This is a genomic window from Micromonospora sp. NPDC049004, from assembly GCF_040649315.1.
Classification (GTDB): Bacteria; Actinomycetota; Actinomycetes; order Mycobacteriales; family Micromonosporaceae; genus Micromonospora.
On the sequence record NZ_JBEZFG010000001.1, the window covers coordinates 231332 to 462017 of the forward strand.

Genomic DNA, 230686 nt, shown 5'->3' on the forward strand with positions numbered 1-230686 from the left:
CTCGGCCACGCCGTCGAGCGGCTCGCCCCAGAAGAGTTGGACGTCGGCCTCGGTGGCGGCGACCTCCTCGGCGGCGGGGGAGGCGCCGCCGAAGTAGAGCCGGGGGTGCCGGCGATCGCCGCGCACGACCGGCCGCAGCGCCAGGGTGGAGTTGGTGACGCGGAAGTGCTCACCCTGATAGGTGACGTTCTCCTCGGTCCAGAGCCGGCGGACGAGCTGGATGAACTCCCGCGTGCGGGCGTAGCGGTGGGTCTGGTCGCCCTCGCCGTCGCCGTACGCCGCCAGGTTGTCCTTGCCGGAGACGATGTTGATCAGAACGCGGCCCCCGGTGAGGTGGTCGAGCGTCGCGGCGGCGGAGGCGAAGTTGGCGGGCCGCCAGTAGCCGGGCCGGATGGCGATCAACGGCTGGAACGTCGTCGTCCGGGCGGCCAGCGCGGTGGCGACGGTGAACGTGTCGGGTCGTCCCCAGCCGGTCCCGACGAGCGCGCCGTCCCACCCGTGGTCCTCGAGGGTGCGGGCGTGGCTGGTGAGGGTCTGCAGACTGTTGTGGTGCTCGACGACGTCGTCGCCCCGATGACCGGGCTCGACCTGATTCGGGATGTACCAGAGGAATCGAGGGCTCATCTGCGACGGCCTTTCCGAAGTCGTGGAGTCGGGCGTGGCCGGCGGGGCGGCGACGTGCCGCCCCGCCGGTGGGCAGGGTCAGGCGAACAGTCGGGCCGCGTTGCGGACGGTGTACGCGGCGACGTCCCGACCGAGCCGGACGCCGGCCTGGTCGGCCGTACGGGTGTGGATGCCCGACCACACGCGGGCGTCGACGTTCTCCTGGGTGGGCCGCCGCCAGTCGGTGTAGGTGCGGGTGACGCCCGGTTGGGTGGGGCTGGAGATGGTGTACGCCTCCCGCGCTCGTGCCCCGGTCAGGGCGGTGAGCACCCCTTCGGCGGCGCCGGCGTAGGTGTTGTGCCCGCTCGGGTAGTCCGGGTGCGCGGGGGTGTCGTGCAGCGGCGTCCAGGCGGGGTCACCGTCGGCCCGGATCGCGGTGACCGGCCGCCAGCGCAGGTAGGCGTACTTGGTGTCGGAGGTCGCGATCTGGGTGTCGACGAGGGCGACGTGGAAGACGGCCACCAGGCTCGCCCGCGCGGCTGTCGATGCGTTGGACTGGGCGAGCGCGGCGCGCAGGATGCCGGTGTAGAGGGTCAGCGAGGAGCCGAGCCAGAACGTCGCCGTGTCGGTCTGCTGCGCTGTGCGTACCGTGCTGCCGGCCGCGCCGTACGCCCGGACCTCGCCGAGGTCGGCGCGGTAGCGCGCCGATCCCACCTCCGGCGGCGGCGCGAGCCGGTACCGGTCCGCGCGGTCGAGCAGGAACGGCGTGGCGAACCGGGTACCGGCCTGCTGGGCGGCGGTGAAGCTCGGTGGGGTGGGCTGCCAGACTCCCGGCCCGGCCGCGGGAGCGGCGTACGGCGGGTTGACGGAGGCGAGATCGAGCCCGTCGCCGGTACGGTCGGCGACCAACGAGCGGGCTTCCCGCTGGCCGGCGGCGCGGCCGCGGTCCTTGGCGCGGCCGTCGGGGATCCGGTCGAGCGTGGCGCGCAACGCCGCGTCGAGCGCGGGCACGCCGTCCGGGATCAGGGCGCTCAGGGCGGTGTGCACGGCGGACGCGAGCGCGGCGTCCTGGTAGGCAGGCGAGGTGGGCCCGGTCCGGACCGCGCGGGCCGCGGCGAGCCAACTGATCGCCCAGGCGCGGTTGTTGGTCACCTGCGGTCGGGTGCCGGTCGCGACGGCTGTCGCGGTGACGTCGTACCACTGCAGGGCGGTGTCGATTCTGGCGGTGGCGGCGGTCGCCGGCGCGGCGAGGGAGATGCCGGCGGTCAGCGCGGCGGCGGCGATCCCGGCCGCGCCGGGGCGCCAGCCACGACGGGTGAGCAAGGCCATGGTGAGGGTTCTCCGTTCGGGGGTGCGGGGCGGGGTCGGAAGGGGCGGTCGCCTGGTCGGCATCTGTCCGCCGATCACCGGGTCACGGCGGCCGGTGGCGTCGACGGCCCGCCGCGACGGCGGTGGGCCGGGTCGGTCAGCGCGGGCGGCTGGTAGCCGGCGTCGGCCGGGTTGAGCGTGGTGCCGGGTGCGACGATGTCGTCGATGCGGTCCAGCACGTCCGCGGACAGCGTCACCTTGGTGGCGCTGAGCTGGGATTCCAGGTGCGCCAGGGTGCGCGGCCCGATGATCGCCGAGGTGACCGCCGGGTGCTCCAGGACGAACGCGATCGCCAGGTGGATCAGCGACAGTCCGGCCTCGTCGGCGAGGGCGGACAGCTTGTCGACGGCGGCCAGCTTGGCGGCGTTGGCCGGCAGTCGCGGATCGAAGCGGGCCGGGAGCCGGTCGGCCCGGCGGGAGATCGGGGCGTCGAGCCCGGCGTGGTAGCGACCGGAGAGCCAGCCACCGGCCAGCGGGCTCCACGGGATCACCGCCAGGCCGTAACGCTGGGCCACGGGCAGGACCTCGCGTTCCACGCCGCGAGCCAGGATGGAGTACGGGGGCTGTTCGCTGACCACCCGCTCCCGGCCGCGCCGCTGCGCGATCCACTGGCCCTCCACGATGGCCGAGGGCTCGAACGTCGAGGTGCCGAGGTAGCGGACCTTGCCCTGGCGCACGAGATCGGTGAGGGCGCCCAGGGTCTCGTCGAAGTCCGTGCCCGGCTCCGGCCGGTGCGCCTGGTACAGGTCGATCCAGTCGGTGCGGAGCCGGCGCAGGCTGTTGTCCACGGCGCGGATGATCCAGCGGCGGGAGTTGCCCCGGTGCCGCGGGTTGTCGCCGACCTGGCCGTGGAACTTGGTGGCGAGGAAGACGTCGTCGCGCCGTCCACCGGCGAGCGCCTTGCCCACGATCTCCTCCGACTCGCCGTCGGAGTAGACGTCCGCGGTGTCGATCGAGGTGATGCCCTCGTCGAGCGCCCGGTGGATGATCCGGATGCTGTCCTCGTGGTCCGGGTTGCCCCGTCGACCGAAGTTCATCGCGCCCAGCGTGAGCGCGCTGACCCGTACGCCGGTGTGCCCGAAGGGCCGGTGGTCCACCATCGATTGTCCTTCCCAGGAATTCAGCGGGCGGTGGCGGCGAGTTGCCGCGCGGACTGGTTGGCCGGGCGGGGCAGGCCGTAGTGGTCCCGCAGGGTCGTGCCGGTGTACTCGGTCCGGAACAGCCCTCGGCGTTGCAGAAGAGGCACGACGTGATCGACGAAGGCCTCCAGCCCGGCCGGCAGCACCGGCGGCATGATGTTGAAGCCGTCCGCCGCGCCGGCGCGGTACCACTGCTCGATGGCGTCGGCGACCTGCTCGGGAGTGCCGGCGAAGGTGCGGTGACCGCGCCCGCCGCCGAGCCGGCCGATCAACTGGCGTACGGTCAGCCGTTCCCGCCGGGCCAGCGTGACGATGAGCGTGTACCGGCTCTTGGCGCCCTCGATCTCGTCCTCGCTGGGCAAGTCGGCGGGGAGCTCCTTGTCCAGGTCGAGGTCCTCCGGCGCGACCCGCAGGGTGGTGGCCAGCTGCTGCCGGGCGTACTCGGGTTTGATCAGCCGGTCCAGCTCGTCCTCCAGCGCGCGGGCCTGCGCCTCGGTGGCCCCGATCGCCGGCACGATGCCGGGCAGGATCTTGACGGTCTGCGGGTCACGGCCCGCCTGGGCGGCGCGCTGCTTGAGGTCGCGGTAGAAGGTCTGCGCCTCGGCGAGGGTCTGCTGGGCGGTGAAGACGGCCTCGGCGTACCGGGCAGCCAACTCCTTGCCGTCCTCGGACGACCCGGCCTGCACCAGCAGCGGGTAGCCCTGCGGGGAGCGGGGGACGTTGAGCGCGCCGGCCACCCGGAAGTGCCGCCCCACATGGTCCGGCGGATAGAGCAGGTCGTCGTCGCCCCACCGCCCGGCCTCCTTGTCACCGACCGGGGCGCGGTCGTCCCAGCTGTCCCAGAGCTTGCGCGACACCTCGATGAACTCGGCGGCCCGCTCGTACCGTTCGCGGTGGGCGGGCAGCCGGTCCAGGTTGAAGTTGCGGGCCGCCTGCTCCCCGGCCGTCGTGACGATGTTCCAGCCGGCCCGGCCGCCGCTGATGTGGTCCAGTGACGCGAACCGGCGGGCCAGGTTGAACGGCTCGTTGTACGTCGTCGAGGCGGTCGCGATCAGCCCGATGTGGCTTGTCGCGCCGGCCAGGGCGGTGAGCAGCACTGTCGGTTCGAGGGTGCCGCCCGGCCGCCGGCCGATGCTGTTCCACAGCACCGGGCTGTCGGCGAGGAAGAGCGAGTCGAGTTTGCCGCGCTCGGCGATCCGGGCCAGACGCGTGAAGTGCGCGACGTCGGTCTGCGCGAACGGGTCGCTCTGCGGCAGCCGCCAGGCGGCCTCGTGGTGGCCGACACCCATCAGGAACGCGTTGAGGTGCAGCATGGTCATCCTTCCGTCGGATCGACGCCGAGCGCCCGCAACAGGGACTCCCGGTAGGCGAGGAACTGCGGCTGCCGGTGCGAGCGCGGCGTCGGCAGGTCGATGGCGAGGTCGATCGCGATGCGGCCCGCGTCGAGCAGCAGCACCCGGTCGGCGAGCGTGACGGCCTCGTCGACGTCGTGCGTGACGAGCAGCACCGCCGGCCGGTGCCGGGTGCACAGCTCCCGCAGCAGGCCGTGCATGCGCAGCCGGGTCAGCGCGTCCAGCGCGCCGAACGGTTCGTCGGCCAGCAGCAGCTCCGGCTCGGACACCAGGGCCCGGGCCAGCGCCACCCGCTGCTGCTCGCCGCCGGAGAGCTCGTTGGGCCAGGCCCGCTCGCGGCCGGCGAGGCCGACCTCGGCGAGGGCCGCGCGGCCGCGTCCGGGTGCGTCCGGCCCGCGCAGGCCGAGGACGACGTTGTCCAGGACGCGCTGCCACGGCAGCAGCCGGGCGTCCTGGAAGACGACCGAGGAGTTCTCCGGTACGTCGACGACGCCGGCTCCCCTCTGGTCGCCGTCGAGGCCGGCGAGCGCCCGCAGCAGGGTGCTCTTGCCCGAGCCGCTGCGCCCCAGCAGCGCCACGAACTCCCCGGCGCCGATCTGGACGTCGAGGTCGTCCAGCACGGTCCGGTCGCCGAAGCCACGCGAGAGCCCCCGGACCCGTACGGGTCGGGTCCCGGTCAGCCCGCCAGCGTGCGTCGCCATGACAGCGTCCTCCTCTGCACGAGTCGGACGAGGCCGTCGGACAGGAGCCCGAGCAGCCCGTACAGGACGAGCCCGACGATGATCACGTCGGTCTGGCCGTACTGGCGAGCCAGGTCCATCATGTAGCCGATGCCGCTCGTCGAGTTGATCTGCTCGACGACCACGAGGGCCAGCCAGGCGCCCACGACCGCGAATCGCATGCCGAGCAGGAAGCCGGGGAGAGCGCCGGGCAGCACGATGCGGCGCAGGAAGACGGCCCGCGACAGCCGCAGCGAGTCGCCCAGTTCGACGTACCGGCTGTCGATGCTGCGCAGCCCGTTGTGCGTGTGGATGTAGACGGGCACCAGCACGCCCAGCGTGATGGTCGTGACCTTCATCTGCTCACCGATGCCGAGCCAGAGGATGAGCAGCGGGATCAGCGCGAGGGCCGGAATGGCCCGCTTGATCTGGATCGGCCCGTCGAGGATCGCCTCACCCCACCGGCTCAGGCCCGCGACGAGGGCCAGCAGCGTGCCGATCACGGTGCCGAAGGCCAGGCCCAGGCCGGCCCGCTGGGCCGAGACGGCGAGGTTGTCCTGAAGGCGGCCGTCCGCGATGAGGTCGCCGGCCGTCGTCAGCACGGTCCAGGGGGCCGAGACGGTACGAGGGTCGAGCCAACCGGTCGCCGAGCCGGCTGCCCACGCCGCCAGCAGCAGCAGCGGGCCGAGGGCCGGCCCGAACGGGATGGGCCGACCCGGCGCGAGCCGGCGCCTCGGCCTGCCCGCGGGCGCGGGCGCGGTGGCGCGGGGGCGGGTGAGGAGCGAGGCGGTCATCGGGCGCCCTCCGCGGCGAGCGCGTCCGCGGCGACGGACTCGTAGCGCCTGTCGTACAGGTCCTCGGCCCGCAGCGGCTTGTTGCCGGTCTCCTTCGCCAGCAGGTCGATGGTCTCCTGGTGCCGGGCGATCGCCTCGGTCCAGTTCGTCGGAATGTCGGCCACGCCGCCGTTCTCCACCAACCACCTGCCGTCCTCGGCGGTGAGGCCCTGGTCCTTGACGTAGTACCGCTCGATCCACTCGTCCGGGTTGGCCTCCCGCCACCGCCAGGCCCGCGCCCACGCCTTTACGTACTCCCGGATCGCGGCCGCCTTGGCCGGGTCGCCGAGCACGCTGACCGGCGCGTACAGGTGGCCGGGGTCGTCGCGCAGGCCGTGCGGGATCGTGGTGGCGCCGTCGCGGGCGTACTTCGACGCGTAGCGCCGGATCTGCACACCTCCGAGCGGTGCGATCTCGACCTGGCGGCTGGCGAGCGCCGTCGCGTACACGTCACCGGTGCTCGGCAGCTCGACGAGCTTGACGTCCCGCTTGCTCAGCCCGGCCTGGTGCAGGACCCGCAGCACCAGCGCGCCCTGCGCCTGCCCCGGGCTGTACGCGATCTTCCTGCCGCGGATGCCGGCGAGCGTGGTGACGGGGACCCCGGGGGCGACGCCGAGCTGGTAGATGGCGTGGTTCAGCGGATCCTTGCGGAACTTGGACGCGACGATCTTCGTGGGGATGCCGGTCCAGTGGGAGTGGATCGGAGGGATGTCGGCGACGGCCCCGACGTCCAGGGCCTTCGCCCGGAACGCCTCCAGGGTTTGCGGGCCGCCGCTGATGTTGGCGAACTCCACCCGGAACGTGAACTTCTCCACCTCGCCGGAGAATTCGAGTGCCTTCTGGTGCTCCTTGTCGCCCACGACGAGCTTCGTGCCCTTGGGCACGGACTCCGGCAGCGGCACGCCGGCGGCCAGCGCGGCAGTCGGCGTCTCGTCGCCGGCGCAGGCGGTCAGGCCCAGCGCGACCGCGCCGAGGGTGGCCGACAGGAACACACGGCGATCGACATGACGTGACGACTTCACTTAGGACTCCTTCGTGGACGGTTGCAGGGCGGCGTATCGCCCCATGTGGTAGATCAGCGGAGCGCCGTCGCCGTGGCGACTGGTCACCGGCTCGGCCAGCACGATCGCGTGGTCGCCGGCGAGCACCCGTTCGGTCACCCGACACAGCAGCCAGGCGACCGGCTCGTCCAGCAGTGGTACGCCGTACGGGCCGGGCCGCCAGCCGGGGTGCGCGGCGAAGCGGTCGATGCCGCTGGTGGCGAACGTCCGTGCGACCTCCCGCTGGTCGGTGCCGAGCAGGTGCACCGCGACGTGTTCGGCGCCCGCGACGGTCGGCCAACTCGACGACGACCGGGCCAGGCAGAACGACACAAGTGGCGGGCGCAGGGACACCGACGTGAAGGAGGTGGCGGTGAACCCGACCGGCGGATCCCCGGCGGCGGTGATCACCGTGACGGATGCGGCCTGCCGGCGCAGCAGGGCACGGAAGGTGTCCGGATCGATGGGGGCGACCGGTTCGGCGATGACGGTCATGACAGTCCTCCTGGGCGAGAACGACCAGGGCGCGCGCCGTCCCGGGGCAGGCGGGGACACGGCGCGGCGTCGAGCGGCCGTTGATGGGGTCGCGGACACGCTGCGGCTCGTCGTCGAGTCGACGGCGTGGCGACAGGGAGAAGTCAGGAACGCGTGGTCAGCGGCAGCAGCCGCGCGCGGTGGTCCAGCCACGGCAACATCCCCGGGACACCGCGACCGCGGTGCCGTCGAGGGGATTCAGCTGGCTGATCACGGCTTCCACGCTAACCAACTATTCCTACTGGGTAAATAGGGTTTCAGACCCTGGGACGATCGCGGGGGATCCGAGGCTGCCGATGACATGCGGCCCGGGCCGCGCCTGCGGTCAGCCGGCCGTCCAGGTGACGGTGCGCAGCCGGGCGCCGAGCAGCCGCCGCGCCCGGGCGGCCTGCCGCGCTGTCGCGTTGACCAGCACGGCCTGCTCGGCGCCGCCGAGAAGGGGCAGATCCGACAGGGAGTCGCTGTAGGCGACCCGCCAGGGCGGCGTGACCCCTGCGGCGGCGAGCTGGGCCACCTTGGTCGCCCCGTGGTTGTGCACGATCAGCTTCGGGCCGCGGATGTGTGAGGCCACGAGCCCGACCTCGGCGAGGCCGATCGCGTCGAGCAGGGCACGCGCCAGGGTGTGCTCGCAGGCGGTGACCACGATGACCCGGTCACCGGCGGCGAGGTGGGCACGGATCATCCGGACACCGGGCGCGATGACGCGCCCCGGCTCCGTACCGAGATCCGCGCCGAAACGCCCGAGCTGCGCCTGCAGGCGGTCGGCGTCTCGGCCCGCCAGGCCGATCCGGCTCATCCAGCGCGCCGCGCGTGGGCGCAAGGAGGGGACGGCGACGACGGGCGCGAGGAGGAGGAGCAGGACGACGGCGAGCGGCAGTCGAGCGCCCGCGAAGCCCACGCGCCGCATGAAGAGCCCGAAGGCGTCCCCGCGCAGCAGCACGCCGTCGAGATCGAAGATGACGGTGTCGTCGGAGGGCGCCATCATCGGTCCGCCGTCGCCCACTACTCGGGGGCTTGGTCGTGGTGCGGGCCGAGCTGGCTGATCTCGTACCCGTCGGGGTAGCTCCTGGCGCTGATCCCCTCGGCGAACAGCGGGGTCGTCCGTGGCGATCCGCACCACAGCTGCAGCCGTGAGCGCGTCTTCAGCGCCGCGTGCAGGCCGGCCCGGACCGGCCACGGCGGCGTGTCGACCCGCGTCGCGCGTCGTAGCGGCGCGTCGTACATGGCGGTGACCAGCGCGTTTCCCAGCGGCGCGAGCAGCCGGGGCAGCCGGGTGAGCATCAGCATGCGGGTGGCCCGCTCGATGGCCGCAGCCTCGTCGTTGGGTTGCAGGTGCGCCGCGTCGTGCGCGTCGAACCAGGTCTCGAACTCGGCGTACGACCCGGGGATGTCCGTGATGCCCATCCGCCGGCCCAGCTCCCGGTAGAACAGGTACGTCGCCTGCCGCTCGTGGCAGCAGGGCTGGCGCCAGCCGTACTCCTGCAACCACCGGGTGGGGATCACGACCAGGCAGCCGAGGACGTAGCGGAAGTCGTCGTTGCCGATGTCGTACGGGCGGTGGATCTGGTTGACGCGCCGCAGCGCGTCGCGGCCGCGGGGCTCGTCGAAGCCGTTGAGGACCATCTCGTACATGAGCAGGCCGGTGTCGTCGATGCGCTTCTGGGTGCGGTTGGTCAGTTCGCCGGTGGCGGTGTGCACGGCGGCGATGGCGGGGATGGAGAAGGACCTGTTGAAGGCGAGGTTGAGCCCGAGCTTCATGTCCCAGGGGAACTCGCGGCGCAGCATGCTCTGGTAGATGTCCAGGTAGTCGCGCTGCGGGTCCAGCATGCGGATCCGTGTGAGGTTGTCGTGGCGGCCCCTCATCGGCGGGCGCCTTGAGACATCGGCACGGAACGTGAGTGTACGCTCGCTCCAGTTCGGAGCAGTCGTTGAGCGCGGATCCGATCCGCTCACCGAGGACGGGGCAGGCATGGCGCACGGTGCCCGCGACGAGGTGCTCGGCCGCCTGGCCGAGGCAGTCGGGTCGGTCGCCGTCGCACACCCGGCGCGCGTGGCCATCGACGGGCCGCCCGCGGCCGGCAAGACCACCCTCGCCGACGAGCTGGCCGTCGTCCTGCGCGCACAGGGCCGTGCCGTCATCCGCGCGACGATCGACGATTTCCTCTTCCCCCGGGCACAGCGCTATCCGCGCGGCGAGTACTCGGCCGAGGGCTGCTACCACGACACCCACGACCACAGGTCGCTGATCCGGGTTCTGCTGGATCCGCTCGGCCCGGACGGAGACCGACGCTTCCGACACGCGGTCTACGACCCCACCACGGACACCGTGCTGTCCCCGCCGGTCACTACCGCTCCGACCGACGCGGTGCTGCTCTTCGACGGCGTCTTTCTCATGCGCCCGGAGTTGATCGATCGGTGGGACCTGCGCGTCTTCGTGTCGATCGCGCTCGAGGCGACAGTGGAGCGTGCCGTGACCCGCGAGCGTCGACGGTCGTCCCGGGCCGACATCGAACGGCGCTGGCGTGAGCGCTACATCCCCTCCCAGCAGTTCTACAACGCCACGGTCCGCCCGACGGAACACGTCGACATCATCGTGCGCAACGACGACCCCCGGCGGCCGGTCTGGGAGACGGGTCCGGACCGGCGCGCGGGGAACTCGGCTGCTCGGGGTGCGCCGGGCGCGGCTGGCCCGGCGACCTGAGCCGTTTCAGAAGCACGCCCGTCCGGCGTCGCCGGACGGGCGCGGTCGTCCCTCAGTACGGGTAGCCCGGGACGTTGAGCCGCACGCTGTAGAGGCCGGAGTCGCCCCACGGACCCGAGGTGATGTAGAGGGTCTGCCGGTCGGGCCCACCGAAGGCCACGTTTGTCGTACCGGAGAAGCCGGGGCGGATCGTGCCGAGCTGGGCACCCGTGGGGGAGTAGACGTGGACCAGGGAGTCCCCGCCCGAGGCCCAGTACACGTTGCCGGCGCAGTCGATCGTGACGCCGTCCGGACCGCCGATGTAGTTCACGAACACGCTGCGCGCGCCGGTGGTGCCGTCGGGCTGGACGGCGTACTTGTAGATCTTGTTCTCGGAGTAGGCGCCCACGTACAGCGTGGATCCGTCCGGCGCGAGCGCGATGCCGTTGGGCTGGCGCAACTGGTCGTCCACCAGCGACACCTGGCCGCCCGAGACGCGGAAGACGCTGGTGCGGCCGTACATCTGGTCCGGGCGGTTGCCACGCTGGAAGTTGGGGTCGGTGAAGTAGGTGACGCCGTCGGACCGGACCGCGACGTCGTTGGGCGAGTTGAACGCCCGGCCCTGGTAGTTCGCCGCGACGATGCTGCGGCTCCGGTCGCTCAACCGGTACGCGGACACGCTGCGCTGGTCGTGGGTGGCCGCGATGATCTGCTGGCCGTCGGCGCTGAGCGCCAGTCCGTTGCTGCCGGAGTTGGCGATGAACGTGTCGAAGGTCGACGGCGGCGTGAACCGGCGGATCGTGGACGGCTGGACGTTGTACGGCCCGGTGCCGGGGGCCATGTCGGAGAAGAGGAGGTAGCCGCCGTCGGCGACCCAGACGGGCCCTTCGAGGAAGTTGAAGCCACTCCTGATCTTCGTCGCCGTCAGGGAGTTGGACGGCAGCGGCGAGCCGTAGCTGGCCCCCGTCGGGCACGCGCCGGGCGGTGTGCCGGGCGGGCCGGCGAGCGCGGCGGCGGCCGTGGTGTGAGCGCTCACAGGAACGGCGGCGGCGGGCAGCGGCGCGGCGCTTGCCGCGAGGCAGAGACCGGCCAGTACGGCGATGGTGGGACGCCGGATCATCGGATGCTCCAATCGGCGTCGGCGGGGTCGCGGTGACCGGCCGCCGACGGTGTCGAGGTCGCGGGCGGACCGGCAGCCCGCCGGCCCGCCGATGGGCAGCTATTCCAGGTGGAAGGTGGCCGAGGCGCGCTCGGCGCTCGTACCGACCGCTTCCAGGTAGAGCAGGCCGTCGCGGTGGCGGACGTAGCGGCCCGGGTAGTTCTGTGACTCCAACGAGAGCCCGGCACTGTCGGCGAGGCCCGCTCGGCGTTGGAAGCTCGCGTCGTTGGCGAAGACCGACGAGCCGTCGTTGCGCGCGATGGACAGGGCGAAGCCGTAGTGACGCAGGTAGTAGCCCGGGAAGTTGGTCGACTCCAGCGACACCGATCCGCCGCCGGCGAGGCCGTTGACGATGCGGAACTGGCTGTCGGCGAGGTTCGTGACGTTCGGCTCGACCCGGGCCCGGTAGTCGTAGTGCCGGATGTAGCTGGTGGTCAGATCGTGCGACCGCAGCCGGACCGGGGTGGCCCCGTCGGGCACCGGGATGCCGAAGTTCGGGGTGCCGTCGGCGTTCCAATACACCTTCTGCACCCTGGTCCGTCGGTTCGGGTCGTTGAGCGGATCGCCGCTGATGTCCCGGTAGTTGCGGTCGTGATAGACCAGGATGTCGCTTTGCCCGTCCTCGGAGACGGTGAACGAGTTGTGGCCGGGGCCGTACTGGCCGGTGGCCGCGCTGCTGGTGAACACCGGGTTCGGGCTCTTGCTCCAGGCGGCGGCGTCGAGCAGGTTCGCGCTGGCGGAGGCGCTCAGCATCCCGAGGCAGTAGTTGGCGTCCGTGGCGCTGGCGGAGTAGGTCAGGAAGAGGCGGCCGTTGCGCTGGATCACGGCGGGCCCCTCGGCGACCCGGTAGCCGCGGGTCTCCCAGTCGTACGTCGGCACGACGAGTCGGGTCACGGTGCCGGTGATCTGCCACGGGTTGGCGCCCATCCGGGCGAGGTAGACGTTCGAGTTGGTGGAGATGCCCGGCTCCTGCTGCGCCCAGGTCAGGTACCGCACGCCGTTGGCAACGAAGGTCGAGGCGTCCAGGCTGAAGGTGTCCCAGGGTGTCGTGATCCGGCCGCGCTCGGTCCACGAACCGGTCAGCGGGTTGGCGTTGGCGTTCTCCAGCACGTACATCCGGATGCGCCACACGTCGTCGGTCCGGCCGGCGGCGAAGTAGACGTACCACCTGTTGTTGATGAAGTGGATCTCCGGCGCCCAGATGTGGGCACCCATCTCTCCGCTGGTGTGCCGGGTCCAGATCGTCGTCTCCGCGGCCGTCGCCAAACCCTGCAGGGTGGTCGCGCGCCGCAGCACGATCCGGTCGTACTGGGGCATGGTGGCGGTCAGGTAGTAGTAGCCGTCGGTGTGCCGGAAGATGTGCGGGTCGGCCCGCTGGTTGACCAGTGGGTTGGTGTAGTTCACGGCGGGTGCGGCGTGCGCCGGCCCGGCCATCGGCAGGCCGGCCGACAGGGCGAGCACCACCAGCAGGGCGGCCAGGACCGCTCGGGGGCGTCGGGCGCCACCGCGACCGGTACGCCCCGGGCCGGTGACTCGGCGGGCGGCGGCCTCGGCTCGGTGCAGTGGCAGCGGCATCTGACCTCCGTGACGTCTGTGCGCGAGAGCCGGACGGCCGCGACAGCGGCGATCGACCCACGCCCCCGCTGGGAAGCAGCGCCCGCGGGCCGGGATTGTGACGAGGGCGTTGCGCCCGCGTAACGGCCCTAAGTGTTGGCGCTAACATCGACGAGTGTCAAGTTGTTCCGGACGCCGAGGGTGGCCGGTCCCGCGGGGGCGTCGACAACAGGACGACCTCCAGGAGGCGGACCACGCTGACGAGTTGGTCCTGCCACTATGGACTCTCACGCCGCCGCACCAGAGAGTGGTGTGACCCCGGGGGAGGGAGCGCGCCGCGATGCGGTCCGAGGCTGGCGAGCAAACCTGGTTGGCTGCGTCCGATGGCTGATGAGCGTCGGTTCCGGTCGCTGCAGGACGCGGCCCGATTCATGGAAACCGAGATCGACCGACCAGTGGCGGTGCGGGAAACCGACCTCGGCAGCGGCCTCATGTTGCGCACCAGCCCGTTGAGCTTCGCTGACGGTGGCTTTGCCAACGTCTACGACCTGAGTTGGACACCGAGTGCTACGACGGCAGCGGTGCGTTTCACGCCTCGCCCCACCACCGCCGTCGACGCGGCGCGGCACGCCCCGGCAACCTCCACCGCCGCCTTCTTCACCCTGCTCGACGAGGCGTCCGGCCTGCCCGTACAAACAAGCCTGAACCTCGCCGTCGAGCAGGGTCGAATCCTCAGCATGCCGGTGGTCGATCGCGAGGCCCTCATTTCTCGGGCTGGGGTGCTGTCAACGTGCAATCTCGCCGCCGCCGGCACGGTCATGATCAATGGGGCCGAGCTGACGTGGACCGGCAGCCTCACCGGGCGACAGGCCGAGTGCTATGCCTTCGGCAACGGCAACATGGTGATCACGCGCCGAAACGACCCGACGAAGGGCAGCGTGCGAGTCTTGGATGAGGCGTCACGCCTAACGCCCGCCCTGGGCCGTGCCGCCGACTGGGTCGATGTCGGATTCATCTCGACCGGTGGACGCGGATTTCGGTCCACGGGCGTGGCCGCGTCCGGCGCCTTGGACATCTTCGCCTACGACCTCGTGATGAGGTGTCCGACTCGGCACATCGACCTTCGCGGTGACAACCTGCTGGAAGTTCGCAGCATCGGCGAGCTGCACGCCGAGACGTTTCCTGACTCTGCCGCAACCGTGGGGCCATCATTGGACGTCGCCGACTTCGCAGCGCATCCCATCAACACGGACCGATCGCTCGATGTCGTACCGCCGTTCGCGCCCAGCCGGAGGGCCCGGATGGCGGTCTTCGAGGACCGCGTGGGCCGAACCCACCTACGGCTGTTCGACGGCCGTCCGGGCTCCCCTGTCTTCCAGGGCGCTACCCCGCAGGAAGCACGAGACTCCATCGCGGCTGACTCGGGCTTCCGCTGGGGCTGCTTCATCGACGGGGGCCAAACGGCCAAGATGTGGGCAGCCGTGGACGGGGAGCTCACCAGTTTTGGCAACCGGCACTACCTTCGCTGGCCGAAGGCTGCCGAGAGCGACTTTGTCTGGGTGCCCGACAGCGGCCGGCCCATCTCCAGCATCATCACCTTTCAGCCCCGCAGCGAGACGCAGCGGACCAACACGCCGGCAAGATTGGCTGCCCTCGCATTTCCGCCCCAGCGATCCACGCCACAGGCCACATCAGGGCGGGGCGGTGATAGCCGATCGTCCAGGCCGGGGCACACCCAAGGTCCGGACCCTAACCTCGGCAGGCGCCGGTAGAGACCCGACATCAGCAGCCATTGGCCGATGACTCAGATCAGCGGCTGCTGATAGCTACGGGACAGTGACAGCAGGTCCGGCTCACCGAACTTCTTCACCAACGCCGCGAACCGGGCCACCTTGTCCTCACCGAACCGCCGCAGACCAGCAACGTAGGAGGAGCTGGTCACGAACGTGGGCGGCGTCGTCTTGCTGTGGAACTTGTCGGCGTACGTCACCAACTGCTCTTCCGCCGTATCGGCCAGGTAGTCACCCACCGGTAGCGGCAGGCGCTGCTGCAGCACGTCCTCACGGGTGAGCCCGACGCCGGTGTGGTGAGAGCAGAACCTGCCGATCAGTTCGGGAAGTCCGGCATCGCGCAGGAGCGCATGCCCCAGCACCCCATGACGGATGTAGTTCTCGTGATCGAGCTGCCCCGTCGCATCGTAGAGGCGGTAGACACCGATGTCGTGCAGCAGACTTCCCGCCCGCACCAGATCGACGTTCAGGGGCCAAGGGTGCCTTTCGAGGAGTTGCTCAGCCACGGCGCAAATGATCTGGCAGTGCGTGTAGACCAGATCGAAGGCTTCCTCGTTCGGCGCGTACCGCTCGTGCAGTGCCCGGATCTGCTGGTCTGTCGGCACCACCAGTGCGTGATCGACCGTCACGCGCCCACACCTGCATCACAGGGGCGCCACCAGTAGCCAGCAGCGCCGTTCGAGCCAAGATTGCGGTAGGCGCCGTCCTGATCATCCGAGCTCGCCTCCATCCGCGTGAGGTCAAGCCATCGCGCCTGGTGAAGCGTCCGCAGAAGAGACCCGGAAGTGTGCGGATCGATCCACCAGACCTGACCAGGCCCGGCCACGCGTGGCTGGTCTCGGTCCCCGAGCGGCCGGTAGAACGAGGTCACCAACACCAGGGGTACGACGCCGCCCCACACCTCGACGCGCGGCGCCGGCGCGTCCTGCCGCGCCAGCAGAACTTGCCGCTGCTCGTCCGTGCTCTGGTCGAAGAGTTCACCGGCATTGAGCAGCGTCTGCACCATAGTCCGGGCCCGGAGCGCCAGCGCGAGTCGCGCCTGCATCCGCGCGGGTCCAGGCGTGATGTCCCGGTATCCCTCAACGATCAGGCCAAGGGCTTCCTCCGCGTTGGAGGCGCATATCCTCCACCCGTCGTACAACACCTCGACCGGATACGAGGGATCGCCCGGCATCGAACTAACAACCCGTACGGCCACACGCTCTCCTGACAGCCATTGTTGACAGCACTGGCCGGCGTCCCACTCTAGCGATAGTCCGCAGCGCTGGCGGCCCCCGCGGGCCCGAGCCAGGACGGACCACCGTTCGCCCAGGTTGCGCGCCACAGTCGCGGCGTTCGCAGTTCGGTCACGGGCAACGGGGAAGGAGCCCTCCCCACCGGGCACAAGCCGGTTACGGCGCCGGAGCAGCCGGTCGGCACAGCATGGGAGCCTGCGCTCAGATGGCACGTTTCGCGGTCGCCGAACGGGTAATCAGGCGTGCCGGCGCGGCCGGCGGATGACCACTGTCACGGAGCAAGGGAGCGCGTGTCATGCCCGATCCGGAGCCCACCATCGTCCTCGTGCACGGCGCGTTCGCCGAGTCGGCGAGCTGGAACGGTGTGATCGAGCGGCTGGGCGCCGCGTACAACGTGGTGGCCGCCGCGAACCCGCTGCGCAGCGTCGCGGGCGACGCCGCGTACGTGCGGGACGTGGCACACGGGATCGGCGGCCCGGTAGTCCTCGTCGGCCACTCGTACGGCGGCATGGTGATCACGCAGGCCGCGGCGGGCGACACCTCGGTGCGGGCCCTCGTGTACGTCAACGCCTTCGCCCCGGACACCGGCGAATCGGCGCTGGCGCTGTCCGGGAAGTTCCCCGGCAGCACGCTCGCCGACACCCTGGTGCAGTACCCGCTGTCGACCGGCGGCAACGAGGTGGCGATCGGCCAGGACGCCTATCACGCGCAGTTCGCCGCGGACTCGTCGGACGACGTCGCCGCGCTGATGGCCCGTACCCAGCGCCCGATCACCGAGCAGGCCCTGAGCGACGGACTCACCGGCGAGCCCGCCTGGCGGTCCCTGCCCAGCTGGTTCGTGTTCGGCGACGCCGACATGAACATCCCGGCCGCCGTGCACCGGTTCATGGCCGAGCGGGCCGCCCCGCGCGGCCAGCGCGAGATCGTCGGTGGCTCGCACGCGATGGCGGTGGCCCGGCCGAGTGAGGTCGCCGAGTCGATCATCGAGGCGGTCCGGGCCACCTGAGGGGCCGGTACGACGCGACGGGTCACGTCGTAGCCTGGCGATCATGGGGGACTGGGCGATGCGGCAGGCGTCGGCAGCGGACGTCGAGGCCGTGGCCGAGCTGCGGTCCGTGGTGCTGCGGGCGGATCTGGAACGGCTCGGGCGCTACGACGAGCAGCGGGTGCGGCAACGCCTGCGGGACGGCTTCGCGCCCGCGCACACCTGGGTGATCGAGGTGGGCGGCGCCTTCGCCGGTTGCGTGTCGCTGCGCCCGGCCGACGACGTGCGCTGGCTGGAGCACTTCTACCTTGCTCCCCACGTACAGGGCGGCGGCATCGGCGCGGCAGTGCTGCGCGGACTGCTCGAACGGTGTGACCGTGACGGCGTCCGGGTCCGGTTGAACGTGCTGCGGGGCAGCCCGGCCCGGCGGCTGTACGAGCGGCACGGATTCACCGTCGAGACCGAGGACCCGGTGGACGTGTTCATGGTGCGCGAGCCGACCCGCGCCCGCCGTGCCGACTGATCAACCGGTCGTCTCCCGGTAGGCCGCGGACGCCTGGCGGCGTCGCGGTGGCCAGGCGGCTATGGTGCCCGGGTGGTGATCGAGGGGTGGCACGGCTGGGTCGGCTCGTTCACCGGCGTGGTGCTCCTCACGGTGGCCGCACTGCCGTTGGCCGCGCTGGCGGTGTGGGCGCTGGCCCGCCGTCGACGTGCGAACGGCGCCCCGCGGGCGTGGCGGACGTCGTTGGCAGAGGTCGGCATCGTGTACGGGACGCTGCCGTGGGTCTGGATGATCATGTTGCCGGGCTCCCGGGCGGGTGCTGTTCCCGGGCGGCTGAGCCTGGTGCCGCTCCGTGACCTGTTCACCATCTTCTCCGACGGAGGGCTGCTGACGCTGACGGGTCAGGTCGTCGGCAACCTGCTGGTGTTCGCGGCGTTGGGATTCTTCGCGCCGCTGCGGTTCGCGGCACTGGCGTCCGTACCACGGATCCTGGTGCTCGCCGCGGGCTGCTCGGTCCTGGTCGAGGCCGCGCAGTACGTCCTGCGGTTGGACCGGGTGACGTCCGTGGACGACGTCCTGCTCAACGCCGCCGGCGCTGGGCTGGCCGCGCTGGCGTCGCGCCGCTGGTGGCGCGGCAGGGCCGACACGGTGTCGGATCGGCCGCGATCGGTCACGGCATCACCACGCTGACCCCGCGGTACCGGGCACCGGCCTCAGGAATCGGCGGCGGTTGAACCAGGCGCCGGCGCCGCATGATGTCCGGGGCGGTCGGTCTTCTCGCCGTGCACGGCCGCGTACTCGGTCGCGAGCCACGGCCCGAGGTCGTCGATGAGCTCGTGCAGGACGGCCGGGTCCGGCGACGGTGCGCGACCCACGACGGCAGCCCTGCGCATCTGCCCGGCACGTTGGGGATAGTAGGACCCGAACGCGCCGGCGGACTCCGTGAGGTCACTGGTCCAGCCGCCCCAGCGAGGCATGACCAGCGTGAATCCGGTCCGGACGACGCGACGGGCGACGAGCCGGCTCAGGACCTTGCGTTGGTCGTCGGTCTCCGCCTCGGCGGCCTGGCGGCGCCAGGGCGCCAGCGCGAGTGACAGGTCGCCGTTGGTCTCGCGGGCGAGCAACGGGGTGGGCCGGTAACGGGGGAGTTGGTCGGCGAGGTCGTCGCCCAGCAGGGAAGTGCACAGGCAGGCGACGAAGAAGCCGAGGTCGTGGCGCTCCAGCTCGCTGAGCAGGGTGCGTGTGCTGAACAGCAGGATGCCCGCGCCGTCGATCTGGGCGAAGGACTCGTCGAGGGCCTGCTCGATCCGCTCCGCATGCCGTCGGTCCGCGTCGGTCGGCTCCGCGTGCAGCGCGAGCAGCAGGTCGAGATCGGAGATCCCGGGTCTGGCGGTGCCGCGCGGGATGCTGCCGTAGAGGTAGGCGCTGTGCAGTCGACCGTCGCCGAAGGAGTCGACGATCCGCGCGCGTGCCGCAGCGACGACGTCGACGAACGCCGCCGGGACCTGCCCCAGCGAGCCCTCGCGCGCGATGGTTCCGTCGATGTCCAGGCCCCGTGCGGTCACCGGAGCACTCTGCCGGAGCCGGCCGCCTGAACCAAGCGCATTACCGCTTCACGAACCGCTGCCGCCGATCGTCTCCCGGTACGCCGCGGCGATCCCGGCCAGGCCGCGGCCCAGCTCGGGGCCGCGTACCCCGGCGTAGCCGACGACCAGCGCCGGCGGCCGGACGTCCGTGCGGAGGGCGTAGAAGCGGCCGCCGCGCACCAGCACCGACCGGCGGCGGGCCGCCTGCACCAACGCCTCCTCGGCGCACCGCGCCGGCAGCACCAGGTACGCCTGGAGCCCGCCGTTCGGACCGAGGACTGTGACGTCGGGCAGGTGGCGGGAGACGAACTGCTGGACCGTCTGACGGCGTTTCCGCACGTCGGCGCCGAGTCGGCGCAGATGCCTGTCGAACGCGCCGGTGTCGATCAGCCGGGCGAGGGCGAGTTGCTCCAGCCCGGAGCAGCCGATGTCCCAGCCGGCGCGGATCCGCTCGACGCGTGTGGTCAGGTCGGGCGGGGTGGCCAGCCAGCCGAGGCGCAGTGCCGGGGCGAGGACCTTGCTGGCGCTGCCGGCGTAGATCACCCGGTCCGGTGCCAGGCTCTGCAGCGCCGGCATCCGCTGCGCCGGGGCGACCAGGGCGGCGTCGAAGTCGTCCTCGATGAGGTAGCCGTCCACCTCCTGCGCCCAGGCGACCAGGTGCGCCCGGCGTTGCGCGCTGAGCGTGGCCCCGGTCGGGAACTGGCTGGCCGGGGTGACGAGCGCGGCGCGGACCCCGCTCGCGGCCAGCGCGTCGACCCGGATGCCGTCGCCGTCCACCGGGATGCCCACCGGACACAGTCCGGCCTCGGCGATGAACTCCCACTCGCCCGGGTGCCCGGGATCCTCCACCCCGATCGTGTCGTGGCCCCGGTCGCGCAGCTCGCGGCAGAGCAGCGCGAGGCCCTGCGCGAAGCCTGAGGTGATCATGAGGTGTTCGGGTCGGGTGCGGACGCCGCGTACCCGGCCCAGGTAGCCGGCGAGGGTGTGCCGGACGACGGGCAGGCCGGACGGTGGGGCGTACCCCAGCTCGCGGCGGCCGGCCGAGGTGATAACCGCGCTGACCGCCCGGATCCAGTCCTGGCGGGGGAAGGTGGAGTCGTGCAGCCCGCCGGTGCGCAGGTCGTGGACCGCAGCCGCGGGCGCGCGGTCGTCCGGGGTGAGCGCCGAGCCGACGTCGGCACGTGCCGCCGCCACGGACGTGCCCGAGCCGTGCTGGGAGACGAGGTACCCCTCGGCGCAGAGCTGTTCGTACGCCTCGACGACCACACTGCGGGACACCCCGAGATCGGCGGCGAGTTGCCGGCTCGACGGCACGCGCGTGCCGGGACGCAGTGTGCCCTCCTCGATCTGCGTACGAAATGCGTTACGGAGCTGCACCGCCAGCGTTTCACGTGATTGGGCGTCTATTGACAGGCTTAGATTCAGTGACAAGTGGTCCGCTCCGAGATCGCCGAAGTGGTATGGACAGCGTGATCCGTGCCTGTGGAAAGTGTTGGCCGGGCGCGCAACCGCTCACTGACCGGCGAATCAGGGCGTACGTTCCGAGAATGTCCAATGCGGACGCCTTCGTCGCCGGTGTCGGAGTGGTCGTGCGAGTCCTTTCGTCTGGGGGGAAGGGTCCGACCTGCCGTGTCATCGGCGGGGTCAGCGCCAACGGTGGCGCGGAAATCGGGCTGTTCAGAGGGGGTTCCGCAAGTGTCCCTATTGTCAACCGAACTCGCCACGTGGCCCATCCGGTCGCATTCGATGGCGGTGGCGCATACACCATTGACCAACTCAATTCCCGTAGAGGTGACATCTGTCACACTGCCGTCGATCGATCCATTGTCGCTCTATACGGCACTCGCGGAAAGTTGCGCTGACAACGATCTGTATCTCTTCGAAAGCCTGGACGGTCCGGCGCAGGACCGGTGTGCGGCGGCCGTCGGCTGGGGCCTTCTCGCCGAGGTGCGGTTCATCGCCGACCGGCTGGAGGTGACCGCCGAGGGTGCGCTCGGCGACGCCCTGGCCGCCGTGCTGACCGCCGTGCTGGGCGAGCCGGTCCGGCGCCTCGCCGCCCAGCGGATCTGGCCGGTCGCCGGGCCGAGCGAGGTGTGGGCCGCCGTCCGGGCCGTGCAGCGGGCGTTCGCGGTCCGCACCACAGTCCCCGTCGACAGCTTCGCCTTCGGTTTCCTCACCACCCTGGCGTACGAGGCCGCGCGGGACATGGACGAACTCTCCGTCGACCGGGTCGTCGACGACATCCCACGCTGCACACTCGCGCTGTTCCGGCACACCGTCTGGTGGGACCTGCGCGCCGGCACGGTGCGCCAGCTCTCCGCCTCCGGCCCGCACCTGCCGCGGGACGACGCCGCCGCCCGGCTGCCGGACCTTCCCGGGCCGGCCGACGGCCACCTGGACGTGCCGGCCGCCCCGCCGCCGAGCCTGGTGCGGGACACCGTCGACGAGGAGACGTTCGCCGCCCGGGTGAAGCAGTGCCTGCGCCACATCGAGGTGGGGGACAGCTACCAGATCCAGATCGGCCACCGCATCGACGTGGAGACCACGCTCACGCCGCTGGAGGTCTACCGACGGCTGCGCCACCGCAACCCGTCGCCGTACATGTACCTGACCCCGTGGGCCGGCCAGACCGTCATCGGCGCGAGCCCGGAGCTGTTCCTGCGCATCGAACAGGGCCGGCTGTCGATGCGCCCGATCGCCGGCACCGCGCCCCGGGCCACCGACCCCCAGGCCGACCGCCGACGGGTGGCCGAACTGGCGGCCAGCGAGAAGGAACGGGCCGAGCACGTCATGCTTGTCGACCTGTGCCGCAACGACATCGGCCGGGTCTGTGTGCCCGGCACGCTCAGCGTCGACTCCATGTTCGACGTCGAGCCGTTCGCGTACGTGCACCACCTGGTCTCCACCGTCTCCGGCCAGCTCGCCGACGACGCCGACGTGTGGGCGGCGATCTGCGCCACCTTTCCGGCGGGCACCATGACCGGTGCGCCGAAGCTGCGGGCGATGGAGATCATCGACGGCCTGGAGGACGAGCCCCGGGGCGTCTACGCGGGCGCCGTCGGCCTGGTGGACGTCCGCGGGTACGCCGTGCTCGCGCTCTGCATCCGCACCGCCGTGCACGACGGCCGGCGCTACCGCACCCAGGCGTCCGCCGGAGTGGTGGCCGACTCCACACCCGGCGACGAGTGGCGCGAGACGCTGGCCAAGATGAACGCCACCTTCTGGGCCCTGACCGGTGCGGAGCTGCTGTCGTGAAGGTCCTGCTCGTCGACGCGTACGACAGTTTCACCCACATCATCGACCAGTACCTGCGGACGCTCGGCGCGCGGACCGTCGTGGTCCGCTCCCGGACGCGGACCAGCGACCAGCTCGCGGCCCTGCGACCGGACGCGGTGGTGCTCGGCCCCGGGCCGGGTCATCCCGCCGAGTCCGGGCACGTGGAGCTGGTGCACGCCTTCGCCGGCCAGGTCCCGTTGCTCGGCGTCTGCCTCGGACATCAGGCGATCGGCCTCGCGTACGGGGGGACCGTCGCGGTCGCCCGGCACCTGATGCACGGCAAGACCAGCGTCGTCACGCACGACGGTCGAGGGGTCTTCGACGGCGCACCCGCCCCGCTCACCGTGACCCGCTACCACTCGCTCATCGTCGCGGACCCGGCGCCACTGGCCCTGCACGTGACCGCGCGGTCGTCCGACGACGGCTACGTGATGGGGGTACGACACCGGGCCCTGGCGGTCGAGGGGGTGCAGTTCCACCCGGAGAGCGTGCTCACCGAGGACGGGCTGCGCCTGTTCGACAACTTCCTGCGCAGCGCGTCGCCGGCGCTGACGGCGGGATCGTCATGACCGACCGGTCGGCACCCCTCGCCGTGGTCACCGGGGCGGCCGGCGGCATCGGCCGGGCCGTGACGGCGGCCCTGACCGCATCCGGGCACCGCGTGCTCGGCGTCGACGTCGACCCGGGCGGCGACCCGGCGGCGTACGCCTCGCTGGTCGCCGACGTGGCAGTGCCCGAACAGGTCGAGCGGCTCTTCGCGGACATCCGCGAGCGGTACGGCCTGCCCGAGGTGCTGGTGAACAACGCCGGGGTCTACCACGCCCGCGACTTTCTCGACTACGACCCGAAGACGTACGCGCAGGTGTTCGACGTCAACGTGGGCGCCGCGTTCTTCTGCACGCAGGCGTTCGCCCGCGCCCTGATCAGCGCCGGCCGGCCGGGCACGGTGGTCAACGTCGCCTCGATCAGCGGGCAGTCCGGCAGCCCGGACGCCGCGTACGGGGCGTCGAAGGGCGCCTGCATCGCGCTCACCCACAGCCTCGGCCGGTCGCTCGCCGAGCACCGCATCCGGGTCAACGCGGTGGCTCCCGGCCTGGTCGAGACCCCGATGGCCGCCCGGATTCCGGCGCAGCGTCAGGACGACTACCGGGCCCGGATCCCCGTCGGCCGGTTCGGCACACCGGCCGAGATCGCCGCGGCCGTCGCCTGGCTCGCCGACCCGGCCAGCAGCTACGTCACCGCCACTGTGGTGGACGTCAACGGCGGCCTGCACTGAGTCGCGTCACCGCCCGAGCGCCGATCGCACCGCAGCCGGCGCACCCCTGGAGAGGATCCCGACCATGTGGCTTCCGACCACTGGACCGGCGGCCGACTTCGCCGTCGACTACCTGGCCCTGCACAAGGCCTTCTACGACCGCACCCTCGACCCGGCCGACCTGGACGCGTGGCGGGAACGCCAACTGCGCACGGTCCTGGACCAGGTGACGACCGGGTCGCCGTTCTACGCCCGGCACCTGGCCGACGTGGACCTCGCCACGATCACCCCGGCGACCCTCGACCGGCTGCCCTTCACGACGAAGACGCACCTGCGCGAGGAGATGCTCGACGTGCTCAGCCGACCGCTGGCCGACGGGGTCTTCTTCTACGAGACGACAGGCACGACGGGCCGCGCGACACCGTGCCCCCGCGACGGTCGGGAGGTGGTGGCCAGCAACGCCCACGTCACCGAGTCCTGGGCGTCGATCTTCCGCCACCACTTCGGCGACCACCCGCCGCGGATCGGGCTGATGGGCCCGACCGAGGTGCACTCCTTCGGCGACACCCTCGGTGACATCGCCCGCAACGTCGGCTCGCTCAACGCGAAGATCTGGCCGTACTCGCCGGTGATCGGGTTCGCCAAGGCGTTGCAGCTCATGAAGGACCTGGAGCTGGAGGTCGTCTGCTGCACGCCGGGTGTGGCCATGATGCTCGCCAAGGCGGCCGAGCACTACGGCTACCGGCTGCGCGAGGACTTCGCCGTCAAGCTGCTCTTCGTCACCGGCGAGATGTGCACCCCGGCGCTGGCCCGAAACCTGGAATCCGTCTGGGGCGCGAACGTCTACAACATCCTGTACGGCTCGCAGGAGGCGTTCGTCATCGCCACCGCCTGCCGCAACAAGCGGATGCACCTCTCCCAGACCAACTACCTCATCGAGGTGGTGGACCCGGAGACGGGCGCGTCGCACGGCCCGCGCGGCAGCGGGGAACTCACCGTCACCATGCTGATCGACGGGGTGAAGCCGCTGGTCCGCTACCGCACCGGCGACGCGGTGATCGTCGAGGCGTCCGACTGTGACTGCGAGATGGCCGGCGACCTCGTGCAGATCGTCGGGCGGACGCTGGACCGCATCGAGCTGGGCGGTCGACGCTTCACCGCCGGCCAGGTCGAGACGGCCGTGTTGACCGGGGTCACCGGCTCCGGCGGCTACCAGGTGGTGATCGACCACGACCCGGCGGCCGGGGGCGACCGGCTGACCGTCCGCCTGGAACTGCTCAAGGAACTCGTCGACGACCCCGCCGGGGTGGCCGACGGCGTCCGGGAGCGGGCCGCCGCCGCGCTCGGCGTACCCGTCGAGGTGGAGCTGACCGACGGGCTCGACCCGATCGTCAGCACCGGCGCCTTCGTGAGCTGGAAGGCCGCCCGGATCGTCGACCGGCGGGTCGAGGCCGACCACGAGACCCAGGTGGCGCAGCGGATGGCGGGCAACCGTGGCTACACCACCTGAGACAGTCGCCGACGAGCGGGTGCCGGCGCTGCCCGGGCCGCTCGCCGAGGCGTACGGGCGGCGCTGGCACAGCGTGGTGGACGGCTGGGCGAGCCGGCCCGGCACCACGCTGGCCACGCTCGGCCCGCCCGGGACGTCCAGCCACCTGACCGCGGTGTTCCTCGCCGAGCGGCACGGGCTGCGCGTCGAGCTGTCCGACACCTTCGACGCGGTGCTCGCGGCGCTGGTGGACCGGCGGGTCGACCAGGCCCTCGTGCCGAGCGCCTATCAGGGCCTCACCCGCTTTCACTGGCACCGGGACCTGCGGCTGGAGGCCTATTTCGCCCAGGCCACCCCGGAGTACGGCATCGCGGCCCAGCCGGACCGCGACCCGGACGCCTCCGGGGGTCAGCTCGCCGTGGCCGCCCTCTGGGAGGTCCGGCGGATCTTCACCGACCTAGCGCCACCGGCCCTGCGGGACCGGTCGGTGCGGTGGGTCGACGCCGACTCCACCCAGCACGCCGCCGAGATCCTCGCCGCCGGCGGCGCCGACCTCGCGGTGACCAACGCGCCCGGGGTCGAGCGCCACGGCCTGCGGTGGGTGGCCCGCCGCCCGGGCGCCGAGATCGTGTGGACCCTGTTCGGCCGCCGCTGAGACCAGACACCGAGAGAACCGGAGAGACGCCTCGTGTCCCGACGAATGCTGCTGCACTGCGCCACAGTCCAGGAGGGACTGGGGGTGCCCTCCCGGCCGCGCCACAGCGTGCTGCTCGACGGCGAGCGCATCGTGGCCGTGCTACCCGAGGCGCAGGCGCCCCTGCACGACCCGGGCGTCGACGTCCTGGACCTCGACGGTCGGACGGTCATGCCGGGCATGACGCTCGGCCACACCCACATCGCGTACCTGAACGTGCTCGACGGTCGGGAGATGCTGTTCAAGTACAGCATCCCGGAGGTGACCCTCGGGGCCGCCGCCAACGCGGCGGCGATGCTGCGCCTCGGCTACACCGCCTTCGTCGGCGCCGGCTCGGTGGCCGGCATCGACATGGCGCTGCGCCGGGCGATCGACGCCGGCCGGCTGCCCGGTCCGCGCATCACCCCGTGCAGCCGGGACCTGATGGTGTCCGGTCCGCCGGAGCGCCGCAACCCGGCGGTCAAGCAACGCATCCCGAGCGACCTCATGCGGCTGGCCGACACCCCGCAAGAGCTGATCGAGTACGTCGACACCGAGGTCAAGCAGGGCGCGGAGATCATCAAGGTCTTCTCCACCGGCGACGACACGTTCCCCAACGGCCGCTCCCACGAGCTGCTGTTCACCGCCGAGGAGCTGGTGATCGCGGCGCGGGCGGCGCACGAGCGGGGGGTCCGCATCCGGGCCCACTCGCGCGGGCTGGGCGGCATCCGCAACGCCATCGCCGCCGGGGTCGACGTGATCGACCACGCCACCTACGCCGACGACGCGGCCCTGGAGGCGATCGCCGAGCGGGGCATCTTCGTGGTGCCGAGCCTGCACCAGCCGTACCGGCTGCTCACCGACGGCACCCGGCACGGCAAGACCCCGGAGTACCTGGAGACCCTGGAATTCCAGGCCGAGGTGGAGAACACCCTGCGCATCCTGCCGCTGATGGTGCAGATGGGGATCCCGATCGTGGCCGGCGACGACTTCGGCTTCGCCTGGACCCCGCACGGCCGGTACGCCGAGGAGCTGGAGACCTACGTGAGCATGGCCGGCATTCCCGCGCCGGTGGTGCTGACCTGGGCCACGGCCAACGGCGCGCGGCTGGCCGGTCGGGGCGACGAGGCGGGCACGGTGCAGCCGGGCCGGCTGGCCGACCTGGTGGTCACCGACGGCGACCCGGCCGAGGACATCACGGTGCTGGGCCGGCCGGAGGCGATCGAGCTGGTGCTGCTGGGCGGCCGGGTGGTCGCCGGGGACGCCACCCGCTACCGCGCCGGGCAGCCGGCGGGAGTCGCGTGATGCGGCGGTCCGTTCCTGTCGTCCCGCTGCTCGCCGTCGGGGCGTTCGCCATCGGCACCGACACCTTCGTCGTCGCCGGGGTGCTCCCCGAGGTGGCCCGCACGCTGCGGGTGAGCGTCGCCTCGGCCGGGTGGGTGAGCACGGTCTTCGCCCTCGCGTACGCCGTCGCCGCCCCGGTGCTCGGCGCGCTGGCCGGCCGGCTGGAACGGCGTACCGTGCTGGTGATCTCGCTGGTCGGGTTCACAGTGGGCAACGTCGCCTCGGCGCTCGCCCCCGACCTGCCGTTGCTGCTGCTGGCCCGGGTCCTCACGGCGGTCAGCGCCGCGCTCTACGTCCCCGCCGCCACCGCCTCGGCGGCCGCGCTGGCCCCGCCCGAGCGGCGCGGCCGGGCCATGGCCGTGGTCCTCGGCGGCCTCTCCGCGGCCACCGTGGTCGGGGTGCCGTTCGGCACCTGGCTCGCCGCCGACCTGCAGTGGCGGGCCACCTTCTGGCTGCTCGCCGCCCTCGGCGCCGCCTGCGCGGTGGCGGTGCTGGTCGGCCTGCCTCAGCTGGCGCTGCCGCCCGGCCCGTCGCTGGCGGCCCGGCTCGCCCCGGCCCGCGAGAGCCGCGTCGGGTTGGCGGTGCTCACCACCGCGCTCTTCATGACCGGCGGCTACCTCGCCCTGACGTACGTCGGGGCGCTGCTCGCGCCGGCCACCGACAGCGACGGGACGCTGCTCGCGGTGCTGCTGCTCGTCTTCGGTGTGCCGGCGGTCGCCGGGACGGTGCTCGGCGGGCGGGCCACCGACCGCTTCGGTGGCCTGCCGGTGCTGGTGGTCTCGATCACCGGGCTCGCCCTGGTGCTGGTCACGCTGCCGCTGACCCGGCAGGCGCTGCTTCCGGCCGCGCTGGCCATGGCGGCCTGGGGCGTCACCGCGATGGCCACGCAGCCGGCCCAGCAGCACCGGCTCTTCACGATCGCGCCGACCTCCGGGCCGCTGCTGCTGTCCCTCAACTCCTCGGCGACGTTCGTGGGCATCGCCCTCGGCGGCTTCCTCGGCAACCGGCTGTTGCGCCACGGCGGCGAGGACGCCCTCGACCTGCTCGGGCCGGTCGGCGCCGCGCTCTGCGTCCTGGCGGTGGGCACCACGCTGCTCGGCGCGCGGGCCCGTGCCGGCCGTCGCGACGACCAGCCACCGACCGCCGGATTGGCCACACCGGATCACCCCGGATTGGCCACACCGAGTGGTCACAGCGCTGCGTACGGTCGGACCGACAATCGGACCCGAACCTCACGAGGATCACGATGACCCAGCTCAGCGACGGTGCGGACACCCTCACCGTCCGCATCGACGACCGGGTGCTGACCGCAGTGCCGGACTACGTCCTCGGCGTGCTCGCCCTGCCGGCGGTCGAGGTCGCCCCGGCGCCTCCCCGCGTGTCGGCGCTGCTGACCGCCGCCGAGGACGCGCTGCACGCGGCCGACCTGGACAAGGCGGGGGTGGCCGAGTTGCCGGGCATCGCCGCGTGGCGGGAGGCGTACCGGACGGTGGGGGTGAACCCGAACCGGTTCCCCTGCGCCGCCGAGTCGATCGCCCGACGGGTCGCCAAGGGCGACCGACTGCCGCGGATCAACGCCCTGGTCGACCTCTGCAACGCCGTCTCGCTCGGCGCGGCGCTGCCGGTGGCCTCGTGCGCGGTCGACGGCATCACCGACCTCGTCGTCCGACCGGCCGACGGCACCGAGACCTTCCTGCCGCTCGGGGTGCCCGACGCTCCGGAGCGACCCGAGCCGGGCGAGGTCGTCTACGCCGACGGCGACGGGCGGGCCCACTCCCGGCGGTGGAACTGGCGGCAGGGACACCTGGTCCGCACCGACCTCGGCCGGCACCGGCTGCTGCTCACCGTCGAGTCGGCCCACCCCGGCGGCCGGGCGGAGGTGGTGGACGCGCTGGCCCGGCTGGCCGCCGCCCTCGACGAGGAGTCCGACGCCCCGCGACAGGAGGCGGTGCTCGACGTGGGGACGACAAGCGCCGTCCTGCGTACCGCCGGGCCGCTCAGCCCCGCCGGCAACCACCAGGGGAGCCGTCCGTGAACCGCGCGATCCTGGTGATCTACCGGCCGGCGGCCGGCCGGTACGCGGCCCAGTTCCGCAGCGTTGTCGCCGCCGCCGCCGAGCTGGGCGTGACCACAGTGGTGCTGCTGCCGACCGGGCAGCCCGCCCCGGAAGCCGCCGGCCTGCCCTGCTACCACGCCGACCTCGACGACACCGCTGCCGTCCGCTCGGTAGTCGCGACGATCGTCGCCACGCATCAGGTGCGACGCATCTTCCCGCTCTTCGAGGGTGACGTGCTGACCGCCGCGTACTGCAGGCGCGACAACGGCATCGACGGCCTCGACCCGGAGGAGGCCCTGACCTTCCGGGACAAGAACGTGATGCACCGCCGGGCCACCGAGCTGGGCGTGCCGGTGGCCCGCTCGTGTCGCCCCGAGACGGTGGGGGCGGTCGCCGAGTTCGCCGCCGAGGTGGGCTGGCCGGTGGTGATCAAGCCGTACGCCGGCTGGGCCTGCGGCGACACCCACCGGGTGGACTCCACCGAGGACCTGGCCCGGGTGTGGCCGCTGGTCGCCGACGACCGGCACGACTACCGGGTGGAGGAGTACGTCCGGGGCGCCGAGTACCACGTCGACTCGCTGCTGCGCGACGGCGAGGTGGTCTTCGAGCAGCTCTCCCGCTACACGTACTCGGTCCTGGAGTTCCGCGACGAGCCCGGCGGCACGGTCTCCCGCAAGCACGGTCTGACCCCGGCGGAGCGGCGCATCCTGGCCGCCAGCGCCACAGTGCTGCGCGGCTTCGGGATGCGTACCGGCGTGGCGCACGTGGAGTTCTTCCTCCGCGACGACGGCGAGGTCGTCTTCGGCGAGGCGGCCGCCCGGGCCGGCGGCGGCTCGATCGTCCCCGCCATCCAGGCCGGTCGGGGGATCAACCTGGCGGGGGAGTGGTGCCGCCTGGAACTGGACCCGGAGCACGTGCCGGCGGCGACCCTCGGCCCGGAGATCGGCACCGAATACCTGTGCTCCGACAGGTACGGCCGGATCACGGCGATCACCACTGCCGACGAGCTGCGGGCGCTGGACGCCGTGCGCGACGCGGACGTGTGGAAGGCGGTCGGGGACGTGCTCGCCGAGCCGACCGCCTCCAACGACGTGCTCGGCTGGTACGTCTGCGAGGGGCGTGACTTCGACGACGTCCGCGCTCGGTTCAAGGTCATCCGGGACTCCTTCGAGGTGCGCACCGAGCCGGTGGGGGAGCCGTCATGTGGCTGACCCGGTTCCGGGCCCTGCCGCGCCCGCTGCGGATGCTTGTCTACGCCTCCTTCATCAACCGGGCCGGCATGTTCGTGTTCCCGCTGCTCGCGGTCTACCTCGTGCAGAGCCGGCACCTGAGCACCGGCGAGGCGGGCGTGCTGATCTCCGTCGGCAGCACCGGCCTGCTCGCCGGCAGCCTGCTCAGCGGCCCGGTCTGCGCCCGGGCCGGCCGACGCGCCGCGCTGGTGTCGAGTCTGCTGCTCAACGCGGCCGGTTACCTGGGTCTCGCCCTGGTCGACGGTCCCACCTGGACGTACGCGGTGCTGCTCTTCGTCGCGCTGGTCGGGATGGGCATGTTCTCCCCGGCGGCGAACACGCTGATCGCCGACCTGACCGAGCCCGGTGAGCGGCCCTTCGCGTACACGGTGAGCTACCTCGCCAACAACCTCGGCATGGGCGTCGGCCCGCTGCTCGGCGGGTTCGCGGCGGCCTTCTCCTACCAGCTGATGTTCGCCGGGAACATCCTGCTCGGGCTGCTCGCGGCGACCACCATCTGGCTCTTCGTGCCGGCGGACACCCGACGTGCCGCTACGTCGTCGTCGGCCGCGAGCACCGGCCGGGCCGGGCTGCTGCGCGACATCGACGTGGCGGTGCTGGTGCTCGTCTCGTTCTGCTACGTCGCGCCGCTGATCGGCCTGGAATACACGCTGCCCCTCGCGGTCACCACGGTGCTGCACTCGTCGGTGGCGCTGGTCGGGGCGGTCTACACCATCAACAGCGTCGTCGTGGTCAGCGCCAGCCTGCTGATCGAGAAGCGGATCAAGGCGTACTCGACCCGGGTCCTGCTGATCGTGGCGGGCCTGCTCTGGTCGACCGGGATGGCCGTCCTGGTGTTCGCGTTCTCACTGCCCGCCGTGCTGCTCTCCACAGTGGTCTGGACCCTCGGCGAGATCATCGCGTCGGTGGTGGTGCCCACCTACATCGCCGACCACGTGGCGGAGCACCGGGTCAGCGGCTTCATGGCCCTGAACGCCTTCGTGCTCAGCTCCGCCCGGCTGGTCGTGCCGATGGGTCTTGGCTTCATCTGGCAGACCCAGGGCCACCATCCCGTTCTCCTGCTGCTCCTGCTGACCCCGGTGGTCGGCATGGTCGCGTTCGCAGTGCTGCGGATCCGACCGGCCGTCCGGCCCGTGCCGGTACTCGCCGAACCGGCCACCGCCAGTCCCTGACACCCCACCCCGCATCGGAAGAGGCCATGACCGCGACGAAGTTCGTGCTGCCCGAGAGTGACATTCCGACGACCTGGTACAACGTGGTTCCCGACCTGCCCAAGGGACTGCCCCCGATGCTGCACCCCGGCACCCGGGAGCCCATCACCGCGGCGGATCTCGAACCCCTCTTCGCCACCGGCATGATCGAGCAGGAGTTCACCACCGAGCGGGACGTGGACATCCCGGGGCCGGTGCTCGACATCTACCGGCAGTGGCGGCCGAGCCCGCTCGTGCGCGCCCGCCGCCTGGAGCAGGCCCTCGACACGCCGGCCCGCATCTACTTCAAGTACGAGGGGGTCAGCCCGGCCGGCAGCCACAAGCCGAACACCGCCGTGCCGCAGGCGTACTACAGCAAGCTCGACGGCGTGCAGCGGCTGACCACCGAGACCGGCGCCGGCCAGTGGGGCAGCTCGCTCTCGATGGCCTGCGCGTACTTCGGCCTCGACTGCGAGGTCTTCATGGTGCGGATCAGCTACGACCAGAAGCCGTACCGGCGAGGATTGATGGAGACGTTCGGCGCGTCGGTCACCCCGAGCCCGAGCGACCGTACCGAGGCGGGCCGGGCGGCCCTCGCCGCCGACCCGGACTCCACCGGCAGCCTCGGCCTGGCCATCTCCGAGGCGGTGGAGGCGGCGATGTCCAGCGGCGGCGCCGCCAAGTACGCCCTCGGCTCGGTGCTCAACCTGGTGCTGATGCACCAGACGATCATCGGGCAGGAGGCGCTGCTCCAGCTCGCGATGGCCGACGACTACCCGGACATCGTGGTCGGCGCGGCCGGCGGCGGCTCCAACTTCGCCGGGCTGGCCCTGCCGTTCCTGCGCCGGCAGTTGGGCGGCGGCCCGACGGTGCGGTTCGTCGCCGCGGAGCCGGCCTCCTGCCCGTCGCTGACGCAGGGCAGCTACGACTACGACTTCGGCGACACCGCCGGGCTCACCCCGCTGGCCAAGATGCACACCCTCGGCCACGACTTCCACCCGCCGGCGATCCACGCCGGTGGGCTGCGCTACCACGGCATGGCGCCGATCGTCAGCGCGCTGCGGGACATCGACCTGATCGAGGCGCGGGCGGTCCCGCAGACCGCCTGCTTCGAGGCGGGCGTGCTGTTCGCCCGCAGCGAGGGCATCGTGCCGGCGCCGGAGTCCACCCACGCCGTGCGGGTGGCGGTGGACGAGGCGCTGCGCTGCCGGGAGACGGGCGAGTCGAAGGCCATCGTCTTCTCGCTCTCCGGGCACGGCCACTTCGACATGCAGGCCTACATCGACTACTTCGCCGGAAAACTGACGGACTGACCTCGCGAGGGGGTGGGCGCCACCGTGGCGTCCACCCTTCGCGACGAGCACCGGGGGTGCCATTGCACAGCGAAGCAGCGACCATCCTCGCCATCAACGGATCGGAACGGCCCGGTGGCAACACCGACCACGCCATCGCGTACGCGGGCAAGCTGATCGCCGAACGGGGCGCGATCCTGCGCACCATCGCGCTACGCGACCACCGCATCTCGCCGTGCAGCCCGTGCGGCGACTGCAACAGCCGTACCCTGCCCTGCCAGGTGGACGACGACGTCCCCGCCCTGGTGGAGCAGATGGCCAGCGCCGACGGGCTGATCTACGCGGCCCCGGTGCACGGCTTCGGCCTCGCCCACCTCATGCAGGTCTTCATCGAGCGGGCGGGCGTCGGCTACCTGCGTTTCACCCGGCCGCTGGCCGACAAGGTCGGCGGCATCATCGTCACCGGGCGTCGGTACAGCGACTCCTCGGTGCACAACCAGATCGTCAACAACCTGCTGCTCAACCGGATGATCCTGGTGGGCAGCGGCTTCCCCGTCCTGCTGCGCAACACCACCGGCGCTCCCGGCCTGACCGACGTCGAGGGCGTCGACGCGCTGGAGCGGATGGTGCACCGGATGCTCGACATGGTGCAGCTGCTCAAGCGGCACCAGGGGGTCGAGGGCGGTCCGGTCCTCCCGCGTCGCGACCGCAACGAGCGTGTTCCGCGGCCCCGCCGCACCGAAACCGTCCACACCAGAGGAGATATCGAGAATGTCCACTGAGCAGGTCGCCGCGCCGGTCGGCATCGATTTCCCGGCCACCGAGTGGGAGAGGTGGGACAAGCCGGGAGCCGAGGGGCGCGTCAAGATCTCGTACGTCGGAGGTCAGCGTCTCCGCCTGCTGGAGCTGCCGCCGGGTTTCGACGAGCACCACTGGTGCCTGCGTGGGCACACCGGCTACGTCCTGCAGGGCGAGTTCACCATCCACTTCCGGGACCGGTCGGTGCCGTGCCGCCCCGGCATGGGCTTCGTCATCCCCGACGACGAGGAGCACCGGTCCCAGGGCAGCGACGCGGAGCCCACGGTCGTCTTCGTGATCGACCAGGTCCCGCAGCCGTGAGCGATAAGCACCCGATCGCGCCGCCGGCCGGCTCCCCCCCGGCCGGCGGCGCCGACGGCCCGGCCCGGATCGCCGAGCTGCGGGTCGCCATCGACGCGCTCGACCAGCGGATCATCGCCCTGCTGGCGGAGCGCACCCGGGTGGTGCAGGAGCTCACCGCGCACAAGACGGACGAGGCGACAGTCCGATCACCCGACCGGGTACGACAGGTGCTCGACCGGGTGCACGACCTGGCCGCCCAGCACGGCATGCCGCCCGAGGTGGCGGTCGGCGCCTACCGGGCGCTCATCGACGAGCTGACCCGGATGCAGCTCGACATGCTGGCGGAGCGTCGGGCCGCCGTGCCACGGGCGGAAGAGCGATGAGTCACCGCCCGCCCGTCGACCTGCGGCACGCCCTGGCCAGCCTCGATCCGCTCCCGGGCGAGCTGGTCCGCGTCCCCACGGAGCTGCCCGCCCGCTACGGTGTCTCCGCCCACTACGCCCGCTGGGCGGGCGCTCCCGCCGCCCCGCCCACCGGCGCCGGCCCGGCGGTGCTCTTCGACCGGGTACGCCCCGACCACGGCCCGACCCGGGCGGTGCTGATGGGCCTCTACGGCACCCGCCGGCGTGCCTCCGGTCTGCTCGGCTGCACGCCGGCCGAGCTGCCGCACCGGCTGCTCGCCGCGGTGGCCGCACCCCGTCCGCCGGTGGCCGCCCCCGACGCGTCCCGCTGGCCGCGCGAGACGCTGCCGGTGGATCTGACCGCGCTGCCGGTGCCGGTCCTCACCGACGAGGACGCCGGCCCGTACCTGACCCTCGGCGCGGTGCTCGCCACCGACCCGGACACCGGGGTCCGCAACCTGTCCGTGCACCGGATGTGCGTGCAGGGGCCCGACACGTTGACCATCTGGATGGTGCCGGGCCGGGACCTGGAGCTCGCGCACCAGGCCGCTCTGCGCCGGGGGCGTCCGTTGCCGGTCGCGATCCACCTCGGCCTGAGCCCGGCGGTGCTGCTGTCGTCCTGCTGCCCGACCTCGCTGGTCCCGCCCGACCTCGACGAGCTGGCGGTGGCCGGCGCGCTCGCCGGTCAACCGGTGGAGCTGCTGCCCTGCGCCACCGTGGACGCCGAGTTCATCGCGCACGCCGAGTACGTCATCGAGGGCGAGTTGCTGGCCGACCGGGTGCCGGAGAGCGCGCACGGCACGGTGGCGACGCCGGAGTTCCTCGGCTACCAGGGTCGGGCGCATCCCTCGTTGCCGCTGATCCGCATCACCGCGATCACCGCCCGGGAGAGCCCGATCCTGCAGGCGGTCTCCGGGCCCGGCCACGAGCAGTCGGTGCTGCTCGGCTTCGGGATGGAGGCCGCGGTGCTGGACCTGCTGCGCCGCCGGGGGACACCGGCCCGGGCGGCGCACTGCCACACCGCGGGCGGCGGTCAGCTCATGGTGGTGCTGCAGTGGCCGGCCAAGCGCGGCCCGGCCGACGACCTCGCGGTACGCGCCGCCGCCGAGGCGGTGCTGGAGCAGTTCCGGATGGCCAAGCTGGTGCTGTGCGTGGACGAGGACGTCGACATCGAGTCCGATCAGGACCTGTGGTGGGCGATGGTCACCCGCTTCCAGGCCGACCAGGACCTGCTCGTGCTGCCGGACCGGGAGGGTTTTCCGCTCGACCCGAGTCAGCACACCGGCTACTCCCCGTCGCTGTCGGCGGACGGGCGCACGGCGAAGGCGGTCTTCGACTGCACCGTCCCGTACGCCCAGAGCGCGCGCTTTCACCGGCCCCGCTTCACCGAGCCGTCACGTCCCGTACCGCGGCGGCCAGCAGCGCCACTCCCTCGGTGATCTTCGCGGTGGGCAGCGCCGCGTACCCGATCAGGAAGGTCGGCTCGCTCGGCGGTCGGGTGACGAAGTAGCCCGAGGCCGGGTAGACCCGGACGCCGCGCGCGGCGGCGGCGCGCACGATCTCGGCCTCGCCGACGTCGCGCGCGCCGCCCAGGGTCACCAGCACGTGCAGCCCGGCGGCCGTGCCGGAGATCCGTACTCCCGCGCCGAAGTGTTCGTACAGCGCCTCCAGCAGCCGGGCACGCCGCTGCCGGTAGAGGCGGTCCATCCGGCCGATGTGCCGGGCGTACGCGCCGGAGGCGATGAACTCCGCCAGCGCCTCCTGGGTCAGCGTCGGGGTCAGCCGGTCGGTGATCCACTTGACGCCCAGGAACGACCGGACGAGATGGGGCGGCAGCACCGCGTACCCGATGCGCAGCGAGGGGAAGAGGGTCTTGCTGAAGCTGCCGACGTAGACCACGTCGGCGTCCTGCGGGTCGGCGGCCAGCGACGGCAACCGCTCCTGCGCGAAGGTGAACTCGTTGTGGTAGTCGTCCTCCAGCACCGTGGCCCCGTGTTCGCGAGCCCAGCGCAGCAGCGCCCGTCGCCGCCGCTCGGACATGATGAACCCGGTGGGGAACTGGTGCGACGGGGTGACGTAGACCAGGCGTACGCGGGCCGGGTCGAGGCCGTGCGCGCGGACCTGGCAGTCGATCTCGTCGACCCGCAGGCCCTCCTCGTCGACGGCGACCGGCACCACAGCGGCCCGTGAGTAGCCGAAGATCTGTCGGAGCACGGTGTGGCTGGGGTCCTCGATGATCACCACGTCGTCGGGGCCGACGAGCAGTCGGACCAGGATGTCCATGGCCTGGGTGGCGCCGCTGGTCACCACCGTGTTCTCGCGGGTGGCGTCCAGCGCGCGGCTGCGCCGCAGCAGGGCGGTGATCTGGGCGCGCAACGACAACGCGCCCTCGGCCGGGCCGTAGCCCAGGGCCACCGCGTCGGCCCGGCTCACCGCGTCGGCGAGCGACTGCCGCCACCGGGTCACCGGGAAGCTGGCCAGCGCCGGGGTGCCGTGCCGGAAGTCGTACGTCCCGTCCGGCCGGTGCATCGGCGCCGGTTCCCACGGCTTCCACAGCGCGCTGCCGGCGTCGGTGGGCAGTGGGGGCTCGGGTCGCAGGTGCGCGCGGGCGGCGCGGGGGGCGGGTGGCAGCGCGTCGGTCAGGGCCGTGCTGACCCGGGTGCCGGAGCCCCGGCGTGCGGTGAGCACCCCGTTGGCCCGCAGCAGCTCGTACGCCCGGGTCACCACCGTCCGGGAGACGCCGAGCTGGTGTGCCAGCTCGCGGCTGGGCGGCACCGTGTCGCCCGGGCGCAGCCGGCCGGCCCGTACGGATCCGCTGATCTGGTCGCAGAGTTGCTGCTGCAACGGAACGGAGCTGTCGCGGTCCAGCGTGACGAGGAGCTGGTCCGAACTCACCTGGACATGCTCCCCCGCTCGACGCCGGTTGCGAGTCTAGTCGCGCCGGCGTGCCGAACCGGCTGGTCTGCGACCGGCCACAGTTGATCGCCGGGCGGTCGGCGCAGCGGTGGTCAGGCTGCCCGGGAGGACCGTCGGCGGACCGGACGGTCGGTCTGCACGAACGTCGACAGCCGGCCGTCGACGAGTCGACCGAGCACGTCCAGGAAGATCCCCCGGTCGTGCGACGGGAGCGTGTCAAGGATGTCGCCCTGTAGCCGCGCGACGATCTGCCGCGCCTCGGCGACCAGTCGCTCGCCGTCGGGCGTGACGGTGACGATGCGGGCACGTCGGTCGGTCGTCGATGTGCGGCGTTCGACCAGGCCGGCGCGTTCGAGCTCGTCGAGGGTGACGACCATTGTCGTCTTGTCGATGCCGCACATGTCGCCGAGCTGGCTCTGGGTGAACTCGCCGGTGCGGCCGCGATCGAGCACGCAGTAGGCCCGCGTCGAGATGCCCAGGCCGGAGAGGGCGGCGGCGTGCTCCTGAGCCAGCGCGTGGGTGGCCCAGGACATCAGGAACATCAGGTCGGGCGCCGCGGCATCGGGCCCGGAGGTGCCGGTCGTCATGACGGCAGCCTAACAACTAGTTCGTGATTCGAACTATCTCAGAGCGGAGCATCTCTTCGTTCGCGTGGAAGTTAAGAACAAGATAGTAAAGAACAGAACATTCTGATACGGTTCGATCCCGACTGTCGATCCCCTCCACAAAGGAGTCATGTCATGTCTGCGGAAGCCTCCATGCCCCGCGCCGCCGACGGCGCGTCGCGCGTGCGCAACCGGTCCATCGCCCTCCTTGCCGCAGTGCTCGCCGCCGTGGTCGTGTGGCTGATCGCCACCGTCGGCGGCGCTGAGCTCACCGTCGACCAGGGCGCCGGCCCGCAGGACGTCACAGTGCTCGCCGTGCTCCTGACGTCCGCACTCGCCGCCCTGCTCGGCTGGGGCCTGCTGGCGGTGCTCGAGCGCCTCTCGGGTCGCGCCACCACGATCTGGACCGCGATCGCCGTCGCCGTGCTCGTGCTGTCGCTCGTGCCGGCATCGCTTGTCGACGCCTCGGCCGGCACCAGGGTCGCCCTCGTGCTGATGCACCTGGCGGTGGGTGTTGTCGTCATCCTGGGTTTCCGCAGAGGTGCGCGACGCGTCTGACGACGAGCGGTCTGCCGCGGGTCTAGTTGATGCCTCTGACCTGCGGCTTTGTCGGATCTCAGCAGGTGATTTCTCGGCCCGCCGGTGGTACGACTGATGCACGGAGGCGATGTTTCGAGGCCCGAGGGGCCTCAGCGGGGTGGGACGTCGCACCACCGCCGACCGGTGGGGCAGGCGATCCGGTCGGCGCTGCGGTGGCCAGCAGGAGGTACCGATCGTGCAGCTCGCAGGCACCACAACCCCGTATCGGTCAACTCGGATGACGGCCGTCCCGCCACCACCAGCGGCGGGACGACCGTGACCGAGAGCAGCGAGAACGCGGCCGCCTACGAACGCGGGGTGGGGGCAGGGCGCATCGAGCAGCGCCTGCAGGGGCACGACGAGCATCTGCGCCGGATCAACGGTTCGATCGACTCGATGACCCGGGCGTTGCAGGCTCTCACCGAGGAGCTTCGCGCCAACGCCGCCCTCCTGAGCGCCAACGTGGCCTCGGGGCGTCGGGACGCCGTGGAGCGGGACAAGATCGCGGCCGTCCGGATAGAGGAGGCGGGTCTCGTCGATTCCCGCAGGACGGGCCGGTGGACCAGGTGGCAGCGCTGGGGCGCCGTCGTCGGGGCCGTCATCCTGGTCGTCAACTTCGGCTTGGGGCTCTACCTCGCGTTCGGCCGCTGACCCGTCCTCAGCTGCGGGTGCGGCTCAGCGCCAGTCCACCGAGGCCGAGCGCGGCCAACCCCACCACGAGTGCCACGTATGCCCCGCCGCGCCCGTTGCCCGTGCCGATGCCGCCGTCGGAGGTCGCCACCACCAGCGCGCCGAGGGCGACGCCGATCAGCCCGGTCGCCAGGGCCACCGTCGCGCCGAGCAGCCCGCTGCCGGTGCCGACGCGGCTGGCGGGCCGGGCCAGGGCCAAGGCGCCGACGATCACCCCCGCCAGGCCCAGCAGAGCGCCCACGCTCGCCCCGAGTCGCCCGGCGCTCATGGTGGTGACGCTGGCCGCCAGGGGAGCGGACGAGGCGTACGCGGCGGCCGGCGCGGCCAGCCCTCCGGCCAGGGCGGACGCGGCAGCGGTGAACACCAGTCGGGCCCGCTTCGGGTGTGCTGAGGGGAGCATGTGCTTCTCCTTCGTCGTACGTTTCGTTGGTTGTCGTTCGATCCTGTCGCCGGTTGGGCCGCGGGTCGTCCGGCAGCCGGAGGCATTCCGCGCTGCCGCCACCGGCGCAGGCGGCTGCCGCGCACGACGCACCTGCGGCCCGACTACCGCAGGCGCGGTAGACGCCTCTCGGTCGTGCGCAGGAGTCGCTGACGCCGCAGGTCGGGCTAGGGTGCGCGCATGAGCACAGGGCGTGCAGCTCTCCGGGACTCGGCGATCGCCGTCGGTGTGGCGGCGGTGCTGCTGGTCGCCGGGCGGTCCGCAGACCGCTCCACAGTCGACAGCGACTTGCTGGGTTACTCGCTGCTGGTGGCCAGCGGTCTGGCGCTTGCGGCGCGTGGTCGGGCGCCCGTCGCCGTCCTCGCCGTCACCGGGCTGTGTGCCGTGGGTTACCAGGCGGTCGGTCTCGACGTGCCGGCGGTCGCCTTCCTCTTCGCGGTCTACACCGGCGTGCGGGCGGGCCACCGGGTCGTCACGGTCGTCGCCGCCGTGTTGATGCTCGTCGCTCTTCCCCTCACCGCCCTCGCCCCGCCGCTGCACCTGCCCCCGGGGGAGGCCTTCGCCCGGGCCCGGGGCGCGCTCGAACTGGCGTGGCTGATCGCCGCCGGCGCCGCGGGTGAGGCGTTGCGGCAGGCTGAGCGGCGGGCGGACGAGGCCGAGCGCACCCGGGAGGAGACGGCGCGACGCCGCGCCGACGAGGAGCGCCTGCACATCGCGCGGGAGCTGCACGATTCCCTCACCCACCAGATCTCGATCATCAAGGTGCAGGCCGAGGTGGCCGTGCACCTGGCCCGCCGGCGCGGCGAGGCGGTGCCGGAGGCGCTGCTGGCGATCCGGGAGGCCGGCCGTGAGGCGAGCCGGGAGTTGCGCGCGACCCTGGAGGCCCTGCGGGACGACGGCAGGAACCCGCCGCGCGGCCTGGACCACCTGCCGGAGTTGGTGCAGCGGGCCCGGATGGCCGGGCTGGACGCGACGTTGACTGTCGAGGGCGAACGACACGCCGTGCCGGCGGCGGTGGACCGGACGGCCTACCGGATCGTGCAGGAGTCCCTCACCAACGTCGCCCGGCACGCCGCCGCGGCCACGGCGTCGGTCCGGGTCGACTACCGTCCGGACGCCCTCGCGATCCGCGTCGACGACGACGGCGATGCCACGCTGGCCGCCGTGCCGACGCCCGGAGTCGGGCTGCTCGGGATGCGCGAACGGGTCACCGCCCTGGGCGGTCGCCTCCACGCGGCGCCCCGGGACGAGGGTGGCTTCACCGTCCACGCCGAACTCCCCGTCGGCCCGCCCGGATGATCCGCGTCCTGCTGGTCGACGACCAGGCGCTGCTGCGCAGTGGCTTCCGCGCCCTCCTGGACATCGAGGACGACATCGAGGTGGTGGCCGAGGCCGCCGACGGCCGCGAGGGGGTCGCTCTCGCCCGGCGTCACCTGCCCGACATCGCGCTCATCGACATCCAGATGCCGGTGCTGGACGGCATCGAGGCGACCCGGCTCATCGCCGCGGACCCGGCCCTGGCCGGGGTGCACGTCGTGATCCTGACCAACTACGGCCTCGACGAACACGTCTTCCACGCGCTGCGCGCCGGCGCCGCCGGCTTCCTCGTCAAGGACATCGAGCCGGAGGACTTCCTGCACGCCGTACGCGTCGCCGCGCGGGGTGACGCGCTGCTCGCGCCCTCGATCACCCGCCGACTCATCGACAGGTACGTCGCCGAGCCGCGTCACCTGCGAGCCCCGACCGGTCTGCGGGAGCTGACCAGCCGCGAACGTGAAGCAGTCGTCCTGGTCGCCCAGGGCCTGTCGAACGACGAGATCGCCGCGCGCATGGTGATCAGCCCCCTGACCGCCAAGACCCACATCAACCGGGCCATGGCCAAGCTGCACGCCCGCGACCGCGCCCAACTCGTGGTCATCGCGTACGAGTCAGGTCTGGTGGCCCCGCGCCACGACTGACCCTCGGCGGCTCGCCGCGTACCAGGGGCTGCGCGCAGCCTTGCCGCGCGGGGTCCGGTCCTGCGCGTGCCATGATTGCGCCCATGGGCAAGCAGCAGCACGTCGGCGGGGCCGACCGGGACAGCGGGTCGGGTGCCACGGCCGACCGTCCGACCGGTGATGGGGCGGACGCGCGGCTCGCCGTCGCAAACGACCCCGCAACGCCACAGATGACCCTCATCGACCTGGCATCCGATGCGTCGACAGCGGTCCGCAAGGCGGTCGCGGCCCGGCCGGACGCGCCCGCGCAGGCCCTACGGTCGCTGACCCGCGACCATGATCGTCATGTCCGGGAGGCCGTGGCGCGCAATCCCGCGACGTCGGCCGGCAATCTCCTGCGCCTGGTCAAGGACGCGGACCGGTGGGTCCGCTGGGCCGTCGCCGGCAACCCGGCCTGCGACGAGTCGGTCCGCCGGGTGATGGCCGCCGCGCCCGACAAGGAGCTTCGGGGCCTGCTCGCCGAGTCCCGCGAGTTGGAGCCCGAGCTGGCCGCCCGGCTGGTCGACGATGTCTCACCCGAGGTGCGGGAGCGGCTCGCGACGCACACCCAGGACCCGGATGTCATCGTCGCCCTGCTGGCCGACCGCACCGTCCGCGTCCGCAAGGGGCTCGCCCGCAACCCGCGGACCACCGCCGCCCAACGCGGCGCTCTGGCCAGGGACCCGGCGGTCGACGTGCGGGTTGCGCTGGTCCGCGCGCTGGAGCTGGACGAGGCGGATCTGGAGGCCCTGGTCGACGACCGTTCGGTGCAGGTCCGGCTGGCGATGGCCACGTCCGAGATCATCCCGGCTGACGTCCGCCAGCGGCTCGAAGGCGACACCGACGACATGGTGGCCGCCGCCGCGCGGGACTTCCGGCCCGGAGCCGCCAGCACCCCGGTGGTACGGGCTCCCCGCATCGGTTCCCGGCGCTCCGGCACCGGCCCGGGTCGACCGGGTCGCGCCGCCCGCTGAGGCCCGCCCGGGGTTGCCCGGCCGGTCGGGTCACCGCCGCGACGCGCTCGTCCGCGAGGGGGAGGGCGGGACGGCCCCGGAGCCGGTCGTGGACGGCGGCGCTCCCTCGACCGGGAGATCGCGGCCGGCGAGGCGGCGCAGAAGTTCCCGGATCCGGCGCTTGTCGGCGGCGGAGACCGTGTCGTCGAGCAGCCGCCGCCGGATGGTGCCCATGTCCGCCTCGACCTCCGCCAGCACGTGCGGCGTCACGACGGCGTTCGGCATCGCGAGCGGCCGGATCGCGGCGGCGATGGAAAGGCCGAGGGTGGCGCAGAGGCTGCGGACCTTCGCCAGCTCCGGGTAGCGCTGCCAGTCACCGGCGAGCCAGCGGAACAGCGTCGAGCGGCTGACACCGGTGTGGTGCGCGATGTCGCCGACTGTCCAACCGTGCTCCTCGCGGGCGTCGTCGACGGCCTGGCGCACGAACTGCGCGAAGGCCATCTGGGGTGTCGTGGGATAGGTGTCCATCCTCAGCCGTGCCCTCCCATCCGGGATCGCCTCGGGTGTGCCGGGCTCGACGGTCAGTTTTTTTCATCGGTCAACGCGGCGGTGGCACTGATCGTCTATCAGCTTCTGCGGTGGCGCAGCGGTGGCCGGCTCAGCTGCTTACTCGTTCGAGGTGGGTCGGATACTCAAATGCCGCTGGTCGCTGCGACCGGTCGTCCCGTTCTGGACCGCCCGTCCCGTTCACGGGTTGTGACGGTCACCGCAGCACGACCGCTGCATCGTGTGATCTGGGTACCGTTCGTCGAATCAGGTACCGTCCCCTGTCACACCGTCTTCGCACCAACCTGGCTTCCTGTCACAGGGGAGCCGAACCGGAGGGACACTCGTGAGAGTCCGTAGCGCAGTCCGTCAGGCTGGCCTCGTCGCGGCGGTCGCCGCTCTGGCGTTGAGCGCGGGATGCGCCAAGAAGGATGACAGCGAGGTCCAGGCCAGCGGGGTCAAGCTGGTCGAGGCCGGCAAGCTGACCGTCTGCACCCACCTGCCGTACCCGCCGTTCCAGTCGAAGGACGCCAGCGGCAAGGTCACCGGGTTCGACGTCGACGTGATGGACCTCGTGGCCAAGGAGCTGGGCGTCGAGCAGACGATCATCGACACGCCGTTCGAGGGGATCAAGTCCGGTCAGGACCTGAACACCGGCAAGTGCGACGCGGCGGCCGCCGGCATGACCATCACCGCCGAACGGCAGAAGGTGATGAACTTCTCCGACCCGTACTTCGACGCGACGCAGGCGATGCTGGTCAAGACCGGCAAGCCGTACAAGTCGCTCGACGACCTGCGGGGCAAGAAGCTCGGCGTCCAGGCGGCCACCACCGGCCGTGACTACGCCCGCAAGTTCGAGAAGGAGAAGGGCCTGCAGCTGGTCGAGTTCGAGGATCTCGCCGCCCTGCAGCAGGCCGTCGCCAACGGCCAGGTCGAGGCCGCGGTCAACGACCTGCCGGTCTGGACCGAGTACCTCCGCAAGAACCCGGGTGGGTTCGAGGTGACCGCCGAGTTCGACACCGGCGAGCAGTACGGGTTCTCGGTGAAGAAGGACGGCAACCCGGAACTGCTCAAGAAGATCAACGAGACGCTGGCCAAGGCCAAGCAGGACGGCTCGTACGACTCGATCTACGAAAAGTGGATCGGCAAGCGGCCCAGCGCCTGATCGACGCTCAGTGGGGAAGGGCGCGCGTCTCGCGCGCCCTTCCCGTCGACACACTCCGGGAAGGCAACGAGCCGACGTGAAGCTGCGACGCCGCCAGCGGGAACGACTGTCCCTCGGCATCCAGTACCTGGTCTTCGTCGCGATCATCGCCGTGGTGCTCTTCGCCGCGGACTGGGGCAGGCTCAAGGACGCGTTCTTCCGCGTCGACATCATCGAGTCGATGTTCCCGACGATCATCACCGTGGCGCTGCGCAACACGATCCTCTACACGCTTGGCGCGTTCGCCTTCGGCCTCGTGTTCGGCACCGTCCTCGCGCTGATGCGGCTGTCCCGGGTGGCGCCGTACCGCTGGCTGGCGACCGCGTACATCGAGTTGTTCCGGGGGCTGCCGGCGCTGCTGGTGCTCTTCCTCGTCGGGTACGGCATCCCGATCGCCTTCCCGGAGCGGGAGATTCCCGGCGGGGTGTTCGGCTCGATCGCGATCGGTCTCGGCCTGACCGCCGCCGCGTACATGGCCGAGACCATCCGGGCCGGCATCCAGGCCGTGCCGAAGGGGCAGATGGAGGCGGCCCGCACCCTCGGCATGTCGCACTTCACCGCCATGCGCACCATCGTCATCCCGCAGGCGTTCCGGATCGTCATCCCGCCGCTGACGAACGAGCTCATCCTGCTCACCAAGGACTCGTCGCTGGCCTACGTGCTGGGCGTGACGGCGCAGACCATCGAGGTCACCAAGTTCGGCCGGGACATGCTCAACGACCGGGTGAACGCCACGCCGCTGCTGGTGGCCGGCCTCGCCTACCTCGTCATCACCCTGCCCCTGTCCCAGGTGGTGCGCCGCCTCGAACTCCGCTACGCCAAGGCCCGGTGACCCGCATGACGACCACCCCGTCCCGTCCCGCCGTCGAGATCCGCGACCTGCACAAGTCCTTCGGTTCGCTCGAGGTGCTCAAGGGCATCGACTTCGAGGTCGGCCAGGGCGAGGTCGTCTGCGTCATCGGACCGTCCGGCTCCGGTAAGTCGACGTTGCTGCGCTGCGTCGACCTGCTGGAGGAGCCGACCGCCGGCACGATCTGGGTGAACGGCGTCGAGATGACCGACCCGGACGTCGAGATCGACGCGGTGCGTCGGGGCATCGGGATGGTGTTCCAGTCGTTCAACCTGTTCCCGCACCTGACCGTGCTGAACAACCTCACCATCGCCCAGCGGCGGGTGCTGCGGCGTGGTCGCGCCGAGGCCGAGCGGATCGCGCGGGCCAACCTGGAGCGTGTCGGTCTGACCGACAAGGCCGACGCGTTCCCGGCGCAGCTCTCGGGCGGGCAGCAGCAGCGGGCCGCGATCGCCCGGTCGTTGTCGATGGAGCCGAAGCTGATGCTCTTCGACGAGCCGACGTCGGCGCTCGACCCGGAGCTGGTCGGCGACGTGCTCACCGTCATGCGGGGGCTCGCCGAGGACGGCATGACGATGATGGTGGTCACCCACGAGATGGCGTTCGCCCGGGACGTGGCGGACCGGGTCGTGTTCATGGACGGCGGCGTCGTTGTCGAGCAGGGGCCGCCGCAGGAGGTGCTGGGGGCGCCGAAGCACGAGCGGACCCGCGCGTTCCTCGCCCGGGTCCTCGACCCGACCCGGGTGGAGCGGCTCGGTCAGCCCGCCCAGTCGCCCGAGCCGCCGGAGGTTCCCGGCCTGCCGACGGACGGCCGGCACACCGTCTGACCGCGCCACATCGCCTGGTCAATCGACGTACGTTGTGATCTCGCGGTAATCTTCCTGCAATCAGACCTGTACTTTCGTCGATGGATTACATAAGTTGTGTTCATCCATCGAAAGTTCTGAGTCTTCCGAGCGAAGTCCGCGACGATCCTCACCTCAGTCGTGCTGCCGCCTTGTGCTCGGCGGTCGATGCACCCTGCCCTCGTCGCGTCTTCGCCCGGTCGGGAACGGAGACCCATGGACGATCACGCCGTTGGCTCCCATCGCCACCTGTCCCGCCGATCACTGATCGCCACCGGGGCCCTCGCCGCCGGGGCGCTGGGCGCGTCCGCGCCCACGCTCGGCGACGCGTTCGGAGGCAGCCCGGCCCGGGCCGCCGCCGGAGTGACCAAGAAGGTCACCATCTACGCCGAGCAGTTGCCCGGCGGACTGTTCGGGTACGGTCTCGCACCCGGACAGGCCACCGTGCCGGGGCCCGTGCTGGAGATCTACGAGGGTGACACCCTGGAGATCACCCTGGTCAACACCACCGACCAGCGGCTCTCCATCCACCCGCACGGCGTGGACTACAGCACCGACTCGGACGGCAGTCCGCTCAACGCCTCGTTCAACAACCCCGGCGAAACCCGGACGTACGTCTGGCGCTCCCACGAGATGGTGGCCGCGTCGGGTCGCCGGTACATGCCGGGCAGCGCCGGCTACTGGCACTACCACGATCACGCCATGGGCACCGACCACGGCACCGCCGGAGTCGCGAAGGGCCTGTACGGGGCCCTGATCGTCAGGCGCCGGGGCGACATCCTGCCGGACAAGCAGTTCACCGTCGTGTTCCACGACATGACGATCAACAACCGGATGGCCCCGGACACGCCGATGTTCGAGGCGAACCTGGGCCAGCGGGTGGAGTGGCTCGCCATCGGGCACGGCAACCTGTTCCACACCTTCCACCTGCACGCGCACCGCTGGGCGGACAACCGCACCGGAATGCTGGAGGGGCCGGCCGACCCGAGCCTGGTCATCGACAACAAGGACCTCAACCCGGGCAGCTCGTTCGGGTTCCAGGTGCTGGCCGGCGAGGGCGTCGGACCCGGTGCGTGGATGTACCACTGCCACGTGCAGAACCACTCCGACGGCGGCATGGCCGGGATCTTCCTGGTGCGCAACGCCGACGGCAGCATGCCCCCCGGCGCCGAAGAGGCGATCCACCGGTTCCAGGGCCACACCCACACGCACGGAAGCTGACGAAAGTGGGGACGGGGATGACCAGAGACGTACGACGAACCCTCGCCGCGGTAGCGGCCTTCGCCACACTCATTCCGGCCACCGCCACGGCCACGGCGGCCAACGCCGCGCCGCGACCCGCGGCCGCCGCCCAGGCGGCACAGTCGCCCGGGACGGCAGTGCTCGTGTTCCACGGGCCGGTGGCCGAACAACAGGACCCGGTGTCGCGCGCGGTGGACACCATCCGACAGCTTGCGGCCAGTCATGACATCGATGTCACGGCCACCACGGACCCGGCGGTCTTCACCGCGACGGGGCTGTCGGCGTACCGCAGCGTGGTCTTTCTCTCCGCGACGGGCGCCGCGCTCAACCGCGACCAGGAGGCGGCGCTCCAGAGCTACATGAAGGCCGGCGGCGGCTTCGTCGGCATCGCCGACGCCGCCCGCGCGCAGGTCGATTCCACCTGGTTCACCGGCCTGATCGGCGCCCGCCCGGCGGGCGCCATCCCGGTCGCCGAGCCGGTGGCCGGGGTGACCGCCAGCGGTGACAACCCGCCGAGCGAGACCAAGGAGAAGCTGACCGACGGCGACGCCAACACCAAGTGGCTGGTCCGCACCCCGACCGCGTGGGTGGCGTACCAGCTGGCCGCACCCAAGCGGATCACCGGGTACGCGCTGACGTCGGCCAACGACTTCGTCGGGCGGGACCCGAAGGACTGGACCCTGCAGGGCTCCAACGACGGGCAGAACTGGTCCGATCTGGACCGACGCACCAACCAGAGCTTCGCGGAGCGGTTCCAGACCCGCCGGTTCGACATCGCCGCGCCGCAGGAGTTCAGCCGCTACCGGCTGAACATCACCGCCAACAGTGGTGAGCCGTTGATCCAGCTCGCCGATCTGCGCCTGTTCACCGGCGCGGCCACCGCGCCGCCGCCGACCCCCGTGAACCGGGCCGTCGTCGACATCCTGGACCGCAAACACCCGGCCACGGCGTCGCTGCCGCTGACCCTCACCCGCTCGGACCGCTGGGACAACTGGGACCCGAACCCGATCGGCAGCGTGCACACCCTCGCCCAGGTCGAGGAACGGCACTACGACCCGGGTCCGGGCGCCAACGGCCCGTTCCACCCGGTGTCCTGGTGCCGGGACTACGACGGCGGCCGGTCGTTCTACACCGGCATGGGCCACACCGAGGGCAGCTACGGCGAGGAGGCGTTCCGTACGCACCTGGCCGGGGCGCTGAACTGGACCACCGGCCGCGTACGCGGCGACTGCCAGGCGACGATCGCCGCGAACTACAAGGTGGAGCGGCTCACCGCCGCCAACCAGACCGGGCAGCTGGACCAGATCGGCGAGCCGCACGGGCTCACCATCGCGCCGGACGGCACGGTCTTCTACGTCGGCAAGGCGGCCTGCCCGACCGGCCCGATCGCGGACTGGAACGACCCGAAGGTCGGCCTGGGCTGCGGCACCATCCACTCCTGGGACCCGCGGACCAAGCAGGTCAAGCTGCTCACCACCCTGGAGGTGATGGGCAACCGGGGCAGCGGCTCGGAGTTGGTGAAGAACGAAGAGGGCCTGCTCGGCATCGTGCCCGACCCGAAGTTCGCCGAGAACGGCTGGCTCTACGTCTACTGGATGCCGCACGAGTCGATCGACCGGGTGCAGCGGGTCGGGCAGCGCACGGTCTCGCGGTTCACCTACGACCGCGAGGCGCAGAGCATCGACCAGGCCAGCCGCAAGGACCTCCTGAAGTTCCCGGTGCAGATCCACAGCTGCTGCCACGCCGGTGGCGGCATGGCGTTCGACGCGAAGGGCAACCTCTACGTCGGCTCCGGCGACAACAACTCCTCCGAGGGGTCGCAGGGCTACTCCGGCAACAACTGGACGCAGGAGTACCAGGGCATCTCGTTCCAGGACGCCCGTCGTACGGCGGGTAACACCAACGACCTCGCCGGCAAGATCATCCGGATCCACCCGGAGGCGGACGGAACGTACACCATCCCGGAGGGCAACCTGTTCCCGCCCGGCACCGAGAAGACCCGCCCGGAGATCTACGTGATGGGCGTACGCAACATCGCCCGCCTCCAGATCGACCCGGAGCACCAGTGGCTGACCGCCGGCTGGGTCGGCCCGGACGCCTCGTCGCCCAGCCCCACCCTCGGCCCGGCCAAGTACGAGACCGCCACGATCATCACGTCGGCCGGCAACCAGGGCTGGCCGTACTGCATGGGCAACCGGCAGCCGTACCGGGACCGCAGCAGCACCGACGCGACGGTGCTGACCGGCTGGTACGACTGCGGCGACCTGAAGAACACCTCACCGCGTAACACCGGGCTGGTGGACATCCCGGCGGCCCGGGACAACATGATCTGGTACTCGCCGGACGGCGGCGGACCGGTCTTCCCGAAGCGCACCGACGGCAGCGGCCTCCCGACGTACGTCGCGGCCGACGCCACCTACACGCAGCCGTACCTGCGCGGCGGCGGGCAGGCCATCATGTCCGGTCCCACCTACCACCGCGACCGGGTCGATCCGGACAGCACGGTGGCGTGGCCGGCGTACTGGGACGAGAAGTGGTTCATCGGCGACCAGTCGAACGCCGCCAACCGGGTCGCGGTCACCGTCGACCCCGCCGGCGTGCCGACGGCCACCCCGCCGGTGTACGCCGAGTCGCTGCGGGCCATCATCCCCAGCGGCAACGGCGACACCAGACTCCAGAGCTGGATGGACGCCAAGTTCGGCCCGGACGGCGCGCTCTACCTGCTCGACTACGGAGGCGGCTTCTTCAGCCTGCACCCCAACCAGAAGCTCATCCGGATCACCTACACCGGCGGAGCGCCCACCCCGGCACCGGCGGCGACCTCCGTCGCCGTGCAGAGCAAGCCGTTGACGATCGCCTTCACCGGCTCGAAGTCCGGCGGCGTGAGCCACCGCTGGGAGTTCGGCGACGGCACCACGTCGACCGAGGCGGACCCCCGGCACACGTACGCCAAGGTCGGCACCTACACCGCGAAGCTCACCGTCACGTACGCCGACGGCGAGACGGCGACGGTGCAGACCACGGTCACTGTCGGCTGCGCGGTGCCGGACTCCCGGGCCACGGTCTGGCTCGGCGACACGGACACCGGCGTGCCCAGCCGCACGGTCGGGCAGGGGTGCACGATCAACGACCTGATCGACGACGAGAGCACCTGGCCCGACCACAACGCCTTCGTCCGGCACGTGAGCGCGGTGACCCGCGGGTTGCAGGACGACGGCCTGCTCAACGCCCGCGAAGCGGGCACGCTCACCCGCCTGGCGGCCGCGTCCGAGATCGGCCGGGACGGGCGCACCGGCTACGAGCCCCTCTACGACGGCACCGCCGAGTCGCTGCGCGGTTGGCAGCAGGCGCCGACGGGATCGTTCAGCATCCAGCCGGACGGGGCACTGCGTTCCAGCGGCGGCCTCGGCATGCTCTGGCACACCAGGGAGTTGGGTGACTTCTCGCTGAAGGTGCAGTTCAAGGACATCGCACCGGGCACCAACCGGGCCAACACCGGCGTGTTCGTCCGCTTCCCGGACCTGCGAACCCCACTGGAGCAGCGGCCACCGGGCAGCTGCGGCACGGTCGGGTCGGCCCGGACCTCGCCGGCCTGGATGGCGATCTACTGCGGACACGAGATCCAGATCTACGACGGAGAGACCGGCGAGCCACAGAAGACCGGCTCGGTCTACAACTTCGACCCGGTACCGCTCGCCCAGGCCGGCGTCACGCCGAAGAACGTGTGGAACGACTACGAGATCCGGGTGGTCGGGCAGCACTACACGATGATCCGCAACGGCGTGGTGATCAACGAGTTCGACAACACGCCCGGCAAGGAGTCCTCCCGGGCCGGCGATCCGCCCACCGACCTGCGGCAGTTCCTGTCCGGCTTCATCGGCCTGCAGAACCACGGTGACAACGACCTGACCGAGTTCCGCAACATCCGCGTGCGCGAGCTCTAGGAGAGACGATGATCCGACGACTCACGGCCGCGGTGGCGGCGCTCCTGCTCACGGTCACGGCGTTGGCCGCGCCACCCGCCTCCGCCGCACCGCGCGCCGCCGCGGACCAGGTGCTGACCTGGACCGCCGACGACAACATCACCCGCTACAAGTCCGCGCCCACCCAGGCGGTGGCCGGCGCGGCGACGATCATCTGGGAGAACAGCGCGGCCACCGGCAACACGACCGGAATGCCGCACACCCTGACCTTCGACACCAGCACCGAGGGCTACAACCACGACGTCACAGTCAACATCCTGGCCAGCCCGTTCGACGCCAACAACGGCCGCCACCAGGCGACGGTCACGCTGACCCCGGGCCGGTACCGCTACTTCTGCTCGATCCCCGGCCACAGCCAGATGGTCGGCGAACTGGTGGTCACCGACGGCGGGGGAGGCGACGACACCACGCCGCCGACGGTCACCGCCGCCGTGTCGGGCGACCGCGACCAGGACGGCAACTACGTCGGTGCGGCGACGGTGACCGTCGCGGCCACCGACGCCGGCTCGGGCGTGCAGACCGTCGAGTACCAGGTCGACGACACCAGCTTCGCGCCGTACACCCAGCCGGTGCGCATCAGCGCGGTCGGCGACCACTCGGTGCAGTTCCGGGCCACCGACCAGGCCGGCAACACGAGCACTGTCGGCTCGGTGTCGTTCCGGATCGTCGAACCGACCGAGGAGGACACCACCGCGCCGGTGGTCACGGCCGCGCTGGCCGGCGACCGCGACGGCGACGGCAACTACGTCGGTACGGCCACCGCCACGCTCACCGCCACCGACGCCGGATCGGGCGTCGCCACCATCGAGTACGCCCTCGACGACGCCGCCTTCACCGCGTACACGAACCCGGTCGTGGTGACCGCGGTCGGGATGCACATGCTGCACTTCCGGGCGACCGACGTCGCCGGCAACACGTCGGCGGAGCAGATGTCCCACTTCACCGTCGTCGCCCCGCCGGAGGAAGACGACACGCCGCCGACGGTGGCCGCCGCGGTCACCGGCGAGCGGAACGCCGACGGCGCCTACGTCGGCGCAGCGACCGTCACTGTCACCGCGACCGACGCCGGCTCGGGCGTGGCGTCTGTCGAGTACGCGCTCGACACCGGCGGCTGGACCGCGTACGCCGGCCCGGTCACCGTCCGCACCCCCGGGGCGCACACCCTGCGCTACCGGGCGACCGACACCGCGGGGAACGCCGCCGCCGAGCAGTCCAGCACCTTCACGGTGGTGGCCGACGGCACCGACGCCTGCCCCGCGTCCGACACCCGCGACACGGTGATCATCGACGGTGCCGACACCGGCGTGGTCAACGCCGACACCGGCGACGGCTGCACCATCAACGATCTGATCGACGAACACGCCGACTACCCCGGCCACGCCGCCTTCGTCCGACACGTCGAGGCGGTCACCACCGCTCTGGTGAGCGCCGGAACGCTCACCAAGCGGCAGCAGGGCGCCATCGTCCGGGCCGCGGCCGGATCGGACGTCGGCGCATGAGCACCCGAATCTCATCGACAGGGAGTACCACGATGCCCGGACGTACCGTCGCCAAGCTGGCCACCGTGACCGCCGTCATCGCCGCCTCGGTGCTGGCCGTGGCGCCCACCGCCCACGCCGACCTGGTCACCCACTGCATCGGCACCGGCGGTGCGGTGACCGTGCCCAACGACCTGCTCGTCCCGGCCGGTGAGTCGTGCGCGCTGACCGGCACCACGATCACCGGCAACGTCACAGTCGCCGCCGGCGCGAACCTGGTGGTGACCGGTGGCCGGGTCAGCGGCGAGGTACGCGTCGCCGCCGACGGCTACCTCGACGCCACCGAGACGAGCGTCGACGGCCAGGTGGTGCTGGCCGCCGGCGGTTACGGGGTCTACCTCTCCAACGCCCAGACCGGTGCGGTGACCGTCCGGCCGAAGGGCTCGGCCACCATCGACAGTTTCCTGTTCGCCGAGGCGGCGACGATCGGCGGGAACGTCACCGTCGGCGCCGGTGAGGTACGGCTCGACGGCGGCACCCAGGTGACGCGCAACGTCAGCAGCACCGGCACCTACTACACCGACGTGCACGACTCGTTCGTCGACGGCACCCTGTCGGTGCTCAACAGCGCCACCGGCAGTGTCGTGTGCGGCAGCGCCGTGCGGGGTCGGGCCACGTTCGCCGGCAACCTCGGCGGCGTCCAGCTCGGCCCGAACGGCGCTCTGGACAGCTGCGCGTCCGGCGGCTACTGGGGCGCGGACGTCAGCGTCACCACCACCACCGGCGGCGTCACCGTCGACGACAACATCATCAACGGCCAGTTGACGGTGACGGGCAACAACCCGGCCGCGCAGGTGGCCGCGAACAACCGCATCCGCGGTGACGTGACGGGCGACCAGGCCGCGCCGGGCGCCAACCGGGCGGCCCGGATGGCCGCCGCCGACCGGGACGACGCGGGCGACCAGCGGGCCGAGGTTCGTCGTACCTCGGCGGTGCAGGAGGCCACCGCGGCCGGCGCCGCCCGGCTCTAGCCAGCGGATCGACGCCAGCTGGCGTCGGGTCGGACGGCACACGGTCGTCCGACCCGACGCCAGCGGGTCACCGGGTGAGCCCCCGCGCGCCTACCCCGCCCGCTGCGCCCCGATCGCCGTCGGGAGTCCGCCGCGGCCCCGCACGCCGAGCTTCACGTACGCCCGCTGGAGGTGGTTCTCCACCGTCCGCACCGACAACACCAGCTTGGCCGCGATCGCGGCGTTGTCGTGCCCGGCCGAGGCCAGTTCGCAGATCTGTCGCTCCCGGGGGGTGAGCCCGTCCCGGTCCGACGGCCGGGGGCTCAACGGGGGCCAGTATCCGCCGCACCGCTCCCGCAGCAGGTCCGCGCGCCGGGCCAGCAGGTTGGCCCGGCGCTGGTCGCCTCGACGCTGGCAGGCCCGCTCGGCGGCGACCACGGCCTCCAGCCCGAGCGTCAGGTAGCCGCTCGCCTCCAGGGCGCTGCCGACGCGTTCCAGCGCGGCCGGGTCGTCGGCGGCGAGCGCGTGGGCGTAGTCGGACCACAGCGCGAACAGTGGACTGTCACAGTCGGCGGTGACCGTGCGCAGCCGCTCGGCGGTGGCGGCCCCGGGCTCCAGGCGGGACAGCAGGTGCAGGCACTCGACGGTGACCGTCGTCGCCTGCCCGGCACGCCCCTGCAACTCCCGCAGCGTGGCGACGGCCGTCGCCGGGCGGCCCTCCGCGGCGGTCAGCCAGGCCGCGGTCAGCTCGGCGTCGATGGCCACCAGCCCGCCGCCGTGCGGCCCGTCGCCGTCGGAGCGATCGTCGACGAGCTGCCGCAGCAACCTCCCGCTCTCCTCCAGCTCACCCACCTGCGCCGCCACGTACGCGTTCGCCGACAGCACGTAGTCGCGGATCGGGAACAGCGTACGGTCGGCGGTGAGGGTCCGCGCCTCGTGCAGCCAGCGCATCGACCGCCGCATCTGCCCGGCGTGGTAGGCGCACTTGCCCAGGGAGAAGGCGAGCAGACCCACCGCGTCCGCCGCTCCCCGCGTGACCGCGTCCCGGTAGTAGCGTTGCGCCAGCCGCTCGGCGTCGTGCAGTCGCCCGGACAGCACCAGCGCCTGCACGTGGCAGGCCTGCGTCGCGGCGCGCATCGTCGGCCACGTCTCCGGGATGTCGACCTCTCCGGTGTCGAACATCCGCACCGCCTGCCCCGGCTGCCCGTCGAACAGCAGCAGGTACGGCAGCAACGCCGCGACCGCCGTCGCCAACAGCGGGTCCCGGGGCCGGTCGGCGGCCAGGCGTGCCATCAGGGCGCGGGCGCCCCCCGCGTCGCCGCCGAACGCCGCGATACCCACCTCCGCCGCGAGCAGCCCGGCGCGCGCGTCGGCGGGCAGGTCACGACGGCCCCCGTCGATCACCTCGCGGGCGCGGTCCGGCCGTCGCTCTCCCCAGTACATGTTCAGCGCTCGCAGCGCCGTCGCCTCGGCGCGGTCGCGCGCGTCGTCGAGGTTGGCCGCGGCGCGTGCCAGGTGCCCGTCGGCCTCGTCGCCGCGCCCCTGAGCCACCAACGCCCGGCCCACCTGCCAGTCGCCCCGCGCCGAGTCGACCCTCCGGCCCAGCCGCTCGGCCAACGGCGCATCGTGGCGGCGCAGCGCGTACTCCGACGCCGCCAGTAGGTCGTCCGGATCGACAGGCAGATCCGCCTCGCAGCGCCAGGCCGCGATCCGGGCCCGGGCCTCGGTGCCGACGCCGTCGACGCCCGCCAGCGCCTCGGCCAGGGTCCGGCGCAGCCGGCGGGCCCGTAGCTCCCCGGTGCGGTTGCGGACCACCTCGGCGTACAGCGGATGGCTGGTCTGCACCAGCACGCCCGTGTCATGCCGGACCAGGCGGATCAGGCCGCGCTCCTCGAGCCGTTCCGCGACGGGCGAATCGACGGTCCGCTCGATCAGCGCCAGCGGAGCCGGCTCGGCGTGCGCGACGTACCGTAACGCCTCGGCCTCCTGGGCGGTGAGCGTGCCGAGGGTCTGCTCGATGAGGTCGGACAGGTGCGTGGAGCACAGCGACTCGGCGGGCCACGTCCACATCCCGTCGCGCTGGACCAGGCCGCCGTCGCGCAACCCGCACCGGAGCGCCTCGCGCAGAAAGAGCGGGTTGCCCTGACTGATCCGCCACAGCGCGCCGACCGTCAGGCCGTCGACCGGGCCGCCGAGACCCTCGCGGACCAGCACTGCCGTCTCGTCCGGGTCCAGTGGCGGCACGTGGACCCGGTCGACCGCGCGGAAGCGGTGCAACGCCGCGACCGGCGCCGCGGCCAGGGCGTCACCCCGGACACTCGCGACCACCCGCACGGTGCCACCCACGACGAGGCGTTCCAGGAGCGCCCCGGACGCGTCGTCCAGCCAGTTGAGGTCGTCCACCCCGACCACCACGCCCCGGCCCGCCGCGACCTCGCGCAGCCGGCGCTCGACGTCGCGAAAGACGTCGGCGACACTCGCGTCCGACGGCTGGGGCAGCCGGCTGGCGAGCACGCCGAACGGCACGCCACGCCAGCCCGGAGTGGCGGTGACCCGCAACACGACATGCTGGCGCCGCAGCGCCTCGGCCAGCACCTCCTCCAAGAGTCGGCTCTTGCCCACCCCCGGATCGCCGGTGAGCAGGACCCCCCAACCCGCCGACGCGGTGAGCGCCTCGACCGCCCGGTCACGCTCGCGTGCCCTGCCGACGAACGGCCAGCCGGCGTCCCCGTCGACGAAACCACCTGATGCAGCCACGGAACCCCTTCAACCCGGCCGGGTGCCCGCCCCGGGCCCGGTCGCCATCTCCGTCCTCGATCCGCTCGCTTGGCCGGACCGTGTGTACCGCGGCGGTCTGGGTGGCGCGGGCCCCACCCTCACACACCCCCGCCCGGTGGCGCCGTCAGCTTCCAGACATGCCTGCACACCTGACGCCCCGAACCCACGGTTCGGTTGTCGTCCGCGTGACACGACCGGCCCGGGATGAGGTAGCCGCTACTCATGTGCCGGCACCCCCGCCGCCCGCAGGCTGATTTCTGCAAGCGACCGCCGGACAGGCCGACGGTCGTCGCGAAAGGAGCCACGAATGTCCATCACCGACATCGTCAGCAGCTGGAAGGACGAGTACCGCCGCGCCGCCTCGCCCGAGGCCGTCGAGACCCACCCGGCCGGTCTGGTCGAGCTGGACCGCGACCAGTTGGAGACCGTGGCCGGCGGCGCCGCCGCGACCGGCGGCCACACCAACGCGTGCTGCCACTGCGTCTGCTGATTTCGAACCCTCGGGTCCGCACGGGGTCCGGGCCTGGCCCGGACCCCGTCGTTCCGCCCAACCACCGCCACGGGAGCCCCGCATGTCCGAACACCCGCACCGCGCCACCGACGACCCGAGCGCCCGCGTCGAGCAGCGCCTCCTGGCCGCGCTGAGCATCGCCGAACGGCTGGCCGCGCCCGCGCCGACGGCGTCGCTGCCCGGCGAGCGGTCGCGGTGGCGGCTGTCGCGGTGGCGCACCGCCGGCGCGTTCACCGACGACGAGGACTGGCGACGCCGGCTTGCCGCGCAGGGCATCGACGAGCAGGTGCTCCTCGCTCTGCTCGACGAGACGCCCGAGCTGCTCGCCGCACGTCTGCACGGGACGCCGGCCTGGATCGACGAACTGCTGGCCTGCTACACGCGAGCGGCGGACGGGGAGATCGGCCCCGACCTGCTGCCCGGTCGCCCACTCGACGCCTGTCTCGTCCTGGTGGCGCCCCTGATCGCACAGGCCCGCGCCCAGGTGGCACGTCGGACTCGCGACCTCGCCGGCGACGCCGTGCCGCTGCCCGCCGACGCGGACCGGCTCGGACTGACCGGCCTGCTCGACGAGCTGGTCGTGCTCCTGAGCCGGGCCGTCGTCCTGGAACTCAACATCGACCGGCTGCACGGCACGTCGTCCGGAAAGACTCCGCAGGAGCGCTTCGAGGCGTTCTTCGGCAGGTACCGCGCCCCCGGGGCGGCGCTGGACCTGCTGGCCGACTACCCGGTCCTGGCCCGGCAGGCGCACGGGCTGACCCGCGCCTGGGCCGAGCGGACCGTCGAGTTCCTGCACCGGCTCCGCGCCGACGCGCCGACGCTCGCGGCGACCTTCCACGGCGGGGCCCCGATCGGTCGCCTGGTCGAGGTCGAGGAGACCGGCGATCCGCACCGCGACGGCCGCCGGGTGCTGGTGGCGACGTTCGACAGCGGGCTGCGGCTGGTCTACAAGCCCCGCCCGATCGCCGTCGAGGCCCGGTTCCAGCAGCTGCTGGCCTGGCTCAACGACCGCGGCGCCGACCTGCACACCTTCACCGTGCTGCCGCGCGGCGAGTACGGCTGGGCCGCGTACGTCGACACGCGCGCCGCCGCCACGACGGCCGGTCAGCGCCGCTACGCCTACCGCTTCGGGGCCCTGCTGGCCCTGTTGCAGGCCATCGGCGCCACCGACTGCCACCAGGAGAACGTGGTCGCCCACGGTGAGCATCCGGTCCTGATCGACCTGGAGACCGTGTTCACCCCGGCGGTCGTCCGGTCCACGAACTTTCGGGGCGGCGACGCGATCGCCGACTCGGTGCTCGCGGTCGGCCTGCTGCCGCGCGCCGACGAGGCCGCCGGACCGCTCGGCGACGGCTGCAACTGCTCGGCGTGGCAGGCCGAGGGGACCGACGAGATGCGACTGTGCGCTCCCGGTCACCACCACGACGAGCAGGACCGGCAGAACCTCGCCACCGCCGGCGCGGCGACCGACGTCGCCGCGCACCTGCCGCAGGTGGTGCGGGGGTTCGAGTCGATGACGCGCCTCCTCGTCGCCGTTCGCGACGATCTGCTGGCCCCGCACGGGCCGCTCACCGCGTTCGCCGCCGACGAGATCCGCGTCGTGCTCCGCCCCACCCGCACGTACCTGCGGCTGCGCGACGCGGCGCTGCACACCGACGCGCTGCAGGACGGCCTGGACACCGAGCGGCTGTACGACTGGCTCTGGTCGGGGGTGGCGGAACTGCCGATGCTGGCGGCCACCGTCGGGGCGGAGCGCGCCGACCTGGCCCGCCGCGACGTGCCGATGTTCACCACCCGGGTGGACTCGCGGGACCTCTGGAGCAGCCGGGGGCAGCGACTGCCGGGCCTGCTGGCCCGATCCGGGCTCGACGAGGCGCGTCGCCGGCTCGCCCGGCTCGGACCGGCCGACCTGACGCGGCAGCGCTGGCTGATCGAGGCCGCCTTCACCACCCGGGTGGACGCCACCGACGCGCCCCACGCGCGGGTGCGCTGGCGGCTGGCGGAGCTGCCGCCCGTGCCGACACCCGCGCCGGCGGCCTACCTGGCCGCCGCGGCCGAGGTCGCGGACGTGGTCGCCGGTCTCGCCAGCGCAGGTGCCGAGCCGACCTGGTTCGGGCTCACGCCCTCGACCACCGACCCGGGCCGGTGGGCGCCGACGCCGCTCGGCCCGCACCTCTACGACGGCGTCGCGGGCGTGGCGCTCTTCCTGGCCCACGCCGGCCGACTCACCGGTGCACGGCGATTCACCGACCTCGCCGCCCGGGCGGCTGCCGGGCTGGCCGCCCGCGTCCTCGACCAGCGGATTCCCGGCGACCGGATCGGCGCGTTCACCGGTTGGTCGGGCCTGCTGTACACCTTCGGGCACCTCGGAGCGCTGTGGCGGACCGACCGGTTCGCGCCGGCGGTCGACGTGGCGCTGGCGCGGATCGTCACGCTGGCCGCCAGCGAGCAGGCCGTCGACCTCGTCGACGGGTACGCCGGCGCCGTCCTCGCCGTCTCCGGCGCGGGTCTGGACCCCGACCGGGTCGAGCCCGCCCTGAGCGCCGCCGCCGCGCGACTTCGCGCCGCCGCCGAGCGCTACCCGCACCCGGCCCGCGGTGCCTCCGGCGACCCCCTCGGCGGACTGTCGCACGGCTCCGCGGGCATCGCCGCCGCGCTGGCCCGGGCCGGGCAGGTGACCGGCGATCCCGGCTACACCGACGCGGCGGCCCGCGTGCTCGCGTACGACAGCAGTTTGTTCCGCCCTGAGCTGGCGAACTGGGCTGACCTGCGCCGGCCGGGGGAGAGCACCGTCACCTGGTGCCACGGTGCCCCCGGGGTGGGGCTGTCGCGGCTGCTGCTGCGCGACGCCCTCGGCCCCGACGAGGGCCTGGACGCGGAGATCGACACGGCCGTCCGGACGACGCTCGCCACCGGCTTCGGTCGTAACCACTCGCTGTGCCACGGCGACCTCGGCAACCTCGACCTGCTGCTGACGGCCGTCCCCCAGCAGGCGGCGGCGCCCGCGGCGGCGGTGCTGCGCGACGGCCTCGGCGGTGGCTGGCGCTGTGCCAACCCGACGGCCCTCGCCACGCCGGAGCTGATGACCGGCCTGTCGGGGATCGGGCTCGCCCTGCTGCGGCTGGCCGCACCCGAGCGGGTGCCGTCGGTTCTCGTGCTGGCACCACCGGCGGACGCGCGCACCGGCGCGCTCGGCGTCCGGAGGCGACAGTGGGCCGCCTGACCAGCGCCCGGGCGTGGTGGCGCCGGCAGCGGGTGCCGCTGGTGATGCAGATGACCGACACCGACTGCGGCGCCGCGTGCCTGGCCATGATCGCCCGCCGGCACGGCGTACGCGCCTCGCTGGCCCGGGTGCGCGAGGGGCTCGACATCGGCCGCGACGGCGTCACCGCGCGGGCGCTGCTGACCGCGTCCTCCCGGTTCGGGTTGCGGGCCCGCGCGTTCCGCGCCGACGCCGCCCAGGTCGCGCAGCTGCCCCTGCCGGCCGTCGCCCACTGGGAGGACTCCCACTTCGTCGTGGTGGAACACGTCGGCGCGCGAGGTGTGCGGCTCGTCGACCCGGCGCTCGGGCGTCGGCTGCTCAGCGCCGCCGAGTTCGCGGCCGGCTTCAGCGGCACGGTGCTGACCTTCACCCCCGATCCCGAGGCCGTGCCCGAGCCCGCCGTCTCCCGGCCCGGCCCGCTGGCCCGTTGGCGGCGCGCGCACCCGCTGCTGCGGCCCTTCCTGCCCCGGCTGGGCACGGCGTTCGGCGTCTCCCTGGTGCTCCAGACCCTGGGACTGGCCCTGCCGTTGGCCACGACTGTCGCCTTCGACCAGATCATGCCGGCCCGGGAGACCGGCCTCATGCCGTACCTGGCGTTGGGCATCGCGGCGCTGGTGCTCACCCAGTTCGGCGTGGCCTATCTGCGCTCCCGGCTCCTGGTCACGTTGCAGGCCAGTGTGGACGCCGCGCTGATGACCCGCCTGTTCGGGCACCTGCTGCGGCTGCCGTACGCGTTCTTCCAGCAGCGGGCCGGCGGCGACCTGATGCAGCGGTTGTCCAGCAGCATCCTGCTGCGCGAACTGGTCACCACCCAGGTGCTGACGGCGGTGATCGACGGTGTGCTGGTGATCGCGTACTTCGCGGTGCTGGTGGCCAGGGACCTCACCTTCGCCGGGCTCGCCGCCGCGATCGGTGTCGTCCAGGTGGTGGCCGTCGCGCTCGTCAACGGTCGGCTGCTGCGGCTGACCCAGCGGCACCTCACCGTGCAGGCCGACGCGGAGAGCGCGTTGATGGAGGCGCTGTCGGGCATCGCGACGGTCAAGTCGATGGGCGCCGAACGGCAGGTGTACGACGGTTGGCTGCGCCGCTACACCACAGCGCTGGACGCCGACATCGCCCAGAACCGGCTCTCGGCAACGGTCGCCAACATCACCGCGAGCGTCCAACTCGCCGGGCCGCTGGCGTTGCTGTGGCTCGGCACCGGCCGGCTCTTCGAGGGCGCCGGCCTCGGTGCGACACTGGGCCTGCAGGCGTTGGCGTTGTCCGCGCTCACCCCGTTGGCCTCACTGGTGAGCAGCGCGCAGGTGCTCCAGTCGGTCGTGTCGCACCTGCAGCGCCTGCGGGACGTCTTCGCCGCCCGGCCGGAGCCCGCCGGGGACCCCGACCTGCCGACGCCCCGCCTCACCGGCCGGATCACCGTCCGCGACCTGAGCTTCCGCTACGACGGTGGCGCGGCACCGGTGCTGCGGGACATCTCCTTCGACGTCGCACCGGGGGAGAAGGTCGCGGTGGTGGGGCCCTCGGGCAGCGGCAAGAGCACCCTGGCCATGCTGCTGACCGGCCTCTACCGGCCCACCGGCGGGGAGATCCTGTTCGACGGGGTGCCCCTGTCGCGCATCGACCCGACAGCTCTGCGCCGCCAGTTCGGGGTGGTGTTGCAGGAGAGCTACCTGTTCCGCGACTCCATCCGGCGCAACATCAGCCTGGTGCATCCGGGTGTCGGCATGCCGGCGATCCGGGCGGCCGCCGAGGCCGCCGCCATCGACGAGGACATCGCGGCGATGCCGATGGGCTACGACACCCAGGTCGCCGAGCGGGGCCAGGCGCTCTCGGGTGGGCAGCGGCAGCGGCTGTCCATCGCGCGGGCCCTGGCGGGCCAGCCCGCCGTGCTGCTGCTCGACGAGGCGACCAGCCACCTCGACGTGGCAACCGAGCGGCGCGTCGACGAGGCGATCTCGGCGATGCGCTGCACCCGGATCGTCGTGGCCCACCGGCTGAGCACCGTCCGTAACGCCGACCAGATCCTCGTCGTCGCCGATGGCCGGCTCGTGGAGCGCGGCCGGCACGACGACCTGCTGCGGGCCGGGGGCGTGTACGCCGACCTGGTCCGCTGCCAGTTGACCGATGACGAACCCGCCCACGCAGGAGGCGACGCATGGACACCCGTACCGTGACCGGGGCGCCGCAGCGCCCGGAGGTCTCCGCCGACGACCCGCAGGCGTTCCCGGCGCGGCGGATCCTCGTCGCCGCCTGCGGATCCGCGGATGTGCTGACACTGCCTCAGTCGATCATGGTGATGCGCCACGCGTTGGGACTCGACGTGCGGGTCGTGCTCACTCCCGCCGCCGCCCGCTTCGTCCCGGCCGCGTCGTTCGCCCTCCTGACCGGACACCCGGCGCTGACCGACGAGGAGGCGACCAGCGAGGTCACGCACCTGACCCTGACGGGGTGGGCGGATCTGGTGCTCGTCCTGCCCGCCACCGCCAACACCCTGGCCAAGGCCGCCCTGGGAATCGCCGACACCCTGGTCGCCACCTGCGTGCTGGCCGCCGCCGCTCCCGTCGTGCTGGTGCCGTCGATGAACGCCGCGATGTGGCAGCGACCCGCCGTGCAGCGCAACGTGGCGCGGTTGCGCGCCGACGGGTACGGCGTCGTGCCGCCCGTTCCCGTGCTCGCGCTGAGCACCGGCACCCTCGCCGGCCGGGGGATGCCACCGGTGGAGACGGTGCTGGAGTGGACCGCCGCCCACCTGCGGGCGCAGGGAGTGGGCCGTGGCTGAGGCACGCTCCGGGTACGGGCCGAGAATCGCCGCGGCGGTCACCGCGCTCGGCGCCGTCCTGCTCGTGGTGGCGGCCACCCCGTTCCTGCGCGCGTACGCCGACCCGGCCTCCCGCCGACCGGCCGCCGCGATCGGGGTCGACGCCGACCGGGCCGGCTGTGATCCGGAGCTGACCGACCGGATCAGTGGCGCGGGCCTGCACGTCGGCCCGGGGACCGCCGAGCCGTACGTCACCCGCGTCCGGTACGACCTGGTCCCACCGTCGTCCGGGCCGCACTTCGTGGTGCCCGCCCCGACCGTGCGCCGCTTCTATGTCGCCCGTGACCGCCCGCCCATCGAGACACTGGTCCACAACCTGGAACACGGCTACACCGTGCTGTGGTACGTCGAACCGCTCGCCCCCGACCAGATCGAGGCACTGCGGGCGTTGGCCCGGACGTTCGGCGACGACAGCTACGGCGGCAGGTTCGTGGTCGCGCCGTGGGACCTCGACTACGGGGCGTTCCCGGCCGGCCGGCCCCTCGCACTGTCGCACTGGGGTGCGCAGGCCGGGTACCGGCAGTTCTGTGCCACGGTCAGCGGCGCGGCAATGCAGCGGTTCGTCCTGGCGCACCCGCGCAGCGACGCTCCCGAGCCGACCGGTATGTGAGGCCCCCGACTGCCCGCCGGTCCTGCCCGGCTCCGACTGCGGCGCGCGGCGACGGCCGGTCACGTCGGGGTGGCCGGCCGCCGCCGTCGTGGCGTGTCAGCCGGCGACGGCCGTGCCGTAGAACGCGCTCGGATCGCCGGCGAGGGACGCCTTGACGTGAGCGCTCCACTCGTCGGCGAGCACCTCGAGCTGGCCGGCCTCGATGCCGTCGAGGGCGGCGCGGACGACGTCGGCGGGGTTCATCTTGACGCCGTCGTAGTCCGCCATCATGTCGGTGTCGGCGGCGCCCAGGTGCAGCCCGGTCACCAGCGTGCCCTGCGCGGCCAGTTCGAGCCGGACGCCGTTGGTCAGGCTCCACTCGGCTGCCTTGGCGGCGCTGTAGGCGTTCGCCCCGTCGTAGGAGAACCACGACAACGCCGACAGGACGTTGAGGATGGCGCCGCCGCCGTTGGCGCCCAGAACCGGGGCGAACGCGCGCACCATGTCGAGGGTGCCGTAGAAGTTGGTGTCCATCTCGGATCGGACCAGGCGTAGGTCGCCGGTGACGAGATTGGTCCGGGTGGTGATTCCGGCGTTGTTGACGAGCAGGGTCACGTCGGAAGCGACCGCTGCGGCGTCCCGCACCGCCTGCGGGTCGGTGATGTCCAGGCGCAGCCTCTCGACGCCGGGGATGTCGATCTGTTCGGGGTCGCGGGCCGTGGCGTACACCTTCGCCGCGCCGCGTTCGAGGAGTAGGTGGGTGAAGTGCCGGCCGATGCCACGGTTGGCGCCGGTGACCAGCGCGATCGAGCCCGAGATCCGCATGATGCCTCCGCTGGGGTTGGACGAGGACTGGTACGCGGCCTACGCTAAAACCTGACGTGGACGTGAGGGACAAGGTTGTGTGGCGGCTGTCACCGGCAGTGGGGGAGTGGTCGTGCGGATCGGGGAACTCGCCACCAGCACGGGTGTGTCGGTGCGCGCCCTGCGTTACTACGAGGAGCAGTCGCTGCTGATCCCCGAGCGCAGCGGCGGCGGCCAGCGCCACTACGACGAGAAGGCGCTGGATCGGGTCCAGCTCATCCAGACGTTGTACGCCGCGGGCCTGTCCAGCCGGACGATCCTGGATCTGCTGCCCTGCGTCGACGCCAAGGTCAACACCCCGCAGTCGCGTGCCCTGCTGAACGGCGAACGCGACCGCATCACCCGACAGATCGACCAACTCGTCCAGGTCAGGGACCGACTCGACGCGGTGATCAGCGCCAGCGAGAGCCCGGCCAGCGGCTGCGTCCACACGGACGCCGACCCACGGTGACCGCCCTACGCTCCGGCCGTCCGCAATGAGGTCCGTCGAGCGATCGTGAGCGGGGCGCCGAGGGTCAGGTCGGGGATGCCGTAGAGCTGGTCGAGCACCTGCATCGCGGCCCCGGCGGCGATGACGTCCGCGCCCAGCCCGGACAGGGTCACCGTCGGCGTCAGCCAGTCCGCGCGCGGCACGTCGGTGCGGACGGCCCGCTCGACCGCGGCGCGGTAGTCCTCCGCGTGGCGCAGCAGATCCGCGCCGGCCAGCACCACGTGGGCGAGGTCGAGGGTCTGGAGCAGGTTGACGACGCCGACGGCCAGGACGCGGGCCGCGCGGGCGACGTCTCCCGCCTCCGCGGCGCGCAGGTGCACGACCTCCAGGCAGCCGTGGCGTCCGCAGACGCAGCGGGGCCCGTCCAGGTCGACGACCGTGTGCCCGAACTCGCCGGCATTGGTGTGCGCGCCCCGGTGGGCGGCGCCGCCCAGCCAGAAGCCACCGCCGATGCCGGATTCGACCATGATGAGCGCCGCGTCGCCGAACGTCGCGCCGTGCCGCCACGCCTCGGCCGTGATCCCGGCGGTCACGTCCTTGTCCAGGTGCACCGGTAGCCCCAGGTGCGCCTCGGCCAGCTCACGCAGCGGTACGTCGTGCCAGTGCCGCAGGCCGTGCGCGTCCCGGACCAGCCCGTTGGCGTGGTCGAGCGGCCCGATCATGCCGAGACCCACCCCGGTCAGCCGCCCGCGCAGGTCGTCGCCGGCGGTGATCGCGTCGACGCCGACCCGCAGGGCGTCGAGGAGGTGCTCCGGGGTGAAGTCGTCGGGCAGCGGGTTGACGGTGGAGTGGCGCACGGTGCCGGCCAGATCGACCAGGACCAGCCGCAGCGTGCGTCGGGCGACGTGCGCACCGATGGCGTACCGGCTGTCGGGGACCAGCTCGTAGACGACCGCGGGTTTGCCGATGCCCAGGCGGCGGACGCCGGCGGGGCGGATCAGCCCGTCGGCGGCCAGGCGGGCGATGACCTTGGAAACCGCCTGCGGTGTGAGGCCGGTGGCGTCGACGACCGTCGACCGCTCGAACGTCCGCACGGTACGCCCCACGGCCAGGACGAGCGCCTGGTTGTATCCGCGCAGGAACGTCACGTCGGCTGTGGTGCGCGTCATCTCACCAGCCTATTACGCAACGCTGTTGCTAAATTCGCCCGGTGAACGGACTGAGCAGAGGTCAGCGCCTGGCGGCGCTGGCGGCCCTGGCCCTGGGCGGCGTGGCGGTCGGCCTGACGGAGTTCGTGGCGATGGGTCTGCTACCCGAGATGGCCCGCGGCCTGCTCCCGCAGGAGTACGCCCGATCGTCGTCGGACGCGGTGGCCCAGGCCGGTTGGATGATCACCGCGTACGCGCTGGGCGTGGTCGTCGGCGCCCCGCTGATCGCCGCCCTCAGCGCGCGCCTGCCGCGCCGCAAGCTCGTGCTCGGGCTGCTCGTCCTCTTCGCCGTCGGCACGATCGCCTCCGCGACCGCCCCGAACTTCGAGCTGGTGCTGGTGGCGCGGTTCGTCGCGGGGCTGCCGCACGGCGCGTACTTCGGTGCGGCCGGCCTGCTCGCGGCGACCCTGATGGGCCCCGGCAACGAGGCCCGGGGCTTCGCCACCGTGCTCGGTGGGCTGACGGTGAGCAACGTGGTGGGCGTACCGCTGATCACCCGGCTCGGCCAGGCGGCCGGCTGGCGTGCGGCGTACCTGGTGATCGCCGGGGTCTTCCTGCTCACGCTGCTGGCGGTGCTGGCGGTCGTCCCGGAGGTCGCCGCGGCGGCGGACGGCTCGCCGGCCGCCGAACTGCGCTCCCTGCGGACCCCGCAGGTCTGGCTGGTCGCGGCCACCGGAGCGATCGGCTTCGCCGGGTTCTTCGCCGTCGACTCCTACATCGCGCCGGTCACCACCGACGTCGCCGGCCTCTCCGCCGCGACCGTCCCGTGGGTGCTGGTCGCCGTGGGTCTCGGCATGACAGTCGGCAACGCCCTGGGCGGCTGGCTCGCCGACCGGGACCTGCGCCGCAGCATGATGATCGGCTTCATCGCCATGATCGTCAGCATCGGTGTGTTCAGCCTCGTCGCGTCGAACCGCGTGGGCCTGTTCGTGGGCGCGTTCCTGGTCGGCGCGACGAGCCTCTACCTCGGTCCGGTCCTGCAGGCACGCCTGATCACTGTCGCCCCCGGCGCCCAACTGATGGGCGCGGCGCTCAACCAGTCCGCCATGAACATCGCCAACAGCCTGGGCGCGGCCCTGGGCAGCGTCGCCATCGCCGCCGGGCTCGGCTACCTCGCGCCGGCGCGGGTCGGCCTGGTCCTGGCGGTCGTCGGGCTGGGCCTGGGAATCGTCAGCTTCACCGCCGGACGCCGCCGCGACCGGGAACCGGCCGTCGTCGCGGGCTGACGGCCTGTTCGCCGGTCGGGGTGCGCCGACCGCGTCCAGCGGCATGTCGGTATCCGACACCTGGGCGGACGTGTCGGGGCGACGGTCGGAGCTCGACGCTGTGCAACGATCGGTGCCACACCTCGTACCCCTTGGAGAGCACGATGTCCCTCTCCCCGGTTCGGGTCTTCGCCGCGTTGAACGCCGTGCGACCCCCCGACCAACCCACTCCGCGCCTGGGTAAGGCGGTGGTGGTCGGCGGCAGTGTCGCCGGCCTCCTGGCCGCCCGGGTCCTGTCCGACCACGCGGAAAGCGTGCTCCTTCTCGACCGGGACGACCCGCAGCTCAGCGGCGCCCGACCCGGCGTGCCACAGGGGACGCAACTGCACGCGCTGCTGCCCGGCGGCCTGCTCCAGCTCGAGCAGCTGTTCCCCGGGTTCCGCCAGCAGGCGCTGGCCCACGGGGCGATCGAGGCGCCGCCGGCCGCCCGGCGCAGCTACCTCGACGGCCGACGGAAGGTGGTCGTACCCGACGACGACGACAGCCTCGCCGGCAGCCGGCCGCTGCTGGAGGGGCTGATCCGTCAGCAGGTGCTCCGACTGCCCAACGTCAAGACGGTCACCGCCCGTGCCACGGGTCTCGTGTGCGACGGCGACGCGGTCACCGGCGTCCGCTACGAGGCCGGTCAGGTGCCCGGCGTCGAGGGCGCCGACCTCGTGGTGGACGCCATGGGGCGGTCCAGCCGGCTCTCCGAGTGGCTGGAGCAGGCCGGCTGGGAACGGCCCGCCACCCGTCGGATGGCCGTGCACCTCAACTACGCGACAGCGCTGTTCCGCCGCCCCGAGCCGTCTCCGGAGACGACAGTCGTCCTCGCCCTGCACACGCCGCGGACCATGACTGACATCGCCGGCGCCGCCTTCTTCGCCATCGAGGACGGCCGGTGGATGGCCATGATGGCCGGCTACGGGAAGGACCGCCCGGGCCGCACCGCCCAGGACTTCGTCCGCCGGCTGCGGGAGCAGTTCCCGCCGGAGTTCGGCGAGGTCGCCGGGCAGGAGATGCTCGGCGACGTCCAGACCTACCACCACGCCGACAGTCGCCGGCGGGACTTCCACGCGCTGCGGCGGTTCCCGGCGCGACTCGTCAGCGTCGGTGACGCCGTCGCGTCGTTCAACCCGGTGTACGGGCAGGGGATGACGGCTGCGGCCCTGCACGCGGCCTGCCTGTCGGCGTACCTGCGCTCCGACCCCGACCTGAGCGAGCCCGCCCGACACTTCCTCGCACTGCAGAAGGTCGTGGTCGACGCCGCCTGGTCGACCTCGACCTCCGCCGACCTGGCGTTGCCGCACGTCGACGGTCCCTACCCGCGCGGCTACCGGGTCTCCAGCTGGGTCAGCCGGCAGATCCTCACGGCGACAGTCACGGACGTGGCGACCGCCCGGCGGTTCAACGAGGTCGTCTCCCTGCGGGAGCACCCGCTGTCGCTGGCCACACCCGGCGTGATCCTGGGCGCCCTGCGCGCGAACCGCCGCTCGGGCTGACGGTCACCCGGACGCGCGCCGACGCCGCCCGCCGACGCCGATGTGCGGCGGGCGGGCGGCGTCCGGCGGTTGCCCGGGGTCAGCGCGCGTCGCCGCGCAGGATGTCGACGACAAAGCGGTGGTCGTCCAGCTGCGGAAGGCCGGAGACGCCCATCCAGCCCACCACGCCGGTGCCACGAACACGCAGCGGCACGGCGCCTCCGGCGGCGGCGTAGCGTGCGGCCGGCAGGCCGAACTTCTCGGTGAGCGTCGTCTGCTTGTCCCGGCAGAGCCGGGCCATGTAGAGCGACGAGTGCTCGAACCGCATCACCACGCGCCCCTTGCGGCGCAGCCACCCGTCGTTGTCCGCCGTCGAGCCGGGCAGGCCACAGTGGAACAACTGCCGCCCGGTCCGCCACACGCCCACGGAGATCGGGAGCCCCCGCTGCGCGGCGGCGGTGACGGCCCGCACGCCCAGCTCGTACGCGTCGGTCTCGGTCAGGCCCGCGAGCTCCAGCTCGGTCTCCTCGCGCTGCAGCTCGTCAAGCGTCGGCCACTGGTCAGATGACATGTGTTTCTCCTCGTCGAGCGTCGTTCACCAGGCGCAGGGCGCGTAGTCCTTCAGGAAGCAGCCGTACAGGTCCTCGCCCTGCTCGCCGCGGACGATCGGGTCGTACACCCGGGCCGCGCCGTCGACCAGGTCCAGCGGGGCGTGGAACCCCTCGTCGGCCAGCCGCATCTTGGTCGGGTGGGGCCGCTCGTCGGTGATCCAACCGGTGTCGACGCTTGTCATCAGGATGCCGTCGGTCAGCATCTCCTGCGCGCTGGTGCGGGTCAGCATGTTCAACGCGGCCTTGGCCATGTTGGTGTGCGGGTGCCCGGGGCCCTTGTAGCCGCGGCCGAACTGGCCCTCCATCGCCGAGACGTTCACCACGTACTTGCGGCGGGCCTTCGCTGCGGCCATCGCCGGGCGGAGCCGGCTGACCAGCACGAACGGCGCGGTGACGTTGCACAGCTGCACCTCGAGCAGCTCGACCGGGTCGACCTCCTGCACCCGCTGGACCCAGCTGTTCACCGAGTCGAGGTCCGGCACCAGACCGCCGGCGTCGATGGCCGTGGACGCCGCGATCCGCTCGGGCGACGCGGAGCCGCTCGTCAACGCCAACGCGGTGAGCGCGTGCGGGGTGAGCGCCGTCGACCCGGTGCCGGCGGTCAGGCTCCCCGCCGGGCCACCCGGGCCGGTCGGCTTGGCGAACGTGATCAGCTCCGGCAGGGGGCCGTCCGGCAGCGCCGCGGCCTCGGCGGCGACGAGCTGGGCGTACGCCCCGGGGGAGCGGCGGACCGTCTGCGCCGCGTTGTTGATCAGGATGTCGAGGGGGCCCTGACTGCTGACCGAGTCGGCCAGGGCGATCACCTGGGCGGGGTCGCGCAGGTCGATTCCGACGATCCGCAGGCGGTGCAGCCAGTCCGCGCTGTCCGGCATCGCGGCGAAGCGGCGGACCGCGTCGTGCGGGAACCGTGTGGTCACCGTGGTGTGCGCGCCGTCGCGCAGCAGCCGCAGCGCGATGTACATGCCGATCTTGGCTCGGCCGCCGGTGAGCAGCGCGCGCCGGCCGGTCAGGTCGGTACGGGCGTCGCGGCGTTCCCGGTTCAGGGCGGCGCAGGTCGGGCAGAGCTGGTGGTAGAAGGCGTCCACCTCGCGGTAGCGCTGCTTGCAGATGTAGCAGCCACGCGGGTTGTGCAGGAATCCGGCAGTCGTGCCGGTGGTGGGGGAGGCGAGGGGGATGCCCTGGGTCTCGTCGTCGATCCGGCCGGGGGCGCCGGTGGCCGTGGCCTCCGTCACCGCCCGGTCGGCCGCGAGGATGGCGTCGCGCCGCTCCTCACGTCGCCGCTGCTTGATCACCTTGTAGAGCTTCGCGGTGGCCCGCTGCACCCGCACCACGTCCGGATGGTCGGGCGGAAGGGCTTCCAGGGCCTCGAAGACGCTGAGACAGGTCTCCAGCCGGTTCCGGTCAATGCCGTCCTGACCGTTTTGGGCAATCTTGTCCACTGTCATGCGTCGTTGTCTCGTCCCGTTTCCTGTGCCGGATTCCCCCGGCCCACCCCAAGTCCGACCCGAAACTGTACGCACCACGCCGTCCGGGACGCATCCCGCGCCACGCCGCCCACCCCTGAAGACCCGCACGCGGCCCGACACCCTGCTCGGTGCGGTGGTCGGCGTGGGGGATGCTGGTTCCGTGCAGATCACGATCCTCGGCCCCCTCGCCGTCGACGGCCGGCCGGTCCGGGGCGAGCGGCTGGCGGCCGTGCTGCGCGCACTCGTCGACGCGCGGGGCCGGGCGGTCTCCACCAGCCTGCTCGTGGACGCGGTGTGGGACGGGGCGCCACCCGACGACGCGACAGGCGCGGTGCAGGCGCTCGTGTCCCGCGTACGCCGTCTCGGGCTGCCCGTGGTGGCGGTGCCGGGGGGATACCGCCTGCCCGCGGACGAGGTCACCGTCGACGCGGTCGAGGCGCGGGCGCTCCTCGATCACGGGCGTGCCGCCCTGCGGACCGGCGACGTGCGGGCGGCCCGCGACTCGGCCGACCGGGCCCGTGCCCTGTTCCCCGAGGTACCGGAGATCGTCACCACCGAGGACGCCCGCCTGTTCGCCGACGTCGCCGCGCTGCGCGCCGAGGCGGCGCTCGCCGGAGCGGGGCCGTACGACGAGGCGGACCTGCGCCGGCTCGCCGCCCGGACGCCCCCGGACGAGCCGTCCGCCGCCCTGCTCGTGCGGGTGCTCGCCGCGCAGGGGCGGGAGGCGGAGGCGTTGGAGGTGGTCGAGCGCCTCCGTGACGACCTGGCCGAGCGCTACGGCACCGACCCGGCACCGGTGATCACCCAGGTCCATCTGGCGCTGCTGCGCGGCGAGCTCACCGCGCCGGCCGTCGTCGCGCCACCCCGCCTGCCGGCGCGGATCGCCCTGCCCGCCGCGTGGCGCCGGCCGATGACCGCCCTCGTCGGCCGCGAGCGCGACGTCGAGGCCCTGGACGCGGCGCTCGACGAGTCCGCCCTCGTGACGATCGTGGCGGTCGGCGGCGCCGGCAAGACCCGCCTCGCGGCCGAGGTCACGCGGCGCACGGCGGCGGCCGGGCAGGCGGTACGCGTCGTCGAGCTGGCCGGGCTGCGCTCGCCCGACGAGGTGCTGCCCACGGTGCTCGCGGCGCTCGGTGGCGCGGACACCTCGACGACCGGCGGCAACCTGGGCCTGGAACGGCGGGTGCTCAGCCCCGAGGAGCGGCTGCGGGCGCTGGCGCCGGATCTCGACGGGCTGGTCGTGCTGGACAACTGCGAGCACGTCCTCGACGCGGTGGCGGGCGTCGTCGCCGACCTGCTCGCGGTGACCTCCCCGGAGGTCGCGGTGCTCGCGACCAGTCGTGCGCCGCTGGGCCTGGCCGGCGAGTGGGTGCACCGACTGACCGCCCTGCCGGACGCCGACGCGCTCGGGTTGATCGAGTCCCGGGCGCGGGCCGGCGGCGCGGTGCCGACCTGGGACACCGCGCGGGCTCTCGCGCTGTGCAACCGGCTCGACAACCTGCCGCTGGCCCTCGAACTGGCCGCCGCGCGACTGCGGCACATGCCGATCGACGACGTGCTCGCCGGGCTGACCGACCGGTTCGCGCTGCTGGACGACGCGCTGCGGGGCCTGCCGGAACGGCACGCGAGCCTGTGGGCGATGGTCGACTGGAGCCGGGAACTGCTCGCCCCCGACGACCGTGCGCTGCTTGCGAGGGTCGCGGTCATCCCCGCGCCGTTCACCGCGGACCTCGCCGCCGCTGTCGCGCAGACCCCGGACGTACGGCGGGGTCTGGCGCGGCTCGTCGAACAGTCCCTGCTGACCCTGGTCGAGGGGGACGGGCAGCCCCGCTACCGGATGTTGGAGACCGTCCGGGAGTACGGCGAGGCCCGCCTGGACGCCGCAGGTGACCGGGGCGGGGCGATGGCCGGTCTGGTCGGCTGGGCCCGGGACGAGGCGGTCGGGCTCGCCGGTCGCCTCGTGGGTCCCGGCCAGGTCGAGGCGCTGGACCGTTGCGCCGCCGAGCAGGACAACCTGGTCGCGGGCCTGCGGTGGGCGCTGGCGCAGGACGACGAGCCAGCCGTCGTCGACGTCGCCACCGCGCTGCTGCACCTCTGGACGGTGCGTGGCCTGCATGTGGAGGTCCTCGCGTGGGCGCGGGGGCTGCTCCACGTCGACGAGCCGCGGCGGCGTCGACGCTCGGCGATCCTGCGGGGCCGGGCCAGCGGCCGACCCCTGCCCCACGCGGACCGACTCGCCTGGACGTCCGTGCTGATCAGCGTGAACAGCGGCATCAGCGCGGACCTGCGGCCCGCCGTTCTCGCGCGACGCGCCCTGCGCACGCTGCTCGCGGAACGGCCCGCCGAGGTGTCGCCGCGGCTGACCGCGTTCGCGCTGGCGTTGCCCGGCTTCGACGAGTCCGACCCGGAGCGGAGCCTGAAGACTGCGACCGAGATGATCGCGCACCCGGACCCGTACGTGCAGGCGCTCGGCCTGATCGCGCGCGCGGCGGTACGGGAGAACAGCGGCCTGCCGGAGGCGTCGATCGAGGACGCCGAGCAGGCGTACCACCGCTTCGAGGTCGCGGGCGACCACTGGGGCATGGCGATGGCCGCGGGCGCCGTCGGGCAGTTCCTGCTCCCGGGCCGGGAGGGGCGGTCCGCCGAGTGGCTGGCGCGCAGCGTCCGGCACATGGAGATGATCGGCGCCCAGCAGGACGCGCGGTCGATCCGGGTGCGGCTGGACGTGCAGCTCGCCCTGACCGGCGACGCGGACGCGGAGCGGCGACTCGGTGAGACGGCGACGCCGGGCCAGGCCGAGCAGATGGACGTCGCGCAGGCGCTTCTCGGCCTGGCGCACCTCGCCTGGCAGCGCGAGCGCTACGACGAGGCGCTGGTACACGCCGGCGAGGTGACCCGCACCCTTGCCGGCTGGACCGGCCCGCCACCGCAGCCGCGCGTGATGCTGCGGGCCTCGGTGGCGGTCCTGTACCTGCGGGTCGCCGAGGCGCGGGGGGCGTCGGGCACCGACGCCGCCGCCCAGGCGGCCACGTTGCTGGCGCTCGCCCGCGACGACGCGCTCAACTCGAAGGACCTGCCGGTGATCGGGGCGTGGGCGTCCGGCGGCGCGGACCTCGCCGCGTACCGGGACGACGTCGCCACCACCCGCGAACTGTCCGCGCTCGCGAAGCGGCTCGGGACGCACATGGAGCTGTTCTTCCCGAGCGGACGCAGCGAACGACTCGACGCCGCCCTCGGTGACGAGGAGCAGCGTGAGTCGTTGCTGGCCGCCTGGCGGGCCCGGCCGGTGGCCGCGGCCGTCGCCCGGGTCCGCGAGCTGATGGAGGACCTGCTCGCCTAGATCTTCCTGCGGTACGCGCGCAGCGCCAGCGGCATGAACACCGCCACGAAGCCGGCGCACCAGGCGAGGGTCCACCACACGTGCGCGTCGAGCGGGGTGCCGAGGAACAGTCCGCGTACCGATGCCACCAGGTGGGTCATCGGGTTGACGTTCACGAAGGCCTGCATCCAGCCGGGCAGGGTGTCGGTGCCGACGAACACGTTCGACCCGAAGCTCAGCGGCATGATCAGGGCGAACATCAGGCCCTGCACGGCGCCGGGGGTGCGGACCTTCATCGACACGTAGACCGGCAGCCAGCTCAGGCAGAGCGCGAACAGCACCGCGAGCACGCAACCGGCGATCGCCCGGAACGGGTCGGTGTCGATCCGGAAACCCATCAGGTAACCGATCGCGAGGGTCGAGACCGTGACGATCACGTACCGGACGACGTCGCCCAGCACTGCCCCGACCAGTGGTGCGGAGCGGGGGATCGGCAGCGACCGGAACCTGTCGAAGATGCCCTTGGCGATGTCGGTGTTGAGGTTGACGCCGATCGCGATGGCGCCGGTGGCGATGGTCTGCGCCAGGATTCCGGGCAGCAGGAACTGCAGGTAGTCGTGGGTGGATCCGGCGACCGCGCCGCCGAAGATGTAGACGAAGATGATGAGGAACAGCACCGGCTGCAGCGTGACGTCGATCAGCGCCTCGGGCGTACGCCAGGTCTTGATGAGGCTGCGTTTGGCCAGGGCCAGCGAGTGCCGCACGAGCCGGAAGGGTCGCGGCTTCGGGGTGGCCGTCGACAGCGCGGAGCTTGCCGTGGGTGGTGCGCCGACCAGGGTGCTCATGCCGCTACCTCCGTACGGGAAGTGGTGTCGTCCTCGGCTGCCGTACGCCCGGTGAGGGTGAAGAACACCTCGTCGAGACTCGGCAGGTGCAGGGAGAGTTCGGTGACGGAGATGCCGGCGGCGGCGAACCGCGCGACGCTCTCGGTCAGGGCCGTGTCGTCGGTGACCGGCACCGCGAGCACGCCCTTGCGGATCTCGTCGGCCTGCCCGCCGGAGCCGACCTCGGTGAGGATCGCCGCGGTCCGGGGGAGCTGCGCCAGGTCCGCGGGCCGGACTTCGAGGGTCTGTCCGCCGACGACCCGCTTGAGCCCTTCGGGCGTGTCGTGCGCGATGACCCGGCCGTGGTCGATCACCGTGATCGCGTCGGCCAGCGCGTCGGCCTCCTCCAGGTACTGGGTGGTGAGCAGCACCGTCGAGCCGTTGGTCACCAGTGACCGGACCACGTCCCACATGTCCTCGCGCTTGGCCGGGTCCAGCCCGGTCGTCGGCTCGTCCAGGAAGATCACGTCCGGCGAGCCGACCAGGCTGGCGGCCAGGTCCAGCCGCCGCCGCATGCCCCCGGAGTAGGTCTTGGCGGGCCGGTTGGCGGCGTCGGTCAGGTCGAACCAGTCCAGCAGTTCGGTGGCCCGCCGCCGGGCGCCGGCGCGACCCAGCTCCAGCAGCGTCCCGAACAGCTCCAGGTTCTGCCGCCCGGTCAGGTCCTCGTCGACCGAGGCGTACTGGCCGGTGAGGCCGATGCTCTGGCGGACCCGCTCGGCGTCCCGGACGACGTCGAAGCCGCCGATCCGGGCGCTGCCGGCGTCCGGGGTGAGCAGCGTGGAGAGGATGCGCACGGCGGTGGTCTTGCCAGCGCCGTTGGGGCCGAGCACGCCGAGCACGGTCCCCCGGGGTACGGCGAGGTCCACGCCCTGCAGCGCCCTCGTCTTCCCGAATGTCTTGACGAGGCCCTCGGCCTCGATCACCAGATCGCTTGTCATGTCCCAGAGCGTGCGCCGGTCGCCTGACACCGCGCCGACAGCGCACCGACACGCCCGTCGACAGGGCCTGACACCGGAGGGCGGGGCCGCGGAGGGCGACCCCCCCAGGACTTGAAATCCTACCTGTTTGATAGGAAAATCGGTTCATGCTGCTTGTTCGGCTGTTCACCTCCCAGCACGAGGTGGCCCAGACCTTTGCCACCAGCGGCATCGACAGGTTCGCCACGCCCACCCGGTGGCGGCCGGGCCCGCAGGGTGCGCCAATTCTCGACGGCACCCTTGCCTGGCTCCTGTGTCGGGTCGTCGACCGGGTGACCGTCGGCGACCACGTCGTGGTGCTGGCCGAGCCGGAACTGCTGCGGCACGCCGACGTGGGCTCGCCGTTGCTCTACCACCGAGGCCGCTACGCCGGTCTCGCGGACGCTCCGGACGGGCCGGTCCGTCGGGTCGCCGCCTGACGGCTCACCACCGGAGGGCCATCCCGGCCGGCGTGGGGCTGCGAATGCCCACACCTGCCGCGAGCGGAACGGAGCGCCGGCCCACCACGACTCGGGAGGTTGCCATGCGTGCCATCGTCGCCGCACCGGACGCTGTCGACGGGTTCCGGATCACGGAGGTTCCCGATCCCGCACCCGGGCCGGGGCAGGTGCTCGTCGAGGTGCGGCACGCCGCCGTCAACGCGGGCGAGGTCCGCCACCTCGACGTCTGGCCGATCGGCAGCGTGCTCGGCCACGACGCCGCCGGGCACGTGCTGCGCGGCGCCGAGGACGGCTCCGGCCCCCGGCCGGGCGACCGGGTGCTCGCCTTCGGGCCGGGCGCCTGGGCGCAGCGTGCGGTGTTCGAGGTGGACAGTGTCGCGGTGGTTCCCCCGGCCGTCGACCTGGCCGAGGTGGCCGCGCTGCCGATGGTCGGCCTCACCGCGCTGCGGACGCTGCGGGCGTCCGGTCCGCTGGCCGGTCGCCGGGTGCTGGTCACCGGCGCGTCCGGGGGAGTGGGTCGAGTGGCGGTCCAGCTCGCCCGGCACTTCGGCGCGTACGTGCTCGCGGCGGTCGGCTCGGCGGCGCGGGGCGAGGGGCTGGCCGCGCTCGGCGCCCACGAGGTGATCGTTGGCCTCGATGGCGGCGTCGAGCCGGTCGACGTGGTGCTGGAGACCGTGGGTGGCACCCAGTTGGTGGCCGCGTGGGGTCTGCTGGCGCCGGGTGGGGTGCTGCACAGCATCGGCTGGGCGTCGGGGGCGTCGGCAGTCTTCCCGGTGAACTCAACCTTCGCCCCGGGCGCCGCGCGAACGCTGCGTTCCTTCGGCGACACGTCGGCGCCGGGCGCGGATCTGGCGCAGTTGGTGGACCTTGTGGCCCGGGGAGTGTTGCGGGCGCCGATCGGCTGGCGCGGTTCGTGGCACCGCCTCGGGGAGGCGGTCGGCGCGCTGCGGGACCGTCGGGTGCGGGGGAAGATCCTGCTCGATCTGGACTGAACCGGCGTCGGACGGCTGGCCGGTCCCGGCTCGCGTGCGGGTCCGGCCCGTCCGACCGGGCGCAATCCCTTCAAATCCTATAGCCTTAGTAGGTATTTCGTCAACGAGTCCGCCCCGTCGCGTGCGATACCCGACATCCATCGATCGATTTGTTGACACCGCCCCGGCGGTGACGGTGGACTCGGCTCATGTCCAGCGAGCTGCGGCTGACGATCCGCGGCCACATCGACTTCGGTCGGGTGTGGTCGAGTTCCTGTCTGGCCTGACCCGGCACCACCGCCCGTACCCGGCCCGCCACAGCGGCCGCCGAGGTGGGGCTCACCGCCGAGCCGACCGCCGAGCCATCCGCGCCGACACCCCTGACCGGCCCCGCCCATCCGCGCTGGGGCCGGGTGTCGGCGTACCCGAAATCCGCCTGTCTGGACAGGAGTCCTCGCCATGCCCGCCCGCCGTCTGCGTACGCTCGCCGTCGCCGTACTCGTCCCGCTGCTCGCCGTCGTCACCGGCTGCTCCACCGGCTCCGCCCCCGCTGCCGAGGCGGCCGGGGAGCCGCGCTCCGGAGGTGCCCTCACCTGGGCCGTGGAGACCGAGCCGATCACCCTCAACCCGCACCAGTACGCCCAGGCCAAGGCCCGTCTCCTGGTCTGGAACACCTTCGAGTCCCTGCTCACGTACGACAAGCAGGGGAAGCTGGTGCCCTGGCTCGCCACCGGCTGGCAGGCCGCCCCGGACGGCCTGTCCTACACCCTGACGCTGCGCGACGGGGTGACCTTCACCGACGGGACGCCGCTGGACGCGGCGGCGGTCAAGGCCAACATCGACAAGCTCCGCGAGCCCGGGTACGCGCCGGGTGTCGCCGCCGTGCAACTGCGCAACCTCACGGCCGCCGAGGTGGTCGACCGGCGCACCGTACGGCTCACCCTCAGCACGCCCGACGTGCTCATCCTCGACTTCCTCGCCTCCCCGCAGGGCGCCCAGGTCTCGCCGAAGTCGCTGCGCGAGGCGAAGAACCTCAAGGCCGGCGGCGTCGACGTCGTCGGCACCGGGCCGTTCGTGCTGGACCGCTACGTCCCCGGCCAGGAGTTGCACTACCGGCGCAATCCCGGTTACGACTGGGCGCCGCCCACCGCGACCCACACCGGCCCCGCCTACCTCGACGAGATTACCTACCGGTTCCTCAAGGAGTCGGCGGTGCGCGTCGGCGCCCTCACCTCCCGTCAGGTGCAGCTCGTCGAGGGCGTACCCGCCACCGACCAACCTCTGGTCACCGCCAACCGGACGCTGCGCCTTCACCGGGAGCTGAACTCCGGCTCCGCCTACTCCTACTACTTCAACACCTCGCACGCGCCCTTCGACGACCTGCGGGTCCGGCAGGCGTTCCGGGAGGCCGTCGACGTCGACACCGTGCTGAAGTCGGTTTACCGCGACACCGCCACCCGCGCCTGGAGCGTGATCAGTCCGTCCAGCCCGCTCTACGACAAGAGCCTCGACGGTGGGTACGGCGGCGACATCGCCACGGCGAACGCCCTGCTCGACCAGGCCGGCTGGGTGGCGCGTGACGCGGACGGCTTCCGGGTGCGCGACGGCCGGCGGCTCTCCGTACGGCTGGTGCAGGCCGCCCCGTACATCCGCGACCGCCGCGACGTCCTCGCGCAGGCGATACAGGCCGCCGTGAAGCAGAGCGCCGGCATCGACCTGAAGATCGCGCTTGTCGACCAGGGCACCGCCACCCAGGCGTTCGAACGCAACGAGTACGAGGTCTTCGACAACTCGCGGGCCGACACCGACGCGGGAGCCGCGCTGAATCTGCTGCTGCACTCGAAGGGCGGCATCAACCGCACCCGCGCCAACGATCCCCGCATCGACCAGCTCCTGGAATCCGGTCAGGCCACCGCCGACCCGACAAGGCGGGCCGGCATCTACGCGCAGCTGCAACAGCGGGTGGTCGCCGAGCAGGCCCTGGTGCTCCCGCTCTACGCGCCGGCCGACCAGATCGCGGCCAGCACCAGTGTCGGCGGGGTCCACTTCGAGCCCACCGCCGGGGTTCCGGCCAGCGCGTACGACCTGTGGATCGGCAGGTGACATGAACAGCTCACCACTGCGCGCGGCGGCTCGCCGGCTCGCCGCCGGGCTGGTAGTCCTCTGGGCCGCCGCCACCGCCGCGTACCTGGCCCTGCTTGTCGCGCCCGGAGACACCGTGGACACCATCGTCGGCGACGGGGCGGACACCCCGCAGATCCGCGCCGAGATCATCGCCGAGTGGAGCCTGGACCGGCCCGCCGTCGTCCAGTACCTCGACTACCTGCGGCGGCTCGCCGGCGGCGACCTGGGCCGCTCCTACCTCCTGCAACGGCCCGTCGTCGAGGTGATCGGCGAACAGCTCGCACCCACCCTCACCCTCGCCCTCGCCGCCGCGGGACTCGGGGTGCTGCTCGCCCTCGTCCTCTCCGTCGCCACCGTCGGGGACCGCCGTCCCTGGCTCCGGCGGGCCAGCTCCGGCGCCGAACTGCTGCTGGTCTCCACCCCGCCCTTCCTGATCGGCATCGTGCTGCTCAGCGTGCTGTCGTTCCGGTTCGGACTGTTTCCGGTCTCCGGCGACCGGGGCGTCGGCGCGCTGGTGCTGCCCGCCGTCACCCTGGCGCTGCCCATCGCCGGACTCCTCGCCCAGGTGCTGCGCGACGGGCTCGACCGGGCACTCGACGAGCCGTTCGTGCTGACCGCCCGGGCCCGGGGCGTACGGGAACGGACGGTGCTCCTGCGGCACGCGCTGCGGCACGCGCTGCTGCCGGCCGTCACCCTGGCCGGCTGGCTCTTCGGCATCCTGCTCGGCGGCGCCGTCATCGTCGAGCAGGTCTTCGGTCGACCCGGCCTCGGCCAGGTCACCCTCACGGCGGTGACCAGCAAGGACATGCCGGTGGTGCTGGCGGTGGTGACCCTGTCCGCGGCCGTCTACGTCGCGGTCAACACCATCGCTGACCTGACCTACCTACTGGTCGACCCGCGCCTGCGAAGGAGCTGATTCCGATGACAGTCACCCTGGCCCCGGCAACCACCGACGCGCACACACCTGACCCGTCCACCCCGCCCGCCCCGACCGTCCGCCGACGTCGGTGGCGGCCAGGGCTGCTCGCCGCCGGGGCGTACCTGATCCTGCTCGTGGTCGCCGCGGCCTGGCCGGCGGTCCTGGCGCCCGGTGACCCGCTCGCGGCGGACCCGCTGAGAGTGTTCGAAGCGCCGAGCGCCGCGCACTGGTTCGGCACCGACCACCTCGGCCGTGACATGTGGACCCGGGTCGTGCACGGCGCCGGGCACTCGCTCACCATCGGGGTGGCGGCCACGGCGATCGCGGTCACCGGCGGCGTGCTGCTCGGTCTGCTCGCCGGCCTCACACACCGGCTCGCCGACGAGACCCTCAGCCGCGCCTTCGACGCCATCTCGGCGTTTCCGATCCTGCTCCTGGCGCTGCTGTTCATCGCCGTCGCCGGGCCGGGCACCGTCAGCCTGATCGTCGCCATCGGCGTCGCCACCCTGCCGCACCACGCCCGGGTGGTGCGTGGTCAGACACTGCTCGTCCGCCGCGCCGCGTACGTCGAGCAGGCAGTCACCTTCGGTCTGTCCCGGCCCCGGCTGGTGGCGCGGCACGTCCTGCCCAATGTGATCGGCCCGGTGCCGGTTCTCGCGGTGATCGGGCTCGGCGAGGCGGTCATGATCGCCGCGGGGCTCAGCTTCCTCGGCATGGGGCCCCAGCCGCCGTCGCCCGAGTGGGGCGCGATGCTCTCCGAGGGACGCAACTACCTGCAGGTGGCCTGGTGGATCACCGTCCTGCCCGGCGTCGCGGTCACCGCGACAGTGGTGGCGTTGACTGTCGTCGGGCGGCACTGGCAGACCCGCTTCGACGGGCGGCGGCGCTGATGGCCCCCCTGCTCGCGGTCGAGGACCTGCACGTCGACTTCGAAACCCCCACCGGACGGGTCGCGGCGGTCCGGGGGATCAGCCTCACCGTCGAGCGCGGTGAGTGCGTGGCAATCGTCGGCGAGTCCGGGTCCGGCAAGAGCGTCACCGCCCGTACCCTGGTCGGCCTCGCCGGCCCGGGCGCGACGGTCCGCGCCGCCCGGCTCGACCTTGCCGGTCAGGATGTCCGGGGCCACCGCCCACGGGACTGGCGACGGGTACGCGGACGGCTCGCCGGGCTCGTCCTGCAGGACGCGTTGGTCTCTCTCGACCCGCTGCGCACCGTGGGCGCCGAGATCGGCGAGGTGCTCACCACCCACGGCATCGTCGGCCGCCGCGAACGGGCCGGCCGGGTCACCCACCTGCTCGACGAGGTCCACCTCCCGGAGCCGGAGCGCCGCGCCCGGCAGTACCCGCACCAGCTCTCCGGAGGGCTGCGACAGCGGGCGCTCATCGCCTCGGCGATCGCCGGGGAACCGGCCCTGCTCATCGCCGACGAGCCGACCACCGCGCTGGACGTCACCGTGCAGGCGCAGATCCTGCGGCTGCTCGCCGAGCGGCAGGCAGCCGGGGTGAGCCTGCTGCTGATCAGCCACGATTTGGCGGTGGTCGCCCAGGTCGCCGACCGGGTGCTCGTCATGCGGGACGGTCGGATCGTCGAGCACGGCCCCACCGCAGGACTGCTGCGGGCCCCGGCACATCCGTACACCAGGCAGTTGCTGGCTGCGGTGCCCTCGGCGTCGTCGCGGGGGCACCGGCTCGCCGCCGCCGCGGTTCCGCGGGACGGCGGCGTTGCGCGACGGGAGGCGCTGCCCGCCCGTCCCGAGGTTCGCCCGGACGACACGGTGCTCGACGCGGTCGGGCTGACCAGGAGGTACGCCGACCACACGGTCGTGCGGGACGTCTCCTTCTCCATCGCGCGGGGCGAGACGTTGGGGCTGGTGGGGGAGTCCGGGTCCGGTAAGAGCACCCTGGCCCGGATCGTCGCCGGTCTCCTGACCGCCGACTCCGGCGCGGTCACCTTCGAGAAGGCGCCGTGGTCCGGGGTGCCCGAGCGGAGCCGTCGCCCGCTGCGCCGCCGGCTGCAACTGATCTCCCAGGACCCCCTGAGCTCCTTCGACCCGCGCTACCGCGTGGCCCAGGTCGTCGGGGAGAACCTCGACGCCGACGTCGATCGGGGCGACCGCCGCGACCACGTCGTCGACCTGCTGCGTCGCGTCGGCCTCGGGCCGGAGCTGCTCGACCGGCACCCCCGGCAGCTCTCCGGCGGACAGCGGCAGCGGGTCGCCATCGCCCGCGCGATCGCCCCGCGACCCACCCTGATCGTCTGCGACGAACCGGTCTCCGCGCTCGACGTCTCGGTCCAGGCCCAGGTCCTCGACCTGCTGGCCGAGCTGCGGGCCACCGACGGCACGGCGCTGCTCTTCATCTCCCACGACCTGGGCGTGGTGCACCACCTCAGCGACCGCGTGCTGGTCATGCACGACGGCGCGGTGGTCGAGCAGGGCCCGGTCGGCGACGTCTTCACCTACCCCCGGCACGACCACACCCGGTCCCTGCTCGACGCGTTGCCCACGCTCGTCACGACCGGCCGACCGCAGGAGGTACGCCCATGACCGAGAAGACCCTGCACCTGGCCGTGGCACTGGACGGCCTGGGCTGGCACCCGGCCGCCTGGCGGCTCTCGCGGGCCGGCGCGTCCGCGCCGCTGACCGCCCGCTACTGGGCCGGACTCGCCAGCGAGGCCGAGAGCGCCACAGTGGATCTGCTGACCATCGAGGACAGCCTCGACCTCCAGTCGTCGCGGTCCGACGGCCCGGACGGCCGCGCCGACGAGCTCCGGGGGCGCCTCGACGCGGTGCAGATCGCGGCGCGGATCGCCCCGCTGACCCGGCACATCGGGCTGGTCCCGACCACCAGCACCACGCACACCGAACCGTTCCACGTCTCGACGGCCGTGGCCACGCTGGACCACATCAGCGGTGGGCGGGCCGGTTGGCGGCCCCGGGTCTCGGCCCGGCGGGCCGAGGCCGGGCACTTCGGTCGCCGCGAGATCCCCGTGCTGGACCCGGCCCGGCTCGACGAACCGGAGACGTTACGGCTCGTCGGCGACCTCATCGCCGAGGCCGGCGACGCGGTGGAGGTGGTGCGCCGACTCTGGGACAGCTGGCAGGACGACGCCGAGATCCGGGACGTGGCGACCGGCCGCTTCGTGGACCGGGACCGGCTGCACTACGTCGACTTCACCGGGCGGTGGTTCTCCGTCAAGGGCCCCTCCATCGTGCCGCGGTCACCGCAGGGACAGCCGGTGGTCGCCGCGCTGGCCCACTCGTCGGTGCCGTACGCCTTCGCCGCCCGGCACGCCGACGTCGTCTTCGTCACCCCGACCGACCCCGGGCACGTCGCCGCCATCGTCGGGGAGGTCCGGGCGGTCGAGGAGACCGTCGGGCGCAGCGGGGCTCCGCTGCGCGTGCTCGCCGACCAGGTCGTGCTGCTCGACGAGACGCCGACGCTGGCCCGCCGGCGCAGGGCTCGTCTCGACGACCTGCACGGCGCGCGGTTCACGTCGGACGCCGCCCTCTTCTCCGGTACCCCGGGTCAGCTGGTCGACCTGCTGGTCGAGTGGCACCGGGCCGGAGTGGACGGTTTCCGGCTGCGGCCGGCCGTCCTCCCCGACGATCTGACCGCGATCACCCGGGCGCTGGTGCCGGCGCTGCGCGAACGCGGTCTGTTCCGCGCCGCATATCCGGGCGGGACGCTGCGTGGGCTGCTCGGCCTGACCCGACCGGCAAGCCGCTACGCCGTCGCCACGACCGCCTGAGTCTGGAGACCGCCATGCCCAAGCAGATAATCCTGGCCGCGCACTTTCCCGGCGTGAACAACACCACCGTGTGGAGCGATCCGGACTCCGGCAGCCAGATCGACTTCTCCTCCTTCGTCCACCTGGCCCGCACCGCCGAGCGCGGCAAGTTCGACTTCCTCTTCCTCGCCGAAGGGCTTCGTCTGCGCGAGCAGCGTGGCCGCATCCACGACCTGGACGTGGTCGGCCGCCCGGACACGTTGACCCTGCTCTCCGCCCTCGCCGCGGTCACCACCCACCTGGGCCTGGCCGGCACGCTCAACACCACCTTCCGGGAGCCGTACGAGCTGGCCCGGCAGTTGGCCAGCCTCGACCACCTCTCCGGTGGGCGGGCCGCCTGGAACGTCGTCACGACTTCCGACGCGTTCACCGGGGAGAACTTCCGCCGGGGCGGTTACCTCGACCGTTCGCTGCGCTACGAGCGGGCCGCCGAGTTCGTGCGTACCGCCCGGACGCTGTGGGAGTCGTGGCCGGCGGAGGCGATCGTGGGGGACCGGGACACCGGCCGGTACGTCACGGACGCCGACCCGGGCGCCTTCACCCACCACGGCGACCAGTTCGACATCGCCGGGCACTTCACCGTGCCGCGCAGCCCGCAGGTACACCCGGTGATCCTGCAGGCCGGCGACTCGCCCGACGGGCGCGAGTTCGCGGTGTCCAGCGCCGATGCGATCTTCTCCCGACACGGCACCCTGGAGGCCGGTCAGGAGTTCTACCGGGACGTGAAGTCCCGGCTGGCCCGGTACGGCCGTCGCCCCGACGAGTTGAAGATCATTCCCGGGGTCACCTTCGTCCTCGGCGACACCGACGCCGAGGCACAGGAACGCGCCCACCACATCCGCCGCCAGCAGGTCAGCCCGCAGACCGCGATCCTGCTCGTGGAGCAGCTGTGGAACCGGGACCTGTCCGGGTACGACCCCGACGGCCCGCTTCCCGCCGAGGACCCGGACGTCAGTGCCGACACGATCAGCAGGGGCCGGGCCGGCATGTACCCCGACCCGGTCGCCACCGCCCGGCAGTGGCGGGCCCTGGCCGAGGAGAAGGGCCTCGGCATGCGTGACCTGGTCATCGAGGTCACCGGCCGGCAGTCGTTCGTCGGCACCGCGCGGCAGGTCGCCGAGCGGATGAACCACTTCGTGCAGTCCGACGCCGCCGACGGGTTCATCCTGGTGCCGCACCTGACCCCGGGCGGTCTCGACGAGTTCGTCGACCGGGTCGTCCCGCTGTTGCAGGAGCGCGGCGTGTTCCGCGCCGAGTACACCGGCACCACCCTGCGTGACCACCTCGGCCTCGGCCCCGCCCGCCCCCGACCCCGCCGAAAGTGATGGTCGCCGCATGAAGTTCCTGTTGATAACCCTGATCACCCACCTGCCCGATCCGGTCACCGGTCGTCGCCGCAGCACCACCGAGCGGTTCCGCGAGGTGGTGGACACCGCCGTTCTCGCCGAGGAACTCGGCTTCGACGGGTTCGGCGTCGGCGAGCGGCACGAACGTCCCTTCATCTCCTCCTCGCCGCCGGTGGTGCTGAGCCACATAGCGGCCCGGACCGCCACGATCCGGCTCTTCACCGCGGTCACCACCCTGAGCCTGCTCGACCCGGTCCGCGCCTACGAGGACTACGCCACCCTCGACCATCTCTCCGACGGCCGACTCGAACTGATCATCGGCAAGGGCAACGGCGCCGCGCAGGCGCAGCTCTTCCACGTCACCGCCGACGACCAGTGGGACCGCAACCGGGAGGGTTACGAGCTGTTCCGTCGGCTCTGGCGGGAGGAGAAGGTGACCTGGTCCGGGACGTACCGGCCGTCGCTGACCGAGGCCGAGACCTGGCCCCGCCCGCTGCAACAGCCCATCCGGGTCTGGCACGGCAGTGCCACCAGCAGGGAGTCGGTCGACCTCGCGGCCCGCCACGGCGATCCGATCTTCTCCGCCAACGTCACCAACCCCATCGAGCCCTACGCCGACCTCATCCGCCACTACCGGGAACGGTGGGTCCACTACGGACACGACCCGGCGGACGCCCTCGTCGGCGCCGGGACCGCGGGGTTCCACGTGGCGCGCACGTCGCAGGAGGCGGTCGAGAGGTATCGGCCGATCTTCGACGCCCGGCTCGCCGCGTTCCGCCGGCTCGGCGTCCCGCCGGTCTTCCACACCCTGTCCGACGCCATCGAGCGCAGCTCGATGCTTGTGGGAAGTCCGCAGCAGATCATCGACAAGGTGCTGCGCTACCACGAGCGGTTCGGCCACGAGGTCATCCACCTCCAGGCCGACCACGACGGGCTGACCGACAAGCAGCACCGGGAGAGCCTGGAGCTGTTCCAGGCCGAGGTGGCTCCGGTGCTGCGCCGCGAGATTCCCAGCCGCCCGTTCCGCGCGCCGGTGACCGCCGCCACGACGGCCTGACCAGAAACGGGGACCACCATGTCAGCGACCCCTCTGTCCGTTCTCGATCTCTCTCCGGTTCCCGCCGGCGGCACCGTCACCGAGGCGCTGCGCAACACCGTCGACCTGGCCGGCCGGGCCGAGCAGTCCGGCTACCACCGCTACTGGCTGGCCGAGCACCACCTCGCCGCAGGCGTGGCCAGTTCGGCGCCGGCCGTGCTCATCGGGCAGGTGGCCTCGGCCACCAGTGTGCTCCGCGTCGGCTCCGGCGCGGTCCAGGTCGGCCACCGCACCGCCCTGTCGGTGGTCGAGGAGTTCGGCACCCTCGCCGCCCTGTATCCGGGGAGAATCGACCTCGGCCTGGGCCGGTCCGGACAGCGGCGGGTGGAGGCCTCCCGGGAACCCGCCGCGTCCGCTCCGCCGCCGCAGGCCGAGGCCCGGGTGGTCGACGGGCTGCTGATCCCGCCGCCGTTCTCCTACGCCAGCGTGCTCGCCTCTCCACGATTCGCCCTGACCAGCGCGCTGCTGCACCAGCCGGGGGCGCAACCGCCGGCCTTCGCCGACCAGGTGGCCGACGTCCTGGCCCTGCTGCGCGGCGACTACACCGACGCCGACGGCCTGGACGCGCACGCCGTTCCGGGGGAGGGCGCCGACCTGCGGGTGTGGCTGCTGGGCAGCAGCGGCGGGGAGAGCGCACAACTCGCCGGCGCGCTGGGCCTGCCGTTCGCCGCCAACTACCACGTCAGCCCCTCCTCGGTGCTCGACGCGGTCGCCGCCTACCGGGCCGCGTTCCGGCCCTCGGCCGGATTGGCGCAGCCGTACGTGGTGGTCTCCGCCGACGTGGTGGTCGCCGAGACCGACGAGGCCGCACGCCGTCTCTCCGCGCCGTACGGGCCCTGGGTGCGCAGCATCCGCAGTGGCGAGGGCGCCATCCCGTTCCCCAGCCCGGAACAGGCCGCCGCGATGCCCTGGACCGACGCCGACCGTCGGCTCGTCGCGGACCGGGTCGACACGCAGTTCGTCGGATCACCCGGCACGGTCACCGAGCGGCTGCGGGCCCTGCGGGACGTCACGGACGCCGACGAGCTGCTGATCACCACGATCACGCACGCGCATGCCGACCGGATCAGCTCCTACGAGCTGCTCGCCAAGGAGTGGCGGGACTGACCGCGCTCCGCGCCGTCGGCGGCTGCCGGTTCCCCTGGTCGTCGGGGGCTGCGACAATGACTGTGGCGCCCGTCGATACGCCGGGCCCGGGGGAAGCCCTCCGCGGAGCGCGGATGGTGGGGCTCTAACCCGGAGGCCGCGATGGACCTTGTCCCCGACACCAGCGCCCTTTCCAGCCTTGTCGATCTGCTCGGCTCCTGGCCGTCGGCGCCGACCGTGGCCGTCGCCCGGATCGGCGTGGCCGGCGCGAGGACGACGCCTCGGCCCCATAACGCGGGGATACGACCCAGCGGGGATGACCCGCAACATCCATGCATCTCAATATGCTGATCGCTATCTCGACTCGAGGCGCGCTCACAAGGCGTGCCGTCCGGATGCGGAGGAATGCATGGTTCGCTGGCGTACCCTCACCGGCCTGGTGGCCGCCGCGCTGGCCGCGGCCAGCCTCACCCTCGCGGCGCCCGCTGCCGCGGCCGACAACCCCGTCACGCCGAACGTCGTCGGCGGCACCCGCGCCGCGCAGGGTGAGTTCCCGTTCATGGTGCGGCTCTCGATGGGGTGCGGCGGGGCCCTCTACAGCTCCCGGCTGGTGCTCACCGCGGCGCACTGCGTGGGCTCGACCGGCACCAACACCAGCATCACCGCGACGCTCGGGACCGTCGACCTCCAGTCGTCCAGCCGGATCACCGTCCGGTCCAACTACGTCTACCGCGCTCCCGGCTACAACGGCTCCGGAAAGGACTGGGCGCTGATCCGCCTGGCCACCCCCGTGACCGGGCTGAGCACGTTGAAGATCGCCACCACCACCGCGTACGACAGCGGCACCTTCACCATCGCCGGCTGGGGCGCCGCGCGCGAGGGCGGCAGCCAGCAGCGGTACCTGCTCAAGGCCACCGTGCCGTTCGTCAGCGACTCCACCTGCAACTCCAACTACGGCGGCGACCTGATCCCCGCCGAGGAGATCTGCGCCGGCTACGCCAGCGGCGGTACGGACACCTGCCAGGGCGACTCGGGTGGCCCGATGTTCCGCCGCGACGCCACCAACGCGTGGATCCAGGTCGGCATCGTCAGCTGGGGCAACGGTTGCGCCCGACCCAACTACCCGGGCGTCTACACGCAGGTGAGCTACTTCGCCTCGTCGATCGCCTCCGCCGCGGCGAGCCTCGGCGGCTGACGGCCCGCTGGCGAACGACCTCGGGCGGCGCGGACGACACGGTCCGGGCCGCCCGGGGGCGTGCTCCGCGGCTGGCGCCGCACGCCCGACCGCGCTGTGGTGGCGCCGGCTCGCGGGTCGGCCGTGGCGCGGCGCGTACCTGTTGGCCGGAGTGGGCCAGCCGACAGATTCGGCGGGCCGTGCGCCGCGTCTCGTCGAGGGCGGCCATGATGGGTCGGTGCAGATCCTGTCCATCCAGTCGTCGGTCGCCTACGGCCATGTCGGCAACTCCGCCGCCGTCTTTCCCCTCCAGCGACTCGGGCACGAGGTCTGGCCCGTCCTGACGGTCCACTTCTCCAACCACACCGGGTACGGCGCGTGGCGCGGGCCGCTGATGGCCGCCGCCGACGTGGCCGAGGTGATCGCGGGCATCGCCGACCGGGGGGTCCTCGGTGGCGCCGACGCGGTGCTGTCCGGCTACCAGGGTGATCCGGCGATGGGCGCCGTGATCCTGGACGCGGTGGCCCAGGTCAAGGCCGCCAACCCGGCCGCCCTGTACTGCTGCGACCCGGTGATGGGCGACATCGGTCGGGGCATGTTCGTCCGACCCGGCATTCCGGAGTACCTGCGCGACACGGTCGTGCCGCGCGCCGACATCATCACGCCGAACCACTTCGAGTTGGACTTCCTCGCCGGCCGTACGACGTCCACGCTGGCGGAGGTGCTGGAGGCCGTCGACGTCGTTCGCGCCACCGGACCGCGGCACGTCCTGGTCACGAGCGTGCTGCACGGCGACGTGCCGGCGGACGCGCTGGAGGTGGTGGCGGTCTCCGACGAGGGCGCCTGGGCGGTGACCACGCCGCTGCTGCCGATCAATCCGAACGGCGGGGGTGACGTCACGGCAGCGCTGTACCTGGCGCACCTGTTGACCTCCGGCTCACCCGCTACCGCGTTGGAGCGCACCATCTCCTCGGTCTTCGCCGTCCTTGAGGCGACCCTCGCGGCGGGCACCCGGGAGATCCAGCTGGTCGCGGCACAGGACGCGATCGCCGAGCCGCCGGCGAGGTTCACCGCCCGCCGGCTGCGCTGACAGCGTCCGGCGTCGCGAAGCGGCACGGGCGGTCCGCTGTGGCGGCTCAGCGCAGCGCGTCGTCGCGCAGCACCGCGTGCGCGCCGACGGTCTGGTTGACGATCTGGGTCACCCGCACGTCGACGACGACGCTGGCCAGCGCCACCGCGTCCGGTCGGCGGAGGCCGTGCAGCCGTTGCAGCAGGGTCAGCATCCCGTCCAGGGCCATGAACGTCGCGTCGTCGAGGGACGCGCCCACGCCCAGCGTCAGCCAGGCGTCGGCGGTGCGGGCCACCGGGCCGGTGACCGGGAAGTCGTCGCGGACGTCGAAGGTCAGCGTCACCTCGTCCATCGGGCACTCGATCGCCGTACCGCCGACCTCGCCGTCGCCCTGCGCGGCGTGCCCGTCCCCCACCGAGAACAGCGCCCCGTCGACCGGGATCGGCAGCAGCAGGGTGCTGCCGGCGGTCAGGTCCTTGCAGTCCAGGTTGCCGCCGCACGCGCGGGGCGGAATTGTCGAGTGCCTCCCCGGCTCGGCGGGCGGCATGCCGAGCACCCCCATGAACGGGCGCAGCGCCACCGTGTGGCCGTGCTGGTTGCGGCCGGTCAACGCCACCGGGTCCAGCTCCCAGGCGTGCACCACGCCGTCGGCCTCGACGCCGTAGCACTTGTTGAACCCGCTCGGCCACCCGCCGGCCACAGTCGTTCCCCAGGCGCCCGGGACTATCGCGTCGATGCGTACCGCGAGGGTCTGGCCGGCCCGCGCGCCGCGGACCGCTACCGGCCCGGTCAGCGCATGCCCGTGATCGGGCCGGTGCTGCGGGACCCGGGGCCGGTCCCGGTTCGCTCCGCCCGGGTAGGGGCCGGCCGACCACCAGCAGTCCAGGGTGCGGTAGGTGACGGTGTCGCCGGGGTCGATGGTGAGGGCCGGCGGACTGTCGGGGGAGAAGTGACCGTGCAGGGTCTCGTCACCGGGTGCGAGGGTGTGTCGCATCCGCGCAGGCTACGTGCTGGCGCGGCGCGGCGCGACCGCTCCGGGGCGGCCGACGCGCCCGGCGGCCGCGTGTGAGCCGGTGCGCGGCCGGCCCAGAACGGGCCGGCCGCGCAGGTGAGCCGTCGGTCAGTCGACGGTGGGCGCTGCTGTCCTGGCCGCCTCGGCCAGCGCCGCGGCGGCGCCGGCGTACGGGTTGTAGCTGTAGCTGCGTGCCAGCCCGGCCGGGACCGTGAAGTACTCGGCGGACAGCTTCGCCGGGTCGCTGGCCAGCTCGCCGCGCGCGGGTACGTCGTTGCCGTCGTCCCAGCCCCAGGGGGCGTTCGCGGAGTTCGCCGAGCAGCTCCAGGTGCCCGAGCCGCAGTCGCCGGAGGTGTCGCCGGCGAACGTGCCGAGGCTGGCGAACAGGTTCGCGTTGGTCCGCTGCGCCCACAGACCCCCGGCGGCGAAGATGTCGACGAGCTGGTACCGCACGTCGCGGTCGTCGCCGCTGCTCGGCGTCTCGGCCACCGTCGACGGGTAGTAGACCAGGCCGTCGCCGTTGATGGCGTACTGCGGATACGCCTTCAGGCCGTGCCCCTGCGCCTCCTGCGCGGTCACCGGGTGCGCGAAGGAGTCGTGCGGTGAGGTCTGGAACTGCAGGGTGCCGTCGACGCTCTCCCGGCCACTGGTCCAGGTGCTGCCGGCCGGCGTGTACGAGTAGAAGTCGCTGTGCGCGACAGTCACCGCGCCGCGCAGGACGCCGTACGGGGTACCGTCGCGCTCGATCGCGAAGAGAACTCCCTCGCCGTCGTTCTCGTGTTCGGTCTCGAAGAACGGGTGATCGGTCCAGTCCCGCGGGTGGAAGAACAGGTACGTGATGTACCAGTGGGTGCTCGTCTCCACGACCGAGTAGTACGCGTGCGCCGCGAGGGAGGTGCCGGACTGGCCGGCACGGTCCCAGTTGTTGCGCCCGGACAGGTCGCCGTCGAAGTCCACGGCGGTGAGATAGTCGGACTGACCGCCCAGGGCGTGGGTGCCGGTGGCGTCGACGTCCTGGTAGTGCACGGGCGCCCAGCGCAGGGCCAGCTCGGCCCGGCTGACGGCGGCGGTGGCGGGTGCCGGCGCCGCGAGCGGGGCGACGGTCAGTGCCGCCACGGCGGCCGTCGCGGTCAGTGCCCTCGCCACCCGGGATCGCCGGTTCGTGCTGCTTCTGTCGCGCATGGTGTGCTCCCGCGTCGAATTGACAGGCCACGATGAATGATCGTCGGTTCAGGGGGCCGGCACGTGTCCCCGCGGCGAGGAACAGGCAGCCGCTTCTCGACGGGCTCGCGTCGACGATCCGCTGCCGCCGCCGCTCACCGATGGACGAGCTTGTATCGACGGTTGTCGAATGCGATGCTGTGGTTCGCGCGCTCGGGGAGCCGGCGCGTCAGGTCTTTTCCGGATGCGGGGACGCGCGAGGTGGTCACACCACCCGCGCCGGGCAGTCCTCGTCAGCGGCCGCATGCCGATCGCCGTCGGGCGGCCGCCGCACGTCCGGCCCCGCACGGTCGGTCGCCCATCGGAGACCGCGACGGCGACGGTCTTCCCGGAGGTACCGATGCTCCGCATCTTCCTGGCAGTCACGACCATGGCGTTGGCCGGCTGGGCCGGCACGACCGGCTCCGCCGGGGCCGCGCCGGCCCCCACGCCCGTACCCACCCTGTCGCCGTCACCGACCCCGACCTGCCCGCCGGCCCTACCGATAGGCGTGTCGGTGACCGCGGTGACCACCACGAGCGTGACGCTGTCGTACTCGATCCTGTTCCGCCCGCCCTGCGGTTACAACCCGCCGATGACCGTCAGCCTCTTCGCCAGCCGGGAGGACGCCCAACAGTGGCAGGCGCCGGTGGCCCAGGCCGTCACCGGGCCGGAGACCAACGGGACCGTCACCGTCGGCCAGCTGACGCCCGACACCGAGTACTGGTACCGGGTCAGTGACGCCGATGGCCGGCGGGACCCGTACATGATCGGACCGGCCCGGACCGCCGCGCTGGCGGCGTGCCGGGCGACGGCCACCATCGACTCCCGCTGGGGCACCGGTTTCGTCGCCACGGTGACGGTGCGCAGCACCGGCACGCAGGCGCTGGACGGGTGGAGCGTCTCCTGGCGGTGGGCCGGCGACGAGCGCATCCAGACGGTCTGGCGCGGGGTCGCCGAGACGGCCGGCGCCGACGTCACGGTCCGCAACGCCTCCTACAACGGGACGCTCGCGCCGGGCGGCGCGACGACGTTCGGCCTGCTCGTGACCACCAGCGCGGTCCCCGACGCTCTGCTGCTGGCCTGCGGTCGCTGACCGGTGACCGGGCCGTGGCCCGCGCCCGTCAGGGTTTGCGGGCCACGGCGCCGTAGGCGTCGATCCCCTCGGCGTCGGCGTCGTCCGGGCGCCACAACGGGATCGGCACGAGGCCGGGCTCCACCATCGTCAGCCCGGAGAAGCAGCTGGCGAGATCCGTCGGGCTGCGCAGGATGTACGGCACACCACCGTTCTCGGCCAACCGCTGCGCGCCGGAGACCACCGCCGGGCTGGTGTTGGTGCCGTCCCAGAGCACGAGGTGGCTGCCGGACGCGGTCGCGTCCATCGTCCGAGCGACGATCGAGCGCACCACGGCCAGGTCCGGCTCGTACCCCAGCACACCCATGAACATGACAGCGATCGGCTGGTCGAAGTCCAGCGTCCGCGCCGCCTCGGCGAGGATCCTCTCCGGGTCGTGGTAGTCGGCCGGGACGTACGTGGTGAGGCCCTGCGCGGTCGTGCTGGCCAGCAACGCGCGCGCGTGCACGAGGACCATCGGGTCGTTGTCGACGTAGACGATCCGCGAGTCGGGCGCGACGGCCTGGGCGACCGCGTGGGTGTTCTGCATGGTGGGCAGGCCCGTGCCGATGTCCAGGAACTGCCGGATGCCCGCCTCGGCGGCCAGATGGCGTACGGCCCGCACCAGGAACCGGCGGGACTGCTGTGCCATCAGGACGATCTCCGGGTAGACCTCGGCGACCGCGTCACCGGCCGCCCGATCGGACTGGAAGTTGTCCTTGCCGCCCATCCAGTAGTTCCAGATCCGCGCCGCGTGCGGCACGTCGGGCGCAAGCGTCGCGGTGAGTTCGGCGTCCGGGCCGGCCATGCCAGGCTCCAATCGGGGGTTCGACGGCGGGGGTGGCGCCTCAAAGTGTCCACTATCGACGGTGACGGTCCGGGCCGGGTCGCCCGTTGTTACGCGGGCGACCCGGCGACGGGTCACGGCGCGTCCACGACCTCCCGGCCCAGCGGCCAGAACGCGGCCGGGACGAGCTTGAAGTTGGCGATGCCGAAGGGAATTCCGATGATCGTGACGCAGAGCGCGATGCCCGCGAGAATGTGCGACAGGGCGAGCCACCAGCCCGCCAGCACCACCCACAGCACGTTCGCCAACCCGGAGCCGACGCCCGCACCCGGCTTGGGCACCAGGGTGCGACCGAAGGGCCACAACGAGTAGACAGCGAGGCGCAACGAGGCGACGCCGAACGGGATGGTGACGACCAGGACGAAGCAGACCAGCGCGGCGAAGCCGTAGCCGATCGCCAGCACGAGGCCACCACCGAAGATGAGCCACAGGACGTTCAGGACGAAGCGAATCACCCCTTCAGCATGAGCGACGCGCGCCACCGGACGGCCGGCGGCCGTCAGTCCGGCAGCCCTGCGCAGGCCACCCCGTCGATCGTGCACGCCGTGGGCGTCGCGCCGACCGCCGCGCCGTTGACCCGGAACGTCACCCGGACCGAGGCGCTGCCCGGCACCTGCCCGGCGCTCCCGTCCGGCACGAACGTCCACACCGCGCCGTCCTGCGTGGCCCGCGCGCCCTGGACCGCGCTGACGCGCAGCGACTCCCGGGGCAGCGTGATGGCCAGCGTCCACTGTGCCACCGGAGCCGGCCCCGGATTGCTGACCGTCACGGCGGCGCCGTAGCTGAGCAGGGCCTTCTCCTCGATCGCGAAGTCGGCGGCGAGCGCGGCCGGGGTCGGCGACGCCGACGAGGGGGTCACCGCCGGCGCGCTGGTCGGCGGCTCGGCGTGCGGCGGGGCCGCGCTTGCCGACGGCGGCGCGGACGTGGGCGGGCTGCTGGCCGCCGGTATCGCCTGCCCCCGGGGCGTACCCGCCGCCGGGGTGCCCAACTGGTCCACCGACGGGGGCGGATCGAGGGTCACCGGCGCCAACTGCTCCGGCGTACGCACCACGCCGATGATGGAGACCACCGTCGCCACCACCACGCCGAGCGCCGCGAGCACGGCGATCCAGGTGGCCCGCGACACATCGCCCCGGCCGGTGACCACCCGCCGTACGGCTGCGGCGGCGGCCACGATCCGGTCCAGCAGAATGATCGCCACAGTACGCCGTGGCTGCGGCGGTGTTGCCGGCACTGCCTCTCCCCTTCACTTCATCACCGGGCGCCAACCCGCGACCCATGGATCGCGGTGGCACCCGACCCGTCACAGGGCGCGCAACCCGACAAGTATCGACTCGAGCAGCTCCTGCGACGGCAGCTCCGACAGCGTCGGTGGTTCGTGCGTCTCGACCAGACCCGCCCCGAGCAGGTCACCGAGGAGGACCCGGACGGTGCCCAGGGGCAGATCCAGCTCGGCGCTGACCTCGGCCACCGACACTGGATGGTGACACAGCTCGACGATGCGCGCCTGTTCGGGGAAGAGTGCCGTGGGCGGTGTGGCCGACCGCCGCGCGACGACCAGCGAGATGAGGTCGAAGCGGCCCCGCTCGGGAGCGGTGCGCCCACCGGTCATCGTGTACGGACGGGCCACCGGGCCGGCGTCGTCGTCGTACCACGCCTCGTCAGCGGAGTTGGCGCTGTGCACCGGAATCCCCGCTTCTCGCCGCGGAGGCGGGGCTCAGGGTGATCGGCAGGTGCCGTTCGGCCTGCCCCACGAAGAGCGCGACCTCGTACGCCATGTCACCCACCTCGGTCTCGTCGCCGGCGATCCGGACGGTGAGGATCGTCCCGTTTCCGATGGTGGCGACGAACAGGAACGCCCGCGACATCTGCACGACGATCTGGCGTAGCCCGCCCGCGTCGCAGGTGCGGGTGGCGGCCAACCCCAACGCCAGCAGGCCGGCGACCACGCCGGAGATCTGTTCGGCCAGCTTCGCCTCCACCCGTCGGGAACTGCCGAGCGGGAGCCCGTCCGGGGAGAGCACCACGGCGAACTCCGCCCCGCGTACCCGGTCGACCAGACGGTCCAGCGCGCCGGTCAGGCTGTCCGCGGTGACCACTGCATGCGTCATCGATGTCTCCTCGTTGCTCTCGTGACCGGCAGCTCGACGGTGTCGGGGCCGGTGCTGCCGGGGTCGGGCCACCTGAGCCCGGATTCGGGCCCGGCGGCCCGGGACTGGCGGACCCGCATCGGCAACTCGCCCGTGCCGCCCGCCCCGCCCGTCCTGGCCGCGTCGGGCCCGCCGTGACCCGGCCGGTGCGCGGGCCCGGGGACCGCCACGGCAGGTCCGCCGGTCACCGTGACCAGTTCCGCAGGCAGGTGCACGATCGCGGCCGTCCCGCCGCGCCGACTGGGCCGCAACGTGACGCGGGCACCGCAGCGGGCGGCCAGCAGGGCGACCGTGTGCAACCCCGTGGCGTCGGCGGGCGGGTGGGTGGGCGGGTTCGTGAGCAGGTGATTGGCCTCGCTCAACGCGGTCTCGTCGAGGCCGGGACCGTCGTCGACCACCACGACCGCGCAGCCGTGCGGCCGGTGCTCACCAGCGACCCGGACTGTGGTGTCGGTGCCCGAGAAGGTCAGGGCGTTCTCGATCAGCTCGGCCAGCAGGTGCACGACGTCCGTGACGGCGGGCCCGGCGAGCGACCACGGCCAGTGTGGCGCGACCAGGACGCGGTGGTATTCCGGCACCTCGGCGACCGCGCCGCGCGTGACGTCGAGCAGGGGGACCGGACGTCGCCAGCGGCGGGCCGGGGTCGCGCCGGCGAGGGTGATCACCTTCTCGACGTTGCGGCGGATCCGGGTGGTGAGGTGGTCGAGCTGGAACAGCTCGTCGGCCTCCTCGGCGCTGCGCTCCCGCCGCTGCATCGCGTCCAGCAGGTCGAGCTGATTGCGCAGCAGGACCTGGTTGCGCCGGGTGACCCGCACCAACAGGTCCCCGGCGCGACGGTCCTCGACCGGCCCGCCGCCGGTCGGGCCGCTGCCGGTCTGACCGCTGCCGGTCTGGTCGCCGGGTGGCTGGTCGTCGGCGGGTGGTGCCGGCACTGGCTCGGGCCGGCTCGGGTCGGCGCCCGGGCGGGCCCGCCCGTCGGTCAGACGGCGCACGGTGGCGGCCCAGCCGAGCAGCACCGCCAGCACGGCGATCAGCCCGAGCCCCACCACCGCGCCGGTCCGCCCGACGATCACCGCCGCCCCCGGCGTGGCCCGTTCGACGCTCCCGCGGGCGGTGGTCGTCACCAGCTCGTGCAGAGCGCCGAGCGCGGCGTCCGCCGTCGTCCGCCAGTCCGCCGCGCTGATCCCGCGCAGCGCGTCGGCCCGGTCCGTCCGCAGCAGCACGTCCTCCACTGCGAGCAGGCCCGCGAACTCCGGGGCTGCTGCGAGACGCTGATGCGCGCCCCGGCCACCGGCCGGCAGGCCGGCCGCCGCCTCGACGCGGGCGTACCGCTGGGTGGTCACCAGCTCGACCAGCCGGCGCCGCTCCTCGGCGGTGATCCGACCGCTCAGGACGGCCGCGCTGATGAGGGTGTCCTCCCGGGCGAGCAGCTCGCGGGCGCGGGCCAGCGCGATCACCGCGCGGGTCTCGATCGCCAGCCTGCTCTCGTACGCGCCCCACTCCGGTCCGTACACGTCGAAGGCGGCGTCGACGAGCTGGTCGTACCCGTCGGTCGCCTTGGTGCGGTCGAGGTACCCGGCGTCCACCTGGGACCGGACGGCGCCAAGCCCGTTCAACCGCCGCACGAGCGCCTCGGCCCGATCACGCACCGCCCCGGCGCTGAGCAGGCGCAGATCGCGGCCGGCCGGAAACGCCCGGACGTCCGCCGTCGCCCGGTCGGTCATCTCGCGCGCCCCGGCCAGCGCGGTCCGCGCCGGCGCCGACCCGGCCAGCGCCTCGGCGGTCACCCGGCGCTCGGTCTGCAGGCTGAGGATCAGCCGGTCGATGGGCTGGCCCAGGGTGTCGGCCAGGGTCCGCACCCGCAGCAGGTCGACCGCGTCCTGACCGGTCAGGTAGGCCGCGTACGACCAGAGCGTGAGCAGCACCGCCGCCGCGGCGACGAACCGGACCCGCAGTCGCCGTTCGGGGTTGTGCGTCACGTCGCGCTCCGCCCGGTTCGCGGTGACCCGTGGCACGTCCGGCTCATCGCGCCGACCGCTGCGGCCAGGGCTGTCCGGCGGCGTCGCTGGCCCGGTCGGCGACGACGGTCCGCAGCAGGGCCAGCAGCTCGGCACGGTTCGCGCAGTTCAACCGGTTGCGCATGCGGGCCACGTGGTGCTCCACGGTCTTCGCCGAGATGAAGAGCCGATCACCGATCTCCCGGTAGGTCAGCCCGGCCAGCACCAGCTCGGCCACCTCGTACTCCCGGTCGCTGAGCCCCTGCTGGGTGGGGGCGGCGATGGCGTCGGTCGCCGGGGTGGCGCTCTCGCCGGCGGGCGGTCGCGGCCCGCCGGTGGCGGCGGCCGGCCGGCCCTGGAGCACGCGGGCGCATTCGAGCAGGGTGGTCATCGCCCGCCGGTCCGAGGTGCGGATCGCGGCCTGCCCGGCGAGGCGCGCGCCGTCCCAGCACAGTCCGGTGTCGTGCAGGCCGCGGGCGGCGGCCTCCACCCGCACCGGGTCGACCACGCCCCGCAGCACCTCGACCCAGCTCTCGGCGGCCGCGGCGACAACTGCGGCGTAGCGGCTGTGGTCGGCGGCGGCCAGCAGGGCGGCGACGTGGTCGTCGGCGGCCGTCGGCTCGCCGCTCAGGATGGCCGCGTGCAACCCGCTCCAGTGCAGCGGAACGCTCCACAGTGTCGGAGCGCCGAGCCGGTCGAGCAGCGCGCGACCCTCCCGCAGGTACGGTGCCAACCGGGCCGCGTCGCCCAGTCGTGCGCCCGCGATGGCCAGTTCGCCAAGTGGCAGCAGCGTGAACAGGTCGACGGGATGGCGGACAACCGCCTCCAGGGCCTGCCCCCACCCTCGCTTGAGCGCGCCGAGGTCGCTGGTGCGCCGACCGATGCCCATCCGCAGCGCGGCGGCGAAGAGCAGGTCACGGGACTCCAACGGCCGTTCGTCGGCGGTCACCGTGGCGAGGCGTTCGGCGGCGGCGAGCGTCTGGCCCCGGACCATCAGGATCCAGGCCTGCAACAGCCGGTGTCGGCGGGCCATCAGCGGACCGCCGACCCCGGCGGCCTGCGCCCGGTGCAGCACCTGCTCGGCGATGTCCAGCTCGCCCGAGTGCACGGCGGTCAGGGCGGCCAGCGCGGCGGGACTGTCCGGCAGGAGCGCCGCCCGGCCGTCCGGCTCCAGCAGCGCGGCGGCCTGCACGAGCGCGGAGAGCGCGGCGCTCGGCGTGCCGGTGACGCTCTCGCGGACGCCCTGGGCCATCAGCCGGGCGGCGCTCGCGTGCAGTGTGGGCGGTTCGCCGGCCGACTCGTCCACCGGCGGCCCGGCTGCGGTCAGGTCGCCGGTGGCGAGCCCGCCGACGGTGGCGTACGCCAGCGACGATGCGGTGCCCGACCAGCGGTACAGCTCGACGCTGCGGCCGGTGTGGCCGCGGTGCGCCAGAGCGGTGGCGGCCACCACTGCTGCCTCGGCGCGGTCCGTCGGATCGGCTGCGGCCAGCAGTCGGTCCGCCAGGCGCAGCGCGTCGTCGAGGTTGCCGGCGAGCGCGGCGGCGAGCGCCTGCCGGGCGCTCGTCGGGTGTCCGGCCGCGGTTGCGGCGGCGAACAGATCGGCGGCGAAGGCCGGCTCGTCGGCAAGCGCCTCCTGCGCCGCCGCGGCAAGCGTCGGGGCCGGGCAGTCGCCGAGCACGCCCACCGCGAGCAGCGAGCGCACCAGCGGCAGCACCGGGCCGCCCCGGGCGAGCTGCAACTCGGTGAGGCGACGCCAGACCGCGCTGCGTTCGGTGGCCGGGCTGAGTGTGGTGACGGCCCGCCGGACGATCGGCGTGAGCCGGCCGTCCGCGCCGATCAGCCCGGCGGCCCGGGTCGTGGCGATCAGCTCGTCGACCGCCTCCGGCTCCTGGTCGAGCAGCGGGCCGAGCATGGTCACCGGCAGCGGTACGCCGGCCGCGACCGCGAGCAGCAGCCGTCGTACGGCGGTGGGCTGGATCTCCAGCTCCGGGGCGAACTCGAGGACGACGGACCGGGGCGGTTCGGTCGGGGCGCTGCTCAGGCCCGGGACCGCGCGCAGGCCACGGGTCAGCCGCTCGACATCGCGGGGGACGCCACCGGTCTGCGTGTGCACGTAGTCGACCAGGTCGCCACGGTGCGCCAGCTCGGGCGCCGCGGCGGCGAGGTGGGCCGCGGTCTGCTCCCGCCCGTACGGGCCGAGCAGCACGGCCTGCCCTTCGCGGCGCAGCACGTCGGTCAGCTCGGAGAAAGCCACCGATCGGGGCCAGGGCCGGTGGGCGACGACCAGTCGGTGCCGTCGGGTGGCGACCAGATCCAGCAGCACGCCGACCCGCTCGTCGTCGAGCAGGTGCGCGTCGTCGACCAGCAGCAGCTCGGCCGGGTCGACGGGATCGGTCGGCTCCGGTACGCCCGTGCGTACGGTGAGCCCGGCCCGTCGCCCGATGCGCGTCAGCTCGGCGAGCAGCGCGGTCTTGCCGTGGCCGGCGGGGCCGGCCAGGCCGACCAGGAGCGGGCCGGTCGGATCGTCGGCGACCCGGTCCAGCAGGGCCTTGGGCGCTCTGCCGAGCACCAGTCGGGACTCGACGACGTCATTCATGATCATTGTGGTCATCCTTCGCGTCCCCGGCTGAGCGTCAGTGCCAGACGGGACGCCTTCGGCAGGTCGAGGGGGAGGATCCGGACCGGAGGGCGCGGTGGCGGCTCGCCCGGATCGGTGGCGTGGTTCCGCGGCCGGCGCAGGGCCGGGATGGCGGCCCGGCCGGAGCTGGCGACCGGCGCCGGGTCGCGGACCGCAGGGGGGTGCCGGGGGCGGGGTGACACCACCTGGCAGGCCGCGCTCGCCGCCCCGGTGGCGGCGGTGAGCTGCGCGTCCGGCTCCACCTCGACCGGGACCGGAAGCGCCGCCGTGATCAGCTCGGTGACCAGCGGGATGCGGGCCGAGCCGCCGGCCAGCAGGACGCCGTCGAGCTGCGTCGGCGTCAGGCCGGCGCCCTGCACGGTGCGCAGCAGGAGGTCCACCGTGGCCTGCACGGTCGGACGGATCATCGCCTCGAACTGCGCGCGGGTCACCGGTATCCGCGCCGGGCCGGTCGGCAGGCTCAACACCACGTCGGCGGCCAGCTCGACGGTCAGCGCCCGCTTGACCCGGTCGCACTCGGCCGGCAGCCCGCGCAGGGCGGCCTGGTGCTCCCGACGGCCGGTGGCGGCCAACTCCCGCGACAGCACGGTGCGGACGTGGCTGGCCAGCAGTTCGTCGAAGTCGGCGCCGCCGATCGGGTCGAGACCCTGCGGGGTGCCGAAGCTCTCGTAGGTGCCGCGCGGGGTGCGCCGCACGAGGGCCGCCTCGAAACTGGCGCCCCCCAACGCGTAGACGGCGGCCGTGGTGCCGTCGAACCCGCGGGCCGCGTGGCTCTCGGCGACCGTGACGGTGCGGGGCAGCAGCGTGACGCCGCGCAGACCGAGGTCGGTGAGCGCCCGGTGCAGCAGCTCCCGCCGGTACGGCCGCCAGGCCGCCGGGTGGCTGAGCACGACCGCCTCGGCCGGACCGCCCTCGGCGGCCTGCACCTGCTCCACCACCCACGCCGCCAGTTCCGCGGTGAGCGTCTGCGGCGCGCACGGCTCGCCGCCGAGCAGCAGGGGCACGTCGTCGCCGATGCGGCGGACGAAGTCCCTGGTGGTGCGGCTGCCGTCGTCGGTGGCGGGCCCGCCGATGTGCAGGGCGCCGTCCTCGGCCAGGTGCAGCACCGACGGTACGAGGGGGGAGCCGGCGTTGAGCGGAACAGCTTCCGGGCGCGTCCAGGTCCGGCCGTCGCGCCGTGCGACGGCGGCGGCGGTGTTGGTGCTTCCGATGTCGATCCCCAGGACGTACGGCATCCGTCTCTTCTCTTTCCGCGAGTCGGCCCTCTGGTGGCGATGGCGCCGGCGCTGCCCGGCGACCCACCCCCGGCGAAACCCGCGGGCTCCTACGTTCGTACCAGAGATCGCTCCCTGGTCGGGACCCTAATCTGCCCGAGACGCTTTCCCCCAGTCCCCCTAACGGTGGAGCCGATCAAGGCCCTAACGCGGCGGGATCGGATGCGGGCCGAGCCCCGATGTCCGGGATCGGCCCCCGCAATAACGTCACTGTCGACGAACGACGGTCGCCGACGCCAATCCGAGGAGAACCGGCACATGGACTCGCAACAGACCCTCCACGACTTCGTGCTCGACCTGCTGACCAACCCCGACGCGCGGTCGGCCTTCGACCTCGACCCGGAGGGCGCGCTGCACGCCGCGGGGCTCAGTGACATCACGGCCGCCGACGTGCAGGACGTGGTGCCGCTCGTGGTCGACTACGCGCCGGGGCAGGGCCTCGCGCCGCTGGTTCCGGCCGTCGGGCAGCTCGGGTTCGACCCGCTGGTGACCGACGCCACCGATGTGGTCGGCCAGCTGCAGAGCGTGGCGCAGCAGATCAGCGTCACCAGTTCGCCGGCCGGCGTGGACGTCAAGGCCGGTGTGCTCGGCGCCATCGCCGTGGACCCGACGACCGTGGCCGCCGGGGTGACCGTGCTTCCGGGTGTCGGCCTGGGCATCGGCCCGAGCGGCCTCGACACCGACCTGACCGGTGTGGCCGACGTCGCGCACACCCTCGACGCGGACGTGGCGCAGCCGGTCGACGGCATCGCCGACCCGGTTCTGGGCGGCGTGACCGGCACCGTCGGGGACCCGACCGGTGTGCTCGGCGTCACCGACCCGGTACTCGGCGGCGACGTGGCCGGCGGTGCCCTCTCCGGCGTGCACGGCCAGGTCGACGGCATCGTCGGCTCCCTGGGCGTCCACGACACCCTGGGTGGTCTGGGCCTCGGGCACGGTGCCGTCGGCGGCGTGGTGCCGCCGGTGGACGTCCCGTCCGTGGTGGGCGGTGTCACGCACCACGTGGACAGTCTCCTTCCCGGGGTCACCGGCACTGTCGGTGACGTGACCGGAGGGGTCACCGACGGTGTGACCGGCGACCTGCACGACGGGGGGCCCGCCTCGTCGGACCACGGGTTGCTCGGCATCACCGGCGGTCTGCTCTGACGGGAATTCCCGTCGGAAGCGGGAGGCCGGGTCGCCTCGGGCGGCCCGGCTCTCTCCGGTTTCCCTTCCGGTTCCTCTTGATAATTGAGCCGAAATCCGCACACTTGGTGCGGTGATGGCGGGGATCTGGTTGGACGTACTGGACGAGATCGCCCGGACGTGCAACACACACGGTCGCGGCGACCTGCTCCAGACGGTCCGCAACAAGCGTGCCCAACTGCTGGACCCGAAGCTGCGGGTCCTGGTCGTCGGCGAGCCGAACCAGGGCAAGAGTCAGCTCATCAACGCGATCATCAACGCGCCGGCGTGCCCGGTCGGTGACGGTCGCACCACGGTCCTGCCCACAGTGGTGCAGCACGCCGAGGCCGCCTCCGCTGCCGTCGTCCAGGCGCCGCAGGTTTCGGGACGGCCCGCCGCCGGCGCCTCGGCCGCGACGCTCGTCGAGCGGACCCCCCTGGCGCTCGACCAGGTCGCGGCCGGGGTGTCCGGCACGGTCGGACGGCGGCCGGGCGGCGGTCCGGCGTACGTCGAGATCGGCCTGCCCCGCGCGTTGCTCGCCGCCGGACTGGTGTTGGTGGACACTCCGGGCACCGACCAGGCGGCTGCGCTCGGTGGGGCCGCGGAGGTCGCCGCCTCCACCCGCGCCGACGCCGTGCTGCTGGTCTCGGACTCGACCCGGGAACTCTCGGTCGCCGAGCTGGACATGCTGCTGCACGTGACGCGGTCGCAGCCGAACGTGGTGGTGGTGCAGAGCAAGACCGATCTCGTGGCGGACTGGCGCGCGGTTGCCGAGCGCAACCGGCAGCACCTCGCCGACGCCGGCGTCGCGGCGCCGCTGATCCCGGTGTCGGCGACCCTGCGGCTGCGCGCTGCGGCGATCGACGACCGCGACCTCAATGCCGAGTCCGGTTTTCCGGCGCTGATCGCCCGCCTGCAGCGGGACCTGACGGGCAAGGCCGACCACCTGGCGCGGGCGTCGGTGCAGGCGGTGGCCCGTACGGTGGTGGAGCAACTGGCCGCGCCGCTGCGCGCCGAGCTGGCGACACAGGAGGCCGAGGAGCAGTCCGGGCCGATCTCCCGGCTGCACGCCGCCCAGCGGGAGGTCGACGAGCTGCGCCGCTGCTCCACCCGTTGGCAGAACACGCTCGCCGACGAGATGGCGGATCTGCTCTCCGACATCGAGTACGACCTGCGCGACCGCACCCGCCAGATCCTGCGTGCCGTGGACGAGGCGTTCGACACGGCGGACCCCCTCGTCGCCTGGGACACCTTCGCCGAGTGGCTGGAGCGCAGCCTCGTCGAGGCCGCGGAAGCCAACCACGAGTGGCTGATCCAGCGCTGCGACTGGATCGCCCGTCGGGTGGCCGCCAACTTCAACAGGTACGGCTACGACGTGCTGCCGCCCTGGTCGATTACGATGCCGGCGGATCTCGGCGACCGGCTGCCGGACCTGGAGCGACCGAGGATCGACCGGTTCACCACCGGCCAGAAGTTGTTCACGGGCATGAAGGGCTCGTACGGCGGCATGCTGATGTTCGGCCTCGCGACGACCCTGGCCGGAATGCCGATGATCAACCCGGTCTCGGTCGGCATCGGTGCGCTCTTCGGCGGCAAGAGCATCCGTGACGAGGGCAAGCAGCTGCTGCGCCGCCGGCAGGCGACAGTCAAGACGGCCATCCAGCGGCATGTCGACGAGTTCTTCGTCCGGATGGTCCGGGACTGCCGGGACGCCACCCGCCAGGTGCAGCGGATGCTGCGCGATCACTTCACGGGGCTGACCGAGGAGTTGCAGGAGGCCATCGTGCAGTCGTTCCGCAGCGCGAAGCAGGAGGCCGACACCGACGTCGCCCTGCGCGACCAGCGGCAGCGGGAGATCCGGCTGAAGATGACCCGCCTCGCCGCGCTCTACGAGCAGTCCCAGCAGTTGACCGGCGCCCGGTCCACTCCGGTGCTGTTGGAGCCCCGCGCGTGACGGTCGGGGTGCGGTTGGACGAGGCGGCGTGGGGGCTGCTGCACCAGGCCATGGACGTCTATCAGCACGACGCGCGGGCCGTCGCGCGGTTGCGGCACCAGGTGGCGCGGTTGGAGCAGCCGCTGCGGATCGCGGTGGCCGGCCCCTGGCGTGCCGGCAAGTCGACGGTGCTGAACGCGTTGATGGGGGAGGAGGTCGCGCCGGTCGAGGGCGCGGACGGCGTCTTCACCTGGTACGAGGACGGCCCTTCGCCGCACGCCACCGCCTATCCGGTGGGCCAGCCTCCCCAGGAGCTGACTGTGGTCAAGTCGGCGACCGGGATGCGAATGGATCTGGGTTGGCGGGTCGGGGAGGTGCGCGACATCGTGGTGCGGTGGCCGACGCGGGCGTTGCGGCAGGTGACGCTTATCGACACCCCGGCGCTCGCTGCGGTCGACGAGCAGGGCCACGCGCCGGTGCTGGACCGTGTGCTGCGGGACTCGGACGCGGTGCTGTTCCTGAGCCGCGACGGTCGCGACAGTGACCTGCGGGTGTTGGAGTCCGCTCGGGACAGTGTGGTCGGGCAGGCCGCCCCGGTGAATGTGATCATGGTGTTGTCCCGGGCGGACGAGGTGGGCGGCGGCCGGATCGACGGGCTGCTCACCGCCCGCCAGCTGGCCCGACGGCACCATCGGGATCCCCGGGTGGGCGCGTTGGCCGTGAACGTGGTGGCGTGCAGCGGCGCGATCGGCCTCGCGGGCCGGATGCTCAGCGAGTCCGACTTCGCCGCGCTCGCGACGCTGGCCGGGGCGTCCCGCGCCGAGTTGGAGGCCCACCTGCTCTCCGCCGACCGTTTCGTCCGGGGCGAGCTTCCGGTGCACCTGGACCCGGAGGTACGCGCCGGTCTGCTGGATCGGTTCGGGCTCTTCGGGATCCGGCTCGCGACGACCCTGGTGCGGGGCGGGTTCGACACCCGGGTGACGTTGTCGGCCGAGCTGATCCGGCGCAGTGGGCTCACCGAGCTGCGGGAGTCGATGACCCGCTGTTTCGTCGATCGGCGCGACACCCTCAAGGCGCGTTCGGCGCTGGCCGCGGTGGAGGCCCTGGTGCGGGCCGAGCCGGTGCGTGGGGCCGACGAGCTGGTAGCCGCTATCGAGCAGATCCTGGCGGGCGCGCACGAGTTCCGGGAGCTGCGCCTGCTGGTGGCCCTGCGCAACGCCCGCCTCGGTTTCGACGCGGAGCTGGCGGCCGAGGCGCAGCGCCTGGTGGGCGGCGACGGGGTTGGCCTGGCCGCGCGGTTGGGCGTGGAGCACGAGGCGACAGTGCAGCGGCTCTGGGAGGTCGCCGCCGACGCTCAGTGGCGGTGGCGGGACCGGGCCGAGGATCCTCTGCTCCCGCTGGCCCAGCGCCGGGGCGCGGAGGTCGTCGTCCGCAGCTGTGAGGGGATGCTGGCCGAGCTGGCCGCGGGCGGTCGCTGAGCGCCGCGCATCGGTGCTGTCCAGCCCGGACGCCCCGCTCGGCGTGTTCCCTTTCGGTCAACCCATTGACAGGGCCGTGGCCGCCCGGAAACATCTGCCCAACATCCACCGGGTCTGCCCTCGCTTGTCACGCACGTCCGATGACAACGATGTCAGGCCCGACCCGTCCCTCCACTGTCGACCGCAGCAGCCATCGTCCCCTTCGCCCAGCCGTACGACGTACTCGACCGGATCGAGTCGAAAGGCCCCGCCCCCATGCCGTATCGCCCCCGTGCGCGCACCGTTTCCCTCCGGCTGGCCGCCGCGACCACCGCCGCCCTGCTGCCGCTGGGGCTGGTCGTCGCCGCGCCCCTGGCCAACGCCGCGCCCAGCGCCGCCCCACCGGGCTCCTTCAGCTCCTCGTTCGAGTCGGCCGACCCGCAACCCGCCACCAGCACCGTCGAGGTCGACTCCTCGGGCCGGCCCGTGCAGGGCAACCTGAGCGGATCGAGCAGCGCGAACCTGCCCGGCAGCCTGCTCGGCCAGGTCGACGCCGTGACCGCGAGCGCCCAGAACCCACCGAACGAGATCGCCGCGAACCTCGCCGACGGGAACCCGTCGACCAAGTGGCTGGCGTTCGAACCGACCGGCTGGATCACGTACCGGCTGGCGAAGCCGGCGGTCGTGGCGCGGTACGCGCTGACCTCGGCGGACGACGAACCGACCCGTGACCCCCGCGACTTCACCCTCCAGGGGTCCACCGACGGCAACACCTGGACGGACCTGGACCGGCAGACGCAGCAGCGCTTCGCCAAGCGGTTCGCCACCAACACGTACCGCGTCGCCAACACGACCGCGTACGGCTGGTACCGGCTGTCCATCTCCGCGAACTCCGGTGCCTCCCTGTCCCAGCTCGCCAGCTGGGACATCAGCGACGGCTCGGACGTCCGCCCGCCCGCCACGCCCATGGTCACCGGCGTCGGCCCCGGGCCGGTCGGCGGCTACACGACGAAGCCGAGCGTCGGCTTCACCGGGCTGGCCGCGCTGCGCTACTCCGGCGGCGCCGAGGCCGACGGCCGCTCGTACGCGACGAACCGGCTGTTCGACGTCGACATCCCGGTCGGGCCGAACACCCGCCTGTCCTACCGGATCTTCCCCGAGTTCACCGGCCAGGACGCGCGGTACCCGTCCACCTACGCGGCTCTCGACCTGCACTTCACCGACGGCAGCTACCTGAGTGGACGCTCGGCTGTCGACCAGCACGGCTACGCGCTGACGCCGGCCGGCCAGGGCGCGTCGAAGGTGCTCTACGCCGACCAGTGGAACCAGGTGCGCGCCGACATCGGCGCCGTCGCCCGGGGCAAGACGATCGACCGCATCCTGCTCGCCTACGACAACCCGCAGGCCACCGGGGAGACCCGGTTCCAGGGCTGGCTCGACGACGTCGAGCTGACCGGCACGCCGGCGGCGATCGACGGCTCCCGGCTGACCAACTACGTCGACACCCGGCGCGGGACCAACTCGACTGGCGGGTTCTCACGCGGCAACAACCTGCCGATCACCGCGGTGCCGAACGGCTTCAACTTCTTCACCCCGGTGACCGACGCGACCTCCGACTCCTGGGAGTACGAGTACCACCGTGCCAACAACGCGGCCAACCTGCCCACGTTGCAGGGCCTCGCGATCTCCCACGAGCCGAGCCCGTGGATGGGTGACCGCAACCAGATGTCGGTGATGCCGGTGGCCGGCGACGTTCCTCTCACCGGGTCACCCGCCAGCCGGGCGCTCGCCTTCCGGCACGACGACGAGACGGCACAGCCGGACCTCTACCGGGTCACGACGCAGAGCGGTCTGGTGGCGGAGATGTCGCCCACCGACCACGCCGGGATCATGCGGTTCACCTTCGGCGCCGGCCCGGCGACCGGAAGCCTCGTCTTCGCCAAGGGCACGTTCGCCATCGGCGCCGACGGCACCTTCACCGGCTGGGTCGACAACGGCAGCGGCCTGTCCGCCGGGCGCAGCCGCATGTTCGTCTCCGGCACCTTCGACCGGGCGCCGACGGCGTCCACCGCGACGTCCGCCACCTTCGACGTCTCCACCGAACGCCAGGTGACGATGCGGATCGCCACCTCGTTCCTGTCGGTCGACCAGGCCCGCCGCAACCTCGACCTGGAGGTGACCGGCCGGAGCTTCGATGCGATCCGCGACGCCGCCACCGCGGCGTGGAAGGACCGCCTCGGCCGGGTCGAGCTGCGGGGCGCGACCGAGACGCAGCTGGTCACCATGTACTCGAACCTGTACCGGCTGAACCTGTACCCGAACTCCCAGTCGGAGAACACCGGCACCGCCGCCGCACCCCACTGGCAGTACGCCAGCCCGGTGTCGGCGCCGACCGGCACGTCGACCGCGACCCGGACCGGCGCGAAGATCGTCGACGGCCAGATCTACGTCAACAACGGCTTCTGGGACACCTACCGCACCGTGTGGCCCGCCTACTCGCTGCTCTACCCGGATGTCGCCGCCAGGATCTCCGACGGTTTCGTCCAGCACTACCGGGACGGCGGCTGGATCGCCCGCTGGTCCTCGCCCGGCTACGCCGACCTGATGACCGGCACCAGCGCGAACGTGGCTCTCGCTCAGGCGTACCTCACCGGGGTCAAACTGCCCGACCCGCTCGCGGCGTACGACGCTGCAGTCAAGGACGCGACGGTCGCGTCCGGGCGGGGCGCGGTCGGCCGCAAGGGCATCGAGACCTCGCTGTTCCTCGGCTACACGCCCACCTCCACGGGGGAGTCGGTGTCGTGGGCGCTGGAGGGCTACATCAACGACTACGGCATCGGCAACATGGCCGCCGCCCTGGCGAAGGACCCGGCCACGCCCAGGTCGCGGCGCGACCAGCTCAAGGAGGAGTCGCGGTACTTCCTGGAGCGGGCCCGCAACTACGTCCACCTCTTCGATGAGAAGACCAAGCTCTTCCAGGGCCGCGACGCCTCCGGCACGTTCCTCGCCGGTGACCCGCTGGACTGGGGCGGCGTCTACACCGAGACCAACGGGTGGAACTTCGCGTTCACCGCTCAGCAGGACCCGCAGGGCCTGATCAACCTGTACGGCGGGCAGAAGGCCCTGCGCGACAAGCTGGACACCTTCTTCGCCACCCCGGAGAACGCCGACCGCCCCGGCGGCTACGGCGGGATCATCCACGAGATGCTCGAGGCCCGCGCGGTGCGCCTCGGTCAGCTCGGCATGAGCAACCAGCCGTCGCACCACATTCCGTACCTGTACGACATCGCCGGCGCACCGGCGAAGACGCAGGCGACCGTGCGCGAGATCATGCAGCGCCTGTACGTCGGCAGCGAGATCGGCCAGGGCTACCTGGGCGACGAGGACAACGGCGAGATGTCGGCCTGGTACGTCCTCAGCTCGCTGGGCATCTACCCCCTGCAGGCCGGCTCGACCCACTGGGCCATCGGCTCGCCGCAGTTCACCAGGATGACGGTCCACCGCCCGACCGGCGACATCGTGGTCAACGCCGCGAACAACAGCACCCGCAACGTGTACGTGCAGAGCGTCACGGTCAACGGCAAGAAGCAGCGCGGCGTGTCCGTCGAGGTGTCCGCGCTCGCCCGGGGCGGCACGATCGACTTCCAGATGGGACCGAACCCGTCGTCCTGGGGCACCGGCCGCAACGACGGTCCGCCGTCGTTGACGAAGGGTGACGCGGCGCCGCAGCCGTTGCAGGACGTCACCGGCCCCGGTCTGGGCACCGCCACCTCCAGTGGCGGTCAGGACGCGTCGAAGCTGTTCGACGACTCGTCGACCACGCAGCTGACCGCGTCGTCGGGCACGCCGCAGATCAGCTGGGCCTCCCGTGGTGGCCGCCAGAAGCCGACGTACTACACGATCACCTCCGGCGCGGGCGCCGGTGACGCGGCGGACTGGCGGTTGCAGGGCTCCACCGACGGCCTCACCTGGAGCACCCTGGACTCCCGTGCGGGCGAGGTGTTCCGCTGGCGCAACCAGACCCGGCCGTTCCAGATCGACAAGCCGGGGCGGTACTCCCAGTTCCGCCTCGTCGTGACGAAGACCGTCGGCGCCGCGCAGCCGACCCTCGCCGAGATCGAGCTGCTCGCCGGCGGCGACCTCGACCTGGCCGGCGGCGACATCACGGTGACCGCCACCGACGGCGCGCACGCGCTCTCCGGCGCACCCGCGACGGTGGCGCTGGCCACCGTCACCGGCGGCGTCGCCGAGGACTACCGCGCGACGATCGACTGGGGTGACGGCTCACCGGCCACCGCGGGCACCCTGACGCTGAGTTCGCGGGCCGTGTACCGCGTCAGCGGCGAACACACCTACGCCACGCCCGGCTACCACCAGGCGAACGTCACCGTCACCGACGGCACCGGCCAGGGCTCGGTGACGGTCGGCGTCGACGTCGCGTACGCGCCGAAGAACGGTCTCACCGCGGCGTTCGACACCGTGTGCGTCGGCGACGAGGGCACCCTCGCGGCGGACTGCGACGCGAAGTCGTGGGCGTACTCGCGGGCCGCCCTGGCCGCAGCCGGCGTGACGCAGGGGCAGCGGCAGCAGGTGCCGGGCACGGCGCTGGGCTTCACGCTGCCGCAGGTCCCGGCCGGGCAACCGGACAACGCCACCGGCAACGGCGCGACGATCGCTCTGCACCTGCCGTCCGACGCCCGGAACATCTCGTTCATCGGCGCCGGCACGCAGGGCAACCAGAGCACCACCGGCACGGCGACGTTCAGCGACGGCAGCACCGCCAGCATCCCGATCCAGTTCAGTGACTGGACGCTGGGCGGCAACGCCAACGGCACCCCGTCGTACGGCAACATCGTCGTCGCGAAATCCGCGTACCGGCTCAGTGGCACGAGCCGCGACGGCGCGCAGCCGTTCCTGTTCGCCACCACGCCGTACCAGATCCCGGCGGGTAGGACGCTGGTCTCGGTGACCCTGCCGACGCAGACCGGCGATCCCCGCTCGGCGGGCCGGATCCACGTGTTCGCCGTCGCCGACGACGGCACGCCGGCCGCCGCGCTGGCGACCGCCACCCCCGCCGACCAGAGCGTCGACGCCGGCAAGGTCCTCGCGGCGAACCTCGGGTCGGTGACCGGCGGTGTCCCCGGCGCGGCCGGCTACCGCGCCCGCGTCCAGTGGGGCGACGGCACGGTCCCGGACGACGTCACGGTCGGCGCGGACGGCGCGCTGAGCGGCCAGCACACCTACGTGCGGGAGGGCACCTACACGGTGCACGTCACGGCGTGGGACACGCTGTCGAGCAGCACGGCCACCTTCGCCGTCACCGTCCGGCGTGCCGGGCCGCAACCGACGCTCGCGGTGTCCGGCACGCAGCAGGTCGCCGCCGGTGAAACGGTCACGGTCGACGGCAGCGGGTTCGCCGCCGGCGAGCGGGTGACTGTGGTTCTGGCCGCCGGCACGACGCGGAGCGTGACGGTCTCGGCGTCCGCGACGGGCACGGTCCGCGCCTCCGTCGCGACGTCGGGGGACACGGCACCGGGCCGGTACGCCGTCAGCGCCACCGGCGCCTCCTCGGGTACGCCGGCGACGGCCACCGTCCAGGTGACCGCGCGCCCGGCGAGCCCGGCCTACGAGCCGCGGGTGTCGCTGCCCACGACGTCCGGACCACGCGGTTCGTCGATCACGGTCGACGGTTCCGGGTTCGCGCCGAACGAGGCGATCTCGGTTCGTGTCGGCGAGGGTCGTGTGGTCGGCACGGTGCGTGCGAACGGCGACGGCGTGGTCTCCGGCGCGATCGTCACCGTTCCGGATTCGGCGCAGCCGGGCGTGACGAGCGTGACGCTGTCCGGCGTCACGTCGAAGACGGCGGTGTCCCAACCGTTCACGGTCACCGCCCCGAAGTAAGCAGGGAACGACACCAGTCGGGCGGGCCGTGCTCCACGGCCCGCCCGACACCCGTTCCGGGTCCGCCCGCTCGGCTGACGGCCTTTCGTGGCTTGTCGCTCCGCGCGGCCGGTGAGGCCCTGTCGCCCGTGAGGCACATACCTCAGAGTCATATTTATACCTCTGCGGTATGTCGCTCACCGGCCTATGCGCCTGCCGGTCGCCCAGACCCCACCGCTGTCCGGCTCTGACGCCCTGTTGCAACCCACCGCCCGGCATTGCCATCCCGCTGAACGTCAATGCCGCCGCCGCGCCGCCCGCCGCCGCGCCGCCCGCCGGCGTCCATGCGCCGCCGACGGCCACGATCCTCCGGCGACGCCGGCGCTGACGGTCAGTGCCGGCGCCGGGCAGTGACCAACGATCCGATCCCGTCGGGCCCGGGTCCGTCGATGCCGCCCCACATCTGGGGCAGCTCTACAGGAGCCGTGGTCGACCCTCGTCAGCCGGTCACGGGTGCCGGGGGCGCGCTCAGCCGGAGCTGCCACCGTCGGCCGTGGTCAGTGAGCCGGACGATCGCCAACGGCTCGACGTCCAACTGCCGGTACGTCACCAGCGGCAGTCCCAGGGCGTGTACGACCGCGACCCGGATCACGAGCGGGTGGGTGACGGCGGTGACCCGTCGGCCGAGGCCGCGCTGTCCGTCCAGCCACCGGCCGACGCGCTCGTGCACGGCGGCGACGGATTCGCCCCCGTGCGGCGCGGCGTCCGGGGTGGACAGCCACTCGCGCAGCGCGTCGGGCTGCGCGCCGGCGATCTCCTGCAGCGACCGGCCGGTCCAGTCGCCGTAGTCGCAGTCGGCCAGCGCCGTCTCCAGGGCGGGCGCGAGGCCGAGGGCGTACGCGGTCTGGACGGCCGCCGCCGCGGGGCTGGACAGGCAGGCGTCGGTGTCGTCCGACGGCGCCCGCCGACCCAGCACACCGGGAGACAGGGCGAGGGCGGCGTTGCGGCCGCCCTCGTCCAGTGCGTCGTCCCCGCCGAACCGGGCCCGCCGCAGTGCGGCGGTGTGACCGTGGGCGACCAGCCGCAGGCTGGTGGGGTTCACCCGGCCAGTCGTGCGTCGGTGACCGCGCGCTGCCGGTGCATCAGTGCGGCGAAGAGCAGGCCGATCCCGGTCCACAGCACCACCTGGGTGCCGAGGGAGGCGAGCCGGAAGCTCCACAGCAGCGTGGCGGGAAAGTCGCCCGGGACCTCCTGGAACGACGGCAGCACCAGGTAGGCCACGCCGGTGACCAGCAGGAAACCGCCGACGGCCGCCGCGGCGCGCAGCCACACCGGCGCCTGCTCGCCGACCGCCCGGTAACCCAGCGAACCGGACCAGACCGCCACCAGGCCGAGGACCACCAGCAGCAGGTAGGTGACCGTGCGCTGGTCGATGGTGGCCGGGTCGCCGACCGCCGGAGGGTTCGGCGGGTACTTGACGAACGGCACGATCACCGCCCCGAGCAGCGCGCCGCCGGCCAGCAGCAGCCCGGACCACCCGTCGTCCACCGTGCGCCGCCGCCGGTTCAGCAGGACGTACGCGGTGGCCAGCAGGCCACCCATCGCGGCGCCGAAGAGGGCGGTGGCCAGGAACAGCCCGCCGCGCTGGCCGTTCCTGCTGACCAGGGCGTCCTCGTCGTGCTGGTGCCCACCGGCGGCGGGGTCGGCGTGTGTCGCCGCCTCCTCGATGGCGATGGCCGCCTCGACGTGGGGTTCGCCGACGACGTAGGCGAACGTTCCGGCGAGCAGGCCGGCCACCAGGCCGGCGAGCAGCCCGCGCAGGAGAACCGTGACGAACGTGGGTGCGGTGCCGGTGCCGGTCAGTGGCACGGGACACCGAGCAGGTGCCGGCCGTCGTGCATCAGCTCGTGCAGGTACATCCCGCTGCGCGAGACGGCACCCTGGTCGAAGGCGACGAGATAGGCCAGCAGGCTGAGCACGGCGACGGTGGCCAGGACCGTCCACAGGAGACGGGTCGGGGCAGCGGGGTGCACCAGCGGCTGGCTGGACGTGGAACTGGACATGCGTGCACGAACCTCCTCGGGGATGACGCGTCCCCATCGCAAGGCTGCGGACGACCGAGCGTCCTGGCTCGCGGCCCCGTAGTCGGGGACCGCTCACAGTGGCGCGACCGCGCCGGATTCTCACCGGCTTCCCTCGCGTCGCCGCAGATAGTGGGTTGACCGTATCGGTGCCGGTTCTCCTCGGTCAAGCCGGCGGCGAGGTCCGAATGCGACGCCGCCCGATGCTCGCGCGCCCGCCGTCGCCGACCGGATCGACGAGGACCGTCACCGACGACCGCGACACGCCCGGACCCGACATGTGGGGTGTGACAAACCCAGTCGCCCCTATATATGGTGTCGACCGCAGCTGGTTCGGCCACTCATCCCAGGGTGGCCGAGGCAAGAGGGAACCCGGTGGAATTCCGGGACTGCCCCGCAGCGGTGAGTGGGAACGACAGCCGTCATCAGCACTGGGCCGCCACTTGGCCTGGGAAGCGACGGCCAGTAGGGGACCGGGTGAACACCGGTCGTGCCCGCGAGTCCGAAGACCTGCCAGCGCGCCGCGTACCCGCATCCGGGTGGGCGGTGGTCGGAGGCCGCGTGGGACGGCCGACGCCTTTCGGATCCGCGCCCGCTGAGGCGTGGCGTCCGCTGGTGTCGGTCTCCCCGTGCCGAGGGCCGTCAGGTCTCAAGCTCGCGAGGAGTGAGTGGTGACAGTTACCGAGGTAGCCGCGACCGGCGGCGGCACGGCCCGCCGGGGTACGCCGACGCAGGTCCGCGAACGCGACGGCGCCCGCGAGGCGGTGGACGTGCGCACGCTCGTCGCCGAGGTCGAGCGCTGGGCCGACGACCTGCCCGACGTCGACCCGCTGCGGGTGGCGACCCGCACGGTCAGCGGCCTGTACGACGGCGCGACGACGGCCGAGCGGGACCGGCTGACCATCCAGACCGCGGCCGAGATGATCGGTACGGAGCCGCAGTACTCGCGCCTCGCCGCCCGGCTGCTGGCCGGCCACATCGACCGGGAGGTACGCCGACAGGGCGTCACCTCGTTCAGCGCGGCGATCCGGACCGGCCACGCGCAGGGGCTGATCGGGGATGAGACCGCCGCCTTCGTCGCCGCGCACGCGGGAACGTTCGACGACGCCATCGACCGGGACGGCGACCGGAGGTTCGAGTACTTCGGCCTGCGCACGGTCTACGACAGGTACCTGCTGCGCCACCCCACCACCCGGTTGGTGCTGGAGACCCCGCAGTACTGGCTGCTGCGCGTGGCCTGCGGTCTGTCCCGTACGCCGGACGAGGCCGTGGACTTCTACCGGCTGATGTCCAGCCTGGCCTATCTGCCCAGCTCACCGACGCTGTTCAACTCGGGCACCCGGCACACGCAGATGTCGTCGTGCTACCTCGTCGACTCGCCGCGCGACGAGCTGGACTCGATCTACCAGCGCTACGCCCAGGTCGCGAGCCTGTCCAAGTTCGCCGGTGGCATCGGCATCGCGTACTCCCGGGTCCGGTCCCGGGGCGCGCTGATCCGCGGCACGAACGGGCAGTCCAACGGGATCGTGCCGTGGCTGCGCACCCTTGACGCGAGCGTCGCCGCGGTCAACCAGGGTGGCCGGCGCAAGGGCGCGGCCTGCGTCTACCTGGAGCCGTGGCACCCGGACGTCGAGGAGTTCCTGCAACTGCGGGACAACACCGGCGAGGACGCCCGGCGTACGCACAACCTGAACCTCGCCAACTGGATCCCGGACGAGTTCATGCGCCGCGTCGAGGCCGACGAGGTGTGGTCGCTGTTCGACCCGAACGAGGTTCCCGAGCTGCCCGACCTGTGGGGGGAGCGGTTCGACGCCGCGTACCGGGCGGCCGAGGCGCAGGGCCGCTACGTGCGGCAGGTGCCGGCGCGGGAGCTGTACGGGAAGATGATGCGCACCCTGGCGCAGACCGGCAACGGGTGGATGACCTTCAAGGACGCGGCCAACCGGCTGTGCAACCAGACGGCCGAGTCGGGCAACGTGGTGCACCTGTCCAACCTGTGCACCGAGATCATCGAGGTGTCCAGCGACGGCGAGACCGCGGTGTGCAACCTCGGCTCGGTGAACGTCGCCGCCCACCTGACCGAGAACGGCATCGACTGGCCGCGACTGCGCGCCACCGTCCGGACGGCGGTGACGTTCCTCGACCGGGTCATCGACATCAACTACTACCCGACACCGCAGGCGGCGGCGAGCAACCCCCGGTGGCGGCCGGTGGGGCTCGGGCTGATGGGCCTGCAGGACGTGTTCTTCGCGCTGCGGCTGCCGTTCGACTCGCCTGCCGCGCGGGAGCTGTCCACCCGGATCAGCGAGGAGCTGTACCTGACCGCGCTGGAGACCTCCGCCGACCTGGCGCGCGAGGTCGGCGCGCATCCGGCGTACGCGCAGACCCGGGCCGCGCGGGGCCAGCTCCAGCCCGACCTGTGGGGCGTCGAGGGTACGCAGACCGCGCGGTGGGCCGCGCTGCGCCAGCGGGTCGGTGAGTACGGGCTGCGCAACTCGCTGCTGGTGGCGGTCGCGCCGACCGCGACGATCGCCTCGATCGCCGGTTGTTACGAGTGCGTCGAACCGCAGGTGTCCAACCTGTTCAAGCGCGAGACCCTGTCCGGGGAGTTCCTTCAGGTCAACACGGCCCTGGTCCGCGAGCTGAAGGCACGTGGCCTGTGGACCGAGCAGATCCGCTCGGCGATCCGGCGCGCGGAGGGGTCGGTGCAGGACCTCGCGGAACTCCCGGCCGACGTGCGGGAGCTGTTCCGCACCGCGTGGGAGCTGCCGCAGCGGGCGTTGATCGACCTGGCCGCCGCCCGCGCCCCGTTCATCGACCAGTCCCAGTCGCTGAACCTGTTCCTGGCCTCGCCCACCATCGGCAAGCTCTCCTCGATGTACCTGTACGCCTGGAAGGCCGGGCTCAAGACCACCTACTACCTGCGCTCCCGCCCCGCCACGCGCATCCAACAGGCCACCGTCAGCGCTGTCGCACCAGTTGCCGTCGACGCGGAGGCGCTGGCGTGCTCGCTGGAGAACCCCGAGTCGTGCGAGGCCTGCCAGTGACCACCGCCGACCCGATCGCCGACACCACCGCCGACACGAGGACCACGCACATGCTGCTCGACCCCGGGATGGATCTCACTCTGCGCCCGATGCGCTACCCGCACTTCTTCGACCGGTTCCGCGCCGCCATCCGCAACACCTGGACTGTCGAGGAGGTCGACCTGCACGCCGACCTCGCCGACCTGGACCGGCTGTCGCCGGCCGAGCGGCACCTGGTCAGCCGGCTCGTCGCGTTCTTCGCCACCGGCGACACGATCGTCGCCAACAACCTCGTGCTCAACCTGTACCAGCACGTCAACAGTCCGGAAGGCCGCCTCTACCTGTCGCGGCAGCTGTTCGAGGAGGCCGTGCACGTCCAGTTCTACCTCAACCTGCTCGACACGTACGTGCCCGACGAGACCGAACGGTTCGCCGCCTTCGCCGCCATCGAGAACATCCCCTCGATCCGCCGCAAGGCCGAGTTCTGCTTCCGCTGGATCGACTCGTTGGGCGAGTTGCGCGAGCTGCGGACCCGGGACGACCGGCGCGCGTTCCTGCTCAACCTCATCTGCTTCGCCGCCTGCATCGAGGGATTGTTCTTCTACGGCGCGTTCGCGTACGTCTACTTCCTGCGCTCCCGCGGCCTGCTGCACGGCCTGGCCTCCGGCACGAACTGGGTCTTCCGCGACGAGTCGATGCACATGGCGTTCGCATTCGACGTGGTGGACACCGTGCGGGCCGAGGAGCCCGACCTGTTCGACGACGACCTCGCCGACCAGGTCCGCCAGATGCTCACCGAGGCCGTCGAGTGTGAGGTCCAGTTCGCCGAGGACCTGGTGGGTCAGGGCGTGCCCGGTCTGACCCTGGCGGACATGCGGGAGTATCTCCAGCACGTCGCTGACCGTCGTCTCGTCCAGCTCGGTATCGCCCCGCACTACGGGTCGGTCAACCCCTTCGCCTTCATGGAGTTGCAGGACGTCCAGGAGCTGTCCAACTTCTTCGAGCGGCGGGTGTCGGCGTACCAGGTGGGGGTGACCGGGACGGTGGCCTTCGACGACGACTTCTAGGACCCCCACCCCACCCCCTCCCCACCCCGTCGACCAGGAATGTGCTGCTCCCCTATCGGCGTATCAGGGGCACCACATTCATGATCAACGTCGGCGGCGGGCGGGGTGGGGACGGGGTGGGGGTGTTCTTGGGGGTGGGTGACCCTCAGGCGGGCGAGCAGGTCGGGGTGATGGTGGGAGGACTCGTGGTGGCGCTCGTGCTGAGGTAGCCCGCGGTGGTGGACGTTCCCGGCGCGAGCTGCCCGTTGTAGGCGGCGTTCGCGACGGTCACCTGGTTGCCCGTCTGGGTGACGGTGCCGTTCCAGGCCTGGGACACCGTCTGCCCACTGGGGAGGGTGAAGGTGACCCGCCACCCGTTGAGCGACGAGGCCCCGGAGTTGGTGACCGTCAGTCGTCCTTCAAATCCGCCCTGCCACGTGTTGACCACGGTGTTGGTCACCGCGCAGGACTCCCCGGCCGGGACCGTCGGTGTCGGGGTGAGGGTCGGAGTGGGCGTCGGGGTGGGCGTCGGGGTGGGCGTCGCAGTCGGCGTCGGCGTGGGGGTCGGGCTGGGCGTCGTGGTGCCGCTGGCCTGGAACTGCCACCAGTTGATGTTGAACAGGTTGCCGCTGCCGCCGGTGAAGCGCAGGTACAGGTCCTGGGTCCCGGTGGCGCCGCTGACCGGGCAGGAGACGGTCTGCCAGGTCTGCCACCCGCCGGTGCCCGGCACCGCGCAGCTGCCCACCCGGGTGCCGGTGGGGCTACCGAGGCGCAGTTCGATGGTGCCACCGGACGTGGCCGAGGCGACGCGGGCGGAGAAGGACGTCGCGCCCGTACCGAAGCCCACGCCCTTGACCTTGATGTAGTCCCCGTTCTCGATGAACCCGACGTTCATCCCACCCTCGCCGGCCGGCTCGGTCTCGATGCCGGAGCCCCAGGCGATCGTCTCGGCCTCCTGCCGCACGTACGGGTTCAGGGTGCCGATCTGGGGGGCGCCCGTCGTGGTCATGTTGATCGTCGGGATGGTGCCGTTGGTGTTGTAGGTGAACTTCTCCACGGCCACCGAACGGGTGTAACCACCGCCACCGGGCAACGCTCCGTTGTGGTAGAAGAAGTACGAGCCGCCGTTGAAGTCGATGACTCCGGGGTGGTTGGTGAAGCTCGCGCCCTGGCGGGGCATGACCGTCCCGCGATAGGTCCAGGGGCCGGTCGGGCCGGTCGCGGTCGAGTAACCGATGAACTCGGAGCAGCACTCCGCCGCGAACACGTTGTAGTAGATGCCGTTGCGCTTGTAGACCCACGGGCCCTCTTCGTAGAGGGTCGGCCGACTCGTGTTCCCCGTCCGGGTGCCGAACCCGGCGGTGGTGAGCGGGATCTTGGTGGCGCTGCCGCTGTAGGAGATCATGTCCGCGTTCAGCCGGACGTACCACAGGTTCGGGTTACCCCAGTACAGGTACGCCTGGCCGTCGTCGTCGATGAACACGGTGGGATCGATCTCGCCGTTGCCCACCAGCGGACGGCCGATGGCGTCCCGGAACGGCCCGGTCGGGCTGTCGGAGACCGCGACGCCGATGGCCATCGAGTTGGTCGCCCGGGCGGTCACCGGCACGTACCAGTAGAACTTGCCGTTGCGCGCGACGACCTGGCCGGCCCACGCGTTGGCGCTCGCCCAGCTGAAGGTGCTCACGCTCAGGGGCGAGCCGTGGTCGGTCCAGTTGACCATGTCGGCCGACGACCACACCCGCCAGTCCTTCATGGTGAAGTACGTGGAGCCGTCCTCGTCGTGGCCGGTGTAGAGGTAGACCCGCCCGTTGTACACCAGGGGAGCGGGGTCGGCGGTGTAGATGTGCTGGACGATGGGGTTGTCCGCGTGGGCTGCCGTGGCCGGCGCCAGCGCCGGGATGAGCAGCAGGCTCACGAGCAGGGCGACGCCGCGCCGGAGCCGGTTCTTCGTCCGTGGTGGCGGTGTGGGGTGCATCGGTACCTCCAGGGTGGGTCACAACGGCGGGGCACGGTTCGCCGTTCTCGCTGGCGGGTGCCGCGTGTCGTCGCGGGTCGCTTGGGGACCTCGGTGGTGGCCGTGCCGCGGGAACGGCAGGAGGGATCGGGGGTCCACCATGGCTCCCGCGCGCGGCGGCCCGCCGTTGTCAACGGCGGTGGTCAACGTCCCTGAGGGAGGCCCGGACACCCACCAGCGGGCGTTGGTCATGCGCTACTCCATCGACCTCGGCGGATCGAGTGGAGCGGTGAAGCGTGCCCTTCGCCTCTGCGGCCCGAGGGTAGTCTGTTATCGCTAACATTCTCAAGCGATGGACGAATCTGGATTTCCGCGCCGCCGTCGCGGGCCGGCCGGACCGGGTCGCCAACGCCCGGCGACCGGCTCGTCAGCGCCGCCGCGACGGGTCGTCAGCGCTGCAGCCGCGTCGGGCTGCCCGGCCCGCTGCGCCGCACGAGCCACGCCTCGGTGATGTGCGTGAACATCGCCTGCGCGGCCCCGTCGGGATCGTGGGCGGCGATGCGCTCGTAGATGCGCCGGTGCCCCTGGTTCGATGCCACGCACATGGCCCGCTCCGGCTGGCCCATGTAGCGCGCGGTGTTGACGACCTGGCTCTCCAGGGACCGGACGACACCCCGGGCGATCCGGTTGCCCGACGCCTGCATGACCGTGTCGTGAAAGGCGCGGTCGTGCTCCTGGTAGGCGACGTGGTCGTCCACCAGCTCGTCCATCCGGTCCACCAGGGCCCGCAGCCGGTCGACGGTCTCCTCGTCCGCGAGCCGCGCGGCGACGTTGGCCATGTCGGACTCCAGCACCCGTCGGGTGACCACCAGGTCGTCGAGGATCGCCAGGGTGTCGTCCTCGGCGATGGTCGCCGCGAGGACGAGCTCGTCGAGCATGTCCCACGCCGAGGGTGGGGTGACGAGCGTTCCGCTGCCCTGACGGACCTGCACGAGCCCCTTCTCCTGCAGGATCTTCACCGCTTCCCGGATGACCGTCCGGCTCACGGAGAAGGTCTCGCAGAGCACCGGCTCGGGGGGCAGCGGCGTGCCGGACGGGTGAACTCCCTGGACGATCCGGGTCACCAGCTCGGCGGTGATCGCCTGAGCCAGATTGGCCGGGCGGCGAGCCCAGGTCGGTGCCGTCGCGCCATTGACGGCCGGCTGGTTCGATGTCGTCACGTTCACCTCCGCGTAGCCGCGGGAGCGGGCCCACGAGTCCGCACCAGTGTACGGCCAACCGTTGACGTCACACGTCATACGAGTTACGTTCTCGTCAATCTTGCATCGACGGCCGTTTCCTCGGCCACTCCCCATATGAAGGTGAGCAACGATGAAGCAACGAGCAGTGTGGTCCGCGGTCCTCGTTGCAGGGCTGGCCCTGACAGGCTGTGGAAGCGCGACAGGTTCGGGTTCATCGTCCGGAGGCTCGGACAAGAAGTTGGTCGTCTGGGACTGGAAGTCCGGCGAGGCCAGCTCCGCGCAGTACGTGGAGAAGGCCAAGGCCGACTTCGCCAGGAAGCACAAGGACGTCACGGTCGAGTTCGTGGCCCAGCCGTTCGATCAGTACTACACGCTGCTGGGTGCGGCCATCCAGTCGGGCAAGGGGCCGGACGTCATCCTGTTCAACGGTGGCGGCCAGATCCGCGACCGGGTGGACTCGCTCCAGCCGCTCGACGAGTACGTCGGCGAGGACCGGCAGCGGCTGGCCGGCTGGGAAGCGTTCGCCAAGGGCGGCAAGACCTACGCCGCTCCGGTGACCCTGCAGGGCCACCCGATCTACTACAACAAGGCGCTCTACGAGAAGGCCGGCCTCGACCCGGCGAAGCCGGCCACGACGTGGGCTGAGTTCATCGCCAACTGCGGCACCATCACCAAGGCAACAGGTGCCAAGTGCTTCGCCCTCGGCAACAAGGAGGGCTACGGCATCCAGTTCTTCCTGTCGGCCATGGCATCGGGCGTCCTGACCCCGCAGGAGTACGACAACTGGATCGCCGGCAAGCGCGACTGGAACTCGCCCAACGTGAAGCGGCTCTTCGAGCTGTGGAAGGAGACCGGCACCGCGAAGCTGAACAACGACGGGGCCAACTCCACAGCGATGTTCAACGACGCCTTCGCCGTCTTCCAGTCCGGTAAGGCCGCCCACATCATCGGGCTGATGTCGGACATCGGGCACTGGAAGGACTTCAACGAGTTCGTCACGCCCGAGAAGCTCGGCGTCATGATGGCCCCGACGGTGACCAGTGGCGCCACCCCGAGCCTGCCGTACGACGGTGGTATCGGTTACGCGGTCGCCAAGTGGACCAAGGACCCGAAGGTGGCCGCCGACCTGGTGCGCTCGCTGACCTCCACCGACGCCCTGAAGGCGTTCTACGCCAACGCCGGCGCGATCACCGCGGACACCACGATCGACGTGTCGGCGAGCGGGCCGGCCGTCACCACGATCGTCGGCGCGCTCAAGACCGGCAAGCCGGCGCCACACGTGGCGCTCTCCTCGAAGTCGCTCGACCTGATGGGCCGCCTCTCGCAGCAGTTGCTCAGCGGCTCGACGAGCGTCGACGAGGTCGTGAAGCAGATGGCAGCCTCGGACACGGCGGGCTGATCTCGTGACGATCGGTAAGTCGCTCCCGTCGGTCCGCTCGGCTTCGGCCGGGCGGGCCGGCGGGGTCCCGCCCTCCGCACCGCCGCCGCGCGACCGCGCCGTTTCCCGGCGTGCCGCCGGCGGCCGCCGTGCCGAGCAACTGGCACCCTTCGTGCTGGTCGCCCCGGCAGTCCTGATCCTCGTGCTGCTGCGGCTGTGGCCGCTGCTGCTCGGCGTCAACTTCTCCTTCACCGGCGACGGTGACCGCGACGGCGCGATGGTCGGTTTCGCCAACTACGTCGACCTGCTGCACGATCCCCTGTTCCAACAGGCGCTGCGCAACGTGGGGCTGCTGGTGCTGCTCCTGCCGGTGGCGGTGGCCATCCCGGGTCTGCTCGCCACGTTCATCTACCTGCGCGTACCGGGGCACCGGTTCTACCGCAGCGTCTACTTCTTCCCGGCCGTGCTGTCGCCGGTCATCGTCGGCGCGATCTTCAACCTGCTGCTCTCGTTTGACGGTCCTGTCAACGTTGTCCTGTCCTCGGTGGGCATCGGCCCGGTGGACTGGCTCGGTGATCCGGACGTCGCGATGTTCGCGGTCGTCGGGGTGCACGTGTGGGCGACCTTCGGGATGGCCCTGGTCGTCTTCCTCGCGGGCTTCGCGACCCTGGACGCCGCGCTGCTGGACGCCGCCCGAGTGGACGGCGCGTCCCTGGCCCAGGTGATCTGGCACGTGATCATTCCCAGCCTCTCCCGCACCATCCAGTTCGTCTTCGTGACCACGATGATCGGGATGCTGACGTCCATGTTCGGCCTGCTCTACGTCATGACCAGTGGCGGCCCGGAGGGCTCGACGTACCTGCCGGAGTACTACATCTGGATCCAGCAGGGGCAGATGAACAGGCCGGCGCTCGCGTCGGCCGCGTCCACTGTCCTGTTCGTCATCATGCTCGTCGTCGGGCTGTTGCAGCTCAAGCTGCTCCGACGAGCGGGGAGGGAGGACTGATGTCCCGCGTCCGACTGGGCAGATGGTTGCTCGTGATCCCGATGGGGCTCCTCGCGGTAGCGACGATCTATCCCCTGTTGTTCACTGCGAACGTCGCCATGAAGACCCGCCGGGAGTACATTCTCGACCGGTTCTCGCTTGCCGACTCGCTGCGCTTCGAGAACATCACCACGGCGTGGACAAGCATCGGCATGGGCCGGTATACCGCGAACTCGATCCTGGTGGTGGGCTGCTCAGTGTTCCTGCTGCTGCTATTCGGGTCGATGGCCGGCTTCGCGCTGAGCCAACTGCGCTTCCGGGGCTCGACGGCGCTGTTCATCGGCTGCCTCGCGGCGCTCTTCATCCCCTTCCAGGTGATCATGGTGCCGCTGGCCCGGGTCATGGCGGACAGCGGCCTCGTCGACACGTACCCGGGGCTGATCCTCGCGTACGTCGCGCAGTTCCTGCCCTTCACGGTCTTTCTGATGACCAGCTACTACAAGACCATCCCCGCGGAGATCGTCGACGCGGCCCGGATCGACGGCAACACCGTGTACGGCGTGTACCGGCGGATCATGCTGCCGCTGGGCGCTCCGGCGCTGCTGTCCGTGGGCATCCTCAACACGCTGTTCTGCTGGAACGACGTGCTCATCTCGCTGCTGCTGATGCCGTCGGCCGACCACCGGACCCTCATGGTCGGGGTGACCTCGCTGCGGGGGCAGTACTCCGAGGACATTCCGACGTTCGCCTCCGGGGTGCTCATCGCGGCGATCCCCGTCCTGGCGGTCTACCTGTTCCTTCAGCGCCAGATCGCCGACGGCGTCGCCGCTGGTTCCACGAAAGGCTGACATGCGTATCACCGGGTATCGAACCCTGACGACGGTCCAGGAGTGGGGCCGGCCGGTCGGCGACGCCAACGGCGTGTTTCCCGACGGCGTCACGACGCTGCCGATCACCATCGTCGAGACCGACGCGGGGATCAGCGGCGTCGGCCTGGGCCCGCACGTGGAGATCGAGAGGATCTTCCCGGCCATCGAGGGGGAGGATCCCCGCGCGGTGACCAGCCTGTACGACCGGATGCTCCGACACACCTTCAAGGCCGGTCACGGCGGGCTGGTGTTCGGGACGATCGGCGCACTGGACACGGCCCTGTGGGACATCAAGGCGCAGCTCGCCGGTGAGCCGCTCTGGCGGCTGCTCGGCGGGCGGGACCGACGTGTTCCCGCCTACGCCTCCGGCCTCGACATCGGTCTGACCGACGACGAACTGGTCGCGGAGTACGAGGTCTACGCCGGGTACGGCCTGCGCGCCGCGAAGCTCAAGGGTGGCCTCGACATCGAGCGGGACCGGCACCGGCTCACCCTGGTGCGGGAGGTGCTGACCGAGGCGGGCCACGGCCGGCGACCCGGTCTGATGCTCGACGTCAACGAGGCGTGGTCGCGTAAGCAGGCCGTGCGGCATGTGGCCGAGCTGGAACGCACCCTCGATCTGATCTGGATCGAGGAGCCGGTCCGCCGCTGGGACGCCGAGGGCTTGGCGGCCGTCGGCCGGGGCGTCCGGGCGTCGGTCGCCACCGGCGAAAACCTCACCGGGCTGGAGCAGTACCGCCCGCTGATCGGGGCGGGCGCGGTCGACATCGTCCAGATGGCGGCCGTCTGGGGTGTCACCCACTTCCTGCGGGTGGCGGCCCTGGCGCATGCCCACGACCTGCCCGTCAGCCCCATCGGCAACATCCCGGTCGGGCTGCTGCACGCCGCCACCTCGGTGCCGAACCACCTGGTCAGCGAACTACAGGATCTGCGGCCACCCGCGGGCATCGGCCTCGACCTGCACGTCGAGGACGGCGCGTTCATTCTCGGTGACACACCGGGTCTGGGCATCCGGGTCGACGAGGTGGCGATCGCTGCGGCCGCAGACCGGGCCGGCGACCCGACCGCCGGCAGCCCGAACGTCCGACCGGAGCGGGCCGGTAAGCGCCTGCTGGCGGTGGCCGAGCACATGCCCACAGTTCCGGCTGTCCGGGTCGATGCCCTGCTCGCCGATGCCGTCCCGTCCCAGAACGACGTGGCGCCCCTGCGGCATTGAGACCGCCCGACCCCAAGCCGCCTCTGGACCAGGATTGGTCGGATGATTACCGTGTCGATGGCGCCGACACAACGGATGCGGATCTCGCCGCCCCTGGCGTACGCACCCGTACGAACCAACGACGTTGAGACGGAGCAGCAGTGAAGGCAGTTGTCTACCGGGGTGCGCGTGATCTCGGAATCGAGGACCGTGCCCCAGAACCGCCGGGCCCCGGCCAGGTGCGGATCGCGGTGGCGTACACCGGGATCTGCGGCACGGACCTGCACATCTTCCACGGCGACATGGACGCCCGGGTGGGCGCGTCGGCGGTGATCGGCCACGAGATGTCGGGCCGGGTCGCCGCGCTGGGCGACGGCGTCACCGGGCTGACCGTCGGGCAGCCCGTCACCGTGATGCCGACCCGCGCCTGCGGGCGGTGCCCGGCGTGCCGCCGCGGCAATTCGCACATCTGCCACGCGATGGACTTCCTCGGCATCGACTCGCCCGGCGCGATGCAGTCGTCGTGGACGGTGCCGGCCGAGTTGGTGCTTGCGCTCCCCGACGATCTGCCGCTGGACCACGCGGCGCTGGTCGAGCCGGTCGCGGTGGCGGTGCACGACGTCGGACGGGCGAAGGTGACGTCCGGAGAGCACGTGGTGGTCGTCGGCGGCGGTCCGGTGGGCGTCCTCATCGCGGCCGTCGCCCGGGCGCGCGGGGCCGAGGTCCTGCTCGTGGAACCGGACGGCTTCCGGCGCGGAGTCGCGTCGGGGATCGGGATCGAGGCCGTGGACCCGGGGCCGACCGATGTGGTGGCGCTCGTGAACGAGCGGACCGGAGGCGCGGGCGCGGATGTCGCGTTCGAGGTGTCCGGTTCCGCCGCCGGGGTCGGCACGGCCGTGGATGTGCTGACCACCCGGGGCCGGCTGGTGATGGTGGCGATCCACCCGCAGCCGCGTCCGGTCAACCTGCACCGGTTCTTCTGGCGGGAGCTGGAGTTGCTGGGCGCGCGGTTGTACCAGCGCGAGGACGTGGTGGAGGCGATCCGGCTGGTCGCGGCCGGCGTCATCCCGGCCCGGGAGCTGATCTCCCGGGTGCTGCCCGTGGCCGGTGTCACGGACGCGTTCACGGCTCTGGAGGGTGGCGGCGGCGTCATGAAGGTGCTGCTCGACTGGCGGGAGGAGGGCCGATGAGCGCCCTGTTCGACCTGACCGGACGTACCGCGCTGGTGACCGGCGCACGGCGGGGGATCGGCCTGGCGATGGCGGAGGCCCTGGCGGTGGCCGGCGCGGACATCATCGGGGTGTCGGCGCAGATGGAGTCCGCGGGCAGTGAGGTGCAGCGGCGGGTCGAGGCGGCGGGTCGCCGGTTCACCGGCATCCGCACGGACCTGGGTGACCGGGCCGCGGTGTACCGGTTGGCCGAGGAGGCCGCGGCGGTGGCGCCGGTGGACATCCTCGTGAACAACGGCGGCACGATCGCCCGGGCGCCGGCCGCCGAGCACCCCGACGAGATGTGGGACCGGGTGGTGCAGGTGAACCTGTCCAGCCAGTTCGTGTTGAGCCGGGAGATCGGTCGGCGGATGGTCGACAGTGGCCGCGGAAAGATCATTTTTACCGCCTCGCTGCTGAGCTTCCAGGGCGGCATCAACGTCGCGAGCTACACCGCGGCGAAGTCCGGCCTCGCCGGGCTGACCAAGGCCCTGTCCAACGAGTGGGCGGGCAGAGGGGTGAACGTCAACGCGATCGCGCCCGGGTACATCGCCACCGACAACACCCAGGCGCTCCGCGACGACCCCGCCCGCAACGACGCGATCGTGGGCCGGATCCCGGCCGGCCGGTGGGGACGCGCCGACGACCTGGCCGGCGCCACCGTGTTCCTGGCCGCCGCGGCCTCGGACTACGTGCACGGCACGGTCCTGCCCGTCGACGGCGGCTGGTTGGGCCGATGACGTATCCCTCGCCGGCCGGGCGCCCCGGCATCGTCGACGCCCACCACCACCTCTGGGTCCGTGCCCGTCACCCGCAACCCTGGATCGACCCGGACACGATGGCGGCGATCGACAACGACTTCACCCCGGCGGATCTCGCCCCGGCGGCACGCGCCGCGGGCGTCACCGAGACCGTCGTCGTGCAGTCCATCGCCTCCGTGGCGGAGACGGAGCACCTGCTGGGCATCGCGGCCGACGACCCGCTCATCAGCGGGGTCGTCGGCTGGGTGAACCTCACCGCCGACGACATCGACGAGCGCCTCGACCGGCTCCGCGCGGTACGCGGCGGCGAGCGGTTGGTGGGCATCCGGCACCTGGTCCAGTCCGAACCCGACCCGGCGTACCTCGACCGACGCGACGTCCGGCGGGGCATCGCGGCGGTCGGCGCGGCCGGCCTCGCCTACGACCTGCTGGTCCGCGACCACCAACTGCCGGCGGCCACCCGGCTCGTCCGCGACCTGCCCGAGGTGTCGTTCGTCCTGGATCACCTCGCCAAACCGGCGCTCGGCGCGGGGGGCCTCGGCGACTGGCCGGCCAACCTGCGGGCGCTCGCCGCCGAGCCGAACGTCACCGCGAAGCTCTCCGGCCTGGTGACCGAGGTGGACGGATCGTCCTGGACGGCCGACGACCTGCGGCCCGCCGTCGACCACGCGCTCGACGTGTTCGGCCCGCAACGGCTCATGTTCGGCTCGGACTGGCCGGTGTGCCTGCTCGCCAGCTCCTACACCCGCTGGGTCGCCGTACTCGCCGACCTGGTGGCACCACTCGGTGACGAGGAGCAGGCGGCGATCTGGCGGGAGACCGCGCACCGTGCGTACCGGCTGGAGGCGTCATGACGGCCCGAGCGTTGCCCCGCCGCCCGGCGGTCCGCCTCACCGAGCTGGGCTTCGGCGCGGCGCAGGGTGGCAACCTGTACCGGGGGACGTCCGACGACGAGTTCGCCGCGGCTGTCGACGCCGCCTGGGCCGCCGGCATCCGGTACTTCGACACGGCGCCGCACTACGGCCTCGGCCTGTCCGAACGGCGCCTCGGCGCCGCGCTGCGGTCCCGGCCGCGCGACGAGTACGTGGTGTCGACGAAGGTCGGACGGCTGCTCGTACCCTCGCCGGAGACCGCGGGGGAGCGCGACTCGGAGGGCTTCGACGTGCCGGCCGACCTGCGGCGGGTCTGGGACTTCAGCCGCGACGGCGTACGCCGGTCGTTGGAGGCCAGCCTGGAGCGCACCGGCCTGGACCGCGTCGACGTGGTGTACCTGCACGACCCGGACGAGCACTGGGAGCAGGCGGCCACCGAGGCGGTACCCGCGCTGGTGGAGCTGCGCGACCAGGGCGTCATCGGCGCGATCGGGGCCGGCATGAACCAGTCGGCGATGCTGGCCCGGTTCGTCCAGGAGACCGACATCGACGTGGTCATGTGCGCCGGCCGCTACACCCTTCTCGAACAGGGCGCGCTCGACGACCTGCTACCCGCCGCGCAGGCCCGTGGGGTCGGCGTGGTGATCGCCGGGGTCTACAACTCGGGGCTGCTGGCCCGCGACCAGCCGCCGGCCGACGCGGTCTACAACTATCAGCAGGCGCCGCCGGAGCTGATCGAGCGGGCGCGGCGGATCGCGGCGGTCTGTCAGGCGTACGGCGTCACCCTCCCGCAGGCGGCGTTGGCGTTCGTCCGCCGGCATCCGGCGGTGGTCTCGACAGTGGTCGGCGTGCGCGACGCGGCCCAGGTGACCGAGACCCTGCGCCGGTCCGACGCGGACGTGCCGGAGCAGCTCTGGGCGGCGCTGCGCGACGCCGGGCTGCTCGGCGGGTGACGACACACCCGTGAACGCGGTGCGCCGGCCACCCGATCCTGCGACCGGGTGGCCGGCGTCCTGTCGGAACTACCGTCCGGTCGCTAGACCGCGCTGAACCGCCACTGCTGGTTGGTGGCGCTGTGGCAGCCCCACTGCAGCAGCCGGGCCCCGTCGGCAGTCGAGGCGCCGTTGACGTCCAGGCAGAGCCCGCTCAGCGCGCTCTTGACCGTGTAGATCCCGGCGGTGCCGGTCGCCGTCACGGTGAACTTCTGCTGGTTGGCGTTGGTGCAGGTGCTGTGTTGCAGGAAGGCGCCCTGTGCGGTCGACCCGCCGGTGACGTCGAGGCACTTGCCGCTGTGCACCGCCTTGAGGTAGACGGCGCCGCCACCGGCGTCCACCGCCTGCCACTTCTGGTTGTTGCCGCCGGTGGCCGCCCACTGCACGACCTGGGCGCCGTCGGCGGTGGAGTTGCCGCTGACGTCCATCAGCTTGCCGCTGTGCTGCGCCGTGAGGGTCCAGGTGCGGCCGGCGATCCCTCCGCCGTCGGTGCCGGGGACCCCTACGCCGTTGCCGCCGAAGGTGAACGCGTCGAGGTCGAACCAGTTGGACGAGCTGCCCTTGAACACCATGTAGAGGGTGTGCGTCCCGGACAGGGCCGCGACGCTGACCGCCGGCGTGGACTGGTAGTTGTCCCAGCCGCCGGTGCTGGGCACCGTCGTGGTGGCCAGGAGGGTGCCGGTCGGCGAGTCGGCCCGCAGCTCGATGGAACCACCACCGCTCGGTGACGACAGCCGGTAGCTGACGTTGCTGATGCCCGACAGGCTCATCGGGTTGAACGCCACCCAGTCGTTGTTGGAGATGTCACCGACACGCTTGCCGCTCTCCGCGGCGCTCTGGTCGACGACCCGGACGCCGGACTGGCTGCTGAAGTACTCGGCCTGCTTGTGCTTGGGCTGCAGGATCGCCGTCGCGTAGCCGGTCAGCGGCGCCGCGCCACCCGAGCCACCGTCGTCGGTGTAGCGGGCGTTGAGCACGTAGTACAGGTTCGCCCCTTCGGGGTGCCCACCGAGCAGGTCGGTGGAGATGGTGCCCGAGCAACCGGGGTACTCGGTGGTCTCGTGCGCGTGGTCGTCGTGTCCCAGAGCCGGGTTGACGAACACCTTGGTGCAGTCGATGGCCGCGCCGCCGGGGTCGGAGACACTGACCGTGTACGAGACCTTGTCGCCGAAGTTCAGCATGCCGCCGTTGGGCGGCACGTTGATGGTGACCACCGGGGCGGTGTTGCCGACGGTGATCTGCACGTTGGCGAAGCCGGTCTTGCCGGTGTTGTCGGTGACCTTCAACTGCGCCGTGTAGTTGCCGTTGGTGGTGTAGGTGTGTGCCGGGTTGGCCGCCGTGGACGTGCCGCCGTCACCGAAGGTCCACTGGTAGCTGAGGGTGTTGCCGGCGTCCGGGTCCGCCGTGCCGGCGCTGCTGAACTGGACGGTCAGCGGGGCGCTGCCGCTGGTGGGCGTGCCGACGGCCTTCGCGATCGGTGAACGTCCACCCTGGATGTAGTCGATGCGGTAGAGCCCGGAGTCGTTGTTGCCGCCGCCGAAGTTGGAACCCCACTCCAGCAGGTACAGCGAGCCGTCCGGGCCGAACTCCATGTCCATCGGCTTGTTGAAGTTGCCGCCGGGCATGAACGAGTTGGTCCGGGTGACAGCCGTCGACGAGTCGAAGTGCGTTTCCTTGATGAAGTTGCGCGACCACTCGTAGAAGAAGTGCACGCCGTCGTAGTAGGCCGGGAACTTCGTCGCCGAGGGGTTCGCCGCGTTGTAGCGGTAGACCGGCCCACCCATCGGCGCCGACCCGCCGGAGCCCAGCTCCGGGAAGGTCGTCGACGCGGGGTAGCCGTACCAGATGTTGGGCGCGACGATCGGCTTGAGGTTGACCAGGCCGGTGTTGTTGGGCGAGTTGTTGACCGGGGCGTTGCAGTTGAACTTCGCCCCGACGACGCCGGTGTCCGGGTTGAACGGCGCGTACGGCTGGTTGTTGCCGTGACAGAAGGGCCAGCCGTAGTTGCCGGCTGCCTTGATCACGTTGAGTTCGACGAGCCCCTCGGGGCCCCGGTTGGTCGTCGGCGGGTTGCGGTCGGGGCCGTAGTCGGCCAGGTAGACCCAGCCGGTGGCGGGGTCGATCGAGAAGCGGAACGGGTTACGGAAGCCCATGGCGTAGACCTCGGGCCGGGTCTGCGCGGTGCCCTGGGGGTAGAGGTTGCCCGTCGGGATGGTGTAGCCACCGGTGGCCGACGGCTTGATGCGCAGCAGCTTGCCGCGCAGGTCGTTGGTGTTCCCGGCGGAGCGGGCGGCGTCCAGGTTGGACTTGCCGGACCGCCAGTCCAGCGGGGCGTACCCCTGCCAGTTCGGGTCGAGGTTGGGCGGCGTGTCGTCGCCGGTGCCGATGTAGAGGTTGCCGTCCGGGCCGAACTCGATGTAGCCGCCGGTGTGCCCGGGCTCGGCGAAGGTCCGGTCCCGGTACGCGGGGATGTCGATGATCCGGGCCTCGGTGGACAGGTTCAGGGTGTCACCGGTGAGCGTGTAGCGGGACACCCGGTTGACGTCGGTCGTGCTGCTCGCCGGCGAGTGGTAGACGTACACGTACCCGTTGCTGGCGAAGGCCGGGTCTATCGCGACGCCGGTGAGACCGTCCTCACCGCCGGTGTAGACGCTCAGCGTGGCGGCCGTGACGGTGCTGTTGGTGCTCGGCTTGAAGATCTTGACCTGGCCGCCCCGCTGGACGTAGAGCACGCGGCCGTCCGGCAGCACTGCCAGCGCCATCGGGTCGGCGGTGTTGTCGTCCAGGGTGCGCTTCTCGAAGTTGCTCCAGACGGTGCCGCCGCAGTCCCCGGGCTGGTTGCCGGCCGCCCACTTGACGCCACCGAGGACGTGGTTGCGGAAGTTCGTCTCGCTGTACGACTCGATCGCGTGGCCCATCGCGGTGGCCCACACCCGGCCGCCGCCGGCGTTGCGGCACCACGAGATCGGGTGGTCCGGGCCCATCGCCCGCGAGCCCGGGTTGTACGTGCGCTCGTCGGCGGTCACCAGGACGTGCACGTTGCCCCGCGGGTTGGAGTCGAAGTTGTACCACTCCTCGCTGCGGCTCCAGCGGTCCGGCAGGCCGACCGTCGACGGGTGCTGCTTGTCGGCGACGATGGCCGTGCCGGCGAGCACGCCGGGGGAGTGCTCGGGCATGTGAGCGCCGCCGTTGATGGTCTGGTCCCACCACGGGTACTCGGACTCGATGCCCATGTCGGTGGCGTTGTGCACGCCCACGATGCCCTTGCCGCTGGCGAGGTAGCCCTCGATGGCCTGGCGCTGCGAGGCCGAGGTCCAGACCATGCCGGAGGTCTGGAACATGATGACGACGTCGAAGGTGGCGAGGTTGGCGGGCGTGAAGACGCTCGCGTCCTCGGTCTGCACCAGCTCGAAGTTGTTCGCGGCCGCCTGCTGCTGGAACATCGAGATTCCGGCGGGGATCGAGTCGTGCCGGTAGCCGACGGTCTTGGTGAACAACAGGGCGCGGAAGGCCGGGGCGGCCGACGCCGGCGGGGCCAGGCCGAGCGCCAGTAACAGGCCGACGATCATTCCGATGAGGATTGTGGGGCGACGCATGCCGTCTCCTAGGTCTGGGCGGGCAACTCCGATTGCGAGCACGGGTCCGGCACGCGCCAGGTTGTGCCTGGGCGCGCGTGGGCCACGGGTGTGCTGGTCGCGGTCGTCGTGCCGTCCGCCGAAACGGCAGTCAGCCCCGCAGGACGTCACACAGCGTGACGTGGGCTGTGGTCTCGTCCATGGTCTGCGAGGTCAGGATGAGCTATTGATCGATGGGTGTCAATGTAACGTCGAGCGTCGGATGTTACTCCCCAGTAGGGGTGCCCGGGCCTGACGTGCCCGAGCCAACACTCGCGCCGATCGAGTGCCGGGCCTGCCAGTCGCTGCAGATCGAGGATTGCGGACCCGCATCCAAACATCTATCTTCATACGTGTGATGTTTCCTCGATGTCAAGGAAATGTTTGCACCATAAAAACGCAAGTTCCGCTGAGACCTGCGAAAGTGCGTCGCTCAGCGCATCGAACGGCCTACCGGCCGGTGTACGGATCTCATCGATGACTACTATCTGTAAGGGCTATCGGGATGGCAGATCCACAACCGGCGCCGCTGCTGGCCCTGCGGGGCATCGGCAAGTCGTTTCTCGGGGTGCGCGTCCTCGACGGCGTCGACCTCGACGTGGCACCGGGCGAGGTCCACGCGGTCGTCGGTGAGAACGGCGCCGGCAAGTCGACGCTCATGAAGATCGTCTCGGGTGGGTACGCCCCGGACGAGGGCACCGTCGAGTTCGCCGGTCAACCGCGCGTGTTCCACGGCCCCCGCGACGCGCAGCGGGCTGGCGTCGGCATCATCCACCAGGAGTTCAACCTCCTGCCCGAGCGCACCGTCGCGGAGAACGTCTACCTGGGTCACGAACCGGTCCGGCGCGGACTGGTCGACCGCCGCGAGATGCTGGACCGCACCCGGCGCCTGCTCGCCTCGATCGGGGAGACCGCGCTGCCGGCCGACTCCCGGGTGGGGCAGCTCGGCGTCGCTCAGCAGCAGGTCGTCGAGATCGCCAAGGCGCTCGCTCTGGACGCGCGGCTGCTCATCATGGACGAGCCGACCGCCGCGCTGGCAGACCAGGAGGTCGAGCTGCTCTACGGGCTGGTCCGCCGGCTCCAGGAACGCGGCATCGGCCTTCTCTACGTCTCGCACCGGCTCACCGAGGTCTTCGACCTGTCCAGCCGGATCACGGTTCTCAAGGACGGCCGCCGGGTGACGACCGTGGACACCGCGCGGACCAACACGGACGAGCTGGTGCGGCACATGGTCGGCCGTGAGCTGTCCAACTACTACCCGCAGCGGGCCGACCCTGCCGACCGTGGGCCGGTGCGACTCACCGTCCGCGGCGGGGGCAACCGGAAGCTGCGGGGTGTGGACCTGGAGTTGCGCGCCGGCGAGGTGCTCGGCGTCGGCGGCCTGCAGGGTTCGGGACGATCGGCGCTGGCCCGTGCGCTCTTCGGGGTGGCCCCGTTCACGACCGGTGACGTCGAGCTCGACGGCGAGCCGGTGCGGCTGCGCTCGCCGCGTGCCGCGATGCGGGCGGGCATCGCGTACGTCACCGAGGACCGCAAGGGTGAGGGCATCGTGGCCCGGCAGTCGGTGCTGGACAATGCTCTGCTCGCCAGCCGGGCCGTGTTCGCGGCACGGTCCGGTCGTGCCGCCCGCACCGCACGGGTGCGTGAGCTGCTCGACGCCGTGGAGGTCCGTGCCGCCGGCGACGACCAGGAGATCCGCTTCCTCTCCGGCGGCAACCAGCAGAAGGTCGTCCTGGCCCGATGGCTCGCGCTGACACCCCGGATCCTGCTCTTCGACGAGCCGACCCGGGGCATCGACGTGGGCGCGAAGTCGGCCATCCACGATCTCGTCCGCCGCCTCGCGACTGACGGCGCGGCCGTTCTGATGATCTCGTCCGAGCTGCCGGAGCTGCTCGGCATGAGCGACCGGATAGTCGTCCTGCGCGACGGCCGGATCGCGGGCGAGCTGCCGGCCGCCGCGACCGAGGAGGACGTCGTCGCCCTCGCGGTCGGCGCCGTCCGGGAGGCCGCCGCGTGAGCGCGAGAAATGAGCCGGTCCTGCAGGCCCCGCAGTCGCGAATGGAGGCGGCCCCGATGAGCGCGAGGAGTGAGCCGGGTTTGCGAGCCCCGCAGTCGCGAATGGAGATGGCTCCGATGAGCGTGAGGAGTGAGCCGGGTTTGCGAGCCCCGCAGTCGCGAATGGAGGCAGCTCCGTGACCGCCCTCTCGCTTCGTCCGGCCCGGCATGCCGTGCCGGGCGTGTTCGTGGCCCTGGCCCTCACCCTGGTCATCGGCTGGCTGGTCGTCATGCTCGACGGCGGCCAGCTCTTCAACCAGTCGACGACGGTGAGTCTGCTGCACGTCGCCGCCGGCCTCGGGCTCGTCGCCGTCGGGCAGACCCTTGTCATTCTCGGCGGTTCGCTCGACCTCTCCGTGGCGTACGTGATCAGCCTGAGCACCCTCGTGGCGGCCGAGGCGATGAACGGCAGCGACGGCGCGTTGCTTCCGGCGATCGGGCTTGCGCTCGCGGTCAGCGCCGCAATCGGGCTGCTCAACGGCGTGCTCGTCACCAAACTGCGGATCAACGCGTTCATCGCGACCCTCGGCGTCGGGTTGCTGCTCAAGGGCTACCTCGACAACGGTTACGACGGTCCGGCCGGCGAAAGTGCGCCGGCTCTCGTGCGGACCCTCGGGTACCAGCGGATCGGGCCGGTCCCGGTGTCCTTTCTGTTGCTGCTCGCCGTGACCGCGGCGGCCTGGTTCGCCCTGTCGCGTACCCGCTTCGGTCACCACCTGGTCGCGGTCGGCGGCGACCCGGAGGTCGCCCGGCTCTCCGGCGTCCGCAACGACCGGGTCCTCATCACCGCCCACGTGTTGTGTTCCCTCTGCGCCGGCCTGGCCGGCGTCTATCTGGCCAGTCGACTCGGCTCCGGCGCCCCCCGGGTGGGCACCGAGGGGCTCTACGACCTGGAGTCGATCGCCGCGGTGGTCCTCGGCGGCACCGCCCTCGCGGGTGGGCGCGGGGGAGTGCTCGGCACGATCGGGGGCGTGCTGCTGCTCGCCAGCATCGACGCGGTGTTCAACCAGCTCGAGGTTGACGCGTTCTTCAAGCAGGTGATCCGCGGCGTGATCATCATCGCCGCGGTCGCCGTCTACGCCCGACGGGCCATGCGAAAGGCGGGGTCCTGACCATGCGGGTCGCCGAACGTCGTCCGCTGCCGCTGCGGATCCGCACCGACGGGATCGCGCCGATCGTCGCGCTCCTGGTGGTGCTGCTGATCCTCGTGGCGTTCGTCCAGCCCGACTTCCTCGCGCCGTCGTCGCTGATGTCGTTCCTCGGGCGCTCCGCGCCGATCATCCTGCTCGCCGCCGGTCAGTACTTCGTGATCGTCTGCGGGGAGTTCGACCTCTCCGTCGGCTCCCTGGTCACGGCGCAGGTCGTCGTCGCCGCCCGGCTCATCGACAGCGATCCGTCGCACACCTGGCCGGTGGTCGCGCTGCTGCTCGTCGGCGGCGCGCTCGTCGGGCTGGTCAACGGTCTGGTCACGACGGTGCTGCGGGTGCCGTCCTTCATCACGACCCTCGGCATGTTCCTGATCCTCGTCGGCGCCGTGTACCTGTGGTCCGACGGCGCTCCGAAGGGCGGGCTCTCCGAGGAGTTCCGCCGCTTCGGGCGACGGGCCATCGAGGACGTGCCGCTGCTGGGCCGCATTCCGTACGCGCTGCTCGTCCTGGTGGTCGTCGCGGCGATCGCCGTCGTGCTGACGCGCTCCGACTTCGGTCGCACGCTGGTCGCGGTCGGGGACAATCCGCGCACCGCCGAGCTGAGCGGCGTGCGGGTCGCGCGCACCAAGACGATCGCGTTCATGCTCAGCGGCCTCGCGGCGGCGGTCGCGGCGATCCTTCTGGGCGGGTACAGCGGTGTGTCGTTCCAGGCCGGCGTCGGGCTGGAGTTCGGGGCGATCACCGCGGTCGTGCTCGGCGGGGTCGCCCTCGGTGGGGGCCGTGGCTCGGTCGTCGGGGCGATGCTCGGTGCCCTGACCCTCGAGACGCTCTTCGCGCTGATGAATTTCACCGGCGTCTCCGGTGCCCTCAGATCGACCGTCCAGGGCGTGATCATCCTGCTCGCCGTGGCGGTCTCGTCCCTGCGTTCCTCCTCCTCCAGATAAAGGTGATTCGATGAGACGATCCATGACCGCCCTGGCCGCGGCGAGCGTCCTGGTGCTCGCGGGATGCGCCACCGACGAGCCGACGGCGTCACCGTCGGGCACCGCCTCCGCGGCGGCCGGTTCGGGCACCGGGGAGCAGTCCAAGTTCTTCGTGCAGGCCGACTACGACAACGAGTTGGCCCTGCTCGACGCCGCCCCCACCGGGCCGGCCGACAAGCCGTGGGAGCAGGTGCTCAACCCGAAGATGGTGGACACCGCGAAGTTCAAGAAGCCCGGCAAGCACAAGATCTGCTTCTCCAACGCGGCGCTGAACAACCCCTGGCGGCAGGTCGGGTTCAAGACCATGCAGGCCGAGGTCGAGGCGCAGCGGAGCCGGATCAGCGAGTTCGTGCACGTCGACGCCGAGGGCAAGGACCAGAAGCAGATCGCCGACATCAACGACCTGCTCGGCAAGAAGTGCGACGCCCTCATCGTCTCGCCGAACACCACCGCCACGCTCACCCCGGCCGTCGAGGCCGCCTGCCAGGCGGGCCTTCCGGTGGTCGTCTTCGACCGGGGGGTCAACACCACCTGCCCGGTGACCTTCATCAACCCGGTGGGCGGCTACGGCTTCGGCCACGTGGGCGCGGAGTTCGTCAGCCAGAAGATGAAGCCCGGCGGAAAGCTGCTGGCCCTGCGCATCCTGCCCGGCGTCGACGTGCTGGAGACCCGCTGGTCCGCCGCGAAGATCGCGCTGGACAAGGCGAAGGTCGACGTCGTCGGCGTGGAGTTCACCGACGGCGACCCGGCCAAGACCAAGAAGATCGTCAACGACTACATCCAGCGGTACGGCACGATCGACGGCGTCTGGATGGACGCCGGAGCGGTAGCCGTGGCGGCGGTCGAGGCGTTCCAGGACGCCGGCAAGCCCGTACCGCCGATGAACGGCGAGGACCAGCTGGACTTCCTGAAGCTGTGGAAGGACAAGAAGCTCACCGCCATCGCGCCGACCTACCCGACGTACCAGTGGCGAACGCCGATCATCGCCGCGCTGAACATCCTCGACGGAACCCAGGTCTCCAACCCGTGGAAGCTGCCGCAGCCCACGGTCACCCAGGACAACCTGGACCAGTACCTCGACCCGAGCATGCCGCCGCTGCACTACGCGATGTGCGGCTGCCGTGACCTGCCCGGCTACCCGCAGCGCTGGAAGTAGGTTGCGGTGTACGCCATTGGCGTCAACCCCTGGGTGTGGGCCTCGCCGGTCGACGACGAGGCCCTCGCCCGGTTGATCCCGCGGATCGCCTCCTTCGGCTTCGACGCGGTCGAACTGCCGATCGAGCAGCCCGGCGACTGGGATCCGGTCCGTACGCGGGACCTGCTGGCCGCGCACGGCCTCGTCGCGGCCGGCGTCTGCGCGGTGACCCCGCCCGGGCGGGACCTGGTGGATGCGACGCCGGCCGTCGTCGAGTCGACGGTCGCGTACCTCATGGGGTGTGTGGCGAGCGCGGCGGCCGTCGGTGCGCCGTGTGTCGGCGGCCCGGTGTACGCGTCGGTCGGCCGTACCTGGCGGATGTCGGCGGCGGCCCGCGCGGCCTGCTACGCCGACTTCCGGCGGGCCCTCGCGCCGGTCGCCGACCGGGCCGGCGAGTGCGGCGTGACCATCGGCGTCGAGGCGCTGAACCGCTACGAGACGAGCGTGGTCAACACCGTCGAGCAGACGATCGAGGCGATCGACGGCCTGCCCCCGAGCGTCGGAATCATGATCGACACGTACCACATGAACATCGAGGAGGCCGACCCCTACGCGGCGCTCGCGCTGGCCGGCCCGCACATCAAGCACGTCCAGGTCAGCGGCACCGACCGCGGCGCACCCGGCGCGGACCACTTCGACTGGCCCCGTTTCTTCTCCGTCCTGCGGGGCACGGGTTACCGGGGCGCGGTCTGCATCGAGTCGTTCACGGCCGACAACGCGACAATCGCCACCGCGGCGTCGATCTGGCGGCCCCTGGCCCCCTCACAGGACCGCCTCGCCGTCGACGGCCTGCACCACCTACGGAAGGTCGTCGCCTGACCGGCGTCGGCACGTCCATGGTGTTAGCGCTAACGCCCACCCACCCGCCGAACCCGCCTCGTCGAGGCGTCCCCCCACCCCCCACCTCAGGAGACCGTCCCGTGTCCGTCTCATCCATCTCCGTGGCGCGCAGGCTCTTCGCCGGCGCCGCCACGGCGGCACTGACCGCCCTGGTCGCCGTGACCGCCTCGGCCACACCGGCCTCCGCGGCGACCACCACCCTCTACGCGTCCCCGTCCGGCAGCGGCAGCACCTGCTCCGCCAGCCAGCCGTGCTCACTGGCCGGCGCGCAGGCCGCGGTACGCACGCTCAACAGCTCCATGTCCGGCGACATCGTCGTGGAACTGGCCGACGGCGTGTACCGGCTCACCTCGCCGATGCGGCTGACCGCCGCCGACTCCGGCACCAACGGTTACCAGGTGATCTGGCGGGCCGCCGCCTCGGCCCGCCCGACGATCAGCGGCGCCCGGGCGGTCACCGGGTGGTCGCTCGTCGACTCCGGAAAGAACATCTGGCGGGCCAGCGTCCCGGCCGGGCTCGACAGCCGCCAGCTCTACGTCAACGGCGCCGTCGCCACCCGGGCGCGTACGGCCGTGAACCGCGCCGACTTCACCTTCACCACGAGCGGCATGCGGTTCAGCAACAGCGCGCTGAGCTACCTGAACAACCTCGGCAACCAGAACCGGGTCGAGGTGGAGAGCGTCGGCTCGTTCACCGACCGGTATTCGCCGGTGCAGAGCATCAGCGGCAACTTCCTGACCATGCAGCAGCCGGCGTGGAACAACAACACGTTCGGCTTCGACACCCTGTCCCGCCCGCACCGGGCCGGACCGTTCTACCTGGCCAACGCGTACGAGTTCCTCGACTCACCGGGCGAGTGGTATCTCAACCCCGGCAGCGGCCAGCTCAACTACATCCCGCTGGCCGGGCAGAGCATGAGCTCGGTGAGCGTGGAGCTGCCGCAACTGCAGTCCCTGGTCAACGTGGGTGGCACGTACGACGCGCCCGCGCACCACATCTCGTTCAGCGGGATCACCTTCACCGGCACCAGCTGGCTCGGCCCGAGCAGCAGCAACGGGTTCGCCGACCAGCAGACCGGCGCGCACATCGTCGGCACCTGGGCCCGTCCGTCCGACGCCCTGACCTCCTGCCAGGAGGGCTGCCCGCTGTTCGAGGCCACCCGCCCGAGCTGGGCCCAGATGCCGGCCGCCGTGCAGGTCTCGGCCGCCAACACCATCGCCTTCAGCGACTCGCAGTTCGTCAACCTGGGGCAGACGGCGATCGGTATCGGCAACGACGCCAACGCCCACGCCAGCGGCGTCGGCCTGGGAGCCAGCAACATCACGGTCACGCGCTCCGAGATCGCCCGCAACTCGGCCGGCGGCATCGTGGTCGGCGGTGTACGTGCCGACGCCCACCACCCCAGCGACCAGCGGATGGTCAACCGGAACATCACGATCAGCAACAACCGGGTGCACGACCTCGGTCTGGAGTACCGCGGCGTGGTCTCGATCCTGACCACCTACGTGAACACCGCGCTGGTCTCGCACAACGAGGTCTACAACATGCCGTACACCGGCCTGTCGGTCGGGTACGGCTGGGGCGCCAACGACGCCGGCGGCAGCAACCACTACGCCAACCGGGGTCTCTACAACTACCAGCCCCGCTACTCGACGGCCACCACCGCCGCCAACAACCAGGTCATCGGCAACTACATCCACGACGTGATGCAGCAGATGACCGACGGCGGGTGCATCTACACGCTGTCGGCGAACCAGGGCGGGACCATCAACGAGAACTACTGCCTGCGGACCAACGGCTGGTTCGGGCTCTACTTCGACGAGGGCTCGCGCTACTACACCGCCCGCAACAACGTGTTCTCCTCCACCGGCACCTGGGCCACCGCCAACTACTACTACGCCGAGAACATGGGCAACTTCACGGTCACCAACAACTGGTCGACCAACGGCAGCACGAACGTGACCAACGGCGACCGCGGCAACGTCGTCAACGGCAACGTCACGGTCTCGAACGGCAGTTGGCCGTCCGGCGCGCAGACGGTGATCAACTCTGCCGGCGTGCAGAGCGGCGGCAACACCAACCCGCAGAATGTCCAGCTCGTCGGCGTCCAGTCCGGGCGCTGCGCCGAGATCGGCAACTCCAGCACCACCAACGGGACGCAGGCCCAGCTCTGGGACTGCATCAGCGGCGCCGCCAACCAGCGGTGGACCCACACCGCGAGCCGGCAGCTGATGGTGTACGGCACCAAGTGCCTGGACGCCTCGGGTCAGGGCACCGCCAACGGCACCACAGTGGTGATCTGGGACTGCAACGGCCAGGCCAACCAGCAGTGGAACATCAACGCCAACGGCACGATCACCGGCGTGCAGTCGGGTCTGTGCCTGGACGCCAACGGCGCCGCGACGGCGAACGGCACGAAGCTCATCCTCTGGGCGTGCAACGGCGGCACCAACCAGCAGTGGCAGGTGCGTAGCTGACATCCGGTTCGCCCCGGCCGGCCGCACCCCGGCCGGGGCCCCCGGCGGCGGGCCACCGCAGATCGGGGCCCACCTTTGCTGCCGGTCATCGACCAGCAGATGTGTTAACGCTAACCCGAAACGGGGTACGCCCGCCCTCCGGGCGTACCCCGGCGTGTGCGCGGGCGAACGTGTTCCGGGCGGTGGCGGTGTTCAGCGGGGCCCAGCTCAGCGGGTGCAGCGGCGGCACCCAGCCCATCGCGTACTTCGGTCTGCACGGCATCACCGACTCGGTGCTCAACATCTCCTCGGGGCGGTCGTTGCGGGACACGTTCGTGCGCAACAACGGCTGCACGGCGCAGAGCCCGCGGGAGCCGGCCTCGGGCAGCCGCACGCACGTCACCACCGCCTACTCCGGATGCCGGGCCGGATATCCGGTGCAGTGGGCGGCGTTCGACAACGGTCACATGCCGGGGCCGGTTGACGGCTCGCCGCACGGGGCGGTCTCCGGTCCACGCGACCGGGGCCGCCCCGGTTCGCGTGCGGGGAGTACGTCGAGACATGGAAGTAGTTGAATTCGACGAAACGGCTCCGTAATATGACCGGCGTCTGCTGTTAACGCTAACAGTGGGCTCGTAGACATCATGATGCCCGCCTCATCCGGGCGGCTGTCCCTGGTGGACGGCATCACGAAAGGATGCTCCCGTATGAAGCGAATCGTCCGAGCCCGTCACTGGGGGCGGGCAGCCGCGGCCGGGCTGCTCGTGGCCGCCGCCCTCGTCGGCCTCCGTGCCCCGGGAGCCCAGGCGTTGGAGAATGGCGTCGCCCGGACACCCCCGATGGGGTGGAACAGCTGGAACTCGTTCGGTTGCAACATCAACGAGGGGCTGATCCGCCAGACGGCCGACGCGATGGTCAGCAACGGCATGCGCGATCTCGGCTACCAGTACGTAGTGGTCGACGACTGCTGGTTCAACCCGAACCGCGACAGCTCGGGCAACCTCCAGGGCGACCCGACCCGCTTCCCGAGCGGGATGAAGGCGCTCGGCGACTACCTGCACGCCCGGGGGCTGAAGTTCGGCCTCTACCAGGTGCCGGTCGACAAGACCTGCGCCCAGTACTTCAACAGCTACCCGGGCGCGACCGGCAGCCAGGGCCACGAGGCGCAGGACGCCCGGCAGTTCGCCGCCTGGGGGGTCGACTACCTCAAGTACGACTGGTGCTCCCCGAACGGCAGCATCAGCGAGCAGGTCACCACCTTCGCGAAGATGCGTGACGCGCTGGCCGCGACCGGCCGGCCGATCCTCTACAGCATCAACCCCAACAGCATCCACGCCAAGACCGGTCCGCAGCGCAACTGGGGCGACGTGGCGAACATCTGGCGGACCACCGAGGACATCACCAACGCGTGGGACACCGGGCAGACCAACGGCTACCCGATGGGCATCCAGAACATCATCAACGTCAACGTCCCCCTGGCGCCGTACGCGCGGCCGGGTTCGTTCACCGACCCGGACATGATGGAGGTCGGCCGGGGCGGCATGAACGACACCGAGATGCGCAGCCACTTCGCGATGTGGGCCGTCATGGCGTCGCCGCTGATCGCCGGCAACGACGTGCGCAACATGAACTCCGCGACGCAGACCATCCTCAAGAACGGCAACCTGATCGCCATCAACCAGGACTCCCTCGGGTTGCAGGCCAGCCAGGTCTCGTTCGACGGCACCCGCCGCGTGCTCGCCAAGCGGCTCGCCAACGGTGACGTCGCCGTCGCCCTGCTCAACCAGGGCGGCTCGACGACGACGATCTCCACCACCGCCGCCGCAGTCGGCAAGTCCGGCAGCTCCTTCACCCTGGTGGAGGCCTGGAGCAACGCCACCACCACCAGCACGGGCAGCATCTCGGCCAGCGTCCCGGCGCACGGCACTGTGGTGTACCGGGTCAGCGGTGGCGGCACCAGCACCCCGCCGCCGACCACGCCGCCGCCCGCGACCACCTCCTTCGCGCTGGCCAGCGTCGCCTCGGGCCGCTGCCTGGACGTCCCGCAGAGCAACACCACCAACGGGACCCAGCCGGTGATCTGGGACTGCAACGGGGCAGCCAACCAGCGCTGGACCCTCAACGGCCAGACCCTCCAGGCGCTCGGCAAGTGCCTGGACGCGCCGACCAACGCCACGGCGGGCAGCAAGGCCCAGATCTGGGACTGCAACGGCGGGGCCAACCAGCGGTGGACCCTCAACTCGAACGGCACGATCAGCGGGGCGCAGTCCGGCCTGTGCCTCGACGTCAACAACAACGGGACCGCCAACGGGACCACGGTGCTTCTCTGGACCTGCACCGGGGCCGCCAACCAACGGTGGACCCAGCGCTGACGGTGGTGCCGACAGGTGCGGGCCGGGGCGCAGTCGCCCCGGCCCGGACCTGTGTCGTCGCGGTCCTGCCCTCGGTCGCCGGCTCGTCAGCCGGCGACCGGGTCAGGTTCAGGTCGCGGCCGCCGTCCTCGCCGGCTGGATCGTCAGCCCGGTCGACGCGTCGTAGCGCACCGGAACGGGGTCGGTGAGTTCACCGACGAACGACCCGTCGACGTGGTCGAGGAAGCCGATGAGCGACCAGTCGTCGGCCGGTCCGGGGACCAGTCGGGGCGCGTACAGGTGCGGGTGGGTGACCGGCCGGGCGGCCGCGACGTCCCACGGGCCGCGGACGCCCTGCCCGGTCGCCACCCAGATCCGGTGGTCATCGCGCCGGGCGCCGGCTGTCGCGTCGGTGGAGAACAGCAGCAGAGGCTGCCCGTCGACGACCGCGACCTGAGGCACCTCCAGGTGACCGAACCCCGCCGGGGTCGACAGCGGCGGTCGGACGGTCCAGGTGAGCAGGTCGGGGGAGGTGGCGTGGCCGACGACGCCGCGCGTGCCCGTCGCTCCCGTGTTGGCGCGCGCCGTGATGAGCATGTGCCAGCCGTCGCCGTCCGGGTCGGGAAACACCCAGGGGTCGCGCCACGCCTGCTCGTACCACAGGTCGGTGTCGAGCAGTTCGTACCACGTCGGGTCGGCCTGCACGACGGGCCCGGAGCCGTGCCGGTGCCAGGTGATCAGGTCGTCGGAGACGGCCAGACCGATCCGTTGGACGAGGCCGTCCTCGGCGCGGGAGACCCCGGTGTAGTACAGGTACCACCGCCCGTCCGGGCCGCGGACCGTGCACCCGGTCCAGGTCGCGAGGTCGTCCCAGGCCGGCGCGTCGGCGGCGACCAGGGCGTCGGCGACCAGACGCCACGTGCGCAGGTCCGTCGAGACGGCGTGGCCGATCGAGGCACGGCGGTGGCGGCGGTGCGGGTCGTGCAGGGCGCGGGACGCGCGCAGGAAGAACACGTGCCAGAGGCCGTTGTCGTCCCGCGCGTACCAGCTGTCCCACACCCAGTGGTCGGCTAGACGAAGCATGGCCGGAAAACTAGCACTAAACCGGTTTAGCTGACGAGGGCGTCGCCCTCGCCCCGCTCTTCGGCGGCCCGGCTCAGCCGGCGGGGGGCGCGAGGGACCGGCGTCGGCGCAGCGGCATCGCGACGAGTGACGGCTCGGCGGCGCCGCCGTCGAGGAGCAACTCGACCGCGCGCCGCCCCATCTGCTCGTGGGGCAGCGCCGTGGTGGCCAGGCTGGGACGCAGCCAGGCGGCGATCGGGTCGTCGTCGAACGAGATCACCGAGATGTCGTCCGGAACGCTCAGGCCCGCCTCGCCGAGCGCCTGGTAGGCGCCGAAGGCCAGCCGGTCGTTCATGCAGATGACCGCGCTGGGTCGCGACGGCCTGCTCAGGAGCCCGCGCATGGCGGCGTAGCCGTGCTCGGGCAACCACTCGCTGCAGAAGCACTCCGCGAGGAGGCTCACGCCCGCGTCGCCCAGCGCCTGCTGGATGCCCCGCAGGCGGGCCCGGGCGGCGAGGGAGACCTCCGGGTCGTCCTCCTTGAGCCGGTTGCGGCCGATCAGCGCGATGGCGTCGCGGTGGCCGTGCTCCAACAGGGCGGTGGCGACGGAGCGGCCGGCCCGGTCGTCGTCGGGAAGGACGCAGGGCAGGCCGTCGGCGCTGGTGGCGTTGAGCAGCACCACCGGGCCGCCGAGGATGGCCGGGGGCACCGTCAGCCGCCGGGTGGCCATGGCGGCGTAGATCACTCCGTCGACCTGTCGGTCGAGCATCGCCTCGATGGCGTACTGCTCGAACGTGGCGTCACCCTGCGTCTCGGTGATCAGCAGCACGTGGTCACGCTCGCGGGCCGCGTCGAGCGCGCCGCGGATGAGGCCGCCGGCGAAGCGGGTGGTGGCGACGATGTCGGAGACGAACGCGATGGTCGCGGTCTTGCGGGTACGCAGGCTGCGCGCCGCGAGGTTGGGCCGGTAGCCCAGTTCCTCGGCGGCGGCGAACACGCGCTGGTGTGCCTCGGCCGAGAGCCGCGTGCCCTCCCGGCCGTTGAGCACCATCGACGCGGCGGTCTTGGACAGCCCGGCTCGCCGCGCGACGTCGGCCAGGGTTGCTCTGTTGCGGCCCATCAGTCCTCCGAATCAGGCGCGGTGCCACGGGCCCCGCTCCTGCCCATCATGATGCGTCGGCGCGCGGAGGCTGGCCCCGGTCGGGTCGGGCGTGGTGTGACGTCGATGTTTCCGGACCGTTGCCAGGTTGTCCTTGACAGCCTCCCGTGTCACGCGCATGCTCTGCTAAATCAGTTTAGCGACCACTTTTGGCGCGTCTGGAGACGACGTCGGCCGCCGCGCCGAGGGTCAACTGTGGCCGAACGTCTGCCGGGGCCGGGCGACCCGCCACGACGTACCTGTCGTAGCGGTTCACCCGATCACGGTGGTCCGGTGGAGCCGTCGCGCGGCCCTGGGTCGCGGGACGCGCGGAGGAATCTAGGAGTCATGAAATGGCAGATTTGCTGACGAAAATCCCACGACGCAGAGCGCTCGTCCTCGCTCCGCTGCTGGTGATCGGGCTCGCCGCGACGGCGTGCAGCGCTCCGGGAGCCGACCGGTCGTCGACCGCCGGGGCCGACGCCGCCGTCAAGACCGACCTGGGCACCGCGCCGGTCAAGCTGGAGATGTACGCGGAGACCGGCTTCCCGCTGGCCAAGGCGCTCGCCGACGAGTTCACCAAGCAGCACCCGAACGTCACGTTCGCCATCCGTGAGGACCAGTTCACGGTGATCGTGGAGAACGCGCCCCGCGTCATGGCCTCGGACAACGCGCCGGACATCATCCGGCTCCCCACGATGGTCGACCTGGTGAAGGACGACCTGCTCAAGAACCTCGACCCGTACGTCAGCGCGTACGGCTGGGACAAGTTCCCGGCCTCGCAGCTCATGCAGCTGCGCGTCGGCGACAACACCCGGGGCACCGGCTCGCTCTACGGCATGGGGCTCGGCTACAGCGTCACCGGTGTCTTCTACAACAAGAAGCTGGCCAGCCAGGTCGGCATGACCCAGCCGCCGGCCACCGTCGCCGAGTTTGAACAGCTGCTGGCGAAGGCGAAGGCCGGCGGGGTCCAGCCGATCATGCAGTTCAACAAGAACACCGCGGGCATCAACTTCCCGCACCAGGCGCTGCAGAACCAGTTCGGCGACCCGGCCCAGGTCGCCGACTGGATCTTCCAGAAGCCGGGGGCCACCTTCGACACCCTGGCCGCGTTGAAGGCCACCCAGACCATCCAGAAGTGGGCCCAGGCCGGCTACTTCCCGAAGGACGCCAACGCCCTGGACTACGCGGGCATGGTGGGGCAGTTCCAGAAGGGCAACGGCCTGTTCATGTTCAACGGCGACTGGGAGTCGGCCAACCTCGACAAGGCGATGCCCGGCAACGTGGGCTTCTTCCTGTTCCCCGCCGAGACCGCCGGTGGCAAGCACGTCGCGATGTCCGCCCCCAACACCTTCGGCGTCTCGGCGAAGGCCAAGAATCCGGACACCGCCGCGTACTTCCTGAACTGGGTCCACACCAACGCCAAGGCGCGGGAGATCGCCGTGACGGTCGGCGGTTCCAGCCCGGGTGGTCCGAGCGACCTCCCGGTGCCGGCCGCGGCCCCGAACACGGTGCTGGCCGAGACCCTCAAGGCGGCGCAGCAGCTCGGGGCCGAGAACGGCGCGGTGGACTTCACCGCCAACGCGACCGGTGGCATCTTCGCCGCCGCCATCACGCCGGAAATGCAGAAGCTGGTCGCCGGCCAGCAGACGCCCGAGGGATACGTGAAGGCGGTCCAGGCCGAGTACGCGAAGGAACTGTCCCGATGACGTCTGCCCTCGGCAGCGCACCAACCGGGCGGGACGACCAGGTGTCGTCCACGGGCCGTCCCGCCCGTTCCACGTCCACGCGGGCCCACCGACGCCGGTGGGCCCGCGCGGCCGGAACCGGCTGGTTGTACGTCCTGCCCGCCCTGCTCATGTACGCGGTCTTCGTCCTGCGCCCTCTCGCCCTGACCGTCCAGTACTCGTTCTACGACTGGAACGGAATCGGCGTCGCCCGCTGGGCGGGCCTGGACAACTACGTCACCGTGTTCACCGACAGCGACCTTCTGAAGATCATCTCCAACGCGATCATCCTGATCGTCTTCTTCAGCCTCATCCCGGTCGCGCTCGGGCTGCTGGTGGCGAGCATGGTCCGCCGGATCACCACCGGCGCGTTCGGGACCGTCGTCCGGACGATCCTGTTCCTGCCGCAGGTCATCCCACTCGTCGCGGCCGGCATCGCGTGGAGTTGGCTGCTGTCGACCAACGGGCTGGTCAACCAGGTGTTGCGCGCGCTCGGACTGGGTGGCCTCGCCCGCGCCTGGCTCGGCGACTTCGACACGGCGCTGCCCGCCGTCGGGGTGATCGGCGCCTGGGTACTGCTCGGTCTCTGCACGATCCTGCTGGTCACCGGCATGAGCAAGATTGATCCGGCGCTCTACGAGGCCGCCCGGCTGGACGGCGCGGGGCCGGTCCGCGAGTTCCTCGCGGTCACCCTGCCCAGCCTGCGCCAGGAGATCGGGGTCTGCCTCACCGTCACGATCATCGCCGCTCTGGCGAGCTTCGACATCGTCTACATCTCCACCAGCGGAGGCCCCGGTCTGCAGACCACGGTTCCCGGTCTGGAGATCTACCGCCTCGCCTTCTCGCAGCGTCAGGTCGGACTGGCCTCGGCGCTCGCCGTCGTGCTCATGCTGCTCGTGCTGGCGTTCGTGCTGCCGATCCAGCGACTGACCCGGGGGGAGAAACCGTGAACCTGAGCCGACGTGAGCAGGTGACCGGGCGGGTCTTCCTGATCGCCCTGATCCTCGTCACCCTGCTGCCGTTCGTGAGCATGCTCTCGGCCGCCCTGCAACCGCGCGGCACCGTGCCCGACGGGCTGGCCTGGCCGTCCGACCCGCAGTGGGGCAACTTCGCCGACGCGTTCACCGCCGCCAACATGGGCGCGCTGCTGCGCTCCAGCCTGCTCATCGTGGCCGGCGTCGTACCCGTGTCGGTGCTCATCGCCACCATGGCCGGCTTCGGGCTCGGTCAGCTGCGGGTGCCCGGCGGCCGGCTCGTCTTCGGCCTGCTGCTGCTCGGCCTCACCCTGCCGTTCGAGGCCGTGGTCACCCCGCTCTACTACCAGATGCAGGACTTCGGGCTGCTCAACACCCGGTGGGCCATCATCCTGCCGCTGATCGGCCTCTACATGCCGTTCGCGGTGTTCTGGATGCGTGCCCACTTCACCAACGTGCCGGTCGAGCTGTCCGAGGCCGCCCGGGTGGACGGCAGCAGCACCTGGCAGCTGTTCTGGCGGGTCCAGGTGCCGCTGGCCCGCCCGGCCATCGCGTCGCTGACGATCCTGATGTTCCTGTGGACGTGGAACCAGTTCCTGCTCGCGATCGTCCTCGTCGACGACGCCACCAAACGCACGATGGCCGGGGCACTCGGCGCGTTCCAGGGCCAGTGGGGCACCGACCTGGTGCTGCTGTGCGCTGGTTCGCTGCTGATCCTCACCCCTACCCTCATCGTGTTCCTGATCTTCCAGCGACAGTTCATCAAGGCCCTGATCCAGGGCTCACTGAAGGGATAGGCAGTGGCCACGCAGCCGCAGATCCACGGCGACGTCGACGACCGCTACGGGCGCGTCGCCGACACGTTCCGCGACAACTTCACCTCCCGGGGCGAGGTCGGCGCCGCGGTCACCCTCTACGTGCGGGGCCGCAAGGTCGTCGACCTGTACGGCGGGCTGGCCGACGCCCGCACCGGAGCGCCCTGGACGGCGCACACGCCGGCCGTCGTCTTCTCCTGTACCAAGGGGCTCCTGGCGATCTGCGCGTACCTGCTGGTGCAGCAGGGGCGGCTGGACCTCGACGCGCCCGTGACGCGCTACTGGCCCGAGTTCGGCCAGCACGGCAAGGCGGACATCCCCGTACGCTCGCTGCTCACGCACCAGGCCGGCCTGCCGGCGCTGGACCGACAGCTGACCCTCGACGAGGTGCTCGCCTGGGATCCGGTCATCGCGGCGATCGAGGCGCAGACGCCGCTGTGGCAGCCGGGCACCGCGCACAGCTACCACTCGATGACCTACGGCTGGCTCATCGGCGAGGTCATCCACCGGGTCACCGGCCAGTTGCCCGGCGCGTACTTCCACGACACCCTCGCCCGGCCGCTGGGACTGCGGACCTGGCTCGGGCTCCCCGCCAGCGAGCGCGACACCGTCGCCTGGAATCTGGCGCCACCGCCGGACGCCGATCCCTTCGTCGACCCGGTCGCCGAGCGGGGCATCACCATGGGTGGCGCGTTCGCCTTCCCCGCCGACGCCGACGGTCTGGTCAGCTTCAACGACCCAGCCATCCAGGCCGCCGGGGTCCCGGGCGCGGGCGCGGTTAGCACCGCGGACGGTCTGGCGCGGGTCTACGCCGCCTGCGTGTCCGACCTCGGGGATGGCCCCCTGCTCACCGGGGCGTCGGTGGACGACGCCGTGGTCGTCCGCTCCCGGGGTCAGCAGCGACACGGCCCGCCCGACACCGGCCAGCGCTGGGGCAGCGGCTTCCTGCTGCACTCACCGCCGGCGCGGCCGCTGCTGGGGGAGCGCAGCTTCGGCCACGACGGCGCCGGCGGAAACCTCGGCTTCGCCGACGCGCGCCACGAGGTGGGCTTCGGTTACGTGGTCAACCAGATGTACGGCGCAGGCGACGAGCGCGCCAACCGGCTCACCGCTGCCGTCCGCTCCTGCCTCGACGGCTGAGCCGGCAGGCCCCGGTGTGAGTGGGCGCCGCAGGGGGTAGGCAGGACGTCGACGGCAGCCAACCAGCGAGATGCTGCCACTATCCGACGGTGGACCCCGCGCAGGCGCTTGCCGAGTTGAGCCGGATCAGACTCGACGAGATCAGCCTCGACGACATGCTGCTCCGGGTGGCCACGCTGGCCAACCGGAGTGTCCCCGGCGCCACGGAGGTCTCGGTCACCCTGGTCCGGGGTCGCCGGGGTTGGACCGCCGCGTCCACCGGCGATCTGGCCCGCGAGCTGGACGAGCGGCAGTACGAGCAGAATCGGGGCCCGTGCCTGGACGCCTCGGCCAGCGGCGGCACCATCTCCCTGCCGGACATGGCCATCGAACAGCGCTGGCCGCAGTGGGCGCAGCGGGCGCGTGACGTCGGCGTGGGCAGCTCGTTGTCGATCGGGCTGCCGATCCAGGAGTCGGTGGTGGGGGCGCTCAACGTCTACGGCGGCACGGCGCACGCCTTCGATCCACCGGCGGTCGCGGTCGCGGAACACTTCGCCGCGTACGCGGCGGTGGCGCTGGCCAACGCCCACCTGTACGACAGCGCCGCCACCCTCGCGGAGCAGTTGCGGGAGGCGATGCGCAGTCGCGCGGTGATCGAGCAGGCCAAGGGGATCATCATGGGGGAGCGGCGGTGCACGCCGGACGAGGCGTTCGCGTTGCTGTCGAAGATCTCCCAGGACACCAACCGCAAGGTGCGTGACGTCGCGGAGGCGCTGGTCGCCAGGGTGGCCCAGCGGGCTCGGGTGTGAGCCCCGGTTCAGCCGAGCAGGATGGCGACACCGCGTGCTCCCCGGCGGCGGGTCGCCGGGGAGCACGCACTCCGTGCGCCGCGGCGATCAGTCGCCCGCCGTGGCCGGCTTGCTCTGGCCGAGCAGCCAGCGCAGGATGCCGCTGTCGGAGTAGGTCGGACCGAACGCCGCGTGGTAGTCCGGCAACGAGAACGCCGCGTCGGCGTACTCGGTGTAGTGCACCAGCGCTTCCGCCTGCTCCGGGCTCTTGCCCCGGGCCACGTACGCCTGTCGCAGCAGCGCCGAGGAGTTCCGCGCGCCGGTGACGTTGAGCAGGTGGTCGTGCTCGCCGTGGGTGATCCAGAGCGGCACCTCGGCCGCGGCGATGGCGGTCGCCTGCGTGGCGTTGACCGGGAACCCGCCGGTCACCAGACCGCCGGCGAACAGGTCCGGCCGCTTGGCGAACGCCTCCCACAGCAGTTGGGAGCCGTACGACACAGTTGTCGCGTACACCCGGCGGGTGTCCACGGCGAAGTCGCGGACGAACGTGTCGAGCAGCTTGACCAGCAGGTCGGCCTCGGCGGCCCCACCCACCCGCTGGTGCTGCGGCGCCAGGACGATCACGTCCTCGGTGCTGCCCGTCCAGCTGGGTTGCAGCCACGCGGTCGCCGGGATGTCGGCGGCGAGTTGGACGCCGAGGTTGTCGCCGTCCCAGCCCATGCCGTGACCGGGCAGCACGACCATCAGCGGGTACCGGCGGCCGGGCTGGTAGTTCCTCGGCAGGTGGTAGTGGTACGGCAGCACCATTCCGCCGCTGAGGAAGGAGCCGTAGGTGAACTCGTCGACCAGTTGGTTGACCGGCTTCTCGGTGACCGGACGGGACTCGCGCGGCGTCGCCCGGGCGAGCACCGGCCCCTTGCCGGCCCCGCGACCGGGCTGGCCGTGCACGTCACGGCGCTGGACCACACGGGTCGGCAGGTCGGGGTTGACCTTCACGGTGCACAGGAACGTCGGGCACTTGGAGACGATGACCGTCCACCCGCCCGGGTCGTCCGGGTCCAGCTCGACGATGACGTACCTGCCGGGGGCCGACCGATGGTCGCCCCGGGTGGACGGCACGCCGTTGGTGTAGGTGTGCGTGACGGTCCGGTCGGCGAGCTTCGGCAGGTCCTCGATCGGATTGAAGCGGAAGTTGTAGATCGTGTCGGCGACCGTGAAGGTGGAGTTGTCGAGGGTGCGGGGGTTGACCGTCGCGCTGTACTCGATCGCCACCGCGGAGACCTTCTGGCCGTACGTCTGGACGGTCGTGATCGGGGTGATGCTGCGGATGGCGTCCCCGCCACCCGGACCGCCGCCCGGGCTTCCGTACGCCGTGCCTGCGGCGGCGGTCAGAACGAGGGTGGCGAGCAGTGGTATCAGCCCTCTGCGCAGTCTCATGTGACTCCCTTCCCGACGGCGCACCCGCCCGCAGGCGCCGTACCGACGAGAGGAAGGACCGGAGCGGGTCGCCGCTAAACTGATTTAGCAGAGCATGGTGCCGCCCTGGACAGGTGTCAATACCAGGTGGACGACGACGTCGACATGATCGACGGCCGGAACGGACGGCACCCCCGGGGCGCGCGGCAGGTCCGCGACGCCCCGGGGGTGCCGGGGTGGTGAGCTGAGCGAGGACGGATCAGCTCGCGGTGCAGGTGGGGGTGCCGGACGGGCTGGCGCCAGTGCCCTGGAAGCCGAACTCGGTGCTGGCTCCCGCGCCGACCTGGCCGTTGTAGTCGACGTTGCGGAAGTCCACAGTGCCCGACGAGCCGCTGGCCTGCGCGCTCCAGGTGTTGGTGACGGCGGTGCCCGAGGGCAGCGTGACCCGGACCGTCCAACCCCGCAGCGCCGACGAACCGGCGGTGACCTTGACGGTGGCGACGAAGCCGCCGTTCCAGGAGTTCAGCGACACCGAGGCCGAGCATCCGTCACCGGTCGGCGGCGGAGTGGTGGGCGGCGGGGTCGTGGGCGGCGGCGTGGTGGGCGGCGGGGTCGTCGGCGGCGGAGTGGTCGGAATAGGCGTTCCGGAGTTCAGGGCGTTGAGGACGGACGTGTACGCCGCCTTCTTGTTGCCCGAGCGGTCGAACAGCAGTGGGTTGTCGTTGCCGCGCCACGAGTCGCTGTCCCGGACACCCCACACGGTGATGCCCGTGCAGCGGGAAATGGCCAGGCATGCCCGCGTCACCTGGGCGTAGGCGTTGGCCTGGTTGGAACCCTGGGTGATGTCCAGCTCGGTGATCTGCACGTCGACGCCGAGGTCGGCGAAGCGCTGGAGGTTGGCCTGGTAGTCACTGGGCACCGAGGTGCCGAGGTGGGACTGGAAGCCGACGCAGTCGATCGGTACGCCGCGGGACTTGAAGTCGCGCACCATGTTGTAGATGCCTGTCGACTTCGCGTTGATGCCGTCGGTGTTGTAGTCGTTGTAGCAGAGCTTCGCGCCCGGGTCGGCGGCGCGGGCGGCGCGGAACGCCGCCTCGATCCAGTCGTTGCCGGTGCGTTGCAGGTTGGAGTCCCGTCGCCCGCCGCTGCCGCCGTCGGCGAAGGCCTCGTTCACCACGTCCCAGGCGTAGATCTTGCCCCGGTAGTGGGTGGCGACCTGGGTGACGTGGTTGATCGCGGCGTTGCGCAGCGCGGTGCCGGACAGGCTCTGCGCCCAACCCGGCTGCTGCTGGTACCACAGCAGCGTGTGGCCGCGGACGATCATGCCGTGCGCCTGGGCGTGGGCGACGATCTGGTCCCCGCCGCTGTAGCTGAACCGGCCCTGCTGCGGCTCGGTGGCGTCCCACTTCATCTCGTTCTCGGGAGTGAGCTGGTTGAACTCCCGGTTCACGATGGTGGCGAACTGGCTGTCGGACAGCTTGAAGGCGGGCACCGCCGCGCCGTAGTAACGGCCCTTCTCGGCCGCCGAAGCGCCCAGAGTGGTGCCGGCGTTGGCGGCCGAGGTCACCGCCACCGTCGCGGCGACCGCCGCGAGGGTGGCCGCGAGTGGCATCAGCACCCGACGGCCCCGGAACCGGGGTCGCGGTGCGCGTTCGTCGGGGATCTTGTCCATGGTCCTGCCTTTCGAGGTGGTGGCGGCCGGAGTCGAGGGGTCGCTGCCGGACCGGTGGTGGGCCGCCCGTGGGAAACGCGCGGGGCGGATGTGGGCGAGCCCGGGACGGTGCGACAGGTCGCCGACGGCGATGCCTGCGGGCGGACGTCATGACGGAGCGACCGCGTGCGGACGCGGGAACACGGCGTACGCCGAACAGGTGTGGCTCGGACAGGTCACCGACCGTCGACCGGGTCGCGGGACCCGATGCCCTTCGAGGTGTCGGCAACTCCGAGTGGGAGGGACGTGCCCTCGACTCCTTGGCGGAACATAGCATGTTATCGATAACATGCTCAAGGTGAGCGGTGGTCGGGCAGCGCGACTCTGCGGCGATGACGCTCACCCGGCGGCGGTCAGGCGTTATCGCTAACAGTGGCCTGATGCGACGGTGGTCGGCAGGACCTGTGCCGCAGCCCTTCGCAGGCAACGCTTTTTTGGTCCGACGTATGGTGCGCGAAACGTCCATAACGATGCCACAACATGGCGGTAAGACCTTGGCAACATGAGCGTGACCATGGCAAGGTAACGCCTGATCGCAGGAAACATCCGATCTATCGCGCAGGCGCTGCGGGGAGTGGCCCCGTGTGTGACGTCCTGGGGAGGTCCGGTTGGAAAGGAATGCGTCGATCACCGGCGGGGACGTAAGTCGAGCCGGTGACACAGTGGACGACAGCCGGGGCCGGCGATGAGTGCGGCCGAGGCGACCGCGGAGCCCCAGGGCGGCGCGCTCAACGACTGGTTGCGGGAGCGCATCTCCCACGCGCTCAGTGAGTTCACGGCGGCCACCGCACTCGTCGTCCTGTTCATCGCGTTGAGCTTCGCCAGTCCCTACTTCCTGACGGCCGACAACCTGTTCAACATCGGCGCGCAGACCGCGGTGATCGCCATCATCGCCACCGCGCAGACGATGGTCATCATCACCCGGGGCATCGACCTGTCGGTCGGCTCGGTCGCCGCGCTCGCCGGCGTGGCGGGAGCGATGGTCGTCCGTGACCTGGGTTTCGGGCTCCTGGCGGCGACGGCTGTCGCGATCGGTGTCGGTGCCCTGGCCGGGCTGCTCAACGGCCTGCTGGTGACCGTCGCCCGGATACCCCCGTTCATCGCGACGCTGGGGACGATGTCGGTCGGCCGTGGCCTGGTGTTCATCATGACCGGCGCGGTCGGCGTCTACGGTCTGCCCCGGTCGTTCCAGCTGCTCGGCAACGGCGAGATCATCGGTATCCCGTTCGCCGTGGTGATCACCGCGGTGGTCGCCGTCGGGGTCGCGTTCCTGCTCTCGCAGACCCGCTTCGGGCAGTACACCTACGCCATGGGGTCCAACCTGGAGGCCGCCCGTCGCTCGGGCATCGGGGTGGGCCGCCACCTGACCTACGTGTACGTCCTGGCGGGTGTGCTGGTCGGTCTGGGCGGCATGATCGCCGCCTCGAGGGTCAACTCCGGCCAGCCGAACTACGGCATCTCGTTGGAACTCGACGTCATCGCGGCCGCGGTCATCGGCGGCGCCAGCCTGTTCGGGGGGCAGGGCCGGATCGTCGGGACCATCATCGGCGCCTTCCTCATCGCCCTGGTCCGCAACGGCGCCGTCCTGCTCGACATCAGCATCCACTACCAGCAGGTGATCGTCGGCCTGATCATCTGGGCCGCCGTCTACTTCGACCAGTACCGCCGTCGGCGGCTGGAGTCACGGGGCTGACATGCCGTTCCCGGAGTTCGACAGAGGAAGGACGCACACCATGTCACACACCACCACCAGCCGACGGCCACGAGGGCGTCTTCTGCGCGCACAGGTCATCGTCGCCGTCGCCGCGGCGACCGCTCTGCTCAGCGCCTGCGGCGGAGTCGAGGTCCGCGACGGAGGCGACGGCGCGACCAAGGACGCGGCCGGGCCGCTGAAGCTCGCCGTCGTGCCGAAGGCTGTCGGGGCCGACTACTGGAACACGGTGAAGGCGGGTGCCGAGTGCGCCGCGCAGCGCGCCGGTGACGTCACGGTCCAGTGGGACGGGGTGACCACCGAGACGGACGTCGAGGGTCAGGTCAACCTGATCCAGAACTTCGTCACCAAGAAGGTCGACGGCATCGTCTACGCGGCCACCGACTCCCGCGCGTTGGCGCCGGCCACCGACCAGGCGCTCGGCGCCGACATCCCGGTCGCGATGATCGACTCGGGGACCAGCCCGCAGCCGTCGGGCGTGCCGCTCTTCGCCACCGACAACAAGGCGTCGGCCGTCGAGGCGGCCAAGCTGCTCGCCACCGAACTGGGCCCCGGCAACCACGACGTGGCGCTCGTGGAGTTCCAACCCGGCTCGCAGACCAACACCGAGCGGGTCGACGGCTTCAAGGCCGGCCTCGCGCAGTTCCCCAACCTCAAGCTGGTCGGGCAGCAGCCAAGCCGCAGTGACGTCAACGAGGCGCGGCGGGTGACCGAGAACATCCTCACCGCCAACCCCAACCTCGCCGGCATCTTCGCGGCCAACGAGCCGAGCGTCCTCGGGGCCGCGCAGGCCATCCAGGCGGCCGGCAAGTCCGGCAAGGTGGTCATCATCGGGTGGGACGCCGCCCCCGACGAGATCGCCGGACTGCGCAACGGCCAGATCTCGGCGCTGGTCGTGCAGAACCCGTTCAAGATGGGCTACTTCGGCGTCGACAAGATGGTCAAGCACCTTCGGGACAAGGCGCCGCTGGCGTCCGCGGACACCGGCGTCACGTTCGTCACCAAGAAGAACATCGACTCGGCGGAGATCAAGGCGGTGCTCGAGCCCAGCTGCGCCAACCCCCCGGTGCAGTGATGGACGCCGCCCCAACCACCACCGTCGGGACCGACCAGCCGGCCGCCGGCGAACCGCCGGTCCTCGAAGCCCGTGGCATCGTCAAGCGGTTCGGCCACGTCGAGGCGCTGCGCGGCGCGGACTTCACCGTCGGCAAGGGCGAGGTCGTCGCCCTCATCGGCGACAACGGCGCCGGAAAGAGCACGCTGATCAAGACGCTGTCCGGTGTGCACCCTCCCGACGAGGGTGAGATCCGGGTGGGTGGTCGTCCCGTCCACTTCGCGACGCCGGTGGACGCCCGGCGCGCGGGGGTGGAGACCGTCTACCAGGATCTCGCGGTCGCCGACGATCTCAGCGTCGCCGCCAACCTCTACCTCGGGCGGGAGATCCTGCGCTCGGGGCCGCTGGGCCGGCTGGGGCTGCTCGACAAGCGCGCCATGCGCCAGGGTGCCGCCGCGGCCCTCGCCGAGCTGGGCGTGCGGATTCCGCGGGTCACCACGCCGATCGCGATGCTGTCCGGTGGGCAGCGGCAGTGCGTGGCGGTGGCGCGGGCGATCATCTGGGCGACGAACGTGGTCATCCTCGACGAGCCGACCGCGGCGCTGGGCGTCGTGCAGACCGGGCGGGTGCTCGACGTCGTCCGCCGGGCCCGTGACGCTGGCATGTCCGTGGTGCTGGTCAGCCACAACATGCCGCAGGTGCTCGAGATCGCCGATCGGGTGGAGGTGCTGCGCCTGGGCCGACGGGCGGCCCGACTGCGTGCCGACGAGGTCACCACCGACGACCTGGTCGCGGCGATGACCGGCAGCACCGGCGCGGAGCGGGACGAGCGGTGACGGCGGTCGCCCGCCCGTGACCGGGCGCGGGGGACCGGCATCGGTTCCCTTGGCGCGCGGAGCGGGCGGGCGATCACTGCGCCTGCGCGTCGACGCCCGTCTCGCTCTCGTCGGGCAACCCCTGTAGCGATTCCTCCACACCGATCAGGTGGTTGGCCATCCGGGTGCGGGCCCGCTCCGGGTCGCGCGCCCGCAGGGCCTTCAGGATCGCCACGTGCTCGTCGTGGGTACGCCGGTCCGCGCCCTCCTCGTGCAGGCTCCGCCAGAGTCGCCCGCGGAGGGTGCGCCCGGCGAACGCCTCGATCAGGCCGATGAGCACCGGGTTGTCGGCGTGCGCGGCGATGATCCGGTGGAACGCGATGTCGATTTCCATGATCCGCTCGTGGTCCTGCGGCGACCGACCGGCGATCCGGGCCGCCTCGTCGAGCAGTTCCCCGGCCTGGGCGAGGGCCTCGTCGGTGATCCTGGTCGCCGCCAACCGGGCGGCCTCGCACTCCAGCAGGCGGCGGACGGTGTGGATGTGCCGCCCGTCGCCCTGGCCCTGGAAGTCGACGACGAAGCCCATCGGAGCGAGCAGCTGCGGCGCGTCGAGGTTGGTGACGTACGTGCCGTCGCCCTGACGGATGTTGACGATGCCGAGGATCGACAGCGCCGACATCCCCTCGCGCAGCGATCCCCGCGAGACGCCGAGGGACTCGGCGAGATCCTTCTCGATGGGCAGCCGATCCCCGGGCTTGAACGTCCCTTCGAGGATCATCCGCTTGATGCCGTTCACCACTTCGTCGGTGCGGGACATGACACCTCCTAGCGGCCGGCGGGGGTGGCCGTCCCACCCGCGATGACGTACGGCTCCGGAGATGACACCGTAGCCGGGTCTGCCGTGGCCCAGTAGAGGCCGTCGGGGAACCGGTACCGCGCGATCGACTCGGGGTGCATCCGGGTGGAGTAGCCGGGCGTACTGGGCAGAACGTAACCGCTGCCCCAGCCGGTGTCCCGGACGACACACGGGTCGGTGAAGTGCTCGTGCAGGTGGTCGACGAACTCGGTCACCCGGCCGGTGAGATCCCCCGAGATCGCGACGTAGTCGAGCACCGACACGTGTTGCACCATCTCGCAGAGCCCGACGCCGCCGGCGTGCGGGCACACCGGGACGTCGAACTTCGCGGCGAGCAGCAGCACGGCGACGATCTCGTTGATGCTGGCCAGCCGACCGGTGTCCAACTGGCAGAAGTCGATGGCCTCGGCCTGGAACAGCTGCTTGAACATCACCCGGTTGTGGCAGTGCTCGCCGGTGGCGACGCCGACGGGTGCGACGGCACGGCGGACGGCCGCGTGGCCGAGGATGTCGTCCGGGCTGGTCGGCTCCTCGATCCACAGTGGGGAGAACTGGGCGAGTGCCTTGACCCACTCGATGGCCTGGTCGACGTCCCACACCTGGTTGGCGTCGATCATCAGGTTGCGGTGCGGGCCGAGGATCTCCCGGGCGATCCGGCACCGCCGGATGTCGTCCTCGAGGTCGGCGCCGACCTTGAGCTTGACGTACCCGTAGCCGGAGTCGACTGCCTCCTGGCACAGCCGGCGCAGCTTGTCGTCGCCGTAGCCGAGCCAGCCCGCCGAGGTGGTGTAGGCCGGGTAGCCGGTGCGCCCCAACTCGGCCAGACGGTCGGCCTTCGTGCCCTGCTTGGCGCGCAGGATGGCCAGCGCCTCGTCCCGGGTCAGCGCGTCGGACAGATAGCGCAGGTCGGCGATGTCGACGAGTTGCTCGGGGGACATGTCGGTGAGCAGCCGCCACAGCGGCTTGTCCGCGAGTCGCGCGGCCAGATCCCAGGCCGCGTTCAGCACTGCCGCCAACGACAGGTGGATGACGCCCTTCTCCGGCCCGAGCCAGCGCAGCTGGGAGTCGGAGGTGAGCAGGCGGTAGACGGCCCCCATGTCGGCGGCCATCGTCGTCACGTCCATGCCCACCAGGCGGTGGGCCTGGTGCACCGCCGCCGCGACGACGATGTCGTTGCCCCGACCGATGGTGAAGGTGAGGCCGTGACCGGCCAGCGGCACGCCGGCGCTGTCGACGCCGTCGGTGTGCAGGATGACGTAGGCCGCCGAGTAGTCGCCGTCCTTGTTCATGGCGTCGGACCCGTCAGCGGTCAGCGAGGTGGGGAAGCGGACGTCCTCGACGGTGACGCCAGTGATCTGCGGCATGCGCTCCTCGCCCGACTAGGCTAAAGATCTGATGATCATTTGGAGTATACGGAGGCTCGATCGGGTGCGTCAACGACATCGATCGACCTGTGCCGATATAGATCTAATGTTTTATGCTCGTGGGCGGCCTCCGGTGACCGCGTCCGTTCCTCACCCGTCGGGGCGTCCGCCCGGCCCGTCGGACGAACGGACGCGTCGGGGTTGCGACGGGTGTCGGGTCGCACCGGCGCTGCTTGCCGACCCTCCCGCAGGCCGGTCGACCTGCTCTGCCGCGCTACGGACCGGTTCGCGCGGCACCGCCCCGGCCGGAGCCGGGTGGTGCCGTGAACATCGGCGGGGCACGATGAAGATTAGATGTTCACCGCGATGATGGACGTCGGCTGTCCGAGGCCGCACCGGTGCCGCTGGGGCGATACATCACATCTATGTGGACGCCGGAAGCCGCCGGTGGGTCGCGTCGTGGCACTGGCCCGCAGTGCCGCGTGTCGGCCTCGTCCGTGCTCAGGCGGGGGCGGTCAGCTCGGCGACGAGTCGCTCCACCCGGACCCGGATGTCGTCGCGGATCGGGCGGACGGCGTCGACGCCCTTGCCGGCCGGGTCGTCGAGCTTCCAGTCCTCGTAGCGCCGGCCCGGAAAGACCGGGCAGGCGTCGCCGCAGCCCATCGTCACGATGACGTCGGAGGACTCCGCGGTGGCGTACTCCAGGAGGGTGGGGGTCTGGTGGGTGATGTCGATGCCGACCTCGCGCATGGCCTGGACGGCGGCGGGGTTGATCGTCTCGGCCGGGGCGGAGCCGGCCGAGCGGACCTCGACGGCGTCGCCGGCGAGGTGGCGCAGCCAGCCGGCGGCCATCTGGGAGCGACCGGCGTTGTGGACGCAGACGAACAGGACACTCGGTTTGTCGCTCATCGGGACGCCGCTCGGTCAAGGGGTGGGGTGAAGAAGCGGCGGCGAGCCCAGAGCGAGACGTGGACGAGGCCGACCAGCACGGGCACCTCGATCAGCGGTCCGACGACCCCGGCGAGCGCCTGACCGGAGGCCACGCCGAAGGTGCCGATCGCGACGGCGATGGCGAGTTCGAAGTTGTTGCCGGCAGCGGTGAACGCGAGGGTGGTCGTGCGCGGGTAGCCGAGGCGGAGCGCCCGGCCGAGGGCGTACGAGCCGGCCCACATCAGCGCGAAGTACACCAGCAGCGGCAGGGCGATGCGGGCGACGTCGAACGGTCGGCCGATGATGGCGTCGCCCTGCAGGGCGAACAGGACCACGATGGTGAACAGCAGCCCGTACAGGGCGGCGGGGCCGATGCGGGGCAGGAGGCGGGACTCGTACCACTCGCGGCCCCTGGCGCGCTCACCGAGGCGGCGGCTGAGGTAGCCGGCCAGCAGTGGGATGCCGAGGAAGATGAGCACGTTGCGGGCGATCTCCCAGGCCGAGACGCGCAACTCGGCGCCCGGCAACCCGAGCCACCCGGGCAGCACCGACAGGTAGAACCAGCCGAGCAGGCCGAAGGCGACGACCTGGAAGACGGAGTTGAGCGCGACCAGGACCGCCGCGGCCTCGCGGTCGCCGCACGCGAGGTCGTTCCAGATGATGACCATGGCGATGCAGCGGGCCAGGCCGACGATGATCAGACCGGTGCGGTACGCGGGCTGGTCGGCCAGGAACACCCAGGCCAGGGCGAACATCACGGCCGGGCCGACCAGCCAGTTGAGGACCAGCGACGAGATCAGCAGGCGGCGGTCGCCGGTCACGGTGCCGAGCCGGTCGTAGCGGACCCTCGCCAGCACCGGATACATCATGACCAGCAGGCCGATCGCGATCGGCAGGGAGATCCCGCCGACCGCCACCGCGTCCAGCGCGTCGTCGAGCCCGGGGATCAGACGGCCGAGCAGCAGCCCGACGGCCATGGCCAGCCCGATCCAGACCGGCAGGAACCGGTCGAGTCGGGAGAGGCGACCGACGACGGCGCTCGTGGCCGGGTCGCTCTGGCGGGTGACGGTGCTCACGAGCACTCCGACCGGGCGGCGGGAGCGGGGCCTGCCCCGGTCGGGACGACGGTGAGCAGCGCGGCGAGTTGGTGCAGGACCGCCGGCCGGGCGCGGTAGTAGACCCAGGTGCCGCGACGGTCGGCGTCGACGAGCCCGGCCTCGCGCAGCGTCCTCAGGTGGTGCGAGATGGTCGGGCCGGTCAGGTCGAACGCGGGGGTCAGGTCGCAGACGCAGATCTCGCCGCCCTCGGCGGAGGCGATCATCGACAGCAGCTGCAGGCGGACCGGGTCGCCGAGGGCCTTGAACGCGGGGGCGAGCGTGGCGGCGGTCTCGGCCGGCACACGTCGTTCGGACAGGGGCGGACAGCACGATCCGTCCACGGCCGCTTGTTTCGACATTCGTCTAGGTTGACAGACATCTAATCAGCGTGCAACTGTCTGATTCGACAGACGTCGAGACAGTCTCTCATCGTCCGAGCCGGAACGGAGCACGCCGATGGCCGACCCGACCACGCGCCCGATGACCGCCAGCGACGCCGACCGCGTCCTGACGATCTACCAGGCGGGCCTCGACGGCGGTGACGCCAGCTTCGAGACCACCGCGCCGACCTGGGCGGCGTTCGACGCCACCCGGCTGACCGCGCACCGCTTCGTGGCCGTGGACGGCGGTGACGCCATCCTCGGCTGGGTCGCGGTCACACCGACATCGAGCCGCCCGGTCTACGCCGGCGTCGTCGAGCACTCCGTCTACGTCGACCCGGCCGCCCAGGGGCGCGGGGTCGGCCGGCTGTTGCTCGACGCGCTGATCACCTCGACCGAGGCCGCCGGCATCTGGACCATCCAGTCCGGCATCTTCCCGGAGAACGCCGGCAGCCTGGCCCTGCACCGTCGGGCCGGGTTCCGCGTCATCGGCGTCCGGGAGCGGATCGGCCGCCACCACGACCGCTGGCGCGACGTGGTCCTGCTGGAACGCCGCAGCCCCACCATCACCTGACAAGGAGTCACCCGATGAACGCTCTGGACAGCCTTCCCGTCGTGGTCGTCGGCGCCGGCCCGACCGGCCTCGCCGCCGCCGCCCACCTGCACGAACGCGGCCTGCCCTTCGTCGTCCTGGAAGCCGGCGACACCCCGGGCGCCGCCGTCGCCCGATGGGGACACGTGCGGGTCTTCTCGCCCTGGCGCTACAACATCGACCCGGCCGCCCGCCGGATCCTCGACGACGCCGGCTGGATCGCCCCCGACCCGGAGGCCCTACCGACCGGCGCCGAGCTGGTCCGCGCGTACCTCCAGCCGCTCGCGGAGCTGCCCCAGCTCAAGCCGCACGTCCGCTACGGCGCCCGGGTCCAGGCGATCAGCCGCCTCGGCCTCGACCGGCTGCGCACCGCAGGCCGCGACACCACACCGTTCCTGGTCCGCCTCGCCGACGGAGAGGAGCTGCTGGCCCGCGCCGTGCTCGACGCCTCCGGCACCTGGGACACCCCGAACGTCCTCGGCGCGTCCGGCCTGCCCGCCCGGGGGGAGGCCGACGCCGCCGCGTACCTCGAACACGCCCTGCCCGACGTGCTCGGCGCCGACCGGGACCGCTTCGCCGGCCGGCACACGCTCGTCGTGGGCGCCGGTCACTCCGCCGCGAACACCCTGCTGTCCCTGGCGGAACTGGCCGCCGCCGAGCCCGGCACCGAGGTGACCTGGGCGATCCGCACCACCTCGCCCGCGCGCACGTACGGTGGCGGGGACGCCGACGCCCTGCCGGCGCGTGGCGCTCTCGGCGCGCGGCTGCGGCAGCACGTCGACGCGGGCCGGGTCCGGCTGCTCACCGGCTTCTGGGTGCACGCCCTCACACCTGCCGACGGACGCGTCCGGGTGGTCGTCCGGCACGCCGACGGCGGCGAGGAGTTGGTGCTCGTGGACCGTGTCGTCGCGGCCACCGGTTTCCGCCCGGACCACTCGATCACCGCCGAGCTGCGGCTGGACCTCGACCCGGTGCTGGGCGCGACCCGCGCGCTCGCCCCACTGATCGACCCGAACGAGCACTCCTGCGGCACCGTGCCTCCGCACGGCATCGACGAGCTCACCCACCCGGAGGTCGGCTACCACGCCGTCGGCATGAAGTCCTACGGTCGGGCGCCGACGTTCCTCATGGCCACCGGCTATGAGCAGGTCCGCTCGGTAGTCGCCGCTCTGGCCGGAGACTGGGCCGCCGCCCGCGACGTCCAGCTCGACCTGCCCGAGACCGGCGTGTGCAACAGCAACGCCGCCGACTCGGTCAGCGGCGACAGCTGCTGCGGCCCGACGCCGGTCGTCGAGCCGGCCCGACGCGGGCTGGCCACCGGCGTCTCCGGCGGGCTGCTCAGCCTCGTCGCCGTCGACACCGCGTCCGTCGAGGGCCAGGCCGGCGGCTGCTGCGCCAGCTGACGTCCCCGTGGCGGCGCCGTCCGCCGGCCCCCGGGCCCGTGGGCGCCGTCACCGTCGGCTGGCGCAGGCCACGCAGGTACGCGCCGACGGGCGGGCGGCGAGCCGGTCGGCGGGAATCGGGCGCCGGCATCGTTCGCAGATGCCGTAGCTGCCGTCGTCGACGCGGCTCACCGCCTCGTCCAATTCGGCCAGGCGTCGACGTGTCGCGTCCAGGACGGCGCTGAGCTGTGCCCGTTCGAACGCGATGGTGCTGCCCTCGGGGTCGTGCTCGTCGTCGGCGTTCGACGACCGGGACGCCTCGAACAGGCTCCGCAGGTCGCCCTCCAGCGCGACGGCCTCCGCGGCGGTCTCGTCGCGTCGCCGCAGGAGATCCGCCCGGAGCGCGCGGGATTCGGTGTCCATGGCGGTTCCACGCTACGCCCGGTGTCGTGCGCCGGGGTCTACATGAAGTTGCGGGTGTGCAGGGCGGAGAGCGCGGCCGCCTCGTCCGGCCGGAAACCCAGCCGGACGAGGCGGCGCTGGCGGCCCTGGTCCATCACCTGTTGCAGAGCACGGACGTGGTCGAAGCCGGCGGCCACGTCCTCGGGGTCCCACCCGCCCGCCGCGAGCACCACCAGCGCGTCGAAGACGTCCGCGTTCAGGCCCGCGGTGTCGGCCAACGCGTCGTGACGACGGTGGATCGCGGCACGGAGTCGGTCCCGCAGCAGTGGGTCGACAGTCGCCTGGTGCTCCAGGTGGGCCATGCCGAACACCACGTGCCGGCGCTCGTCCTGCATCGCCAACCAGCAGATCCGGCGGGTCACCGGATCGGGAGCGTGCCGCACCAGGAACCCCAGCAGGTCGACGAAGCTGCCCTCACCGAGCACCGAGAGCAGGAACGACGCGAGGGCGAAATCGGACTCGGCGACGAGCGTGAAGAGCGACTGCCGGCCACCCGCCGAGGACGTGCCCAACTCCGCGCCGCGCAGCAGCGCCCGCCGGCTGAAGACCTCCATGTGCCGGGCCTCGTCGGCCACCTGCACCGCGAGGAGCTGCATCACCTCCCGAAAGTGCGGGTGGATGCGACCGATGAACCGGGCCGGTACGACGAGAGCCGCCTGCTCGTTCTCGACCAGGTAGGTCATGATCTGCACCACCGCGGCCTCGACATCCGGTGGCAGCGCGAACGTGTCGTCCCACGGCACCGCCGTCTGCGGGTCCCACTGCCGTGCGGCGGCCTGCGCGTACAGCGCGGGGGCGATGTCGGCCCACACCAGATCGCGGTCGTCCAGGTCGAAGCGGGCCTCGGGTCCGCCGGCCTCCAGCAGCGCGCCACGGGCACCGAGGCCCCAGCGGGGCGGTGGACGACTGCTCAGCGCCGACGGCAGGGCAGGCCCGGCCCGCTCGGCACCGAACCAGCGGTCGTCGTCGGCGGCGCCCCGGACGACCACCGCCACCAGGCGACTCCGGTCGGCCGGATCGGGCCATTCGACCCGGTGACCCCGGCTCCGGCACCACGCCGGCAGGTGCACGCCCAACGCGGCATCGGTGCCGGAGACCGCCACCCGGGCGCCGGGTGGCAACCCGGCCAGGGCGCGCTGCACCAACAGGTGCGCGCCACTGCCGAAGCCGAGGCCGCCCAGATCGATCTCGACGTCGGCGGTCACGGCCGGTAGTCCGCGGCGGTCACCCGCCCGTCGGCGGCGTAGAACCCACTCGCGTCGACCGCCTCGGCGAGGGCGTCGTACCCCGTCGTACGGCCGTCCTGCCAGGCCGTCAGGCCCTCCAGGTCCAGCAGCGGGCGGACCTGCGGATCGGCGTACGACATGCCGCGCAGCAGCGTGCCGAAGAGCTGGACCCCGTCGGACGCCGGCTCGCGTACCGTCATGTTGCAGTGGTCGTACCGACCGGTCTGCGCGACGATCCGGGTGCCCTCGGGTGGCAGCGTGCCCTCCTGGACGAACATCAGGTGGTTGGCGTCGATCATGCAGGCGGCGTCGACCTCCCCGGCCGCGAGGGCGCGGGCGGCGTCACGTTCGCCTCCGACGTGGTCACCGTGCAGCCCGACGCCGACGTCGAACCGGCGCACGTCGACAGGGACTCCGGCCGCGGCGAGGTGGCCGAGCGGGATCAGCGTGGCCTGCGGACTGTCCACCGCGCCGGTGGCCACCACCCTCCCGGCGAGATCCTCGACCCGGTGTACCGGCGAGTCGGCGCGCACCACCACGACCGAGGTGAGGTCCCGGTCGGTGTCGCGCATCGTGAGCGCCTGCACGGAGCCGCCCCGGGCCGTCGCCAACCGCTCGGCCCGCAGCCACGCGAGCGGGGAGTTCCAGGCCGCGTCGATGCGGCCGGCGACGAGGTCCTCGACCTGTCGCTCGTAGTGCGAGTAGAGAACGAAGTCGAAATCCAGGCCGTGACCGCGCAACCAGCCGCGAAAGCCCTCCCAGATGGTGACGACCTTGGGGTCGTACGCGACCGCGCCCATCAGTACCGACGGCGCCGCCATCAGCGGTTGGCCTCGTCGAGCAGCGGCAGGCCGGTGGCGACGCGGCCCACGAAGTCGTGCAGAGCGTCAGTGGTCGGTGCCATCACCCGGGCGGCCCGCGAGTCGCGGAACCGGCGCTCCAGGCCCAGCTCCTTGCGAAAGGCGCTGCCACCGCAGAGCCGCATCGCGCCGTCGGTGACGTCCGCGACCGTCTCGCCCGCCAGGGCCTTGACCTGCAACACGCGCAGCGTCGCGTCGTCGCGGCCGGTCTCCACCGCGGTGAGGGTGTCACCGAGGAAGGCGCGCAGGGCGTCCGTGCGGATCTTCAACTGGGCGAAGTCGCGTCGGGCGACGGGGGCGTCCCGAAGCGCCGCGCCGGTGTGCGTGAGCGTGGTGCCGGTGAGGTGCCGGGCCGCCTCGGCGACCGCGCTGTCGGCGAGGCCGAGACAGAACGCCGAGTTGAGCACCAGGAACCAGGGGAGTACGGCGCCGAGCGCGGTGTCCAGGCCGGTGCCGTCGGTGCCCAGCATCGCGTCGGCGGGGACCACCACGCCCTCGGCCGTCATCGGCCGGGAGCCGTTGCCGCGAAGGCCCAGCCCGTCGAAGTCACCGGCGACGCGGAGCCCGGCGCTGTCGGCGGGCACGAGCCACAGCGTCATCGGCCCGGCCCCCGACGCCAGCGGGAGGCTCGACCAGACGTAGCTGTCGGCCTCGCCCGCCGAGGTGACCCAGCTCTTGCGGGCGTCGAGTCGCACCGTGTCCGCACCGGACGCCGTCGCCGAGCCGGTGGGCGACCAGAAGTGGCTGCGGGAACCGAACTCGGAGAACGCCAACGTGGTCAGGTGACGCCCGTCGGCGATGGCTGTGCGCACCTCGTGCGGGCCGTGCGCCTCGATGACGGCGGTCGCCGCGTAGTGCATCAGCACCACCATCGCGGTGGACCCGCACTCGGCGGCCAGCCGTTCGATGACGTCGGCGACCGCGCGCATGCCCTGGCCGCCGCCACCGACCTCGGGCGAGCAGGCCAGGCCGAGCAGACCCGCCGCGGCGAGGGCGTCGACGCCCTCGCGGGGGAAGGCGCCGTCCCGGTCGACGGCCTCCGCCCGTGGGCGGATCACGTCGTCGATCACGGCGCCGAGTGTGGTCAGGACGTCGGCGCGGGACTGGACATTGTCGACGCTTGCCGTCATGGAGATGCCCCTTCAGTCGGCCCCCGGGACGAGCATCGAGACTAGCCGATCCCGGTGCCACCGAGTGTCAACGACGGATCACCGCTTGGAGCGGACGTCCTCCCGGTGCGGTCGGCCGTGCGCGTCCTCCCGGTCGATCCGCAACTCCCGTTCCAACTCGGCGATGACCGCCCGCAGGTCGTCCAGCCGCTGGGTGAGCGCGATGCGGTCCACCTCGTCGGGTACGCCGTCGCCGTCGGAGTCGTAGCCGGGGGCCAACCGCTCGGTCATCTCCAGGCGGCGGGCCTCCTCCATCGAGTTGACGATGACCGCGATGAGGATGTTGAGCAGCAGGTTGACGGTGATCACCACGTAGCTGACGTAGTAGAGCAGCGTCCACGGCGAGATGGCCAGGCCCTGCTCGATGAGGTCCGGCAGTGTCTCCAACGAGAGCAGCACGAACAACGTCAGCAGCGAGCGGCCGATGTCGCCGTACTCGTCCGGGTACCGGTCGCCGAAGATCAGCCAGCCGGCCATCCCGTACACGTAGAGCGTCACCACGGCCAGGGCGAGGAACCCGCCGACGCCGGGCAGGCTGCGCCACAGCGCGGACACGATGGTCCGCAGGCCCGGCGAGAACCGCACCAGCCGGACCATCCGGGCGACCCGCACCACGCGCAGCAGCGCCGAGTCGCCGTGCAGGCCCGGAACGAAGATGGCCGCGATCACGACGAAGTCGAAGACGTTCCAGCCGTACCGGAAGAAGTCCTGCGGACGTCGGCCGTAGGCCGCCAGCCGGATGCCGATCTCGACGACGAAGACCGCGCGGAAGATCGCCTCCAGGGCGTGCAGCGCCGCGGTCGCGGGGACCAGACCGTCGTACGTCTCCAGCCCGAGGACGATCCCGTTGGCGAGGATGACGACGACGATGCCGATCTCGAAGGGCCGGGACCGGGCGACCCGTGCGCAGACGTCGGTCAGCGCGGGCCGGTTGCGCGCCGTTGTGGACGGTGGGCGTCGCTGCGCCGGCGCGGGCGAGCCGCTCATTCGACTGCCGATCGGTCGGCGCGCGTGGGAGCCGTCGCGTGGGCCCCCCTCCGGTCGTCGTGGAGGCGGCGCGGAGGCATGCCACCACCCTAGCCAAGATCACGGAAGGTGGGGCGGTCCCGGGGTGGCCCCGACCGGTCCCGCTTCGCCGGCCGTGCGCCGGGCGGGCGACGGGGCCGTACGCCGTTGCCCGCCCGCGGATCCGGGATCCCTCAGGCTCGCGCGGCCCGGATGGCGTCGCGCAGCGGGGTGCTCGGCCGGCCGATCAACCGGCTGAGGTCGTCGCTGTCGGTGGCCAGTTCGCCGATGGCGATCGAGTGGTCGAGGGCGGCGACGAAGCCGGCGGTGCCGGCGTCGAGCCCGACGTTCTCCAGCGCCGACGCCAGCTCGGCGGCCGACAGGTCGCGGTGCACGACGGTGGTGCCGGTCACCTCGGTGACGGCGTCGGCGAGCTCGTCGAAGGTGAACGCCGTGCCGCCCAGTTCGTAGACGGCGTTGCCCTCCTCGTCCCGGGTCAGCGCCGCCACGGCGGCGGCCGCGTAGTCGGCCCGGGTCGCGGCGGAGACCTTGCTGCCACCGGTGGCGCCGAGGATGGTGCCGCTCTGCAGGTACTGCGGCAGCTGATCGGTGTAGTTCTCGGTGTACCAGCCGTTGCGCAGCACGGTGTACGGCAGGCCCGACGCGGCCAGGACCTCCTCGGTGGCCTTGTGCTCCGGTGCGAGCGGGTTCGTGGTCGTGTCGGCCTTCAGGATGCTGGTGTAGACCACGCGCCCGATTCCGGCGAGTTTGGCGGCCTCGATGACCGCGGTGTGCTGGGCGGTCCGCTGCCCGGGGGCGTTGCCGGAGATGAGCAGCAGGCGGCGCGCGCCGGCCACGGCGCCGGGCAGCGTCGACGGGTCGTCGTAGTCGGCCCGGCGGATCTCGACCCCGCGCCCGGCCAGGTCGGCGGCCTTCTCCGGGTTGCGGACGATCGCGGCGATCTCGGTGGCGGGCACGCCGGCGCCGAGCAGGTGCTCGATCACCAGGCGGCCCAGCCGGCCGGTGGCGCCGGTGACGGCATACGTGGGCATGGGGACCTCCGATTGGCGGTGACGAAACGTAAGCACTTACGAATCTACAGCACAAGCTCTCGGGTAAGCGTCGGGTAAGCTGGTGAGATGAGCGGCATGCCGGCCCGGGACCCGGCGGGGCCTACCCAGGAACTCGTCAGCGATGTCTTCGCGCGCGGCTGCACGTCCCGCGCCGCCTTCGAGAGCGTCACCTCGAAATGGGCCTCGCTCGCCCTCCTCGCGCTCGGTGAGGGCAGTTACCGGTTCAACGCGCTGCGGCGGCGCATCGACGGGGTCAGCGAGCGGATGCTCTCCCAGACCCTGCAGACTCTCGAACGCGACGGCATGCTCACCCGCGAGGTGCTCACCGCGATCCCGCCGCGCGTCGAATACTCGCTGACCCCGCTCGGCGCCCGGGTCGCCGATCAGTTGCGCGGCCTCGCGGACCTCCTGGAGGCCTCGGTGCCCGAGGTGCAGGCCGCCCGCGAGCGCGAACAGGGCTAGACCGGGCCCGGCCGTGCCCGTCGTGCGGCGAGCTCCGATCGCCGGGTGCGTTGGACCAAGACGACGCACGCCAGCACCACCACCGCCGCCGCTACCGAAGCGGGGGTGACGCTCTCGCCGAGCAGGAGTGCCGACCACCCCAGCGTGAGCACCGGCTGCGCGAGCTGGACCTGACCGACCTGCGCGATGCCGCCCCGGGCCAGACCCGCGTACCAGGCGAAGAAGCCCAGAAACATCGAGACGACTGTGAGGTAGCCGAACGCCGACCAGCCGAGGGCGTCGGCGTGCGGCCGGTCGGCCACGGCGGCGACGAGAGTGACGGGCACGGTGACGGGCAGCGCGAGCAGCAACGCCCAGCAGATCGTCCGCGCGCCACCCAGCTCGCGGGCGAGCGCGCCACCCTCGGCGTAACCCAGTCCGCAGAGCACGACCGCGGTGAGCAGGAACAGGTCGGGCAGGGCGAGCGTGCCGGTCATCTCGCCACCGGCGCCGAGAAAGGTCAGCACCGCCAGCAGGCCGCCGGTGCTGGCGACCCAGAACAGCGGCGGCGGGCGTTCACCGGCACGCAGCACCGCGAACACGGCCGTCATCGCGGGCAGCGCGGCGATGACTACCGCGCCGTGCGCGGAGGTCTGGGTGCTAAGCGCCAGCGAGGTGAACAACGGAAAGCCCACGACGACGCCGAGGGCGACCACCGCCAGCCGCCGCCACTGACCGCGCGAGGGCCGGGGTGCGCCGGTGAGACGCAGGTACGCCCAGGCCAGCAGCCCCGCGCCGACCGCCCGGCCGAACGCGACGAACCAGGGGTCGAGGTGCTGCTGGACGGCGACGCGGGTCGCGGGCAGCGAGAGGCTGAACCCGAGCACACCCAGCGCGCCGAGGGTGAGGCCGCCGGCCCGGCCCGCTGTTACCGCGCCGGCGATAGTAGCGCTACTGTTGTCTCTCATGGAGAACGGTAACGCAGCCGATCGCGTTATCCAAGATCTACGCGGGCTGGTCGCTGCCGCCGGCCCCGGCGCCCGCCTGCCCTCCGTACGCGAGCTGACCGCCCGGCACCAGGCCTCTCCGGTCACCGTCGCCGAGGCGATCCGGCGGTTGGTGGCCGACGGGCTCATCGAGGCGCGGCCCGGCAGGGGCACCTTCGTGGCCGCCCCGCCGGACGAGCGACGCGTGCCCGACCTGTCCTGGCAGACCGTCGCACTCGGCCCCCGCCCGTCCGGCGAGGACGAGATGCAGGCGCTGCTGGCGCTACCGCGAGCCGGCGCGATTCCGCTGTCCGGCGGCTATCTGGACTCGGAACTTCAACCCGCCGCCGCGTTGGGTGCCGCTCTCACCCGAGCCGCCCGCCAGCCCGCGACCTGGCAGCGTGGACCGGTCGAGGGGCGCGAGGACCTGCGCGCCTGGTTCGCCCGCGAGGCCGGGTCCGGGCCGCGGGCCGAGGACATGGTGATCTGCCCCGGTGGGCAGGCCGCGCTGTCGTCGGCGTTGCGGGCGCTCACCGCCCCCGGCGACGTCCTGCTCGTCGAGTCCCCGACCTATCTGGGCGCGCTGGCCGTGGCCCGGGCCGCCGGACTCCGGGTGCTGCCCGTGCCGGCGGACGCCGACGGGGTCCGTCCCGATCACCTCGCCGCCGCGTTCGCCCGCACCGGCGCGCGGCTCTTCTACTGCCAGCCGCTGTACGCCAACCCGCACGGCGCGACACTGGCGGCTCACCGCCGGGCGCAGGTCGCCGACGCGGTACGCGACGCCGGAGCGTTCCTGATCGAGGACGACTACGCCCGCGACCTCACCATCGATGGTCCGGCCCCACCGCCGCTGGCCGCCGACGACCCCGACGGGCACGTCATCTACCTGCGCTCGTTGACCAAGTCCACAGCGCCCGGGCTGCGCGTCGCGGCGATCGGCGCACGCGGACCAGCCGGCGCCCGGCTGCGCGCGGCCCGGCTGCTCGACGACTTCTACGTCGCGGGCCCCCTGCAACAGGCGGCGCTGGAGTTCCTCACCTCCCCGGCGTGGCCGCGGCACCGACGGGCTCTGGCCACGGCGCTCGGGACCCGGCGGGCGGCGTTGGTGGCCGCGCTGCGGCGGCACCTTCCCGACCTGTGTCCGCAGTCGATCCCGCGCGGTGGTCTGCACCTCTGGGTCCGCCTGCGCGGCGGCGCCGACGACGTGGCGCTGGCCGCCGCCGCTGCCGCCGAGGGCGTCATCGTCTTTCCGGGTCGTCCGTGGTACGCCGCCGAACCCTCGGCGCCGCACCTGCGCCTCACCTACGCCGCCGCGGCGCCCGAGCTGATGGACGAGGCCGTCCGCCGCCTCGCCCGGGTCCTGCGCTGAACGGGCGCCGCTCTGGTTGGTGTCCGGAACGCGGATCGTGGTCATCTCTTCGGGACAGCTCGCGAGGGTGGGCCGGCCTGGCGACGAAGGGCGATCAACTCGTCGTGCGGCAACTGTGGCGCCAGGGGCCGCCTCAGGCGCGGAGGGTCTCGCGGGGCGGCACGCCGTAGCTGGCGTGGTACCGGGCGGTGAACCTGCTGTGGTTGGCGAACCCCCAGCGACTCGCGATGGCCGACACGGTCTCCCGGCGGGGGTCGGCCCGGACCAGGTCGTGGTGGGCCCGGTCGAGCCGGATCCTGCGCAGGTACGCCATCGGGGTGGTGCCGAGATGGCGGCGGAAGGCGAGTTGCACCGCGCGCTGCGAGACGGCGGCGGCGCCGGCGATGTCGGCGGCGCTGATGTCCCGGTCGGCGTTCTCCTCCATGAAGGCGACGGCGCGGCGCAGGGTGGCGGTGCTGGCGTCGCGGCGGTCCTCGGTGGTCTCGTCCGTGAACGCCGTGTTGGGGAAGATCGCGAGCGCCGCCGCGGCGAGCATCCGTGCGGCGTTGCCGATCACCAACGGCTGGGCGCTGCCGCTCGGGATGCCCGCCACGACGTCGATGACGTAACTGGTGGTGCGGTGCCACTGCCGGGCGAGCGGCGCGGTGACGCCGCCGAGGTCGGTGAAGCGGATCTGGCCGGGTCTTCGGGCCGTGGCGGCGGTCGCCACCTGTGTCAACACACCGAGGTCCAGGACGCAGAGTTCCACCTCGCCGGGTTCCCACCGCAGGTGCAGCGGCTGACCGGGACGGGTGACCAGAAAGGCGTCGCCGGGGCCGAACCGGTGGGCCGAACCCCCGCAGGCGCGGCTGACCATTGCCGTGCGGGTGCGGCAGACGATCAGCCCGTCCATGTCGCCCACCTGGATGTCGAGATGAGCGCTCTGCCCGGTCCTGGCGAGGGCGAACGGCCCGGCGTCCACGCGTCGGTGCACGAGGTGGTATCCGGCCTCGCCGGCACGGATCCGCAGGTCCGGGGTGTACGTGCTGGCCAGGAATCGGTGGATGGCCGCCGGGTCGCGGCTGTCGAATCCTCGGGTCTGCACTGGTGACGTCATCCGCTGTCTCCGTCCGGGAGGGAACCGCCGGGTGAGGACCAGGGCCGGCGGTGTGGTCAGGACGTGTCTGGGCGCACGGGCCGATGGTCGGCTCGTTGCTGACCGGTGGTTCGGCGGTGGCGGCGGTCTCCTCGGGGTCACCGGCGATCGGGTGACCAGAGGAGGATCCCAGTGGACATCGGGTGTCGAAGGAGGGACGGGTGGCGACCGGTCGAGCGTTGTCGAGGTGGGCCGAACGTTAAGGAATCCCAACAACTCACATATCCATTGATGGGAATTCCACCATACGGCAGTCGACAATGTACCGCTGGTGATCCGACGTTTTGGCGAGTCGACTTCGTTTTTCGGCTATGGCGCGAGGTGATCCTGCGCCTGCTGTCCTAGTCGCTCCGGCGGCCACAGCGAAATCTTGTTCATGATCTCCGGGCGTCGCGGCGTCCGGTCCACTGCCGGAGATCCGGCCAGCAGGCGGAGGTGAGGCGTTGGACAGTAACGATCCGGACCGCGTCGTTCGGCTGGCGGTGGGCGAAGCGCTGGCGCGGGTGGCCGACGAGGACAGCCTGGGACTGGGCGAGGGAGACGCGCTGGCGAGCCTCGGCGTCGCGCTGCGGACGGTGCTGCGCCGCGCGCTCGACGACCGGGTGCCGCTGGCCACGCCCGAGTTCGTCGACCTGTGCCGCGACCTGCGGCTCAATCGCGACTCCTTCGACCTGTTGGGGCACTACCTGCTCACGGCGCTGCTGGCCCACCAGGTGGGGCCGGACGCCCTGGTCCGCGTCGGGGCGCTCCTGGGCACAGTCCGGCGCTATCTGCCCGCCCCCCGCCCACCCGCGCGACGCAACGGGGGCCCCGAGCCCCGGCGACGCGACGTACGTGCGGACAACAGTGTGGTCGGCCGGTACCGACGGTCCAAGCTGCCCGAGCACCTGCCCAGCCCGCCGAGCTGGACCTGCACCGGATGTGGCCGCGAATGGCCCTGCGCCACCAAGCAGAGCCAACTGCTCGCCGAGTTCGGCGGGGCGCGTGCCGCGCTCGCCGTCTACCTCGGGTCGTGCCTCGTGGCCGCCGCCCAGGATCTGCCGACGCTGCCCCTGCCCCGAGCACGACTCCGCTTCCTGGGCTGGCTGCCACGCGCCCGGATCTGACCCGCGCCCGCTGCTGCGTACGCCCCGCTGTCGGCGCGTGACCCGCTGCCGCACCTGGCCGCGCCCTTCAACGGGCTCGGCCAGGGTGTTCATCGTGCACCCGTCCGCCGTACGGCGGGTGTTCACCAACCTCTTCAAGGCTTCTTGATCGAAAGAGCATTCGCTTGATCGAGGAGAGGCTCTCACGTGAGAGACAAGCAAGCCGAAGAGGTCGAGCGCGCGCAGTTGTCGCGGCGCAAGCTGGTCAAGTACGCGGGTGTCGGCGCGACGCTGGCCGCCGCCAGCCCGCTGGTGGGCGCGGGCGCGGCGTGGGCCGACGAGGAGCGCCGCCCCGGCGACGACACGAACGACCGGGGCAACGCCAAGAACCGGTCCTGGCGCGCGGGTGACCACCACGTGCACTCCGAGTACAGCGGCGAGTTCGACACGACGAAGAGCCCGATCGTCTTCCACAAGGGCGCGGACGCGGTCTACCCGATCGTCACCAACGCGATCATGGCCAAGAACTTCGGCCTGACCTGGGCGATGTGCACCGACCACGGTGGACCGACGCACTCCAAGGTGAACATCGAGCAGGCGTACCCCGACCTGTTGCGCTCGCGCAAGCTGGTCCCCGAGGTGCTCCAGTTCTGGGGCATGGAGTTCGACGCGCCCTCGCTGGACCACCACACGCTGATGATCCCGCGCCACGACGACGAGGCGAAGCAGCTCTTCGAGCTGGAGAGCCGGTTCGCCAAGTACGACGCGTTCCCCACCGACCCGGCCCGCGACACCGAGGCCAAGATGGTGGAGTTCCTCAAGGTCGCCCGGGGCATGCCGCACAAGCCGCTGGTGATCGCCCACCACGCGTCCCGTTCGGCGCCGGGCCTCGGTGTCTACGGTCAGGACACCCCGCGGGAGTTCCGCAACGGCAACAACGCCGCGCCCGACGTCTACATCGGCTTCGAGGGCGCACCCGGTCACCAGGCCGGCCCGCTCAACGGCGGGGCGCGGGGCGGGTACGGCAACCACCCCACCTACGGTGGCTTCGACCAGATGACCGCGCGGGTCGGCGGGCTCTGGGACTCGCTGCTCGGTGAGGGCCGGCGCTGGTGGATCACCGCGACGTCGGACTCGCACGTGCACTGGACGCGCGGCGGCTCGGACTTCTGGCCGGGCGAGTACAGCAAGACCTACGTGCACGCCCGCCAGGACTACGGCGACATCATGGACGGCCTGCGCAACGGCCGGATCTGGGTGACCACGGGTGACCTGATCCGCAGCCTCGACGTGACCGCCAGGTCCCAGGGACAGACGGCGGAGGTCGGCCAGACCATCACGGTCAGCCGCCGCAGCCGTACCGATGTCGAGATCGAGATCACGTTCCGCCCGCTGGACGGTGTGAACGGCAACGGGGACCGTCCCGAGGTCCGTCGGGTCGACCTGATCGTCGGCCAGATCACCGGGCCGAGCGCCAACCTCGACGCCGACACCAACCCCACCACGAAGGTGGTGGCCCGGTTCGGCCCGCGCGACTGGCGTCGCCAGGGTGCGGACTACGTCATCCGGCACACCCTGCGCAACGTCGAGGCCGACACCTACGCGCGGGTGCGCGGCACCAGCACCGACGAGGCCGAGCCGCTCGCCGACGGGCTGGAGAGCCCGTGGGACGACCTGTGGTTCTACTCGAACCCGGTGTTCGTGCACGTGCGCTGACCCGTCGCCCCCCCCCCCCCCCGGCGACGCTGCCGCGACACAATGGGCCCGCCGGCACTCCTCGACGCACGATGGTCGGGGAGTGGCGGCGGGCCCGCGCCGTCGCGGATCACCGCCCGGTCAGGCGTCGCCGCGTGCTCGGGAAGCGCGCGGTCGACCGCGCTCGGGCGGTGCGCCCGGCCGGCTCGGCGTCGGCGCTTCGGGCTCGGGCCGTACCTCGGCGACCGCCTGGCAGAGGTCGCGCAGCGGGTCGATCGCCTGCGTCGAGCAGGCGATGCGTTGCAGCAGTGCGCGCAGGGTCGCCGACTCGGTGGGCGTGAGCGCCCCCAGCAGGTGCGCCTCGACCTGCCGCAGCGCCTCGCGTTGCTGCTCCCACGCCGCCCGCCCGGCGTCGGTGACGTCCACCAGCCGGCTGCGCCGGTCGGCCGGGTCCGCCCGCCGGGCGACGAATCCCGGGCGTTCGAGGTCGTCGATCAGGTACGTCAGCACCGTCCGGTCGATGCCCAGCTCCTCGGCAATCGCGCCCTGGTTGCGGGCCGGCCCGGTGGCCGCGGCGGTGAGCACCTGATAACCGCGCGGGCCGCCGGGGAAATCGGTAAGGGTGTGCTCGGCTGCCCGGATGTAGCCCCGGAACACGATTCCCAGCATCCAGCCCAGATCGTCGTCGAGGGGATCGGGCCGGTCCGGCCGATCGCTGGCACCCGTCATGCCCCGACAATAGCGCAGGATCACAAACCTTGTTGGCAGCAGATGTTCTGTCTGGCATAAGGTTGGGGTCACGACGCATCGTCCGACGCGTCGCGGACGACGGGAGGCTCGCACGATGAGCGACTACGGCCACGACCTGGTCTTCGGATCGTTCACCACGCCCGGCAACGACGATCCGGACCGCACGGTCGGGCTGGCGGTCCTGGCCGAGCAGGTCGGGCTGGATCTGGTCACCTTCCAGGACCATCCGTACCAGCCGCGGTTCCTGGACACCTGGACGCTGCTGAGCTTCGTCGCGGCGCGCACGGACCGCGTACACCTGTCGGCGAACGTCACCAACCTGCCGCTGCGCCCGCCCGCCGTGCTCGCCCGCAGCGTCGCCAGCCTCGACCTGCTCAGCGGGGGTCGGGTCGCGCTGGGTCTCGGCGCGGGGGCGTTCTGGGACGCCATCGAGGCGATGGGCGGCCGGCGGCTGACGCCCGGGCAGGGCGTACGGGCGCTGGAGGAGGGCATCGACGTCATCCGGCAGATGTGGGACGCCTCGGCGCGCGGTGGCGTGCGGGTCGACGGCGAGTTCCACCGGGTGGTCGGGGCCAAGCGCGGCCCGGCCCCGGCCCACGCGGTGCCGATCTGGCTCGGGGCGTACAAGCCGCGCATGCTCGCGCTCACCGGTCGCCGGGCCGACGGCTGGCTGCCGTCACTGGACTACCTTCAGCCCGGTGACCTGGCCAGAGGCAACAAGATCATCGACGACGCCGCGCAGGAGGCGGGCCGCTCGCCCCGCGACGTCCGCCGGCTGCTGAACATCTCCGGCACCTTCTCGTCGGCCGGGGGCGGCCCGCTGCACGGACCCGCCGAACAGTGGGTGCGGGAGCTGGTCGAGTTGGCGCTGGGCGACGGCGTCGGCACGTTCATCCTCGCCAGCGACGACCCCGACGACCTGCGCCGGTTCGCCGGCGAGGTGGCCCCCGCCGTGCGCGAACTGGTCGCGGCCGAACGCGACGGTGGCGCCACGTCGACGCGTACTCCCGCCGAGCCGGTGGTGGCCGCGGAGCCGGCGGCGCTCGTCGCGCGCTCCGCGCGGCCGACCCGCGCGCGGGTGACCGCCGGGGCCTTCGCTGTGGTGCCGACCCCGGACGACGGCCGGCGGCTCAGCGACCGGCAGGTCTGGGACGAGTCCGCCCGTCCCACCGGGCCCGCGCCCGACCCGACGCGCACCTACACGGCACACGAGCAGGCCACCGGCCAGCACCTGGTGCAGGTGCACGACGGCCTGCGCGGCGAGCTGGCCCAGATCCACGACCTGATCGAGCAGGTCGCCGCGGGCGAGATCGACGCCGGCGCGGCGCGCTCGCAGATCAACACGATGACCATGCGGCAGAACCGGTGGACGCTGGGCGCGTACTGCGAGTCCTACTGCCGCATCGTCACCACCCACCACACCATCGAGGACCAGGCCCTCTTTCCGCGGCTGCGGCAGGCCGACCCGCGGCTGCGCCCGGTGGTCGACCGGCTGGAGCAGGAGCACCACGTCATCCACGACGTGCTCGAGGGTGTCGACAAGGCGCTTGTCGCGTACGTCGGGGCGCCGGACGGGCTGGCCGAGCTGCGCGCCGCGGTGAACCTGCTGACCGACGCCCTGCTGTCGCACCTGAGCTACGAGGAGCGGGAACTCGTCGAGCCGCTGGCCCGGCTCGGGGTGAGTTGAGCGGCGGCACCGTCAGTCGGTGACGCCGAAGCACTCCCGTCCTGGTTGGTCGCCGGCGGGGTAGTAGCAGGCGCGCAGGCTCGACGGGTCGGGTGCGGCGATCATCGCCGTGGTGGTGACCTGCTGGTCCGTCGTCGGGGCCGCCGTGACGGTGGTCTGCGGGCGGGCGTCCGGTCCGCTGATCTCAAGGCGGAAGCCGGCGTGCGTGGGCCAGGTGCGGATCCAACCGGCCCGGCAGCTCGGGCTGAGGCGGATCTCCAGCCGGGTGCCGTCCGCCGCGGTGTGGGACGCCACAGTGACAGGGTCCTCGCAGGCGGTGGTGCGGGGGTTGCGGCCCTCGCAGGCTTGCAGCTCGCAGATGGGTGGGCGGGGGCCCGCGACGGTGGCGGCGCGGGACGCGTGGACCACGGCGGCCGGCGTGACCATCGCCGCGCACGCCAGGGCGACCCCGACCGCGCTGGCCACCGGACGTGTGGCGACCAGGTCGGAGGCGGCCAGCAGCGCTCGGCGCGTGCGCCCGGGGCGCCGCCGGGGCGGTGCGTCGGTGCGCGCGACGTCGGATGCGCTCGTCGCACCGGTGGCGGTCTGCGCGCGGCCGCTCCAGGCCGCGTCGGCCACGTCCCAGCACCTCAGAGCCCTGTCGTCGGGCTCACCCGCGGCCTCGCACAGCGCCCGGACCGCCTGGCGGGGCGGGAACTGCTTGCCGTTGAGATAGCGTTCCCACGACGACCTGCTGATCGCGGTCGTCGCCGCCAGCTGGTCCAGACTCAGGCGGCTACGGTCCTTCAGGTCCCGCAGTTCGGTGACCAGGAGGGCGCACGGCGCGGGCAGCGTGCGCGGGAGCGCGCGCCAGCGGGTCGCGTTCGGTGGGTACGCCATCGCCGGTCCCTCGCTCATCGCACATGCCGCAACAACTGCCACGTCTGCTGGCTGACGATCCCGTCGGCGGGCAGATGATCCTGCAGCTGCAACCGCTTCACCTCGGCCTCGGTGTGCTCGCCGAAGTACCCGTCCACCTCGCCGGGGGACAGGTTGTGGCGTCGCAGCAGACACTGCACCTCGGCGGCGTCCGGACCGGTGCTGTTGCGCATCACCAGGTGTGACGTCGTCGTGCTGTTGCCGGCGAACAGCAGGTCACCCTGCTGGGTGTACGTGCACGCGTACCTGCCGACGTCGGTCGCCACCGCGGGGTCGTCCTCGCGCCAGGGATCGACGAGCAACAGGATCGAGGTGACGGCGGAGAGCAGCAGCGCGCCCCCGGCGACGGACAGCGCAGCGACCCGGACCCGCGGCTCGGCCCGATCTGGCTCCGGCCCGTGCGCGTCACCGGACGCCGGGACCTCGGTGGACGGTGGCTCGACCCGTTGACTTGCCGCGAGCAGAGCGAGCAGGGGGACCGGATCGGCTCTGGTGATCTCGGCGAGGGCGACGACCGCCGTCTCGGGCGGCAGCGCCTTGCCGTTGAGGTACCGCTCCCAGGAGGAGGCGCTGAACGCCGTCTTCGTCCCCAGAGCCTTCAGGCTCAGCCCGCTGTGATCCTTGAGCTGTCGTAACCGGACGACCAGAAGATGCGCGTGCTGGTCCAGCGTCCCCGGCAGGGTCCGCCACCTCACGACGCGCTCCGCGGCGCCACCAACCCCCGTGGGGATCGCGAGCGGGTCTTCGTCAAGGGAATCGGACCATTCGCCGTCGGCAATGTGACCGGTTGTCAGATTAGCGCCCCGGCCAACGTGACTCAACGTCGTCGCTCGATATCCCGGGACGTACCCGTGTCGGCCGCGTTCGTGCAGGTCCTCAGGGGAGAGGTCCCGAGACGTCTCCGATCGACCGACATGGCGGGCGGCGTGGTCCCGGTGCCGCGCAAGCTGACGCCCTGATCGCTGTCGTGCGCGCCAGTCGCACGGGGGCTTCGGGCCGCCCGGGCCCGCGGCGCAGCGAGCCGGCGGCCCCGCCTCGGCCGCGTGGACGTAAGGAGACCCATGCGTACCGGACGTTATCTCGCCAGGTGGGTGCTCGGCGCGGTGAGCGTCGTCGCGATCGTCGCCGCAGCCGGTACGACGGTGGTGGCTCCGACGCCGGCCCACGCCGCCTCCGGCTCGCCCCGGGAGCGCTCGGTGCCCGGCAGGACGGTTCCCCGCGTCCGGACGACCCCGGACCCGGAGGCCGACGCGGCCACGCCGTTGCCGGCACCGCACTGGCCGGCCGCCGGCACTGTCGACGTCACGCTCGCCCCGGGACATCCGGTGCGGGCCGGCTCGCTGCCGATCGAAGTGTCCGCGACCGGGACCGGAGTCGCGCCTGCCGAGGTCCGGGTGGAGCTGCTCGACCAGGAGAGCCGGGCGGCGCTGGACAGCGTCGGGACGGCGTTCAGGCTGTCCCGTCGCGCCGGCGGATCGGGCCGGGTCCACCTCGACGTCGACTACTCGCGCTTCCGCTACGGCTACGGGGGGAACCTCGCCGACCGGCTGCGGCTGGTCCGTGTTCCGCAGTGCGTGACCCGCGAGTGCGTCCGGACACCCGTTCCGGTGGCCGCCCGCAACGACCTGGCCGCCGGCCGCCTGTCGGCGGACGTCGACAGCGGCCCCGATCAGGTGTACGCGGTGACCGCCGCCGCGTCGGGGACCGGAACCGGTGACTACCGCGCGACCGACCTGTCCCCGGCCGAGAAGTGGACCGCGGGAACCAACTCCGGCAGTTTCACCGAGTCCTACCCGCTGCGGCTGCCACCCTCGGTCGGAGGCGACGCCCCGGACCTGTCCCTCGACTACGACTCCTCCACCGTGGACGGACGTACGTCCTCGACCAACAACCAGGCGTCCTGGGTCGGGCTCGGGTGGAACCTCGGCATCGGATTCATCGAGCGGCGGTACCGGTCCTGCGTCGAGGACGGAGATGCGTACCACGCCGACCTGTGCTGGGTGTCGCCGTACTCCGGGGACGAGGACGGCGCCGCGTTCGTGCTGTCCCTGGACGGGGTCTCCACCGAGCTGATCAAGACGGCGGACGGCACCTACCGGATGCGCGACGACCGCGGCTGGAAGATCGAGCATCGGTTCAACGGGTCGAACGACGACAACACCGGCGAGTACTGGGTGGTGTCCACACCGGACGGCGAGCAGCACACCTTCGGCAACCGGAAGGACTCGAACTGGACCGTGCCCGTCGTCGGCGACGACGCGGGGGAGCCGTGCCACTCGACCGCGCCGGTGCCCTGCCGCCAGACCTGGCGCTGGAACCTCGACAAGGTGGTCGACGCGAACGAGAACGTGACAGCCGTGTACTGGACGCCCGAGACCAACAACTACCGGCAGGCCAACGGTGGCGCCACCTACCGCTACGACCGGGGCGGCCACCTCGACCGGATCGAGTACGGCATGCTGGCCGGCCAGCACCCCAGCGCGCAGGTCGACTTCACCGCGGTCGGCCGCTGCACCCAGCGGATCGCCAACCCGACCGCCTCCTGCCCGGCCGTCTCGGCGGCCAACGCCACGTCGTACCCGGACGTGCCGACCGACCTGGTCTGCGCCGACGGCGCCGGCTGCGCGAAGTACTCACCGACGTTCTTCAGCACCAGCCGGTTGGACCTGATCTCGGCCCAGGTGTGGAACGCGCAGGCACAGACGTGGCAGGAGACGACACGGTGGCGGCCGACGTTCGCCTTCCCGCCCACCCCGGACGGCACCACGCCGTCGCTGTGGCTCAACAGCATCCAGCAGGCGGGCCTGTGGGGTGGCGAGACGGTGACACTGCCACCTGTCGCGTTCGACGGGATCTTCCTCGGCAACCGTCAGGACTACACGACCACCGCGCAGCAGTTGCAGATGCGACGGCTGTCGGTGGTGCGCAACGGCCTCGGCGGCGAGACCCGGGTCAGCTACGGACACGCGTCCCCGGCCACGACCTGCCCGGCCGGCGGCGAGAACACCGGGTGGGAGGCGGGGGTGCTGTGGGACCAGAACCGCTACGAGTGCTTCCGGGTGCGCTTCAAGCCGGAGGGCGCCACCAACCCCGTCAAGGGCGTGTTCCACAGGTACCTGGTGACCAAGGTCGACCAGGTCGACCTGGTGGGCGGCTCACCGACCATGAGCACCTCCTACGCGTACGGGGTGGACCAGCTCGTGCCGTGGCCGGCGTGGCACCGCGACGACGAGCTGACGGTCGCCGCCAAGGACATGGACTGGACCGACTGGCGTGGCTACCAGACCGTGCGGGTCACCGAGGGCAGCGGCGGAGCGGACCGCCAGAGCATCACCGACACCCGGTACTTCCGAGGCATGAACGGGGACCTGCTCGGCTCCGGCAGTGCCCGCACCGAGGCGGTCAAGGACTACACGGGCCAGCCCTGGCCGGACGACCCGCAGCTGGCGGGCACGGTGCTGCAACAACAGCGCTACCGGCGTAACGCCGACAACTCGTTGACCGAGCTGGAGTCCTCGCGCAGCACCTACTGGGACTCCGGGATCATCGCGGACGGGCCCGGATCCCACGACGTGCACATGGTGCGCCCGGCCTACGAGTACCGGCGCGACCGGCGCGGCGACGGCACCTGGCGCGAGAGGGCCAAGCGGTCCGACGGCTATTCCGTCGGCAACGGCGGCCTGGTTACCCGGGAGGCCGACCTCGGCGAGACGGGTGTCGCCGACAGCGTGTGCACCGAGATCGGCTACGCCCAGAACACCGCGGCCGGGCAGTGGATGCTCGACTTCGTCGAACGGAGGGAGACCCACGCCGGCGACCCGGACGGCCAGAGCCTGCGGTGCCCCGGCCCGGTCGTCGACCGGACCGTGACGCTCTACGACGGCGCCACCGGACCGGGCGACGGAGTGAACGAGCCGACCGACGGCAACCCCACCGAGGTCCGCTCCCACACCGCCGACGGCACGTACAACTGGGTGCGCAACACCTACGACGACTACGGGCGGGAGCTGACCGAGACCAACCCCGACGGTGTCACCCGCACCGGCTACAGACCGGCGACCGGGTTCCCGAGCGACGGGGTCAGCGTCACCGACCCCAAGGGCTTCACCGCCACCAGCTACCCGTCGCCCGCCTTCGACGACACCGAGGACAGGAACGTCGACGTCAACGGCCGCACCACCACATCGGCGTACGACGGCGTCGGGCGGCTGCGCAAGGTGTGGCTGCCCACGGAGCAGCAGACGGGCACCACCACGCCCTCGTACGAGTTCACCTACCGCATCACCGCCACCGGCGCCGAGCAGCCGAGCAGGCCCACAGTCGTGACGGCCCGCCAGTTGCAGACCCTGGCCGGGACGCGGGTCGAGTGGTTGACCACCCACACCTACCTCGACGGTCTGGGGCGTACCCGTGAGGTGCAGGCGCCCGCCCCCAGCGGGTCCGGCCGCACCGTCACCGTCACCGCGTACGACGACCGGGGTCTGACGGCGGGCACGTCCCAGCCGATGTGGAACAGCACCGCCGCGGGGGACAACCCGGACCTGCTGCTCAACCCGGCCACCTCGACGGTCCCGTCGTGGACCGAGCGGCAGTACGACGCGCTGGAACGGGAGGCCCTCTCGACCGTGTACGGACTCGGCGCGGCCACGGCACGCACGACGACTGACAACTTCGGCAACGGCACGATCGTCACGCCACCGGTCGGCGGCCGGACCGGCAGCTGGCAGGACGCGTTCGACCGGGTCGTCCAGACCCAGCAGAACCTGCCGGCCGGCGTGTCGACGCCACAACCCGGGGCACCGACCACCTCGTACACCTACACCCCCCGGGGTGACCTCGCGTCGGTCACCGATCCCGCCGGAGACGTCTCGGCCTACACCTACGACTGGCTCGGTCAGCGTCTCACCGCGAAGGACCCGAACGCCGGACTCACCACCTACACCTACGACGGCGTCGGCCGGGTCGCATCCGCCACCGACGCCCTGCGCAAGAAGGTCAGCTACAGCTACGACGCCCTCGGGCGGCGCAGCGTCACCTGGTCCGGCGACGTGCAGACCGGCACGAGGCTCGCCGAGTGGACCTACGACACGGTTCCCGGTGGGAAGGGACGGCTCGCCGCCACGACCCGCCACGTCGGCACCGACAGGTACCGGACCGAGGTGGCCAGCTACGACGACCGCTACCGGGTCACCGGGAGGCGATGGGTCGTGCCGACGAGCGAGAAGAGCCTCGCCGGCACGTACGAGATCACCTACGGCTACGACCGCGCGGACCACCTGACGGACACCACCTACCCGGCGGGCAACGGTCTGGCCCAGGAGACCGTGCACCAGGGCTACACCGGCACCGGCGTTGCGGACACCCTCGCCAGCGAGCTGGGCACCTACGTCAGCGGCACGGCGTACCACGAGTTCGGCCCGGTGAAGAGCCGTGACTACGGCGGCGCGGGGGAGGTGCGCCGCAGCTACCGCTACGAGGACCGCGGCGAGCGGCGGCTCGTCGGCCTCGGCGCCACCGCCGGCGCCGACACGTCGACGCCCCGCACCGTGCAGTCCGACGAGTACGGGTACGACGCCGTCGGCAACGTGCGGCAGGTGGCCGACGGCACCACCGGGCAGGCCGAGTGCTTCGGCTACGACGGGTTGCAGCGGCTGACCGACGCCTGGACCACCACGGCGGGGACCTGCGCCGGGGGATCCGGATCAGCTGACGGCGGCGGATTGGACCCGTACCGGCTGACCTACGCCTACGACCCCACCGGAAGCATCACGTCTGTCACGTCCGGGAGCGAGTCGCGGACCTACCGCTATCCCCAACCGGGACCGGAGGCGGTCCGACCGCAGGCCGTCAGCGCTGTCGGCGCCGACACCTTCGCCTACGACGCCGACGGCCAGGAGACCTCGCGCACCGTCGACGGGGTCACCACCACCTCGTCGTACGACGAGGGCGGGCGGCTCACCGAACAGACCACCGCCGGGGCCACGACCGGCTACGTCTACGACGCCGACGGGACGCGGCTGATCCGGCGGGCCCCCGGTGCCACGACGCTGTATCTCGACGGCGTGGAACTCGTCCTCACCAGCTCCGTTTCCGCCACCCGGTTCTACCAACTGGGCGACGACCTGGCGGCGATGCGGACCTCCGGCGGCGTCCGCTTCCTGCTCACCGACGAGCAGGGCAGCGTCCAGTTCGCCGTCGACGCCACGACGCCGGGCGCCACACACCGCGTGAGCGGCGACGGTGTCTCCCGGCAGCGGTACCTGCCGTACGGGGCGCACCGTGGTGGCGACACCATCAGCGGCACCGATCGCGGTTACCTGGGCAAGGTCGAGGACGCGTCGACGTCGCTGGTCGCCCTGGACAACCGTCAGCACGACCCGCTCACCGGCCGGCTCACCAGCCCCGACCCGTTGCTGAACACGGACAACCCGGCCAGTCAGAACGCCTACGCGTACGCCGACAACAACCCCACGACCCTGAGTGACCCGAGTGGGCTCTGCATTCCGGGCGACTGCCCGCAACGCATGGCGGGTCTTCTCCGGCTGGCGGCGAGCACAAAGAACAAGAAGCAGCGCAACCGCTACCGCCAACTGGCCTACCGGTCGGAGCGGCGGGAGGCGCGCATCTACCGGCGGGTCTACCAGCGATCGGACCGCATGTCGGTCTGCTGGAACCTCAAGCGCGGCTGCCACTCGCTGCCGCAGCGCGACCGGCAGCCGCCCAGGAAGCACTGGGTCGTCGCGCGGTTCGTGCACGAGCACCGCAGCGCGTTCGAATGGACGCACGCCATCGGAGCCGCCGTGAACGTCGTCGGCTCCGGGGTGGCCGTCGGGTGCGCCGCCTTCTACGGCTGTGGCGGCGTCGGCCCAGCAGCCCAACGCGTCGCCCAGCTGGGCGCGACGGCGCAGGCAGTGTCCGGGGTCGCCATGGCCATCGACACCTGCTCGTACGAGTCCCGCGGCAAGTGCGTGACGGAGTCGATCGAGGCCGGCATCGATGTCACGAGCACTGCTATGCCCGGCCTGTCGGCCCGGGCCGCGTACCGCTTCTACGACCTCCGGACCAGGCCGTGAGGAATTCGAGTACCCAGAGGAGAATCTTCGTGAACCAACGCAGGAGAGTTCTGCCCGCAGCCGTGGTCGCCGCGGTCCTGACATCGGTCGCGGTGCCGGGCCCGTCCGCAGCCGCACAGCCCGCCGTCGAGGGTGGTGCCGACGTCGGCATCGCGGCCGCCGCGGGCCCGGCGAGCCGGGCCGACGTCACCGGCGACGGGATCCCGGACATCGTCGTGGCCAGCGGCGCCCGCTCCGTCGGGTTCCCCGACCCCACCGCGCCGAACGAAGTCGGCGGGTCGGTCTACGTGATCCCCGGCGGCAGCACGGTCCCCGGGCAACCCGTGGCGCTCCTGCACCAGAACGACCCGTCGGTGCTCGACTCGCCGGAGACGACAGACAACTTCGGCGCGCAGATCGTCACCGGCGACTTCAACGGTGACCGGCGCGCGGACGTGGCCATCGGCAATCCGAAGGAGTCCATCGGCGCGGTCGCCAACGCCGGCGCGGTGACAATCCTGTACGGGCAGCCGACGCCGCCGTACCTCGGCCTGATCGCGAACGGCAACGCGTTCATCACCCAGAACAGCGGCACCGTCCCCGGTGACGCCGAGACCAACGACTACTTCGGCGCGGGCCTCACCACCGGCGACTTCAACGGCGACGGGTACGCCGATCTCGCCGTCGGCACCCCGGGCGAGGCGATCGGCACCGTCGGCGCGGCCGGTGGCGTCTGGGTGCTGTACGGGGGGAGCAGTGGCCTGCGGGTCGACAACGCGGCCGCGTTCGGGCAGGAGACCAGCGGCATCGGGGGGACTGCGGAGAAGAACGACCACTTCGGCTCATCGGTCGCGGCTGGCGACCTCACCGGCGACGGCCGTGACGACCTGGTGATCAACGTCGAGGGCGAGGACGTCAGCGGTACGACGGGTGCGCAGGGCTGCGTGTATGCCCTCAAGGGTTCCGCAGGCGGTGTGACGGTGACCGGCAGCACGTCGGTGTGTGTGGACAAGACGAAGACCGGCGGGAGCTACAGCAGCGTCGCGATCGGTCGTTTCCACGGCGGCAGCAACGCCGACGTCGTGGTCTACGCCGACCAGTACAAGGGCGGTCCCAGCAGGTCCGGTGCCCTTGTCGTGCTGCGCGGCGGCACCGACCTGATCAGCAGCGCGCGCACGCTTGTCATCTCGCAGAGCTCACCGGGCGTGGGCGGGAGCGCCGAGGCCGGTGACCAGTTCGGCGCCGCGCTAGCGGTCGGCGACCTCGACAACGACGGCGCGGACGATCTCGCGGTCGGCGTCCCCGGGGAGGACTCCGGCGCGGGCAGCGGGCAGGGCATGGTCCACGTCTTCCTCGGCGGCGCGTCGGGCCTGCAGTCGGGACTGGACTCCACGTTCCAGGAGGGCCACTCGTTGATCAACGCCAACCCGCAGCCCAGCGAGGCGTTCGGCAGCACGGTACGCATCCTCGACGTGACCAACGACGGGACGCCGGAGCTGCTGGTGACCGCGCCGTTCGAGGACTTCTCGTACAACACCGGAGCGATGTTCGTGCTCGGCGTGCAACGGACCAGCGACACCGTCGCCCTCACCGGGTGCACCACGCTGACCAGAGCGGCCCTCGGCGGCGTCTCCGCGTACGGGACGGGTCTGCCGATCGCCAACGGCGTGATCCCGCCGACGGACCTGCCGAACGTCACCTGATCCTCGCCTCGCCCTGGGCGGCTGAACGGGGGGTGCCCAGGGCGAGGCGGCGGCCCGGGGGTTGCTCCGGCGGACCTGAGAGACTACTTTCGAAACATGTCTCTCAAGAATCCGTACGGGGATTTCGAGATCACCGAGCCGCAGGCGCTGCGGGCGCTGGCGCACCCCGTCCGGCTGGCCATCCTCGACCGGCTCCAGCGGCACGGCCCGGCCACGGCCACCGGCCTGTCGCCGCACGTCGGCGCCACGCCGTCGGTGGTCAGCTGGCACCTGCGCCACCTCGCGACGTTCGGCCTCGTCACCGACGCCGACGGCGCCACCAGCAAGCGGGAGCGCTGGTGGCAGGCGGCCGCCCGGGGCTTCCGCTTCACGCTGCCCGACGACGCCGAGGGGCAGGCCGCCGCCCGACAGCTGCGCGGCGAGATGTTCGCCCGCTACGCCGACGCGCCCCAGCAGTGGCTGCTGCACGACGAACCCCGGCTGGACGCCGAGTGGCGCGGGCTGGCCGGGGTGGCCGACACCAGCTTCGTCGCCACACCCGACGAGCTGCGGCACCTGGAAGACGCGATCGAGGAGCTGCTCGCCCCGTACGTGCGGCGCAAGGACGACGAGACGACGCCGGACGGCGCCCAGCTCGTCCGGATGCTGCGCTACCTGCTGCCCGAGGCCGGCGACGATTCGTCCACGTCATGACGGCGCTCGACGCCCCACCCGCACCGGCGCTGGGACGCGACCGGCGGTTCCGCACCTTCTGGATCGGCCAGACGATCACCGCGTTCGGCGACCGGGTCAGCGAGCTGGCCCTGCCGCTGATCGCCGTCTCCCTGCTCGCCGCGACGCCCGTGCAGGTCAGCGTCCTCACCGCGCTGATCTGGCTGCCCAACCTGCTGGGCCTGTTCCTCGGCGCGTGGGTGGACCAGCGCACCCACAAGCGTCGACTCCTGATCATCGCGGATCTGCTGCGCGCGGCGGTGCTGCTCAGCCTGCCCGCGGCCTACCTGTTCGGGGCGGTCACCCTCACCCAGCTGTACCTCGTGGCGCTGCTCACCGGCGCCGGGGCGGTGCTGTTCGCCCTGGGACAACAGGCGTTCTTCGTCGCCCTGGTGCCGCGGTCGGCGTACGTGGACGCGAACAGCAAACTCAGCGTGAGCCGGTCCCTCTCGTTCATCGCCGGCCCGGCCGTCGGCGGTGGACTCGTCCAGGCGCTCAGCGCGCCGGTGGCGATCCTCGTCGACGCGGTGTCCTTCCTCGCGTCCGCGCTGCTGCTGCGGCGCATCCCGGTCACCGAGCCGCCTCCGCCGCCACGGCGGACGTCCACGCTCGGCCTGGTCCGCGAGGGCTTCGCGCTGGTGCTGCGCCACCCGGTGCTGCGTGCCGCGCTCGGCTGCACCAGCACCGTCAATTTCTTCACCTTCATCGCCACGGCGCTGCTGGTGCTCTACGCCAACCGTGAACTCGGCCTGTCGGCCGGCGCGATCGGCGTCGCGTTCGGCATCGGCGCGCTCGGCGGACTCGCCGGCGCGGCCCTGGCGCCCCGCGTCTCGCGGGCCATCGGGCTGGGCCGCACCGCGATGATCGGCGCGGTGGTCTTCCCCGCGCCGCTCGCGCTGACGGCGTTGGTCGCCGGCCCCACCTGGGCGAAGGTGGCCATGCTCGCGGCCATCGAGCTGGTGTCCAGCGTCGGCGTGATGCTGATGGACGTCAACCTCAACGCCCTGCTCACCGCCGTCACACCCGACGACGCGCGCGGTCGTCGGGCCGGCGCGTACAGCGCCGTCAACTACGGCATCCGGCCGCTCGGCGCGCTGGTCGGCGGCGCGCTGGGCACCACCATCGGGCTGCGGCCGACCCTGGTCGTCGCCGGAGTGGGCGGCATGCTCGCCGTGCTGTGGCTGCTCGCGTCCCCGGTGCGCCGCATCAGGACCCTCGACGACGCCGTGACCTGACCCGCCGGGCCGGCGCACGCGGAGAGTCAGCCGATCTGCTCCACCAGCAACCGGGCCAGCTCGTCGGGCTGCGAGAACATCGGCCAGTGGCCCGTCGCCATCGTGACCAGCCGCCACTGCTCGCTGGTCAGCAGCGCGGACACGGTGTCGTTGGGCTCCGGCCCGTCGAGCAGGCACTTGACGTACGTCGTCGGCAGCTCGCCCAGCGGGCGGGCCAGCACGGCCGGCTCGGTAAGCGTGGCGCCCGGGTGGGGGGTGCAGCCCTTGACCAGCCGCGCGATCTGCTCGTCGGTGAGCCCCTGACCGTCGAACTCGGCCACGTCGAGCGGCGGCCAGTCGCCGCCGTTGTCGGCGAGCACCGACCCGAACGCCGCCTGGCCCTGCCACCAGCCGGACGCGAACGACAGGCCGTCGACCGGCACCTCCGCGTCGACGTAGACCACCCGGGTCAACCGGTCGCCGATCCGCCCGGCGGCCTGACCCACCGGGATGCCCGAGTAGCTGTGCCCGACTAGCACCACGTCGCGCAGGTCGCGTCGCTCGATCTCGCCGACGATGTCCTGCACGTGGGTCTGCTGACCGGCGGGCACGCCCCGCCTCTCGGCGAGACCGGAGAGGGTCAGGGGACAGGTCCGGTGGCCGGCGGCCCGCAGCCCCGGCACCACCTCGTCCCACGCCCACGACCCCAGCCACGCGCCCGCCACCAACACCACATCCGCCATGGCCGGAACCCTAGCGCCGCCCTCCGACAGCCCGGCGCGTCACGACCAGGTTCGGGACTGGGCGTCGAACACCTCGGGTGGGCTCTCGACCGGCAGCACACAGAGCAGGTGCCCGCCAGGCGCCCGCAGAATCCGACACTCCAACCACTGCGACGCCTCGGTGGCGCCCAGACCGACCAGTCGGGCGGTCTCCGCCGCCACGTCGTCGGTCTCGATGTCGAGGTGGTAGCGCGGCGCGTCGTCGACGGACTGGACGGCGGTGACCAGGCCCGGCAACGCCTCGTGCAGGCCGACGAACTGCGGCTCGGCCGGATGGGTCCGGGTGTCGACGCCGAGCGCCGCCGACCAGAACTCCGCCGCCCGCGCGGCCTCCGCCTCGGGCGCGTCGATCAGCAACGCGTACACACGGCTTCGATGCATGCGAGGCAGGATATCGAGGACTCCCACCCACCGCAGGTCGCGCCGAGGCGAGCGGCGATCTGCGCCGGCAGCGGGTGACCGGCAGGTGGTCCGTCGCCGGCCCGCACCAGCTGCCGTACACAATGGATGGTTGAGGTCCGTGACGGCGACACGACGTGATCCGCACCGACCGCTTCTCAGGAATAACGCCGTCAGGCGTGGTCGATCGGGGGCGGACCGGCGTCGACAGGCATCCGGTAGATCCGGACCGGATAGTCGACGGCCGCGTGGCCGCCATTGAGGCCGGCGGTCAGGTGCAGTTGGGCCGCCGGCAGCCAGAGGTGACCCTCGGCGTCGAGCCACATCGCGTCCACCCAGGCCAGACGCGGGTCGGCGACGAGCGTACGGACGCTGCGGTCCGGCGCCAGGGCGAGCACGCGACGTCGTTCCACATCGCTGACGTAGATGGTGCCGAGCGCGTCGATGGCCGTCCCGCCGGTGCTGGGCGTGTCCCACCAGGGCTCGACCCGCCGGGCCAACTCCTCCGCGGACAGCGTCGGGTCGTCCAGCCAGCGGGTGCCGATCCGGGACATCCCACCCGAGGCCGGCTGGTAGTACAGCCACCGACCGTCCGGCGACACCTCCAGCTGGTCGGCGTTCAGGCACACCTCGGCGCCGCTGGGATCCCGCAGCGCCCGGCCGTCGGCGACCACGGGCCCGCCCACCGTGCTCGGGTGCCCGTCCAACACCCGTCGGCACCGACCCGAATCGAGATCCAGCACGAGGAGGCCGGGCATGCCGGCGTCGGTGAGGTACGCGATGTCGCCATGAAACCGGACGTCGTCGACGTAGCTGTGCGGGCGCACCGCGTCGTCGAGGTGGTAGACCCGATCCACCCGGTCGCTGGCCACGTCGACGGCGATCAGCCGCGCGCCGCCGGGCACCTGCTCACCGCCGAGCTGCCGGGACCCCGAATCGACGATCCACAGTCGGCCGTCCGGGCCCGCCCGCAACCCGTTGACGTGCACGAACGTCCCGTCCGGCGGTTGGTCCGGCTCGTTCCACGCGGCGTCCGGGTACGGGTTGCGGCCGCCGTCCGGCAGCGCCTCCGCCACCTGCACGCCCGGCCGGTCCGCCGCCGGGTAGCTCAGGAAGACCCGCCCCCGCAGGGTGGTCACACCTGTGCACACCCGGTCCTCGACGAGCACTGGCGTCAACCGAAGGTCCTCCTCGGTGCCAAGCCTGGACATCTGCCGCTCCTCACGCGACGGGCGGCGTCGCCGATTCCCGTCGATGACCCGCCACCGTTGGCGCGGTATCCCCGTGCCGGCCCCGGCGAAACGCCGAGACGGCGGACGCCGGTGCGCTGCCGGCCACACGCCGGCACGGCGGGCGCCGGGCGCGTTCAGCCGGGCCCGTCGACAAGTGCGGCGAGCCGTTTGGGCGCCTGCACGCGGTAGCTCTCGGTGAGCAGCTCGCCCACCTCGTCCCAGTCGGTGTCCGCGTCCAGGATCATGCCCAGCACGTTCGGGCTCCAGTCCGGCTTGTAGAAGGGGTGCCCGACGCTCAGGAGACCGGCGATCTCGTCGAGCGGTGATCGGAAGACCAACAGGCAGGCCGGCCGGTCGAGCGTGGCGGCGCGCGCGTGCGCCCCCTGACGGTCGGGGTCGACGGTGAGCACGTGGGCGAAGGTGCGCCGGCGGATCCGCCAACGTGTGCCCACCCAGGCCGGCTCCTCGTAGGTCTCCGGCAACCCGCGACAGATCGGGCGTAGCCGGTCGAGAACCTCGGGGTCGACGTCTCCGGGTGCGGTCACGGGCAGGGACGCTAGCCGACGGGTACGACAATGACGCCCGCCGACGGGCGGCGGTGGTGTGCTCCCGGTGGATCGGTCAGGATGGGTCGGGGCGACGCCGGGCCGCCGCCCCCGCCCGACAGACCCGAGCCCGCCGAGGAGTTCCGTGCCGTCCACCCTGCTGTCCCGCCGTGACCTGGACTTCCTGCTGCACGACTGGTTGCGGGTGTCGCAGCTCGTCGAGCGCCCTCGCTACGCCGAGCACTCCCGGGAGACCTTCGACGACGCGCTGGACCTCGCCGAGCGGGTGGCCACCGAGCAGTTCGCCCCGCACAACCGGGCCGCCGACCTTGCCGAACCGACGTTCGACGGGCAGCGGGTGCGGCTGATCCCGCAGGTGCGCGCGGCGTTGGACAGCTTCGCCGAGACGGGTCTGCTCACCGCCGGGCTGGACGCCTCGGTCGGCGGTCTGCAACTGCCGCAGGCCGTCGCCGCCGCCTGCTTCGCCTGGTTCCAGGCGGCCAACGTGGCCACCTCGGCGTACCCGATGCTGACCCTGGGCAACGCGAAGCTGTTGTTGGCGCACGGCAGCGCCGAGCAGGTCGACACGTACGTCCGACCCATGCTGGAGGGCCGGTTCTTCGGCACCATGTGCCTGTCCGAGCCGCACGCGGGCAGCTCGCTGGCCGACATCACCACCCGGGCCGAGCCGCAGCCGGACGGGACGTACCGGCTCTACGGCACCAAGATGTGGATCTCCGGCGGCGATCATGAGCTGGCCGAGAACATCGTCCACCTGGTGCTGGCGCGGATTCCCGGCGGGCCACCCGGGGTGAAGGGCATCTCGCTGTTCATCGTGCCCAAGGTGCTCGTCGAGCCGGACGGGTCGCTCGGCGACCGCAACGACGTGGTGCTCGCCGGGCTCAACCACAAGATGGGCTTCCGGGGGACCACCAACACCCTGCTCAGCTTCGGCGACGGCGGCCACACCCCGGCCGGTCGCCCCGGCGCCGTCGGCCACCTGGTCGGCATGCCACACCAGGGGCTCGCCCAGATGTTCCACATGATGAACGGGGCCCGGATCGGTGTCGGCGCCGGTGCCATGGCGCTGGGCTACACCGGCTATCTCAAGAGCCTGGCGTACGCCCGCGAGCGGCCGCAGGGCCGGCCGGTCGACGCGAAGGACCCCGCGGCCCCGCAGGTGCCGATCATCGACCACCCGGACGTACGGCGGATGCTGCTGGCGCAGAAGAGCTACGTCGAGGGTGCCCTGGCCCTGGTGCTCTACTGCGCCCGGCTGCTCGACGAGGAGCAGACCGCCCCGCAGCAGACCGACCGCGAGCGGTCGCACCTGCTGCTGGACGTGCTCACCCCGATCACCAAGAGCTGGCCCTCGCAGTGGTGCCTGGCCGCCAACGACCTGGCGATCCAGGTGCTCGGCGGCGCCGGCTACACGCGCGATCACGACATCGAGCAGCACTACCGGGACAACCGGCTCAACCCGATCCACGAGGGCACCCACGGCATCCAGGCGCTTGACCTGTTGGGGCGCAAGATGACCATGCGCGACGGCGCGGGTCTGCTCCTGCTGACCGAGACCATCGGCGACACCGTCGGCCGGGGCCGCCGGGCCGGGGGAGAGGCGGCCGAACTGGCCGACCGGCTGGCCGGCGCGGTGGACCGGATCGTCGCGGTCACCCGGCGGCTCTGGTCCGGCGGTGACCCGGTGCTGGCCCTGGCCAACGCCAGCGTCTACCTGGAGGCGGTCGGGCACGTGGTGATCGCCTGGATGTGGCTGGAGCAGGTGCTGGCGCTGCCGCCCCGGGAGGACGGCGACGCCTTCCACGCCGGCAAGTGGCAGGCGGCCCGCTACTTCTTCACGGCCGAGCTGCCCCGGACGGGCCCGCAGTTCGACCTGCTGGACAGCCTCGACCGGACCACGCTCGACATGCGCGCGGACTGGTTCTGAGCCGCGCCGGCGTCACCGTCGGCGGGTCTGGTGGTGCATGGCCTGCCGTCCCTTGACCACGCCCAGGATGATCACGATCACCAGCGCGATCAGGCCGATGATGATCAGCCAGCGGACCGCCTCGAGGAGCAGCCCGAGCAGAATCAGCACGCCGGCGACCACACCGACGACCCAGAGCAGGGCACGCATCGCGACCTCCCGTAACCCGGCCGCGGCGCGAGATGCGGCGACCCCGGGGCCACCTTCCCGATCCCGCCCACCTGAAACGCCAGCCCGCCGTGGACGCGCTGCGTGACACCGCGCTGGGCGAGCGTGATCGTGACCGGTGGTCGTCCGTGACAGGCGCGCTGACCGGTGAGTGGCGGGCGGGATTCAGCGGTGGGCGACGTAGACCGTGTTGGCGGACTGGCCGCCGGTCAGCGGGTTGGCGAACGGCACGACATGCGCCCGCGCGGTCGCGAACACCTCCGTGAGCGCCGCGATGAACTCGTCGTCCGGCGGGTCGTCCGACCACAGCGCGAAGACGCCCTCCGGGCGCAGCAGCGCGGCGAGTCGGCGCAGCCCGTCCGGCGTGTAGAAGGGGGCGTGGCTCGGGTGCAGGACGTTGCGCGGCGAGTGGTCGACGTCGAGCAGAACCGCGTCGAAGAGACGCCCGGGTTCCTCGGCGTCGAACCCGTCGTCGCCGGCCACCGCGGCGAAGAAGTCGGCTCGCGCGAACCGGGTCCGGGGGTCCTCGGCGAGACCGGCCGCGAACGGCAGCAGCCCTCGCCGGTGCCAGTCGATGACGTCCTCGATGGCCTCCACCACGAGCAGTGCACGCACCCGCGGGTCGGCCAGCGCGGTGCACGCGGTGTAGCCCAGCCCGAGGCCGCCGACCACCACGTCGAGGGCGTCGCCGGTGAGTTCGGCCAGGCCCAGTCGGGCCAGCTCGATCTCGGCGACGGGGAAGAGGCTGGACATCAGGTACTCGTCGTCGAGCTTGACCTCGTACACCTCGACCTGCAGCGCCGGATCGCGGCGCCGCCGCAGGCTGATCGCGCCGATCGGGGTCTCCCGCCAGGCCAGCTCCTCGAAACGCGCGCCCACGGGTGCCCTCTCGCCGCCGGATTCGTCCCCGGATGGTACCGGTCGGGGCCGGGACGGCCACGCAGGGTCCACGGGACATCGACGCAGCGCATATCCTGTGGCCCGGTCGAACCAGCGGAAGGGACCTCATGCCGTCGCGGCAGGATCAGCTGCACTCCTACCAGTTCAGCGTCCAGCGGGCGGTCGCCGCACTGGTGATGCGGGAGACCGACCCCGCCCAGTCACCGTTTCGGCGGCTGGCGGGCGCGGGCCTGGCCAGCGTCCTCGTCGCGGCGATCGGGCTCGGGGGTTCGGCGCTCTACGGCCTGTTCGCTGGCGGTGGCAAGGGCTGGCGCGACCCCGGCGCGGTGATCGTGGAGAAGGAGTCCGGCGCCCGGTTCGTCTATCGGGAGCAGAAGCTGCACCCGGTGCTCAACTACGCGTCGGCGTTGCTGATCGTCGGCGCGGACTCCTCGAAGACCGTGCTGGTCTCGCGACGCTCGATCGACGACGTGCCGCGCGGTCTGCCCCTGGGCATCGCCGACGCACCGGACTCGCTGCCCGCCCCCGGCCGGCTGGCGACCTCGGCGTGGACGGTCTGCTCGACGGCCGGCAGCGAGGACCCCCGCTCGGCGCTGCTGATCGGCACCGACCCCGACGGCGGTCGGCCGCTGGGCGACGACGCGCTGCTGCTGCGCCATCCCGACGGCGGCCTGCACCTCGTGTGGCACCAGCGCCGGTATCTGGTCCGCGATCCCAACCGGGTGCTGGCCGCGCTGGCGACCACCCGGACGCGCGCGGTGCCGGTCGCGCCCGCCCTGCTCAACGCGCTTCCCGCAGGCGTCGATCTGGCCCCGCTGGCGCTGCCCGGCGAGGGCCGACCCTCCACCCGCGTGCCGGGCGCCACGATCGGTCAGGTCTATCTGGTGCGCAACTCCGGCGGCGGCCGGCAGTACGCGGTGGCGCTCGACGACGGGCTGGCCGGGATCACCGAGTTGCAGGCTGGGCTGCTGTTGGCCCGCACCGGGCAGGGGGAGTCGGAACCGATGACGCTGGGCCGGTTCGCCGCGCTGCCCACGCTGCCCGATCTCGCGCCGAGCGGCCCGACGGCGCCGCCGCCCGTGCCGCCCCGGCTCGCCAGCGCCGACGACGCGGCGATCTGCGCCCGGATCGGTGACGACGGCGGCACGGGCGAGGTGCTGCGGGGCGTACGACTGCCGGACCTGGCGGCCGTCCCACGGACCGCGCCGAGCGGCGGCGCGGCGCTGGCCGACCACGTGGTGGTGCAGCCGGGTGGCGGCGCGGTGGTCGAGGCCACCGCGGCGCCCGGCGCGTCCGGCGGCGCGCTGTCCGTGGTCACCGACCTGGGCCGGCGGTACGTGCTGGCCGACCGGGAGGTGCTGGCGATGCTCGGCTACCGCGACGTGCGACCGGTGCGGCTGCCCGCCGGCCTGGTGAGCCTCGTGCCGGCCGGCGCCACCCTGGACCCGGCCGCGGCCCGGGCCGTCGCCGCACCGTCCTGAGGCCTGTCGTTCGGTCGCTCAGGCGGTCGGCCGCCCGCCGGTCGGGTTCCGCTCTGCCGGCGGCCCGCCGGGCCGGTTGCGGTCGCCGGGCTCCCGCCGGTCCGGCGTCAGGTGGCCGGGCGTCGCAGGATGCTGACCGCGAACGGTGCGTCGTCGCGCCACGGCCGCAGGTCCCAGGTGGCGAAGCGGTGCTCCGGGCGCAGCCCGGCGGCTACCGCGTCGGCGTCGAACGCGGTCAGCGGGTAGCCGCGTTCGGTGCCGAAGCCCACCGCCAGCACGCCGTCGGGGCGCAGGTGCCCGGTGAGTCGGCGCAGCACCTCCGGCTCGGTGCCGGCGGCGACGAAGGCGAGGACGTTGCCGGCGAGGACCGCCGCGTCGAACGGCTCAGCCTCGCCGAGCGCCGGCAGGTCCAGTTCGGCGAGGTCGGCGACCAGCCAGTGGGGGCCGGGGTGGTCGGCGCGGGCGGCCTCCACCAGTGCGGGGTCGGCGTCGACCCCGACCACTGTGTGCCCGCGCTGGGAAAGGGCCGCGCCGACCCGGCCGGTGCCGCTGCCGGCGTCGAGGATCCGCGAGCCGGGCGCGACGAGCGTGTCGACAAGTCGGGCCTCGCCGGCCAGGTCCGCTCCCTCGGCGGCGAGCTTGCGGAACCTGTCGATGTACCACTGTGAGTGCTCTGGACCGGTGTCGGTCGCCCAGCGGGTCGGGTTGGCCATACGGCCACCGTAACCGGGCCGGTCGGGGCGCGACGGGCCGGTCCGGCAGGCGCCCCGATCGGTGGCAGCTCAGCGGCGACGGGGTCGGCGTGTCGGGTCGCTGGGCTGCCACCGATCACTGAGACACCTCAGCCCTTCTCCGCGCCGCTGGTCAGGCCCTCGGTGAGCAGCCGTTCACTGGCGAAGAAGAGGATCACGATGGGCAGGGTGAGGACGACCGATCCGGCCATCAGCACCGTCTTGGGCACCTCCACGCCGTCGGAGAGCAGGGACAACCCCAGCGACACCGTCCACCGGTCCGGTTTGTCGACCAGGAAGAGCAGGGCGAAGAGGAACTCGTTCCAGGCGATCATGAAGTCGTAGAGCGCGACCGCCATGATCGATGGCGCGGCGAGGGGCAGGCTGACCCGGCGGATGATGCCGAGTCGGCCGGCGCCGTCGATGGCCGCCGACTCCTCCAGGCTGACCGGGATGGTCTCGAAGTAGTTCTTCAACATGTAGACCGACACCGGCAGCGTCTGCGAGATGTAGACCAGCACCAGGCCCAACAGCGAGCCACGCAGCCCGGCGAGGCTGAAGACCACGAACAGCGGGATCGCGATGACTATCGACGGGAACAGGTAGACGGCCAGGAACAGGAAGTCGACCTGGCGCCGGCCGAAGAACCGGAGCCGGGCCACCGCGTACGCGCCGGGGATCGCGACGAGCAGCGTGAGCACTGTCGCGGCGACCGAGACGATGCCGCTGTTGCGGATGAAGGTGAGGAATCCCTGACCGCCGTCGTCGGTGGCCTTGAGCACCTCGGCGTACGTGGCGACGGTCAACTCGCCGAAGCCGATGACCAGCGAGCCCGGGTCGAGCAGCAGCCGCTCGATGGGGCGTACCGAGAGCACGAGCATGTAGTAGAAGGGAAAGACGGTGACGACCAGGAACGCGGCGATCACCAGGCGGCGCAGCCAGCGCAGGCTCACCGTCTCGACCATGTCCCGGTCCATCAGCTGACCCTCCGTCCGAAGAAGCGCAGATAGATCAGCACGAACACGATGAGCACCACGGCCAGCACGACCGCCTGCGCGGCCGCCGCGCCGATGTCGGTACGGGCGGTGAGGAACTCGTACACCCGGACGCTGACCACCTCGGTGCCGGCGGCCCCGCCGGTGAGCAGGTAGACGTCGTCGAACTTGTTGAACGTCATGATGAAGCGCAGCACCCCCAGCAGGGCGATCACCGGCAGCAGCTGCGGCAGCAGGATGTGCCGGAACCGCTGGGTGGGCGTGGCCCCGTCGACGCGGGCGGCCTCCTCCAGCTCACCGGGCACCGCCTGGAGCCGGGCCAGCAGGAACAGGAACGCGAACGGGAAGTAGCGCCACGCCTCGAACACGACGACCGTGGCCAGGGCTGTCGACTCCTGGGTGAGGAAGGGCACGGGTGCGTCCCAGCCCAGCAGGCGCTGACCCCAGTGGTTGACGATGCCGAGCTGCGGGTCGAGCATCACCTGCCAGACGAAGGTGACCGCGACCACCGGCGCCACGTACGGCAGCAGCATGGAGGCCCGCACCAGCGTGCGGCCCCGGAACGGGCGGCGTACCACCAGGGCGGCGACCAGGCCGAGCGCGATCGACCCGACGGTGCCGCCGACGCTGTAGAGCAGCGTGACCCACAGCGTGTCGGCGAAGCCGGGGGTGTGCAGCACCCGGTCGACGTTGTCCATGGTGAAATCGCCGAAGAGCCCGGTCTTGCGCAGGGTGGCGAGCCGGACCCGCTGGAAGGCGAGCACGACGGTCCAGATGATCGGGATGCCGATGACCGCGATGGTGACGAGCAGGGTCGGCGCGACAAGCGCCAGCCCGGCACGGGACTCGCGGCGGCGCAGCGTCAGTGGTCGGCGGTGGGGCCGATCCGGCCGCTCCCTGGTGGGGGAGCGGCCGGTGTCGGGGGCGGTGGTGGTCAATTGACGCCCGCCTTGATCGCTTCGACGTCCTTCTTGGCCCGGCCGGCGGCGGCCGCCGCGTCGGTCTTGCCGGAGGTGAGGTCGCCCAGCACCTTGGGCACCGGCAGCTCGCCGAGCATGGCGCCGACCAGCTTGCCCTGCCCCTGGCTGAGCCCCCAGCGCCCGAAGGTGTCCGGGCTGCTGCGCAGGGTGGCCAGCACCTCGTCGCCGTACACGTCGGAGAGGGGCTTCTTGGCGTCCACGCCGGCCTGGCTGGTGTTCCAGGCGGTGAGGAACGCCTCCGGCTCGGCAGTGGTGCCCTTGCGCACCGGGAACCGGCCCTCGGGGGACATGCCGAACCAGCGCGGGTAGCCGTCGCCGAGCATGTACTCCACGAAGGACTTCGCCGGGTCGGTCACCGCGCCGTCGAGCACGGCCCACGAGCTGATCTCGCCGTACTGCGCGGGCTCGGTGCCGTTGGGGCCCTTGATCGCGGTGACGAACCCGCTGTTCTTGGCCAGGAACGTCGGGTCGGCCTGGCACTGCGGGCAGGTCGGCTTGGCGTCGTTACGCAGCCCGGCCAGCTCGTCGAGGATGAACGGCGACCAGATCACCATGGCGGCCTTGCCCGCGAAGTAGGTGGCCCGCGTGGTGTCCACGTCCTGTGCGCCCTTGACCGAGCTGGTGCGGATCAGGTCGCCGTAGAAGCGGAACGCCTCGACGCACTGCGGCGAGTCGAGCGTCACCGCGCCGGAGTCGTCGGTGAGCTGGCAGCCGTTGGCCAGGGCCAGGTGCTCGAAGGTCTGCTGGGTGAACACGTCGCTGGGCGAGGTCGCCGCGGTGATGCCGGCGACGCCGCCGGTGTTCAGCTTCGCCGCGGCGGTGGTGATCCGTTCGTACGTGTCGGGGGCGGGCAGGCCGGCGGCGGCGAACAGGTCCTTGCGGTAGACGAGCAGCTGCCCCCACCCGTCGCTGGGCACGGAGAGCTGCTTGCCGTCGTCGGAGGTCAGCTCCAACGCCCGGGGGGAGAACGTCTGCCGGCCCAGCTTGTCGACGACCTCCGCGTTCGCCGAGGCGTGCAGCAGCTCGTTGCCGGCGAGCGTACGGATGCCGGCCAGGGAGACCGAGCCGACCACGTCGGGCAGGTCGCCGGCGGCGGCGTTGGCGGCGATCAGGGACGGGAACTGGTCCTCGTTGACGGTCACGAGGTCGACCTGGATCCCGGTCTTGGCGGTGAAGTCCGCGATGATCGCCTTGGTGGCGGTGACGCGGTCGGCGACGTCTTCCAGACTCCAAACGGTGATCTTTTTGCTGTTGCTGTCGGATCCGTCATCTCCGCAGGCCAGCAGGGTGGACGCGGTCAGTGCCATGATCAGGGTGGTGGCGAGTATCCGCCTCGGAGGTGCTGACATCGGTGGCACTCCTCTCGAAGGGTACATACGGGATTCAACACCTTCGATAGATCAATGACAAGACATATAGCGATTTTTTGCTATCCTGGAGCCCAGTGCTACCGGGATGTGACACATGGGCAACTGGGTGGTCTCTCTCGCCGGGCCTCGACGGATCAGCCTCGAGCCCTGCCCGCCGGATCCGCTCGGCCCGGGCCAGGTCCGCGTCCGCACCTGCTACTCGGGCATCTCCGCCGGCACCGAGCTGACCCTCTACCGGGGCAGCAATCCCCGGCTCAGCAAGGACTGGGACGACGCCGCCCGCATGTTCGTCCCCCGCCAGACCCCCGTGCCGTACCCGCTGATCGGCTTCGGCTACGAGGAGGTCGGCGAGGTCGTCGAGGTGGCGCCCGAGGTCGTCGACAGGCACCCGGGGCAGCTCGTGTGGGGCATCTGGGGGCACCGGGCCGAGGCGGTGCTCGCCGCCGACGCGGTCCGGCCGCTCCCCGCCGACCTGGACCCGCTCGCGGCGGTCTTCGCCCGGCCGGGCGCGATCGCACTGACCGCCGTGCTCGCCGGTGACCTGCACCTGGGCGACTGGGTCGGCGTCTTCGGGCAGGGCGTCATCGGGCTGCTCGCCACCCGGCTCGCCGTGCTCTCCGGCGCCCGGGTGGTCGCCGTCGACCAAGTGCCCGGCCGGCTGGCGTACGCCAGCCGCTACGGCGCGCGGTCCACAGTGGACGTCGCGACCCGGTCGGCCGCCGCCGTGCTCCGCGAGGCCACCGGCGGCCGGGGCGCGGACGTCTGCCTGGAGCTGTCCGGGGCGTACCCGGCGCTGCACGAGGCGATCCGCTCCACCGCACACGCCGGCCGGGTCGTGGCCGCCGGCTTCTACCAGGGCCAGGCCGACGCGCTCGGCCTCGGCGAGGAGTTCCACCACAACCGCATCCAGTTGGTGGCCGCCCAGGTCTCCGGGCCCACCCCCGCGCCGAGCATGGCCGGCCGGTGGACCGGAGACCGGGTCGCGCAGACCTTCATGGACCTGGTGGCTGAGCGCAGCGTCGACCCGTTGCCGCTGGTCAGCCACATCGTCGACGCCAGCGCGGTCGCCGACGCCCTCGCGCTGCTCGACCGCGGCGCCGGTGACGTCCTCCAAGTGGTGTTGAGGTTCTAGATGACCACCATCGCGCTTGCCTGCCAGGAACAACTCCTGCCGGGCACCAACCTGATCCAGAAGTACGCCCTCGCCACCGCCCTGGGCTACCAGGGCATCGAGCTGCGCGCACGCGGTGACCTCGCGTTCGCCGCGCGACTGCCCGAGCTGCGCCGGGCCCGCGCCGCCGGGGTGGTGATGCCCACCGTCTGCGTCGAGATGGACCACTTCATCGGCGACTTCGACAGCGCCCGGTCCGCCGACGCCGTGCGCAACCTGCGCTCCCAGCTCTCGGTCATCGCCGAGCTGGGCGGCGTCGGGGCGATGACCCCGGCCGCCTGGGGCATGTTCTCCCGGCGGCTGCCGCCGTTCGAGCCGCCACGCCCGCCGGCCGGCGACCGCCAGGTGCTCCTCGACGCCCTCGGCGAGCTGGGCGAACACGCCCGCGCCGAGGGGGTCACCCTCTTCCTCGAACCCCTCAACCGGTACGAGGACCACATGGTCAACCGGCTCGACGAGGCGGTCGCCCTCTGCGCCGCGCTCGGACTGCCCTCGGTGCGGGTGGTCGCCGACACCTTCCACATGAACATCGAGGAGGACGACGTGCACCGGGCGCTGCGCGCCGCCGCGCCGTACCTCGGGCACGTGCAGGTCAGCGACTCCAACAGGTACCAACCGGGCGCCGGGCACCTGGACTGGCCGGCGCTCGTGCGGACCCTGCTGGAGCTGGACTACCGGGGCTGGCTGGCTCTGGAGTGCCGGCTGCGCGGCGACCCGGTCCGGGCCCTGCAACAGGCCGCCGCGGTGCTGCGGCACGCGCTGCCCCGGCGGGCCGCCGCATGACCGCCGGCGCCGTCCCCACCCGTACCGGGGGGCCGGCCGGTCTGGTCGGGCTGCGCCGGCTCGCCGTCGCCACCCTCGACGCCAACTGGGAGCACGACCACACCGTCCCGTCGCGCACGCTCTACCCGCACCAGTGGAGCTGGGACTCCGCGTTCATCGCGGTCGGCCTGGCCCACGTGCGTCCCGAGCGGGCCTGGCAGGAGCTGACGAGCCTGTTCCGGGCGCAGTGGGCCGACGGGCGGGTTCCGCACATCGTGTTCAACCCGGCGCTGCGCGTCGGCGCGTACTTTCCCGGGCCGGAGCTGTGGCGCTCGTCCGACGTCGAGGGCTCGCCCACGGTGGACACCTCCGGCCTGGTCCAGCCGCCGGTGCACGCGCTCGCCGCGCTGCTGGCGTACCGGCGGGCACCCGATCCGGCCGGGCTGGCCGCGCTGCGCCGGCTCTACCCGGCGCTGGTCGCCCAGCAGCGGTACCTGGCGACGCGGCGGGACGTCGCCGGCGACGGGCTGGTGTGCGTCGTACACCCGTGGGAGTCCGGTCTGGACAACAGCCCCGCGTGGGACGAGCCGATGGCCGCGGTCGACGCGGACGCGGCCGTCATGCGCGCGTACCGCAGGCACGACACCGCGCACGCCGACGCCGCGCACCGCCCCACGGACCTGGACTACGCGCGCTACCTGGCGATCGTCGCGGCCTACCGCGACCACGGCTACGCCGACCGCGACCTGGCCGACGGCCATCCGTTCCTGGTGGAGTGCCCGCTGTTCAACGCGGCGTTCGGGGCCGCCGAGCACGCGCTGGCCGAGATCGCCGCGCTGACCGGCGCGGACCCGGCCCCGCACCGGGTCCGCGCGGACCGCGTCACCGAGGCGCTGGTACGCCGGCTGTACGACCCGGGCACCGGCACCTTCCAGCCCCGCGACCTGCGCACCGATCGGCTCGTCGGCGCGCGGACCGTGCTCGGGCTCACGCCGCTGATCCTGCCCGGCCTGCCCGCCCGGCAGGTCGACGCGCTGGTCGTCGAGGCCCGGTCACCGCGTTTCGGGGTGGCCCGGTGGATGGACCGGCCGCTGCCCACCTACGACCGCACCGCGCCCGACTTCGAACCGTTGCGCTACTGGCGCGGGCCGAGCTGGCTGAACATCGGCTGGCTGGTGCGGCGCGGCCTGCTGACCCACGGGCACCCGGAGCTGGCGGCCGGCCTGCGCCGCTCGATGATCGACCTGGTCGCCGGGGCCGGCTGCCACGAGTACTTCCACCCCGACACGGGCGCCGGGCTGGGCTCACCGGCGTTCGGCTGGACCGCCGCGCTGCTGCTCGACCTGCTGGCCGATTGACTGTCTCGCGGCCGGCGCCGGGTGGTAGCGTGCCCGCTCTCAGCGGGGCGGGAGGCGGCGTGCGCGAGATCGACAAGGTGGCCTGGATCCTCATCGAGGACGGCCGGGTGCTGAGCACCCGTTCGCAGGGCAAGGACGTGTGGTACCTGCCCGGGGGCAAGCGCGAGCCGGGGGAGAGCGACCTGGAGACCCTGCGCCGGGAGATCGACGAGGAGTTGAGCGTCGAGGTCGACGTGCGAAGCGCCGTGCACCTGGGCACGTTCAGCGCGCAGGCGCACGGGCACGCGACCGGGATCACCGTGCGGATGACCTGCTACCGGGCCGGCTACCGGGGGCGGCTGCAGCCGGCCAGTGAGATCGCCGAGATGGCCTGGCTCGGGTACGCCGACCGGCACCGCACCTCCCCGGTCGACCAGCTCATCTTCGATCACCTGCTGGCGGCGGACCTGCTGCGCTGACGGCTGCTCGGGCGCGCTGGTCGGCTGCGCTGGTTGCTGCGCTGGTTTGCTGCGCTGTCGTGCCGTCGGCGTCGTTTGGCGTCGGCGGCCCGGGGTAAGCGCGCGGCGTGACCGACAGCGCGGGCGGCGACGGGTTTCCGCACTTCATCGACGCGGTGTCCCGCCGGTCCGGCCTGCCGACCGAGCAGGCCGCGGCACTCGCCCGCGCGGTGCTCCAGACGATGGCCGAACGAGTCACGGGCGGTCCGCCGGACGAGCTCACCGGTCACCTTCCGGACGAGGTCGACGGCTACCTGGACGACGCGCCGCCGAGCCCGCCCGGTGGCGTTGACGGACTCGACACCGGTGTGGGCCTCGACGTCGGTGGGGCTGACGTCGGTGGGCCTGTCGCGCCGCCGCCGGTGGACGCCGGCCCGGCGGAGTTCCTGCGCCGGGTGGGCCAGCGCGCCGGGGTGGACCCGGCCACGGCACGGGCCGGCACCGGAGCGGTCTTCGCGACCCTGCGGGAGGCGGTGACCGTACGGGAGTTCCGGGAGATGGTCGCGCGACTGCCCCGCGACGACCACGGCGGTACCGCGACCGATCCGCCCATCGTGCCCGACCCGTCCACCCGCTGACCGTCGCCGGGAACCGCGCCGGTGCCTAGACGTCGGCGTCGGGCAGGTCCTCGGGCTCGGTGATCCACGCCGAGAAGACCGGCACTCCGTGCCACGGCCCGGTGGCGCCGTCGGCAGTGGTGTCGGTGGCGACGGCCACCACTGCGTACGGGTGGCCGAAGCGCAGCTCGGCGGTGCGGGCGACGCCCTCCGGCGGCAGGCTGACCGTCCCGAACATGCCGGTCACCGCCGCCGCCTCGAAGCCGTACCGGCCGTACCGCGCCATCGCCACCTGCCGCGCCTCGAAGCCCTGCACCGGTTGGGCGAGCGCCCCGGCCAGCGCCGCCGTCGCCGCCGGGAAACCCAGGTGCTCGGCGGTCAGGTCGTGCTCGCTGCGGGCCGACCAGCAGGGGAGCACCGCCCGGTGTCGTTCCTCGCGGCCGTCGCGGGCGCGGGTCCGGACCCGCTCCTCCCGCAGCGTCCACAGCGCGGTGTCGCCCAGCGGCAGGTCGAACAGCGAGCGCCGTCCCGGCGGTTGCGCGCCGTCGGCCGCGCCGGCACTGAGGTCGTACGCGGCGGCGAGCACATCGGTCGCCGGCACGTGCGGTGCGGCGGCCACGGAGAGCACCACCAGCCCCGCGCCGTCGGTCGCCTGGGCCCGGGCGGCGTGCACGATCACGTCACCGGCCCGATCGGTAGTGACGATGGCCCCCTGGTGCCCGTGGTCCGGGCTGCGCAGCGCTCGCCGTAGGTCCCGCGCCCAGGCGCTGGCCGGGCCGAGCGCACGCGCGTCGGTGACCTCGAACGGCTGCGCCCAGGAGATCCGGGTGGCCAGCGCGCTGGCCAGGGCGAAGACGACGTCCGGGTGGACCTTCAGGGGGAACGTCTCGATCAGGCCGAGGGTGTGCTCGCGTGCCCACGCGTCCAACCCGGCCTGGTCGGGCAGCGTGCCGACCTCGGTCGCCGCCGGCAGCGCCGCCCGCCACCCGGCCGGCTCGTCGGTGCGCCGGCCCGCTCGGAGCCAGAGTGCGGTGGCCGACGCGACAAGTGGATGCGGCGCATCCAGCAGCGCGCGGGCCACGGTGGCCGCGCTGGCCAGGTCGGTGCCCAGCGCCGCCGCGAGCCCCTCGGCCCCCGAGCCGGAGTTGCCCGCCCTCTCGGAGTCGCCCGCCGGTTCGGAGCCGGCCGTCGCCGCCGCGCTGAGGGCGAGCAGCAGCCAGGCCCCGAGCGGGGAGGCGACGTGATGCCGGTCGCCGATCGTGGCGTGCAGCCGCCCGGCGTACGCGGAGAGCGGCGCGTGCAGGTCCGTCGTCATGTACCCACTCTGCCCGTCGCATCCGCGTCCGGCATCTTCGCCGGCCCCGCTCACGACCACAGCTCGAACGGTTCGTCGATCTGCTCGCCGGCCAGGAAGGCCGTGATCAGCCGGGGGAGCTGGCCGGGATAGAACCGTTCCCCGCTGGCCACCACCTCCGGCAGCGGCCACCACCGGAAGCCGAAGTAGTCCTCCCGCTCGTAGTCGAGCCGGTACGCCTCGTCCACGTCCGGCCCGGCCCCGTTCAGCCGTACCGCGACGATCAGCTCGTCCTGGACGTGCCGCAGTTGGCGGTGCAGGAAACTCGCCCGTCGTCGCCAGGTCGGTGCGCCCACCTGGTCGGCGGTGATGACGATGCCGGTCTCCTCGCGCAGCTCCCGCACGGCCGTGTCCCGGTACGTCTCACCGGGGTCCATGCCGCCGCCGGGCAGCTCCCACCACGTGCCCAGCCGGGGATGGTCCGGGTCGCGGGTGTGAAACAGCAGCACCCGGTCGGCGTCGTCGCGAACGACCACGCGCACCGCGCGCCGCTCGAGGATCGGCAGGTCGTCGGGCAGTTCGTCCATCGGGCCAGTCTGCCGCAGTGCGCCGACGCCGGCCGGCCGCGCCGGGGCCGGTAGGCTGCCCGCCGTGGCTGGTCTCTTGAGGAACGTGGCGCAACGCATCTCCCGGGTGGGCGCGGCAATCCCGTCGCCCCGGCGTACCGGGCCGGCTCCCGCGCGGGTGGCCCGCCCTCGCCAGGTGAGCGCGTTGCAGCGTCGGGAGCTGACCTACGCGCCCGAGCGGGACGGCCAGGCCGACCCCGGCGAGATCGTCTGGACCTGGGTGCCGTACGAGGACGACCCCCGCCAGGGCAAGGACCGCCCGGTGCTGGTGGTCGGACGGCACAGCCGGACGCTGTTCGGGCTGATGCTGTCGAGCCAGAGCGAGCGGGACGGTCAGCGGCACTGGTTCGCGCTCGGCCCCGGCGAGTGGGACCGCGACAAGCGGCCGAGCTGGGTCCGGCTGGACCGCGTGCTCACCATGCGCGAGGACAGCATCCGCCGCGAGGGCGCCGTGCTGGACCGGCCCCGGTTCGACCGGGTCGGGCAGGCGCTGCGCGCCGGCTACGGCTGGCGCTGACCGAAACCCCGTTGGCGCACTGTCGCAGCGCGCCCTGTCGAGGTTCCTTCGGGCCCTGTCGAGCTGCCCCACCGGTGGGGCAGTGTGCGGGGTCTGGAGCGTGCCCAGCGGTGGGGCGGTGTGCGGGTCTGGAGCGTGCCCGTGTCCCACACGTAGGGCAGCTCGACAGGTGACGTGGAAACCGTACGCAACGGCTCGTTGAGCCCCGGGCGCCCGGCCGACCACGGCCTCGATGCGGGCGGTGCTCGTCGGCGTTGTGGAGCGCGCGGCGGTCAGACGGGCTCGCGGCTCGGGCCCACCGCGGCGCCCTGCGCCTCCGGCGGCGGGTACGGCTGCTCGGCGAGCAGCCGGGCCAGGTGCGCGCTGTTGAGCGCGAGGGCCTTGGTGGTGCGGCCGGTGGTGTCCGGCTTGGGGCCGGCGTCGCGGTAGTCCACCTTGTGCAGTGCCTCGCCGACCCAGTAGGTAGCGCCGGCCGCCGCGATGGTGAAGCCGACCTCGCTGAGCGCGCACTGGACTTCGCCGATGCTGTGGTGCGCGCCGTCCTCGTTGCCGACGACCGCGACGCCGGCCACCTTGCCGTAGGTGAGCAGCCGTCCCTCGTCGTCGGTCTCGGACAGTTCGGCGTCCAGACGTTCGAGGACCATCTTGGTGACGCTGGCGGGCTGGCCCAGCCAGATCGGCGTGGCGATGATGAGAATCTGGGCCGCGAGCAGCTTGGCGCGGATCGCGGGCCAGCCGTCGCCGTGGCCCTCGTCCGTCGACACCCCGAAGCGCACGTCGTGGTCGACCACCCGCACGATCTCGCCGTCCACGCCCTGGCGGGCGAGTTCGGCCAGCACCTCGCGACCCAACTGGTCGGAGCTGGACGGGGTTGGCGACGGCTTGAGCGTGCAGTTGAGGACGATGGCGCGAATGCTCACCACGACGGGTTCCTCTCGGCGACGGGACGGCCGGCTTCCCCATACCCGGTCTCCGGGGCGACTCACCAGGGCGACGCCGCGTCCTCTTCTGAACGGGTTGACAGGCAGCCGTTGAGCTGTAGATTCAACCTATCGGTTAATAATCTAGGTGGTTGAAAGCGACATGACAGCAGATCCGGTCAGCGCCGTTTTCGCCGCGCTCGCCGACCCGACCCGCCGCGCCATCCTGGCCCGGCTGGCGACCGGCGAGGCGACGGTGAACGAACTGGCGGAGCCGTTCCCGATCAGCCTCCAGGCGGTCTCCAAGCACCTCACCGTGCTGGAGCGTGCCGGGCTGATCGTGCGGACCCGCGAGGCGCAGTGGCGGCGGTGCCGGCTCGACCCGGCACCGCTGCGCACCCTCGCCGAGTGGGTCGACCAGTACCGCCGGCTCTGGGACGAGCGCCACGACGCCCTGGACGACTACCTACGCGACCTGAAGGAGACCAGCCGTGACCGAAACCCGTGACCTGACGATCGACATGTCCTCCGACCGGGACATCACGATGACCCGGTCCTTCGACGCTCCGCGCGACCTCGTCTTCGCCGCGCACACCCAGGCCGAACACCTCAGGCACTGGTGGGGCCGGGGCAACCCGCTGGACGTCGAGATCGACTTCCGCGAGGGCGGCCGCTACCGCTTCGTCGAGCACGCTCCCGACGGCAACGCGTACGCCTTCCGGGGCGAGTTCCGGGAGATCGTCGAGCCGGAGCGGATCGTGCAGACGTTCGAGTTCGAGGGCATGCCCGGTCAGGTGGCGGTGGAGACGCTGGTCTTCACCGAGCAGGACGGCCGCACGGTCCTCACCGGCACCACCCGGTTCGACACCACCGAACAGCGCGACGGCATGGCCGGGTCCGGGATGGCGCAGGGGGCCGCCGAGTCGTACGCCGCCCTGCAGCGCCACCTGTCCACAATGCGCTGACGGGTAGGCGCGAGGAGAAACAGAAATGGCAGGGACGTCGCGCTCCCTGCCACCTCCAACTTATATCGCACCCGGGGTCTTGCGGCAAGACCCGGGTGATGCCGCAGAATCTCCACCCGAAGCCCAAACGTGGGAAAATCGGGGGATCTCGTGATCGATGTGATCATTGCCGGCGGCGGGCCGACCGGTCTGATGCTGGCCAGCGAGTTGCGACTGCACGGTGTGCGCGTGGTCGTGGTGGAGAAGGACGCCGAACCGACCCGCTACGTCCGTTCGCTGGGTCTGCACGCGCGCAGTATCGAGGTGATGGACCAGCGCGGGCTGCTGGAGCGCTTCCTCGCCCTGGGCACGCGGCATCCGCTCGGTGGCTACTTCGCCGCGATTCCCAAGCCGTCGCCGGGTGGTCTCGACAGTGCCCACGCGTACGTCCTCGGTATTCCGCAGACCACCACCGACCGGCTGCTGGCGGAGCACGCCGTCGAGGTCGGCGTCGAGGTCCGCCGCGGCAGCGAACTGGTCGGCCTGAGTCAGGACGACGACGGGGTGACGGCGGAACTGGCCGACGGTACGCCGCTGCGGTCCCGCTATCTCGTCGGCTGCGACGGCGGCCGGAGCACGGTCCGTCGGCTGCTCGGTGTCGGCTTTCCCGGTGAACCCAGCCGGGTCGATTCGCTGCTCGGCGAGATGGAGGTGGGCGTACCGGCGCAGACGGTGGCCGAGGTGGTGGCCGAGGTCCGCAAGACCCACCTGCGGTTCGGTCTCGGGCCGCTCGGGGACGGCGTGTACCGGGTTCTCGTGCCCGCCGCCGAGGTGGCCGCGGACCGCTCCGTCCCGCCGACGATCGAGGAGTTCCAACAGCAACTGCGGGCGTACGCGGGCACCGACTTCGGCGTGCACTCGCCACGCTGGCTCTCCCGCTTCGGCGACGCCACCCGGTTGGCCGAGCGCTATCGGGTCGGCCGGGTGCTGCTGGCCGGAGACGCGGCGCACATCCACCCACCGACCGGCGGGCAGGGGCTCAACCTCGGCATCCAGGACGCGGTCAACCTCGGCTGGAAGCTGGCCGCCGAGATCAACGGCTGGGCGCCCGACGGGCTGCTGGACAGCTACCACGCCGAGCGGCACCCGGTGGCCGCCGACGTGCTCGTCAACACCCGCGCGCAGATGTTCCTGCTGTCCCCCGAGCCGGGGCCGCAGGCGGTCCGCCACCTGCTGTCGGAGCTGATGGACTTCGAGGACGTCAACCGGTACCTGATCGAGAAGGTCACCGGCCTGGGGGTGCGCTACGACTTCGGCGAGGGCCACGAGCTGGTCGGTCGGCACCTGCGGGACGTACCGCTGAAGCGGGGACGGCTCTACGAGCTGCTGCACGGCGGTCGCGGGCTGCTGCTCGATCAGACCGGCCGGCTCTCGGTCGACGGGTGGGCCGACCGGGTCGACCACGTCGTCGACGTCAGCGCGGAACTGGACGTACCCGCGGTGCTGTTGCGGCCGGACGGCCACGTGGCCTGGGCCGGTGACGATCAGGCCGACCTGGTCGCTCAGCTGCCCCGGTGGTTCGGCGGACCCGCCGTCTGAGGCGGACCCGCCGCCTGAGGCCGTCCTGTCACCACTCCGCGAGGCGGGCGCTGTCGACGAGCTGGCGGGGCGCCCGCGGGCCGGAGAGGCTCTTCGCCTGGTACATGGCCGCGTCGGCGCGGCTGAGCGCATCGGTGAGCTGGGCCGGACCGGTCACCGGGGCGAGCCCGACCGAGGCGGTGACGCGGACGCTGCACCCGTTGAGCCGGATGGGCGCGGCGACGGTCTCGCTGAGGCGGCGGGTGGCGTGCTCGATCCAGCGCCGGTCGACAGTCGGGCTGGCGAGCAGGCCCGCGAACTCGTCGCCGCCGAGGCGGGCGACGAGGTTGTCCCCGGCGAAACCGGCCAGCCGTTCGGCCACGCTGATCAGCACCTGGTCGCCGGCGGCGTGCCCGTACCGGTCGTTGATCTGCTTGAAGTCGTCGAGGTCGAGCACGATGGCGATCAGCGGCTGGCCGTCGGCGTTGGTGAGCAGCGCGGCCGCGAGGCGGTAGAAGGCGCGTCGGTTGGGCAGCCCGGTGAGCGGGTCGTGGCTGGCGGCGTGCCGTTCGGCGGCCAACTCGGCCTGGAGGTGCCCGATCTCGGCCTCGGCCCGCAGGGCCCGTCGGCGCATTTGCCAGGAGGAGAGCAGGGCTCCCGCCGCACAGATGCCGGAGGCGACGCTCATCGGATCCGGCACGAGACCTCCCATCGCCGCGACCGCCTCCAGCCGTCGGTCTGCGCGGCGCGGTGCCGCGTCGGGGCCAGTTTTCCCTGGTGGTTGCCCCAGTCGGGGTAACGCAAAGTGAACGGATAAGCACCGATCACGTGCGTTATCATGCTCGCCGTCCGGTGCAGATGCAATAGCAGATGCACGTGCATAACGATCCACTGTCGATACCGCACCCTCGCCGTCACCGCTCCTCCCACGGGCACCGGCGGGCTCGTGAGCAGAAAGACGCCTCTCATGCAACAGCCACCCAATGGCGTTCCGATTACTCAGTTGCCCCCGCTGAGCTGGCAGAAGAGCCGCCGCAGCAACCCCAGCGGCAACTGTGTCGAACTCGCTGAACTGCCCGGGGGAGCCGGCATCGCCGTCCGCAACTCGCGCCATCCGGAGGGGCCGGCACTGATCTACACAGTGGACGAGATCGCCGCGTTCGTGCTCGGCGCACGCGACGGCGACTTCGATCACCTGATCAACTGACCGGTCGCCGAAGGCCGTCCCGGGGACGGGACTGAATCGCCGGTACGGAGGAGTTCACCTCACTGTCGGTCCATGGCATGCTTACACGTCGGCCGGGCTGGGTGCCCGGCCGCGTGGTCGGTATCCGGAGGTCCGCACGTGACGATGGTTCCCGCCGAGGGCGGTCCGACAACCGGGCCAACCGTGCTGCGCATGCTGCTCGGCGCCCAACTGCGCCGCCTGCGGGAATCCAGCGGAGTGACCCGGGAGGGCGCCGGGTGGGAGATCCGCTCCTCTGAGTCGAAGATCAGTCGGATGGAGCTGGGTCGGGTCGGCTTCAAGGAGCGCGACGTGTCCGACCTGCTGACCCTCTACGGCGTCAGCGACGAGGGCGAGCGCGAGGCGCTGCTGAAGCTCGCCCGGGACGCCAACAGCCCCGGCTGGTGGCACCGCTACGGCGACGTGCTGCCCAGTTGGTTCCAGTCGTACCTGGGCCTGGAGGCGGCGGCTGCGCTGATCCGCAGCTACGAGGTGCAGTTCGTCCCCGGCCTGTTGCAGACCCGGGAGTACGCGCGGGCGGTGGTGCTGCTCGGGCACGGGGCGGCCGGCGTCGCCGAGATCGATCGCCGCGTGGAGTTGCGGATGCAGCGCCAGCAACTGCTCCACCGGGACAAGCCGCCGCAGCTCTGGGCCGTGGTGGACGAGGCGGCGCTGCGCCGTCCGATCGGCGGCGCCGAGGTGATGCGTGAGCAGCTCGTCGCGCTCATCGAGGCCACCAAGTCGCCCACCATCCGCCTCCAGGTCATCCCGTTCGCCGCAGGTGGCCACGCGGCCGCCGGTGGCGCGTTCACCATCCTGCGCTTCGGTGACCAGGAGCTGCCGGACATCGTCTACATCGAACAGCTCACCAGCGCCATCTACCTCGACAAGCGCGACGACCTCGACTATTACGCAGTGGCCATGGAGCGGCTGTGCGTCGAGGCCGAGCCGCCGGAGCGTACGCCGGAGATCCTCGGTCGACTGCTGGAGGAGCTCTACCCGCAGTGAGCGCCCGCCCGGGGCGGCAGTCGCATCCGGGGTGGCCCTGCGGGTTCGCAGGTTCGTATTGACCGTCGCCAACTCGTCGGGTTAGTCTCTGTATCGATTCAGACTGAATCGATACAGAGAGGTGCCGGGTGAAGCCAACACTGCAAGCCGTCGCGGACGCCGTAGGTGTCTCCCGCAGCACCGTGTCCAACGCCTACAGCCGTCCCGACCAGCTCTCCACGGCGCTGCGCGAGCGGATCCTCGACGCCGCCCGTCAACTGGGCTACCCCGGGCCCAACCCCACCGCCCGCTCCCTGCGCCGCGGCTTCGTCGGCTCCATCGGGGTCCTGTTCACGTCGCAGCTGTCGTACGCCTTCACCGACCCCTTCGCGATCAGCTTCCTCACCGGGGTGAGTGGCGCCGCCGAGCGACACGGCACGAGCATGCTGCTGGTGCCGCTCCCACCCGCGCAGACCGACGCCCGCCGCGCGGTGGAGAACGCCGCAGTCGACGGCTTCTGCGTCTACTGCGTCGCCGACGAGGAGTGGGCGTTGGACGTGATCCGGGCGCGTGGACTGCCGTACGTCAGCACGGCCCCCCGCGACGACGCCGGCGCGGACGAGCGGTACGTCGGCATCGACGAGCGGGCCGCGGCGCGCAGCGTCGCCGCGCACGTGGCCGGCCTCGGTCACCGCCGGGTGGCCCTGCTCGCCGACGCCGTGCTGCCCGACGCGCCCGCCGGCCCCGTCACCCTGTCCGGTGCGCACGAGGCGTGGCACCCGACCACCCGCGGCCGGCTCGCCGGCTTCGCCGACGCGTTCGCCGAGGTCGGCGTCGACTGGGCGGAGCTGACGCTGGTCAACGCCCTCGGCAACAGCCGCCAGGCCGCGGCCGCCGCCGTCGCCGGCCTGTTCGACGGGCCCGTGCCACCGACCGCCGTGCTGGCCGGTTCCGACATCCTCGCCCTCGGTGTGCTCGACGCGCTGGCCCAGCGGCCGGGCGGCACCAACCCGCCGGTCTCGGTGACCGGCTTCGACGACATTCCGGAGGCCGCGTCGGCCGGCCTCACCACCGTCCGGCAGCCGGCCGAGGAGAAGGGCCGGATCGCCGCCGAACTGCTGCTCGACCCACCAGCGGACGCCGCGGCCGGTCACGTGCTGCTGCCCACCGCACTCGTCGTCCGGGCCTCCACCGGACCTGTCCCGAGGAGTTGACCATGGAATTTTCGACCGGCTACGTCACCGCTCTCGACGCGATGAACCGACACGTCAACTCGGCCCGACCGGACGCCCCGGTCCAGGCCGAACGGCAGCGCCGGCCGCTGCTCGCCCCGACCCGACAGGTGACCGCCGTCGCCCTGCGCCGGCTCGCCGACCGGATCCAGCCCCGACCGATGCCCACGGTGACCCGCTGCTCCTGACCCATTTCGGCACAGGCGGGACGAACGGTGCCGGTTCGGGCACGCAGAGTGGTCGAAGGGGCACTCGCCAGGCAGACTGGTGAAGCCATGTCACCCTTCACGCCCACCCTCCGCCTCCACGACCGCTACGTCCTGCACGAGCGGATCGGGCTCGGTGGCATGTCCGAGGTGTGGCGGGCCGACGACGAGGTCCTCGGCCGGCCGGTCGCGATCAAGGTGCTGGCCGGGCAACTCGCCGCCGACCCGCAACTGCGGGCCACCATTCAGCGCGAGGCCCGCGCGGCCGCCCGGCTGACCCACCCACACGTCACCCAGGTGTACGACTACGCCGAGGCGACGCTGGCCGGCGGCGTCGTCGTCCCGTACCTGGTGATGGAGCTGGTCGAGGGCCACAACCTGGGCGACCGGCTGCGCGGTGGCCCGCTGCCCTGGCCGGAGGCCGTCCGGGTGGCCGGGCAGATCGCCGCCGCGCTGGCCGCCGCGCACCGCATCGGCGTGGTGCACCGCGACGTCAAGCCGGGCAACGTCATGCTCACCGACACCGGCGCCAAGGTCCTCGACTTCGGCATCGCCGCGCTCGGCGGGCTGGACAGCCAGTCCGGCGAGCCGCTGATGGGCACACCCGCGTACTTCGCGCCCGAGCGCCTCACCGCCGGCCCGCCCGATCCGGCCAGCGACGTGTACGCCCTCGGCGCGCTGCTCTACCGCACGCTCACCGGCCAGGCGCCCCTGCCCGTGCAGAGCTGGGAGGACGCCCTCGAGGTGCACCGGCGGGGCACGCCGGTGCCGCCGCTGCGGGTGGACGGCCTGCCCGCCGACATCGCCGACCTGACAGTTGCCTGCCTCGCCGCCGACCCGGCCCGCCGGCCGAGCGCCGCGCAGCTGGCCCGCCGGTTCGGTGCCGGTCAACCGGTCGAGCCCCCCACCGAGCTGCTGCGCATCGTTCCGTCCGCCGCGGCGGCCCACCCGCCGACGCTGATCGACCGCTCGGCCGCCCGACCCGTGCCGGCTCCGGCCGTGCCGGCCCGCCGCCGATCGCGCCGACCTCTGGGCCTCCTCGTCGCGGCCGGTCTCGCCATGCTGGTCGGCCTGGGCGCGGTGCTCACCCAGGGCCTCGACACTCCCGACACTCCCGACACTCCCGGGCCCGCGCAGGTGGCGGCCCCGCCGTCGACCTCCGCCCCGGCGCCCGCGCCCAGCACCCAGTCACCGAAGCCGTCGGCGTCGGCGTCGGCGTCGCCGTCGCCGTCGACCGCAAGCGCCGCGCCACCGACGGTCGGCCAGCAGGTGCCGGTCAGCTTCCGCCAGGTCAGCGACGAGTTCACCGAGGTGCTCGCCGCGGCGGTGGCCCGTGGGGATGTCGACCGCAAGACCGCCCAGGACCTCCGCGACGACCTCGCCGACGTGAACCGACGGTCCAAGGACCGCGAGCGGCGCATCGCCGACCTGCGCGACACCATCGCCGAGTTGGTGGACCGTGGCCGGCTGCCGCGGCAGACGGGCGCCCAGCTCGACGCGCTGCTCAGTCAGGCCCGCGGGCTGCCCGCCGGCCGCACCGACGGCTGAGGCATCTGTCGTAGTCTCACCGGCATGACGACGAAGCAGACGCACACCCTCGCCGTGCCCGGCGTCGAGCTGGTCTACGACGTCCGCGGCCCACTGCCCCCGGGCGGCGGACGGCCCGCGCTGCTCATGATCGGCCAGCCGATGACAGCGGAGGGCTTCGACGCGCTCGCCCCGCACTTCAGTGACCGCACCGTCGTCACCTACGACCCGCGCGGGCTCGGCCGCAGCATCCGTACCGACGGCCGGTCCGACCACACGCCGCAGCAGCAGGCAGCCGACCTCCACCTGCTCATCGAGGCGCTCGACGCCGGCCCGGTGGACGTGTTCGCCAGCAGCGGCGGTGCCGTGACCGCACTCGAACTCGTCGCGACCCACCCCGGCGACGTCGTCACGCTGGTGGCCCACGAGCCGCCGATCAACGCGGTGCTCCCGGACGCCGCGGCGGCCGAACGCGCTCGGAACGGCTTCTACGAGGCGTACCAGGCGAAGGGATTCGGCGCCGGCATGGCCTCGTTCATCGCGATGACGTCGTGGCAGGGCGAGTTCACCGACGCCTACTTCGCCCAGCCCGCGCCCGACCCGGCGATGGTCGGCATGCCCACCGACGACGACGGCAGCCGCGACAATCCGCTGCTGTCGAAGAGCTCGTGGGCGATCACCGACTACCGCCCCGACGCGAGCGTGCTCACGGCGTCGTCGACCCGGATCGTGATCGCGGTCGGTGAGGAGTCGGCGGGCACCTACACCGCCCGTACGGCCCTCGGCACGGCGGCGCTGCTCGGCCAAGAGGCCGTGGTGTTCCCGAGTCACCACGGCGGCTTCCTCGGAGGCGAGTTCGGCTACGCGGGCAAGCCCGAGGAGTTCGCCGCGCGGCTGCGCGAGGTGCTGGACGCCGGCTGACGACAGTCATCTCGTACGGACGGCTGATCCATCCGCGTGCGTCGCTGGCATGATGGGCCGATGCGAACACGGTTGATCTTCGTGCGGCACGGCGAGTCGCTCCACCAGGCCGACGGGATCGTGGGCGGCCCGCACGGATGCCGCGGGCTGACGCCGCTCGGCCACGACCAGGCACACCGGCTTGCCCAGCGACTCGTCGACGACTACGCCGTCGAGGGGCCGGTGGCGGTGTACTCGTCAGTGCTGCGGCGCACCGTCGAGACCGCGCAGCCCATCGCCGCGGCGTTCGGCGTCCGCCCGCTGGCCGACTGCGGTCTGTGCACCTGGCACACCCCGCCGTACGCCGACGGGCTGCCGGTCACCCGCTTCCGTACCGAACACGCGGTGCCCGGTGGGGGAGTGTTCCGGCCCTTCGAGGATGGCAACGAGAGCTGGGCCGAACTGGTGGTGCGCGTCAGCCGCGCCATCATGGAGATCGCGCACCGGCACCGGGGCGGCAGCGTGGTCCTGGTCGGCCACAGCGAGACCGTCGAGGGCGCCTTCCACGCGCTCGCCGCGCAGCCGATCTTCCGGGCGTTCGACCTGGACGTGCCGCCGGCCTCGATCACCGAGTGGGTCACCGACCACGACACCGGCGGCTGGCCGCCGGCCCGCTGGACCCTGCGCCGCTTCGGCGACACCGCCCGGGTCGGCCAGCGCGCGATCCAGTAACGCCGCGCCGGCGCCCTAGTCGCTGCTGAGGACCTGCTCGCGCAGGATCTCCGCGTGCCCGCAATGCTGAGCCAGCTCGCGCAGCACGTGCAGGTACACCCAGCGCAGCGGCAGCGGGCCACGCCGGTGGCCGCGCAGCACGTCGTCCAGGCCCAGGGACGCCGTCGCGCGGCGGGACGCCTCGCACGCCTCGCGGTGCGCCTGCCGGACGGTGGCGATCGTGTCGCCGGCGGCCAGGATGAACGACTCGTCCGGCGTCGCCGGGATGCCGATCTCGGCGCGTGGCCGGCAGGTGACGGCCTCGTCGAACCAGACCTTCTCGACGAAGGCCGCGTGCTTCACGAGCCCCAGCAGCGTCGTGCGGGACGGCACCAACGAGCGTCGCGCCTGCTCCTCGGTGAGCCCGTCCAGGGAACTGTTGAGCGCGCGGCGGTGCTCGTCGAGAAACGCCTCGACCTGCGCCTGGGACGGCAGATCGACGACATCGTCGGCGAAGGTCGGCGGAAAACCGGTCATGGGCCGAAGCATGTCAAGGCCGCCGTCCACGAGCAACCGCGAAACGCACGAGCCGACCGACACCGAAGCGCCGTGACGCCGATCCGGCCGCACCGACTGCGTCCTCAGTGGAGGGTCGTCGCGGTCCACTCGCCCGGCGCCGTGTTCACCCGGGCGGCCACGTCACCCTGCGGCGTCCAGATGGCCGACCGGCCCGCCGCCTCGGTGTAGCCGCCGCCGGTGGACCCGGCGAAGCTCGCCACCGCCACCCAGACCCGGTGTGTCGTGGCGATCCGTTGTGCCCGCTCGTCCGGAACCGCCGCGTCGCGCGCGAACTCCAGCACCCCCGCCGCGTACACGTCGATCCCGAGCGCGGCCGTGCGCTGCGCGTGCGCGGCGACGCCGGTGTCCTTGCAGACCGCCAGCCCGATCCGCCACCCGTCCACCGCGAGCACACCTGGTGTGTCGCCCGGGCGGAACCGCTGCGCCTCCGCGCCGCCCAGCCACATCTTCCGGTACGCCACGGCCACCCCGTCGCCGGTCACCGCCAGCACCCCGATGTGGTCACCGGCCACCGGTGCGCCGGCCAGCGCCAGGGTGCCCGCCTCGGCGCACGCGTCGACAAGCGGCGCCAACCGGGGGTCGTCGACCGACACGACCGGGCCCTGCACCTCGTACCCCGTCAGGGACAGCTCCGGGAAGACCACCACCCGGGCGCGCGCCGCGCGGACCGCGTCGGCGTGTGCCCGCGCGTTCGCTGCGACATCCAGGGGTACGCACGGCGGCTGCGCCACCGCGAGCCGCAACGGGGTGCGGTTTTCCGCACCCCCGCCGGTGTGGGCGACCCGCGGGGTCCGATGGTCCGCCTCATGGTCGATTCTCAGGATCGGTTCGTAGCGTGGGGACATGATTCGAACGTCGCACGCCGTCCTCGCCACCGGAACCCCCGCGGCCGCGGCCGAACCGCCCGAGGGCGGAATCGTCGGCTACGTCAGCGATCTGGTGGAACGGCTCGGCGGCCCGGGCGCCGGACTGGCGGTGGCGCTGGAGAACCTGTTCCCGCCGATCCCCAGCGAGGTCATCCTGCCGCTGGCCGGCTTCGTGGCGGCACAGGGGCGGATGAGCCTGGTCGGCGCGATCTTCTGGACCACGCTGGGCTCGGTGCTGGGCGCGCTGGCGCTCTACCTGATCGGCGCGTCCCTGGGCCGGGAGCGGATGCGCGCCATCGTCGCCCGACTGCCGCTGGTGAAGCTCAGCGACGTGGACCGGACCGAGGCGTGGTTTCTCCGGCACGGCGTGAAGGCGGTGTTCTTCGGCCGGATGATCCCGATCTTCCGGAGCCTGATCTCCATCCCGGCCGGGGTGGAGCGGATGCCGGTGCGGACCTTCCTGCTCTACACGACGCTGGGCAGCCTGATCTGGAACACCACCTTCGTGCTCGCCGGCTACCTGCTCGGCGACAACTGGCACCTCGTCGAGGGCTACGTCGGCACTCTCCAGAACGTCGTGATCGTCACCTGCGTCGCGGCCGTCGCCTGGTTCGTCGGCTCGCGGGTGCTGCGGGCCCGCCGCTCGGCGCGAAACCCCGCGTCGGCCGACCGCTCCGGCTCGGACCAGGGGTCTTCTCGCCATGGTGCGCCGCCGTCGGGGATGCCGGATCCGGGCGGTCGGGGCACCCTCTACCGGGGGAGTTCCTGGGCCTCGGACGAGCGCTAGCGTCTCGCGGAGGTCTCCGGTGAAGCGGAGCGAAGGAGACGCCACCCGAAGGGACGCCAGGTGACCGGGGAGCGGCCAACCGGCCCGTGGTGGGCTCGGCTGCGGCTGCCGTTCGGCGTCGCCGTCGGGAGTGCGACGGCCGCCGTCGAGCTCGGCTTCCTGGCCGTCGCGGCGGTCGCGCTCGCCGTGTCCGCGCTCGCGCCCGCGGCCGGCCGCCGGGTCACCGACCTGACCAGACGGTGCGCGGGACAGCTCGTACGCCTGGAACGTCGACGCCTCGCCGGTCTGCTCGCCGCGGACGAGCCGCCCGCGGCGCACGAGGTGGCGGCCCGGCGGCAGGTCGGCTACCTGGCCGCCCGGTTGCTGCCCGGCACGCTCGGCCTGCTGGCGTACGCCGTGCTGGGCATCGGCCTGGTGCTCGCGGGGATCGTGCTGCGCGCGGCGGTACGCGGAGAGTTGAGCCTCTTCGACGCGCTGTCACAGGTCGCCGTCGGCGCGGTGCTGCTCCTGCTCAACATCCAGGCCCTCGCCAGCATCGCCGCGCTGGACGTCCGGCTGGCCCGGCGGCTGCTGCGGCCGGGGCACCGGGCGGAGCTGACCCGGCGGGTGCAGGAGCTGACCACCAGCAGGGCAGCGGTCATCGCGGCGGTCGACGCCGAACGGCAGCGCATCGAACGCGACCTGCACGACGGTCTCCAGCAGCGGCTGGTCGCCCTCGGGATGCTGCTCGGGAGGGCCCGCCGCGCCCGCGACGCCGACCGCACCCGCGCCCTTGTCACCCAGGCCCACGAGGACGTGCAGCGGGCCGTCGCGGAGTTGCGCGAGGTGGCGTGGCGGGTCTACCCGTCGGCGTTGGACGCCAGCGACCTGGGTGAGGTGCTCGCCATGGTCGCCCGCGGTTCCGAGGTGCCGGTGCGGATCCGCTGCGACCTGCCGCTGCGCCCCGCACGACAGATCGAGACGGTGCTCTACTTCGTGGCCTGCGAAGCGCTCACCAACGCCGCGAAACACGCCGCCGCTACCCTGGTCACGGTCGAGATCGGCGTACGCGAAGGGTGGGTCCGCATGCGGGTGCACGACGACGGTGTCGGCGGCGCGGATCTCACCGGGCGCGGGCTGTCCGGGCTGGCTCGGCGGGTCGCCGCGCTGGACGGTCGGCTGGTCGTGACGAGTCCGGCCGGCGGCCCGACCACAGTGCTCGCGGAACTGCCGTGCGGTTAGTTCTCGCCGAAGACTCGACCCTGCTCCGGGAGGGCCTCACGCGGCTGCTGGCCGAGGAGGACCACGAGGTGGTCGCCGCCGTCGGCACCGCCGACGAGCTTGTCGAGGCGGTCGCCCGGTCCCGTCCCGACGTGGTGGTCACCGATGTCCGGATGCCGCCCACCCACACCGACGACGGGTTGCGTGCCGCGTTGGAGATCCGCGAGCGGTGGCCCGACACCGGCGTCCTCGTGCTCTCCCAGTACGTCGAGCGGCGCTATGCCGCCCGCCTGCTCGCGGACCGTCCCGAAGGCATCGGATACCTGCTCAAGGACCGGGTCGCCCAGGTGGACGACTTCCTCGACGCCCTCGACCGGGTCGCCGCCCGGGGCACCGCGCTCGACCCGGAGGTGGTCCGCCAGGTGGTGGCCGGATCGGAGCGACCCGACCCGTTCGGTCGACTCACCCCGCGCGAACGGGACGTCCTGCACGAGATGGCCCAGGGGCACACCAACGCCGCTGTCGCCCAACGGTTGCACGTGTCGCAGAGCGCCGTGGAGAAGCACGTCAACGCCATCTTCGACAAGCTCGGCCTCGCCCACACGACCGGCTACAGCCGCCGCATCCTCGCGGTCCTGCGCTACCTGGGCACCCCCTCGTAGAAGCCGGGATGTCCGGATCATCCCGACCCTGAGGTGTCGGAGGTTCCGGGCGGATCGTCACCTGACGGTCCGCTCCGGCCCACTCGGGTGGATGATCGCGGGCGAAATGTCCGATCCTGGGGTCTTCAGGCTGTGACCTGTCGCATCCCTGGACCGGAATCGTGGCCGGCCGGGGGTCGTTACACACCCTGACGATCGCAGGACCACGGCCACCTCCACCCGCTCGACCGGATGGGGAATGGCCGGCCGGGCCGGGTCGTTGCAGACCCCCGAACGACAGTGGGCCCGCCCCCGGGTCCGCAACCTGGCCCCGGTGAGGGCCGGGAATGACCCCGGACCGGTGGTCGTTACACACGGTCCCGGCGCCGCGAGCCTCCCCGGTTCGCAGGCCGCCCCCCAGACTTTTCCCCTTGTTTTGTGCAGCGCCGGACGAGGTGCTCACATCCGCGTCGCCGCTCCCCGGCGGTGAGGCGGGTGTTCCTACCCCCGAAGGAGCTACCCCCATGAACACGATCTTCCGTAAGAGCATGCTGTCTGTTGCCGGTCTCGCGTTCGCCGGTGGTGTCTTCGCCGGCCCGATCGCCCATGTCGCCACCCCGGGCACGGACGCCCGCCCGGTGGCCGTGGTGCAGGCCGACAAGCCCGACACGAGCAAGCTGATCCCGCACGGCACCCAGGGTGCCCAGTCGCACATCGACCTGAACGACGAGCAGACCGCCAACGTCAAGGCGATCATCGCCGCCACGAAGAAGGCTGGCCTGCCCGAGCGCGCCGCGGTCATCTCGATCGCGACGAGCCTGCAGGAGTCGAAGCTGGAGAACCTGGGCCACCTCGGCGACATGAACGACCACGACTCGCTGGGTCTGTTCCAGCAGCGGCCGTCCAGCGGTTGGGGCACGCCCGAGCAGATCACCGACCCGGAGTACTCGACGACCGCGTTCCTCAAGGGCCTGCGTCAGGTTGACGGCTGGCAGGACATGCCGCTGACCGAGGCCGCCCAGACCGTGCAGGTCTCGGCGTACCCCGACGCGTACGCCCAGTGGGAGCAGCAGGCGGCCGACCTGGTTGGCCAGTACTGGAACAGCTGACCCACCGGCACAACCCGACCGATGGCCGGCACCCCCTGGGGTGCCGGCCATCGGCATGCCCACCCGCCGGGTCGCCCGGACGGCCCGCTCGGCCCGGCCCGTACAGCGCGGCGCGGCGCGGCGCGGATCTTGGACAGTTACCGTTCCGAGCGGACGGTAACTGTCCAAGATCTGCGCTGGGGCGGGAACACCGGCGGGCGTCCGCTGGTTGTGCACAGTGTCGGTGTGATTCAGTGTCCCCGGGCCTCACCTACATAGCCCTCGCGGAATACCGTCCGGCTGGAGCCGCGTCGCGCCACTCGCCGAGAGGCGACCTGCACACCGACACCGGCGCCGCCCTCGACCACCCGGTCGGGGGCGGCGCTTTTCCGTGTCCGCCGTGCACCATGAGCCGCCCTCGTGCGCGGCACAATGTCCCGGTGACTGCCGCGCAGATCTGGTCGGAGCAGACGGGGTTGCTCGTACTGCCGAGCGGGGCCGCGGTGCGCGGCCGCCGCGTCGCCGCGACCGCCTCGCCTGCGGACTTCGCCCTGCTGTTGGCACCCGGCCCGGAGCCGACCTGGCCATACCGCCGGATCAGGTGGCCCGACTTCTGGGTGCCGCTCGATCGGGCGGACGCACTCGACGCGTTGCGCGCGGCTCTGCGTCGGGCACACGACGGTGAACGCGTCGAGGTGGCCTGCCGCGGCGGGATCGGCCGGACCGGAACGGCGTTGGCCGCTCTGGCGATCCTCGACGGCCTGCCTGCCGAGCAGGCGGTGCCCTGGGTCCGGGCGGGCTACCACCGGAAGGCTGTCGAGACACCCTGGCAGCGACGCTGGCTGCGCCACGTCGCCTGACCACCGGCGTCGCCGGCGACGCGACACGCTCCTGGTGGAGTGGGCCGCCGCCGGATGGTCGAGCGGCCAACCGCTCCCGCCGGGCGATCTTGTTGACTAGGGTCGGGCACATGAGAGCTGCGCTGCTGGCGGTTACGGCGTCCGCCGTCCTGCTCGCTCCCGGGCCGGTCCCGGCCGCCGCGGCGGCCCCCACGCCCGTCGCCCCGACGGAAGCCGCCGCCACGGGTGCCGCCGCCCCCGTGCCGACCGTGCGGTGTCCACGGGTGCCGGCGCCGGCGATGTCCCGCCCGCCACGGCCCTCGCCCCCACCCGCCGTGCCCGAAGCGCGGGTGGTCGGCGGCGCGGGGTTGGCCACCAGCGGCCTCGTCGTGCCGCCCGGGGCGGGCACGCCACCGGCGATCACCGCCACCTCGTGGCTGGTCGCGGACCTGGATTCCGGCCAGGTGCTCGGGGGCTGCGGCCCGCACGAGTACGGCACCCCGGCCAGCGTCCAGAAGCTGCTGCTGGCGGCCACGATGATGCCCCGGCTCGACCCCGCGCAGACGGTGACCGTCACCGCGGCGGACATGAACATCGAGCTCGGCTCCTCCGCCGTCGGCCTGGTCGAGGGCGGCCGCTACACGATCGAGACGATCTGGCTGGGGCTGCTGCTCAACTCCGGCAACGAGGCGGCGAACGCGCTGGCCCGGCTGGGCGGCGGGTCCGACGGCGCGGCCGGGGGAGTGCGCGCCATGAACGAGCAGGCACACCACCTGGGCGCGCTCCAGACGCATGCGGTCACCCCGTCCGGCCTGGACGGCAAGGGCCAGTTCACCAGCGCGTACGACCTGGCGCTGATCGCCCGGGCCTGCTTCGCCCAGCCGACCTTCCGGCGGTACGCGCTCACCCGGCTGGCGACGATTCCGGCTCAGCCGGCGCAGCGGACCAAGGGCTTCCAGATCCAGAACGAGAACCAGCTCATCTACCGCTACCCGGGTGCGTTGGGCGGCAAGACGGGCTTCACCGACCTGGCGCGGCACACCTACGTCGGCGCGGCGGAGCGGGACGGGCGTCGGCTGGTGGTGACGCTGCTCGGTGCCGAGCCGGCGCCGATGCGCGGCTGGGAGCAGGGGGCGGCCCTGCTGGACTGGGGTTTCTCGCTGCCCCGCGACGCAGACGTCGGCCGCCTGGTCGAGCCGGGTGAGCTGACCGCCACGCCGTCGGCCGCGCCGTCCGCGCTGGCCGCGCCCGGTCCGCCCCGCCCCGCGGCGGCCAGCGGCCCGGCGGGCACCGCCTCGGGATGGCTGTGGTCGGTGGTCGCGCTCAGCGGCGCGGGAGTGCTGGTACTGCTGGGCGGGTTGCTGTGGCACCGCCGCCGCCGGTTGCCCGGTCAGATCGACAACGGGCCCCGGCATCCATAGACTCCGGTCTTTCTGGCAGCACGAGCCCAGGAGGATCCCTGTGTCGAGTGAACTCGAAACGCCGTCCGGCGCGGCGGCACCCCGCCGGTCGGTGCGCGCGCTGACCCGCCTCGCGGGTGTCACGGCGTTCGCCGCAACGCTGATCGTCGGTGCGTCGGCTGCCGCGGTGGCCGCGCCGGGCGCGGCCGACGACGCGGTGAGCGCGTCCGCCGCCGATGCCCGCCCGCCGCGCACCACGCACGGCCCGTGCGCCTACACCGAGACGCCCGACGAGCCGGCCGCCCGGCCGGTGCCGCTGCCGCCCGACCCGCGCCGCACCCCGGACCGGGGCAGCGTCCGGGTGACGATCTCCACGAACCAGGGGCCGATCGGGTTGACACTGGACCGGGCCGCCGCGCCGTGCACGGTGCAGAGCTTCCTGCACCTGGTCGGCAAGCGCTTCTACGACCGCACCCCGTGCCACCGGCTCACCGCGTACCCGACGCTCAGCGTGCTGCAGTGCGGCGACCCGTCCGGCACCGGTGAGGGCGGCCCCGGCTACCGCTACCGCGACGAACTGCCGACCGACCTGCCGCCGGCCCCCACCGACCCGACCGGCGTCCGCCGGGTCTACGCCCGGGGTGTGCTCGCGATGGCCAACGCCGGGCCGGACACCAACGGCAGCCAGTTCTTCCTGGTGTACGCCGACTCGGCGCTCCGCCCCAACTACACGATCTTCGGCACTGTCGACGCCGCCGGGCTCGCCACCCTGGACCGGATCGCCGCCCAGGGAATCGCGCCGACGGCCGAGGACCCGGCGCCGGTCGACGGCGCTCCCGCGCTGCCGGTGACCATCCGGCGTGCCGTGCGGGCACACCACCACCACTGATCCCGCTCGGCGCGGTGGGCGGCCCCACGTCGCCCACCGCGCCGCGAGGCGTGCAGGTCTGTTGTCGTCGCTGCGGCGGGCCGGAATTTTCGCGGCTGGACCGGAACAGGTGGAACCGGAATCCGCCCCGGTTCGAGCCGTCGGAACCGAAGGGGTCAGCCGGTCGGCGGGACGGCGGTGCTGTCCCGGACGACCAGCTCGGTGGCCAGCTCCACCCGGGGTGAGTCGATGCCCTCGCCCTGGGCCAGTCGCAACACCGTCCGCACCGCCAGCCGGCCCATCTCGACAAGCGGCTGCCGGACGGTGGTCAGCGGCGGTGACGCCCAACGGGCTTCCGGCAGATCGTCGAACCCGACCACGCTGACGTCGTCGGGAACCCGCAGGCCACGGCGGCGGATGGCCTCGTAGACGCCGAACGCCATCTGGTCGCTGGCCGCGAAGATGCCGGTGGGCGGGTCGGCCAGGTCGAGCAGCGCCGTGCCGCCGGCGAAGCCGGAGGCGTGGTAGAAGTCGCCCGGGTAGATCAGCGCGTCGTCCACCGGCACGCCGGCGGCCTCCAGTCCCGCGCGGTAGCCGTCGAGGCGGGCCCGGCTGCACAGCAGGTGCGTCGGCCCGGCCACGAATCCGATCCGCCGGTGGCCGACCGCCAGCAGGTGTTCGGTCGCGGCGAGCCCGCCGGCCCAGTTGGTGGCGCCGATCGTCGGGACGTCCATCGCCGGCACGCCGGCCGGGTCGACGACCACCACCGGCACGTTGAGGCGGCGCAGTTGCGCGTGCAGGGGCGGGCTCAGGTGTGACGTCACGAAGATGACGCCGTCGGTGGCGCGGGTGCGCAGGTTCTGCAACCACTGCCGGGCCGCCGTCGGCTGCCGGTGGATCGCGGAGACCACGGTGCCCACCCCGGCGCCGTGCCCGACGTCCTCCACGCCCCGGATGATCTCCACCGCCCAGGGGCTGTCCAGGTCGTTGAAGACCAGGTCGACGAGGCCGGCGCGGCGGACGCTGCGGCTGCTGCGGCGCCGGTAGCCGTGGTGGCGCAGCAGCTCCTCGACGCGTTCGCGGGTGTCGGGGGCCACATCGGACCGACCGTTGAGCACCCGTGACACGGTCGGCACCGAGACCCCGGCCTCCCGTGCGATCGCGGTGATGGTCACCCTGCGTCCGTCGTCCGCGTCCACCCGCGTCTCCTTCACCGCTCCGGAGAGACGACCACGAGCGTCGTCCATCCAGTGTCCCGGAACGGCAC

General features: G+C 72.2%; 198 protein-coding genes, 2 pseudogenes and 2 riboswitches (1 of these 202 only partly in view). Of the genes and pseudogenes, 120 read left to right on the forward strand and 80 right to left on the reverse strand.

What is annotated here, in order from left to right; genetic code table 11:
- The 10 genes from AB0B97_RS00935 to AB0B97_RS00980 all read right to left on the reverse strand — a co-directional run.
- On the reverse strand, positions 1 to 624 hold the 5' portion of the coding sequence (locus AB0B97_RS00935) for an LLM class flavin-dependent oxidoreductase (protein ID WP_357489534.1). It extends 444 nt beyond the left edge of the window; only the first 624 of its 1068 coding nucleotides appear in the window; the start codon lies at positions 622 to 624; its stop codon lies beyond the left edge, outside the window.
- A 78-nt stretch (positions 625 to 702) separates the two neighbouring features.
- Entirely contained in the window at positions 703 to 1932 is a 1230-nt protein-coding gene (locus AB0B97_RS00940; RefSeq protein WP_357489536.1) for a vanadium-dependent haloperoxidase, read from the reverse strand.
- A gap of 74 nt (positions 1933 to 2006) precedes the next feature.
- Positions 2007 to 3068: an aldo/keto reductase gene (locus AB0B97_RS00945; RefSeq protein WP_357490583.1), complete on the reverse strand. Its 1062-nt coding sequence runs from the start codon at positions 3066 to 3068 to the stop codon at positions 2007 to 2009.
- Positions 3069 to 3091: 23 nt separating this feature from the next.
- Positions 3092 to 4429 carry an LLM class flavin-dependent oxidoreductase gene (locus tag AB0B97_RS00950; protein WP_357489538.1) on the reverse strand — a complete coding sequence of 446 codons (1338 nt, stop codon included), beginning with the start codon at positions 4427 to 4429 and terminating at the stop codon, positions 3092 to 3094.
- Positions 4426 to 5163 (reverse strand): ABC transporter ATP-binding protein, encoded by a 738-nt coding sequence (locus AB0B97_RS00955; protein WP_357489540.1) that lies wholly within the window; start codon positions 5161 to 5163, stop codon positions 4426 to 4428. Before AB0B97_RS00955 ends, AB0B97_RS00950 begins: the two co-directional genes overlap by 4 nt.
- Positions 5139 to 5975 carry an ABC transporter permease subunit gene (locus AB0B97_RS00960; RefSeq protein WP_357489542.1) on the reverse strand — a complete coding sequence of 279 codons (837 nt, stop codon included), beginning with the start codon at positions 5973 to 5975 and terminating at the stop codon, positions 5139 to 5141. The genes AB0B97_RS00955 and AB0B97_RS00960 overlap by 25 nt, the downstream gene beginning before the upstream one ends.
- Complete coding sequence (locus AB0B97_RS00965; protein ID WP_357489544.1) at positions 5972 to 7036, reverse strand: ABC transporter substrate-binding protein; 1065 nt, start codon at positions 7034 to 7036, stop codon at positions 5972 to 5974. Before AB0B97_RS00965 ends, AB0B97_RS00960 begins: the two co-directional genes overlap by 4 nt.
- Positions 7037 to 7549 carry a flavin reductase family protein gene (locus AB0B97_RS00970; RefSeq protein ID WP_357489546.1) on the reverse strand — a complete coding sequence of 171 codons (513 nt, stop codon included), beginning with the start codon at positions 7547 to 7549 and terminating at the stop codon, positions 7037 to 7039.
- A gap of 364 nt (positions 7550 to 7913) precedes the next feature.
- Entirely contained in the window at positions 7914 to 8573 is a 660-nt protein-coding gene (locus AB0B97_RS00975; RefSeq protein ID WP_357489548.1) for a haloacid dehalogenase-like hydrolase, read from the reverse strand.
- A gap of 17 nt (positions 8574 to 8590) precedes the next feature.
- Entirely contained in the window at positions 8591 to 9451 is an 861-nt protein-coding gene (locus AB0B97_RS00980) for an oxygenase MpaB family protein (RefSeq protein WP_357489550.1), read from the reverse strand.
- Positions 9452 to 9557: 106 nt separating this feature from the next.
- Between AB0B97_RS00980 and AB0B97_RS00985 the strand changes: the two genes are divergently transcribed.
- Positions 9558 to 10289, forward strand: coding sequence for a cytidylate kinase family protein (locus AB0B97_RS00985; RefSeq protein ID WP_357489552.1), 732 nt, complete (start codon positions 9558 to 9560; stop codon positions 10287 to 10289).
- A 52-nt stretch (positions 10290 to 10341) separates the two neighbouring features.
- On the opposite strand, the gene AB0B97_RS00990 is transcribed toward AB0B97_RS00985, so the two are convergent.
- Together AB0B97_RS00990 and AB0B97_RS00995 are read right to left on the reverse strand one after the other, a co-directional pair.
- On the reverse strand, positions 10342 to 11388 hold the full coding sequence (locus tag AB0B97_RS00990; RefSeq protein WP_357489554.1) for an SMP-30/gluconolactonase/LRE family protein: 1047 nt from the start codon (positions 11386 to 11388) through the stop codon (positions 10342 to 10344).
- Positions 11389 to 11487: 99 nt separating this feature from the next.
- Positions 11488 to 13002, reverse strand: a complete 1515-nt coding sequence (locus tag AB0B97_RS00995) for a family 43 glycosylhydrolase (protein ID WP_357489556.1) — start codon at positions 13000 to 13002, stop codon at positions 11488 to 11490.
- A gap of 362 nt (positions 13003 to 13364) precedes the next feature.
- Here AB0B97_RS00995 and AB0B97_RS01000 point away from each other — a divergent pair, with 362 nt between their 5' ends.
- Positions 13365 to 14753, forward strand: coding sequence for a hypothetical protein (locus tag AB0B97_RS01000; protein ID WP_357489558.1), 1389 nt, complete (start codon positions 13365 to 13367; stop codon positions 14751 to 14753).
- A 32-nt stretch (positions 14754 to 14785) separates the two neighbouring features.
- Here AB0B97_RS01000 and AB0B97_RS01005 read toward each other — a convergent pair whose 3' ends face one another.
- Both AB0B97_RS01005 and AB0B97_RS01010 read right to left on the reverse strand, forming a co-directional pair.
- Entirely contained in the window at positions 14786 to 15400 is a 615-nt protein-coding gene (locus tag AB0B97_RS01005) for an HD domain-containing protein (RefSeq protein ID WP_357489560.1), read from the reverse strand.
- Complete coding sequence (locus AB0B97_RS01010) at positions 15397 to 15969, reverse strand: hypothetical protein (protein ID WP_357489562.1); 573 nt, start codon at positions 15967 to 15969, stop codon at positions 15397 to 15399. The genes AB0B97_RS01005 and AB0B97_RS01010 overlap by 4 nt, the downstream gene beginning before the upstream one ends.
- 332 nt (positions 15970 to 16301) lie before the next feature.
- Here AB0B97_RS01010 and AB0B97_RS01015 point away from each other — a divergent pair, with 332 nt between their 5' ends.
- The 3 genes from AB0B97_RS01015 (at position 16302) to AB0B97_RS01025 (ending at position 18183) form a co-directional block, all read left to right on the forward strand.
- Positions 16302 to 17012 (forward strand): alpha/beta hydrolase, encoded by a 711-nt coding sequence (locus AB0B97_RS01015; RefSeq protein ID WP_234581777.1) that lies wholly within the window; start codon positions 16302 to 16304, stop codon positions 17010 to 17012.
- 43 nt (positions 17013 to 17055) lie between these two features.
- The gene (locus AB0B97_RS01020; RefSeq protein ID WP_357489564.1) at positions 17056 to 17514 is read left to right on the forward strand and encodes a GNAT family N-acetyltransferase; all 459 of its coding nucleotides are present in this window, start codon (positions 17056 to 17058) and stop codon (positions 17512 to 17514) included.
- A gap of 72 nt (positions 17515 to 17586) precedes the next feature.
- The gene (locus AB0B97_RS01025) at positions 17587 to 18183 is read left to right on the forward strand and encodes a VanZ family protein (RefSeq protein ID WP_357489566.1); all 597 of its coding nucleotides are present in this window, start codon (positions 17587 to 17589) and stop codon (positions 18181 to 18183) included.
- 23 nt (positions 18184 to 18206) lie between these two features.
- Here the strand turns inward: AB0B97_RS01025 and AB0B97_RS01030 are convergent, their stop codons facing one another.
- Both AB0B97_RS01030 and AB0B97_RS01035 read right to left on the reverse strand, forming a co-directional pair.
- Positions 18207 to 19058: a nucleotidyltransferase domain-containing protein gene (locus tag AB0B97_RS01030; RefSeq protein ID WP_357489568.1), complete on the reverse strand. Its 852-nt coding sequence runs from the start codon at positions 19056 to 19058 to the stop codon at positions 18207 to 18209.
- A 48-nt stretch (positions 19059 to 19106) separates the two neighbouring features.
- Positions 19107 to 20456: a PLP-dependent aminotransferase family protein gene (locus AB0B97_RS01035; protein ID WP_357489570.1), complete on the reverse strand. Its 1350-nt coding sequence runs from the start codon at positions 20454 to 20456 to the stop codon at positions 19107 to 19109.
- Positions 20457 to 20870: 414 nt separating this feature from the next.
- Between AB0B97_RS01035 and AB0B97_RS01040 the strand changes: the two genes are divergently transcribed.
- From AB0B97_RS01040 to AB0B97_RS01110, 15 genes are all read left to right on the forward strand, one after another.
- Positions 20871 to 22334: an anthranilate synthase component I family protein gene (locus AB0B97_RS01040; RefSeq protein WP_357489572.1), complete on the forward strand. Its 1464-nt coding sequence runs from the start codon at positions 20871 to 20873 to the stop codon at positions 22332 to 22334.
- The gene (locus AB0B97_RS01045; protein WP_357489574.1) at positions 22331 to 22924 is read left to right on the forward strand and encodes an aminodeoxychorismate/anthranilate synthase component II; all 594 of its coding nucleotides are present in this window, start codon (positions 22331 to 22333) and stop codon (positions 22922 to 22924) included. The genes AB0B97_RS01040 and AB0B97_RS01045 overlap by 4 nt, the downstream gene beginning before the upstream one ends.
- Positions 22921 to 23631 carry an SDR family oxidoreductase gene (locus tag AB0B97_RS01050; protein ID WP_357489576.1) on the forward strand — a complete coding sequence of 237 codons (711 nt, stop codon included), beginning with the start codon at positions 22921 to 22923 and terminating at the stop codon, positions 23629 to 23631. The genes AB0B97_RS01045 and AB0B97_RS01050 overlap by 4 nt, the downstream gene beginning before the upstream one ends.
- A gap of 64 nt (positions 23632 to 23695) precedes the next feature.
- Positions 23696 to 25120, forward strand: coding sequence for an AMP-binding protein (locus AB0B97_RS01055; RefSeq protein WP_357489578.1), 1425 nt, complete (start codon positions 23696 to 23698; stop codon positions 25118 to 25120).
- Positions 25104 to 25754, forward strand: a complete 651-nt coding sequence (locus AB0B97_RS01060) for a prephenate dehydratase (protein WP_357489580.1) — start codon at positions 25104 to 25106, stop codon at positions 25752 to 25754. The genes AB0B97_RS01055 and AB0B97_RS01060 overlap by 17 nt, the downstream gene beginning before the upstream one ends.
- A 33-nt stretch (positions 25755 to 25787) precedes the next feature.
- Positions 25788 to 27077 carry an amidohydrolase family protein gene (locus AB0B97_RS01065; RefSeq protein WP_357489582.1) on the forward strand — a complete coding sequence of 430 codons (1290 nt, stop codon included), beginning with the start codon at positions 25788 to 25790 and terminating at the stop codon, positions 27075 to 27077.
- A complete protein-coding gene (locus AB0B97_RS01070; RefSeq protein ID WP_357489584.1) occupies positions 27077 to 28366 on the forward strand; it encodes an MFS transporter in 1290 nt (429 codons plus the stop codon). Before AB0B97_RS01065 ends, AB0B97_RS01070 begins: the two co-directional genes overlap by 1 nt.
- On the forward strand, positions 28363 to 29151 hold the full coding sequence (locus AB0B97_RS01075) for a phenylalanine--tRNA ligase beta subunit-related protein (protein ID WP_357489585.1): 789 nt from the start codon (positions 28363 to 28365) through the stop codon (positions 29149 to 29151). Before AB0B97_RS01070 ends, AB0B97_RS01075 begins: the two co-directional genes overlap by 4 nt.
- Positions 29148 to 30383 (forward strand): ATP-grasp domain-containing protein, encoded by a 1236-nt coding sequence (locus tag AB0B97_RS01080; protein ID WP_357489586.1) that lies wholly within the window; start codon positions 29148 to 29150, stop codon positions 30381 to 30383. The genes AB0B97_RS01075 and AB0B97_RS01080 overlap by 4 nt, the downstream gene beginning before the upstream one ends.
- Positions 30374 to 31594 carry an MFS transporter gene (locus AB0B97_RS01085; RefSeq protein WP_357489588.1) on the forward strand — a complete coding sequence of 407 codons (1221 nt, stop codon included), beginning with the start codon at positions 30374 to 30376 and terminating at the stop codon, positions 31592 to 31594. Before AB0B97_RS01080 ends, AB0B97_RS01085 begins: the two co-directional genes overlap by 10 nt.
- Before the next feature lie 26 nt (positions 31595 to 31620).
- Positions 31621 to 32925: a TrpB-like pyridoxal phosphate-dependent enzyme gene (locus AB0B97_RS01090; RefSeq protein ID WP_234581762.1), complete on the forward strand. Its 1305-nt coding sequence runs from the start codon at positions 31621 to 31623 to the stop codon at positions 32923 to 32925.
- 56 nt (positions 32926 to 32981) lie between these two features.
- Entirely contained in the window at positions 32982 to 33686 is a 705-nt protein-coding gene (locus AB0B97_RS01095; protein ID WP_357489589.1) for a flavodoxin family protein, read from the forward strand.
- Positions 33676 to 34023, forward strand: a complete 348-nt coding sequence (locus AB0B97_RS01100) for a cupin domain-containing protein (RefSeq protein ID WP_234581760.1) — start codon at positions 33676 to 33678, stop codon at positions 34021 to 34023. The genes AB0B97_RS01095 and AB0B97_RS01100 overlap by 11 nt, the downstream gene beginning before the upstream one ends.
- Positions 34020 to 34388, forward strand: a complete 369-nt coding sequence (locus tag AB0B97_RS01105; protein WP_357489591.1) for a chorismate mutase — start codon at positions 34020 to 34022, stop codon at positions 34386 to 34388. Before AB0B97_RS01100 ends, AB0B97_RS01105 begins: the two co-directional genes overlap by 4 nt.
- The gene (locus AB0B97_RS01110; RefSeq protein ID WP_357489592.1) at positions 34385 to 35845 is read left to right on the forward strand and encodes a UbiD family decarboxylase; all 1461 of its coding nucleotides are present in this window, start codon (positions 34385 to 34387) and stop codon (positions 35843 to 35845) included. Before AB0B97_RS01105 ends, AB0B97_RS01110 begins: the two co-directional genes overlap by 4 nt.
- Here the strand turns inward: AB0B97_RS01110 and AB0B97_RS01115 are convergent.
- Positions 35790 to 37301: a PLP-dependent aminotransferase family protein gene (locus tag AB0B97_RS01115; RefSeq protein ID WP_357489594.1), complete on the reverse strand. Its 1512-nt coding sequence runs from the start codon at positions 37299 to 37301 to the stop codon at positions 35790 to 35792. The two genes, AB0B97_RS01110 and AB0B97_RS01115, sit on opposite strands and share 56 nt — an antisense overlap.
- A 113-nt stretch (positions 37302 to 37414) precedes the next feature.
- Positions 37415 to 37909 carry a MarR family transcriptional regulator gene (locus AB0B97_RS01120; RefSeq protein ID WP_357489595.1) on the reverse strand — a complete coding sequence of 165 codons (495 nt, stop codon included), beginning with the start codon at positions 37907 to 37909 and terminating at the stop codon, positions 37415 to 37417.
- Between the two features lie 153 nt (positions 37910 to 38062).
- Here AB0B97_RS01120 and AB0B97_RS01125 point away from each other — a divergent pair, with 153 nt between their 5' ends.
- Positions 38063 to 38485 (forward strand): DUF6069 family protein, encoded by a 423-nt coding sequence (locus tag AB0B97_RS01125; RefSeq protein ID WP_357489596.1) that lies wholly within the window; start codon positions 38063 to 38065, stop codon positions 38483 to 38485.
- Between the two features lie 297 nt (positions 38486 to 38782).
- Positions 38783 to 39157 carry a hypothetical protein gene (locus tag AB0B97_RS01130; RefSeq protein WP_357489598.1) on the forward strand — a complete coding sequence of 125 codons (375 nt, stop codon included), beginning with the start codon at positions 38783 to 38785 and terminating at the stop codon, positions 39155 to 39157.
- Positions 39158 to 39164: 7 nt separating this feature from the next.
- Here AB0B97_RS01130 and AB0B97_RS01135 read toward each other — a convergent pair whose 3' ends face one another.
- Positions 39165 to 39596 (reverse strand): DUF6223 family protein, encoded by a 432-nt coding sequence (locus tag AB0B97_RS01135; RefSeq protein WP_357489599.1) that lies wholly within the window; start codon positions 39594 to 39596, stop codon positions 39165 to 39167.
- A 219-nt stretch (positions 39597 to 39815) separates the two neighbouring features.
- Between AB0B97_RS01135 and AB0B97_RS01140 the strand changes: the two genes are divergently transcribed.
- The 3 genes from AB0B97_RS01140 (at position 39816) to AB0B97_RS01150 (ending at position 42585) form a co-directional block, all read left to right on the forward strand.
- Entirely contained in the window at positions 39816 to 40934 is a 1119-nt protein-coding gene (locus tag AB0B97_RS01140; RefSeq protein WP_357489601.1) for a histidine kinase, read from the forward strand.
- Positions 40931 to 41593: a response regulator transcription factor gene (locus AB0B97_RS01145; RefSeq protein ID WP_357489602.1), complete on the forward strand. Its 663-nt coding sequence runs from the start codon at positions 40931 to 40933 to the stop codon at positions 41591 to 41593. Before AB0B97_RS01140 ends, AB0B97_RS01145 begins: the two co-directional genes overlap by 4 nt.
- An 83-nt stretch (positions 41594 to 41676) precedes the next feature.
- Entirely contained in the window at positions 41677 to 42585 is a 909-nt protein-coding gene (locus AB0B97_RS01150; protein WP_357489604.1) for a hypothetical protein, read from the forward strand.
- 102 nt (positions 42586 to 42687) lie between these two features.
- Here the strand turns inward: AB0B97_RS01150 and AB0B97_RS01155 are convergent.
- Positions 42688 to 43092: pseudogene (locus tag AB0B97_RS01155) on the reverse strand (helix-turn-helix transcriptional regulator); the annotation flags it as partial.
- A 364-nt stretch (positions 43093 to 43456) separates the two neighbouring features.
- On the opposite strand from AB0B97_RS01155, the gene AB0B97_RS01160 reads away from it, so the two are divergent.
- The 7 genes from AB0B97_RS01160 (at position 43457) to AB0B97_RS01190 (ending at position 53743) form a co-directional block, all read left to right on the forward strand.
- Positions 43457 to 44275 (forward strand): basic amino acid ABC transporter substrate-binding protein, encoded by an 819-nt coding sequence (locus AB0B97_RS01160; RefSeq protein WP_357489605.1) that lies wholly within the window; start codon positions 43457 to 43459, stop codon positions 44273 to 44275.
- 76 nt (positions 44276 to 44351) lie between these two features.
- Positions 44352 to 45146: an amino acid ABC transporter permease gene (locus AB0B97_RS01165; RefSeq protein ID WP_234581748.1), complete on the forward strand. Its 795-nt coding sequence runs from the start codon at positions 44352 to 44354 to the stop codon at positions 45144 to 45146.
- A gap of 5 nt (positions 45147 to 45151) precedes the next feature.
- Positions 45152 to 45991 carry an amino acid ABC transporter ATP-binding protein gene (locus AB0B97_RS01170; RefSeq protein WP_357489606.1) on the forward strand — a complete coding sequence of 280 codons (840 nt, stop codon included), beginning with the start codon at positions 45152 to 45154 and terminating at the stop codon, positions 45989 to 45991.
- A gap of 234 nt (positions 45992 to 46225) precedes the next feature.
- Complete coding sequence (locus AB0B97_RS01175; RefSeq protein ID WP_234581746.1) at positions 46226 to 47230, forward strand: multicopper oxidase domain-containing protein; 1005 nt, start codon at positions 46226 to 46228, stop codon at positions 47228 to 47230.
- A gap of 17 nt (positions 47231 to 47247) precedes the next feature.
- Positions 47248 to 51195: a ThuA domain-containing protein gene (locus AB0B97_RS01180; RefSeq protein ID WP_357489608.1), complete on the forward strand. Its 3948-nt coding sequence runs from the start codon at positions 47248 to 47250 to the stop codon at positions 51193 to 51195.
- A gap of 8 nt (positions 51196 to 51203) precedes the next feature.
- Positions 51204 to 52733: a plastocyanin/azurin family copper-binding protein gene (locus AB0B97_RS01185; RefSeq protein ID WP_357489609.1), complete on the forward strand. Its 1530-nt coding sequence runs from the start codon at positions 51204 to 51206 to the stop codon at positions 52731 to 52733.
- Between the two features lie 32 nt (positions 52734 to 52765).
- Positions 52766 to 53743, forward strand: a complete 978-nt coding sequence (locus tag AB0B97_RS01190) for a hypothetical protein (RefSeq protein WP_357489610.1) — start codon at positions 52766 to 52768, stop codon at positions 53741 to 53743.
- A gap of 90 nt (positions 53744 to 53833) precedes the next feature.
- Here AB0B97_RS01190 and AB0B97_RS01195 read toward each other — a convergent pair whose 3' ends face one another.
- Positions 53834 to 56479 (reverse strand): AAA family ATPase, encoded by a 2646-nt coding sequence (locus tag AB0B97_RS01195; protein ID WP_357489612.1) that lies wholly within the window; start codon positions 56477 to 56479, stop codon positions 53834 to 53836.
- A 328-nt stretch (positions 56480 to 56807) separates the two neighbouring features.
- Here AB0B97_RS01195 and AB0B97_RS01200 point away from each other — a divergent pair, with 328 nt between their 5' ends.
- From AB0B97_RS01200 to AB0B97_RS01220, 5 genes are all read left to right on the forward strand, one after another.
- Entirely contained in the window at positions 56808 to 56990 is a 183-nt protein-coding gene (locus tag AB0B97_RS01200) for a mersacidin/lichenicidin family type 2 lantibiotic (protein WP_357489613.1), read from the forward strand.
- 82 nt (positions 56991 to 57072) lie between these two features.
- A complete protein-coding gene (lanM, locus tag AB0B97_RS01205; RefSeq protein WP_357489615.1) occupies positions 57073 to 60234 on the forward strand; it encodes a type 2 lanthipeptide synthetase LanM in 3162 nt (1053 codons plus the stop codon).
- Entirely contained in the window at positions 60222 to 62447 is a 2226-nt protein-coding gene (locus AB0B97_RS01210; RefSeq protein WP_357489616.1) for a peptidase domain-containing ABC transporter, read from the forward strand. Before lanM ends, AB0B97_RS01210 begins: the two co-directional genes overlap by 13 nt.
- Entirely contained in the window at positions 62429 to 63052 is a 624-nt protein-coding gene (locus tag AB0B97_RS01215) for a flavoprotein (protein ID WP_357489618.1), read from the forward strand. Before AB0B97_RS01210 ends, AB0B97_RS01215 begins: the two co-directional genes overlap by 19 nt.
- A complete protein-coding gene (locus AB0B97_RS01220; protein ID WP_357489619.1) occupies positions 63045 to 63701 on the forward strand; it encodes a DUF3105 domain-containing protein in 657 nt (218 codons plus the stop codon). Before AB0B97_RS01215 ends, AB0B97_RS01220 begins: the two co-directional genes overlap by 8 nt.
- A gap of 96 nt (positions 63702 to 63797) precedes the next feature.
- On the opposite strand, the gene AB0B97_RS01225 is transcribed toward AB0B97_RS01220, so the two are convergent.
- Positions 63798 to 64505: an SDR family oxidoreductase gene (locus AB0B97_RS01225; protein WP_357489621.1), complete on the reverse strand. Its 708-nt coding sequence runs from the start codon at positions 64503 to 64505 to the stop codon at positions 63798 to 63800.
- 112 nt (positions 64506 to 64617) lie between these two features.
- Between AB0B97_RS01225 and AB0B97_RS01230 the strand changes: the two genes are divergently transcribed.
- Complete coding sequence (locus AB0B97_RS01230) at positions 64618 to 64995, forward strand: MerR family transcriptional regulator (RefSeq protein ID WP_357489622.1); 378 nt, start codon at positions 64618 to 64620, stop codon at positions 64993 to 64995.
- A gap of 5 nt (positions 64996 to 65000) precedes the next feature.
- On the opposite strand, the gene AB0B97_RS01235 is transcribed toward AB0B97_RS01230, so the two are convergent.
- Positions 65001 to 66143: an ROK family protein gene (locus AB0B97_RS01235; protein ID WP_357489624.1), complete on the reverse strand. Its 1143-nt coding sequence runs from the start codon at positions 66141 to 66143 to the stop codon at positions 65001 to 65003.
- 41 nt (positions 66144 to 66184) lie between these two features.
- On the opposite strand from AB0B97_RS01235, the gene AB0B97_RS01240 reads away from it, so the two are divergent.
- Together AB0B97_RS01240 and AB0B97_RS01245 are read left to right on the forward strand one after the other, a co-directional pair.
- Positions 66185 to 67408, forward strand: a complete 1224-nt coding sequence (locus AB0B97_RS01240) for an MFS transporter (protein WP_357489626.1) — start codon at positions 66185 to 66187, stop codon at positions 67406 to 67408.
- A 143-nt stretch (positions 67409 to 67551) separates the two neighbouring features.
- On the forward strand, positions 67552 to 68928 hold the full coding sequence (locus AB0B97_RS01245; protein ID WP_357489628.1) for an FAD-dependent monooxygenase: 1377 nt from the start codon (positions 67552 to 67554) through the stop codon (positions 68926 to 68928).
- Between the two features lie 79 nt (positions 68929 to 69007).
- On the opposite strand, the gene AB0B97_RS01250 is transcribed toward AB0B97_RS01245, so the two are convergent.
- Both AB0B97_RS01250 and AB0B97_RS01255 read right to left on the reverse strand, forming a co-directional pair.
- Entirely contained in the window at positions 69008 to 69478 is a 471-nt protein-coding gene (locus tag AB0B97_RS01250; RefSeq protein ID WP_357489630.1) for a heme-degrading domain-containing protein, read from the reverse strand.
- 24 nt (positions 69479 to 69502) lie between these two features.
- A complete protein-coding gene (locus tag AB0B97_RS01255; protein ID WP_357489632.1) occupies positions 69503 to 70963 on the reverse strand; it encodes an SDR family NAD(P)-dependent oxidoreductase in 1461 nt (486 codons plus the stop codon).
- 181 nt (positions 70964 to 71144) lie between these two features.
- Here AB0B97_RS01255 and AB0B97_RS01260 point away from each other — a divergent pair, with 181 nt between their 5' ends.
- Complete coding sequence (locus tag AB0B97_RS01260) at positions 71145 to 74324, forward strand: BTAD domain-containing putative transcriptional regulator (RefSeq protein ID WP_357489634.1); 3180 nt, start codon at positions 71145 to 71147, stop codon at positions 74322 to 74324.
- On the opposite strand, the gene AB0B97_RS01265 is transcribed toward AB0B97_RS01260, so the two are convergent.
- Both AB0B97_RS01265 and AB0B97_RS01270 read right to left on the reverse strand, forming a co-directional pair.
- On the reverse strand, positions 74321 to 75148 hold the full coding sequence (locus AB0B97_RS01265; protein WP_357489636.1) for an ABC transporter permease: 828 nt from the start codon (positions 75146 to 75148) through the stop codon (positions 74321 to 74323). The two genes, AB0B97_RS01260 and AB0B97_RS01265, sit on opposite strands and share 4 nt — an antisense overlap.
- Positions 75145 to 76125: an ATP-binding cassette domain-containing protein gene (locus AB0B97_RS01270; RefSeq protein WP_234581727.1), complete on the reverse strand. Its 981-nt coding sequence runs from the start codon at positions 76123 to 76125 to the stop codon at positions 75145 to 75147. The genes AB0B97_RS01265 and AB0B97_RS01270 overlap by 4 nt, the downstream gene beginning before the upstream one ends.
- A 146-nt stretch (positions 76126 to 76271) precedes the next feature.
- Between AB0B97_RS01270 and AB0B97_RS01275 the strand changes: the two genes are divergently transcribed.
- The 12 genes from AB0B97_RS01275 to pdxY all read left to right on the forward strand — a co-directional run bounded on the left by AB0B97_RS01275 (position 76272) and on the right by pdxY (position 90199).
- Positions 76272 to 76583 carry a flavin reductase family protein gene (locus AB0B97_RS01275; protein ID WP_357489638.1) on the forward strand — a complete coding sequence of 104 codons (312 nt, stop codon included), beginning with the start codon at positions 76272 to 76274 and terminating at the stop codon, positions 76581 to 76583.
- 104 nt (positions 76584 to 76687) lie between these two features.
- Positions 76688 to 77596 (forward strand): zinc-binding dehydrogenase, encoded by a 909-nt coding sequence (locus tag AB0B97_RS01280; protein ID WP_357489640.1) that lies wholly within the window; start codon positions 76688 to 76690, stop codon positions 77594 to 77596.
- A 438-nt stretch (positions 77597 to 78034) separates the two neighbouring features.
- Complete coding sequence (locus tag AB0B97_RS01285; RefSeq protein WP_357489642.1) at positions 78035 to 79678, forward strand: ABC transporter substrate-binding protein; 1644 nt, start codon at positions 78035 to 78037, stop codon at positions 79676 to 79678.
- Between the two features lies 1 nt (position 79679).
- Positions 79680 to 80615, forward strand: coding sequence for an ABC transporter permease (locus tag AB0B97_RS01290; RefSeq protein WP_357489644.1), 936 nt, complete (start codon positions 79680 to 79682; stop codon positions 80613 to 80615).
- A gap of 5 nt (positions 80616 to 80620) precedes the next feature.
- Positions 80621 to 81508 (forward strand): ABC transporter permease, encoded by an 888-nt coding sequence (locus AB0B97_RS01295; RefSeq protein ID WP_357489646.1) that lies wholly within the window; start codon positions 80621 to 80623, stop codon positions 81506 to 81508.
- A complete protein-coding gene (locus AB0B97_RS01300; RefSeq protein ID WP_357489648.1) occupies positions 81508 to 83163 on the forward strand; it encodes an ABC transporter ATP-binding protein in 1656 nt (551 codons plus the stop codon). The genes AB0B97_RS01295 and AB0B97_RS01300 overlap by 1 nt, the downstream gene beginning before the upstream one ends.
- Positions 83160 to 84368, forward strand: a complete 1209-nt coding sequence (locus tag AB0B97_RS01305) for an LLM class flavin-dependent oxidoreductase (RefSeq protein WP_357489650.1) — start codon at positions 83160 to 83162, stop codon at positions 84366 to 84368. Before AB0B97_RS01300 ends, AB0B97_RS01305 begins: the two co-directional genes overlap by 4 nt.
- Positions 84369 to 84382: 14 nt before the next feature.
- A complete protein-coding gene (locus AB0B97_RS01310; RefSeq protein WP_357489652.1) occupies positions 84383 to 85732 on the forward strand; it encodes an NtaA/DmoA family FMN-dependent monooxygenase in 1350 nt (449 codons plus the stop codon).
- A 10-nt stretch (positions 85733 to 85742) separates the two neighbouring features.
- Entirely contained in the window at positions 85743 to 86810 is a 1068-nt protein-coding gene (locus tag AB0B97_RS01315; RefSeq protein WP_357489654.1) for an LLM class flavin-dependent oxidoreductase, read from the forward strand.
- An 18-nt stretch (positions 86811 to 86828) separates the two neighbouring features.
- Positions 86829 to 87956 carry an LLM class flavin-dependent oxidoreductase gene (locus AB0B97_RS01320; protein WP_357489656.1) on the forward strand — a complete coding sequence of 376 codons (1128 nt, stop codon included), beginning with the start codon at positions 86829 to 86831 and terminating at the stop codon, positions 87954 to 87956.
- Positions 87957 to 88344: 388 nt separating this feature from the next.
- Complete coding sequence (locus AB0B97_RS01325) at positions 88345 to 89130, forward strand: serine protease (RefSeq protein WP_234581725.1); 786 nt, start codon at positions 88345 to 88347, stop codon at positions 89128 to 89130.
- 217 nt (positions 89131 to 89347) lie between these two features.
- Positions 89348 to 90199 carry a pyridoxal kinase PdxY gene (gene pdxY / locus AB0B97_RS01330; protein ID WP_357489658.1) on the forward strand — a complete coding sequence of 284 codons (852 nt, stop codon included), beginning with the start codon at positions 89348 to 89350 and terminating at the stop codon, positions 90197 to 90199.
- A gap of 46 nt (positions 90200 to 90245) precedes the next feature.
- Here the strand turns inward: pdxY and AB0B97_RS01335 are convergent, their stop codons facing one another.
- Both AB0B97_RS01335 and AB0B97_RS01340 read right to left on the reverse strand, forming a co-directional pair.
- Entirely contained in the window at positions 90246 to 91172 is a 927-nt protein-coding gene (locus AB0B97_RS01335; RefSeq protein ID WP_357489660.1) for an acetamidase/formamidase family protein, read from the reverse strand.
- A 126-nt stretch (positions 91173 to 91298) separates the two neighbouring features.
- Entirely contained in the window at positions 91299 to 92372 is a 1074-nt protein-coding gene (locus tag AB0B97_RS01340; RefSeq protein ID WP_357489662.1) for a hypothetical protein, read from the reverse strand.
- Between the two features lie 379 nt (positions 92373 to 92751).
- Between AB0B97_RS01340 and AB0B97_RS01345 the strand changes: the two genes are divergently transcribed.
- A complete protein-coding gene (locus tag AB0B97_RS01345; protein ID WP_357489665.1) occupies positions 92752 to 93486 on the forward strand; it encodes a cellulose binding domain-containing protein in 735 nt (244 codons plus the stop codon).
- A 28-nt stretch (positions 93487 to 93514) separates the two neighbouring features.
- Here the strand turns inward: AB0B97_RS01345 and AB0B97_RS01350 are convergent, their stop codons facing one another.
- From AB0B97_RS01350 to AB0B97_RS01385, 8 genes are all read right to left on the reverse strand, one after another.
- Positions 93515 to 94312, reverse strand: a complete 798-nt coding sequence (locus AB0B97_RS01350) for an SAM-dependent methyltransferase (protein WP_357489667.1) — start codon at positions 94310 to 94312, stop codon at positions 93515 to 93517.
- 113 nt (positions 94313 to 94425) lie between these two features.
- Positions 94426 to 94806 carry a YccF domain-containing protein gene (locus AB0B97_RS01355; protein ID WP_234581719.1) on the reverse strand — a complete coding sequence of 127 codons (381 nt, stop codon included), beginning with the start codon at positions 94804 to 94806 and terminating at the stop codon, positions 94426 to 94428.
- Positions 94807 to 94850: 44 nt separating this feature from the next.
- On the reverse strand, positions 94851 to 95585 hold the full coding sequence (locus AB0B97_RS01360) for a cellulose binding domain-containing protein (protein WP_357489669.1): 735 nt from the start codon (positions 95583 to 95585) through the stop codon (positions 94851 to 94853).
- Positions 95586 to 95654: 69 nt separating this feature from the next.
- Positions 95655 to 96035, reverse strand: a complete 381-nt coding sequence (locus AB0B97_RS01365; RefSeq protein WP_357489671.1) for a DUF742 domain-containing protein — start codon at positions 96033 to 96035, stop codon at positions 95655 to 95657.
- A complete protein-coding gene (locus tag AB0B97_RS01370; RefSeq protein WP_357489673.1) occupies positions 96013 to 96462 on the reverse strand; it encodes a roadblock/LC7 domain-containing protein in 450 nt (149 codons plus the stop codon). The genes AB0B97_RS01365 and AB0B97_RS01370 overlap by 23 nt, the downstream gene beginning before the upstream one ends.
- Positions 96459 to 98516, reverse strand: a complete 2058-nt coding sequence (locus AB0B97_RS01375) for a nitrate- and nitrite sensing domain-containing protein (RefSeq protein ID WP_357489675.1) — start codon at positions 98514 to 98516, stop codon at positions 96459 to 96461. Before AB0B97_RS01375 ends, AB0B97_RS01370 begins: the two co-directional genes overlap by 4 nt.
- A 7-nt stretch (positions 98517 to 98523) precedes the next feature.
- Positions 98524 to 101100, reverse strand: coding sequence for a LuxR C-terminal-related transcriptional regulator (locus AB0B97_RS01380; RefSeq protein WP_357489677.1), 2577 nt, complete (start codon positions 101098 to 101100; stop codon positions 98524 to 98526).
- A gap of 5 nt (positions 101101 to 101105) precedes the next feature.
- Complete coding sequence (locus tag AB0B97_RS01385) at positions 101106 to 102371, reverse strand: Hsp70 family protein (RefSeq protein ID WP_357489679.1); 1266 nt, start codon at positions 102369 to 102371, stop codon at positions 101106 to 101108.
- Between the two features lie 297 nt (positions 102372 to 102668).
- Here AB0B97_RS01385 and AB0B97_RS01390 point away from each other — a divergent pair, with 297 nt between their 5' ends.
- From AB0B97_RS01390 to AB0B97_RS01405, 4 genes are all read left to right on the forward strand, one after another.
- Positions 102669 to 103556, forward strand: coding sequence for an IniB N-terminal domain-containing protein (locus AB0B97_RS01390; protein ID WP_357489681.1), 888 nt, complete (start codon positions 102669 to 102671; stop codon positions 103554 to 103556).
- A gap of 115 nt (positions 103557 to 103671) precedes the next feature.
- Complete coding sequence (locus tag AB0B97_RS01395) at positions 103672 to 105528, forward strand: dynamin family protein (protein WP_357490585.1); 1857 nt, start codon at positions 103672 to 103674, stop codon at positions 105526 to 105528.
- Positions 105525 to 106985 (forward strand): hypothetical protein, encoded by a 1461-nt coding sequence (locus AB0B97_RS01400; protein WP_357489683.1) that lies wholly within the window; start codon positions 105525 to 105527, stop codon positions 106983 to 106985. The genes AB0B97_RS01395 and AB0B97_RS01400 overlap by 4 nt, the downstream gene beginning before the upstream one ends.
- 255 nt (positions 106986 to 107240) lie before the next feature.
- Positions 107241 to 112865: a GH92 family glycosyl hydrolase gene (locus tag AB0B97_RS01405; protein WP_357489685.1), complete on the forward strand. Its 5625-nt coding sequence runs from the start codon at positions 107241 to 107243 to the stop codon at positions 112863 to 112865.
- A 478-nt stretch (positions 112866 to 113343) separates the two neighbouring features.
- On the opposite strand, the gene AB0B97_RS01410 is transcribed toward AB0B97_RS01405, so the two are convergent.
- The 3 genes from AB0B97_RS01410 to AB0B97_RS01420 are packed head-to-tail and all read right to left on the reverse strand — an operon-like array spanning position 113344 to position 114907.
- The gene (locus AB0B97_RS01410) at positions 113344 to 113946 is read right to left on the reverse strand and encodes a histidine phosphatase family protein (protein WP_357489686.1); all 603 of its coding nucleotides are present in this window, start codon (positions 113944 to 113946) and stop codon (positions 113344 to 113346) included.
- Positions 113943 to 114713 (reverse strand): CbtA family protein, encoded by a 771-nt coding sequence (locus tag AB0B97_RS01415; RefSeq protein WP_357489687.1) that lies wholly within the window; start codon positions 114711 to 114713, stop codon positions 113943 to 113945. Before AB0B97_RS01415 ends, AB0B97_RS01410 begins: the two co-directional genes overlap by 4 nt.
- Positions 114704 to 114907 (reverse strand): CbtB domain-containing protein, encoded by a 204-nt coding sequence (locus AB0B97_RS01420; protein WP_234584025.1) that lies wholly within the window; start codon positions 114905 to 114907, stop codon positions 114704 to 114706. Before AB0B97_RS01420 ends, AB0B97_RS01415 begins: the two co-directional genes overlap by 10 nt.
- A 58-nt stretch (positions 114908 to 114965) precedes the next feature.
- Positions 114966 to 115039: riboswitch (cobalamin riboswitch) on the reverse strand.
- Positions 115040 to 115237: 198 nt separating this feature from the next.
- Positions 115238 to 115458: riboswitch (cobalamin riboswitch) on the forward strand.
- Positions 115459 to 115596: 138 nt separating this feature from the next.
- Here AB0B97_RS01420 and AB0B97_RS01425 point away from each other — a divergent pair.
- Both AB0B97_RS01425 and AB0B97_RS01430 read left to right on the forward strand, forming a co-directional pair.
- Positions 115597 to 117972, forward strand: a complete 2376-nt coding sequence (locus AB0B97_RS01425; RefSeq protein ID WP_357489689.1) for a ribonucleoside-diphosphate reductase subunit alpha — start codon at positions 115597 to 115599, stop codon at positions 117970 to 117972.
- Positions 117973 to 118022: 50 nt separating this feature from the next.
- Positions 118023 to 119018 (forward strand): ribonucleotide-diphosphate reductase subunit beta, encoded by a 996-nt coding sequence (locus AB0B97_RS01430; RefSeq protein WP_357490587.1) that lies wholly within the window; start codon positions 118023 to 118025, stop codon positions 119016 to 119018.
- 145 nt (positions 119019 to 119163) lie between these two features.
- Here the strand turns inward: AB0B97_RS01430 and AB0B97_RS01435 are convergent, their stop codons facing one another.
- Both AB0B97_RS01435 and AB0B97_RS01440 read right to left on the reverse strand, forming a co-directional pair.
- The gene (locus AB0B97_RS01435) at positions 119164 to 120975 is read right to left on the reverse strand and encodes a family 43 glycosylhydrolase (RefSeq protein ID WP_357489690.1); all 1812 of its coding nucleotides are present in this window, start codon (positions 120973 to 120975) and stop codon (positions 119164 to 119166) included.
- 428 nt (positions 120976 to 121403) lie between these two features.
- Complete coding sequence (locus AB0B97_RS01440; RefSeq protein WP_357489691.1) at positions 121404 to 122174, reverse strand: FadR/GntR family transcriptional regulator; 771 nt, start codon at positions 122172 to 122174, stop codon at positions 121404 to 121406.
- Between the two features lie 151 nt (positions 122175 to 122325).
- On the opposite strand from AB0B97_RS01440, the gene AB0B97_RS01445 reads away from it, so the two are divergent.
- The 8 genes from AB0B97_RS01445 (at position 122326) to AB0B97_RS01480 (ending at position 130416) form a co-directional block, all read left to right on the forward strand.
- A complete protein-coding gene (locus AB0B97_RS01445; RefSeq protein WP_357489693.1) occupies positions 122326 to 123594 on the forward strand; it encodes an extracellular solute-binding protein in 1269 nt (422 codons plus the stop codon).
- Positions 123595 to 123598: 4 nt separating this feature from the next.
- The gene (locus tag AB0B97_RS01450; RefSeq protein ID WP_234584015.1) at positions 123599 to 124579 is read left to right on the forward strand and encodes a sugar ABC transporter permease; all 981 of its coding nucleotides are present in this window, start codon (positions 123599 to 123601) and stop codon (positions 124577 to 124579) included.
- Positions 124579 to 125406, forward strand: coding sequence for a carbohydrate ABC transporter permease (locus AB0B97_RS01455; protein ID WP_357489695.1), 828 nt, complete (start codon positions 124579 to 124581; stop codon positions 125404 to 125406). The genes AB0B97_RS01450 and AB0B97_RS01455 overlap by 1 nt, the downstream gene beginning before the upstream one ends.
- Before the next feature lies 1 nt (position 125407).
- Complete coding sequence (locus tag AB0B97_RS01460; protein WP_357489697.1) at positions 125408 to 126643, forward strand: mandelate racemase/muconate lactonizing enzyme family protein; 1236 nt, start codon at positions 125408 to 125410, stop codon at positions 126641 to 126643.
- Between the two features lie 140 nt (positions 126644 to 126783).
- A complete protein-coding gene (locus tag AB0B97_RS01465) occupies positions 126784 to 127812 on the forward strand; it encodes an alcohol dehydrogenase catalytic domain-containing protein (protein ID WP_234584012.1) in 1029 nt (342 codons plus the stop codon).
- Positions 127809 to 128570, forward strand: coding sequence for an SDR family NAD(P)-dependent oxidoreductase (locus AB0B97_RS01470; protein ID WP_357489698.1), 762 nt, complete (start codon positions 127809 to 127811; stop codon positions 128568 to 128570). The genes AB0B97_RS01465 and AB0B97_RS01470 overlap by 4 nt, the downstream gene beginning before the upstream one ends.
- The gene (locus tag AB0B97_RS01475) at positions 128567 to 129445 is read left to right on the forward strand and encodes an amidohydrolase family protein (RefSeq protein WP_357489700.1); all 879 of its coding nucleotides are present in this window, start codon (positions 128567 to 128569) and stop codon (positions 129443 to 129445) included. Before AB0B97_RS01470 ends, AB0B97_RS01475 begins: the two co-directional genes overlap by 4 nt.
- Positions 129442 to 130416 carry an aldo/keto reductase gene (locus AB0B97_RS01480; RefSeq protein ID WP_357489702.1) on the forward strand — a complete coding sequence of 325 codons (975 nt, stop codon included), beginning with the start codon at positions 129442 to 129444 and terminating at the stop codon, positions 130414 to 130416. The genes AB0B97_RS01475 and AB0B97_RS01480 overlap by 4 nt, the downstream gene beginning before the upstream one ends.
- Positions 130417 to 130499: 83 nt before the next feature.
- On the opposite strand, the gene AB0B97_RS01485 is transcribed toward AB0B97_RS01480, so the two are convergent.
- Positions 130500 to 134051, reverse strand: a complete 3552-nt coding sequence (locus AB0B97_RS01485) for a ThuA domain-containing protein (protein WP_357489703.1) — start codon at positions 134049 to 134051, stop codon at positions 130500 to 130502.
- Between the two features lie 523 nt (positions 134052 to 134574).
- On the opposite strand from AB0B97_RS01485, the gene AB0B97_RS01490 reads away from it, so the two are divergent.
- The 8 genes and pseudogenes from AB0B97_RS01490 to AB0B97_RS01525 all read left to right on the forward strand — a co-directional run bounded on the left by AB0B97_RS01490 (position 134575) and on the right by AB0B97_RS01525 (position 145118).
- The gene (locus AB0B97_RS01490) at positions 134575 to 136086 is read left to right on the forward strand and encodes a sugar ABC transporter ATP-binding protein (protein WP_357489705.1); all 1512 of its coding nucleotides are present in this window, start codon (positions 134575 to 134577) and stop codon (positions 136084 to 136086) included.
- A 175-nt stretch (positions 136087 to 136261) separates the two neighbouring features.
- Positions 136262 to 137236 carry an ABC transporter permease gene (locus AB0B97_RS01495; RefSeq protein WP_357489706.1) on the forward strand — a complete coding sequence of 325 codons (975 nt, stop codon included), beginning with the start codon at positions 136262 to 136264 and terminating at the stop codon, positions 137234 to 137236.
- A gap of 2 nt (positions 137237 to 137238) precedes the next feature.
- Positions 137239 to 138216, forward strand: a complete 978-nt coding sequence (locus AB0B97_RS01500) for an ABC transporter permease (RefSeq protein ID WP_234583996.1) — start codon at positions 137239 to 137241, stop codon at positions 138214 to 138216.
- Positions 138217 to 138226: 10 nt separating this feature from the next.
- On the forward strand, positions 138227 to 139411 hold the full coding sequence (locus AB0B97_RS01505) for a substrate-binding domain-containing protein (protein WP_357489708.1): 1185 nt from the start codon (positions 138227 to 138229) through the stop codon (positions 139409 to 139411).
- Positions 139412 to 139417: 6 nt separating this feature from the next.
- Entirely contained in the window at positions 139418 to 140269 is an 852-nt protein-coding gene (locus AB0B97_RS01510; protein ID WP_357489709.1) for a sugar phosphate isomerase/epimerase family protein, read from the forward strand.
- Between the two features lie 101 nt (positions 140270 to 140370).
- Positions 140371 to 142767 carry a ricin-type beta-trefoil lectin domain protein gene (locus AB0B97_RS01515; protein ID WP_357489711.1) on the forward strand — a complete coding sequence of 799 codons (2397 nt, stop codon included), beginning with the start codon at positions 140371 to 140373 and terminating at the stop codon, positions 142765 to 142767.
- Between the two features lie 152 nt (positions 142768 to 142919).
- Positions 142920 to 143237, forward strand: a pseudogene (locus AB0B97_RS01520) (glycosyl hydrolase); the annotation flags it as partial.
- A gap of 216 nt (positions 143238 to 143453) precedes the next feature.
- On the forward strand, positions 143454 to 145118 hold the full coding sequence (locus AB0B97_RS01525) for a ricin-type beta-trefoil lectin domain protein (RefSeq protein ID WP_234583982.1): 1665 nt from the start codon (positions 143454 to 143456) through the stop codon (positions 145116 to 145118).
- Positions 145119 to 145226: 108 nt separating this feature from the next.
- Here the strand turns inward: AB0B97_RS01525 and AB0B97_RS01530 are convergent, their stop codons facing one another.
- A complete protein-coding gene (locus tag AB0B97_RS01530; protein ID WP_357489712.1) occupies positions 145227 to 146180 on the reverse strand; it encodes a family 43 glycosylhydrolase in 954 nt (317 codons plus the stop codon).
- Positions 146181 to 146253: 73 nt separating this feature from the next.
- Positions 146254 to 147279 (reverse strand): LacI family DNA-binding transcriptional regulator, encoded by a 1026-nt coding sequence (locus tag AB0B97_RS01535; protein ID WP_357489714.1) that lies wholly within the window; start codon positions 147277 to 147279, stop codon positions 146254 to 146256.
- 371 nt (positions 147280 to 147650) lie between these two features.
- On the opposite strand from AB0B97_RS01535, the gene AB0B97_RS01540 reads away from it, so the two are divergent.
- From AB0B97_RS01540 to AB0B97_RS01560, 5 genes are all read left to right on the forward strand, one after another.
- Complete coding sequence (locus AB0B97_RS01540) at positions 147651 to 149006, forward strand: extracellular solute-binding protein (RefSeq protein ID WP_357489715.1); 1356 nt, start codon at positions 147651 to 147653, stop codon at positions 149004 to 149006.
- Positions 149003 to 149974 carry a sugar ABC transporter permease gene (locus tag AB0B97_RS01545; RefSeq protein ID WP_234583976.1) on the forward strand — a complete coding sequence of 324 codons (972 nt, stop codon included), beginning with the start codon at positions 149003 to 149005 and terminating at the stop codon, positions 149972 to 149974. Before AB0B97_RS01540 ends, AB0B97_RS01545 begins: the two co-directional genes overlap by 4 nt.
- On the forward strand, positions 149971 to 150795 hold the full coding sequence (locus tag AB0B97_RS01550) for a carbohydrate ABC transporter permease (protein WP_234583974.1): 825 nt from the start codon (positions 149971 to 149973) through the stop codon (positions 150793 to 150795). Before AB0B97_RS01545 ends, AB0B97_RS01550 begins: the two co-directional genes overlap by 4 nt.
- A 3-nt stretch (positions 150796 to 150798) precedes the next feature.
- Positions 150799 to 151953 carry a serine hydrolase domain-containing protein gene (locus AB0B97_RS01555; RefSeq protein ID WP_357489717.1) on the forward strand — a complete coding sequence of 385 codons (1155 nt, stop codon included), beginning with the start codon at positions 150799 to 150801 and terminating at the stop codon, positions 151951 to 151953.
- A gap of 89 nt (positions 151954 to 152042) precedes the next feature.
- Positions 152043 to 152741: a GAF and ANTAR domain-containing protein gene (locus AB0B97_RS01560; RefSeq protein WP_357489718.1), complete on the forward strand. Its 699-nt coding sequence runs from the start codon at positions 152043 to 152045 to the stop codon at positions 152739 to 152741.
- Positions 152742 to 152828: 87 nt separating this feature from the next.
- Here the strand turns inward: AB0B97_RS01560 and AB0B97_RS01565 are convergent, their stop codons facing one another.
- The gene (locus AB0B97_RS01565) at positions 152829 to 154157 is read right to left on the reverse strand and encodes a hypothetical protein (protein ID WP_357489720.1); all 1329 of its coding nucleotides are present in this window, start codon (positions 154155 to 154157) and stop codon (positions 152829 to 152831) included.
- A gap of 238 nt (positions 154158 to 154395) precedes the next feature.
- Positions 154396 to 155808, reverse strand: a complete 1413-nt coding sequence (locus AB0B97_RS01570; protein ID WP_357489721.1) for an endo-1,4-beta-xylanase — start codon at positions 155806 to 155808, stop codon at positions 154396 to 154398.
- A gap of 724 nt (positions 155809 to 156532) precedes the next feature.
- Here AB0B97_RS01570 and AB0B97_RS01575 point away from each other — a divergent pair.
- Genes AB0B97_RS01575 through AB0B97_RS01585 form a run of 3 tightly spaced genes read left to right on the forward strand, consistent with a single transcriptional unit; the run spans position 156533 to position 159448 of the window.
- Positions 156533 to 157540: an ABC transporter permease gene (locus AB0B97_RS01575; protein ID WP_357489723.1), complete on the forward strand. Its 1008-nt coding sequence runs from the start codon at positions 156533 to 156535 to the stop codon at positions 157538 to 157540.
- Positions 157541 to 157580: 40 nt separating this feature from the next.
- Positions 157581 to 158633, forward strand: a complete 1053-nt coding sequence (locus AB0B97_RS01580; protein WP_234583968.1) for an ABC transporter substrate-binding protein — start codon at positions 157581 to 157583, stop codon at positions 158631 to 158633.
- Positions 158633 to 159448: an ATP-binding cassette domain-containing protein gene (locus tag AB0B97_RS01585; protein ID WP_234583967.1), complete on the forward strand. Its 816-nt coding sequence runs from the start codon at positions 158633 to 158635 to the stop codon at positions 159446 to 159448. Before AB0B97_RS01580 ends, AB0B97_RS01585 begins: the two co-directional genes overlap by 1 nt.
- Before the next feature lie 73 nt (positions 159449 to 159521).
- Here AB0B97_RS01585 and AB0B97_RS01590 read toward each other — a convergent pair whose 3' ends face one another.
- The 5 genes from AB0B97_RS01590 to AB0B97_RS01610 all read right to left on the reverse strand — a co-directional run bounded on the left by AB0B97_RS01590 (position 159522) and on the right by AB0B97_RS01610 (position 164033).
- Entirely contained in the window at positions 159522 to 160244 is a 723-nt protein-coding gene (locus AB0B97_RS01590) for a FadR/GntR family transcriptional regulator (protein WP_234583961.1), read from the reverse strand.
- A gap of 8 nt (positions 160245 to 160252) precedes the next feature.
- The gene (locus tag AB0B97_RS01595; RefSeq protein ID WP_357489726.1) at positions 160253 to 161647 is read right to left on the reverse strand and encodes an L-fuconate dehydratase; all 1395 of its coding nucleotides are present in this window, start codon (positions 161645 to 161647) and stop codon (positions 160253 to 160255) included.
- Between the two features lie 501 nt (positions 161648 to 162148).
- A complete protein-coding gene (locus AB0B97_RS01600; RefSeq protein WP_357489728.1) occupies positions 162149 to 162556 on the reverse strand; it encodes an arsenate reductase ArsC in 408 nt (135 codons plus the stop codon).
- A complete protein-coding gene (arsB, locus tag AB0B97_RS01605; protein WP_357489730.1) occupies positions 162553 to 163653 on the reverse strand; it encodes an ACR3 family arsenite efflux transporter in 1101 nt (366 codons plus the stop codon). The genes AB0B97_RS01600 and arsB overlap by 4 nt, the downstream gene beginning before the upstream one ends.
- Positions 163650 to 164033, reverse strand: coding sequence for a metalloregulator ArsR/SmtB family transcription factor (locus AB0B97_RS01610; protein ID WP_357489732.1), 384 nt, complete (start codon positions 164031 to 164033; stop codon positions 163650 to 163652). The genes arsB and AB0B97_RS01610 overlap by 4 nt, the downstream gene beginning before the upstream one ends.
- 97 nt (positions 164034 to 164130) lie before the next feature.
- On the opposite strand from AB0B97_RS01610, the gene AB0B97_RS01615 reads away from it, so the two are divergent.
- Both AB0B97_RS01615 and AB0B97_RS01620 read left to right on the forward strand, forming a co-directional pair.
- The gene (locus AB0B97_RS01615; protein WP_357489734.1) at positions 164131 to 164628 is read left to right on the forward strand and encodes an N-acetyltransferase family protein; all 498 of its coding nucleotides are present in this window, start codon (positions 164131 to 164133) and stop codon (positions 164626 to 164628) included.
- A gap of 14 nt (positions 164629 to 164642) precedes the next feature.
- Entirely contained in the window at positions 164643 to 166049 is a 1407-nt protein-coding gene (locus tag AB0B97_RS01620; protein WP_357489736.1) for an FAD-dependent oxidoreductase, read from the forward strand.
- Between the two features lie 48 nt (positions 166050 to 166097).
- On the opposite strand, the gene AB0B97_RS01625 is transcribed toward AB0B97_RS01620, so the two are convergent.
- The 6 genes from AB0B97_RS01625 to AB0B97_RS01650 form a co-directional block, all read right to left on the reverse strand.
- A complete protein-coding gene (locus AB0B97_RS01625; RefSeq protein ID WP_357489738.1) occupies positions 166098 to 166451 on the reverse strand; it encodes a TraR/DksA C4-type zinc finger protein in 354 nt (117 codons plus the stop codon).
- Positions 166452 to 166489: 38 nt separating this feature from the next.
- The gene (locus tag AB0B97_RS01630) at positions 166490 to 167695 is read right to left on the reverse strand and encodes a ferritin-like domain-containing protein (protein WP_357489740.1); all 1206 of its coding nucleotides are present in this window, start codon (positions 167693 to 167695) and stop codon (positions 166490 to 166492) included.
- A complete protein-coding gene (locus AB0B97_RS01635) occupies positions 167692 to 168537 on the reverse strand; it encodes a PhnD/SsuA/transferrin family substrate-binding protein (protein ID WP_357489742.1) in 846 nt (281 codons plus the stop codon). The genes AB0B97_RS01630 and AB0B97_RS01635 overlap by 4 nt, the downstream gene beginning before the upstream one ends.
- The gene (locus AB0B97_RS01640) at positions 168537 to 169706 is read right to left on the reverse strand and encodes an acyl-CoA dehydrogenase family protein (RefSeq protein WP_357489744.1); all 1170 of its coding nucleotides are present in this window, start codon (positions 169704 to 169706) and stop codon (positions 168537 to 168539) included. Before AB0B97_RS01640 ends, AB0B97_RS01635 begins: the two co-directional genes overlap by 1 nt.
- Before the next feature lie 78 nt (positions 169707 to 169784).
- On the reverse strand, positions 169785 to 170732 hold the full coding sequence (locus AB0B97_RS01645) for an ion transporter (protein WP_357489746.1): 948 nt from the start codon (positions 170730 to 170732) through the stop codon (positions 169785 to 169787).
- 212 nt (positions 170733 to 170944) lie between these two features.
- Positions 170945 to 171802 (reverse strand): SDR family oxidoreductase, encoded by an 858-nt coding sequence (locus AB0B97_RS01650; RefSeq protein WP_357489748.1) that lies wholly within the window; start codon positions 171800 to 171802, stop codon positions 170945 to 170947.
- A gap of 87 nt (positions 171803 to 171889) precedes the next feature.
- On the opposite strand from AB0B97_RS01650, the gene AB0B97_RS01655 reads away from it, so the two are divergent.
- Entirely contained in the window at positions 171890 to 172285 is a 396-nt protein-coding gene (locus tag AB0B97_RS01655) for a helix-turn-helix domain-containing protein (RefSeq protein WP_357489750.1), read from the forward strand.
- On the opposite strand, the gene AB0B97_RS01660 is transcribed toward AB0B97_RS01655, so the two are convergent.
- Positions 172282 to 173232 (reverse strand): DMT family transporter, encoded by a 951-nt coding sequence (locus AB0B97_RS01660; RefSeq protein ID WP_357489752.1) that lies wholly within the window; start codon positions 173230 to 173232, stop codon positions 172282 to 172284. The two genes, AB0B97_RS01655 and AB0B97_RS01660, sit on opposite strands and share 4 nt — an antisense overlap.
- On the opposite strand from AB0B97_RS01660, the gene AB0B97_RS01665 reads away from it, so the two are divergent.
- Entirely contained in the window at positions 173231 to 174619 is a 1389-nt protein-coding gene (locus tag AB0B97_RS01665; RefSeq protein WP_357489754.1) for a PLP-dependent aminotransferase family protein, read from the forward strand. The two genes, AB0B97_RS01660 and AB0B97_RS01665, sit on opposite strands and share 2 nt — an antisense overlap.
- Before the next feature lie 133 nt (positions 174620 to 174752).
- Here the strand turns inward: AB0B97_RS01665 and AB0B97_RS01670 are convergent, their stop codons facing one another.
- On the reverse strand, positions 174753 to 175715 hold the full coding sequence (locus tag AB0B97_RS01670) for an AraC family transcriptional regulator (RefSeq protein WP_357489756.1): 963 nt from the start codon (positions 175713 to 175715) through the stop codon (positions 174753 to 174755).
- A 482-nt stretch (positions 175716 to 176197) separates the two neighbouring features.
- Here AB0B97_RS01670 and AB0B97_RS01675 point away from each other — a divergent pair, with 482 nt between their 5' ends.
- Complete coding sequence (locus AB0B97_RS01675; protein ID WP_234583927.1) at positions 176198 to 176860, forward strand: hypothetical protein; 663 nt, start codon at positions 176198 to 176200, stop codon at positions 176858 to 176860.
- Positions 176861 to 177046: 186 nt separating this feature from the next.
- Positions 177047 to 178555, forward strand: a complete 1509-nt coding sequence (locus AB0B97_RS01680; protein WP_357489758.1) for a phosphoesterase — start codon at positions 177047 to 177049, stop codon at positions 178553 to 178555.
- Positions 178556 to 178675: 120 nt separating this feature from the next.
- Here AB0B97_RS01680 and AB0B97_RS01685 read toward each other — a convergent pair whose 3' ends face one another.
- Positions 178676 to 179263 (reverse strand): MarR family winged helix-turn-helix transcriptional regulator, encoded by a 588-nt coding sequence (locus AB0B97_RS01685; RefSeq protein WP_357489760.1) that lies wholly within the window; start codon positions 179261 to 179263, stop codon positions 178676 to 178678.
- A 115-nt stretch (positions 179264 to 179378) separates the two neighbouring features.
- Between AB0B97_RS01685 and AB0B97_RS01690 the strand changes: the two genes are divergently transcribed.
- Positions 179379 to 180971 carry an LLM class flavin-dependent oxidoreductase gene (locus AB0B97_RS01690; protein WP_357489762.1) on the forward strand — a complete coding sequence of 531 codons (1593 nt, stop codon included), beginning with the start codon at positions 179379 to 179381 and terminating at the stop codon, positions 180969 to 180971.
- 12 nt (positions 180972 to 180983) lie between these two features.
- Here AB0B97_RS01690 and AB0B97_RS01695 read toward each other — a convergent pair whose 3' ends face one another.
- Together AB0B97_RS01695 and AB0B97_RS01700 are read right to left on the reverse strand one after the other, a co-directional pair.
- Positions 180984 to 181850, reverse strand: coding sequence for a DUF2690 domain-containing protein (locus AB0B97_RS01695; protein ID WP_357489764.1), 867 nt, complete (start codon positions 181848 to 181850; stop codon positions 180984 to 180986).
- Between the two features lie 14 nt (positions 181851 to 181864).
- Positions 181865 to 182584 (reverse strand): helix-turn-helix domain-containing protein, encoded by a 720-nt coding sequence (locus tag AB0B97_RS01700; RefSeq protein ID WP_357489766.1) that lies wholly within the window; start codon positions 182582 to 182584, stop codon positions 181865 to 181867.
- A 366-nt stretch (positions 182585 to 182950) separates the two neighbouring features.
- Between AB0B97_RS01700 and AB0B97_RS01705 the strand changes: the two genes are divergently transcribed.
- The 4 genes from AB0B97_RS01705 (at position 182951) to AB0B97_RS01720 (ending at position 192590) form a co-directional block, all read left to right on the forward strand.
- Positions 182951 to 188962 carry an RHS repeat-associated core domain-containing protein gene (locus tag AB0B97_RS01705; protein WP_357489768.1) on the forward strand — a complete coding sequence of 2004 codons (6012 nt, stop codon included), beginning with the start codon at positions 182951 to 182953 and terminating at the stop codon, positions 188960 to 188962.
- Between the two features lie 29 nt (positions 188963 to 188991).
- Entirely contained in the window at positions 188992 to 190644 is a 1653-nt protein-coding gene (locus tag AB0B97_RS01710) for an FG-GAP repeat protein (RefSeq protein ID WP_357489770.1), read from the forward strand.
- Positions 190645 to 190740: 96 nt separating this feature from the next.
- Entirely contained in the window at positions 190741 to 191337 is a 597-nt protein-coding gene (locus tag AB0B97_RS01715) for a helix-turn-helix domain-containing protein (protein ID WP_357489772.1), read from the forward strand.
- On the forward strand, positions 191334 to 192590 hold the full coding sequence (locus AB0B97_RS01720) for an MFS transporter (protein ID WP_357489774.1): 1257 nt from the start codon (positions 191334 to 191336) through the stop codon (positions 192588 to 192590). The genes AB0B97_RS01715 and AB0B97_RS01720 overlap by 4 nt, the downstream gene beginning before the upstream one ends.
- Positions 192591 to 192616: 26 nt before the next feature.
- Here AB0B97_RS01720 and AB0B97_RS01725 read toward each other — a convergent pair whose 3' ends face one another.
- The 4 genes from AB0B97_RS01725 to AB0B97_RS01740 all read right to left on the reverse strand — a co-directional run bounded on the left by AB0B97_RS01725 (position 192617) and on the right by AB0B97_RS01740 (position 195527).
- Positions 192617 to 193312, reverse strand: coding sequence for an alpha/beta hydrolase (locus AB0B97_RS01725; protein WP_357489776.1), 696 nt, complete (start codon positions 193310 to 193312; stop codon positions 192617 to 192619).
- Positions 193313 to 193351: 39 nt separating this feature from the next.
- On the reverse strand, positions 193352 to 193732 hold the full coding sequence (locus AB0B97_RS01730; protein WP_357489778.1) for a VOC family protein: 381 nt from the start codon (positions 193730 to 193732) through the stop codon (positions 193352 to 193354).
- A gap of 191 nt (positions 193733 to 193923) precedes the next feature.
- Entirely contained in the window at positions 193924 to 194961 is a 1038-nt protein-coding gene (locus AB0B97_RS01735; protein ID WP_357489780.1) for an L-dopachrome tautomerase-related protein, read from the reverse strand.
- Between the two features lie 155 nt (positions 194962 to 195116).
- Entirely contained in the window at positions 195117 to 195527 is a 411-nt protein-coding gene (locus AB0B97_RS01740) for an MmcQ/YjbR family DNA-binding protein (protein ID WP_357489782.1), read from the reverse strand.
- A gap of 145 nt (positions 195528 to 195672) precedes the next feature.
- Between AB0B97_RS01740 and AB0B97_RS01745 the strand changes: the two genes are divergently transcribed.
- A complete protein-coding gene (locus AB0B97_RS01745; RefSeq protein WP_357489784.1) occupies positions 195673 to 197475 on the forward strand; it encodes an acyl-CoA dehydrogenase in 1803 nt (600 codons plus the stop codon).
- Positions 197476 to 197487: 12 nt separating this feature from the next.
- Here AB0B97_RS01745 and AB0B97_RS01750 read toward each other — a convergent pair whose 3' ends face one another.
- Both AB0B97_RS01750 and AB0B97_RS01755 read right to left on the reverse strand, forming a co-directional pair.
- A complete protein-coding gene (locus AB0B97_RS01750) occupies positions 197488 to 197664 on the reverse strand; it encodes a hypothetical protein (RefSeq protein ID WP_234583914.1) in 177 nt (58 codons plus the stop codon).
- A gap of 183 nt (positions 197665 to 197847) precedes the next feature.
- Positions 197848 to 198561, reverse strand: a complete 714-nt coding sequence (locus tag AB0B97_RS01755; RefSeq protein WP_234583913.1) for a spermidine synthase — start codon at positions 198559 to 198561, stop codon at positions 197848 to 197850.
- A 128-nt stretch (positions 198562 to 198689) separates the two neighbouring features.
- On the opposite strand from AB0B97_RS01755, the gene eccB reads away from it, so the two are divergent.
- On the forward strand, positions 198690 to 200063 hold the full coding sequence (gene eccB, locus AB0B97_RS01760) for a type VII secretion protein EccB (protein ID WP_357489786.1): 1374 nt from the start codon (positions 198690 to 198692) through the stop codon (positions 200061 to 200063).
- 107 nt (positions 200064 to 200170) lie between these two features.
- On the opposite strand, the gene AB0B97_RS01765 is transcribed toward eccB, so the two are convergent.
- The 4 genes from AB0B97_RS01765 to AB0B97_RS01780 all read right to left on the reverse strand — a co-directional run bounded on the left by AB0B97_RS01765 (position 200171) and on the right by AB0B97_RS01780 (position 204118).
- Entirely contained in the window at positions 200171 to 200776 is a 606-nt protein-coding gene (locus tag AB0B97_RS01765) for a class I SAM-dependent methyltransferase (RefSeq protein WP_357489788.1), read from the reverse strand.
- A gap of 128 nt (positions 200777 to 200904) precedes the next feature.
- Positions 200905 to 201771: a carbohydrate ABC transporter permease gene (locus AB0B97_RS01770; RefSeq protein ID WP_357489790.1), complete on the reverse strand. Its 867-nt coding sequence runs from the start codon at positions 201769 to 201771 to the stop codon at positions 200905 to 200907.
- A complete protein-coding gene (locus tag AB0B97_RS01775; RefSeq protein ID WP_357489792.1) occupies positions 201771 to 202727 on the reverse strand; it encodes a sugar ABC transporter permease in 957 nt (318 codons plus the stop codon). The genes AB0B97_RS01770 and AB0B97_RS01775 overlap by 1 nt, the downstream gene beginning before the upstream one ends.
- Positions 202724 to 204118: an extracellular solute-binding protein gene (locus tag AB0B97_RS01780; RefSeq protein WP_357489794.1), complete on the reverse strand. Its 1395-nt coding sequence runs from the start codon at positions 204116 to 204118 to the stop codon at positions 202724 to 202726. Before AB0B97_RS01780 ends, AB0B97_RS01775 begins: the two co-directional genes overlap by 4 nt.
- A gap of 115 nt (positions 204119 to 204233) precedes the next feature.
- On the opposite strand from AB0B97_RS01780, the gene AB0B97_RS01785 reads away from it, so the two are divergent.
- From AB0B97_RS01785 to AB0B97_RS01805, 5 genes are all read left to right on the forward strand, one after another.
- Positions 204234 to 205271, forward strand: coding sequence for a zinc-binding alcohol dehydrogenase (locus AB0B97_RS01785; RefSeq protein WP_357489796.1), 1038 nt, complete (start codon positions 204234 to 204236; stop codon positions 205269 to 205271).
- The gene (locus AB0B97_RS01790) at positions 205272 to 206093 is read left to right on the forward strand and encodes a sugar phosphate isomerase/epimerase family protein (protein ID WP_234588163.1); all 822 of its coding nucleotides are present in this window, start codon (positions 205272 to 205274) and stop codon (positions 206091 to 206093) included.
- Complete coding sequence (locus AB0B97_RS01795; protein ID WP_357489798.1) at positions 206090 to 207430, forward strand: hypothetical protein; 1341 nt, start codon at positions 206090 to 206092, stop codon at positions 207428 to 207430. Before AB0B97_RS01790 ends, AB0B97_RS01795 begins: the two co-directional genes overlap by 4 nt.
- 59 nt (positions 207431 to 207489) lie before the next feature.
- The gene (locus AB0B97_RS01800; RefSeq protein WP_357489800.1) at positions 207490 to 207888 is read left to right on the forward strand and encodes an NUDIX domain-containing protein; all 399 of its coding nucleotides are present in this window, start codon (positions 207490 to 207492) and stop codon (positions 207886 to 207888) included.
- Between the two features lie 107 nt (positions 207889 to 207995).
- Positions 207996 to 208505, forward strand: coding sequence for a DUF2267 domain-containing protein (locus AB0B97_RS01805; RefSeq protein ID WP_357489802.1), 510 nt, complete (start codon positions 207996 to 207998; stop codon positions 208503 to 208505).
- 25 nt (positions 208506 to 208530) lie between these two features.
- Here the strand turns inward: AB0B97_RS01805 and AB0B97_RS01810 are convergent, their stop codons facing one another.
- Positions 208531 to 209799, reverse strand: a complete 1269-nt coding sequence (locus tag AB0B97_RS01810; RefSeq protein ID WP_357489804.1) for a hypothetical protein — start codon at positions 209797 to 209799, stop codon at positions 208531 to 208533.
- A 50-nt stretch (positions 209800 to 209849) separates the two neighbouring features.
- Positions 209850 to 210365, reverse strand: a complete 516-nt coding sequence (locus tag AB0B97_RS01815) for an NUDIX domain-containing protein (protein WP_357489806.1) — start codon at positions 210363 to 210365, stop codon at positions 209850 to 209852.
- Between the two features lie 64 nt (positions 210366 to 210429).
- Here AB0B97_RS01815 and AB0B97_RS01820 point away from each other — a divergent pair, with 64 nt between their 5' ends.
- Positions 210430 to 210921 carry a type II toxin-antitoxin system PemK/MazF family toxin gene (locus AB0B97_RS01820; RefSeq protein ID WP_234588172.1) on the forward strand — a complete coding sequence of 164 codons (492 nt, stop codon included), beginning with the start codon at positions 210430 to 210432 and terminating at the stop codon, positions 210919 to 210921.
- Between the two features lie 272 nt (positions 210922 to 211193).
- On the opposite strand, the gene AB0B97_RS01825 is transcribed toward AB0B97_RS01820, so the two are convergent.
- Complete coding sequence (locus AB0B97_RS01825; protein ID WP_357489808.1) at positions 211194 to 211844, reverse strand: NAD(P)H-dependent oxidoreductase; 651 nt, start codon at positions 211842 to 211844, stop codon at positions 211194 to 211196.
- A 160-nt stretch (positions 211845 to 212004) separates the two neighbouring features.
- Here AB0B97_RS01825 and AB0B97_RS01830 point away from each other — a divergent pair, with 160 nt between their 5' ends.
- The 3 genes from AB0B97_RS01830 (at position 212005) to rox (ending at position 214384) form a co-directional block, all read left to right on the forward strand.
- Positions 212005 to 212349, forward strand: coding sequence for a metalloregulator ArsR/SmtB family transcription factor (locus AB0B97_RS01830; RefSeq protein ID WP_357489810.1), 345 nt, complete (start codon positions 212005 to 212007; stop codon positions 212347 to 212349).
- A complete protein-coding gene (locus AB0B97_RS01835) occupies positions 212333 to 212806 on the forward strand; it encodes an SRPBCC family protein (RefSeq protein ID WP_357489812.1) in 474 nt (157 codons plus the stop codon). Before AB0B97_RS01830 ends, AB0B97_RS01835 begins: the two co-directional genes overlap by 17 nt.
- Before the next feature lie 150 nt (positions 212807 to 212956).
- The gene (gene rox, locus AB0B97_RS01840) at positions 212957 to 214384 is read left to right on the forward strand and encodes a rifampin monooxygenase (protein ID WP_357489814.1); all 1428 of its coding nucleotides are present in this window, start codon (positions 212957 to 212959) and stop codon (positions 214382 to 214384) included.
- A gap of 28 nt (positions 214385 to 214412) precedes the next feature.
- Here the strand turns inward: rox and AB0B97_RS01845 are convergent, their stop codons facing one another.
- Positions 214413 to 215063 (reverse strand): GGDEF domain-containing protein, encoded by a 651-nt coding sequence (locus AB0B97_RS01845; protein ID WP_357489816.1) that lies wholly within the window; start codon positions 215061 to 215063, stop codon positions 214413 to 214415.
- 267 nt (positions 215064 to 215330) lie between these two features.
- Between AB0B97_RS01845 and AB0B97_RS01850 the strand changes: the two genes are divergently transcribed.
- The 7 genes from AB0B97_RS01850 to AB0B97_RS01880 all read left to right on the forward strand — a co-directional run bounded on the left by AB0B97_RS01850 (position 215331) and on the right by AB0B97_RS01880 (position 221172).
- A complete protein-coding gene (locus AB0B97_RS01850; RefSeq protein WP_234588179.1) occupies positions 215331 to 215570 on the forward strand; it encodes a DUF397 domain-containing protein in 240 nt (79 codons plus the stop codon).
- 138 nt (positions 215571 to 215708) lie between these two features.
- Positions 215709 to 216596 (forward strand): helix-turn-helix transcriptional regulator, encoded by an 888-nt coding sequence (locus AB0B97_RS01855; protein WP_357489818.1) that lies wholly within the window; start codon positions 215709 to 215711, stop codon positions 216594 to 216596.
- A 128-nt stretch (positions 216597 to 216724) separates the two neighbouring features.
- The gene (locus AB0B97_RS01860; protein WP_234588182.1) at positions 216725 to 217789 is read left to right on the forward strand and encodes a LacI family DNA-binding transcriptional regulator; all 1065 of its coding nucleotides are present in this window, start codon (positions 216725 to 216727) and stop codon (positions 217787 to 217789) included.
- Positions 217790 to 217791: 2 nt separating this feature from the next.
- Positions 217792 to 217995: a hypothetical protein gene (locus AB0B97_RS01865; protein WP_357489820.1), complete on the forward strand. Its 204-nt coding sequence runs from the start codon at positions 217792 to 217794 to the stop codon at positions 217993 to 217995.
- 87 nt (positions 217996 to 218082) lie between these two features.
- The gene (locus AB0B97_RS01870; protein ID WP_357489822.1) at positions 218083 to 219561 is read left to right on the forward strand and encodes a serine/threonine-protein kinase; all 1479 of its coding nucleotides are present in this window, start codon (positions 218083 to 218085) and stop codon (positions 219559 to 219561) included.
- Between the two features lie 24 nt (positions 219562 to 219585).
- Entirely contained in the window at positions 219586 to 220461 is an 876-nt protein-coding gene (locus tag AB0B97_RS01875; RefSeq protein WP_357489824.1) for an alpha/beta hydrolase, read from the forward strand.
- A gap of 60 nt (positions 220462 to 220521) precedes the next feature.
- Entirely contained in the window at positions 220522 to 221172 is a 651-nt protein-coding gene (locus AB0B97_RS01880; protein WP_357489826.1) for a histidine phosphatase family protein, read from the forward strand.
- A 15-nt stretch (positions 221173 to 221187) separates the two neighbouring features.
- Here AB0B97_RS01880 and AB0B97_RS01885 read toward each other — a convergent pair whose 3' ends face one another.
- Both AB0B97_RS01885 and AB0B97_RS01890 read right to left on the reverse strand, forming a co-directional pair.
- Positions 221188 to 221688 carry a DinB family protein gene (locus tag AB0B97_RS01885; protein WP_357489828.1) on the reverse strand — a complete coding sequence of 167 codons (501 nt, stop codon included), beginning with the start codon at positions 221686 to 221688 and terminating at the stop codon, positions 221188 to 221190.
- A gap of 104 nt (positions 221689 to 221792) precedes the next feature.
- On the reverse strand, positions 221793 to 222473 hold the full coding sequence (locus AB0B97_RS01890; protein WP_357490589.1) for a carbon-nitrogen hydrolase family protein: 681 nt from the start codon (positions 222471 to 222473) through the stop codon (positions 221793 to 221795).
- Positions 222474 to 222573: 100 nt separating this feature from the next.
- Between AB0B97_RS01890 and AB0B97_RS01895 the strand changes: the two genes are divergently transcribed.
- From AB0B97_RS01895 to AB0B97_RS01925, 7 genes are all read left to right on the forward strand, one after another.
- Positions 222574 to 223383 (forward strand): DedA family protein, encoded by an 810-nt coding sequence (locus AB0B97_RS01895; protein ID WP_357489830.1) that lies wholly within the window; start codon positions 222574 to 222576, stop codon positions 223381 to 223383.
- A 60-nt stretch (positions 223384 to 223443) separates the two neighbouring features.
- A complete protein-coding gene (locus AB0B97_RS01900) occupies positions 223444 to 224604 on the forward strand; it encodes a histidine kinase (protein ID WP_357489832.1) in 1161 nt (386 codons plus the stop codon).
- Positions 224595 to 225245, forward strand: coding sequence for a response regulator transcription factor (locus AB0B97_RS01905; protein WP_357489834.1), 651 nt, complete (start codon positions 224595 to 224597; stop codon positions 225243 to 225245). The genes AB0B97_RS01900 and AB0B97_RS01905 overlap by 10 nt, the downstream gene beginning before the upstream one ends.
- A 503-nt stretch (positions 225246 to 225748) precedes the next feature.
- On the forward strand, positions 225749 to 226333 hold the full coding sequence (locus AB0B97_RS01910) for a hypothetical protein (protein WP_357489836.1): 585 nt from the start codon (positions 225749 to 225751) through the stop codon (positions 226331 to 226333).
- Between the two features lie 419 nt (positions 226334 to 226752).
- The gene (locus tag AB0B97_RS01915) at positions 226753 to 227172 is read left to right on the forward strand and encodes a protein-tyrosine phosphatase family protein (protein WP_357489838.1); all 420 of its coding nucleotides are present in this window, start codon (positions 226753 to 226755) and stop codon (positions 227170 to 227172) included.
- A gap of 110 nt (positions 227173 to 227282) precedes the next feature.
- Complete coding sequence (locus AB0B97_RS01920) at positions 227283 to 228572, forward strand: D-alanyl-D-alanine carboxypeptidase (RefSeq protein ID WP_357489840.1); 1290 nt, start codon at positions 227283 to 227285, stop codon at positions 228570 to 228572.
- Between the two features lie 40 nt (positions 228573 to 228612).
- Positions 228613 to 229440, forward strand: a complete 828-nt coding sequence (locus AB0B97_RS01925) for a peptidylprolyl isomerase (RefSeq protein WP_357489842.1) — start codon at positions 228613 to 228615, stop codon at positions 229438 to 229440.
- A gap of 155 nt (positions 229441 to 229595) precedes the next feature.
- Here AB0B97_RS01925 and AB0B97_RS01930 read toward each other — a convergent pair whose 3' ends face one another.
- Entirely contained in the window at positions 229596 to 230618 is a 1023-nt protein-coding gene (locus tag AB0B97_RS01930) for a LacI family DNA-binding transcriptional regulator (protein ID WP_357490591.1), read from the reverse strand.
- Between the last annotated feature and the right edge of the window lie 68 nt (positions 230619 to 230686).

Bases quoted from the DNA above. Each gene is read 5' to 3' on its own strand.
- AB0B97_RS00940 (WP_357489536.1), bottom strand. From the start codon at position 1,932: ATGGCCTTGCTCACCCGTCGTGGCTGGCGCCCCGGCGCGGCCGGGATC.
- AB0B97_RS01480 (WP_357489702.1), top strand. From the start codon at position 129,442: ATGACGGCCCGAGCGTTGCCCCGCCGCCCGGCGGTCCGCCTCACCGAG.
- AB0B97_RS00985 (WP_357489552.1), top strand. From the start codon at position 9,558: ATGGCGCACGGTGCCCGCGACGAGGTGCTCGGCCGCCTGGCCGAGGCA.
- AB0B97_RS01170 (WP_357489606.1), top strand. From the start codon at position 45,152: ATGACGACCACCCCGTCCCGTCCCGCCGTCGAGATCCGCGACCTGCAC.
- AB0B97_RS01320 (WP_357489656.1), top strand. From the start codon at position 86,829: ATGTCAGCGACCCCTCTGTCCGTTCTCGATCTCTCTCCGGTTCCCGCC.
- AB0B97_RS01540 (WP_357489715.1), top strand. From the start codon at position 147,651: ATGGCAGATTTGCTGACGAAAATCCCACGACGCAGAGCGCTCGTCCTC.
- AB0B97_RS01685 (WP_357489760.1), bottom strand. From the start codon at position 179,263: ATGACGGGTGCCAGCGATCGGCCGGACCGGCCCGATCCCCTCGACGAC.
- AB0B97_RS01100 (WP_234581760.1), top strand. From the start codon at position 33,676: ATGTCCACTGAGCAGGTCGCCGCGCCGGTCGGCATCGATTTCCCGGCC.
- AB0B97_RS01910 (WP_357489836.1), top strand. From the start codon at position 225,749: ATGAACACGATCTTCCGTAAGAGCATGCTGTCTGTTGCCGGTCTCGCG.
- AB0B97_RS01340 (WP_357489662.1), bottom strand. From the start codon at position 92,372: ATGCGCGACAGAAGCAGCACGAACCGGCGATCCCGGGTGGCGAGGGCA.
- AB0B97_RS01725 (WP_357489776.1), bottom strand. From the start codon at position 193,312: ATGGCGGATGTGGTGTTGGTGGCGGGCGCGTGGCTGGGGTCGTGGGCG.
- AB0B97_RS01405 (WP_357489685.1), top strand. From the start codon at position 107,241: ATGCCGTATCGCCCCCGTGCGCGCACCGTTTCCCTCCGGCTGGCCGCC.
- AB0B97_RS01595 (WP_357489726.1), bottom strand. From the start codon at position 161,647: ATGCCGCAGATCACTGGCGTCACCGTCGAGGACGTCCGCTTCCCCACC.
- AB0B97_RS01285 (WP_357489642.1), top strand. From the start codon at position 78,035: ATGCCCGCCCGCCGTCTGCGTACGCTCGCCGTCGCCGTACTCGTCCCG.
- AB0B97_RS01350 (WP_357489667.1), bottom strand. From the start codon at position 94,312: ATGGCCGGCCCGGACGCCGAACTCACCGCGACGCTTGCGCCCGACGTG.
- AB0B97_RS01585 (WP_234583967.1), top strand. From the start codon at position 158,633: ATGGACGCCGCCCCAACCACCACCGTCGGGACCGACCAGCCGGCCGCC.
- AB0B97_RS01215 (WP_357489618.1), top strand. From the start codon at position 62,429: ATGGACACCCGTACCGTGACCGGGGCGCCGCAGCGCCCGGAGGTCTCC.
- AB0B97_RS01070 (WP_357489584.1), top strand. From the start codon at position 27,077: ATGCGGCGGTCCGTTCCTGTCGTCCCGCTGCTCGCCGTCGGGGCGTTC.
- AB0B97_RS01345 (WP_357489665.1), top strand. From the start codon at position 92,752: ATGCTCCGCATCTTCCTGGCAGTCACGACCATGGCGTTGGCCGGCTGG.
- AB0B97_RS01180 (WP_357489608.1), top strand. From the start codon at position 47,248: ATGACCAGAGACGTACGACGAACCCTCGCCGCGGTAGCGGCCTTCGCC.
- AB0B97_RS01620 (WP_357489736.1), top strand. From the start codon at position 164,643: ATGAACGCTCTGGACAGCCTTCCCGTCGTGGTCGTCGGCGCCGGCCCG.
- AB0B97_RS01245 (WP_357489628.1), top strand. From the start codon at position 67,552: ATGTCCCTCTCCCCGGTTCGGGTCTTCGCCGCGTTGAACGCCGTGCGA.
- AB0B97_RS01120 (WP_357489595.1), bottom strand. From the start codon at position 37,909: ATGACGACCGGCACCTCCGGGCCCGATGCCGCGGCGCCCGACCTGATG.
- AB0B97_RS01500 (WP_234583996.1), top strand. From the start codon at position 137,239: ATGCGGGTCGCCGAACGTCGTCCGCTGCCGCTGCGGATCCGCACCGAC.
- AB0B97_RS01795 (WP_357489798.1), top strand. From the start codon at position 206,090: ATGACCGCCGGCGCCGTCCCCACCCGTACCGGGGGGCCGGCCGGTCTG.
- AB0B97_RS01325 (WP_234581725.1), top strand. From the start codon at position 88,345: ATGGTTCGCTGGCGTACCCTCACCGGCCTGGTGGCCGCCGCGCTGGCC.
- AB0B97_RS01865 (WP_357489820.1), top strand. From the start codon at position 217,792: ATGGAATTTTCGACCGGCTACGTCACCGCTCTCGACGCGATGAACCGA.
- AB0B97_RS01815 (WP_357489806.1), bottom strand. From the start codon at position 210,365: ATGGACGAACTGCCCGACGACCTGCCGATCCTCGAGCGGCGCGCGGTG.
- AB0B97_RS01150 (WP_357489604.1), top strand. From the start codon at position 41,677: ATGGGCAAGCAGCAGCACGTCGGCGGGGCCGACCGGGACAGCGGGTCG.
- AB0B97_RS01780 (WP_357489794.1), bottom strand. From the start codon at position 204,118: ATGTCAGCACCTCCGAGGCGGATACTCGCCACCACCCTGATCATGGCA.
- AB0B97_RS01645 (WP_357489746.1), bottom strand. From the start codon at position 170,732: ATGAGCGGCTCGCCCGCGCCGGCGCAGCGACGCCCACCGTCCACAACG.
- AB0B97_RS01295 (WP_357489646.1), top strand. From the start codon at position 80,621: ATGACAGTCACCCTGGCCCCGGCAACCACCGACGCGCACACACCTGAC.
- AB0B97_RS00955 (WP_357489540.1), bottom strand. From the start codon at position 5,163: ATGGCGACGCACGCTGGCGGGCTGACCGGGACCCGACCCGTACGGGTC.
- AB0B97_RS01455 (WP_357489695.1), top strand. From the start codon at position 124,579: ATGTCCCGCGTCCGACTGGGCAGATGGTTGCTCGTGATCCCGATGGGG.
- AB0B97_RS01600 (WP_357489728.1), bottom strand. From the start codon at position 162,556: ATGAGCGACAAACCGAGTGTCCTGTTCGTCTGCGTCCACAACGCCGGT.
- AB0B97_RS01655 (WP_357489750.1), top strand. From the start codon at position 171,890: ATGAGCGGCATGCCGGCCCGGGACCCGGCGGGGCCTACCCAGGAACTC.
- AB0B97_RS01715 (WP_357489772.1), top strand. From the start codon at position 190,741: ATGTCTCTCAAGAATCCGTACGGGGATTTCGAGATCACCGAGCCGCAG.
- AB0B97_RS01420 (WP_234584025.1), bottom strand. From the start codon at position 114,907: ATGTCCAGTTCCACGTCCAGCCAGCCGCTGGTGCACCCCGCTGCCCCG.
- AB0B97_RS00995 (WP_357489556.1), bottom strand. From the start codon at position 13,002: ATGCCGCTGCCACTGCACCGAGCCGAGGCCGCCGCCCGCCGAGTCACC.
- AB0B97_RS01200 (WP_357489613.1), top strand. From the start codon at position 56,808: ATGTCCATCACCGACATCGTCAGCAGCTGGAAGGACGAGTACCGCCGC.
- AB0B97_RS01830 (WP_357489810.1), top strand. From the start codon at position 212,005: ATGACAGCAGATCCGGTCAGCGCCGTTTTCGCCGCGCTCGCCGACCCG.
- AB0B97_RS01190 (WP_357489610.1), top strand. From the start codon at position 52,766: ATGCCCGGACGTACCGTCGCCAAGCTGGCCACCGTGACCGCCGTCATC.
- AB0B97_RS01615 (WP_357489734.1), top strand. From the start codon at position 164,131: ATGGCCGACCCGACCACGCGCCCGATGACCGCCAGCGACGCCGACCGC.
- AB0B97_RS01485 (WP_357489703.1), bottom strand. From the start codon at position 134,051: ATGCGTCGCCCCACAATCCTCATCGGAATGATCGTCGGCCTGTTACTG.
- AB0B97_RS01570 (WP_357489721.1), bottom strand. From the start codon at position 155,808: ATGGACAAGATCCCCGACGAACGCGCACCGCGACCCCGGTTCCGGGGC.
- AB0B97_RS01720 (WP_357489774.1), top strand. From the start codon at position 191,334: ATGACGGCGCTCGACGCCCCACCCGCACCGGCGCTGGGACGCGACCGG.
- AB0B97_RS01225 (WP_357489621.1), bottom strand. From the start codon at position 64,505: ATGCGGATCTCGGGCTCGATCGCGCTGGTCACCGGCGCCAACCGTGGC.
- AB0B97_RS01580 (WP_234583968.1), top strand. From the start codon at position 157,581: ATGTCACACACCACCACCAGCCGACGGCCACGAGGGCGTCTTCTGCGC.
- AB0B97_RS01650 (WP_357489748.1), bottom strand. From the start codon at position 171,802: ATGCCCACGTATGCCGTCACCGGCGCCACCGGCCGGCTGGGCCGCCTG.
- AB0B97_RS01395 (WP_357490585.1), top strand. From the start codon at position 103,672: ATGGCGGGGATCTGGTTGGACGTACTGGACGAGATCGCCCGGACGTGC.
- AB0B97_RS01475 (WP_357489700.1), top strand. From the start codon at position 128,567: ATGACGTATCCCTCGCCGGCCGGGCGCCCCGGCATCGTCGACGCCCAC.
- AB0B97_RS01535 (WP_357489714.1), bottom strand. From the start codon at position 147,279: ATGGGCCGCAACAGAGCAACCCTGGCCGACGTCGCGCGGCGAGCCGGG.
- AB0B97_RS01255 (WP_357489632.1), bottom strand. From the start codon at position 70,963: ATGACAGTGGACAAGATTGCCCAAAACGGTCAGGACGGCATTGACCGG.
- AB0B97_RS01000 (WP_357489558.1), top strand. From the start codon at position 13,365: ATGGCTGATGAGCGTCGGTTCCGGTCGCTGCAGGACGCGGCCCGATTC.
- AB0B97_RS00975 (WP_357489548.1), bottom strand. From the start codon at position 8,573: ATGATGGCGCCCTCCGACGACACCGTCATCTTCGATCTCGACGGCGTG.
- AB0B97_RS01430 (WP_357490587.1), top strand. From the start codon at position 118,023: ATGCTGCTCGACCCCGGGATGGATCTCACTCTGCGCCCGATGCGCTAC.
- AB0B97_RS00950 (WP_357489538.1), bottom strand. From the start codon at position 4,429: ATGACCATGCTGCACCTCAACGCGTTCCTGATGGGTGTCGGCCACCAC.
- AB0B97_RS01135 (WP_357489599.1), bottom strand. From the start codon at position 39,596: ATGCTCCCCTCAGCACACCCGAAGCGGGCCCGACTGGTGTTCACCGCT.
- AB0B97_RS01565 (WP_357489720.1), bottom strand. From the start codon at position 154,157: ATGAGACTGCGCAGAGGGCTGATACCACTGCTCGCCACCCTCGTTCTG.
- AB0B97_RS01850 (WP_234588179.1), top strand. From the start codon at position 215,331: ATGCAACAGCCACCCAATGGCGTTCCGATTACTCAGTTGCCCCCGCTG.
- AB0B97_RS01665 (WP_357489754.1), top strand. From the start codon at position 173,231: ATGGAGAACGGTAACGCAGCCGATCGCGTTATCCAAGATCTACGCGGG.
- AB0B97_RS01590 (WP_234583961.1), bottom strand. From the start codon at position 160,244: ATGTCCCGCACCGACGAAGTGGTGAACGGCATCAAGCGGATGATCCTC.
- AB0B97_RS01575 (WP_357489723.1), top strand. From the start codon at position 156,533: ATGAGTGCGGCCGAGGCGACCGCGGAGCCCCAGGGCGGCGCGCTCAAC.
- AB0B97_RS01125 (WP_357489596.1), top strand. From the start codon at position 38,063: ATGTCTGCGGAAGCCTCCATGCCCCGCGCCGCCGACGGCGCGTCGCGC.
- AB0B97_RS00990 (WP_357489554.1), bottom strand. From the start codon at position 11,388: ATGATCCGGCGTCCCACCATCGCCGTACTGGCCGGTCTCTGCCTCGCG.
- AB0B97_RS01315 (WP_357489654.1), top strand. From the start codon at position 85,743: ATGAAGTTCCTGTTGATAACCCTGATCACCCACCTGCCCGATCCGGTC.
- AB0B97_RS01380 (WP_357489677.1), bottom strand. From the start codon at position 101,100: ATGATCATGAATGACGTCGTCGAGTCCCGACTGGTGCTCGGCAGAGCG.
- AB0B97_RS01895 (WP_357489830.1), top strand. From the start codon at position 222,574: ATGATTCGAACGTCGCACGCCGTCCTCGCCACCGGAACCCCCGCGGCC.
- eccB (WP_357489786.1), top strand. From the start codon at position 198,690: ATGCCGTCGCGGCAGGATCAGCTGCACTCCTACCAGTTCAGCGTCCAG.
- AB0B97_RS01390 (WP_357489681.1), top strand. From the start codon at position 102,669: ATGGACTCGCAACAGACCCTCCACGACTTCGTGCTCGACCTGCTGACC.
- AB0B97_RS01265 (WP_357489636.1), bottom strand. From the start codon at position 75,148: ATGAGCACCCTGGTCGGCGCACCACCCACGGCAAGCTCCGCGCTGTCG.
- AB0B97_RS01810 (WP_357489804.1), bottom strand. From the start codon at position 209,799: ATGACGACGGACCTGCACGCGCCGCTCTCCGCGTACGCCGGGCGGCTG.
- AB0B97_RS01730 (WP_357489778.1), bottom strand. From the start codon at position 193,732: ATGCATCGAAGCCGTGTGTACGCGTTGCTGATCGACGCGCCCGAGGCG.
- AB0B97_RS01530 (WP_357489712.1), bottom strand. From the start codon at position 146,180: ATGCTTCGTCTAGCCGACCACTGGGTGTGGGACAGCTGGTACGCGCGG.
- AB0B97_RS00980 (WP_357489550.1), bottom strand. From the start codon at position 9,451: ATGAGGGGCCGCCACGACAACCTCACACGGATCCGCATGCTGGACCCG.
- AB0B97_RS01490 (WP_357489705.1), top strand. From the start codon at position 134,575: ATGGCAGATCCACAACCGGCGCCGCTGCTGGCCCTGCGGGGCATCGGC.
- AB0B97_RS01385 (WP_357489679.1), bottom strand. From the start codon at position 102,371: ATGCCGTACGTCCTGGGGATCGACATCGGAAGCACCAACACCGCCGCC.
- AB0B97_RS01145 (WP_357489602.1), top strand. From the start codon at position 40,931: ATGATCCGCGTCCTGCTGGTCGACGACCAGGCGCTGCTGCGCAGTGGC.
- AB0B97_RS01310 (WP_357489652.1), top strand. From the start codon at position 84,383: ATGCCCAAGCAGATAATCCTGGCCGCGCACTTTCCCGGCGTGAACAAC.
- AB0B97_RS01015 (WP_234581777.1), top strand. From the start codon at position 16,302: ATGCCCGATCCGGAGCCCACCATCGTCCTCGTGCACGGCGCGTTCGCC.
- AB0B97_RS01235 (WP_357489624.1), bottom strand. From the start codon at position 66,143: ATGACGCGCACCACAGCCGACGTGACGTTCCTGCGCGGATACAACCAG.
- AB0B97_RS01765 (WP_357489788.1), bottom strand. From the start codon at position 200,776: ATGGCCAACCCGACCCGCTGGGCGACCGACACCGGTCCAGAGCACTCA.
- AB0B97_RS01705 (WP_357489768.1), top strand. From the start codon at position 182,951: ATGCGTACCGGACGTTATCTCGCCAGGTGGGTGCTCGGCGCGGTGAGC.
- AB0B97_RS01435 (WP_357489690.1), bottom strand. From the start codon at position 120,975: ATGCACCCCACACCGCCACCACGGACGAAGAACCGGCTCCGGCGCGGC.
- AB0B97_RS01335 (WP_357489660.1), bottom strand. From the start codon at position 91,172: ATGCGACACACCCTCGCACCCGGTGACGAGACCCTGCACGGTCACTTC.
- AB0B97_RS01610 (WP_357489732.1), bottom strand. From the start codon at position 164,033: ATGTCGAAACAAGCGGCCGTGGACGGATCGTGCTGTCCGCCCCTGTCC.
- AB0B97_RS01290 (WP_357489644.1), top strand. From the start codon at position 79,680: ATGAACAGCTCACCACTGCGCGCGGCGGCTCGCCGGCTCGCCGCCGGG.
- AB0B97_RS01790 (WP_234588163.1), top strand. From the start codon at position 205,272: ATGACCACCATCGCGCTTGCCTGCCAGGAACAACTCCTGCCGGGCACC.
- AB0B97_RS01075 (WP_357489585.1), top strand. From the start codon at position 28,363: ATGACCCAGCTCAGCGACGGTGCGGACACCCTCACCGTCCGCATCGAC.
- AB0B97_RS01175 (WP_234581746.1), top strand. From the start codon at position 46,226: ATGGACGATCACGCCGTTGGCTCCCATCGCCACCTGTCCCGCCGATCA.
- AB0B97_RS01920 (WP_357489840.1), top strand. From the start codon at position 227,283: ATGAGAGCTGCGCTGCTGGCGGTTACGGCGTCCGCCGTCCTGCTCGCT.
- AB0B97_RS01140 (WP_357489601.1), top strand. From the start codon at position 39,816: ATGAGCACAGGGCGTGCAGCTCTCCGGGACTCGGCGATCGCCGTCGGT.
- AB0B97_RS01445 (WP_357489693.1), top strand. From the start codon at position 122,326: ATGAAGCAACGAGCAGTGTGGTCCGCGGTCCTCGTTGCAGGGCTGGCC.
- AB0B97_RS01625 (WP_357489738.1), bottom strand. From the start codon at position 166,451: ATGGACACCGAATCCCGCGCGCTCCGGGCGGATCTCCTGCGGCGACGC.
- AB0B97_RS01305 (WP_357489650.1), top strand. From the start codon at position 83,160: ATGACCGAGAAGACCCTGCACCTGGCCGTGGCACTGGACGGCCTGGGC.
- AB0B97_RS01460 (WP_357489697.1), top strand. From the start codon at position 125,408: ATGCGTATCACCGGGTATCGAACCCTGACGACGGTCCAGGAGTGGGGC.
- AB0B97_RS01470 (WP_357489698.1), top strand. From the start codon at position 127,809: ATGAGCGCCCTGTTCGACCTGACCGGACGTACCGCGCTGGTGACCGGC.
- AB0B97_RS01545 (WP_234583976.1), top strand. From the start codon at position 149,003: ATGACGTCTGCCCTCGGCAGCGCACCAACCGGGCGGGACGACCAGGTG.
- lanM (WP_357489615.1), top strand. From the start codon at position 57,073: ATGTCCGAACACCCGCACCGCGCCACCGACGACCCGAGCGCCCGCGTC.
- AB0B97_RS01635 (WP_357489742.1), bottom strand. From the start codon at position 168,537: ATGGCGGCGCCGTCGGTACTGATGGGCGCGGTCGCGTACGACCCCAAG.
- AB0B97_RS01875 (WP_357489824.1), top strand. From the start codon at position 219,586: ATGACGACGAAGCAGACGCACACCCTCGCCGTGCCCGGCGTCGAGCTG.
- AB0B97_RS01770 (WP_357489790.1), bottom strand. From the start codon at position 201,771: ATGGACCGGGACATGGTCGAGACGGTGAGCCTGCGCTGGCTGCGCCGC.
- AB0B97_RS01885 (WP_357489828.1), bottom strand. From the start codon at position 221,688: ATGACCGGTTTTCCGCCGACCTTCGCCGACGATGTCGTCGATCTGCCG.
- AB0B97_RS01090 (WP_234581762.1), top strand. From the start codon at position 31,621: ATGACCGCGACGAAGTTCGTGCTGCCCGAGAGTGACATTCCGACGACC.
- AB0B97_RS01660 (WP_357489752.1), bottom strand. From the start codon at position 173,232: ATGAGAGACAACAGTAGCGCTACTATCGCCGGCGCGGTAACAGCGGGC.
- AB0B97_RS01735 (WP_357489780.1), bottom strand. From the start codon at position 194,961: ATGTCCAGGCTTGGCACCGAGGAGGACCTTCGGTTGACGCCAGTGCTC.
- AB0B97_RS01050 (WP_357489576.1), top strand. From the start codon at position 22,921: ATGACCGACCGGTCGGCACCCCTCGCCGTGGTCACCGGGGCGGCCGGC.
- AB0B97_RS01750 (WP_234583914.1), bottom strand. From the start codon at position 197,664: ATGCGTGCCCTGCTCTGGGTCGTCGGTGTGGTCGCCGGCGTGCTGATT.
- AB0B97_RS01785 (WP_357489796.1), top strand. From the start codon at position 204,234: ATGGGCAACTGGGTGGTCTCTCTCGCCGGGCCTCGACGGATCAGCCTC.
- AB0B97_RS01690 (WP_357489762.1), top strand. From the start codon at position 179,379: ATGAGCGACTACGGCCACGACCTGGTCTTCGGATCGTTCACCACGCCC.
- AB0B97_RS01300 (WP_357489648.1), top strand. From the start codon at position 81,508: ATGGCCCCCCTGCTCGCGGTCGAGGACCTGCACGTCGACTTCGAAACC.
- AB0B97_RS00960 (WP_357489542.1), bottom strand. From the start codon at position 5,975: ATGACCGCCTCGCTCCTCACCCGCCCCCGCGCCACCGCGCCCGCGCCC.
- AB0B97_RS01870 (WP_357489822.1), top strand. From the start codon at position 218,083: ATGTCACCCTTCACGCCCACCCTCCGCCTCCACGACCGCTACGTCCTG.
- AB0B97_RS00970 (WP_357489546.1), bottom strand. From the start codon at position 7,549: ATGACCGTCATCGCCGAACCGGTCGCCCCCATCGATCCGGACACCTTC.
- AB0B97_RS01250 (WP_357489630.1), bottom strand. From the start codon at position 69,478: ATGTCATCTGACCAGTGGCCGACGCTTGACGAGCTGCAGCGCGAGGAG.
- AB0B97_RS01275 (WP_357489638.1), top strand. From the start codon at position 76,272: ATGCTGCTTGTTCGGCTGTTCACCTCCCAGCACGAGGTGGCCCAGACC.
- AB0B97_RS01280 (WP_357489640.1), top strand. From the start codon at position 76,688: ATGCGTGCCATCGTCGCCGCACCGGACGCTGTCGACGGGTTCCGGATC.
- AB0B97_RS01640 (WP_357489744.1), bottom strand. From the start codon at position 169,706: ATGACGGCAAGCGTCGACAATGTCCAGTCCCGCGCCGACGTCCTGACC.
- AB0B97_RS01055 (WP_357489578.1), top strand. From the start codon at position 23,696: ATGTGGCTTCCGACCACTGGACCGGCGGCCGACTTCGCCGTCGACTAC.
- AB0B97_RS01370 (WP_357489673.1), bottom strand. From the start codon at position 96,462: ATGACGCATGCAGTGGTCACCGCGGACAGCCTGACCGGCGCGCTGGAC.
- AB0B97_RS01525 (WP_234583982.1), top strand. From the start codon at position 143,454: ATGAAGCGAATCGTCCGAGCCCGTCACTGGGGGCGGGCAGCCGCGGCC.
- AB0B97_RS01085 (WP_357489588.1), top strand. From the start codon at position 30,374: ATGTGGCTGACCCGGTTCCGGGCCCTGCCGCGCCCGCTGCGGATGCTT.
- AB0B97_RS01110 (WP_357489592.1), top strand. From the start codon at position 34,385: ATGAGTCACCGCCCGCCCGTCGACCTGCGGCACGCCCTGGCCAGCCTC.
- AB0B97_RS01020 (WP_357489564.1), top strand. From the start codon at position 17,056: ATGGGGGACTGGGCGATGCGGCAGGCGTCGGCAGCGGACGTCGAGGCC.
- AB0B97_RS01185 (WP_357489609.1), top strand. From the start codon at position 51,204: ATGATCCGACGACTCACGGCCGCGGTGGCGGCGCTCCTGCTCACGGTC.
- AB0B97_RS01880 (WP_357489826.1), top strand. From the start codon at position 220,522: ATGCGAACACGGTTGATCTTCGTGCGGCACGGCGAGTCGCTCCACCAG.
- AB0B97_RS01695 (WP_357489764.1), bottom strand. From the start codon at position 181,850: ATGGCGTACCCACCGAACGCGACCCGCTGGCGCGCGCTCCCGCGCACG.
- AB0B97_RS01670 (WP_357489756.1), bottom strand. From the start codon at position 175,715: ATGACGTCACCAGTGCAGACCCGAGGATTCGACAGCCGCGACCCGGCG.
- AB0B97_RS01505 (WP_357489708.1), top strand. From the start codon at position 138,227: ATGAGACGATCCATGACCGCCCTGGCCGCGGCGAGCGTCCTGGTGCTC.
- AB0B97_RS01270 (WP_234581727.1), bottom strand. From the start codon at position 76,125: ATGACAAGCGATCTGGTGATCGAGGCCGAGGGCCTCGTCAAGACATTC.